The organism is Dyella sp. BiH032 (assembly GCF_031954525.1).
Classification (GTDB): Bacteria; Pseudomonadota; Gammaproteobacteria; order Xanthomonadales; family Rhodanobacteraceae; genus Dyella_D.
On the sequence record NZ_CP134867.1, the window covers coordinates 3,367,893 to 3,596,974 of the forward strand.

General features: G+C 67.2%; 200 protein-coding genes, 3 tRNA genes and 1 pseudogene (1 of these 204 only partly in view). 92 read left to right on the plus strand and 112 right to left on the minus strand.

Going from position 1 to position 229,082, the window contains the following annotated elements:
- Positions 1–181: 181 nt before the first annotated feature.
- Together RKE25_RS14780 and RKE25_RS14785 are read right to left on the minus strand one after the other, a co-directional pair.
- Complete coding sequence (locus tag RKE25_RS14780; RefSeq protein ID WP_311838859.1) at positions 182–2,956, minus strand: TIM-barrel domain-containing protein; 2,775 nt, start codon at positions 2,954–2,956, stop codon at positions 182–184.
- A gap of 445 nt (positions 2,957–3,401) precedes the next feature.
- Positions 3,402–4,067, minus strand: a complete 666-nt coding sequence (locus RKE25_RS14785; protein ID WP_311838860.1) for a hypothetical protein — start codon at positions 4,065–4,067, stop codon at positions 3,402–3,404.
- An 810-nt stretch (positions 4,068–4,877) separates the two neighbouring features.
- Here RKE25_RS14785 and RKE25_RS14790 point away from each other — a divergent pair.
- Positions 4,878–5,279, plus strand: coding sequence for a GNAT family N-acetyltransferase (locus RKE25_RS14790; protein WP_311838861.1), 402 nt, complete (start codon positions 4,878–4,880; stop codon positions 5,277–5,279).
- Between the two features lie 26 nt (positions 5,280–5,305).
- Here the strand turns inward: RKE25_RS14790 and RKE25_RS14795 are convergent, their stop codons facing one another.
- Positions 5,306–5,746, minus strand: coding sequence for an SRPBCC domain-containing protein (locus RKE25_RS14795; RefSeq protein WP_311838862.1), 441 nt, complete (start codon positions 5,744–5,746; stop codon positions 5,306–5,308).
- A 375-nt stretch (positions 5,747–6,121) separates the two neighbouring features.
- Between RKE25_RS14795 and RKE25_RS14800 the strand changes: the two genes are divergently transcribed.
- Positions 6,122–7,615 (plus strand): GGDEF domain-containing protein, encoded by a 1,494-nt coding sequence (locus RKE25_RS14800; RefSeq protein WP_311838863.1) that lies wholly within the window; start codon positions 6,122–6,124, stop codon positions 7,613–7,615.
- Between the two features lie 229 nt (positions 7,616–7,844).
- On the opposite strand, the gene RKE25_RS14805 is transcribed toward RKE25_RS14800, so the two are convergent.
- The 7 genes from RKE25_RS14805 to RKE25_RS14835 all read right to left on the minus strand — a co-directional run bounded on the left by RKE25_RS14805 (position 7,845) and on the right by RKE25_RS14835 (position 17,856).
- The gene (locus RKE25_RS14805; RefSeq protein WP_311838864.1) at positions 7,845–8,390 is read right to left on the minus strand and encodes a hypothetical protein; all 546 of its coding nucleotides are present in this window, start codon (positions 8,388–8,390) and stop codon (positions 7,845–7,847) included.
- 272 nt (positions 8,391–8,662) lie between these two features.
- Positions 8,663–9,619: a glycoside hydrolase family 43 protein gene (locus RKE25_RS14810; RefSeq protein WP_311838865.1), complete on the minus strand. Its 957-nt coding sequence runs from the start codon at positions 9,617–9,619 to the stop codon at positions 8,663–8,665.
- The gene (locus RKE25_RS14815; RefSeq protein ID WP_311838866.1) at positions 9,616–11,184 is read right to left on the minus strand and encodes an exo-alpha-sialidase; all 1,569 of its coding nucleotides are present in this window, start codon (positions 11,182–11,184) and stop codon (positions 9,616–9,618) included. The genes RKE25_RS14810 and RKE25_RS14815 overlap by 4 nt, the downstream gene beginning before the upstream one ends.
- Before the next feature lie 151 nt (positions 11,185–11,335).
- Positions 11,336–12,391, minus strand: coding sequence for a glycoside hydrolase family 43 protein (locus RKE25_RS14820; protein WP_311838867.1), 1,056 nt, complete (start codon positions 12,389–12,391; stop codon positions 11,336–11,338).
- Between the two features lie 60 nt (positions 12,392–12,451).
- Positions 12,452–15,259 (minus strand): TonB-dependent receptor, encoded by a 2,808-nt coding sequence (locus RKE25_RS14825; protein WP_311838868.1) that lies wholly within the window; start codon positions 15,257–15,259, stop codon positions 12,452–12,454.
- Positions 15,260–15,376: 117 nt separating this feature from the next.
- Positions 15,377–16,564, minus strand: a complete 1,188-nt coding sequence (locus RKE25_RS14830) for a cellulase family glycosylhydrolase (protein WP_311838869.1) — start codon at positions 16,562–16,564, stop codon at positions 15,377–15,379.
- A gap of 143 nt (positions 16,565–16,707) precedes the next feature.
- On the minus strand, positions 16,708–17,856 hold the full coding sequence (locus RKE25_RS14835; RefSeq protein WP_311838870.1) for an aldose epimerase family protein: 1,149 nt from the start codon (positions 17,854–17,856) through the stop codon (positions 16,708–16,710).
- Between the two features lie 404 nt (positions 17,857–18,260).
- On the opposite strand from RKE25_RS14835, the gene RKE25_RS14840 reads away from it, so the two are divergent.
- The 8 genes from RKE25_RS14840 to RKE25_RS14875 all read left to right on the plus strand — a co-directional run bounded on the left by RKE25_RS14840 (position 18,261) and on the right by RKE25_RS14875 (position 26,627).
- The gene (locus RKE25_RS14840) at positions 18,261–18,986 is read left to right on the plus strand and encodes a FadR/GntR family transcriptional regulator (RefSeq protein WP_311838871.1); all 726 of its coding nucleotides are present in this window, start codon (positions 18,261–18,263) and stop codon (positions 18,984–18,986) included.
- Entirely contained in the window at positions 18,983–19,906 is a 924-nt protein-coding gene (locus RKE25_RS14845) for a 2-dehydro-3-deoxygalactonokinase (RefSeq protein ID WP_311838872.1), read from the plus strand. The genes RKE25_RS14840 and RKE25_RS14845 overlap by 4 nt, the downstream gene beginning before the upstream one ends.
- On the plus strand, positions 19,903–20,544 hold the full coding sequence (locus RKE25_RS14850; protein ID WP_311838873.1) for a 2-dehydro-3-deoxy-6-phosphogalactonate aldolase: 642 nt from the start codon (positions 19,903–19,905) through the stop codon (positions 20,542–20,544). Before RKE25_RS14845 ends, RKE25_RS14850 begins: the two co-directional genes overlap by 4 nt.
- Positions 20,541–21,689: a galactonate dehydratase gene (gene dgoD, locus RKE25_RS14855; RefSeq protein ID WP_311838874.1), complete on the plus strand. Its 1,149-nt coding sequence runs from the start codon at positions 20,541–20,543 to the stop codon at positions 21,687–21,689. Before RKE25_RS14850 ends, dgoD begins: the two co-directional genes overlap by 4 nt.
- 2 nt (positions 21,690–21,691) lie before the next feature.
- Positions 21,692–22,456 carry an SDR family oxidoreductase gene (locus RKE25_RS14860; RefSeq protein ID WP_311838875.1) on the plus strand — a complete coding sequence of 255 codons (765 nt, stop codon included), beginning with the start codon at positions 21,692–21,694 and terminating at the stop codon, positions 22,454–22,456.
- A complete protein-coding gene (locus tag RKE25_RS14865) occupies positions 22,453–23,349 on the plus strand; it encodes an SMP-30/gluconolactonase/LRE family protein (protein ID WP_311838876.1) in 897 nt (298 codons plus the stop codon). The genes RKE25_RS14860 and RKE25_RS14865 overlap by 4 nt, the downstream gene beginning before the upstream one ends.
- Before the next feature lie 74 nt (positions 23,350–23,423).
- Positions 23,424–24,815 (plus strand): sugar porter family MFS transporter, encoded by a 1,392-nt coding sequence (locus RKE25_RS14870; protein WP_311838877.1) that lies wholly within the window; start codon positions 23,424–23,426, stop codon positions 24,813–24,815.
- Between the two features lie 267 nt (positions 24,816–25,082).
- Positions 25,083–26,627, plus strand: a complete 1,545-nt coding sequence (locus RKE25_RS14875; RefSeq protein ID WP_311838878.1) for an RICIN domain-containing protein — start codon at positions 25,083–25,085, stop codon at positions 26,625–26,627.
- A 610-nt stretch (positions 26,628–27,237) separates the two neighbouring features.
- Here RKE25_RS14875 and RKE25_RS14880 read toward each other — a convergent pair.
- The 4 genes from RKE25_RS14880 to fucP form a co-directional block, all read right to left on the minus strand.
- Positions 27,238–28,068, minus strand: a complete 831-nt coding sequence (locus tag RKE25_RS14880; RefSeq protein ID WP_311838879.1) for an OmpA family protein — start codon at positions 28,066–28,068, stop codon at positions 27,238–27,240.
- Between the two features lie 41 nt (positions 28,069–28,109).
- A complete protein-coding gene (locus RKE25_RS14885; protein WP_311838880.1) occupies positions 28,110–34,559 on the minus strand; it encodes a YadA-like family protein in 6,450 nt (2,149 codons plus the stop codon).
- Positions 34,560–36,077: 1,518 nt separating this feature from the next.
- Entirely contained in the window at positions 36,078–36,425 is a 348-nt protein-coding gene (locus RKE25_RS14890; protein WP_311838881.1) for an L-rhamnose mutarotase, read from the minus strand.
- Between the two features lies 1 nt (position 36,426).
- Positions 36,427–37,704: an L-fucose:H+ symporter permease gene (gene fucP, locus RKE25_RS14895; protein ID WP_311842402.1), complete on the minus strand. Its 1,278-nt coding sequence runs from the start codon at positions 37,702–37,704 to the stop codon at positions 36,427–36,429.
- A gap of 197 nt (positions 37,705–37,901) precedes the next feature.
- Between fucP and RKE25_RS14900 the strand changes: the two genes are divergently transcribed.
- Both RKE25_RS14900 and RKE25_RS14905 read left to right on the plus strand, forming a co-directional pair.
- A complete protein-coding gene (locus tag RKE25_RS14900) occupies positions 37,902–38,681 on the plus strand; it encodes an IclR family transcriptional regulator (protein WP_311838882.1) in 780 nt (259 codons plus the stop codon).
- Positions 38,682–39,428: 747 nt separating this feature from the next.
- Entirely contained in the window at positions 39,429–40,241 is an 813-nt protein-coding gene (locus RKE25_RS14905; protein ID WP_311838883.1) for a glycosyltransferase family 2 protein, read from the plus strand.
- On the opposite strand, the gene RKE25_RS14910 is transcribed toward RKE25_RS14905, so the two are convergent.
- The gene (locus tag RKE25_RS14910; RefSeq protein ID WP_311838884.1) at positions 40,210–40,788 is read right to left on the minus strand and encodes an isochorismatase family cysteine hydrolase; all 579 of its coding nucleotides are present in this window, start codon (positions 40,786–40,788) and stop codon (positions 40,210–40,212) included. The genes RKE25_RS14905 and RKE25_RS14910 overlap by 32 nt on opposite strands.
- A 160-nt stretch (positions 40,789–40,948) precedes the next feature.
- On the opposite strand from RKE25_RS14910, the gene RKE25_RS14915 reads away from it, so the two are divergent.
- Positions 40,949–41,242 carry a YHS domain-containing protein gene (locus RKE25_RS14915; protein WP_311838885.1) on the plus strand — a complete coding sequence of 98 codons (294 nt, stop codon included), beginning with the start codon at positions 40,949–40,951 and terminating at the stop codon, positions 41,240–41,242.
- Positions 41,226–41,522 carry a DUF5676 family membrane protein gene (locus RKE25_RS14920; RefSeq protein WP_311838886.1) on the plus strand — a complete coding sequence of 99 codons (297 nt, stop codon included), beginning with the start codon at positions 41,226–41,228 and terminating at the stop codon, positions 41,520–41,522. The genes RKE25_RS14915 and RKE25_RS14920 overlap by 17 nt, the downstream gene beginning before the upstream one ends.
- 4 nt (positions 41,523–41,526) lie before the next feature.
- Here the strand turns inward: RKE25_RS14920 and chrA are convergent, their stop codons facing one another.
- Complete coding sequence (gene chrA / locus RKE25_RS14925; protein ID WP_311838887.1) at positions 41,527–42,909, minus strand: chromate efflux transporter; 1,383 nt, start codon at positions 42,907–42,909, stop codon at positions 41,527–41,529.
- Positions 42,910–43,536: 627 nt separating this feature from the next.
- On the opposite strand from chrA, the gene RKE25_RS14930 reads away from it, so the two are divergent.
- Positions 43,537–43,821, plus strand: coding sequence for a hypothetical protein (locus tag RKE25_RS14930; RefSeq protein WP_311838888.1), 285 nt, complete (start codon positions 43,537–43,539; stop codon positions 43,819–43,821).
- A gap of 46 nt (positions 43,822–43,867) precedes the next feature.
- Here RKE25_RS14930 and RKE25_RS14935 read toward each other — a convergent pair whose 3' ends face one another.
- Positions 43,868–45,274 carry a PLP-dependent aminotransferase family protein gene (locus RKE25_RS14935; RefSeq protein WP_311838889.1) on the minus strand — a complete coding sequence of 469 codons (1,407 nt, stop codon included), beginning with the start codon at positions 45,272–45,274 and terminating at the stop codon, positions 43,868–43,870.
- A gap of 93 nt (positions 45,275–45,367) precedes the next feature.
- On the opposite strand from RKE25_RS14935, the gene RKE25_RS14940 reads away from it, so the two are divergent.
- The 6 genes from RKE25_RS14940 to RKE25_RS14965 all read left to right on the plus strand — a co-directional run bounded on the left by RKE25_RS14940 (position 45,368) and on the right by RKE25_RS14965 (position 53,126).
- Positions 45,368–46,276, plus strand: a complete 909-nt coding sequence (locus tag RKE25_RS14940) for a DMT family transporter (protein WP_311838890.1) — start codon at positions 45,368–45,370, stop codon at positions 46,274–46,276.
- Positions 46,277–46,962: 686 nt separating this feature from the next.
- Positions 46,963–48,699, plus strand: a complete 1,737-nt coding sequence (locus RKE25_RS14945) for a hypothetical protein (protein ID WP_311838891.1) — start codon at positions 46,963–46,965, stop codon at positions 48,697–48,699.
- Between the two features lie 80 nt (positions 48,700–48,779).
- Positions 48,780–49,868, plus strand: coding sequence for a histidine kinase (locus RKE25_RS14950; RefSeq protein WP_311838892.1), 1,089 nt, complete (start codon positions 48,780–48,782; stop codon positions 49,866–49,868).
- A complete protein-coding gene (locus RKE25_RS14955; protein WP_311838893.1) occupies positions 49,865–50,626 on the plus strand; it encodes a LytTR family transcriptional regulator DNA-binding domain-containing protein in 762 nt (253 codons plus the stop codon). Before RKE25_RS14950 ends, RKE25_RS14955 begins: the two co-directional genes overlap by 4 nt.
- A gap of 125 nt (positions 50,627–50,751) precedes the next feature.
- Positions 50,752–51,726 (plus strand): hypothetical protein, encoded by a 975-nt coding sequence (locus RKE25_RS14960; RefSeq protein ID WP_311838894.1) that lies wholly within the window; start codon positions 50,752–50,754, stop codon positions 51,724–51,726.
- 905 nt (positions 51,727–52,631) lie between these two features.
- The gene (locus tag RKE25_RS14965) at positions 52,632–53,126 is read left to right on the plus strand and encodes a DUF305 domain-containing protein (protein WP_311838895.1); all 495 of its coding nucleotides are present in this window, start codon (positions 52,632–52,634) and stop codon (positions 53,124–53,126) included.
- On the opposite strand, the gene RKE25_RS14970 is transcribed toward RKE25_RS14965, so the two are convergent.
- Entirely contained in the window at positions 53,123–53,440 is a 318-nt protein-coding gene (locus RKE25_RS14970) for a hypothetical protein (RefSeq protein WP_311838896.1), read from the minus strand. The two genes, RKE25_RS14965 and RKE25_RS14970, sit on opposite strands and share 4 nt — an antisense overlap.
- Before the next feature lie 235 nt (positions 53,441–53,675).
- Here RKE25_RS14970 and RKE25_RS14975 point away from each other — a divergent pair, with 235 nt between their 5' ends.
- Both RKE25_RS14975 and RKE25_RS14980 read left to right on the plus strand, forming a co-directional pair.
- Entirely contained in the window at positions 53,676–54,914 is a 1,239-nt protein-coding gene (locus RKE25_RS14975; protein ID WP_311838897.1) for a DUF1444 family protein, read from the plus strand.
- Between the two features lie 289 nt (positions 54,915–55,203).
- On the plus strand, positions 55,204–56,754 hold the full coding sequence (locus RKE25_RS14980; protein ID WP_311838898.1) for an MASE1 domain-containing protein: 1,551 nt from the start codon (positions 55,204–55,206) through the stop codon (positions 56,752–56,754).
- On the opposite strand, the gene RKE25_RS14985 is transcribed toward RKE25_RS14980, so the two are convergent.
- The 4 genes from RKE25_RS14985 to fusA all read right to left on the minus strand — a co-directional run bounded on the left by RKE25_RS14985 (position 56,732) and on the right by fusA (position 62,790).
- Positions 56,732–57,397, minus strand: coding sequence for a hypothetical protein (locus tag RKE25_RS14985; protein ID WP_311838899.1), 666 nt, complete (start codon positions 57,395–57,397; stop codon positions 56,732–56,734). The two genes, RKE25_RS14980 and RKE25_RS14985, sit on opposite strands and share 23 nt — an antisense overlap.
- A gap of 769 nt (positions 57,398–58,166) precedes the next feature.
- A complete protein-coding gene (locus RKE25_RS14990) occupies positions 58,167–58,709 on the minus strand; it encodes a cytochrome b/b6 domain-containing protein (RefSeq protein WP_311838900.1) in 543 nt (180 codons plus the stop codon).
- Positions 58,706–59,794, minus strand: a complete 1,089-nt coding sequence (locus RKE25_RS14995; protein ID WP_311838901.1) for a catalase family peroxidase — start codon at positions 59,792–59,794, stop codon at positions 58,706–58,708. Before RKE25_RS14995 ends, RKE25_RS14990 begins: the two co-directional genes overlap by 4 nt.
- 830 nt (positions 59,795–60,624) lie before the next feature.
- Positions 60,625–62,790, minus strand: coding sequence for an elongation factor G (gene fusA, locus RKE25_RS15000; RefSeq protein WP_311838902.1), 2,166 nt, complete (start codon positions 62,788–62,790; stop codon positions 60,625–60,627).
- A 234-nt stretch (positions 62,791–63,024) separates the two neighbouring features.
- On the opposite strand from fusA, the gene fabV reads away from it, so the two are divergent.
- The 3 genes from fabV (at position 63,025) to RKE25_RS15015 (ending at position 65,014) form a co-directional block, all read left to right on the plus strand.
- The gene (fabV, locus tag RKE25_RS15005; protein ID WP_311838903.1) at positions 63,025–64,224 is read left to right on the plus strand and encodes an enoyl-ACP reductase FabV; all 1,200 of its coding nucleotides are present in this window, start codon (positions 63,025–63,027) and stop codon (positions 64,222–64,224) included.
- A gap of 284 nt (positions 64,225–64,508) precedes the next feature.
- Entirely contained in the window at positions 64,509–64,763 is a 255-nt protein-coding gene (locus tag RKE25_RS15010) for a GlsB/YeaQ/YmgE family stress response membrane protein (RefSeq protein ID WP_311838904.1), read from the plus strand.
- Positions 64,764–64,813: 50 nt separating this feature from the next.
- Positions 64,814–65,014: a hypothetical protein gene (locus RKE25_RS15015; protein WP_311838905.1), complete on the plus strand. Its 201-nt coding sequence runs from the start codon at positions 64,814–64,816 to the stop codon at positions 65,012–65,014.
- A gap of 6 nt (positions 65,015–65,020) precedes the next feature.
- Here RKE25_RS15015 and RKE25_RS15020 read toward each other — a convergent pair whose 3' ends face one another.
- Together RKE25_RS15020 and RKE25_RS15025 are read right to left on the minus strand one after the other, a co-directional pair.
- Positions 65,021–65,374, minus strand: a complete 354-nt coding sequence (locus tag RKE25_RS15020; RefSeq protein WP_311838906.1) for a hypothetical protein — start codon at positions 65,372–65,374, stop codon at positions 65,021–65,023.
- 581 nt (positions 65,375–65,955) lie between these two features.
- Positions 65,956–66,576, minus strand: a complete 621-nt coding sequence (locus tag RKE25_RS15025; RefSeq protein ID WP_311838907.1) for a response regulator transcription factor — start codon at positions 66,574–66,576, stop codon at positions 65,956–65,958.
- A gap of 219 nt (positions 66,577–66,795) precedes the next feature.
- Here RKE25_RS15025 and RKE25_RS15030 point away from each other — a divergent pair, with 219 nt between their 5' ends.
- The 3 genes from RKE25_RS15030 to RKE25_RS15040 all read left to right on the plus strand — a co-directional run bounded on the left by RKE25_RS15030 (position 66,796) and on the right by RKE25_RS15040 (position 72,655).
- Positions 66,796–69,651, plus strand: a complete 2,856-nt coding sequence (locus RKE25_RS15030) for an ATP-binding protein (protein WP_311838908.1) — start codon at positions 66,796–66,798, stop codon at positions 69,649–69,651.
- Positions 69,652–69,784: 133 nt separating this feature from the next.
- Positions 69,785–71,461 (plus strand): FecR domain-containing protein, encoded by a 1,677-nt coding sequence (locus RKE25_RS15035; protein ID WP_311838909.1) that lies wholly within the window; start codon positions 69,785–69,787, stop codon positions 71,459–71,461.
- A 48-nt stretch (positions 71,462–71,509) separates the two neighbouring features.
- On the plus strand, positions 71,510–72,655 hold the full coding sequence (locus tag RKE25_RS15040; RefSeq protein ID WP_311838910.1) for a CHASE2 domain-containing protein: 1,146 nt from the start codon (positions 71,510–71,512) through the stop codon (positions 72,653–72,655).
- Between the two features lie 48 nt (positions 72,656–72,703).
- On the opposite strand, the gene RKE25_RS15045 is transcribed toward RKE25_RS15040, so the two are convergent.
- From RKE25_RS15045 to RKE25_RS15055, 3 genes are all read right to left on the minus strand, one after another.
- Positions 72,704–73,333: a response regulator transcription factor gene (locus tag RKE25_RS15045; RefSeq protein ID WP_311838911.1), complete on the minus strand. Its 630-nt coding sequence runs from the start codon at positions 73,331–73,333 to the stop codon at positions 72,704–72,706.
- Between the two features lie 76 nt (positions 73,334–73,409).
- A complete protein-coding gene (locus RKE25_RS15050) occupies positions 73,410–74,153 on the minus strand; it encodes a response regulator transcription factor (protein WP_311838912.1) in 744 nt (247 codons plus the stop codon).
- Between the two features lie 67 nt (positions 74,154–74,220).
- Positions 74,221–76,278: a response regulator gene (locus tag RKE25_RS15055; RefSeq protein WP_311838913.1), complete on the minus strand. Its 2,058-nt coding sequence runs from the start codon at positions 76,276–76,278 to the stop codon at positions 74,221–74,223.
- Positions 76,279–76,711: 433 nt separating this feature from the next.
- On the opposite strand from RKE25_RS15055, the gene RKE25_RS15060 reads away from it, so the two are divergent.
- Positions 76,712–76,787, plus strand: a tRNA-Thr gene (locus RKE25_RS15060).
- A 366-nt stretch (positions 76,788–77,153) separates the two neighbouring features.
- On the opposite strand, the gene ispH is transcribed toward RKE25_RS15060, so the two are convergent.
- From ispH to murJ, 5 genes are all read right to left on the minus strand, one after another.
- A complete protein-coding gene (gene ispH, locus RKE25_RS15065; protein WP_311838914.1) occupies positions 77,154–78,122 on the minus strand; it encodes a 4-hydroxy-3-methylbut-2-enyl diphosphate reductase in 969 nt (322 codons plus the stop codon).
- Positions 78,123–78,184: 62 nt separating this feature from the next.
- Positions 78,185–78,685, minus strand: a complete 501-nt coding sequence (gene lspA / locus RKE25_RS15070; protein ID WP_311838915.1) for a signal peptidase II — start codon at positions 78,683–78,685, stop codon at positions 78,185–78,187.
- A gap of 54 nt (positions 78,686–78,739) precedes the next feature.
- Positions 78,740–81,601, minus strand: a complete 2,862-nt coding sequence (ileS, locus tag RKE25_RS15075) for an isoleucine--tRNA ligase (protein ID WP_311838916.1) — start codon at positions 81,599–81,601, stop codon at positions 78,740–78,742.
- Positions 81,602–81,716: 115 nt separating this feature from the next.
- Positions 81,717–82,670: a bifunctional riboflavin kinase/FAD synthetase gene (locus RKE25_RS15080; protein ID WP_311838917.1), complete on the minus strand. Its 954-nt coding sequence runs from the start codon at positions 82,668–82,670 to the stop codon at positions 81,717–81,719.
- Positions 82,671–82,711: 41 nt separating this feature from the next.
- On the minus strand, positions 82,712–84,304 hold the full coding sequence (gene murJ / locus RKE25_RS15085) for a murein biosynthesis integral membrane protein MurJ (protein ID WP_311842403.1): 1,593 nt from the start codon (positions 84,302–84,304) through the stop codon (positions 82,712–82,714).
- Between the two features lie 289 nt (positions 84,305–84,593).
- Here murJ and rpsT point away from each other — a divergent pair, with 289 nt between their 5' ends.
- The gene (gene rpsT / locus RKE25_RS15090) at positions 84,594–84,857 is read left to right on the plus strand and encodes a 30S ribosomal protein S20 (protein ID WP_311838918.1); all 264 of its coding nucleotides are present in this window, start codon (positions 84,594–84,596) and stop codon (positions 84,855–84,857) included.
- A 264-nt stretch (positions 84,858–85,121) separates the two neighbouring features.
- On the opposite strand, the pseudogene RKE25_RS15095 reads toward rpsT, so the two are convergent.
- The 8 genes and pseudogenes from RKE25_RS15095 to RKE25_RS15130 form a co-directional block, all read right to left on the minus strand.
- Positions 85,122–88,745 (minus strand): annotated as a pseudogene (locus tag RKE25_RS15095) (SbcC/MukB-like Walker B domain-containing protein); the annotation flags it as partial.
- Positions 88,735–89,406 (minus strand): DUF4194 domain-containing protein, encoded by a 672-nt coding sequence (locus RKE25_RS15100; protein WP_311838919.1) that lies wholly within the window; start codon positions 89,404–89,406, stop codon positions 88,735–88,737. The pseudogene RKE25_RS15095 and the gene RKE25_RS15100, both read right to left, overlap by 11 nt.
- On the minus strand, positions 89,393–90,862 hold the full coding sequence (locus RKE25_RS15105) for a DUF3375 domain-containing protein (RefSeq protein ID WP_311838920.1): 1,470 nt from the start codon (positions 90,860–90,862) through the stop codon (positions 89,393–89,395). The genes RKE25_RS15100 and RKE25_RS15105 overlap by 14 nt, the downstream gene beginning before the upstream one ends.
- A 46-nt stretch (positions 90,863–90,908) precedes the next feature.
- Positions 90,909–91,988, minus strand: coding sequence for an Obg family GTPase CgtA (gene cgtA, locus RKE25_RS15110; RefSeq protein WP_311838921.1), 1,080 nt, complete (start codon positions 91,986–91,988; stop codon positions 90,909–90,911).
- A 161-nt stretch (positions 91,989–92,149) separates the two neighbouring features.
- Entirely contained in the window at positions 92,150–92,407 is a 258-nt protein-coding gene (gene rpmA, locus RKE25_RS15115) for a 50S ribosomal protein L27 (RefSeq protein WP_311838922.1), read from the minus strand.
- A gap of 25 nt (positions 92,408–92,432) precedes the next feature.
- Positions 92,433–92,747, minus strand: a complete 315-nt coding sequence (rplU, locus tag RKE25_RS15120; protein ID WP_311838923.1) for a 50S ribosomal protein L21 — start codon at positions 92,745–92,747, stop codon at positions 92,433–92,435.
- Positions 92,748–92,864: 117 nt separating this feature from the next.
- Positions 92,865–93,395: a hypothetical protein gene (locus RKE25_RS15125; protein ID WP_311838924.1), complete on the minus strand. Its 531-nt coding sequence runs from the start codon at positions 93,393–93,395 to the stop codon at positions 92,865–92,867.
- A 250-nt stretch (positions 93,396–93,645) separates the two neighbouring features.
- Positions 93,646–94,407 (minus strand): DUF2059 domain-containing protein, encoded by a 762-nt coding sequence (locus RKE25_RS15130; protein WP_311838925.1) that lies wholly within the window; start codon positions 94,405–94,407, stop codon positions 93,646–93,648.
- Positions 94,408–94,602: 195 nt separating this feature from the next.
- On the opposite strand from RKE25_RS15130, the gene uvrA reads away from it, so the two are divergent.
- The 5 genes from uvrA (at position 94,603) to RKE25_RS15155 (ending at position 101,518) form a co-directional block, all read left to right on the plus strand.
- A complete protein-coding gene (gene uvrA / locus RKE25_RS15135) occupies positions 94,603–97,491 on the plus strand; it encodes an excinuclease ABC subunit UvrA (RefSeq protein WP_311838926.1) in 2,889 nt (962 codons plus the stop codon).
- On the plus strand, positions 97,488–97,973 hold the full coding sequence (locus RKE25_RS15140) for a thioesterase family protein (protein WP_311838927.1): 486 nt from the start codon (positions 97,488–97,490) through the stop codon (positions 97,971–97,973). The genes uvrA and RKE25_RS15140 overlap by 4 nt, the downstream gene beginning before the upstream one ends.
- 113 nt (positions 97,974–98,086) lie before the next feature.
- Entirely contained in the window at positions 98,087–99,100 is a 1,014-nt protein-coding gene (locus tag RKE25_RS15145; protein ID WP_311838928.1) for an asparaginase, read from the plus strand.
- A 124-nt stretch (positions 99,101–99,224) separates the two neighbouring features.
- Positions 99,225–100,688 (plus strand): DUF4139 domain-containing protein, encoded by a 1,464-nt coding sequence (locus RKE25_RS15150; RefSeq protein WP_311838929.1) that lies wholly within the window; start codon positions 99,225–99,227, stop codon positions 100,686–100,688.
- A gap of 74 nt (positions 100,689–100,762) precedes the next feature.
- A complete protein-coding gene (locus RKE25_RS15155; RefSeq protein WP_311838930.1) occupies positions 100,763–101,518 on the plus strand; it encodes an enoyl-CoA hydratase/isomerase family protein in 756 nt (251 codons plus the stop codon).
- A 111-nt stretch (positions 101,519–101,629) separates the two neighbouring features.
- Here the strand turns inward: RKE25_RS15155 and RKE25_RS15160 are convergent, their stop codons facing one another.
- The 4 genes from RKE25_RS15160 to RKE25_RS15175 are packed head-to-tail and all read right to left on the minus strand — an operon-like array spanning position 101,630 to position 104,053.
- On the minus strand, positions 101,630–102,490 hold the full coding sequence (locus tag RKE25_RS15160) for a sulfurtransferase (RefSeq protein WP_311838931.1): 861 nt from the start codon (positions 102,488–102,490) through the stop codon (positions 101,630–101,632).
- Complete coding sequence (locus RKE25_RS15165) at positions 102,487–103,092, minus strand: CoA pyrophosphatase (protein ID WP_311838932.1); 606 nt, start codon at positions 103,090–103,092, stop codon at positions 102,487–102,489. Before RKE25_RS15165 ends, RKE25_RS15160 begins: the two co-directional genes overlap by 4 nt.
- The gene (locus RKE25_RS15170) at positions 103,089–103,283 is read right to left on the minus strand and encodes a DUF1289 domain-containing protein (RefSeq protein ID WP_311838933.1); all 195 of its coding nucleotides are present in this window, start codon (positions 103,281–103,283) and stop codon (positions 103,089–103,091) included. The genes RKE25_RS15165 and RKE25_RS15170 overlap by 4 nt, the downstream gene beginning before the upstream one ends.
- A 50-nt stretch (positions 103,284–103,333) precedes the next feature.
- On the minus strand, positions 103,334–104,053 hold the full coding sequence (locus tag RKE25_RS15175) for an FKBP-type peptidyl-prolyl cis-trans isomerase (protein WP_311838934.1): 720 nt from the start codon (positions 104,051–104,053) through the stop codon (positions 103,334–103,336).
- A gap of 158 nt (positions 104,054–104,211) precedes the next feature.
- On the opposite strand from RKE25_RS15175, the gene RKE25_RS15180 reads away from it, so the two are divergent.
- Positions 104,212–104,994, plus strand: a complete 783-nt coding sequence (locus tag RKE25_RS15180) for an enoyl-CoA hydratase-related protein (protein ID WP_311838935.1) — start codon at positions 104,212–104,214, stop codon at positions 104,992–104,994.
- A 17-nt stretch (positions 104,995–105,011) separates the two neighbouring features.
- Here the strand turns inward: RKE25_RS15180 and RKE25_RS15185 are convergent, their stop codons facing one another.
- The 6 genes from RKE25_RS15185 to RKE25_RS15210 form a co-directional block, all read right to left on the minus strand.
- Positions 105,012–105,932 carry a DUF1684 domain-containing protein gene (locus RKE25_RS15185; RefSeq protein ID WP_311838936.1) on the minus strand — a complete coding sequence of 307 codons (921 nt, stop codon included), beginning with the start codon at positions 105,930–105,932 and terminating at the stop codon, positions 105,012–105,014.
- A gap of 2 nt (positions 105,933–105,934) precedes the next feature.
- Positions 105,935–106,855 (minus strand): DUF1684 domain-containing protein, encoded by a 921-nt coding sequence (locus RKE25_RS15190; RefSeq protein ID WP_311838937.1) that lies wholly within the window; start codon positions 106,853–106,855, stop codon positions 105,935–105,937.
- A gap of 74 nt (positions 106,856–106,929) precedes the next feature.
- The gene (gene mutL / locus RKE25_RS15195) at positions 106,930–108,777 is read right to left on the minus strand and encodes a DNA mismatch repair endonuclease MutL (RefSeq protein WP_311838938.1); all 1,848 of its coding nucleotides are present in this window, start codon (positions 108,775–108,777) and stop codon (positions 106,930–106,932) included.
- Between the two features lie 86 nt (positions 108,778–108,863).
- The gene (locus tag RKE25_RS15200) at positions 108,864–110,489 is read right to left on the minus strand and encodes an N-acetylmuramoyl-L-alanine amidase (protein ID WP_311838939.1); all 1,626 of its coding nucleotides are present in this window, start codon (positions 110,487–110,489) and stop codon (positions 108,864–108,866) included.
- A 176-nt stretch (positions 110,490–110,665) separates the two neighbouring features.
- The gene (gene tsaE / locus RKE25_RS15205; RefSeq protein WP_311838940.1) at positions 110,666–111,133 is read right to left on the minus strand and encodes a tRNA (adenosine(37)-N6)-threonylcarbamoyltransferase complex ATPase subunit type 1 TsaE; all 468 of its coding nucleotides are present in this window, start codon (positions 111,131–111,133) and stop codon (positions 110,666–110,668) included.
- On the minus strand, positions 111,130–112,614 hold the full coding sequence (locus RKE25_RS15210; RefSeq protein ID WP_311838941.1) for an NAD(P)H-hydrate dehydratase: 1,485 nt from the start codon (positions 112,612–112,614) through the stop codon (positions 111,130–111,132). The genes tsaE and RKE25_RS15210 overlap by 4 nt, the downstream gene beginning before the upstream one ends.
- A 56-nt stretch (positions 112,615–112,670) precedes the next feature.
- Between RKE25_RS15210 and queG the strand changes: the two genes are divergently transcribed.
- A complete protein-coding gene (gene queG, locus RKE25_RS15215; protein WP_311838942.1) occupies positions 112,671–113,744 on the plus strand; it encodes a tRNA epoxyqueuosine(34) reductase QueG in 1,074 nt (357 codons plus the stop codon).
- An 8-nt stretch (positions 113,745–113,752) separates the two neighbouring features.
- Here queG and pgi read toward each other — a convergent pair whose 3' ends face one another.
- The 6 genes from pgi to pcnB form a co-directional block, all read right to left on the minus strand.
- Complete coding sequence (gene pgi, locus RKE25_RS15220; RefSeq protein ID WP_311838943.1) at positions 113,753–115,390, minus strand: glucose-6-phosphate isomerase; 1,638 nt, start codon at positions 115,388–115,390, stop codon at positions 113,753–113,755.
- Between the two features lie 182 nt (positions 115,391–115,572).
- Positions 115,573–115,959 (minus strand): aspartate 1-decarboxylase, encoded by a 387-nt coding sequence (gene panD / locus RKE25_RS15225; protein WP_311838944.1) that lies wholly within the window; start codon positions 115,957–115,959, stop codon positions 115,573–115,575.
- A gap of 101 nt (positions 115,960–116,060) precedes the next feature.
- Positions 116,061–116,906 carry a pantoate--beta-alanine ligase gene (panC, locus tag RKE25_RS15230; RefSeq protein WP_311838945.1) on the minus strand — a complete coding sequence of 282 codons (846 nt, stop codon included), beginning with the start codon at positions 116,904–116,906 and terminating at the stop codon, positions 116,061–116,063.
- 12 nt (positions 116,907–116,918) lie between these two features.
- Positions 116,919–117,749, minus strand: a complete 831-nt coding sequence (panB, locus tag RKE25_RS15235; protein WP_311838946.1) for a 3-methyl-2-oxobutanoate hydroxymethyltransferase — start codon at positions 117,747–117,749, stop codon at positions 116,919–116,921.
- Positions 117,750–117,805: 56 nt separating this feature from the next.
- The gene (gene folK / locus RKE25_RS15240) at positions 117,806–118,288 is read right to left on the minus strand and encodes a 2-amino-4-hydroxy-6-hydroxymethyldihydropteridine diphosphokinase (RefSeq protein ID WP_311838947.1); all 483 of its coding nucleotides are present in this window, start codon (positions 118,286–118,288) and stop codon (positions 117,806–117,808) included.
- Positions 118,285–119,643: a polynucleotide adenylyltransferase PcnB gene (pcnB, locus tag RKE25_RS15245; protein ID WP_311838948.1), complete on the minus strand. Its 1,359-nt coding sequence runs from the start codon at positions 119,641–119,643 to the stop codon at positions 118,285–118,287. Before pcnB ends, folK begins: the two co-directional genes overlap by 4 nt.
- Positions 119,644–119,803: 160 nt before the next feature.
- On the opposite strand from pcnB, the gene RKE25_RS15250 reads away from it, so the two are divergent.
- Together RKE25_RS15250 and fdxA are read left to right on the plus strand one after the other, a co-directional pair.
- A tRNA-Glu gene (locus RKE25_RS15250) sits at positions 119,804–119,879 on the plus strand.
- 52 nt (positions 119,880–119,931) lie between these two features.
- A complete protein-coding gene (gene fdxA / locus RKE25_RS15255; protein WP_311838949.1) occupies positions 119,932–120,255 on the plus strand; it encodes a ferredoxin FdxA in 324 nt (107 codons plus the stop codon).
- A 78-nt stretch (positions 120,256–120,333) separates the two neighbouring features.
- Here fdxA and RKE25_RS15260 read toward each other — a convergent pair whose 3' ends face one another.
- Both RKE25_RS15260 and dapA read right to left on the minus strand, forming a co-directional pair.
- Positions 120,334–120,924, minus strand: coding sequence for a hypothetical protein (locus RKE25_RS15260; RefSeq protein ID WP_311838950.1), 591 nt, complete (start codon positions 120,922–120,924; stop codon positions 120,334–120,336).
- Positions 120,925–120,958: 34 nt separating this feature from the next.
- Positions 120,959–121,852 carry a 4-hydroxy-tetrahydrodipicolinate synthase gene (gene dapA / locus RKE25_RS15265; RefSeq protein ID WP_311838951.1) on the minus strand — a complete coding sequence of 298 codons (894 nt, stop codon included), beginning with the start codon at positions 121,850–121,852 and terminating at the stop codon, positions 120,959–120,961.
- A gap of 159 nt (positions 121,853–122,011) precedes the next feature.
- Between dapA and RKE25_RS15270 the strand changes: the two genes are divergently transcribed.
- The 8 genes from RKE25_RS15270 to RKE25_RS15305 all read left to right on the plus strand — a co-directional run bounded on the left by RKE25_RS15270 (position 122,012) and on the right by RKE25_RS15305 (position 128,642).
- Positions 122,012–122,530 carry an ACT domain-containing protein gene (locus RKE25_RS15270; RefSeq protein ID WP_311842404.1) on the plus strand — a complete coding sequence of 173 codons (519 nt, stop codon included), beginning with the start codon at positions 122,012–122,014 and terminating at the stop codon, positions 122,528–122,530.
- Positions 122,531–122,817: 287 nt separating this feature from the next.
- Positions 122,818–123,279 (plus strand): peroxiredoxin, encoded by a 462-nt coding sequence (locus RKE25_RS15275; protein ID WP_311838952.1) that lies wholly within the window; start codon positions 122,818–122,820, stop codon positions 123,277–123,279.
- Positions 123,280–123,424: 145 nt separating this feature from the next.
- Positions 123,425–124,804, plus strand: coding sequence for a PhoH family protein (locus RKE25_RS15280; protein ID WP_311838953.1), 1,380 nt, complete (start codon positions 123,425–123,427; stop codon positions 124,802–124,804).
- 54 nt (positions 124,805–124,858) lie between these two features.
- Positions 124,859–125,653, plus strand: a complete 795-nt coding sequence (gene thiD / locus RKE25_RS15285; protein ID WP_311838954.1) for a bifunctional hydroxymethylpyrimidine kinase/phosphomethylpyrimidine kinase — start codon at positions 124,859–124,861, stop codon at positions 125,651–125,653.
- A gap of 88 nt (positions 125,654–125,741) precedes the next feature.
- A complete protein-coding gene (locus RKE25_RS15290; RefSeq protein WP_311842405.1) occupies positions 125,742–126,668 on the plus strand; it encodes an aspartyl/asparaginyl beta-hydroxylase domain-containing protein in 927 nt (308 codons plus the stop codon).
- Positions 126,669–126,741: 73 nt separating this feature from the next.
- Positions 126,742–127,641, plus strand: a complete 900-nt coding sequence (gene sigJ, locus RKE25_RS15295; RefSeq protein ID WP_311838955.1) for an RNA polymerase sigma factor SigJ — start codon at positions 126,742–126,744, stop codon at positions 127,639–127,641.
- A gap of 38 nt (positions 127,642–127,679) precedes the next feature.
- Positions 127,680–128,138 carry a carboxymuconolactone decarboxylase family protein gene (locus RKE25_RS15300; RefSeq protein WP_311838956.1) on the plus strand — a complete coding sequence of 153 codons (459 nt, stop codon included), beginning with the start codon at positions 127,680–127,682 and terminating at the stop codon, positions 128,136–128,138.
- A 54-nt stretch (positions 128,139–128,192) separates the two neighbouring features.
- A complete protein-coding gene (locus RKE25_RS15305; RefSeq protein WP_311838957.1) occupies positions 128,193–128,642 on the plus strand; it encodes a carboxymuconolactone decarboxylase family protein in 450 nt (149 codons plus the stop codon).
- Between the two features lie 74 nt (positions 128,643–128,716).
- Here RKE25_RS15305 and RKE25_RS15310 read toward each other — a convergent pair whose 3' ends face one another.
- The 3 genes from RKE25_RS15310 to grxC form a co-directional block, all read right to left on the minus strand.
- Positions 128,717–129,733: an isocitrate dehydrogenase gene (locus RKE25_RS15310; RefSeq protein ID WP_311838958.1), complete on the minus strand. Its 1,017-nt coding sequence runs from the start codon at positions 129,731–129,733 to the stop codon at positions 128,717–128,719.
- Between the two features lie 192 nt (positions 129,734–129,925).
- Positions 129,926–130,324: a carboxymuconolactone decarboxylase family protein gene (locus RKE25_RS15315; RefSeq protein WP_311838959.1), complete on the minus strand. Its 399-nt coding sequence runs from the start codon at positions 130,322–130,324 to the stop codon at positions 129,926–129,928.
- The gene (grxC, locus tag RKE25_RS15320; protein WP_311838960.1) at positions 130,321–130,584 is read right to left on the minus strand and encodes a glutaredoxin 3; all 264 of its coding nucleotides are present in this window, start codon (positions 130,582–130,584) and stop codon (positions 130,321–130,323) included. Before grxC ends, RKE25_RS15315 begins: the two co-directional genes overlap by 4 nt.
- A 137-nt stretch (positions 130,585–130,721) precedes the next feature.
- On the opposite strand from grxC, the gene RKE25_RS15325 reads away from it, so the two are divergent.
- From RKE25_RS15325 to RKE25_RS15370, 10 genes are all read left to right on the plus strand, one after another.
- Entirely contained in the window at positions 130,722–132,416 is a 1,695-nt protein-coding gene (locus RKE25_RS15325) for a M48 family metalloprotease (protein WP_311838961.1), read from the plus strand.
- A gap of 133 nt (positions 132,417–132,549) precedes the next feature.
- On the plus strand, positions 132,550–133,239 hold the full coding sequence (gene phoB, locus RKE25_RS15330; RefSeq protein ID WP_311838962.1) for a phosphate regulon transcriptional regulator PhoB: 690 nt from the start codon (positions 132,550–132,552) through the stop codon (positions 133,237–133,239).
- 120 nt (positions 133,240–133,359) lie between these two features.
- Positions 133,360–134,628, plus strand: coding sequence for a phosphate regulon sensor histidine kinase PhoR (phoR, locus tag RKE25_RS15335; RefSeq protein WP_311838963.1), 1,269 nt, complete (start codon positions 133,360–133,362; stop codon positions 134,626–134,628).
- Positions 134,629–134,715: 87 nt separating this feature from the next.
- A complete protein-coding gene (gene ppk1 / locus RKE25_RS15340; RefSeq protein WP_311838964.1) occupies positions 134,716–136,839 on the plus strand; it encodes a polyphosphate kinase 1 in 2,124 nt (707 codons plus the stop codon).
- Between the two features lie 57 nt (positions 136,840–136,896).
- On the plus strand, positions 136,897–138,414 hold the full coding sequence (locus tag RKE25_RS15345; protein WP_311838965.1) for a Ppx/GppA phosphatase family protein: 1,518 nt from the start codon (positions 136,897–136,899) through the stop codon (positions 138,412–138,414).
- 104 nt (positions 138,415–138,518) lie between these two features.
- Entirely contained in the window at positions 138,519–139,223 is a 705-nt protein-coding gene (locus RKE25_RS15350; protein ID WP_311838966.1) for a peptidylprolyl isomerase, read from the plus strand.
- Positions 139,224–139,228: 5 nt separating this feature from the next.
- Positions 139,229–139,957, plus strand: a complete 729-nt coding sequence (locus RKE25_RS15355; RefSeq protein WP_311838967.1) for a UDP-2,3-diacylglucosamine diphosphatase — start codon at positions 139,229–139,231, stop codon at positions 139,955–139,957.
- A gap of 115 nt (positions 139,958–140,072) precedes the next feature.
- Positions 140,073–140,378, plus strand: a complete 306-nt coding sequence (locus tag RKE25_RS15360; RefSeq protein ID WP_311838968.1) for an antibiotic biosynthesis monooxygenase family protein — start codon at positions 140,073–140,075, stop codon at positions 140,376–140,378.
- A gap of 132 nt (positions 140,379–140,510) precedes the next feature.
- On the plus strand, positions 140,511–141,386 hold the full coding sequence (locus RKE25_RS15365) for a sigma-70 family RNA polymerase sigma factor (protein ID WP_311838969.1): 876 nt from the start codon (positions 140,511–140,513) through the stop codon (positions 141,384–141,386).
- Positions 141,387–141,747: 361 nt separating this feature from the next.
- Positions 141,748–142,497, plus strand: coding sequence for a hypothetical protein (locus RKE25_RS15370; RefSeq protein WP_311838970.1), 750 nt, complete (start codon positions 141,748–141,750; stop codon positions 142,495–142,497).
- A gap of 523 nt (positions 142,498–143,020) precedes the next feature.
- On the opposite strand, the gene RKE25_RS15375 is transcribed toward RKE25_RS15370, so the two are convergent.
- The 10 genes from RKE25_RS15375 to RKE25_RS15420 all read right to left on the minus strand — a co-directional run bounded on the left by RKE25_RS15375 (position 143,021) and on the right by RKE25_RS15420 (position 153,868).
- Positions 143,021–143,113, minus strand: a tRNA-Ser gene (locus tag RKE25_RS15375).
- Between the two features lie 71 nt (positions 143,114–143,184).
- Positions 143,185–143,388, minus strand: coding sequence for a carbon storage regulator CsrA (gene csrA, locus RKE25_RS15380; RefSeq protein WP_311838971.1), 204 nt, complete (start codon positions 143,386–143,388; stop codon positions 143,185–143,187).
- Positions 143,389–143,648: 260 nt separating this feature from the next.
- Complete coding sequence (gene alaS / locus RKE25_RS15385; protein ID WP_311838972.1) at positions 143,649–146,285, minus strand: alanine--tRNA ligase; 2,637 nt, start codon at positions 146,283–146,285, stop codon at positions 143,649–143,651.
- Positions 146,286–146,361: 76 nt separating this feature from the next.
- On the minus strand, positions 146,362–146,856 hold the full coding sequence (locus RKE25_RS15390; protein WP_311838973.1) for a regulatory protein RecX: 495 nt from the start codon (positions 146,854–146,856) through the stop codon (positions 146,362–146,364).
- Between the two features lie 113 nt (positions 146,857–146,969).
- On the minus strand, positions 146,970–148,004 hold the full coding sequence (gene recA / locus RKE25_RS15395) for a recombinase RecA (RefSeq protein ID WP_311838974.1): 1,035 nt from the start codon (positions 148,002–148,004) through the stop codon (positions 146,970–146,972).
- Between the two features lie 135 nt (positions 148,005–148,139).
- Positions 148,140–148,649 carry a CinA family protein gene (locus tag RKE25_RS15400; RefSeq protein WP_311838975.1) on the minus strand — a complete coding sequence of 170 codons (510 nt, stop codon included), beginning with the start codon at positions 148,647–148,649 and terminating at the stop codon, positions 148,140–148,142.
- Between the two features lie 126 nt (positions 148,650–148,775).
- A complete protein-coding gene (locus tag RKE25_RS15405) occupies positions 148,776–151,169 on the minus strand; it encodes a TonB-dependent receptor (protein ID WP_311838976.1) in 2,394 nt (797 codons plus the stop codon).
- A gap of 118 nt (positions 151,170–151,287) precedes the next feature.
- Positions 151,288–152,259: a FecR domain-containing protein gene (locus tag RKE25_RS15410; protein ID WP_311838977.1), complete on the minus strand. Its 972-nt coding sequence runs from the start codon at positions 152,257–152,259 to the stop codon at positions 151,288–151,290.
- Positions 152,259–152,801: a sigma-70 family RNA polymerase sigma factor gene (locus RKE25_RS15415; RefSeq protein WP_311842406.1), complete on the minus strand. Its 543-nt coding sequence runs from the start codon at positions 152,799–152,801 to the stop codon at positions 152,259–152,261. Before RKE25_RS15415 ends, RKE25_RS15410 begins: the two co-directional genes overlap by 1 nt.
- Positions 152,798–153,868 (minus strand): DUF535 family protein, encoded by a 1,071-nt coding sequence (locus tag RKE25_RS15420; RefSeq protein ID WP_311838978.1) that lies wholly within the window; start codon positions 153,866–153,868, stop codon positions 152,798–152,800. Before RKE25_RS15420 ends, RKE25_RS15415 begins: the two co-directional genes overlap by 4 nt.
- Positions 153,869–154,133: 265 nt before the next feature.
- On the opposite strand from RKE25_RS15420, the gene mutS reads away from it, so the two are divergent.
- The gene (gene mutS, locus RKE25_RS15425) at positions 154,134–156,704 is read left to right on the plus strand and encodes a DNA mismatch repair protein MutS (protein WP_311838979.1); all 2,571 of its coding nucleotides are present in this window, start codon (positions 154,134–154,136) and stop codon (positions 156,702–156,704) included.
- Positions 156,705–156,747: 43 nt separating this feature from the next.
- Here the strand turns inward: mutS and RKE25_RS15430 are convergent, their stop codons facing one another.
- On the minus strand, positions 156,748–157,377 hold the full coding sequence (locus RKE25_RS15430; RefSeq protein WP_311838980.1) for a glutathione S-transferase family protein: 630 nt from the start codon (positions 157,375–157,377) through the stop codon (positions 156,748–156,750).
- 128 nt (positions 157,378–157,505) lie between these two features.
- Between RKE25_RS15430 and RKE25_RS15435 the strand changes: the two genes are divergently transcribed.
- Complete coding sequence (locus RKE25_RS15435; RefSeq protein ID WP_311838981.1) at positions 157,506–158,114, plus strand: TetR/AcrR family transcriptional regulator; 609 nt, start codon at positions 157,506–157,508, stop codon at positions 158,112–158,114.
- 242 nt (positions 158,115–158,356) lie between these two features.
- Here the strand turns inward: RKE25_RS15435 and RKE25_RS15440 are convergent, their stop codons facing one another.
- The 3 genes from RKE25_RS15440 to RKE25_RS15450 form a co-directional block, all read right to left on the minus strand.
- Entirely contained in the window at positions 158,357–158,902 is a 546-nt protein-coding gene (locus RKE25_RS15440) for a response regulator (RefSeq protein WP_311842407.1), read from the minus strand.
- 107 nt (positions 158,903–159,009) lie between these two features.
- Positions 159,010–159,402 (minus strand): RNA-binding S4 domain-containing protein, encoded by a 393-nt coding sequence (locus RKE25_RS15445; protein WP_311838982.1) that lies wholly within the window; start codon positions 159,400–159,402, stop codon positions 159,010–159,012.
- Between the two features lie 19 nt (positions 159,403–159,421).
- Positions 159,422–160,324 carry an AEC family transporter gene (locus tag RKE25_RS15450; RefSeq protein ID WP_311838983.1) on the minus strand — a complete coding sequence of 301 codons (903 nt, stop codon included), beginning with the start codon at positions 160,322–160,324 and terminating at the stop codon, positions 159,422–159,424.
- Between the two features lie 129 nt (positions 160,325–160,453).
- On the opposite strand from RKE25_RS15450, the gene RKE25_RS15455 reads away from it, so the two are divergent.
- Positions 160,454–161,599: an NAD(P)/FAD-dependent oxidoreductase gene (locus tag RKE25_RS15455; protein WP_311838984.1), complete on the plus strand. Its 1,146-nt coding sequence runs from the start codon at positions 160,454–160,456 to the stop codon at positions 161,597–161,599.
- A 100-nt stretch (positions 161,600–161,699) separates the two neighbouring features.
- Entirely contained in the window at positions 161,700–162,236 is a 537-nt protein-coding gene (locus RKE25_RS15460; protein ID WP_311838985.1) for a hypothetical protein, read from the plus strand.
- Positions 162,237–162,301: 65 nt separating this feature from the next.
- Here the strand turns inward: RKE25_RS15460 and htpG are convergent, their stop codons facing one another.
- A complete protein-coding gene (htpG, locus tag RKE25_RS15465) occupies positions 162,302–164,173 on the minus strand; it encodes a molecular chaperone HtpG (RefSeq protein ID WP_311838986.1) in 1,872 nt (623 codons plus the stop codon).
- Between the two features lie 93 nt (positions 164,174–164,266).
- Positions 164,267–165,154, minus strand: a complete 888-nt coding sequence (gene htpX / locus RKE25_RS15470) for a protease HtpX (RefSeq protein WP_311838987.1) — start codon at positions 165,152–165,154, stop codon at positions 164,267–164,269.
- A 138-nt stretch (positions 165,155–165,292) separates the two neighbouring features.
- Between htpX and gluQRS the strand changes: the two genes are divergently transcribed.
- Entirely contained in the window at positions 165,293–166,159 is an 867-nt protein-coding gene (gene gluQRS, locus RKE25_RS15475) for a tRNA glutamyl-Q(34) synthetase GluQRS (protein ID WP_311838988.1), read from the plus strand.
- Positions 166,160–166,334: 175 nt separating this feature from the next.
- Positions 166,335–167,075 carry an acetoacetyl-CoA reductase gene (phbB, locus tag RKE25_RS15480; protein ID WP_311838989.1) on the plus strand — a complete coding sequence of 247 codons (741 nt, stop codon included), beginning with the start codon at positions 166,335–166,337 and terminating at the stop codon, positions 167,073–167,075.
- A gap of 54 nt (positions 167,076–167,129) precedes the next feature.
- Here the strand turns inward: phbB and RKE25_RS15485 are convergent, their stop codons facing one another.
- The gene (locus RKE25_RS15485) at positions 167,130–167,939 is read right to left on the minus strand and encodes a tRNA threonylcarbamoyladenosine dehydratase (protein WP_311838990.1); all 810 of its coding nucleotides are present in this window, start codon (positions 167,937–167,939) and stop codon (positions 167,130–167,132) included.
- A gap of 161 nt (positions 167,940–168,100) precedes the next feature.
- Between RKE25_RS15485 and RKE25_RS15490 the strand changes: the two genes are divergently transcribed.
- Entirely contained in the window at positions 168,101–168,490 is a 390-nt protein-coding gene (locus tag RKE25_RS15490) for a cytochrome c (RefSeq protein ID WP_311838991.1), read from the plus strand.
- 63 nt (positions 168,491–168,553) lie between these two features.
- On the opposite strand, the gene RKE25_RS15495 is transcribed toward RKE25_RS15490, so the two are convergent.
- From RKE25_RS15495 to RKE25_RS15525, 7 genes are all read right to left on the minus strand, one after another.
- Positions 168,554–168,856, minus strand: a complete 303-nt coding sequence (locus RKE25_RS15495) for a DUF962 domain-containing protein (RefSeq protein WP_311838992.1) — start codon at positions 168,854–168,856, stop codon at positions 168,554–168,556.
- Between the two features lie 73 nt (positions 168,857–168,929).
- Complete coding sequence (locus tag RKE25_RS15500) at positions 168,930–169,805, minus strand: pirin family protein (RefSeq protein ID WP_311838993.1); 876 nt, start codon at positions 169,803–169,805, stop codon at positions 168,930–168,932.
- Between the two features lie 12 nt (positions 169,806–169,817).
- Positions 169,818–170,870 carry an NADH:flavin oxidoreductase/NADH oxidase gene (locus tag RKE25_RS15505; protein ID WP_311838994.1) on the minus strand — a complete coding sequence of 351 codons (1,053 nt, stop codon included), beginning with the start codon at positions 170,868–170,870 and terminating at the stop codon, positions 169,818–169,820.
- Between the two features lie 56 nt (positions 170,871–170,926).
- On the minus strand, positions 170,927–171,820 hold the full coding sequence (locus tag RKE25_RS15510) for an alpha/beta fold hydrolase (protein WP_311838995.1): 894 nt from the start codon (positions 171,818–171,820) through the stop codon (positions 170,927–170,929).
- Between the two features lie 113 nt (positions 171,821–171,933).
- On the minus strand, positions 171,934–172,155 hold the full coding sequence (locus RKE25_RS15515; RefSeq protein ID WP_311838996.1) for a cold-shock protein: 222 nt from the start codon (positions 172,153–172,155) through the stop codon (positions 171,934–171,936).
- Between the two features lie 261 nt (positions 172,156–172,416).
- Positions 172,417–172,632 (minus strand): cold-shock protein, encoded by a 216-nt coding sequence (locus tag RKE25_RS15520; protein WP_311838997.1) that lies wholly within the window; start codon positions 172,630–172,632, stop codon positions 172,417–172,419.
- Between the two features lie 254 nt (positions 172,633–172,886).
- Complete coding sequence (locus tag RKE25_RS15525; RefSeq protein ID WP_311838998.1) at positions 172,887–173,096, minus strand: cold-shock protein; 210 nt, start codon at positions 173,094–173,096, stop codon at positions 172,887–172,889.
- A 384-nt stretch (positions 173,097–173,480) separates the two neighbouring features.
- Between RKE25_RS15525 and RKE25_RS15530 the strand changes: the two genes are divergently transcribed.
- Positions 173,481–173,948: a hypothetical protein gene (locus tag RKE25_RS15530; RefSeq protein ID WP_311838999.1), complete on the plus strand. Its 468-nt coding sequence runs from the start codon at positions 173,481–173,483 to the stop codon at positions 173,946–173,948.
- A 20-nt stretch (positions 173,949–173,968) separates the two neighbouring features.
- Here RKE25_RS15530 and RKE25_RS15535 read toward each other — a convergent pair whose 3' ends face one another.
- Positions 173,969–175,213, minus strand: a complete 1,245-nt coding sequence (locus RKE25_RS15535) for a crosslink repair DNA glycosylase YcaQ family protein (RefSeq protein WP_311839000.1) — start codon at positions 175,211–175,213, stop codon at positions 173,969–173,971.
- Between the two features lie 190 nt (positions 175,214–175,403).
- Here RKE25_RS15535 and RKE25_RS15540 point away from each other — a divergent pair, with 190 nt between their 5' ends.
- Positions 175,404–175,853, plus strand: a complete 450-nt coding sequence (locus RKE25_RS15540; protein WP_311839001.1) for a hypothetical protein — start codon at positions 175,404–175,406, stop codon at positions 175,851–175,853.
- Positions 175,854–176,000: 147 nt separating this feature from the next.
- On the plus strand, positions 176,001–177,092 hold the full coding sequence (locus tag RKE25_RS15545; protein ID WP_311839002.1) for a phospholipase A: 1,092 nt from the start codon (positions 176,001–176,003) through the stop codon (positions 177,090–177,092).
- Positions 177,093–177,122: 30 nt separating this feature from the next.
- On the opposite strand, the gene RKE25_RS15550 is transcribed toward RKE25_RS15545, so the two are convergent.
- Both RKE25_RS15550 and RKE25_RS15555 read right to left on the minus strand, forming a co-directional pair.
- On the minus strand, positions 177,123–178,310 hold the full coding sequence (locus RKE25_RS15550; protein WP_311839003.1) for an NAD(P)/FAD-dependent oxidoreductase: 1,188 nt from the start codon (positions 178,308–178,310) through the stop codon (positions 177,123–177,125).
- 88 nt (positions 178,311–178,398) lie between these two features.
- On the minus strand, positions 178,399–178,881 hold the full coding sequence (locus RKE25_RS15555; protein WP_311839004.1) for a peptidylprolyl isomerase: 483 nt from the start codon (positions 178,879–178,881) through the stop codon (positions 178,399–178,401).
- 157 nt (positions 178,882–179,038) lie between these two features.
- Between RKE25_RS15555 and RKE25_RS15560 the strand changes: the two genes are divergently transcribed.
- Together RKE25_RS15560 and dacB are read left to right on the plus strand one after the other, a co-directional pair.
- The gene (locus RKE25_RS15560) at positions 179,039–180,376 is read left to right on the plus strand and encodes an MATE family efflux transporter (RefSeq protein WP_311839005.1); all 1,338 of its coding nucleotides are present in this window, start codon (positions 179,039–179,041) and stop codon (positions 180,374–180,376) included.
- Between the two features lie 37 nt (positions 180,377–180,413).
- Complete coding sequence (gene dacB, locus RKE25_RS15565) at positions 180,414–181,976, plus strand: D-alanyl-D-alanine carboxypeptidase/D-alanyl-D-alanine-endopeptidase (RefSeq protein WP_311839006.1); 1,563 nt, start codon at positions 180,414–180,416, stop codon at positions 181,974–181,976.
- On the opposite strand, the gene RKE25_RS15570 is transcribed toward dacB, so the two are convergent.
- Positions 181,961–182,446 (minus strand): glutathione peroxidase, encoded by a 486-nt coding sequence (locus RKE25_RS15570; protein ID WP_311839007.1) that lies wholly within the window; start codon positions 182,444–182,446, stop codon positions 181,961–181,963. The two genes, dacB and RKE25_RS15570, sit on opposite strands and share 16 nt — an antisense overlap.
- A gap of 93 nt (positions 182,447–182,539) precedes the next feature.
- On the opposite strand from RKE25_RS15570, the gene RKE25_RS15575 reads away from it, so the two are divergent.
- The 3 genes from RKE25_RS15575 to RKE25_RS15585 all read left to right on the plus strand — a co-directional run bounded on the left by RKE25_RS15575 (position 182,540) and on the right by RKE25_RS15585 (position 185,161).
- Positions 182,540–183,550, plus strand: coding sequence for a methionine ABC transporter ATP-binding protein (locus RKE25_RS15575; protein WP_311839008.1), 1,011 nt, complete (start codon positions 182,540–182,542; stop codon positions 183,548–183,550).
- Positions 183,547–184,230, plus strand: coding sequence for a methionine ABC transporter permease (locus RKE25_RS15580; protein ID WP_311839009.1), 684 nt, complete (start codon positions 183,547–183,549; stop codon positions 184,228–184,230). Before RKE25_RS15575 ends, RKE25_RS15580 begins: the two co-directional genes overlap by 4 nt.
- 130 nt (positions 184,231–184,360) lie before the next feature.
- Positions 184,361–185,161 carry a MetQ/NlpA family ABC transporter substrate-binding protein gene (locus RKE25_RS15585; RefSeq protein ID WP_311839010.1) on the plus strand — a complete coding sequence of 267 codons (801 nt, stop codon included), beginning with the start codon at positions 184,361–184,363 and terminating at the stop codon, positions 185,159–185,161.
- A gap of 59 nt (positions 185,162–185,220) precedes the next feature.
- On the opposite strand, the gene pncB is transcribed toward RKE25_RS15585, so the two are convergent.
- Complete coding sequence (gene pncB / locus RKE25_RS15590) at positions 185,221–186,417, minus strand: nicotinate phosphoribosyltransferase (RefSeq protein WP_311839011.1); 1,197 nt, start codon at positions 186,415–186,417, stop codon at positions 185,221–185,223.
- Positions 186,418–186,887: 470 nt separating this feature from the next.
- Between pncB and RKE25_RS15595 the strand changes: the two genes are divergently transcribed.
- A complete protein-coding gene (locus tag RKE25_RS15595; RefSeq protein ID WP_311839012.1) occupies positions 186,888–187,700 on the plus strand; it encodes a cytochrome c in 813 nt (270 codons plus the stop codon).
- Positions 187,701–187,710: 10 nt separating this feature from the next.
- Here RKE25_RS15595 and RKE25_RS15600 read toward each other — a convergent pair whose 3' ends face one another.
- From RKE25_RS15600 to RKE25_RS15615, 4 genes are all read right to left on the minus strand, one after another.
- Complete coding sequence (locus RKE25_RS15600) at positions 187,711–188,985, minus strand: dicarboxylate/amino acid:cation symporter (protein ID WP_311839013.1); 1,275 nt, start codon at positions 188,983–188,985, stop codon at positions 187,711–187,713.
- A gap of 96 nt (positions 188,986–189,081) precedes the next feature.
- Positions 189,082–190,119, minus strand: coding sequence for an aminopeptidase (locus RKE25_RS15605; RefSeq protein WP_311842408.1), 1,038 nt, complete (start codon positions 190,117–190,119; stop codon positions 189,082–189,084).
- 117 nt (positions 190,120–190,236) lie between these two features.
- Positions 190,237–190,602, minus strand: coding sequence for a hypothetical protein (locus RKE25_RS15610; RefSeq protein WP_311839014.1), 366 nt, complete (start codon positions 190,600–190,602; stop codon positions 190,237–190,239).
- Between the two features lie 101 nt (positions 190,603–190,703).
- On the minus strand, positions 190,704–191,309 hold the full coding sequence (locus tag RKE25_RS15615) for a rhomboid family intramembrane serine protease (protein ID WP_311839015.1): 606 nt from the start codon (positions 191,307–191,309) through the stop codon (positions 190,704–190,706).
- 135 nt (positions 191,310–191,444) lie between these two features.
- Between RKE25_RS15615 and RKE25_RS15620 the strand changes: the two genes are divergently transcribed.
- Together RKE25_RS15620 and RKE25_RS15625 are read left to right on the plus strand one after the other, a co-directional pair.
- Positions 191,445–192,329, plus strand: coding sequence for a PhzF family phenazine biosynthesis protein (locus tag RKE25_RS15620; protein ID WP_311839016.1), 885 nt, complete (start codon positions 191,445–191,447; stop codon positions 192,327–192,329).
- On the plus strand, positions 192,326–192,820 hold the full coding sequence (locus RKE25_RS15625) for a YaiI/YqxD family protein (protein ID WP_311839017.1): 495 nt from the start codon (positions 192,326–192,328) through the stop codon (positions 192,818–192,820). The genes RKE25_RS15620 and RKE25_RS15625 overlap by 4 nt, the downstream gene beginning before the upstream one ends.
- A 1-nt stretch (position 192,821) precedes the next feature.
- Here the strand turns inward: RKE25_RS15625 and RKE25_RS15630 are convergent, their stop codons facing one another.
- On the minus strand, positions 192,822–193,706 hold the full coding sequence (locus RKE25_RS15630; protein ID WP_311839018.1) for an NAD(P)-dependent oxidoreductase: 885 nt from the start codon (positions 193,704–193,706) through the stop codon (positions 192,822–192,824).
- Positions 193,707–193,831: 125 nt separating this feature from the next.
- Positions 193,832–195,010: an NAD(P)/FAD-dependent oxidoreductase gene (locus RKE25_RS15635; RefSeq protein WP_311839019.1), complete on the minus strand. Its 1,179-nt coding sequence runs from the start codon at positions 195,008–195,010 to the stop codon at positions 193,832–193,834.
- 87 nt (positions 195,011–195,097) lie between these two features.
- On the opposite strand from RKE25_RS15635, the gene RKE25_RS15640 reads away from it, so the two are divergent.
- Entirely contained in the window at positions 195,098–195,580 is a 483-nt protein-coding gene (locus RKE25_RS15640; RefSeq protein WP_311839020.1) for a YajQ family cyclic di-GMP-binding protein, read from the plus strand.
- Between the two features lie 577 nt (positions 195,581–196,157).
- Here RKE25_RS15640 and RKE25_RS15645 read toward each other — a convergent pair.
- On the minus strand, positions 196,158–196,826 hold the full coding sequence (locus RKE25_RS15645; RefSeq protein ID WP_311839021.1) for a DUF1345 domain-containing protein: 669 nt from the start codon (positions 196,824–196,826) through the stop codon (positions 196,158–196,160).
- 48 nt (positions 196,827–196,874) lie between these two features.
- A complete protein-coding gene (locus tag RKE25_RS15650) occupies positions 196,875–197,153 on the minus strand; it encodes a GNAT family N-acetyltransferase (RefSeq protein ID WP_311839022.1) in 279 nt (92 codons plus the stop codon).
- 129 nt (positions 197,154–197,282) lie between these two features.
- Between RKE25_RS15650 and RKE25_RS15655 the strand changes: the two genes are divergently transcribed.
- Complete coding sequence (locus tag RKE25_RS15655; protein WP_311842409.1) at positions 197,283–197,714, plus strand: OsmC family protein; 432 nt, start codon at positions 197,283–197,285, stop codon at positions 197,712–197,714.
- A gap of 59 nt (positions 197,715–197,773) precedes the next feature.
- Here RKE25_RS15655 and RKE25_RS15660 read toward each other — a convergent pair whose 3' ends face one another.
- The gene (locus RKE25_RS15660) at positions 197,774–198,871 is read right to left on the minus strand and encodes a 3-deoxy-7-phosphoheptulonate synthase (RefSeq protein ID WP_311839023.1); all 1,098 of its coding nucleotides are present in this window, start codon (positions 198,869–198,871) and stop codon (positions 197,774–197,776) included.
- Between the two features lie 337 nt (positions 198,872–199,208).
- Here RKE25_RS15660 and RKE25_RS15665 point away from each other — a divergent pair, with 337 nt between their 5' ends.
- Positions 199,209–200,132: an oxygenase MpaB family protein gene (locus RKE25_RS15665; protein ID WP_311839024.1), complete on the plus strand. Its 924-nt coding sequence runs from the start codon at positions 199,209–199,211 to the stop codon at positions 200,130–200,132.
- Here RKE25_RS15665 and RKE25_RS15670 read toward each other — a convergent pair whose 3' ends face one another.
- Positions 200,133–200,609 (minus strand): VOC family protein, encoded by a 477-nt coding sequence (locus RKE25_RS15670; RefSeq protein ID WP_311839025.1) that lies wholly within the window; start codon positions 200,607–200,609, stop codon positions 200,133–200,135.
- Between the two features lie 152 nt (positions 200,610–200,761).
- On the opposite strand from RKE25_RS15670, the gene RKE25_RS15675 reads away from it, so the two are divergent.
- The 6 genes from RKE25_RS15675 to RKE25_RS15700 all read left to right on the plus strand — a co-directional run bounded on the left by RKE25_RS15675 (position 200,762) and on the right by RKE25_RS15700 (position 209,623).
- Positions 200,762–202,630, plus strand: a complete 1,869-nt coding sequence (locus RKE25_RS15675; RefSeq protein ID WP_311839026.1) for a 3'-5' exonuclease — start codon at positions 200,762–200,764, stop codon at positions 202,628–202,630.
- A gap of 739 nt (positions 202,631–203,369) precedes the next feature.
- On the plus strand, positions 203,370–204,464 hold the full coding sequence (locus tag RKE25_RS15680) for an aromatic ring-hydroxylating dioxygenase subunit alpha (protein WP_311839027.1): 1,095 nt from the start codon (positions 203,370–203,372) through the stop codon (positions 204,462–204,464).
- Entirely contained in the window at positions 204,461–205,765 is a 1,305-nt protein-coding gene (locus RKE25_RS15685) for an amino acid permease (protein WP_311839028.1), read from the plus strand. The genes RKE25_RS15680 and RKE25_RS15685 overlap by 4 nt, the downstream gene beginning before the upstream one ends.
- Before the next feature lie 89 nt (positions 205,766–205,854).
- Positions 205,855–206,469: an SH3 domain-containing protein gene (locus tag RKE25_RS15690; protein ID WP_311839029.1), complete on the plus strand. Its 615-nt coding sequence runs from the start codon at positions 205,855–205,857 to the stop codon at positions 206,467–206,469.
- Positions 206,470–206,807: 338 nt separating this feature from the next.
- Positions 206,808–208,208, plus strand: a complete 1,401-nt coding sequence (locus RKE25_RS15695) for a glycosyltransferase (RefSeq protein WP_311839030.1) — start codon at positions 206,808–206,810, stop codon at positions 208,206–208,208.
- Positions 208,209–208,210: 2 nt separating this feature from the next.
- Complete coding sequence (locus tag RKE25_RS15700) at positions 208,211–209,623, plus strand: hypothetical protein (RefSeq protein WP_311839031.1); 1,413 nt, start codon at positions 208,211–208,213, stop codon at positions 209,621–209,623.
- Here RKE25_RS15700 and RKE25_RS15705 read toward each other — a convergent pair.
- A complete protein-coding gene (locus RKE25_RS15705; protein ID WP_311839032.1) occupies positions 209,595–210,092 on the minus strand; it encodes a hypothetical protein in 498 nt (165 codons plus the stop codon). The two genes, RKE25_RS15700 and RKE25_RS15705, sit on opposite strands and share 29 nt — an antisense overlap.
- A 41-nt stretch (positions 210,093–210,133) precedes the next feature.
- On the opposite strand from RKE25_RS15705, the gene trxC reads away from it, so the two are divergent.
- On the plus strand, positions 210,134–210,571 hold the full coding sequence (gene trxC / locus RKE25_RS15710) for a thioredoxin TrxC (RefSeq protein ID WP_311839033.1): 438 nt from the start codon (positions 210,134–210,136) through the stop codon (positions 210,569–210,571).
- Positions 210,572–210,601: 30 nt separating this feature from the next.
- On the opposite strand, the gene RKE25_RS15715 is transcribed toward trxC, so the two are convergent.
- From RKE25_RS15715 to RKE25_RS15725, 3 genes are all read right to left on the minus strand, one after another.
- Positions 210,602–210,973 carry an antibiotic biosynthesis monooxygenase gene (locus RKE25_RS15715; protein WP_311839034.1) on the minus strand — a complete coding sequence of 124 codons (372 nt, stop codon included), beginning with the start codon at positions 210,971–210,973 and terminating at the stop codon, positions 210,602–210,604.
- Positions 210,970–211,953 carry an alpha/beta fold hydrolase gene (locus tag RKE25_RS15720; RefSeq protein WP_311839035.1) on the minus strand — a complete coding sequence of 328 codons (984 nt, stop codon included), beginning with the start codon at positions 211,951–211,953 and terminating at the stop codon, positions 210,970–210,972. The genes RKE25_RS15715 and RKE25_RS15720 overlap by 4 nt, the downstream gene beginning before the upstream one ends.
- 112 nt (positions 211,954–212,065) lie before the next feature.
- Positions 212,066–213,622: a YdiU family protein gene (locus RKE25_RS15725; protein ID WP_311839036.1), complete on the minus strand. Its 1,557-nt coding sequence runs from the start codon at positions 213,620–213,622 to the stop codon at positions 212,066–212,068.
- 214 nt (positions 213,623–213,836) lie between these two features.
- Here RKE25_RS15725 and RKE25_RS15730 point away from each other — a divergent pair, with 214 nt between their 5' ends.
- Positions 213,837–214,049 carry a hypothetical protein gene (locus RKE25_RS15730; protein ID WP_311839037.1) on the plus strand — a complete coding sequence of 71 codons (213 nt, stop codon included), beginning with the start codon at positions 213,837–213,839 and terminating at the stop codon, positions 214,047–214,049.
- A gap of 5 nt (positions 214,050–214,054) precedes the next feature.
- Here RKE25_RS15730 and RKE25_RS15735 read toward each other — a convergent pair whose 3' ends face one another.
- Entirely contained in the window at positions 214,055–214,759 is a 705-nt protein-coding gene (locus tag RKE25_RS15735; RefSeq protein WP_311839038.1) for a 16S rRNA pseudouridine(516) synthase, read from the minus strand.
- Positions 214,756–215,790 carry a class I SAM-dependent methyltransferase gene (locus tag RKE25_RS15740; protein WP_311842410.1) on the minus strand — a complete coding sequence of 345 codons (1,035 nt, stop codon included), beginning with the start codon at positions 215,788–215,790 and terminating at the stop codon, positions 214,756–214,758. Before RKE25_RS15740 ends, RKE25_RS15735 begins: the two co-directional genes overlap by 4 nt.
- A gap of 119 nt (positions 215,791–215,909) precedes the next feature.
- Here RKE25_RS15740 and RKE25_RS15745 point away from each other — a divergent pair, with 119 nt between their 5' ends.
- On the plus strand, positions 215,910–216,347 hold the full coding sequence (locus RKE25_RS15745) for a hypothetical protein (RefSeq protein WP_311839039.1): 438 nt from the start codon (positions 215,910–215,912) through the stop codon (positions 216,345–216,347).
- A gap of 3 nt (positions 216,348–216,350) precedes the next feature.
- Here RKE25_RS15745 and RKE25_RS15750 read toward each other — a convergent pair whose 3' ends face one another.
- Positions 216,351–217,328 carry a C4-dicarboxylate ABC transporter gene (locus RKE25_RS15750; protein WP_311839040.1) on the minus strand — a complete coding sequence of 326 codons (978 nt, stop codon included), beginning with the start codon at positions 217,326–217,328 and terminating at the stop codon, positions 216,351–216,353.
- 63 nt (positions 217,329–217,391) lie between these two features.
- Positions 217,392–217,733 (minus strand): carboxymuconolactone decarboxylase family protein, encoded by a 342-nt coding sequence (locus tag RKE25_RS15755; protein ID WP_311839041.1) that lies wholly within the window; start codon positions 217,731–217,733, stop codon positions 217,392–217,394.
- 118 nt (positions 217,734–217,851) lie between these two features.
- Here RKE25_RS15755 and RKE25_RS15760 point away from each other — a divergent pair, with 118 nt between their 5' ends.
- Positions 217,852–218,781: an AraC family transcriptional regulator gene (locus tag RKE25_RS15760; protein ID WP_311839042.1), complete on the plus strand. Its 930-nt coding sequence runs from the start codon at positions 217,852–217,854 to the stop codon at positions 218,779–218,781.
- A 702-nt stretch (positions 218,782–219,483) separates the two neighbouring features.
- Here the strand turns inward: RKE25_RS15760 and nfi are convergent.
- Positions 219,484–220,161: a deoxyribonuclease V gene (nfi, locus tag RKE25_RS15765; protein ID WP_311839043.1), complete on the minus strand. Its 678-nt coding sequence runs from the start codon at positions 220,159–220,161 to the stop codon at positions 219,484–219,486.
- Positions 220,162–220,252: 91 nt separating this feature from the next.
- Here nfi and RKE25_RS15770 point away from each other — a divergent pair, with 91 nt between their 5' ends.
- Positions 220,253–222,730 carry a DUF3772 domain-containing protein gene (locus RKE25_RS15770; RefSeq protein WP_311839044.1) on the plus strand — a complete coding sequence of 826 codons (2,478 nt, stop codon included), beginning with the start codon at positions 220,253–220,255 and terminating at the stop codon, positions 222,728–222,730.
- 27 nt (positions 222,731–222,757) lie between these two features.
- The gene (locus tag RKE25_RS15775) at positions 222,758–223,573 is read left to right on the plus strand and encodes a helix-turn-helix domain-containing protein (RefSeq protein WP_311839045.1); all 816 of its coding nucleotides are present in this window, start codon (positions 222,758–222,760) and stop codon (positions 223,571–223,573) included.
- 10 nt (positions 223,574–223,583) lie between these two features.
- Here the strand turns inward: RKE25_RS15775 and RKE25_RS15780 are convergent, their stop codons facing one another.
- Positions 223,584–224,462: a GyrI-like domain-containing protein gene (locus RKE25_RS15780; RefSeq protein WP_311839046.1), complete on the minus strand. Its 879-nt coding sequence runs from the start codon at positions 224,460–224,462 to the stop codon at positions 223,584–223,586.
- A 223-nt stretch (positions 224,463–224,685) separates the two neighbouring features.
- Here RKE25_RS15780 and RKE25_RS15785 point away from each other — a divergent pair, with 223 nt between their 5' ends.
- The gene (locus RKE25_RS15785) at positions 224,686–226,623 is read left to right on the plus strand and encodes a CocE/NonD family hydrolase (protein WP_311839047.1); all 1,938 of its coding nucleotides are present in this window, start codon (positions 224,686–224,688) and stop codon (positions 226,621–226,623) included.
- Positions 226,624–226,693: 70 nt separating this feature from the next.
- On the opposite strand, the gene RKE25_RS15790 is transcribed toward RKE25_RS15785, so the two are convergent.
- The gene (locus tag RKE25_RS15790; RefSeq protein ID WP_311839048.1) at positions 226,694–228,331 is read right to left on the minus strand and encodes an alpha/beta hydrolase-fold protein; all 1,638 of its coding nucleotides are present in this window, start codon (positions 228,329–228,331) and stop codon (positions 226,694–226,696) included.
- Positions 228,332–228,410: 79 nt separating this feature from the next.
- Positions 228,411–229,082 carry the end of a serine hydrolase gene (locus RKE25_RS15795; RefSeq protein ID WP_311839049.1) on the minus strand. 975 nt of this gene lie beyond the right edge of the window, so only the last 672 of its 1,647 coding nucleotides appear in the window; its start codon lies off the right edge, out of view; its stop codon occupies positions 228,411–228,413.

The following is a 229,082-nucleotide window of genomic DNA, read 5'->3' on the forward strand; positions in this document are numbered from 1 at the left end:
GCGAACGCGTCCATGCGTTCTTCACGCCATGGCCCGGCGCCGCGCGCTTTCTCTCCGCGTGTCCATCGCCCCGCAGTGCCCGGGCGCGCCGGGAGAACGGGAAGCTGTACGGGCGAGCCGCTTGGTCGGCCCGCCCGCCATCCGCAACGCGCACGGCCGACCGTTCAAAGACGACGCTTCCTCAATGCCACGCCAGATGCACCTCATCGCGCACCGAGCGCGCCGGTATCACGGCCGTCGCCACGCCTTCCTTCCCATCCCAGCGCCAGGCCGGTCCGGGCTTGCCGTCGATGGCCAGCGCACCGGGCTTTTTCTGAGCATGGAAACGCAGCTCGTAGGCGCGACGCTGCACTTGCCCTTCGAAGTCGCCCTTGGCCGCTTCGATCACAAGCTCATGGCCGCCATCGCTGCCGGTGTGGTGGTGCATCGGCGTGAGCGCGTAACGGCCCTTGCCGTAGTCCAGCGAGAGGCCGTCGTCCTCGTAAAGCTCGAAGTTGCCGTCGCCTTCGCCGAAGACGTGAAGGATCAGCGTATCCAGCGGCTTCGCATCCGAGTACTCGCTCGGCGGCTGCATCGGCACGATCGCGCCGGCGCGCGCGAACACTGGCATGTCGTCGACCGCATAGCGCGCGTTGAAGGTGGTGCCGCCCTGGTAGCGCTTCCCATGGAAGAAGTCGACCCACTGTCCCGGCGGAAGATAGACCGTGCGCTGGCCACTGGCATCGAGCACAGGCGCGACCAGCAGGTCGTCGCCGAAGAAATATTCGTAAGGTTGCTTGTAGGCCTCATCCAATGCCGGATGCTGCAGATACAGCGGCCGCAGCAGCGGCATTGAATCGCGGTGCGCCACCCACGCGTACGTATAGATGTACGGAATGAGCTGGGTGCGCAGGGTGAAGTACTTGCGCATGAGCGCCATGCCCTTGTCGCCGTAGACCCAAGGCATGCGGGTGTTGCCCTCGCGCGGATTGGCATGCGCGCTATGCATGCGCAGGAGCGGGCTGAAAGCGCCAAACTGGATCCAGCGCGCATACAGGTCGAAGTCGATCTTCGCACCGTGGAAACCGCCGATATCGTGGCTGATGTACGGCACCAGCACGTTCCCGCCGCGCGCGGTAAAGGCTACTTCGTAGGCCAGCACTGGCCACTCCGAATACGTGTCGCCGGTAAAGAAACCCGGATAGCGCTGGCTGCCCCAATCGCCGTAACGGCCGAGAATGAAGCCGCGCTTGCCGGTGGCCTGCTCGGTGAAGTCGTAGAACACTTTATTGGTCCAGAACTGCGCGTCGAGGCCGGGCATGCGCGTGGCCCCGCCACCGCCGTCGACCCACCACGAGTCGACGCCCTGGCGCATCAGCGGCTCGTGCAGCTGGCGCATGAAAATGTCCGCCTGCTTCTGGTCGGAGAGATCGAAGGCGATCCGCTCCAGCGGGCGGACATCGCGGATCGCCACCGGGCCGCGCAGCAATCCGCCGCCGGCACGGCCGGGCTCGACGCGCAGCGCAATGTGATTGACCTCGCCGGCCTTGGCGGCCGAAGCGATGTCGGTATAGGTGAGCCGCTGCGGCCACTGGATGCTGCTGTGCTGCAGCTCCTTGCCGTTGACGAACACGCGGTAGTTCTCGTCCACCTCGCCCAGCACCAGGTAGAGGGACGCCGGCAGATTCGCCGGCAACGGCACTTCCGCGCGATACCAGGCCACGCCCCGGTAACTGGCATATCCCTGTGCCTGCCAGGAACGGTCGGCCTTGACAGTCTTCCAGCGGCGGGCATCGAAATCCGGTGCGTACCACTGGGCCTCGACGCCGCGGTCGCGCGGATCGGTAGCGAATGTCCACTGGTAGGAGAGGTCGATGTCGATCGCCGGTTTGGACTGCGGCGGCTTGCCCAGGGCATCGAGCACGGCCGGCGCATGGCTGTCGTCGAAGGAGAGGATGCTCTCCTCGGTATGGGCATAGCCGGGGTGATCGTTGAGGCTCAGCTTCACGCCGCGCGCATGCAGCCAGGTGAGGAAACGGTCGGGCTGTGGAATCAGTGGGCTCCAGTCATAACCGCCATCCCAGCCGTAGTTGTGCCAGGCGAAATCGAGCACCAGCGTGTCGAACGGAATGCGCGCGTTGCGCAGCCGCGTGACCTCGTCCTCCAGCATCTTCTGGTTGTAGCGCTGGAAGGCGGGCTGCCTGGCCTCCGCGGTGCCGGGGAAATACTCGAAGTTGAAATCGGTGATCCAGGGGCCGAACACGTAGCGGGGGACCATCGGAATCCGGCCGCTGAGCTGGGCGTAATCCCCCAATACCTTGCGGTAGTCATCGCCATAAGCGAACAGGTACCAGTCCTGCCCGCCGCGCTCCTTGCGCGGTTCGATCCAGCGCGCAGCGTTGTTCCACAACGGCGTCGTGCTGTCGTCGACGAAGGCGTAGCCGCTGCGGCTGAGCAGGCCGGGCTTGGCCTTTTCCAGCTTCACCTCGATGCCGGGGATCACATCGTTCACCGGGCTATCGAGGGGATTGCCGGTGAGATTGACCTTGCTGACGTTGTCCAGCGAGTACGTCAGACCGCCGAGGTTCTGCGCATCCTCCGCACCCGGGCGCCACTCGCCCGGCCTGCCCGCGGTCCAGGCGACCTTGAGGTTGTCCGCGTTGAAAGGACCGGAGTTCAGCCGATAACGCAGGCTCATGGCGTCCGTGCTGGCCACCAGCCAGCCGTTCTCTCGCGAGACGTGCACGGTCACCGGCGCCCAGTCGCGCTTCTGCACCACCGCGGTGGGCACGTCCACGAAGCTGCCGCCGGGCGAATACTCCATGCGAACCAGGTTCGGCGTGAGGAAGGAGAAGCGCGCGTGATCCGCCACGACCACCGCCTGGTTCGGCTTTACTGCCGGCCCCGTGCAACCAGCGAGCCAGAACACGGCCAGCACGACCGGACCGCCCAGCCACCAACGACCGCGAAGATGCATGCCCCCCCCTTTTCTCGTCAGAGCGCGGGCCGCGCCGGCGGCGTCACCCGCGTAGGCAGGGGCCGGGCGCGATCGCACGCGTGGATGCTCGCGGAAGCTAACGCAACGCCTTGCGCGTGGGGAGGTGGAAAAACGGACACACGTCTCCTTTTTGGGGGTGCGTCGTTTTTTTCCGGAACGGCTATCGCCGGCGCGTCAGGCCCCTCTCTTGCGAAAAACCACTCTTCCTCTCGTGTAAGACCGGTACGTGCAGCGGAATCGCGGTATCCAAGCCCCCTTCCGCACGGATAAAAAAAGCCCCCGAGAAAAACTCTCGGGGGCTTCGGACTACCACAGGAACATACCCAAATGCCCGGTGCCTCGATGGTGCCGCCCTGAGCACCGGACCCGCACAGGATGCTCGAAGGCCTCATGCCATGCCATGCGGCGAACTCCGATTGCGTGCTCAGAAATCGATCGTCGTCAGGCTGGAAGACGGTGGATCGGCCGGACCCACCCAATGATCGGCGGCATGGCCCGACGCGCGCGCTGAGGAAACGAGACGATCGCGCACGTCCCGCGCCGACTGCTCATCGAGCCGGACCATCGGGCTCGATGCAACGTCAAGCACCGACGTGATACGGCTGCCATCGGCGAAATGCACCAGCACCTGGATGACCGGACTCCTGGCCTGGTCGGACGACTGCAGGAATCCCAGGCTGCGCCGGGTCGAGCCGATGTCTACCGGAATGCGACGCAGCATGTCCGACTGTAGATAGGTCTCGAGGAAACGGCGCTGCTGGGGATCGTCGAGCACGTCCCGGACAGTGACGGCGGGCATCGGATAATCGAGAACCGGCAGCGCCCGGTCCAGGTAATCCGGCGCCGCCCCGGCCGGGTCGACGATGCGCAACGCATAGGCCTTCTTCCATCCCGCCGGCGCAGTGTCATGGAAACGCACCAGTTGCATGAAGGCGGACGCGATGACGGGATCCGTCCGCCGACGGCGAACATCATAGGGCTCCACCTGCCCCCAGCTGCGCGCCACACCGTACTTGCGCAGGGTACGGGTGTTCAGATCGCCCACATAGACCTCTGTCCACTCGGCCGAGTGATCGGTGCGGGCGAGCATGGCCCGTTCCTGCTCGGGGCTACATCCGTCGCACCAGTAAAGGTCCGCGGGCGCCGCCGATACGGACGCGAACAGGCACGCTCCAAGGGCCATACCCAGAAGCCGGCCGACCATGATGTCTCCTCCTAGCTGTTTGCCTACAACGCGCTTCCCGCCTGCCGACATAAACATCGGCCAGGCCTGAAGGCGAAACAATCGGCGCAATCCAAAACGCTAGGAAGCAGACATACAATCGTATGCGTTTCGGCTCTGGCGAACGCACGAAATATCGCTAAATCGACCACAGCAGGCGAAAAAAAAGGCCCCCATTGCGGGGGCCGGGTGTGCACTGGAGAGAGCGTGCGCCGGCTCGTCGTTCGGGGGAGGAGGAGGGGGATGGAACCCGACTCGCCGGCGACGCATAGATTGTTCGATGGTCACGATTCGCTCCATGGGGGAATTCCGATTCATCGAAGAAGTTTTAGCTCCGTGCTTTGCCAATATCTTCGTCTGGCTCTGATCAGCCGTTGCTTTGGTTCCTCCAGCGCGACCCCTGCGTACAAGACGCCGCCTCGTAGGTAAGAAAAAGAAAAGGCCCCCATTGCGGGGGCCGGAGTGCACAAGGAAGAGACACTGCGCCGGCTCGTCGTTCGAGGAGGGAGGGGGGAGTTCCGACTCGCCGGCGAGGCATAGATTGCTCGATCGATACGGATCACTCCATGAGTAAATTCCGATTTAATAAAACAACTTCTATCGCTCTGTGACGTCACCGTGCCCACTCTCCCGCGCCTGCGTCCTTATCTCGCATCCGATCGCGCCGCCTGCATAGGATTGTTCGAAAGCAACGTTCCCGAGTACTTCGGAGGACATGAGAAGGACGACTTCCTGCAATGCCTGGACCAGAAGATCGGCCCCTACTTCGTCATGGAGGATAGCCGCGGCCAGCTGGCGGGCTGCGGCGGCTATGCGGAGCATCCGGGAAGGCTCGCCACGGCCGGGCTCATCTGGGGCATGATCAGCCGCGATCTGCACGGCCAGGGCTTCGGCACATACTTGCTGGCCGGCCGCCTCGAACGTATCCGCGCCGAAAGCCGCTTCTCCGAAGTGCGCATCGAAACCACGCCGATGAGCCAGGGCTTCTTCGCAGGTTTCGGCTTCCTGCCGGTTCGCATCCAGCCCAACGGTTTCGGACAGGGTTACGACCTCGTGGAAATGTCGCTGGCGCTCAGATGAAAGCGCCGTCCGAAAACTACGTACGCTCAGACCAGGATGGATTCGACGTAGCGCTTAAGCACGACCAGCGTGCCTGACCAATAGAACGCCAGGTGTCTATAGATCGAATCGGTGGGAAAGTTCGTCAGCGTGAGGTCGAGGCGTGTCCCCTCGCCTTCCGGCTTCAGGACGAAATCGAAGTGCGTATAGCTTTCCGGCAGATCCTGCAGCCGTGACACCGAACTCAGATGCGTATAGCAAAGCCGCCGCTCCGGCTCGAATGCCAGGACCGTACCGCGATTCTCGAAACGCCCATGGAGGGCGCCGCGGACGCGAAACGTCCCGCCGACGCGCCAGTCGACGGAGATATCCAACTCCATCGTCGGCTCCCCCATCCAGACGCGCATATGCGTCGGTTCGGTCAGCACCCTCCACACGACCGATATCGGAGCGTCAATGACGATGCCTTCGGCGAATCGTGCGGTCATGGCCTTTCCGAGTTGAGCGCAGACATATCCTAACCTGCCTAAGGCCATGCCATAGCCCGAAGAGGTCAAGGTGGTCCCCCCATTGCGGGGGGACCCGCAGCCACCCCGCACAAGAGGGGAAGAAGCGGCATGGCCACGGCCCGGATGCATGGGAAGCTGCGGTCCGGGCAAGAGATAGATTGCTTCATCGGCCGGCCTTGATCTGTAGGCGGATGCCGCTTCATTGCGTGAGGGTTGGGCGCGTCAGGAACTGCCCTCCGGGCGGCTGGGCGATCGCCGGGGCATGTCGCACGAATGGCCCATGTTGCGGCGAGTCATGTTACCGGCCGCGGTTCCGTGCTTAAGTGTTGCGCATCGCCCCGGACCAGGCGGCCCGTGAAAATACAGGCACTCGCTCCGCGTCTGTATGCACCGCTACTCGCGGTGCACCTGACCCTGCTCGTCGCGGAACCGGCGCACGTGCTGACGTGGAGCTATGTGCTGGTGTTGGCCGTGCTGGGCTTCACGCTGGTGCTGGCTGTACGCCGCGTCCGCCTCAGTGTGGCGCACAATCGGCCCCTCTGGGCGATGCTTCTGGCCGCCCTGCTCAGCCAGGCTACCGCGTTCGCGCTGCTGTTCGCCGATTCGCTGGCGAACCCCGAAGGCACCCTGGTGGCCTTCGATCCGACGTTCTACTTCTGTGTAAGCAGCCTGCTGCTCACCCTCGCCGCCGCCTATGAGCCGGTCGCGCCGGCATACCGCTGGGCCGGCGCGGTGGACGCGGTGCTGGCGACGTTGATCGCACTGATGTTCTACGGGCTGGTGCGGACGCTGGTCGCCGGTGCTCAGGCGCATCCCGACAACGCCCGTTCGCTGATGTGGATGTTCGACGGCATGGCCTTGTTCGTGGCGATGTTCGCCACGCTACGCCTGCTCGGTACGCGCCGGCGCGACGAACGGCGTTTCTACGTCGTGCTGAGCGCTTTCGCCTGGATCGAGCTGCTTGCGCCGGCCGCGCACAATCGCTTCATCCTGTCCAGCGAATCCTACGTGCCCGAGCTTCTGCTCAGCCTGCCCTTCGCGCTCGTCGGCCTGATGATGAGCCGCCGCCGTGATGATTGGCTGCGCGGCTACCGCCCCTCGCCTCGCATGCGCCACTTCGCCGGGGCAGTCAGCCCATTCGTCCTGAGCGTAGCGTTGTGCCTGCTCGCCTTCGGCTACCTGCGGACCCAGCCCGGCATGGCGGTGGTCGCACTGATCGCCGGCACCGCTTCTTACGCGTTGCGTGCCTCCCTGCTGCTGGGCCGTCATCTCGCTTCCGAGGACGAACTCAAGCGCCTGCACCAGGACCTCCGCCGCGCCGCCCTGCGTGACGACCTCACCCAACTGCTCAACCGCCGCGGGTTCTACCGGGTGTTCGACCACGAATGGGAACGCGCGCGGCGTCAGCGCACGCCGCTGGCCGTGGCCATGGTGGACATCGACAGTTTCAAGGCCTTCAACGACACCTACGGCCATCTGGCCGGCGATCAGTGCCTGGCATCGGTGGCCCGCGCGCTGGCCGGTGAAGCCGACGCAATGCCCGGCGTCACGCTGGCTCGCGCGGGCGGCGAGGAGTTCGTGGTGCTGATGGTCGGCCATGCCCCCTCCGCCGCCGGCGCCGCGCTGGAACGACTGCGGCAGCGCGTGGAAGCTCTGCGCATCCTGCACGTCCGCGGCGTTGCCGGCTTCGTTACCGTCAGCGCAGGCATCGCATCTACCACTCTTTCCGCCTATGCCGATGCGGAAAGCATGCTGAGCGCGGCGGACGCGGCGCTCTACGAAGCCAAGCGCGCCGGAAGAAACCAGGTAGCCTGGGCCGCCGCGCCGAACACCAAGGCCATGTCCTGAGGAACGCCGCGCTGAAGCCCCAAGACGCACGAAGAAAAGCGCATTCCGGCTGCCCGGTGCGCCGACAGATTCAGACCCTGGGTTGTGGAAAACCAGCGACATCCTTCCCACCGCATCGTAGCGCTGCGGATGGCGGCGGCGCGGACCGAGATTCAGGTCGATCGATAACCAGATGAGGGCCTCTACCTAGGCACGGATAAGACCGGCGTCGCCTCGAGGAAGCCCTCGCTCACGGCGCCTCCCGATAACGTCCCACCCATGCCTCAAACAATGGCGTTCCGTGTTCGTAGGAGGCTTTGTCTTGCGCGCTTAGCGTGAAGATCAGATAGAAATCGCCTTCCTCGCCGTAGGCTACGCGCTCCCAGGAACCACTGTGAGGCGCGAAGAACGTAAGGGAACGCAACCTGTGCCCGTCCCCGGTCGTCAACTTGCCGGCCTCGGCGACGGCGCCATCCGGTTTTTCGGCGAGGAACGTCCGGCGATCCTGTTCGATAAGTGCGTCGAGCGACTTCACCTCCGGCACGCGAGGCTTATAGACCGCTCTCGCATAGATCACCGCCGGCGCATCGCTAAAGCCACGGTCATCCGGAACCAGCAGATTGACGCCCATGTCGAAATTCCGCTCCCGGTCTTGATGCCAACCGGGAATGGCGGGCACCTTGGGCCACCAATGGAAGCAGATGCGATTCCCGCAGGACGTCGCGTACTTCTCGATAGCTGCGTTGGTAGTGAGAGGCAACAGTGCAAGGCAAAACAGGGCAATCGGCTTGAGCATTTCCTTCGCTCCGGCGATGGCTGGTGAGGAGGTTCCCCGGCAGAGGATAAGGCTAGGCGGTCCATGTGCGCGACTGTGGTTGGCAAGTTGCTTCGGGACGCCATGGTGAAGGGATAGAGCCGCCTTCCGCGCCCGTTGGGGTTCGCAAGCTCACCCCAGCCTACGACTCGCGCTCCATCGGACGCACACCGAAGCGACCAAGACCGAGAGGACGAGGCCAGAAGCAAGCCCCTAATGAGCGCCCCCCATGTCGCACCATCAATACCTATCCCTCATCCACCATCAAAAACCGGCACCCCATCCTTACCCCAAGAAAACCGCTGCATATAAGGCGCCCGCCGCGGCGAACACCCCCACCCCGCCCCGCCATTCGCGTGATAAATGATCCAATTCCCGCCATCCGCAGACTTGAAGAACCCGTTGTGCCCCGTCGCATACACACCATGCGTCGGCGAGCTCTTCACCACCGGCGCGAACGACTTCGTCCACGAAGCCGGATCCAGCAGATCCGCTCCGGCGTCCGCCGCCAACATGCCGATCGCATAGCCATCCGACCAGCACGCACTGGCCGAGTAGGTCAGGAATACCTTGCCTTTCGGCCCGGCGAGGAACTCCGGCGCCTCCAGGATCTTCCGCCCTCCCTGCATCTCCCAGGCGAACGTCGGCGCAGCGATGTCGGCCTCGTTCCCTTCCAGCGTCCATGGATTGCGCATGGGCGCGATCGCCAGGTCGCTGTGGTCATCCACATACGCGGAATAGACGAAGTACAGCCTGCCGCGATGCTCGAATACCGTGCCGTCGATGCCCGTGCGCCGGGTACGCAACATGCCCTTGTCGGTCCAGGTTCCCTGCGTGGGATCGGGCGAGGCGTTCTCCAGCACGAACACATGCCGGTGCGCATCGTCGTTGTGCGCCTTGTCCGCGGCGGAGTAGTACAGGTACCACTTGCCGTCGAGGAAATGCAGCTCCGGCGCCCATATTGCGGCGGAGTTGGGGCCTGAGGAGGGTGCGCGCCACACGGTCACCGGCACGGCATCGCGCAGCTTCGCCATGTCACGGGTCTTCCACAGGGAGATGCGATCGCCCTGCGTGTGCATGTAGTAGTAGAAACCGTCCCGCTGGGTCACCCACGGGTCCGGCCCGGAGGGCAGCAAGGGGCCCACGGGAACGCCCGCCTGCGCCTGTGCCGCGCCGAGCAACAGGCCCAGCCATATCGCTCGCATCGTCATGGCTTCTTTTCTCCTGATCGCGGCGTCACATCGCCCGGTCCGCCATCCAGTTGCAGGTAATCCACGTCCAGCGCGTGGGTTCCACCTTCCACGTCGATCGTGTTGAAGCCGGGCAGCAGCGATACCTTGGCGGTCGCCGTCCGTGCACCATCTGCACTCTTTGCCATCGTCGCCGGTACACGCGCTCCGTTCACGGCGAGCGCCGGTTCCGCGGCGAAGCCGAGGTCTTCGAAGCGCAGCTGCACCATGTGCATGCCCGCGGTCGCATGGACGACGAAGCGCAACCGCGCCTCACTCCCCTGCCCCAGTCGCGCCTTGCGCAGGTTCGATGCCTTCGGGTCCGGCACGGCCACGGCACCGGCGAGCATCGCGTCCTCCGCTTCATAGCGATCGAAGCGCAAGGGCGCGACCGCAGAAAGGATTTCGTTGCGCTGCGCGCGCTCCGGCGCGTCCACGGCCGACGACGAGGTGACGTGCAGGAAGCTGCCATCCCCGCGTGCAAGCAGCGCCTGCGTCCAGCCCGCATGTATGTTTCCGCTGCGCTTCTGCACCGGTGCACGCACTTCCCACCAAGGACCTCGGCCAGAGGCATTGTTCCAGTAGAAGGCGCGCCCTCCTTCGTCACCTCCGCCGCCGGCGCGCTGCGCGGTCACTACGATCACGCCCTCCGGCCCGCCTTGCGGAAACCATTGCACGACCGGACACGCCGACGGCCAGAAGCCCGACAGAGTCATCACCGGCTCGCCATGCCGCCGCGGATCGCCCCAATCGAATCCATCCCGGCTGAACTTGATGAACACCTGGCCGTTGCGCGGACCATCGATGTTCTCGTAGGTCATCGCATAGCGTCCGTCTCCCAGGCGCGTGACGATCGCCATACCGGGGCGCTGCACGCCGCCCGGGATCGCCACGTCCCACACTTCCGCGCCCCAGCTGCGGCCGCCGTCGCTGGAGACCTTGTGCGCCAGCAGCTGGTTGTAGCCCTCGGCCTTGTGCTGCTCGCTGGAGTAGTAGGCCACCAGCCGCCCGTCATCCAGCAGGTGCACGTTGGGTTCCCACACGCCCTTGTTGTCCTTGTCTTCCGGATGTCCGCCGCCGCGCACGATGGAACTGCGGTAGCGCCACGTCCGGCCACCGTCGACCGATGCGTACATCTGCAGATCTTCGACGTGGACGCGCCCCCGCTCGTCGTTGCGTGTCGCATTCGCCGACAACAGCAGCGTGCCCGCCGGCAGGTCGGCGGAGGCGCGCGGCAGTTCCACCAGGTTCGGCTGCCAGCGCAGTTGCCAGTGCGCGTCGCCGCCATGCGACTGGTCGGTGACGTTCGTCAGGAATCGCCAGTGAACGCCCTCGTCGCGGCTTTCCCACAACGGGATACCGGCCATGCCGTCCTGTTCGAACACCATCAGCAGACGACCGCGATCGGCCGCCGGACCTTGCGTCACGCGCGCCACCGACGCGTAGCCCGTGCCGTCGGCGATACGCTCACCCACGGCGTCTTCGGCGCTCGCCGCGGAAGCCGCCGCCGCGATACCCAGCGCCACGGCCAGCATCGTTCGTTTCATAAGGTCTCCGAGAACAAAAAAAGAGCGGGACGGCACACGCCACAACCGCCGCCCGCCCAGGGAAGAAACACCCGAAGGCACGTGCCGGCTCCGTACGCACCTGCGACGGATGCCGCGGAACGCGATGACTCCGCTCACGACACCCATGGCCTTATCGAGGGACGCCGGCCTCGCCCGACGGCACATCCAGCGGTACGCCGGGGTTCACGGGCGTGCCAAGCACGGGCGCGCCATTCGCGTCGAAGCTCATCGGCTGCATGCGGACGTCGCGGCAGTCATAGGCGGGCTTGCAGTCGAGCCGTTCGATCGCGTGATACACGTTCCAGTACTGCCTGCCATCCGGCGACGGCACGAACACTACCGAGCCCGGCCCGTAGACTTTGCCGTGATGGTCGAAGATGGGGCCGGACTTCCGCCACGCCGACGGGTCCAGCGGGTCGCCGCCGGACTTAAGCGCCAGCAGGCCCACGGCATAGTCGTTGGGGATCCAGCTCGCGCTGCCCGAATAGGTGATGTAGGTGCGGCCGTTGCGCGTATAGCCGACGGGACCTTCCTGGATCGGCTTGTCCCGCGTCTCCCACGGTTCGGTGGGCGTGGACAGGAGCACGGCCGGCTTGCCGACGTGCACCGCGTCGCGCATCGGCGCCAGGCAGATGCGTTGCGGGAACGCCGAATCCGCCTGGTTGGTGCACGACCAGGTGAGGTAGCGCTTGCCGTCGGCCGCAGTGAAGACATTGGGATCGATGCCCCAGTGGTCCGGCAGCACATCGAGTTGCCCATGCGGTAGGCCGGTATCCGCCTCGCGGAAACTGCCAAGCCCGGGGCCGCCGTCGGAGCTGAGCACGAACAGCCGGTGATGATCGTTGTTGCCGTCGTCGGCCGCGTAATAGACGTACCAGCGGCCATCGATGCGATGCAGCTCGGGCGCCCAGATTTCCTTGCCGTTGGGGGCGCGCTCACCGCCATGCTTCCACACGCCGACCCATGGAGCCGTGGCCAGGCCGGTCAGCGTCTTCGACTGCTTGACACAGATGTCCGCCACGCCGCAGTTGGCGCTGCTGTAGTAGTAGGTGCCGTCGACATACGTCACCCACGGGTCCTGCCCCACGAACACGGGATTCGTGAACTGCGCCGCCATGCCGGGCGGCGCCAGGCAAAGCGCACCGGCGACGAGTACCGGACGCAAGCTCGCGTATGGCCGTTTCACGTAACGCCCTCCTTTCCCGGGCCACGCGTGCCGCCATGCCGGCGGCACGCGCGCCTTCCGTCAGAGCTTGAAGCGCACGCCCAGGCCCACCGAGCGGTCCTGGTAGCGCAGGTCCTGCGGCATGGCCTTGCCGGAACCCGCATAGGAATGGAAGTCCTTGCCCAGCAGGTTGGTGGCGTTGAGCACCACGGTCAGATACTTGTTGATGTCGTAGCCCAGCGACAGGTCCAGCATGCTGGCCGGCTCGTCGTACATCTGCGCGTTGTTGCCGATCACATTGGTCGCCGCCAGGAAGAATTCCGGATAGCGGCTGCGATAGCTGTACGCCAGACGCGCGGAGATGCCGTACTTCTCGTACATCAGCACCAGGTTGTAGTTGTTCTTCGACACGTTCTGGAACGGCGCGCTGATGAAGCCGTCGCCGGTCATCGACGGCGTCTTGAGCTTGCTGTCGATATAGGTGTAGTTGGCCTGCACGCCCAGGCCGCTCCACGCGCCGGGCAGGAAGTTGAAGAACTGGGTGTACGCCAGTTCCACGCCGTCCAGGTGACCCGAGCCCGCGCTCTGCGGACCGGAGATCAAGTACGTGGTACCGCCGATGTTCTGCTCGAACGTATAGTTTTCGATGTAGCCGGTGATGTCGTGATAGAACACGCCGCCGGTCAGCGAGCCGACCTCGTTGAAATACCACTCCAGGGTGGCGTCATAGTTGTTCGACTTGGTCGGCTTGAGGTACGCATTGCCGCCTGCGCCGGTGGCGATGGTGTTGGCGGTGGCCGGGCTCAGCGACAACGACGGATTGAGCTGGCCGAAGTCCGGATACTGCACGGTCTTGCCGGCCGACAGGCGCATCTGCAGATCGTCGCGCAGATGCAGGTTGAACGATACGTTCGGCAAGGCCTCGCGCTGACTGGTGTTCAGGCCGATGGGCGAATACAGCTGCGTCGAGTTGTCGTACGTGAAGGCGTTGAGATCGCGCTTGATGCGCTCCAGGCGCACGCCGATCACGCCTTCGAACGGCATGCCGAACATCTCGTTGCCATAATTGAGCTGGCCGTACAGCGAATACGTCTTCTCCGTGATATCGAAGTACTGACCCTGCTGCGCCGGCAGCCGGCCGGTGGGCAGGCCGTAGAACTGGCGCAGCGCGTCGGCATTGTTCAGCAGGTAGTTGTAGCAGCCGGTCAGCGCACTGCCCGGTACGGCGCCGGTCCGCGGCACGTTGCAGAAGTACTGCGGGCCGAACAGCGAGAGCACGTTGTTGGCCGGATTCGGCGAGCCGTCCGGCAGGTACGCGCCCCCCGGAGGCGATTGGCCGAACTGGGCGCCGGTGGCCTGGGCATTGGTGTCGGCATAGCGCAGGCCGAAGTTCACCGAGTTGAAGAAGGCGTTGTCCAGGCTGTAGTCGCCGTCAAAACGCCAGGCGGTCTGCGTTGCGCGGTTGTTGTTCCACTGCTGGTACAGGCCGTTGAGGTAGTAGTTCGCCGGGTTCATCTGGGGATTGCCGACCAGGCCCCAGTTGTTCGGATAGTTGTAATACGTGGTCAGCGGCGAGCTGGACGCATCCAGGTAGGTGTCCAGCACGAAGCGCTGATTCTGGTAGCTGGCCGCGTTGCGTGTCACGTCGCCGGACAGGTTGAGCTTGTCGCCATGCCACTTGATGCCCAGCGAGTTCTGGATGTTGTGGCCCCAGTCCTCGTGTGCCTGCGTGCTGGTGGCGGCATAGTAATTGCCGGTGAACTGCGCGCTGTTGAGCGGGCAGATGGTCTGCCCGTGATACGGCGAACCCGGAAGTCCCATCGGGAAGCACGAGCCGCTGGCCGTGAACTGCGATGGCGCTACCACGTTCTGCGGACCGGAGAAGTAGAACGGCTGGTTGTACTGGTCGGAAAGCCAGGTGTACAGGCCTTCCAGGTACACCTCGGTGTTGTCGTTCGGCTTCCACTGCAGGGCGTAGTTCGCCTCCGGACGCTTGCGCCAGCCGATGTTGTAGTTGGCGCCGTACTGATTGGGCGCCACCAGCAGGTTGCCGTTCTGCGCACGCACCGGATTGCCCGCGCCGTCGGTGAGCACGCGGGTCAGGTTGTCGTCCACATACGACACGTTGTAGTCGTAGTGCATGGTGTTGATGCCGGCGTTCAGCAGCGCGCCGAACTCGCCGTAGTCGGTCTTCCAGCGATTGCTGATCAGGAAGCTGGCGGTCGGATCGGTATGCGCGCCGTACTTCTGGTTGGTCTCGGTCAGCGTGCCGGCCACCTTGAAGCCGTCGAAGTCGAACGGGCGGAACGTGCGGATGTCCACCGTGCCGGCGATGCCGCCGGTCACCATGGTCGCGTCGGTCGACTTGTAGACATTCAGCGCGCTCACCGCCGTCGCCGGCAGGTCCTGGAAGGAGAACTGGCGCCCGCCCGCGCTGAAGATCTGGCGACCGTTGAGCGTGGTCACCGCATTGGGCAGGCCGCGGATCACCACGGTGGTGGTCTCGCCCTGGAAGCCCTGCGCCACTTGCACGCCGGTCACGCGCTTGAGCGCGTCGGCCACGCTGTTGTCCGGCAGCTTGCCGATGTCCTCGGCGACGATCGAGTCGACGACCAGCTGCGAATCCTGCTTGATCGATTGCGCGCTCTTGAGGCTGTCGCGCAACGGCGTAACCGTCACGCCGGTCAGGTTGATGGCGTTCTGCGTGGCGGCTTCGCCGGACGCGCCCGGTTTCTTCTTGGCCGGCGTCTGCGCCGCCGGCGCGGCGGCGGACTGGTCGGTGGTGGCCTGCTGCGGATCGGCGCCGTTGGTGTCGGCGGCGTAAGCGGGCGCCAGTGCGGCGGCGACCGCCATGGCGAGCAGGGACAGCGGGATGCGATAGCGGTTCATGCGGCAAACCTCCCCGTTGATCGGAGTCGAGCGCTACCGGCGCGTGCCGGCGGCAAGCGTTGAGAAAGACATGGCGGCCCGCGCCTCGCGGGCCGTCGGTTGCGGCGCGAGTGAGGGTCAGCGCGCCTTGAGCAGTGCTCCGGCCGGATATGCCGACGCCTCCGCCGGCACCACGCCACGCGGTGCGTGCGATAGCGCGCGCAAGATCTCCGCCTCGCGCTGGCGGTACGGCGTGCCATCGCCGTGCAGCAGGTCGTGGAACCACAGCGTCGGCGGCTGCAAGGTGTACGGCCGCTGCCAGGAATCCCACGGCATGATGGTCTGCGAGCGGCCGTCGACGAAGCCCCAGTTGACCATGCCGACGTCCAGCTTCTTGGCCAGCGGCAGTACGCCGTCGATGGTCGAACCGTTGCCGCGCGCCATGTATTCGGTGCAGATCAGCGGACGGCCGTAGCCTTCCAGCTGTTTGACGCGGCGCGCGAAATCCTCGGGCCAGCCGTAGTTGTGGAAGCTGATCACGTCGGACTGCTCGATCTGCGTGCGCTCCACCGCATCGAGCTTGGCCGGGTCGGACCAGTCCTCGTGTTCCCACAGTCCGCTGGTCAGCGGCTGGGTCGGCGATGCGCTGCGTGCCCAGGCGAATACCTGCGGCAACAGCTTGGCGACCAGGTTGAACTTGTCCTTCGGTTCCTTGGCGTCATAGTTGCCGCCGCCCGGATTGTTCGGTTCATTCCACACGTCCCACGCGAGCACGCGCGGGTCTTTGGCGAAACTGCCGACGATGTCCTTCACGTACTGCTCGAAGCGCGGATACTGGCTCGGGTCGGCCAGGGCCACGCCCGGGCTCTGCACCCAGCCGGAGTTGTGCACGCCGGGGATCGGCGGACGCTGCGGGCCCAGCTTCGGCTCCGGATCCCAGCAGGAATCGAACAACACGAAGATCGGCTTGATGTGATGCTTGTCGGCGATCGCCAGGAACTGGTCGATGCGCTGCTTGAAGCCGGCCGCATCCTGCTGCCACAGCAGGTCGTGCAGAAACACGCGCATGGTGGTCATGCCCAGCTGCTGCGCCCAGCCGAGTTCCTTGTCGATCCGCGCGGTGTCGAACGTGTCGGCCTGCCACATCTCCAGCTCGTTGATCGCGTTGGCCGGCAGGTAGTTGCTGCCCAGCGGCCAGTACTGCCTGGCGTACCAGGCCTTGGCTTCGGCAGGCGTCCAGCGCGCGGCGGTATCCCGCGCGAAGGACTGGGGCGCGGCGAGCAGAGCCGCCAGTCCCAGTGCCGTCGCCATCAATGCGTGCTTCATGTCGAACTCCCCTTCTCGCTTCTTGGTGACCGCCGGTCTTCGCCGGAGGCTCGGATGTTTTCGGCCGCATCAGGCAAAGCGGCCCCGCGGCGCCCGCGGAAGGGCACCTTCGTCTTGGCATGCGGCGGGCGTCCTGACGCCCGTCAGTGCTTGGCTTGCGCAGGCTCCGTGCCGAACTCGTACACGATCACGTGGCGATACTCCTGCCCTGGCGCCAGCCGCGCCGAGCCGAAGGCCGGCTGGTTGGGCGTGTCGGGGTGGAACTGCGGCTCCAGCGCGAACGCGTCGCCCTGGCGGTACACCTGGCCGCCGGTGCCGACGCTGGTCGCATCGAGGAAATTGCCCGAGTAGAACTGCAGGCCGGGCATGGTGGACTTGAGCGTCATGATGCGGCCGGAGGCGGGATCCTCCACCTTCGCCACCACGCGCGGCTCCTTCGCCACGTCGCGCGCGATCACGAAGTCATGGTCGTAGCCGCGGCCGTTGAGCAGCTGCGAATCGTTGGTGCGGATGTCGCGGCCGATCGGCTTGCCCTGGCGGAAATCGAATGGCGTGCCGGCCACCGGCTTGAACTCGCCCAGCGGTATGGATGTCTTGTCGATCGGCAGGAAGGTCTCGGCCGGAATGGTCAGCTTCTGCGCCATCACGCTGCCCGAGCCTTCGCCGGCGAGGTTCCAATAGGCGTGGTTGGTCAGGTTGACGACGGTGGGCTTGTCCGTGGTGGCGCGGTACTCGATGGTGAGGCGGTTGCGCGCATCGAGCGTATAGATGGCCGTGGCAGTCAGCTTGCCTGGATAGCCCATGTCGCCATCGGGGCTCACATACGTCAGCGTGACGCTTGCGCCATCCGCGCCGTTCTTCACCGCGCCGATCGTCCACAGCACCTTGTCGAAGCCCTTGGTGCCGCCGTGCAGCGAATTGGGGCCATCGTTCACGGGCACGCTGTACTCATGGCCGTCCAGGGTGAAGCGGCCCTTGGCGATGCGGTTGGCATAGCGGCCCACCGTGGCGCCGAAGTACTGCGGTTTCTTCAGATAATCGTCGAGCGTGGCATAGCCCAGCAGGATGTTGGCACCCTTGCCGCTGCGATCCGGCGCGACCACTTCCTGCAGGCTGGCGCCGTAGGCGATCACGCGGACGCGCACGCCGTGCCCGCTGTCCAGCACGACCGCGTCGACATGGCTGCCGTCCGGCAACGACCCGAACGTTTCGCACTTCGCTTCCGCCGCCTGCACCGTCGCCGCCATCGTCATCGCACCTAGCAAGGAACCCAGGATCACTGCACGTCGCATACGTCACTTCCCCTTCGCCACCCTTACGGGACGGCGCATGCAACCACATTGTATGATTATCGTGCAAGGGACCTTCGGCACCTTTTGCGCGCCTTGCGCGGTGCACCATCGAGCGATGGATGACACCGTTGTCCAGCCCCAGGGCGCCGTGCCAAGAGCGTTACGCGGTTCGTTACATGTCCGCCGATTTCACAATCGACTTGCGAAATATCGCAATGCGTCATCGCCATCGATGGATGCTCCATGCGCCGATGCCATCCGGATCGATCACAACGCTTGGCAGGACGCGAGCGAAGTGCTTATAGTCCGTTTGTATGACAAACCGATCCGGCACCGCGAAGGCCGGGCATATGCGGCGATGCCGCCTCTCCATATAGAGAGAGACATTGGGGATCGAGGAATTCATGAAGAAGCCGCCCGCTGTTCGCACCCTGTACGGACACGTGATGCACGAACTCGGCCAGCGCATCGTCAGTGGAAGAGTCAAGCCCGGCGAGGTGCTTCCCCGCGAAGAGACCCTGGCCGAGAACCTCGGCGTCAGCCGCACGGCGCTGCGCGAGGCCCTGAAGGTGCTTTCCGCGAAAGGCCTCATCGCCTCGCGCACCGGCGTCGGCGCACGCGTGCAGGAAGAGCGTCACTGGAACCAGCTTGACGCCGACGTGCTGGCCTGGCGCTGCGCTTCCATGCCCACCGACGACTTCGTCGACAAGCTGGTGGAAATGCGCGAGCTGATCGAGCCGGCCGCCGCGGCCGCCGCCGCGCGCCATCGCACTGCCGCGCAGCTGGCGGAGATCGACACCGCCTACCGCGAGATGGATGCCGCTCAGACCCTGGAGGAATGGACCACGGCCGACGTGCGCTTCCACGACGCCGTGCTGCACGCCACCGGCAACGAACTGCTGCACTCGCTGTTCTCCGTGGTGGAGACCGCGCTGAGCGCCTTCTTCAGTCTGTCCGCGCGCAGCGCGGGCGACTTCAAGTATTCGCTGCCGTACCACCAGCAGGTGCTGGAGGCGATCCGCCGCAAACAGCCCGAGGTTGCGCGCAAGGTCATGCTGTCGATGATCGCGGACTCGCGCGACAACATGCGCCGCAGCCGCCCCCGCTCCCGCCGGAAGGCCACCGCGTGAGCACGGCGCTGATCGGCCTGGACTGGGGCAGCACGCATCTGCGTGCCTATCTGTTCGACGGCGGCGGCGCGGTGCGCGAAGCTCGCGCCCTGCCCCATGGCATCCGCCAGCTGCCCGCCGGCGGTTTTCCCGAAGCGTTCGCCCTGGCCGTGCAAGGCTGGCCCGCGCTGCCGGCACTCGCCTGCGGCATGGTCGGCAGCCGCAACGGCTGGCGCGAAGTGCCTTATCTGGATACGCCCACCGGCGTCGAGCGGCTCGCCCGTCAGCTCACCCGCATGGAGACGCCGGATGGACGGCAGCTCCACCTCGTGCCCGGCCTGCGCGACCCGCAACGTCCCGACGTGATGCGCGGCGAAGAGACGCAGATCGCGGGCGTGCTGGCGCAGCAACCCTCCACCACGCGCCTTCTGCTGCCCGGCACGCACAGCAAATGGGTGCGGCTGGAGCACGGCGGCGTCGCCGGCTTCGCCACGGTGATGACCGGCGAGCTGTACGGCCTGTTGCGCCAGCATTCCATTCTTGGCGCCGCCCTGCCCGAGGCGAGTGACGACGAGGCCGCGTTCCGCCGCGGCGTCGATGCCGCACGCGACAGCGGCCCGGCCGGTGCGCTGTCGCGGCTGTTCTCGGCGCGCGCATTGATGCTCGATGGACAGCTCGACGCCGCCGCGGTACCCGACTATCTCTCCGGCCTGCTGATCGGCGAGGAACTGCGCATGGCGCTGGCCGCCGGCTGGGCCGACGCCGGCATCTCCATTCCCATGGTCGGCGAAGGCCCGCTGTGCGAACGCTACCTGCGCGCGGCCCCTGTGTTCGGGCTGCGCCTCGAACGCGCGCCGGAAGGCACCACCGCCCTTGGCCTGTGGCGCATCGCCGCCGCGGCCGGATTGGTTTCCCCGCAAGCGACGGTCCCCACGTCATGAAAGCTTGGCTGCATCCCCTGCCGCTGGTCGCGATCCTCCGCGGCCTGCAACCCGACGAAGCCGTGGACATCGGCGGCGCACTCGCCGCCGCCGGTTTCCGCATCCTGGAAGTGCCGCTCAATTCGCCCGATCCCTGCACGAGCATCCGCCGCCTGGTGGATGCGCTCGGCGACGGCTACCTGGTCGGTGCCGGCACCGTGCTCGATCCCGCGCGCGTCAAGGACGTGGCCGACGCCGGCGGCCGCCTGATCGTGATGCCGCATGCGGACACCGCGGTGATCCGCGCCGCCAAGCAGGCCGGCCTGTACTGCGTGCCCGGCGTGGCCACGCCCACCGAGGCGTTCGCCGCCCTGGCCGCCGGGGCCGATGCGCTCAAGCTCTTTCCCGCCGAGCAGTCCTCGCCCGCCGTGCTCAAGGCCTGGCGCGCGGTGTTGCCGAAAGATCTCGCCGTGCTGCCGGTCGGCGGCATCGCGCCGGACAACATGGCGCCATGGCTGGCCGCCGGCGCCGCCGGCTTCGGCATCGGCTCGTCGCTGTACGCACCCGGCCGCCCGGCCGCCGACGTCGCCGCCCGCGCGCGCGACTTCGCCGAGGCCTGGCAGCACCTACATGCTGATTCGCAAGGAACCCGTGCATGAAGATCACCCGCCTCACCACCTTCCTCGTGCCGCCGCGCTGGCTGTTCCTGCGCATCGATACCGATGCCGGCATCAGCGGCTGGGGCGAGCCGGTCGTCGAAGGCCGCGCCGAAACCGTCGCGACGGCGGTCGCCGAGCTGGCCGACTACCTGGTGGGCAAGGACCCGCGCCACATCGAAGACCTGTGGAGCGTGATGTACCGCGCGGGCTTCTACCGCGGCGGTCCGATCCTGATGAGCGCCATCGCCGGCATCGACCAGGCGCTGTGGGACATCAAGGGCAAGGACCTCAACCAGCCTGTGCACGCCCTGCTCGGCGGCCCGGTGCGCGATCGCATCCGCGTGTATTCGTGGATCGGCGGCGACCGCCCGGCCGACACCGCGCGCGCGGCGATGGAGGCGGTGGCCCGCGGCTTTACCGCGGTGAAGATGAATGCCACCGAGGAGATGCAATATGTCGACAGCTTCGACAAGGTCGAGCGCGTCATCGCCAACGTGCAGGCCGTGCGCGACGCGGTAGGCCCGCATGTAGGCCTGGGCCTGGACTTCCACGGCCGCGTGCACAAGCCGATGGCGAAGGTGCTGATGCGCGAGCTGGAACCGTACAAGCTGATGTTCATCGAGGAACCGGTGCTGTCCGAGCATCTCGAATGCATCCCGGAACTGGCCGCCGTTTCGCCTGCCCCCATCGCACTGGGCGAGCGCCTGTACTCGCGTTACGACTTCAAGCGCGTGCTGGAGATCGGCGGCGTCGACATCCTGCAGCCGGACCCCTCGCACGCCGGCGGCATCACCGAGACGCGCAAGATCTCGGCCATGGCCGAGGCCTACGACGTGGCGGTCGCCTTCCATTGCCCGCTCGGCCCCATCGCGCTGGCCGCCAACCTGCAGTTGGACGCGGTGTGCCACAACGCCTTCATCCAGGAACAGAGCCTGGGCATCCACTACAACGCCTCCAACGACCTGCTCGACTACGTGACCGACCGCGGCGTGTTCGCCTACCAGGACGGCTACGTCACCATGCCCACCGGCCCGGGCCTCGGCATCACGGTGAACGAGGAATACGTCGCCGAGCGCGCCAAGATCGGCCACCGCTGGCGCAATCCGCTGTGGCGCCACGCCGACGGCAGCGTGGCGGAGTGGTGAGCATGAGCGAGTTCGCCACCTATCCGAGCCTGCGCGACCGCAACGTGTTCGTCAGCGGCGGCGCCACCGGCATCGGCGCCGCCTTCGTGGAACACTTCGCCCGCCAGGGCAGCCGCGTGGCCTTCGTCGACATCGATCGCGAGCATGGCGCGGCGCTGGCCGAAAGCCTCGCGGGCGAACGCCACCGCCCGCTATTCCTTCCCTGCGACGTCACCGACCTCGACGCGCTGCACGCGGCGATCGCCGCCGCGCGCGAGGCGCACGGTCCGGTCGGTGTCCTGGTGAACAACGCCGCCAACGACGTGCGCCACAGCTTCGGCGACACCACCGGCGAACAGTTCGACCGCAACATCGCCATCAATCTGCGCCACCAGTACTTCGCCACCCAGGCCGTGCGCGAGGACATGCGCGCGCTCGGCGGCGGCTCGGTGATCTGCCTGGGCTCCACCGGCTGGATGAAGAAGAACGCCGGCTACCCGATGTACGCCATGGCCAAGTCCGCGGTGCACGGCCTGGTCAATGGCCTGGCGCGCGAACTGGGCCACGACCGCATCCGCATCAACGCGCTGGTGCCGGGCTGGGTGATCACCGAGAAGCAGCGCCGCCTGTGGCTGGACGAGGAAGGCGAAGCGGAGATCAAGCGCGTGCAGTGCCTGCCCGGCTATCTGATGGCCGAGGATCTCGCGCGCGCCGCACTGTTCCTGGGCGCCGACGACAGCCGCATGTGCACCGGCCAATCCTTCCTCGTGGACGGCGGCTGGGTATGAACCTGCGCGTCGTCCACCACCCTGCCAACACCCTCGGCGAAGGCGTGCTCTGGTGCGAGCGCGAGCAGGCGCTGTACTGGACGGATATCCACGCCGCCACGCTGTGGCGCCACCGCCCCGCCAACGGCGAGGTACGCCGCTGGACCATGCCCGAGCGCCTGGGCTGCCTCGCGCTGTGCGAGACGGAAGGCTGGCTGCTGCTCGGGCTCGCTTCCCGGCTGGCGTTCTTCCGCCCGGACGACGAAACCCTGCTGCCGCTGATGGAGGTCGAATCCGGCCTGCCCACGCGCCTCAACGACGGCGCCTGCGACCGCCAGGGCCGCTTCGTGTTCGGCACCTTGCACGAACCCGCGCCCGGCGAGACGCGGCAACCGATCGGCGCGTTCTACCGTCTCAACGCGGACCTCACGCTGGAACGGCTTAATCTCCCGGGAGTTGGCATCAGCAACAGCCTCGCTTTCAGCCCGGACGGCCGCACGATGTATTTCTGCGACTCGCCTTCGCGAGTCATCCAATGCTGCGACTACGGCGACCGCTGCGGCGAGCCGCGCGTCTTCGCGCGCATCGACGATCCGCGCGGCGAACCCGACGGCTCGGCGGTGGACGCGCAGGGCTTCCTCTGGAACGCGCAATGGGGCCTGGGCCAGGTCGTGCGCTATGCGCCGGACGGCCAGGTCGATCGCGTCGTGCCGGTGCCTGCCGCGCAACCGACCCGCCCCGCCTTCGGCGGCCGCGGACTGGACACGCTTTACGTCACCAGCGCGCGCGACGGCCTGAGCGCCGACGCGCTGGCATCGCAATCGCAAGCCGGCGCGCTGTTCGCCGTGGAGGCCGGCGTCGCCGGTCTGCCCGAACCGCGCTTCCGCGGCTCGCCGCCCGGCGCGGCTTCCTGATACCCGTTCCAGACCTACCCGGTCGCACCACACCACCGGCGGTACCCATTCACGCAAGCGAGGTCGTCAGTCCCATGAACTCCCAAGCCATCGCGTCACCCATCGCCCGAACCCGGGGCACCGTGATCTACACCTGTGTGCTCGCCGCGCTGGCCGGCCTGATGTTCGGGCTGGACATCGGCGTGATCTCGGGCGCCACCCAGTTCATCAAGGATGAATTCGCCGTCAGCGACCACGTCATCGAGATGATCGTCAGCTCCATGATGCTCGGCGCCGCCGCCGGCGCGCTGGGCGCCGGCTGGCTGTCCTCCCACCTGGGCCGCAAGCGCTCGCTGATCCTGGGCGCGGTGCTGTTCGTGCTCGGCTCGCTGCTGTGCGGCCTTGCCTGGTCGCCGGATACGCTGATCGCCGCGCGCGTGATCCTGGGCCTGGCCATCGGCCTGGCCACGTTCACCGCGCCGCTGTACCTGGCGGAGGTGGCGCCGGAACGCATCCGCGGCGCGATGATTTCCACCTACCAGCTGATGATCACCATCGGCATCCTGGTGGCCTTCCTCTCCGACACCGCCTTCAGCTATCACGGCGCCTGGCGCTGGATGCTGGGCATCATTGCCATCCCCGGCGCGCTGTTCCTGCTGGGCGTGCTGGGCCTGCCCGACAGCCCGCGCTGGCTGATGATGCGCGGCCGCCGCGACGAGGCCATCGAAGTGCTGCGCCGCCTGCGCGGCGACGAGGTGGTGGTGGCGCGCGAAGCGGCCGACATCGAGGAACAGCTCAAGACTCCGCAGCGCGGCTGGGACCTGTTCGCCGAGAACCGCAACTTCCGCCGCTCGGTGTACCTGGGCGCGCTGTTGCAGCTCATGCAACAGTTCACCGGCATGAACGTGGTGATGTACTACGCGCCGCGCATCTTCAAGGAGATGGGCTACGACACGGCCGCCCAGATGTGGTTCACCGCGCTGGTCGGCCTGACCAACGTGCTGGCCACCTTCATCGCCATCGCCCTGATCGACCGCTGGGGCCGCAAACCCATCCTCTACACCGGCTTCGCCGTGATGGCCGCGGGCCTGAGCGCGGTGGGCGCGATGATGAACGGCGGCATCAACGGCCAGACCGAGCAGTACATCACGGTGGCGATGCTGCTGATGTTCATCGTGGGCTTCGCGATGTCGGCCGGCCCGCTGATCTGGACGCTGTGCTCGGAAATCCAGCCGCTCAAGGGACGCGACTTCGGCATCGGCGTCTCCACCTGCACCAACTGGATCACCAACACCATCGTCGGCTACACCTTCCTCAGCCTGCTCAACAGCATCGGCAACGCCAACACGTTCTGGCTGTACGCCGCGCTCAACGCCGTGTTCATCGTGCTGACCTTCTGGCTGGTGCCGGAGACCAAGGGCGTCACGCTGGAACAGATCGAGCGCAACCTGATGTCCGGCAAGCGGCTGCGCGAGATCGGCCGCTGACCGCATTTTTTAGCTCCCTCTCCCCTCCGGGGAGAGGGTTGGGTTGAGGGGCCGGGCGAAGCGTAGAAGCAGGAAAGGCAGAGCTTGCCCCGCTCCATAGAAACGCTTTCCCGAGCACCCGCCCCTCATCTGCTGCGACCGAAGGAAGTCCCCGTGGGACCGGCATCTTCTCCCCAGGGGGAGAAGAGTTTCGACACGAGGCCGGACCACCGGCCCACACGCTCCACACTTTCAAAACACGCCACCTACTCATCCGGAGAGAACGTCATGCAACGCATCCGTTCCTGGTGGTCCTGTCTGTGTTTCCTGTGCCTGCTCATGCCCCTGGGCACCGCCCACGCCGCGACCGGCACCGTCCTGCAAGGCAGCACGCTCTATCCTCGCGTCGTACGTCTCGAACACGGCCCCGCCAACACCTACGGCCGGCTCATCGCCAGCACCAACGGCATCATCTTCCAGAGCAACGACAGCGGCGCGAGCTGGAACCTGCTCGGCCCCGTGCCCACGGCGGCGGGCAGCACCGAACGCTGCTGCGCCACGCTGTACGAACTGCCGCAGCAGGTCGGCTCGCTGGCCGCCGGCACGCTGATCTCGGCCGCGTCGTACTTCTCAGGCAACACGCCGGCCGTGGAGGTCTACGTCAGCACTAACCAGGGTGTGTCGTGGACTTACCACAGCACGCCGGTACTCGCCGGCGACGCCAGCCATGGCCTGTGGGAGCCGGAATTCAGCATCGCCAACGACGGCGCGCTGGTGATGTTCTGGTCCGACGAAACCGACCCGTGCTGCAGCCAGAAGCTGTCGCAGATCCGCACCTACAACGGCAGCAGCTGGCAGGACCGGACCGACACCGTGCGCAGCACTATTCCCGGCGATCGCCCGGGCATGATCACGGTCAGCAAGCTGCCCAACGGCCATTTCTTCATGAGCTACGAACTGTGCGGCCCCGCAGCCTGCACGGTGTTCTCGCGCACTTCCACCGACGGCTGGAACTACGGCGATCCCGCCAACATGGGCACGAAGGTTCAGACGGCCGCCGGCCAGTATCTGGAGCATGCCCCGCTCAATAAGTGGAGCCCGTCGGTACTCTCCTCCAACGGCGCCATCCTGCTGGTCGGGCAGGTGATGTACGAATCCAACGGCAGCGTGTCTCCCTCCAACGGCAAGGTGCTGTTCGTCAACACCAACGCGGACGGCGCCGGCAACTGGTACACCATCGCCGCGCCCGTGCAGGTACCCGGCGCGTACGACAACTATTGCCCGAACTACTCCTCCGCCCTGCTGCCGGCGGCGGACGGCTCGCGCATCCTGGAACTGGCCTCGGACTACCTCAACGGCGGCTGCATCGTGTATTTCGCCAGCGAGCCGTGGAACCGCCTGCCCGCCGACGGCTCGACGCACGTCTTCCAGAGCGTGCAGGCGCCGTCGCTATGCCTGGACAACACCGGCTGGTCCACCGCGAACAACACCAGCGCGGAACTGTGGGATTGCAACGGCGCACCGGTGCAGAACTGGACCGTGCACGCCAAGGGCGGCGGCTGGTTCAGCATCCAGAACCAGCAGACCGGCCTGTGCGTCGACAACACCGGCGGCAGCACCGCGCCCGGCAATCTCGTGACCCTGTGGGGCTGTGCCAACAATGCCAACCAGAACTGGCAATTCATGGACCTGGGCAACGGCAGCTACAAGCTGATGAACCAGGCCTCGGGGTCACTGATGCTGGACGATCCGGCCGGTTCCACTACGCATGGCACGCAGTTGCAGATATGGACCGACAACGGCCTGGCGCCACAGCAGTGGATTCTGCGCTGAAAGCCCAGCCCCCTCTCCCCTTCGGGGAGAGGGTTGGGGTGAGGGGCCGGGCGAAGCGTAGAAGCAGGAAAAGCAGAGCTTGCCCCGCTCCGTCGAAACGCTTTCTCGAGCACCCGCCCCTCATCTGCTTGCCGGCATCTTCTCCCCGGAGGGGAGAAGAGCTTCACGACGAAGAACTCCACGACAACCTCAGTCCTTACCCCCTCTCCCCTCCGGGGAGAGGGTTGGGGTGAGGGGCCGGGCGAAGCGTAGAAGCAGGAAAAGCAGAGCTTGCCTCGCTCCGTCGAAACGCTTTCTCGAGCACCCGCCCCTCATCTGCCTACCGGCATCTTCTCCCCGGAGGGGAGAAGAGCTTCACGACCAAGAACTCCATGACAACCTCTACCGAACCGCGTGAAACCATACCTTGACGATCCGGCCATCGCGCACTTCGTACATGGTCACCACTTCGCGTTGTCCCTGCACGCCGGGGATGCCCACCAGGCGTTCGTGACCTACCACGATGGCGCCGCCAGGACCAGCACGACGGCGACTATCGCCCTTGCTATGTCTTGTCCGAATGCAAGTGGATGCCCGGCTCCGCCGCGGTCCGACAGAGCCGGGCACGGCCTCAGTCGTCGCCGTCGATCCGCACCTCCACGCGCCGGTTCGGCGCCAGGCACGCGATCAACTGCGCGCGCGGACCGTCGGCGCACTCCTTCACCTGATCGGCCTTGCCGAACCCCTCCGCGCTGATGCGGCTGGCCGGCACGCCCTGCGCCACCAGATACGCCTTCACCGATTCCGCGCGCCGCTGCGACAACGCCTGGTTGTACGCCTCGCCGCCCAGGCGATCCGTGTACCCGGCAATGCGCACCGAGCGCAGCTTGTCGCCCTGCCCCTTCAGTTCCGCGGCCAGATCGTCCAGCGTGCGGCGGCCTGCGGGCGATAGCTCAGCTTTGTCGAACGCGAACAGCGCATCCGCCGACAGCACCCGCGGCTCATGCGATTGCGGCGCCGCCACCGGAGCCGGCGGGGCTGGCTCCTTCAGCAGGTCCGCGCAGCTTTCCGGCTTCCAGTAGAAACTGCGCGCGATCTTGTTCTCGTCGAACAGCACCTTGTACTGGCACACCGTCACTTCGTCGGTGCCGGGCTTGCGGAAGTTGAACACGTAGTTCCACTCCCGCACGCCCCACACGCCTTCGCTGAAGTGCGGATAGCCGATCAGGTCCGACACCTGCGGCTTGTTGAGGCCCGGCTTCATCTGCCGCAGGTTGGCGAGGTTCGGGAAGGTGCCGCCCTTGTGCATGGGCGTCACGCTGCCCGGATCCGGCCACACCATCTGGCTGGCGTTCCCGCCGTCCTTGGCGATGTCGTGGCTGACGTTGCCGCAGGCGGTCAGGCCGGCGGCGAGGGCGAGCGCGAGCGAGGCCGCGGCGATCTGCTGGAAGGAAGTACGCATGGATTTGGCTCCTTTGATATCGCTCATGGTCATGCCCGCCCTCACCACACCACGCCCGCACCGACGCCCGCGCCGGCATCGCCGCGCGAGTTGGTGGTGGCGTTGAGCTTGAACACGTAGCGACCGCTCTCGGTGATGGTGGACACGCCGACCGCGATACCGCTTTCGCCGTGGAAGGTACCCAGCGCCACCGCCGCCGAGCTCTGGTTCGGCTGATATGCCTGCGGCAGACTCGCCATCGCCATCGCCGAGGCGATGCCCGCGTTGGCGCGATTGCCGATGCGGTTGAGGTCGCGGTCCACCGTCTGGAAGCGCTGGTCGACGTAGTCCTTCGACCAGTTCTTGGCGCTTTCGATGGCCTCGTTGAGCTGGCCGACGTTCACCGCGTCGGTCGCCTTGGTGCCGGCCGCCACGTTGGTGACGGTGCGCTCGTTGCCCACCGAACCCACCGACACGCTATTGGCGGTATTGGCCACCGAGTTCGCGCCGATCGCCACGCTGTTGTCACCCGTGGCGGTGGAGCCCGCGCCGACCGCCGTCGAGTTGTTGCCGGTGGCCGAAGCGTGCGTACTGTTGTCCACGCTGGTCTGGTACGTGGGGTTGTTGTTGACCGTGCCGCCACCGCCGGTCGGCATGTTGTTCACCGTGTTGGTGAGGTTCTCCAGGCTGGTGTACAGCTGCTGCAGCGTCTGGTTGGTGGCATACAACTGCGAGCCGTTGATCGCATCCGTGCTGCTGCCGCTGATGCGGCCCGCCGCGACGTTGGTCAACGTCCGCTCCGCGCCAAGCGCACCCACGCTCACCGTCGAGCCCGGCGTCGTGCCGGCGAAGTTGTACGTGGTGCCTGCCAGCGTCGCACTGGCCGTGCCCACCGCCGCGTCCGTCTTCGAACCCGCGCCCAGCGCCACGCTGCCGGCATACGCCGCCTCCGTGCCCGCGCCCAGCGCCATCGCCTGGATGCCGTTGGAGGTGGCATTGGTGCCCAACGCCACACCGTCGGCCAGGTTGACGGTGGCGTTCTGCCCGATGGCCGTACCGCCCGGCGCGGTCTGCTGCACGATCGCGCCGTTGCCCATGCCAATGCCGTTGTCGCCATTTACGGTGGTCTTGGGACCGACCGCCACGGATTCCGCACCGATCGCGGCCGAATCGGACGCGGTGGAGTTGGCGTGGAAGTACTTGATGGGCGTGACCGAGAACGAGGCCATCGCCCCCTTCAACTGGCGCAGGGTCACCGCGTCCTGATCCAGCGTGCCGTCCGCCACGTTGGTGATCTGGCGGAAGTCGGTGGCGTTGCCCACCGAGACTGCGCCGAGCAGGTTGCGGTCGGTGGTGTTGTACGGCACGACATTGGTGCCGACGAGGATCGAGCCGGAGGCCGGTGCGATCGCGCGGTCGGATACCGCACCTGAGCCTAAGGCCACGCCACCGAGCACCGAGACGCCGGTGTTCTGGCCCAGCGCCGTGGCGGAGTCGGCCGTCGCGCTCGCGCCCACACCGGCAGCCAACGCATTCGCACCAGTCGCGCCGTTGTTGGCGTAATTGCCGCCCTGCGTGCCGCCATCGTTGACGCTGTAGTAGTGGATGGCGTTGGCGATCACCGTGTTGTTGAGCGTATCGATCGCCTGGTTGGTGGCGTACAGCTGGCTGCCGTTGATCGCATCCGTGCTGTTGCCGTTCACTTGGCCCGCCGCCACGTTGGTGACCGTGCGCTCGGTCCCGACCGCGCCCACGCTCACCGTGCTGGTCGGCGTCGCGCCGGCATAGGTGTAGGTATTGCCGGCGATGGTGCCGCTGCCGGTCTGCACCACCGTGCCGGTGGTGCTGCCCGCACCCAGGGCCACGTCACCCACGTTGGCACCGGCGGTCGCGCCGTTGCCGATCGAGACCGCGTTCTCGGTGTTGGCCGTCGACACCGGGCCGATCGCCACGCTGTTCAAGCCGTTCGGCAGCGAATCGGCCAGGTTTGAGTTGGCGTGGAAGTACTTGATGCCGCCGGTGTCGATCTGGTTGAACACCTGCTGCAGCGAGCTGTACGTGTTGCCGCCGTAGGTGATGCTGGTGTTCAAGGTGCCGGTGGTCGGATCGTAGGTGGTGTTGCCGCCGTAGCTGTTGGCGATGGAGTTGCCCAGGTTGGTGACCGTGTTGCCGAGGTTGGTCACGCTGGTGCCGACCGTGCCGATCGCCTGGTTGGTCTGGAACAGCTGCGATCCGTTGATGGCATCCGTACTGCTCCCGCTGATACGGCCCGCCGCCACATTGGTGATGGTGCGCTCCGCACCCACCGCGCCCACGCTGATCGTGCTGCCTGGCGTGGTGCCGGCGAAGGCATAGGTCTGGCCGTTGATCACGGTGTTGGCAGTGCCTACGGCCGCATCCGTGACCGAACCCGCACCCAGCGCGACGCTGCCGGCGAAGGCCGCCTGCGAGCCCGCGCCCAGCGCCATCGCCTGGATGCCGTTGGACACCGAGTTCGTACCCAGCGCCACGCCATCGGCCAGGTTTACCGTGGCGTTCTGGCCGATCGCCGTACCGCCCGGCGCGGTCTGCTGCACGATCGCCCCGTTGCCCATGCCGATGCCGTTGTCGCCGTTCACCGTGGTCTGCGGACCGATGGCGACCGACTCCGCGCCGATCGCCGCCGAGTCGGACGCGGCGGAGTTGGCGTGGAAGTACTTGATCGGCGTCACCGAGAACGAACTCATCGCGCCCTTCAACTGGCGCAGGCTCACCGCGTCCTGGTCCTGCGTGCCGTCGGCCAGGTTGGTGATCTGGCGGAAGTCGGTGGTGTTGCCCACCGACACCGCGCCGAGCAGATTACGGTCCGTGGTGTTGTACGGAATCACGTTGGTGCCGACGATGATCGAGCCGGAAGCCGGCGCGATCGCACGATCGGATACCGCGCCCGAACCCAGCGCTACGCCGCCCAGCACCGACACGCCCGTGCCCTGGCCCAGCGCCGTGCTGTTGTCGGCCGTCGCGGTGGAACCCACGCCCGCGGCCAGCGCATTGAGGCCGGTCGCGCCGTTGTTGGCGTAGTTGCCGCCCTGCGTGCCGCCGTCGTTGACGCTGTAGTAATGCGTGGCACCTGCCGCCACCACGTTGCTGAGGTTGTCCACCGCCTGGTTAGTGGCCCACAGCTGCGAACCATTGATCGCATCGGTGCTGCTGTTGCTGATGCGACCCGCCGCGACATTGGTGATCGTGCGCTCGGCGCCACTCGCGCCCACGCTCACCGTGCTGGCCGGCGTGGTGCCGGCGAAGTTGTAGGTGGTGCCGGCGATGGTGTAGCTCGCCGTACCCACGGCCGTGGTGGTGGTGGAGCCCGAACCCAGCGCCACGTCGTTGGCATTGGTAGCAACTGCCCCATTGCCGAACGCCACGCCACCGGCCGCCTGCGCGGCGCTGGCGTTGCCCAAGGCGATGGAGCCGGTGCCCTGCGCGTTGTTGCCGTTGCCGATCGCCACGGCGCCGTCGCCGTTGGAGGTGTTGTTTGCACCGACTGTCACGGCGCCGTTGCCGATGGCCGAGTTCGGATCGCCGATCGCCACCGCACCGTTGCCGTTGACGGTCTGGCTTTCGCCCAGCGCTACCGCGCCGGTGCCGCCGAGCACCTGCGAGTTGTGGCCGCCGGCGATGGAGCCCGTCCCGGCCGCGGCCGCCACCGTATTGGTATCACCCAGCGCTACGGTGGACGCTGCCAGCGCTTGCGATGCATTGCCGATAGCCGTCGCGCTGGCTCCATTTGCTTTGGCTGTCGTTCCGATCGCCAGCGCGTTGTCGCCTGTCGCGTTAGCCTGAGCACCCAAGACCGTCGCCGCCGTTCCGTTCGCTACCGATTGCGCGCCTACCGCTATCGCCCGCACTCCCGTGGCGCTGTTGCCCGGACCCACTGCAGCACTGAGGTCACTATTTGCCTTAGAAGAAGGCCCGACCGCGAGCGAGCTCAACCCGCTCGATTCGGCACTGAAGCCCAGAGCGGTGGCGTTCTGTGCGCTCGCCACCGCCCGAGAGCCGATGGCCACGCCGCCAAGCGTCGCCGATGATATGTAGCCAATGGCAACTCCTTCGTTGTCGGTGACCGCGGCTTGCAGGCCGACAGCTACTGACAACCTGCCCGCTGCGTTGGTACTCGCGCCGACCGCGACTGAGGATTCATTGCTCGCCACGGCCGAGCTGCCGACCGCCACCGACGACGCGCCTGAACCCACGGCATTCACACCGGCGGCGAGTGCATTGACCCCGCTGGCACCCCGGTTGAGGTAGTTACCGCCCTGCACGCCGTTGTCATTGACGCTGTAGTAATGCACCGGCGAGGCAGACGACGCGACGGCATTGATCGCCTGCGTTACCGCATAAAGCTGCGAGCCATTGATCGCATCCGTGCTGCTCCCGCTGATGCGACCGGCGGCGACATTGGTGATGGTGCGCTGGTTGGTGGTGGTACCGATGCTCAAGGTGCTGGTCGGGGTGGTGCCGGCAAAGTTGTAGGTGGTGCCGGCGATTGTGTAGTTGGCAGTACCGACCGCGGCAGCGGTGGTGGATCCATTGCCCAGCGCCACGTCGCCGACATTGTTGGCGGCTGCCGAGTTTCCGAGCGCCAGCGTGCTGTTGGCGTTCGCGCCGGCGCCGGCCCCCAGGGCCACCGCATTCGTCCCGTTCGCGGTGCTGATCCGGCCGATGGCGATGGCGCTCCCGCCGGTGGCGCTCGAACTGGTGCCGATCGCGATGCTCTGGTTGGTGTTGGCCACCGCCGTATCGCCGAATGCCACGGCGCCCGCGGCCAGCGCCTTGCTCGTGCTGCCGATGGCGACGCTGCCCTGCCCGACCACGGTGTTCTGGTAACCGATGCCGACCGCGCCCTGGGCCGCGGTACCCGGCGTGCTCACCGCCTGCCCGCCGCCGCCGACCATGTTGGTATTGCCCATCGCGACCGAGCCGTTGCCGGTGGCCGTGTTGTCCAGGCCGCTGGCGATCGCACCGTTGCCCGTCGCGGTGTTCGGATCGCCGATCGCCACCGCACCATTGCCGCTGGCGACGTTGCCGGAACCGACCGCCACCGCCTTGCCGCCCGTGGCGGACGAGCCGTTACCGATCGCCACTGCATCGGCCGAGCTGGCGACAGTGGATAAACCGATGGCGACCGCGTTGGCGGCGGAAGCGGAAGATTGCCCACCCATGGCGATGGAGTTATCGCCGCTAGCGCTCGCACCCGCCGTGGTATTTGCGCCGATCGCGGTGGAGCCTATGCCGGTGGCACTGGCTCGCACGCCCAGGCCCACGGCGAAATCCTTGTTGGCAAGGGATTGGACACCGACGGCAATCGAACCTGCACCGGTGGAGGTCACGTCGGTGCCCATCGCCACCGCACTCCCTCCGGTGGCGCCCGTACCCGTAGCCGTGCGCGCACCGATATAGATCGAATTGGTGCCGGAGGCGACTGCTCCTGCACCTTGCGCTATCGCATTCAGGGCCGATCCGTTGGCTCCCGAGCCCAAGACGACCGCCCCTTGCCCGCTCGCATTGGTCAGGTAGCCAATCGCTACGGCATTGACACCGCTCACCGCCGACTGGAGGCCCATGCCGATCGAATACTGGCCCGACACGCTCACGTCCGTACCGATGGCGATGGCCGATTCGGCCGAGGCGCCAGTGCCCACGGTGCGTGCGCCGAGATAAATCGCGTTGAGCGCGGTTGCATAAGCTTGCCAGCCAGCGGCGGTCGCATGAGTGGCGGTGCTTTGCGATGACAGCCCGACCGCCGTTGCACCGTCAGCCGAGGCTTTGCTGAATGCGCCCAGCGCAGTGGCTTGGCCCGTGCTTGCCGCGGCGCCCGAACCAAGGGCAACGGCATTGATGGCGCCGGTCGCACTAGCCGATGGACCGATCGCCACACTGTTGCCGGAATTGGCATCGACGGAACTGGACGCCCCCATCGCTATGCCGTTGCCGCCAACAGCTTTCGATGTGGTGCCAATGGCGACGGCGCTGCTTCCCGACGCGGTGACATCTTGGCCGATAGCGATGGCGCTGTTCGCAAGCGCACCGGTGCCCGCTCCCGAGCGCGCACCGAGATAGACGGAATTGACACCCGTCGAATAGGCCCCGAAGCCCATCGAGATACTGTTCTGCCCCGCCGAATGGGATGAATAGCCGACGGCCACGCCGCCGAGCACGTCGGTCGTGGCCAGCGAACCGAGCGCCGTCGCGCCCACGCCGCTGGCCTTGGCCGCGTAGCCCAGGCACGAGGCTGTGCTGTTGAAACTGGTACTGGTACTGGTGCAATCCACCGATTGCGCATGCGCCGGCAATACCCACGCCGCGCCGCCGAAGGCCGCCAGTCCCAGGAAAAGGCCCGCCCCCACGCCGCGCCGCGACCGATGGCGCACGGCACCCTGCGCGCTTCCGCCGGGCTGGCTCGTCGCCAGCTCCGACACCACCACGAGCTGCTGCAGCGCGCGGTTCCAGACCTTGCCGTAAATCTTGTTCATGACGATCTCCTCTGCGTGGGGCAGGTGCAATTCGAAAAGGCACGCGGAGCCGGCGGCGCGGGCGCGCAAAACCCCCTGGCGCGGAACCTCAAAGCGGTTCCACGCTGTCGGCGCGTGCGGCGCGCGTGCTCGGTCTTGTTTCCGCGGCCCGTGTACTCAGGCGTTCGCGCCGATCGCGAACGTCACGGCGACGACGCCCCGGGGCATGGCCCGGGTCAGGCGTTCGTCAGCACGGATGCGGCTCGGGCCGCGTCATAGTCGGTCGGGAATCCCCTGGATCGGCGGGCGCTGGGGTCGCTTAGGCTCGGCCAACGTCATTGTCGATTACTCCTGTTGCGTCCATCGGATGGATACGTGTCCCTTGCGCATGCCACTTCCCTTCCTGGGAAGTCCGCCCCTTTCCATTCGTTTCCATCGTCGCCCCGCTGCGCGCGTCGTTGCTGCGCGAGAGGCGTGATGCATGAACCAGTGCCGGCCGATCGATAGCGATGTTTGCCGCGCGCTCGCGTGCCGGTCCGCACCCGCGACGCGCGGATGTCCGGAGAGCAGTGAGGAGAGACCAAAGAAGGCGAGCCCGATTGGGCGGCAACTATCGATGAACCGCAAGATACTTCGTCGTTGCGATATTCGCTATATCGGATTGCGATTTGTCGCAATCGAGTGTGCGTGAGAGCAGCCGTGGAGCACGGCGCAGTCCCGTTCGCCCGCGTATCGACGACGCGCGCCACGCCAAGAGATGTTGTCGCGACTGATCCAAGCGAAGAAACGGACACGCGCGCGAAGAAGCACTTGCACGAGCGATCCACGCGCGCGCGCGCAACCTCGCCACCGCGTCTGCGCGAAACCCGCGGTTGCCATCGGCTCGGTTTAGGCGCGCGACACTTGCCCAAGCTCCACTCTCCCGCGTGATGCCAAAGGCCGCGGCGTACGGCGTCGCGTTTCGTCCGGCAACAAGCGACCGTGACGCCAGGACACGCCCTCGCGTCGGATACCGCTGCCCGATACGTGCTGCGAACGCTGTTACCGAATGCCCCTGTAGCACCCCGCTGTTGAGTCGCGCGATCCCGCGCACCTTCCAGGAAGGACAGGCGCGAAACGCAACGACCGGTTGGCATCGGTGAATGATTCGATGTGGGAAATCCACCGACGCGATCGTGAGGTTATGCAAGTTTTTCGAAAGCGAGAAGCTTCGTCATACAAACTTGAGATGTGGATCACTCAATTTTCGTGCATCGCATTGCAGACGATCGCTTGCGTCCTGTCCAGGATGACTTGCGCTCTGCATGCGCAACGAAAGTGTGCCGACCATTTTTCGTTTAGACGTCTAAATGTATGAGCGAAATCATTCGCATCGTCTGCATGGAAGCCACCTTTCGACCACACTTCTTCTTGCGATACCCGCAGGTATCGATGAGAAAGAATGAAATAAAGCGATATAGAAGGAGAGAAGAAGATAAAGAGAGAGAAAAGCATCCAACGTGCGCACGACCCGGCCGCCTCAGCGACCGAGCCAGCACCTCACGCACACTCTCCCAGCGCGAAGATGCGCTTCATCGGCACCCATTTTTGCCCGGGTGCCGCCCATGGAAGCCGCTGCTGGAACGTATCCATCAAGGCCTCCCAGGCCTGCACGCGCGGGTTGGCAGCATCCGCCGCCGCCTTCGCGGCGCCGTCGAAGTCGTCCGGCACGTCCATCGCCAGCACCAGGCGGTTGCCCGTGCGGAAGATCTCCAACTCGCGGATGCCTGCATTCCGGATGGAGGCCACGATCTCCGGCCAGATCTGCTCCGGCGCATGCCAGCGTTCGTATTCGGCGATCAGCGCCGGATCGTCCTTCAGATCGAGCGCGAAGTAGAGGCGCGCCATCTCAACGCTCCGTCGGCGCACGCAGGCGCGCGAAAAGGAAGATCACCACGAAGCTCGCCACCGGCACCAGCATGGCCCGCGCGATGCCCAGCGCGTCGGACACCGCGCCCATGCAGGCGGTGAGCACCGCGCCGCCGATGATGGTCATCACCAGCAGCGCGGAGCCGAGCTTGCGCTCGTCGTCGCCGCGGCCTTCCACACCCAGGGCGAAGATGGTCGGATACATCACCGACATGAAGAAGCTGCACGCCACCAGCGCACAAGCGCCCGCGGCGCCCGGCCACAGCACGGCGAACACCGTAAGGGCGATGTTCAATGCAGCGAACGCCGCCAGCAGTCGGCGCGGCGCGACGTAACGCATCAGCGCGCCGCCAGCGAAGCGGCCGGCCATGAACAGGGCGAGCGACACCAGCATGTAGTTGGCGGCCAGCTTGGCCGGCGTGCCGGGCATGGTGGCCTGCACGTAGCGGATCAGGTAACTCCACACGCCCACCTGCGCGCCTACGTAGAAGAACTGCGCGGCCATGGTGGCAAGGAAGCGGCGATCGCGCAGCAGCCGGCCGAGCACGCCGCGATCGTGCGCGCCGCCGCCCTCTTCCGTCGCATGCACGGCGGGAAAGCGCGTCAGCAGGATCAGCAGGCCCCAGCCCAGCACGATCAGGCCGATCGTGAGATAGGGCATCTGCACCGCCGCCGTCTCCTGCGAAACGAACGCGGCGCGCTCCGCCGCGCTCAGCGCGGCGAGCTGCTCGGGCGTGTGCTCCACGCCGGAGAAGATGAAGTGCTGGCCGATCAGGATGCCGGCGATCGAACCCAGCGGGTTGAAGGCTTGCGCGAGATTCAACCGCCTCGCCGCCGTTTCGCGCGGCCCCAGCAAAGTCACGAACGGGTTGGCAGAGGTTTCGAGGAAGGCCAGCCCGCTGGCGATCACGAACAGCGCGCACAGAAAGAACCCGTAGGTGCCCAGCTGCGCCGCCGGCCAGAACAGCAAGGCGCCCAGGCCGTACAGCGCCAGCCCGAACACCACCGCGCTCTTGTAGCCGAAGCGCCGCATATAGATGCCGGCCGGCATCGCCACCAGGAAGTAGCCGAGGTAGAACGCGCTCTGGACCAGGCCCGCCTGGAAGTCGTTCAGCACGAACGCCTTCTTGAACTGCGGGATCAGCACGTCGTTGAGGTTGTTCGCCACGCCCCACAGGAAGAACAGGCTGACGATCAGGATCAGCGGGAGCGGCGAATGCCGCGAGGCGCCGGCCTGCGAGGAAGAAGCCGCCGCCACCGGCGGCGTTGCCGTTGTCGTGTCCAAAACCGCCTACCCCGCAAACTGCGTCCCCGTCGGGACAGATACGACGCGATGTGCAAATATGAACTGCAAGTTCACCTGCATACAAGATGCAACGCAACAACCCCGGCTTCCGCGTGGCACCGACCCGCCCGCTGAGGCAAGCTTGCCTGCCTAGGAGGGGATCCACGCACATGCCCAAGAAGACCGCACCCAAGTATCGCGCGCCCGCGCTGGATAAAGGCCTGGACATCCTTGAACTGCTCGCCGCCTCGCCCACCCCGCTGAGCATCGCGGAGGTCTCGGAAGGCGTCGGCCGCTCCCGCGGCGAGATTTTCCGCATGCTGCAGGTACTGGAGGAACGCGACTACATCATGCGCGGCGAGGGCGACTCGGGCTACCTGATCACCCCTCGCCTGTTCCGTCTGGGCATGGAGCAGCCTCCGCTGAAGAGCGCCGTGGAAGCCGCCCTGCCGATCATGCACCGCCTCGCCCACGCGGTGGACCAGTCCTGCCACCTGGTGGTGCCCTCGCGCGAGCAGATCGTGGTGATCGCCCGCATCGACCCGCCCGGCGAGATCGGCCTGGTGGTCCGCGTCGGCCACCGCCGCCCGATGTCCCAGGCCACCTCCGGCCACGTGCTGCTGGCGTTCCAGACCGACGACGTGCGCGATCTGTGGATGGACACCATCGCCGCGCACGAACCGGAACTGGACCGCAAGAAACTCCTCAAACTCGCCACCCAGGTCCGCACCCGCGGCTACGCCACCGCCGCCAGCCATATCGTCGACGGCGTCACCGACCTCTCCGCCCCCGTCATGCAACACGGCAGCGCCGTATGTGCGTTGACCGTTCCTTTCATCGAGCGTCGCGCGTCGGCGGTGGACGAGAAGCACACGCTGGAGCATCTGCGCGAAGCGGCGAGGGATATCTCGGACACACTGCAGTATGGCGGGCCGTCGCGGGCGGATTGATACAAAGCAGTGGGCGTTTTCGCCATCTGGCCACGGTGGGTCGATGGGCTCAACTGAGGTTGCGTTGCGTCCCCGTCGGTGCGTCGAAGCGGAGAGGATGGGGGCGTGGCCGTGGGCTTGGCGTTGCCTGCGATAGCACCGCTGCTTTTCTCCCTTCCTCTCCGGGGAGAGGGTTGGGGTGAGGGGTCCTACGGAGCGAGACGTGGCGTCGTTCCTCACGCGAGCGTGAGTTCGATAGATGACATGGGGCGCTCGCAGCGCTCCGGCATCACACCTTCCTGGCCTCGCTTCGTCGATGGCTTGCGCTTCACTCCAGCCAACCCAAGCATGCGCTACCGCTCTAGCTACGTTCCCGCGAGCACCCGCCCCTCATCCCGCCTTCTCTCCCACGGGGACTACCTTCGGGTCGCCCGGAGGGAGAAGTGCGGTACCACGGCCTGCGCTTCTCCTGCATTTTCGGGGACGTGGTGACGAGCGGGGCGCGACCGCGCCCGGCGTGGTTCATGCAACCGCGATGCCATGCAGCCGCGGGCATGGCGAGTGGCGGCGTGTTCGTTCCGGCGGGCGCGAAGCTGTAAAAACTTCCCGGGCGGATAAAAAATTCAGCGCGCGGCGCGCTCCGGCGTTCGCGAAGCCGAGCCGGCCGTTAACGAACGAAAGCATGCATTCTTCACATCGGCCCACGCCGCGCCCACCGACACTGGACCGCCTGCGAGCCGTCCAGGCGCCGTCGTCCAGGAGCATGCCATGCCCGTATCCCTTCCGCGCTGGTGCATCGTGATCCCCTGCCACAACGAGGAACGCGCCATCGGCGGCGTGCTCGCGGACGCCAGTCGCCTCGGCGTGCCGGTCTATGTGGTGGACGACGGCTCGACCGATGCCACGCCCAAGATCATCGCGCGCCATCACGGCGTCACGCTGCTCCGCCACGACGAGCGCCGCGGCAAGGGCGAAGCCCTGCGCACCGGCCTGCGCGCGGCCCGCAAAGCCGGGTTCGAAGCCGTGCTGACCATGGACGGTGATGGCCAGCACCAGGTGGCCGACGTGCCGTACATGCTCGCGGCGGCGCGACGCCATCCGGGTGCCCTGGTGATTGGTGCACGCCTGCTCGATACCGAGCGCCAGCCCCGTGCGCGGCACCTCGCCAACCGCGTCGCCGACTGGGGCATTTCCTGGGCCTGCGCGCGCGGCATCGCGGACACGCAGAGCGGCCAGCGCTGGTATCCGGCGTCGGTCATGGCTTTGGCCGACACCGCGACCAATGGTTTCGCCTACGAGGCATCGCTGCTGATCCGCGCCTGCCGCGAACTCGGCACCGACGTGGTCTCGGTGCCGATTCCCGCGCGCTACGGCGCGCAATTCCGGCGCAGTTATTTCCGCCCGCTGCTGGACGTCGCCCGCATCACCTGGAGTACCTCGAGCCACCTGCTGCGCCACGGGCACCTGCGGGAAAGCTACCGCCTGGCCAAGGAGCGCCTGCCGTGCGTGGAGCACCATCGCGTCCACATGCACATGGAGGATGGCCCGCTCAGCGCCGACCTTCGCGCGGGCCACGGTTGACCAGCTCCCCGACGCTGGGCGTGGCGACACCCAGCGCTTCGCCCAGATGCTCCAGCGCGCGGCGGTTGCGCGCATCCGTCTGGCTGGCGATGGCGTCGCGGGCCACCACCACCTTGTAGCCGTGCACGTGGGCGTCCATGGCCGTGCTGAGCACGCAGGCGTCGCCCGCGATGCCGGCGAGGATCAGCTCTTCCGTCAGCAGATGCTCCAGTAGCGCCGGCAGCTGGGTGCGATAGAACGCGGAATGACGCGACTTGAGCAGGCGCACGTCCTGGTGCGAGGGCATCAACGCATCGGCGGCCTCGCGCGAAACCGGATGGCCCACTTCGCGCGTGTAGGCGATCACTCCGGTGAGGTCTTCGTGCCAGCAGTCGAAGTTGTCGTTGACGTAGATCACCGGCACGCCCCAGCCGCGGCAGTGCTCGCGCAGCAACGCGATCGAAGGGATCGCCCGCCGGAAACGCTCGGCCAGCTCGACACCGCCTTCGAAGCGAAAGTCGTTGAAGACGTCGACGATGAGCAGCGCCTGGCGGTGCGGCTGAACCATGGAGGCTCCACGGGCTGGCGGTGGCCGCACGTTGGCACCGCGGCGATCAAAGCCGCGTGGAGAGGCCAGGCGGCGGACCGCCGGCCGGCTTGATCCAGGTCAAATCGCCGGGGCGGACGGGGACTAGCATGCCCTGCATGAGCCGACGGAGGGGTGGGCCATGCAGACGGGCGAAATCGCGTACTTCCTGGTGTGGCTGGTGCTGGCCGTCTTCATGTCCGGCTACGGCGTCGGCGCGCGCACTACCCGGCGCCAGCGCGCCCTGGTGCCGCGTGGGCCGACCAAGGCGGTGGACCCGGTCTGCGGCCGCGCGGTCGGCATGCCGTCGGCGCATTTCTGCATCCATCGCGGCGAGGCTTACTACTTTTGCTCGAACGCGTGCAGGCACGCCTTCGAGACTCGGCCGGCCTCGTTCCTCGCCCGCGAGCCGCATTCCCATGCCTATCTCTCGTAAGGCGGACGAGACCCCTGCCGCGCGCACGCTGCCGGTGTTCGCGCTCGGCATGGCGCTGAGTCTGTTCCTGGAAATCGCCTACCTGCTGTGCGTCGCCGGCTGGTATGCCTTTCCCGACCTGCCGATCGAACACACCGCGCTGGGCATCTTCCTGCCCGGCTTCCGCGAGCTGAACTGGGGCAGCTTCGGGCTCGGCCTGGCGGAGAGCTTCGTGTGGGGCTGGTTCGTCGCGCTGACGTTCGGGCCGCTGTACAACTATTTCGCCAACCGCTGGCCGTAGCCGTTCAACCGGCGTGGCCGGCGATCCAGGGCAGCACGGCGCCGACCGTTCCCGCGCCCAGCAGCGTCCAGGCCATGCCGATGCGAAAGTGCAGCATCGCCACGAGCGCCGCTGCCGTCAGCAGCGCCGCACTCACCTGCAGGCTGTCCCAGCGCGGAATCTCCAGCGCCAGCGGGCCGAGGCGCCACAGCGACACCGAGCCGAACAGCGTGTGCAGCGCGAACCACACCGAGAGATTCAGGATCACGCCCACGATCGCCGCCGTGATCGCCGACAGCGCCGCGTGCAGCGCGCGGTTGCCGCGCAGCGCCTCGATGTAGGGCGCGCCGAGGAAGATGAACATGAAGGACGGCGCGAACGTCACCCAGGTGGTGAGCAGCGAGCCGAGCACGCCGGCCGCCATCGGCGACAACGCGCTTTCGTGCTGATACGCGGCGAGAAAACCGACGAACTGCAGCACCATGATCAGCGGCCCCGGCGTGGTCTCGGCCAGCGCGAGGCCGTCGAGCATCTGTCCCGGCGTGATCCAGTGGAAGCCTTCCACCGCGCGCTGCGCCACATAGGCCAGCACGGCATACGCGCCGCCGAACGTCACCACCGAGGTCTGCGCGAAGAACATGCCTTGCCGCGCCAGCAGGCTGCCGCCGCCGAACGCGAACGCCACCAGCGCGATGGGCGCGAGCCAGAGGACGATACCGACCACCGCGATACGCATCGCGCGCGTGCCCGACGGCCGCACGTGGGCCAACCGCCCCTGCGCCAGCCACCGGTCGACCAGGTACGACGAGCCGGCGTCGCCCTGCGCATCCGCGTTCGCAGGGAAGAACCGCGGCCACCACCAGCGCCCGGCGAAACCGAACAACCCCGCGGCCATGACGATCAGCGGGAACGGCACGGCGAAGAAGCGGATCGCGACGAAGGCCACCGCCGCCACCGCCACCATCAACCCGTTCTTGAGCGCCTTCCGTCCGATGCGCAGCACGGCCTCGACCACCACCGCCAGCACCGCCGCCTTCAACCCGAAGAACACCGCCGCCACCAGCGGCAGCTTGCCGAACAGCGCATACACCACGCTGAGCGCGAGCATGGTAAGCACCCCCGGCAAGACGAACAGCAACCCCGCCAACAGGCCGCCGATGGTCCGGTGCAGCAACCATCCCACATAAATCGCCAACTGCGTCGCCTCCGGCCCCGGCAGCAACATGCAGTAGTTGAGCGCATGGAGAAAACGCGCATCGCTGATCCACCGCCGTTTCTCCACCAACTCCCTATGCATCACCGCGATCTGCCCCGCGGGGCCACCGAAACTGAGCAGTCCGATCTTCGCCCAGACGCGAATGGCTTCGCGGAACGGGAGAGCGTCGGTGGGAGGCGGGGTGGGGTCCACGTGGGGGATCCTTGGAGTGTCGGTGCACGATAGCGGATGTGCGTTGCAGGGGACTTTCGCTGATGGGGCAACAAGCTGCGGCGAGGCAAGCCCCCACCCCTCATCCCGCCTTCTCCCTGGAGGGGAGAAGGAGAAGTGATGGACCGAGGCGAAAACCAAACAAGAGCGAGCGAAGCGACGCTCCGTAGCGCTCTTGATCTCCCGGGTTCCCTTCGCGGCGGTGAGGGCTGGACGATCAGGCCCGCGAAGCGGGGCGGGGACAGGGATGTCCCCGCCTTTTCGATCAGGGCAGGATGCCCTGTCGAAAAGCCCGGCCAGCCCTCAACGCACCCGGAGCAGCGAAGCTGCGGAGGGCGCCGCGCAGGGGGCCCTTCTTCTTGGTTACTTCCTCTTGGGCAAGCAAGAAGAAGTAACTCGCTCTCCGGCAGGAGAGCGAAACCCTCGCCCCGCACGGGGCGAGACCAGACTGGCGACCACCTCGCGATAACCGAGCCGTGTCGCCACTGAATTCCGGCCTGCGCTGGAATGACGAACAACAACCCACGCAGCAAACCGCGCCAGCAGCCACCCTTGCTAGCCCCCTCCCCCCCGTGCAAGCTATCCCGCTTCACCAACCCCGGAGCCCCCATGTCGAACCTCGACAACATCATCCAGATCATGCCCGCCGCCGGCTGGGTCGCCGTCTACGACGAAGGCGGCGAAGAAAGCGCCCAGGCCATCGTCTGCTTCGCGCTGGTCGAATCCGAAGCCGGTGGCACCCGCCGCCGCAGCGTGCGGCCGCTGTGCGCCGACGGCAAGGCCATCGTGCTGGCCGACGAGGCGCCGAACTTCCTGCGCGTGGAAGAGCTGGCGACCTTCGAGGAAGACGAAGAAGAGGATGAGGAAGACGAAGAGGAAGAAGACGAGGAGTAAGCCTCCCTTCCCTCGCGCGCCGGTCTCCCGGCGCGCTACGTCCCGCTCAGGCCAGCTGGCGTGCAGCCAGCTGGCCTAGTCGTTTCAGGGCCTGGTCCAGGCGCGGACTCCACGGCAGGCCGCAGCTCAATCGCAGGCAGTCGGCGTAATCGCCGCGCGAAGAAAACAACACCCCCGGCGACGTGCCGATGCCCTGCGCGAGCGCCGCCTCGAACAAGGCATAACCCTCGCCGCCCTCCGGCAACTGCAGCCACAGCGACAGGCCACCCCGCGGCTCGCTCGCGCGCGTGCCCGCGGGCCAGTGCCGGGCGATGGCTTCGTGCAGGCGCTGCGCGTTGTCGGCCAGGGTCCGGCGCAAGCGCCGCAAGTGGCGTTCCAGGTCGTGCTTCTGCAGGTACTCGGCCATCGCCAGCTGCGGCAGGCTGGCGCTGCCCACGGTCGAGAAATACTTCGCGCGCACCAGCGCGTCGGTCCATGCGCCGCCGGCGAGCCAGCCCAGGCGCAGGCCCGGCGACAGCGTCTTGGAGAACGAACCGCAACTGATCACCGCCCCCTGGGTGTCCCAGCGGCACAGCGGCGACGGGCGCTCGCCCGACCAGGCGAGGTCGCCATAGATGTCGTCCTCGATCACCACCGTGCCGTGTCGAGTGCAGCTGGCGAGCAGCGCCTGCTTCGCCGCGTCGTCGGTGAGGCTGCCCAGCGGATTGTTGAAGTTCGGCACCAGCACCGCGGCGCGCACGCGATGCTGTTGTAATAGCTGGTCCAGACGCGGAACGTCGATGCCGCGTCCCGGCAGGTTGGGCACTTCCAGCACCTTCAACCGCAGCGCCGCCACCGCCTGCAGAATGCCGTGATAACTGGGCGTCTCGACCATCACCACGTCTCCCGGCGCGGTCAGTGCGCGCAGCGCGAGCGTGATGCCTTCCATCGCGCCGGCGGTAATCACGATCTCGTCGGGCGACACCGCGGCGCCCAGTTGCGCGTAGCGTCGCGCGATCTGCCGGCGCAGCGCGGGCAGGCCCTGCGGCGGCGAGTAATCGAGGGCCGCCGCGGGCTGGTGGCGCAGGCTGCGGGCGAGTGCGGCGGTGAGCGCGGCCTGTGGCAGCAGCGCGGGCGCGGGTGTGGCGCTGTGTAGCGGCAGGACGTCGCTGCGCGAAAGCATATCCAGCACGTTCTCCAGCGCCGGATTGCTCACCGCGCCGGGAACTCGGCGCCGTGGCGGCCTGGCTACGGGCGGCGGCGGCACTGCGGCACGGACGTAATACCCGGAACGAGGTCGAGCCACCACCAGCCCTTCGCGCTCCAGCTGGAAGCAGGCCTGCACTGCAGTGGCGGCGCTGACCCCGTGGCCATGCGCGAGCTGACGGATCGACGGCAGGCGCTCGCCCGCGCGCAGCCCGCCGCGCGCGATCTGCCCGCGCAGCTCGCCGGCGAGTTGTTCGTAGAGCAGCATGGCCGTCCCATCTGTATTGGTCGATTTGCATCCTAACTGAATCTGTATTGCCCGGCCCTGCCAGCCTACGCTGGTCATCCCGAGGAGAACGCCATGACCCGCCTGCCCGGCCGCGACGATGCACGCGGCGCCCTGCTCCAGTTGCTGATCGCCGAACTGCTGATCGGCTCGGTCGGCGTTTTCGTGCACGAAAGCGGCCAGGATCCCGTCACCGCGGTGTTCTACCGCTGCCTGTTCGGCGGCCTGTTCCTGCTTGCACTGGGCCTCGCGCGCGGTTATCTGCACGGCATCTGGCAGGATCGCGCGCTGCTGCGCGGCGCAGTGCTCAGCGGCGTGCTGCTGGTGCTGAACTGGGTGGCGCTGTTCGCCGGCATGGCGCGTTCGTCGATCGGCGTGGCCACGCTGGTGTATCACTTCTTTCCCTTCGTGATGCTGATCCTTGCCGCGCTGCTGCAGGGCGAACGCACGCACCCGGCGGACCTGGGCTGGACGCTGCTCGGCTTCCTGGGCGTGGCCTGCTCCGCCAATCCCGGCAAGCTGTGGCACGACGCCGATACTTCCTACCTGATCGGCATCGGCCTGACCCTGCTGGGCGCGGTGCTGTGCGGCGCCTCGCTGCTGATGTCGCGGCGTGTCGGGCGCGAGCGGCCGTTCGCGCTGGTGATGATCCAGTGCTGGGTGGGCGTGCTGATGCTCGGCGGTTTTTCCAGCACGGACGTATTCCATGTCGGGACGCACTGGCTATGGCTGTTCGGATTGGGAGTGATCCATAGCGGTATCGTGTATGTGCTGTTCTATTCGTCGTATCCGCGCTTGCCGGTGGTGACGATCGCGGTGGTGGCGTTTGTGTATCCGCTGGTGACGTTGTCGCTGGATTACCTGGTTTATGGGCATCGGTTGATGCCCGTGCAGTTGGTGGGGTTGGGGTTGATTGTGGTGGGGACGTTGGGGGTGAATTTGAAATGGAGGTTGGGGCGGGTGGGTGTTCGCGCTGGTGCGTGAGTGGGTGCGCGTGGGATGTGGTTGGTTCGCTCCTCGACGGGTGTTGGTTTTGGGCTTCGCTCTACTGGGTTCGTTATGGGGGCGTAGCCGCGGCACGAAGCGCGAGGCACCGTAGGTTGCCTCACGGCCAGTCTGGTCTCGCCCCTCTGGGGCGAGGGTTTCGCTCTCCTGCCGGAGAGCGAGTTACTTCTTCTTTGCTTGCCCAATCCCCTCAAGGGGGACCTCGAGAAGAAGTAACCAAGAAGAAAGGGCACCCTGCGCGGCGCACTCCGGTGGCCTTCGCCACCTCCGGGTGCGTTGAGGGCTGACCGGGCTTTTCGACAGGGCATCCATGCCCTGATCGAAAAGGCGGGGGCGTCCTGCCCCCGTCCCGCTTCGCGGGCCTGATCGTCCAGCCCTCACCGCCGCGAAGGGAACCCGGCAGATCAAGAGCGCTACGGAGCGTCGCTTCGCTCGCTCCTGTTTGGTTTTCGCCTCGGTCCATCACTTCTCCTTCTCCCCTCCGGGGAGAAGGCGGGATGAGGGGCGGGGGCTTGCGAAAACGTCCCCTTCGCTCTTTCTTTAATCACCATCCCCCACCACTCCCTCCAACCGCCCACCCCTCATCCCCAACCGCTCGTCACACAACGCACGACCGCCCACCTCCCCGCTCCTAGCCTCGCATCACTCCCCGACGAGGCTTTCCCATGCGCCGCTTGTTGCCGTTCGCTCTTCTGCTCGCTTTCAGCGGCGCTGTCGTCGCCGCCAATGACCGTCCTTCGCCCACGCTGTTCGCTCCGGGGGTGATTTCGAGTGCGGGCGATGAAGGGCCCGCTGCATTCATGCCTGATGGGAAGACGGTGTACTTCTCGCGGGGCGTGGATGATCGCTACGCCATCCTGGAGTCGCGTCGCGAAGGGAATGGCTGGTCCTCGCCGAAGACGGCGCCGTTCTCGGGGCGTTGGCGCGATGCCGATGCGGCGATGGCGCCGGATGGTTCGTTTCTGGTGTTCGCGTCCAATCGCCCGGCCGACGGCAAGGGCGCGCCGCTCGATGCGGTACGCGAAGGGCAGCGTTATCCGGGCAAGGGCATGAACCTGTGGCGGGTGGCGCGGCGTGGGGATGGCTGGGGGGAGCCGGAGCGGTTGCCGGATGCGGTCAACACCTGTGCCTCGGTATTCGCGCCCAGTGTGGGAGCGGACGGCACGCTCTACTACATCGGTTGCGGCGCGGACGGGAAGCTTGCGCTGTTGCGATCGACACGGCGTGACGGCCGCTATCAAGCCGCTGAAACGGTTGCGCTGGGGACGGCGGACATGACCGTCCGCGACCCGGCGATCGCCCGCGACGGTTCGTTCATCGTGGCCAGCATCAAGCGTTCGAAGATGCAGTCGTATCGGTTGGCGATCGCCTTTGCCACGCCGGAAGGCTGGAGCATGCCGCAGGATCTCGGCGAGGTGGTCAATGCCGGCAGCCACGCGATGGGCGCGCAGCTGGGGGCGGACGGTCGCACGCTCTATTACCTCAGCGACCGCCGCGTTTCCGGCGAGACGGCGGACTGGAACAAGGAGGGGGACAACCTCTGGCAGGTCAGCCTGGAGCCGTGGCTGGACGTGCACGCGCGCGACGGCGCGCCGGTCGCCGGCCCTTGGGAACGCGCGGGCGATGCCTCTCCGGCGTTCGCTCCTGACGGACACTCCGTGGTGTTCGCGCGCGGCACCAGCCCGGCCGTGCGGCTTTACCAATCTACACGGAACGGCGACGGCTGGTCGCCCGCCCAGGCGCTGCCGTTCTCCACGCAATGGCAGGACATCGAGCCCGCCATGGCGCCGGACGGCTCGTCGCTGATCTTCATTTCCAACCGGCCCGAGCAGGAAGGCGGCGCGGCGCTGGACGGCTTCTTCAACGGCCAGCGCTTCCCTGGACGCGGCGGCAACTTGTGGCAGGTGGCGCGCACGAAGGACGGATGGAGCGCGCCGCGGCGCCTGCCCTCGTCGCTCAATACCAATTCCTCCGTGTTCGCGCCCGCGCTGGCCGCGGACGGCACGCTGTACTTCATGCGCACCGATCCGGATGCCGAGGGCAAGGGTGCGTTCCGGCTCTTCCGCAGCCGCTACGCCGGCGGGCAATACCAGGCGCCGCAACCGCTGCTCTTCAGCGATGGCGTGACCGGCGATTTCGATCCGGCGGTGGCGCCCGACCAGTCCTTCATCGTCTTCAGCTCGCAGCGCATGCCGTCCACGGCGGCCGGCAGCGAGCTGTTCATCGCCTTCGCGCGCGGCGATGGCTGGAGTGCACCGCAGCCGCTGGGCGTGGCCGGCATCGAGGCGCGGCTGTCGCCCGACCGTTCGACGCTCTACTACAACGCCCCCGACCGCCGGGTGCACGCGTTCGCCCTGGCCGCGTGGCTGGCGAAGCACGCGCCGGTGGCGGCAACGCCGTAGGCCGTGCGGCACTACCGGCCGGGCCGGCGACCGCCGCACACTGCGCGGGTGCCGGCCCCGCCCCTGCCGATGAGGTATCCGTGTCCGTCCGTGTGAGTCCGCGCCGCATGGCGATCCAGTTCGGCCTGTGGACCCTGCTGGCCGCGTCCTACACGCTGAGCGGCGGCCTGTCGCAGATAAGCGAGGGCCAGGCGCCGAACTGGTGGCGGGTCGGCGTGTGGAATGCCAGCGACTTCTACCTGTGGATGCTGCTGGTGCCGCTGGTCGCCTGGCTGGGCCGCCAGGCCGCGGACGGCGGCTGGAAGCGCTTCGCCGCGGTGCACGTGCCCGCGGGGCTGGCGGTGGCGCTGCTCCAGCTGTTGGCCCACCTGGCGATCTTCTGGAACGTGTGCGGCCCCGGCCGTGCGCCGGTGAGCAGCTTCGGCGGCTTTCTGCGTATGCAGTTCGCCTACAGCTATCACTTCGCCCTGCTGCTGTACTGGGTGATCCTGGTGGTGCTGCGCGGGATCGAATCGCAGCGCCGCCTGCGCGACGAACGCCTGCGCAGCACGCAGCTGGAGTCTCAACTGGCGCATGCGCAACTGCGCACGCTGCGCGTGCAGCTGCAGCCGCACTTCCTGTTCAACACGCTCAACGCGATCTCCGCGCTGGCGCTGGCCGATCCGCACCAGGCGCGCCTGATGATCTCCCGCCTCAGCGACCTGCTGCGCCTGACGCTCGAAGAGCGCCACGCACTGGAAGTGCCGCTCTCGCAAGAGTTGGAGTTGCTGCGCTGCTACCTGGACATCCAGCAGGTGCGCTTCCAGGACCGCCTCAGCACGCAGGTGGACGTGGACGCCGATACCGTGCGCGCGGCCGTGCCCAGCATGATCCTGCAGCCGCTGGTGGAGAACGCGCTGCGCCACGGCCTGCTCGACAAGCCCGAGCCGGGTCGGCTGCAGATCGTCAGCCGGCGCGAAGGCGCACAGCTGTACCTGCGCGTGGACGACGACGGCCTGGGCCTGCCCGAGGGCATGGCCGAGGGCCTGGGCCTGGGCAATACGCGCGCGCGGCTGAAAGTGCTGTTCGGCGACGCCGCCAGCGTGGCGCTCGCGCGCCGGGCGGAGGGCGGCACGCGCGTCGAGCTGCGTTTCCCGTTCCGTGAATACACGGCGGAGCATGCGGCATGAGCGTTCCGCCGATCCGCACCCTGCTGGTGGACGACGAAGTGCTGGCGCGGCTCGCCCTGCGCCAGGCGCTGGCCGCGCACCCGGACATCCAGATCGTGGGCGAATGCGGCAACGCGCACGAGGCGCTGCAGGCGATCGCCGCGCTGGAGCCGGCGCTGGTGTTCCTGGACATCCGCATGCCCGGCATGGACGGCTTCAAGCTGCTGCACAAACTCAAGCCGGAGACGCTGCCGATGGTGGTGTTCGCCACGGCTTACGGCCAGCATGCGCTGCGCGCCTTCGATGCCGATGCGGTCGATTACGTGCTCAAGCCGATCGATCAGGCACGCTTCGACCAGGCCGTGGCACGCGTACGCCGGCTGTGGGCAGGCCTGCACGTCGCGGTGGCGCCGGCCGGCACGGCCGCCCCGGCGCCACCGCCCGCGCATGCCCAGCGCATCAGCGTGCGCGTCGGCGAGAGCATGCGCATCGTCGCCACTGAAGACATCGACTGGATCCGTGCGGACGGCAACTACGTGCACATCCACGTCGCCGGGGCGCGCTATCTCCATCGCGAAACGCTTAGCCATCTACTTGAAACGCTCGATCCCCAGCGTTTCTTGCGCATCCATCGCGGCACGCTGGTAAACGTGGACCGTATCCGCGAGATCCATCCGCTTTTCCAGGGCAATGCCGAGGTCGTGCTGCGCGATGGCACGCGCCTGGCCCTGAGCCGGCGCTTCCGCGCGCAGGCACGACAGGCGCTGGGCATGAGCTGAGCGACGGCGGATCGGCGCCGCCTGTCCCGCCGCGGCGACCGCTCGTCACAGACCTGGCGCGCCGCCAGGCGCGTGCGCGCATCGTGGACGCAGGCCGTTCCGGCCTGTCCATCCACGGAGTCGACATGAAGTTGCAAACCCTAGCCTGGGCCACCGCATTCGCGCTGGGACTGATGGAACCGGTCAAGGCCGCCGAGCTGCTCGGTCCAGGCGTCATCTCTACCGGGCTGCAGGAAACCACCGCCGCGTTCTCGCCGGATGGCGCGACCCTGCTGTTCCTGCGCTCGGACTTCGCGGAGAAGGACGACACCATTTTGATCTCGCATCGCCGGGGCGATGGCTGGTCCGCGCCGGAAGTGGCACCGTTCTCCGGCCAGTGGCACGACTCGGAGCCGGCGTTCGCGCCGGACGGCAAGCGCGTGTTCTTCGTTTCCAACCGCCCGCAGCGCGCGGGTGACACTCCCGTGACGGCCGAGATGGGCGGCCAGCGCTTCGCCGGCACGAACCTCTGGTACGTGGAACGAAAGGCTGGCGGCGGCTGGGGCGAACCGGTGCACGTGGACGGCGCCCACAACGACGGCGCGATGATCTACAACCCCTCGGTGGCAGCGAACGGCGACGTGTACTTTTCCGCGCACCGGGCCGATAGCGGCAAGTTCTACCAGGTGTACGTGATCCATCCGGCGGGCCAGGGTTATACGGCGCCTGAGCGCGTCGACCTGGGCGACGCCGAACACAACCGGATGGACCCGTGTATCGATCCCAAGGGACGCTTCCTTCTGTATGCAGGCAACGAAGGCGATTCGCTGGGCAGCGCGGACATCTATATCGCCTTCCGCCAGGCGGATGGCCGCTGGGGCAAGCCTGAGCACCTCGGCGGCGAGGTCAATACACCGTCGCTGGAGAACGCGCCGACGCTGGGCCGCGGCTTCGGGGAGCTGTACGTGTCGAGCAACCGCCAGGAGGAGGTGCGCTTTCCCAAGCCGCACGACGACATCGGGTCGCTGCAGAAGCGGCTCAATGGGCCGCTCAATGGCTCGCGCAATATCTGGCGCGTGGATATCGCGGATGTGTTGCGTACGCATGGGGTTGGCGGGTGATGCTGTTTTTGTGTTTGTTGTGGGGGTTGTGGGGTGTCGCGTTGGGGGTGAGTGTTGGGGTGGTGTGTGCTTGCCTGCGGGGAGGTGCTTGTTTTTCGTCTCGCTCTGTCACTTGATGGTGGTTCCGGCGTAGGCCGGATGGAGCGCGTAGGTTGGGGTGAGCTTGCGAACCCCAACGGGCGCTAAGGGGTGCGTCGCGCTCACCTGCTCCGTCATTCCGGTGCAAGGCCGGACGGAGCGCGTCGTGCGGAGAACGCCCGGAGGGCGGCCCTGAAGGGGCGGGCGCAGCGAGTCATCCCAGTGGCGACGCCGCTCGGTAATCGGCGAGGTGGTCGCTAGTCTTGTCTCGCCCCTCGCGGGGCGAGGGGTTTCGCTCTCCTGCCGGAGAGCGAGTTACTTCTTCTTTGCTTGCCCAAAGAAGAAGTAACCAAGAAGAAAAGGCACCCTGCGCGGCGCCCTCCGCAGCCTAGGCTGCTCCGGGTGCGTTGAGGGCTGGCCGGGCTTTTCGATCGGGCATCCCTGCCCGAATCGAAAAGGCGGGGACGTCCTGTCCCCGCCCGCCTGCGGCGGCCTGACCGTCCAGCCCTCACCGCCGCGAAGGGAACCCGGTAGATCAAGAGCACTACGGAGCGTCGCTTTGCTCGCTCTTGCTTTTTATTTGCCGCGGTACCGCACTTCTCCTTCTCCCCTCTGGGGAGAAGGCGGGATGAGGGGCCGATGCTTGCGATAACGTATCGAACGCAAAACACGACCCGCTCTTCCGCAGAGCGCGCGTAGCTTGGGCGGCCTGCGCCTCTTGCCCTGGTCGGACTTGAGTGATTTGCGCTGCCTCCGCCGGCTCAGTCCGCTCACAGCTCTCCGACGCCGTCTTCGTATAGTCGGAGGGAACGAACGGGAAACTGGCCATGAATGCGAGTTACGGGCGCTTTGCCGTGATGGTCGCGGTGTCGACGGTGCTGATGTTCGTGCTGATGTATTTCAACACTTACGCACTGGACCATGTGTACTGGAGCCAGACGCGTGCCTGGATGGCGCTGGTGATGGGGGCGGTGATGGCGGTGGTCATGCTGCTTTTCATGTGGGACATGTATCCGGGACGCGGCGCCAAGTTCGGGATTCTTGCGGGGGCAGTGGTGGTCTTTGCGGGAGCCTTGTCGCTGGTGCGCAGTCAGGCCACGGTGGATGACGTCGATTGGATGCGCGCGATGATCCCGCACCATTCCATCGCCATCCTCACCAGCAGGCACGCGCACATCGAAGATCCGCGCGTGCGGAAGCTCGCGGACGAAATCATTTCGTCGCAGGAGCGGGAGATCGGTGAGATGAAGGCGCTCATCCGCGATCTGCGCGAGCACCCGGAGCAGGCGCAGAAGCACGCTGCCGCGGCCAGCGAGCACTAGCCTCCGCGGCCGGCCAGCTGATTGGAGACGACTTCGCCTACGTAGGCGAGCAGCGGCGCGGCTTCCGTCAGCGTCAGGCTTACCGGCTCGGCGTTCTCGTCCAGCACCCCGAGCGTGAACTCCAGGTCGTCGCACAGATCGCCTACGCCCAGTTCCGAAGGTTGTTGGTGCAGGCTGCGGGGGTTGAGTACGGTCCAGTACAGCGGTTGTTCGATGGCCACCTCGCGCACCCCGGCTTCCAGGATGTGGTCGAAGAGGCGATTGACCGCCTGCTGTAGCCTGGCGATGTCGATGACCGCACGGTCTTTATCCATGGCGTGTTCCCCCTGAGCCGGGGTCCAGCCTAGGCCTCGGCGCGTGAACCTCGTGTGCGCGTCACAGGCGGTGTCGCCGGCCGTCGACCCGTTGCCGCGGCGGCAGCCGGACGAACGCACGTGCGACGGGCCGCGGCGCGATCCTGATCCCCTAGCCTGGAACCAGGCCCGCCAACCCGCCCCGCCGCTATGCTTGGGCATCGCGACCGGCAAGGGCCGAAGGAAGGGGGAAAGGATGGGGATCCTGGATCTGTTCCGGCGCCAGCTGACGCCGGAGCGCTTCGCCGCGCAGGTAAGCAGGCAACTGGCCAGGACACGCCCCGGCTGGCGCGGCGATTACGACCAAGCGCTGTTCTGCTTGCATGTATCCGACGCTGCGGGCAGCCGGGGCATGATCCATCTGTACAACGCCCATGCTGATGCCTGCCGTCAGCCGCCATCGCGGCGCGCCCAGGTGATCGAGCGCTATCTCAGCGCGTTCCTGGATACCGCCACCGCGGATGTCGACAAGTCCCCTGCCCGGCTGTTGCCGATCGTGCGCTTCCGCGCAGTCTTCGAAAGCACGCCGCTGCTGCACCGCGTCTCCGGCCATGCTTTCGACGCCTCGCTCGCCGTTCCCTACCGGCCTTTGGCGGGCGATCTGGCGGTCGCACTGGGCCTGGACCGGGAGCATTCGATCGCCACCGTCAACCGCGGCCAGCTCGATGCCTGGGGCATGGATTTCGAGACCGCCCTGGTGCAGGCGATCGCCAACCTCCGTGAGCGCAGCACCGGCGCATTCGAGGCGGTGGGCAACGTCCTGGTTTCGCCATGGCGGGACACCTACGACGCCTCGCGTCTCCTGCTGGAGGACCTGCTCTACCGGTTGCCGCTCAAGGGCGACCCGGTGATCGCACTGCCATCGCGCGACGTCCTGCTGGTGACCGGCAGCAAGGATGAACGCGGCCTGGCCGAACTGGCGCGCATGACGATGGCGGTGCTCCACGACGAGACCCGTCCGCTTTCGGAACAGCCGCTGGTGCTGCGGGATGGGCAATGGCTGACTTTCGAGAGCGCGGAGCCTTGTCCCGACGAGCCGCTGGAAGCCAGGTATCGGCGCGTGCTGGGCTTTCACCAGGATCAGAAGGAGATGCTGGACAAGGTTCACGAGCGCGACGGCATCGATCTGTTCGTCGCCAGCTACCGCGTCTATCGCGACGAGGCGAGCGGCCGGTTCACCAGTTCGGCACAATGGACGCGTGGCGTCGCCACGCTATTGCCACGCGCGGAGCAGCTGTGGCTCCACTGCGATCGCGACGGCGAATTGCTGGTCGTTCCCTGGGCAGACGCCGAAATGGTGCTCGGTGGTTTCCAGGCGCAGCCTGAGCTCTATCCGGAGCGTTTCCTGGTCACGGATTTCCCGACCGACGAACAGCTACGCCGTTTGCGCGCGTACGCTTCCAAAGTATGGACGGTTCCGCGCGAAACGAAGTGATCGCATTCCCGCCGATGAACGTGATGGAAACGCGAAAACGAGTGCGCGCCAATCGCCAACGGCGCGAAAATGCCATGAGCGGCATCGCGTTTTGTCGCGCGCTTATGTCTCGCCGGGGTTGACGAAGCACGGCGTGAGCAACATTCCATCGCCGCAATGTTTCGCGCCTGATGTCAACCTATCCGAGCCGCCTTTCGCACCGCGTCGCCATCGGCGCAACCTTCTCGGACATTTCACGCGACTGACCCTAAGTTGCCACGGAATCGGGGAGACGGGTGTCACGGCGAACATGGAATTCAGGCTGGGATGGTTGGGGCGGCAATGGGCGGTCGCCATCATCTATGGCATCGCGTACATGCTGTTGCGCAAAGCCGGCTTTGCGCATTTTGTGCCGGCCAGTGGCCTGAAACTGGCGGTGCTCCTGTTGATGCCGCGCCGGTACTGGCCCGCGCTCCTGGTGAGCGAAACCCTGCTGCTGATGTTCGACCTGTATGACGGCATCGGTGCGTTCGGCTGGGCGTTCTATGTAGCCTCCATCCTTCCGCCCATCGCACTGCTGATGATGGTGGTCGGGCTGTGCCAGGACCGCCTGCCCGGCCTGGTGTTTCCGGACATCCATCTGGGCAGCGTGCTGGTATGCATCTTCGGCGCGAGCGTGCTGCTGGTGGCCGACGGCTTGATGGTGGCCTCGCTGATGCCTGAAGCGGCTCGGCTGGGCCGCAAGCCGCTCACGGATCTGGTCTCCGATTATTTCCTCGGCACCTACAGCGGCATGCTCGCGGTGGTGCCGCTGGCGCTCGCCGGTGCGCAGCAATGGCACCAGCACCGTTCGCTGCGCGGCGTGTGGCGCGAGAACCAGCCACTGTTGCAGGCGGCGCTGATCACGCTCGCCGCGGTGGGCATCGAGGTGCTGGTCCTGGCCGGCACGGACGACGCCATGCTGCGCTTCACCGGCCAGGCGGTGCTGTTCGTGCCCACGGCCTACTTTGCCATCACCTGGGGCTGGCGCGGCGCGGCGGTGATCGGCGCGATCGCCAGCTTCGGCATCGTGGCCCTGATGCCGGCGATGTTCGACATCGCCACGCTGATGACCCAGACCATGATGGCGCTGTTCCTGACCATCTCCACCGTGCTGGGCATGCAGACTACGCGTCTCAAGCACGCGCTGGCGGCGGTGGACGACCAGATGGACAAGGCGCGGCTGGAGCAGCATCTGGCCGAGATGAAGTTGCAGCGCAGCTCCTTCGAACTGGCTTACGTGAGCGGCGAATTGGCGCGCGCGCACCGGCACCTGCTGATCCAGCTCGACCATTCGCCCAACCGCGGCGAGGTGGACAGCTACAAACGCGCTTTGACCATGACCACCTCGCGCCTGAAGGAACTGGCCGACGCGCTGTCGCCGCCGATGGGCGCGAGCCACCCCAACGCACTGGCGGAAGGGCCGCTCGCGCAGGTGCTGGAAAGCTTCGGCATCGATTACCAGGCCGACGTGCAAGGCCATTGGAGCCGGTTGCCGCGCAACACGCTGTCCCTGCTCTATCGGCTGGCCTGCGAGGCGGCCTCGTACCTGCTCAAGGAATGCCCCAGCGATCGCATCGTGCTGTCCACCGATACGCGGACCAGCGACGATGGCACCCTCATCCACCTGAGGGTGAGCAGCGAGGGCGCACCGGTCGCGCCGCCATCGCCGGATAAAGTCACCAAGGGCTTGGGCACGCTGGGTCTGGGCCTTTCAGAGTTGCGCCTGCGCGCCCAGCTGTTCAATGGCGACGTGACCGTGGATGGGCGCGCCATCCAGGTCACGTTGCGGCAGGAACTTACTGTCCCTCGATTCGGTTGATCGGACAGCTGTTGGGGTCTTCCTTGCAATTCGACTCTTCCTGCGGCGTCAGCATGCGCGTCTGCGGCGCGATGCGATTGATCGGGCAGCTGTTGGGGTCTTCCTTGCAGTTGGATGCTTCATCGGCCGGCAGCAGGCTCGCGCCCGGCGCCGACAAGGTGTCGATCCGGTTGATCGGGCAGCTGTTGGGGTCTTCCTTGCAATTGGACGCGTCGTCTGCCGAGGCATAGCGCCCCGAGGCCGTTTCATCGGACAGGGTCCAGACCTGCTGGCCGCCATCGTCCACGCCAACGCTCAGCCTGACTTGCGCGTCCCGATAGACCACCTCGGAACCGCGGATCGCCCCCACCGCTAGCGGCGCGTCAGGCGTGGAGACACGCTCGGCGTCGCTACCCATCGGCAAGACCAGATGCACGCCCGCCGCCACGGCGACGCCGGCACGCACGCGTCCCGCGGCGTCGTTGACCTGGACGTATTCGATCCCGTCCTTGACGAAGGTATAGACGTGCCAGCGCGGACTGAGCGAGCGATCCACCGTCGACGGCGCAACACTGCCCATCCCCTGCCCCGATGCCGGAGCGGCCGCGCACACGACCGAGCCGCAACTCAAAAGGACACCCCATGCGAGATAACGCAGCTTCATCGTCGTGATTCTCCCTGTTGGCAATGCACCCCTGCGGTGTCGTCTCATCGTGACGAAGCCATCGTGACGGCCGGGTGAGAAGCAGGCATACAAAAGGGTGTGCGAAGTGCAGCGAACGTCGGCGTTTAGGAGGGGTTTTGCATGCCAACTGCCGGGTGAAACGTGGCGGGAACGTTTACGTTGGGAAGTTTTGGCGGCGTAGGGAGATGTGTTCGAGTGTGTTGAGCCGTGGGTATGGATGAGAGTGCTATGTGGGTGTGGCAGCTTTTGCCTGGAAGTGATCGCAAGCCCCGCCCCCTCATCCCGCCTTCTCCCCGGCGGGGAGAAGGAGAAGTGGCGTACCGAGGCAAGCAGCCAGCCATCAAGCAAGAGCGAGCGAAGCGATGCTCCGTGTCGCTCTTGATCTTCCGGGTTCCCTTCGCGGCGGTGAGGGCTGGACGATCAGGCCGCCGAAGGCGGGCGGGGACAGGACGTCCCCGCCTTTTCGATCAGGGCAAGGATGCCCTGTCGAAAAGCCCGGCCAGCCCTCAACGCACCCGCAGCAGCGTAGGCTGCGGAGGGCGCCGCGCAGGGGGCCTTTTCTTCTTGGTTACTTCTCGAGGTCCCCCTTGAGGGGATTGGGCAAGCAAAGAAGAAGTAACTCGCTCTCCGGCAGGAGAGCGAAAGCCTCGCCCCGCGAGGGGCGAGACACGACTGGCCGTAAGGCGACAGCCGAGCCGTGACAAAGCGAAAAGCACAGCCTCATCGAGCGAAAACGGCCACGCAGACCTCAGCGCCGACGCCACCCCCACATACTCCCAAACACCCCATCCCTCCGCACCAACCCGTGATAAAGCGCCGCCCCAAGGTGCCCCACAAACACCACCAGCAACACCCCCGCCAACCACGCATGCAGATGACGCAACACCGCAAACGCCACCGCATTCGCCGGCAGAATCGAAGGAAGGCGCAGCGAATGACTCAGCATCACCGGGTATCCGCCCGCCGACAGCATCGCCCACCCCACCAGCGGCAACGCGAACATCAGCACGTAAAGCAACCAATGCGAGGCATGCGCGGCGAGCTTCTGCACGGCGGGGAGATCCGCAGGAAGCGGCGGCGGGGGATGGCGCAGGCGCACCGCGAGGCGGACCACCGCCAGCAGCAGGATCGCGATGCCCAGCGGCTTGTGCAGCCGCACCAGCCAGTCGTGGCGTTCGGAGACGGAAGCCACCATGCCCACGCCGACGAACAGCATGGTCACGATCATCGCCGCCATCAGCCCGTGCAGGATGCGGGCCGGCAACGCGAACATTCCGGTCGGGCGGTTCATCGGCGGGTCTCCTTCTCCATGGCGGCGGTGCCGGGCAGGTGCGCCTCCTCGCTGGTGCGGCGCAGGTACGAATCGGCATAGGCGGCCGAACGCGCGGGGAGCAGCGGATCGTCCGAAGCCTGGATGCCATTGGGCAGCACCAGCGGGTCATAGTTGACGTCCCGGCAGGGCCCGCTGTCCTGCGCTTCCGTGGCAGTGAGTTCGAGCGTGCCGGCGTCGATCTCGCGGCGCCCGGCCGGCCAGGCCTTGGTGGCGTCGTCGGTCGGGTCGCCCGGATCGGCCAGGGTCATCCACAGATGCCAGCGCAACGGCCCGGTGGCCAGGCGGCGGGAAAGATCGTCGGCGAGATAATCCGCACCCTGCCCCGCCACTCCGGCATCCGTCGTCTCCGGGACCATGCGCCAGCGCACCGCGTGGTGCCTGCCCTGCGCATCGACCAGCTCGAACGCGTTCAGACCCCAATAGGTATCCACGGCATAGCTCGCGGACGGCTTGGCCTGCTTGGCCCAGGCGCGGAATGCGCCGGTTTCCGGATGCGCGGCGAAGAACGCCGCAAGCCTGGCCGGATCGGGCTTGCCCGTCTTCGGATCGGGCTGCTGCGCCTGCAGCTGTTCGTAGAACGCCCGCGGCGTGGCGACGGGAAACACCGGCATGCTGTTCATGCCGGTGCGCCATTGCTGTCCGTTGGCCTGGGTGAAACGCAGCGCCATGCTACGGATCGGCACGCTGCTGTCCGGCGCATAGGGGTTGCCGCCGGGAAGCGCGAAGCGCCCGACCACAGGCACGCTGCCGCCAGCGAACACATCCGCTACGGAATACGGCTGCAAAGCGCCATTGCCCGTGAAATGGCCGGTCACGCACACGCCCTTGGCATGGTTGCGCCGGTATCCCGGGTGCACGCCGCCATTCGCCTGGAACTGGTCGATCAGCTTCTGCGCGGTGAGCCGCCCGGGCGCCAGCCAGCCGCCGGCATAGCCGACGCCCGCCAAGACCGCCAGGGGCACGCCGGCGACGACGCCGTAGCGCCACCATCCACGCGCACGCTGCCACATACGGCCTAGGCGGCCGCTCCGGTTCGATGACATGTCGCCCGCCTCGTGTGATCAGTACGGGGGAATCTTCGTACGGATAAGTCTGCTGGTTACACGCCGGACGACAGATGGCAAAAAAGAAGACCCCCTGACGGGGGCCTTTGGGAGTGCCTCGGAAGTAACCGCGAGGTTTCACTTTCGGGCGCAAAGATCCTCGGACAGCAGGCCCCGGATGTCCATCGAGAGCTCGTGAAGGATCGTCGCGAGGGCCTAATTCGCGTTCTGCGTCACGAATTCCGGCGCCGTGACGCTGCCCGCACGAACACTGACGGCGCCTTCACATCGCGCCCGGTATCTAAGGCGCGTCGGGACGGTCTTGACCCCCCTTTCAGCCCTCCCGACAGGCTATTTCCCAACGGATGGCCTGGCCCCCGCAAGGGGGCCATTTTTATGGGCGAATGGTTTTCCGCGAACGGACGCCCAGCTAGGCTGCATCTTCTATCGTTCACCCATTGCAAGGATTTTCCGGCCACCTGCGCGCACCTACAGGTTTGCTTCGTCGCTCGTAGTCCACGCCCGGCATACATCGGTGCACATGGATGCCCCAATGCGATGAGGCGGCGACACGGCGGCCTGGGAGGGAGTCCGTCGCGATCTTCGGAACCGTTAGGGCGCGGCGCAAAAACTCAAGGAACGGCCAGGAAGGCGGCGCATGCCTATGGCAAGGAGACCTCGCGCCAGGCTTGGGCCGCCGTGTCGAACGCCACTGAAGAGAAGCACGCGATGCCGCGCGGGCCGCCGGCCTTCGGCCGGGCAAGCGAATGCTTGGCAAAAAAAAGCCGCCGGGTGTGCCCCGGCGGCTCTCTAGGCGGAGACAGGTCCGCTTACTTCGTCTTTTCCTTCTCCATCAGCTTCGCCACCATGCTGGCCGGCACTTCCTCATAGTGGTCGAACTCCATGGTGAAGGTGCCGCGGCCGCTGGTCGCGGAGCGCAGGAAGTTGATGTAGCCGAACATCTCCGCCAGCGGCACATAGCCCTGCACGAAAGCATTGGTACCGCGCTGGCCCTGGTCGCTGACCGAGCCACGGCGGCGGTTGATGTCGCCGATCACGTCGCCGAGATAGTCGGCTTCGGTAACCACTTCGAGCTTCATCACCGGCTCCAGCAGCTTCGGGCTGGACAGCTTGTGCGCTTCGCGGAAGCAGGCGCGGGTGGCGATTTCGAACGCCAGCGCGGAGGAGTCCACGTCGTGGTACTTGCCGTCCACCAGGCGCGCCTTGAAGTCGAGCACTTCATAGCCGGCCACCTGGCCTTCGCGCGACTCGACCATCACCGCGTGTTCCACCGCCGGGATGTACTCGCGCGGCACGCGGCCGCCGACGATCTCGTCGGAGAACACCACGCCGCTGCCCGGCTCGCCCGGCTCGAAGATGATCTTCACTTCGGCGAACTGGCCCGAACCGCCCGACTGCTTCTTGTGCGTGTAAGTGTGTTCCACCGTCTTGCCGAACGCTTCGCGGAAGCTCACGCGCGGCTTGCCCATGTTGGCGTCCACGCCCAGCTCGGTGCGCATGCGGTCGATGGTGATTTCCAGGTGCAGCTCGCCCATGCCCTTGAGCACGGTCTCGCCGGTTTCCTTGTCCACTTCGAGCTTCAGCGACGGGTCGGCCTTCACCATCTTGTAGAGCGCGGTGGAGAGCTTGTCGATGTCGTTGCGGCTCTTCGGTTCCACCGCCACGCTGATCACCGGGTCGGGGAAGCGCATGCGCTCCAGCAGCACCGGATGGGCCGGATCGGTGAGCGAGTCGCCGGTCTCGGTTTCCTTCAGCGAGACGAAGGCGCAGATGTCGCCGGCGCGCACTTCCTCGATGTCCTTGGTGGCGTTGGCCTGCACTTCCACGATGCGGCCGATGCGCTCCTTCTTGCCGCGGGTGACGTTCTGCAGGGTGTCGCCCTTCTTGATCACGCCCGAGTAGATGCGGCAGAAGGTCAGGCTGCCGAACTGGTCGTTGATCACCTTGAAGGCCAGCAGGCGCGCCGGAGCGTCGTCCACCACGCCCTGTTCGCCGACGACGTGGCCGTCCTCGTCGACCAGCGCGATGCCGCCGTTCTCGCCCGGGTACGGCATGTAGTCGACCACGGCGTCGAGCAGCTGCTGCACGCCCTTGTTGCGGTAGGAGGAGCCGCAGAACACCGGCACCAGCTTGCCGGTCACGCAGCCCTTGCGGATGGCCTTCTTCATCAGCTCGAGGCTGAAGTCGCTGCTCTTGACGAAGGTCTCGACATCGCCGGCGTGCAGCAGCTTGTCGAAAGCCTCGTCGTCCATTTCCAGCGCGCGCTCGATGGTTTCCTCGCGCAGCTGCAGGAGGTTGGCCACCCACTCGCGGTCGCCCGCGGCGGAGAACTGGCACTTCGGATGGCTGGCGACCTGATCCAGCGGGATGGTTTCCCAGGTGCTGTCCTTGTCGTCGCCCTGCCAGACGTAGGCCACGCCGGCCACGAGATCGGCCATGCCGATGAACTCGTCGTGGCTGCCCAGCGGCACCTGGCACAGCAGCGCGTTGGCGCCCAGGCGGTTCTTGATGCCGTCCACGGCGTGCTTAAAGTTCGCGCCGATGCGGTCCATCTTGTTGATGTAGCACATGCGCGGCACGTTGTACTGGTCGGCCAGGCGCCAGTTGGTTTCCGTCTGCGGCTCGACGCCGGCCACGCCGTCGAACACCACCACGGCGCCGTCCAGCACGCGCAGCGAACGGTTCACCTCGATGGTGAAGTCCACGTGCCCGGGGGTGTCGATCACGTTGATCTGGTGGCCCTTCCACTCGGTCGACACGGCGGCCGACTGGATGGTGATGCCGCGCTTGCGCTCCTGCTCCAGATAGTCCGTGGTGGTGGAGCCCTTGCCGTCCTTGGTGTCGTGCACGTCCACGATCTGGTGCTTCTTGCCCGTGTAGTACAGGACGCGTTCGGTCGTGGTGGTCTTGCCGGCATCGATGTGAGCGATGATGCCGATGTTGCGGTAGAGCGAGAGCGGTTTCTGGCGTGCCATGCGGCCGGTTCCGAATAGGTAGGTGGATGGGCGGGTTGAATGGTTAGCCGCCTAATGTGGGGGGAAAGGCTTACAGAATCCAGTGGGGGCACGGCGATCTTGTGAAAAAGCCGGCAAGCGCCTGCCTCCTCCCCGGCCCCTCCGGGGGCCCCGAACCTACGTCCCCGTACGGGTAAAACGGCGCCAGTTGGCTAAAATGCCCCGTTTTCACGCCCCTAGACGGACCCGAGACTCGTGATCATCAACCCCAAGATCCGCGGCTTCATCTGCGTCACCGCCCACCCCACCGGCTGCCGGCAGAACGTGCTGGAACAGATCGAGATCACCCGGAAGGCGGGTGTTTCAGCCGCCGGCCCCAAGCGGGTCCTGGTCATCGGCGCCTCCACCGGCTACGGGCTGGCCTCGCGCATCACGGCGGCCTTCGGCTACGGCGCGGCCACCCTGGGCGTGTTCTTCGAGAAACCGTCGTCCGAGTCCAAGCCGGGCACCGCCGGCTGGTACAACGCCTGGGCCTTCGACGAGACGGCCAAGCAGGCCGGCCTCTACAGCAAGTCGATCAACGGCGACGCCTTCGCCGACGAGACCCGCGAACGGGCCATCGAGATCATCAAGAACGAGATGGGCGGCCCGATCGACCTGGTGGTCTATTCGCTGGCCTCCCCCGTGCGCAAGCTGCCGGGCAGCGGCGAGGTGGTGCGCTCGGCGCTCAAGACCGTCGGGGAAACCTTTACCGCCACTTCGGTGAACACCGACAAGGACGAGGTCATACAGGCCACGGTGGAGCCGGCGACCGAGCAGGAGATCAAGGACACCGTCACCGTGATGGGCGGCGAGGACTGGGCGCTGTGGATCGACGCCCTCAGCCGGGCCGGCGTGCTCGCACGGGACGCCAAGACCATCGCCTACAGCTACGTGGGCACCGAGATCACCTGGCCGATCTATTGGCACGGCACCCTGGGCAAGGCCAAGCAGCACCTGGACAACACCGCGCGCGAGCTGCGCCAGCGCCATCCCGGCCTGGATGCCCGCGTGGGCGTGATGAAGTCGGTGGTGACCCAGGCCAGCGCGGCCATTCCGGTGATCCCGCTGTACGTGTCGCTCGCCTTCCGCATCATGAAGCAGAAGGGCATTCATGAAGGCTGCATCGAGCAGGCCAACCGCCTGTTCCACCAGTTCATGTACCGCGAGGACGGCACGCCCGCACCGCTGGACGCCGAAGGCCGCCTGCGCCTGGACGACTGGGAGCTGCGCGAGGACGTGCAGCAGGCCTGCAAGGCCCTGTGGCCGACCGTGACCACGGCGAACCTGAAAGAAATTACCGATTACGAAGGCTTCAAGGCCGAGTTCCAGAAGCTGTTCGGCTTCGGCCGCAAGGACGTGGATTACGCGGCGGAGGTCAACCCCGACGTGCACTTCGACGTCGTGCAACTCTGACCCGTACCTCGATGGCCCGATCCAAGGCGCCTCCTTCAGGGAGGCGCCTTTTCTTTGCGCCTCAGGCAGCCGCGGTCGCCGTGGCTGAGTCCGTCCAGACTGAATGGATCCCGCATGCCCGGCTCCCTGCACCGAGGGCTAGGACTTATCTGAAAGAGCGCACGCCCGCCGCTTCCTAGACTGCTGCCGCCCCGTCCGCCTGGCTGTTTTGGACGGGGGCGCGCGGCCGGTCGATGCGGAGACGCACCCGCCCTGTCGCTCCATCAACGAACGGGAGCTATCGCATGGCAACGCACGGCATCTTGGCTTGGTTGGTCATCGGCGCGGTGGCCGGCTGGCTGGCGGGTCTGCTGGTCAAGGGAGGCGGTTTCGGCCTGCTGGTCGACATCGTGGTGGGAATCGTCGGCGCCTTCGTCGGCGGCTGGTTGTCTGGCGCTCTGGGTATCAGCTTCGGCGGCGGGCTGCTCGCCTCGATCATCACCGCGACGCTGGGTGCGGTGGCGCTGCTGTTCGTGCTGCGACTATTCCGACGCGCGTGAGCGCATCCGATGCGCGCGCCGCGGGGCGCGCGCCTCCTTGGGGGCAATGCATGCAAACCGTCGTTTTCCGCATCCAGGAAGACCACAACGGGCTCTGGAGCCTATGGACGGGCGATCTGGTGGTCTCGGCCGGACTGCGCCTGGGGCCAGCCATCAAACTGGCGCGCGCGCTTGCGCGCGAACGCTGCAGTGAGGACGCGCGCATCGAGCTGGTCAGCTGCGGTCATACCATCGCGGTCGACCGCTGCTGAGCGTGTTCAATAGAGGCGCTTGAGCGCCATCACTGCCCGGCGCAGCACGTCGCACAGTTCCGGGTCGACCGCGACCAGACGATCCTCCGTCCGCAACATCGCCAGCGTCATCTCGTCCCGCAGTGCGGGAGCTCCCCACTCTGCTTCCAGGATGCGCCGCAGCAGCGGCAGGCGGATCCTTGCCAACGAGACCGGGTCGTCCGGTTTCGCGTCGGCCGCGATCGCGGCCAGCTCGCGCCAAAGGGCCATGTCCTGTGGGCTGTGATAGGGGCGCACACGCGAATCGGCCACCAGGCGGAGTACGTCGGGAAGCAGTCGGCGTCGGGTGGGCCAGGCCATGGCGGCGGGCAGCGCGCTCAACGGGGCGGCTCCGCCGCGGGGACGGCGGCCAGGCCGGTGCGGCAGCCGATCCGTCCCTGGCTACCGACCGGTCGGGACCGGTCCCATGTCGTGCTGAAGATCCTGCTCATAACTACCTCTCGAACACCCTGGAGCAGCCGTGCCAGGCACAGGCCGTCCTTCGATCCGGAAGGCGGAAGCGTGCAAAGCCACCACCGAGCCGGTCCGGCGCCCGGTTCGGGAACGCCGCCGGCCGCCACTTCGCCTTCCACAAAACAGATCCCGGCACCCAGGCGCCAGGGGGCTAGAGCCTGGGGTACCGCCGACGTAGCCTCGCCGACACATACCGTCCTTGGTATGCGGGAAATCGGGTGCGGCGGGACCGGTCGGCCCCTGGAGGAAGCGATGCGAGCCCCGCTGCACTTGGCAGGGCTCATTGTGGTGATGGGCTGCGGCCTTAGAATCAGAAAAGTCCTAGAGCAACTGAAATGTGCTTTCAGTCACATCATTTAGGACAAAAGGCGTGCTAGCGCTCTTGAGGTATCAGGAGGCAAGCCGGCGGGCACCGACAGGATCGCGGAAGGATTCCGAGTGAAGCGGAGTTACAGCAAACCGCTGGAACGGGCGTAGTCGAACAGCTGCTTGTCGCCTTCCAGGCCGAGCTTGCGCATGGCATCGCGCTTCTGCTGGCTGATGGTCTTGACGCTGCGGCCGGTGCGCCGGGCGATTTCGGAGACGGTGACGCCCTGCGCCAGGAACCGCACCACTTCGGCCTCGCGCGGCGACAGCGCGCCGGTCTCCTCGCCGCCCTCGATCTGCCGGCGGGTGCGCTCGCTGAGGTAGGTACGGCCGGCCTTGATCATGTCGATGGCGAGCATCAGTTCCCGGGTCATCGCCATCTTGTCCACCACGCCGCGCACGCCCGCGGCGAGCATGCCCTGCACGAGGCCGGGATTGCTGAGCATGGTGAGTACCAGTACCGGCAGCGCCGGCCACGCCTCGATCACGCGCGTGAGCATGGCCAGGCCGTCTTCGTCGGGCTTGTCACCCGGCATGGCGAAGTCGGTGATCAACAGATCGCAGGGCTCGCGCTCCAGCAAGGCGAAGAGCTCTTTGCCGCTGCGCGCCTCGCCCACGATGCGGAAGCGGTCCCCGTAGCTCTGCAGAGCCGCCTTCAACCCCATCAGGACGACGGGATGATCGTCGGAAATGATGACCCTCAACGTACCTGCCCTTGCCTGGGGAATCCCTTCGCCGCCACGCCTGGCCGGCTCCTGCAGCCGGCGTGTCCGGTTTGTACCGGAGCGGCGGCAACAGTAGCATGAACGCGCAGCGAGGCATGGACAGCGGCCGCCTGCGCCACGGGGAACATTGCCAGAGCAGGCTGCGGGGACATCCGCGCTTGCCGCGCACCCGATCAGCACCGCGTCGCCAGGAGCGTCATGCCCACCACGCCCCGTCTTTCTCCTCCCAGGCCGGCGGCCGCCGCGCTCTCCCTGGCCTGGATCGACAACCAGGCGATCCCGGTAAGCGGCGCCACGCTGATGCTGGCCGCGCTGCTGATCCTGGTGGCGGTGGCCGCGCTGGCCCTGGCGTGGCGTCTGCAGCGACAGGCCGAAAAGCTGCGCGTCGCCGAAGCCGAACTGGCCATACAACATGCGTTCTCGCGCGACGCGCTCGATGCGCTGCCCTATCCCGTGCTGATCCTGGGCCCGGATGGCAGCGAAGCCGGCCTCAATGACGCCGCCCGCACCCATGCGGTCGCCGCCGATGCGATGCGGGCCGCTTTGCGGGAGCGGCCGGACGGCCCGTGGCCTGCCGAAATCGCCTACGCCGAGGAAGGCGCCGAGCGTCAGGCCCTCCTGTGGAAACAGCCGGTCGGGTCCGACGATGGCGTAAGCCGGACGCTGGCACTGATGCAGGACATCACCGCGTTCCGCGCTGCCGAGCGGATGGCCCAGGTGACCGACCGCGGGCTGCGCGAGGCCGTGCAGCATGTCCCGGTCGTGGTGTTCAACCTGCTGCGCGATGCGAGCGGCGTGCGGCACGTGACGTTCTCTGCCGGCGACGTGCGGGCATTGTTCGGCCTGGATGCCGCCGACCTGCTGGGCGACGGCGGCGTGCTGCAGGAGCGGCCGCTGAAGGAGCGCATCCATCCAGACGACGTGGATGCTTTCCTCCGGCTCATCGCACCGGTCGGTTCCGACTTGGCTCCGCGCTCGCTGGATTTCCGCGCCTTCGGCGCCGAAGGCCTGCGCTGGATCCACGGCATGCTCGCGCCGCGCGCCTTGCCGGGCGGCGAGCTCCGCCTCGCCGGCTATTTCATCGATACCACCGAACTTAACGCCCGCAACGAGGCACTGCGCATCGCGCGCGACGTGGCGGAGCGGGCATCCAAGGCCAAGGCGGATTTCCTCGCCACGATGAGCCACGAGATCCGCACGCCCATGAACGGCGTCATCGGCATGCTCGAGCTGCTCGGCCGCACGCCGGTCAACGCCGAGCAGCGTGAACTGCTGCGCGCCGTGGAGGACTCGGCCGGCGTTCTTCTGCAGGTACTCAACGACATCCTCGATTTCTCCAAGCTCGAAGCAGGCGACCTGCGCCTGGACGAGACTGCATTCGATCCGCGCGTGCTGGCCGACAACGTGGCGAGTGTGATGGCCGCCCGCGCACAGTCGAAGGGATTGGCGATCCGCCTCGCGGTGGATGCGACGGTGGCCGGCACGTTGCGTGGCGACAGCGTCCGCCTTCGGCAGATCCTGCTGAACTTGCTCAGCAACGCCATCAAGTTCACCGAACGCGGCAGTGTATCGATGCGCATGGTGGTGCTGAGCGACGACGGCGCGCGCCAGCAGTTGCGCATCGCCGTGACCGACACCGGCATCGGCATCCCGAAAGAACGGCAGGCCAATCTGTTCAGTCCGTTCACCCAGGCCGAAGCCTCCACCAGCCGGCGCTACGGCGGTACCGGCCTGGGGCTGGCGATCTGCCGGCATCTGGCCCAGCTGATGGACGGAACGATAGAGCTGAGCAGTGAGCCGGGAGCCGGCACGACTGTGGTCTTCGACGTGCGCCTGCCGGTGGAACGGCGCGAGGCTTCCGCGCCGGCATCGCTGCACGGTCGGCATGCGGTGGTACGCCTGTCCGCGACAGAAGCGGCGTCGGCCGTGGGTGAACACTTGAAGTCGCTGGGACTGACCGTGGAACTGGCACCGCCGGGGCAGCCCCTGCGCGAAGGCATGGCGGCCAGCCTGCTGTTCGTGGACCCGGGCGATCGCGACAGCGAGACGCGCTTGAGCTCGCACGTGGTCGCCGTGACCGACGATGCGGTGTCCTCCGGCGTGCAGCATCGTGACGAACGAACGTATCTGAGTGCCAACCCGTTGCGCTGGCAGGCGATGGTACGCGCATGCCTCACCGCCCTGGAGCTGCGCGACGACGAGGCGTACCTGCCCACCTCCGATCTGCAAGACGACGAACCGCCGGCCGGCCTGACGACCGCTTCCCCACGCGGCTTGTCGACGCATCGCGGATGCATCCTGGTCGCCGAGGATCATCCGGTCAGTCAGCAGCTGATCCGGCGGCAGCTGGCGGTGCTGGGGCTGGATTGCGACATCGTGGACAACGGCGTGGATGCGTTCGAAGCACTGTCCGGACACGATTACGCCCTGCTGCTCACCGACTGCAACATGCCGGGTATGAGCGGCTACGAACTGGCCACCGCGTGGCGCCGGCACGAAGTGCAAGGCGGCGCGGGTTCACGGCTGCCCATCATCGCGATGACCGCCAACGCACTGGCCGGTGAAGCGCTTCGCGTGCGCGAAGCGGGGATGGACGACGTGCTGGCCAAGCCGCTGCAGTTGTTGCCGCTGAGCCAGAAGCTTGGCCAGTGGCTACCTGCGGCGAACCTTGCTGCGCCGGCCTTGGGCACGGACAGGCAGGGCTCGGAAACCCACCCGCTCCTGCCCGGCATGAGCGGACCCGAAGACAGCCCCGCCCTGTATTCGGACATGCTGCTGGCCTTCACCAGCGCCAGCCACGACGACCTGGCGGAACTGCGGCGCAGCGTGGCGCACCGGGACCCGGCCGCCGCCGCGCTCAGCCTGCACCGGCTGCTCGGCGCCCTTCAGCTGTTCAGCGATGGCCCCGTACTGAGCCAAGGCCGACAATTGCTGGAAAACCTGCACGGGACGTCGGCACTGGACACCCTGCCCCGTCTGGCGCCCTTCGCCGAAGACGTGGAACGGCTGCTCACCAAGCTGAACCGGTCGCCAGCCGACCAGCGGGCCGGTTAGCTATTTTCCCCTGGGTTCGCAACAATAGGCGCCGTCTGAATTCCGCACAGTGGGTGGGTGACCGGACGAACCCATCCGCCTGGAAGGACCGCGCGGTGAGCGTCAGGGGGCGCAACAGGAAAGAGGTTTTCCCATGACATACAGGGTTTGGGGGCGGCCCAGGCTCCACCGCTGGTTGTTCGCCGTCCCGTTCGTTCTGGCTTTCGCCGCCACCGCCTTGCAGGCGGCTCCGTCTTCCGACTGGAGCTATCGCGTGCGCCCCAGGGACACGATCTGGGATCTCGCCGCCCGTTACCTGAAGGCGGACATTCCCTGGCAGAAGCTGCAGGACTACAACCAGGTCGACGATCCGCTGCACTTGCCACCGGGCATGACCGTCCGCATTCCCGTGGCCTGGCTGCGCCTGGAGCCGGCCAGGGCGAAAGTCGTCGCGATCATCGGCGACGCCACCGCGAAGAATGCGGAAAGCGGCCAGCCGGTGCCGGTGAAAGCCGGCATGAGCTTCGGCTACGGCACCAGCCTCGTCACCGGCAACGACACTAGCCTTACCCTGGAATTCGCGGATGGATCGCGCGTCCTGATGCAGGCCAACAGCGAATTGGCGCTCGACCGCCTGAGCGCCTATGGCGACACGGGCATGGTCGATACCCGGTTGCGCCTGCAGCGTGGCCGCGTCAATAGCGACGTGCATCCGCTCACCGGCAGCGCGGCGCGCTTCAGCGTCTCCACGCCGGGGACCATTTCGAGCGTGCGCGGCACCCACTTCCGAGTCGTCGCCGACCCCGACGCCAAGTCCGCGCGTACGGAAGTGACCGGCGGCAAGGTGGATGTCGGCGGGCAGAAGCGGCACGTGCTGGTGAAATCCGGCAGCGGCGTCGCCACGGCCGACGGTGCGGCACCTGGACGGCCCCAGGCGTTGCCCCCGGCGCCGGCGCTTCAGTGCCCCGACGGAGCGGTCAAGCAGTTTCCCTACGAGCTGCACTGGCCCGCGCTGGCCGGCGCACCGCGTTATCGCCTGCAGTTGGCGTCGAACGAAAAGTTCGAAGCGCTCCTGCTCGACCGCGTCGTCACGGCGAACTCGGTCACCCTGCCCGACCTGCCCGATGGGACGTACGCGGTGCGCGTGCGTGGCATCGACGCGGAAGGCCTGGAGGGCCTGGACGGCGTATGCCCGAACATATCCATTGACGGCACACCTCAACCGCCGCTGATCGTGTCCCCGCAACCCGGCAGCAAAGTGCGCGACAAGCGCCCGGAATTCCGCTGGACGGAGAGCACGCAGGCGGCATCCTACCGATGGCAGCTCGCCGCAGATGCGGACTTCGCACAAGTCCTCGCGGAGCAGCCGCAGGCGCGCGGCGATCACGTACGGCCCCCCCAGCCGCTTCCGCTGGGCCGTTATTACTGGCGGGTGGCGAGCCGCGACGGCACCGGCAAGGCAGGCCCTTACACGCATGCACTTGCGTTCGACCTGGTGGAAGAACCTCCGGTACCGGTGCCCGGGGAGCCCAAGCGCTCCAAGGGCGACCTCGTACTCAGCTGGCCGGAAGGCACGCCGGGCCAGCGGTACCACGTGCAGCTCGCGCGCGATCCGATGTTCCAGCAACCGGAGGTGGATGCAACCGTCGACAAGCCGGAACTCGATCTGAAACGGCTGAAGTCCGGCAAGTGGTACGTGCGCGTGCAGACGATCGATACCGACGGCTACGCCGGGCCTTGGAGCCCTGCGCAGAAAACCCGTATCTCCTGCGTATCCTGTCGCTGGGCCGCGGCGGGTGGCGGTGCTGCGCTGCTGTGGCTGGTGCTGTGAGGTCATGAGCGACCGCGTTGGCACACCTTCCCGGCGGTGGGCCGGCGCATGAGCGCAGTCGGGATGCTGGGGCGGGTACTGGGGTGGATGATCGGCGTGGCCGTACTCACCCTGGTACTCGCCAGCGGCGTGGCGATGCGTCTGGACAATGCGTTCTACGACACGCACATGCGCCACTGGGACTACCGCCCGGGTGATGCCGTGGTGATCGTCGCGATCGATCCGAAAAGCCTGGCGGCGGTGGGCAATTGGCCATGGCCGCGTGCGGTGCATGCCCGACTGCTGGATCGCCTGACCGAGGCCGGAGTGCGGGCCGTAGGCATGGATATCACCATGGCCGAGCCCGACCTGCGCCACCCCGAGAACGACGAAGCGCTCGCGGACGCGATGCGCCGCAATGGTCGCGTCGTCATGCCGGTATTTCCCGAGGCCGCGGAACTGGGCGGCACGCTGGAGGAAATGTTGCCCACTCCCGAACTTGCCGGCGCGGCAGCCGCCTTCGGACATGTCGACGCGGCCAAGGACGATGACGGTGTCGTCCGAGGCGCTTATCTCAAGGCCGGCCTGGGCAGCCCGTACTGGTCCGCGCTGGCGGTCGCTGTGCGGGATCTCGGCCAGCGGAGTGCCGGCGAACACGAACCGCTGAGCCTGCGCCGCTCGGTGCAGGAAGGGGCCTCTCCCTACCAATGGTTGCGCGACGACTACGTCATGCTTCACTTCGCCGGCCCCGCCGGCAGCTTCGATCAGGTCTCGTATGTCGACGTGCTCGAAGGACGCACGCCTGCTTCGCTGCTCAAGAACCGCTGGGTGCTGATCGGCGCAACGGCCGCCGGCCTCGGTGACCTGCTCGACACCTCAGCTTCCGGCGGAAACGAACGCATGCCCGGCGTGGAATACCAAGCGAACCTGCTGGAGTCGGTACAGGACAAGAACACGCTGGTGCCGCTGAATTTCTCCGGCCAGCTCATGATCGGCGCGGCAGTACTTGCGCTGCCCTTTCTGCTCTACGGATGGCCCGGCCTTCGCTCAGCCAAAGTAGTCGCCCTGGTCACCGCGATGGCGTGCCTGCTCCTCAGCGTGACCCTCCTGCGCGAGGCCGGCTGGTGGTGGCCGCCAACCGCGTGCCTGGCGGTGATTCTGGCGGGCACCGTGCTGATGTCGCTGATCGAAGGCGTGCGGCGGCACCGAAGTTGAGTCGCGTCTTCTTTAGGTAGAGCGCGGTCGGTGATTGCCGTCTGGGCGTCATTCGATGATTCGGTACCGCCGCGCCATTTCGATGACGTCGCGGATGTTGGCCAGGCCAAGCTTGTCCATGACGTTGCGCTTGTGGGCGCTGACGGTCTTGTTGCTGATCTCCATGTGCCGCGCGATGTCGACGTTGGACATGCCTAGAGCGAGACACCGGAACACCTCGAACTCGCGTCGTCCCAGATCGTTGAGCGGCCCTTGCGATCCATTCGACACGACACCGGATGCGGCCGTCATGACGCTGCGGGCGAAGTAGATCTTGCCGCGCACGATGAGCTGAGCGGCAGCCACGACATCCTCCATCGGTGCGCTCTTGTGGATGAACCCGTCCGCGCCTGCGCGGAACGCCCTGACGCCGCTCACGATCTCCTCGCCGGCGGAGATCATCAGGATAGCCATCGGCTTCCCTCCCTCGCGCAACCGGCTGATCACTTCCGTGCCGCCCAGCTGGGGCAGGTCCAGGTCGATCACTAGCAGATCCGGATGGAGCTCGGTGGCGACGGAGAGCGCCGTCTGCCCGTTGGTGCACTCGGCCAGCACCTTGAACTCCCCGGTGCGCTCGAGCATGGTGCGGATCGCGCCGTTGACCATGGGGTGGTCATCGACGATGACAGCGGTGAACATTGAACGGATCCCTGTGATGATTTGCCACGTGCATCTGCGGTGCACGGCATGCTGGCCGGCACGACCACGCGGGCTGTCAGTAACCGACTTCGGACGCGTAGGCGTAGATTTCCATATCCGAACGGAGGCCGAGCTTCTTCATGGCATCGGTCTTCTGCTTGCTGACCGTCTTCACGCTGCGATCAAGCTTACGCGCGATCTCGGTCACGCTCATGCCGGCGACCAGCATGCGGATCACCTCACTCTCGCGATCGGTCAGGCGGCTGACCGAATGGGAACCGAAACGAGCCAGACGCCCCTCGAACGTAGCGCTGACGAATACATGCCCCATCGCAGCCAGCCTTACAGCCGTGTGGATCTCGGCCATCGCCGTACCCTTGTCCACGATCGCTTTGACACCGGCCGTCAACAGGGCCTGGAGCAAGCCGACGTTGCGCAACATGGTCAGCACGACGATAGGCATGCATGGACGTAGCGAGCGTAACTTCTCAATGAGGCGGATGCCGTCGGGCGAGGCGTCGCTGGGCATGATGTAGTCGGTCACAACCGCGTCGCATTCCACGCGGTCCAGCAAAGACAGCAATTCGACAGGACATGAAGCTTCGCCGACCACCTGGATGTCACTACTGCCGAGTACGGCCATGACACCTTTGCGGATGATGGGATGGTCATCCGCGAGAATGATGCGAATAGCCGAATCATTTTTCGTACTCACTAAATACTCTCCTTGGCGTGAACGCCATTGATAATGGGCTGGCGGCAAACCGCCACCACTGATCGATGGTGGATTGGCAGCTTCACGCATGGCTGCCGTGCGCATGCACGATCAAACTTCTAAAGCCGTGCTTGATACTTTTCTATGCGAGCCATCCGAAACCCAATTCGTATCAGTAGCAAGAGCGATGCATTCGCTGGCGTAAAGCGACGACGAACTCCTCCAGATAAGCTCCGAGTTCTTCCGCCTTACGGATCACATCCGGAGCGCTTTCGCCAAGCTCTACGGACATCGCCAATCCAGCCAGGCACTCGGCCCCGAAGAACGAGCCAATGCCGCTGAGCGAATGCGCGACCTCGCGGATGCGCGCGACGTCCGACTCGCCCATATGCTTTTTCAATCTTCTCTGCTCGTTACACAACAGGCGCAGGTAATCGTCGATTGAACTAACGTCACCTTCGAAAACAACGTGCAGGCGTTCGACTACTTGGCTCGCGTCAGACGCCGTCTGGTTCGGGATGTCGACTCGGTCGACTTTGCACCCGACCTCGGCACGAGTCGCAATCCACTTGGCGAGCACGTCCGAAAGCGACTGCAGGCTTGTCGGTTTGCAGATCGCCTCGTCGATGCCAATATCGCTGAAGGCTTCCCCTTCGTCTTCGGGAAGGTTGGCGGTGAGCAGAACGATGGGCATGCGATCCGCGCCTTCCGCAGACCGTACCCGCCGAACCAGCTCCAGGCCATCCATCTTCGGCATGTAGCGATCGGTAATGAGCAGTGCATAATCGCGCTGCGCTAGCGCCTGGAGCGCACTTTCGCCGTCACTGACCAGATCGCAGGGCCAACCCAGTGCCGCGAGCTGGCGCCCGATGACTTCGCGAACCAGCTCGTGATCCTCAGCGACAAGAATGGTGGCTAGGCCGGAGGTTAGATCGAATCCGGGGACATCTCTGTTCTTCGGCGATGGTGCGTCGGTTAGCACGTCGGCCGCACGCGCGAAGCATCCACGCACGACGAACCGAGGCGCCGTCCATCCGCAGCCCTGCTCCTGTAAAGCGAACCCCATCCATTCGCACAACTTGCAAGCCGCGATCCAGGCCAGTTCGTCCGCCCTGCACCCATCGCCGGCAAACGGAGAGACCGGTTCGGAAGGGTCTTTGTCCCGCAGCACTTCCAGGATGAACTCCACAGACTGCCATCGCGTGCCTTCTGCCAATACGCGAACCTCGAAGCGCCAAGGCTTGCCGAGCTTGCGCGAGATTGCATGAGTCACGAGCTTGGTCAGCACCTGGCGCAAGCAGGCCGCGTCCCCGAGCAGGCGTTGCGCCAGCCGGTCATCCAGCACTTTCTCGATATCTGCCCTATCGTCCAGCGCTGCCAGCGCGGTCACAATGACTTCGCGCGGATTGAAAGGCTGGTGCTCACGCGGGGTTGCGCCCGCTTCCAGCCTCGCGAGGAACAGCACGTCGTCCAGGATGCCTTGCAAGGCCCTGGATGCCCCCTCGGCATTGCGCAGCAGTTCGCGCTGCTTGGTGGTCAGTTCCGAATACTCGAGCAATTCCAGCGCGCCCAGAATGCCGGTCAGCGGAGTCCGCACGTCATGATTGATCGCCGATAACAGCGCATAATCCATCAGCCCTTCGCTATAGCGTCCCGACTGACTGGGGCCCGATGAACCGGCTTCGCCATCGTCGTCGGTCAGGATCCCCACCCAGGCGGCCCCATCCTCGCGGGGCTCCAGCGTCGCTGTTCGAAACCTGTACTCACGCCCGGGTTGCTGAGCATCCGCAACGGCGGAACGTGGGTCCCTGCTGCGAAAGCCTCCACCCTCGTTGGGCAAACTTCCTTCAGCGGCATCGGCTGCCTGCTCTCCATCGCGATCGAGCGAGGCATCCTGGACTTCGCCGAAAGCTTCTTCGTACGCCCGGTTGACGGCAACGTATTCACCTCGGGCATCCTTGCAGAACATCGGGCAAGGCATGGCCTGGAAGATGGCCTCGTAGATATCGCCGGATGCCGATGGCGCCCGCCGCATATCCTGGTAGCGCTTGTAGGCCAGCCACGTCGTGGCGATCAGTCCCAGCAAAGCGCCGCCCCAGGCGGGATGTATCGACCAGGCGGCCGACACATCGGTCAGTTCCGCCGAGAGCGGAGGACGGTTGATATCTTCGGGAAGTTTTCCGACAAAGCCGAGCACCAGAGCTCGCACGATCGGCACTTCTGACTTCACGCCTTCCAGCGGCGCAGAACCGGCTCCCCTCGCCGAGCCCAGCCAAGATGGCCTCGCTGCAGACCGTTGGCGTCGCGACCTCAAGCCATTCGCCAGCCACGCAACTACCTTAATCCCCAAACTCCTGAGGCGCATACCACACCCTCCCTCTTGTGCTCCTGGATGCTTCGCCGACGGGAGAAGCCGTTTGATGAAGCAGGCGCTTTCCGGTGCTGCCGGGTAGTTCCGGGAGGACCACCCCATGAGTGCCGCGCCTACGCTTAGCCAGATTCCGTTGCAGGCGCATTCTGAAACGGACCGCACCGCACAAGGCATTGGGATTGCTCCCAAAACGTTCGCGGGCTGCGTAACCCCATGAATTGGTCGAGAAAATGCGCTCGGGAGGATGCTGCTTGCACCCCTAACGGCCATTACGTAGAATTTGCGGCTCGCTGCCGGAATAGCTCAGTTGGTAGAGCGGCGCATTCGTAATGCGTAGGTCGCAGGTTCGACTCCTGTTTCCGGCACCAGCTTATTGAAAACAGCGCATTACACCTCGGCGGTGTGATGCGCTGTTTTGCTTTGGGGCACATGTTTCGCGGCCGGGTCAGGCGCGGCCAAACGGCAGACAAGTACGTCTAGCCATAGCTGCGTACAGGATGGCTCTGATAGCAGCAGAAGTCCGGCAGATTTTCGAAAGCCAGCTCGCCTTGCTGGGAATACGTTTTCCCTACAGGAAGCTGAAAGGCAGCTCGCATTCCCTCGCCAAATGCACCGCTGTAGCCGTGACCGCTGTAACCCCAGCTACGCGACATCCGTAGACGGCTATGCGCGACGTAGCGTTGCCGCGCGCGGGCGAAATAACCCGTATGTGATCGAGGAAATGCCCGGCCGCGTCAGAGGCTGGCCGAAGAACCGCCCGCGTCCGCCACCAAACGAAGCTCCTTCGGCAAGGCGAACGTGATGGTCTCGGCCTCACCGTCCAATTCGCGGACGTCGCCCGCCCCCCATGACTGCAGTCGCGCGATGACATCACGCACCAGTTTCTCCGGCGCGGAGGCCCCCGCCGTAAGCCCGATACGCCGCACGCCGTTCAACCATTCGCGCTGTATATGCTCGGCGCCGTCGATCAGGAACGAACGCACGCCCTGCTTTTCCGCCAGCTCACGCAAACGGTTAGAGTTCGAACTGTTCACCGAGCCGACCACCAGTACCAGATCGACCGCATCGGCCAGACGGCGAACCGCATCCTGGCGGTTCTGAGTGGCGTAGCAGATGTCGTCCTTGCGCGGACCTTCGATGTCGGGGAACTTCTCGCGCAAGGCGGCGATGATTGCCTTCGTGTCGTCCACCGACAACGTCGTCTGCGTGACGTATGACAGCGCGTGCGGAAACTTGGGCTGGAGCTTCGCCACGCACTCCACCGACTCGACCAGCAGAATCTCGCCGTCGTTGGCCGGGTTCCACTGCCCCATCGTGCCCTCGACCTCGGGATGCCCCTCGTGGCCGATCAACACCACGCTGCGCCCCGTACGCCCCAGGCGCGCGACTTCCATATGCACCTTGGTGACCAGCGGGCAGGTCGCGTCGAACACCTTCAAGCCGCGCCGGTCCGCTTCTTCGCGCACCGCCTTCGAGACACCATGGGCGCTGAAGATGACCGTGGCGCCGTCGGGCACTTCCTCGAGCTCCTCGACGAACACGGCCCCACCGGCGCGCAGCTTTTCCACCACATAGCGGTTGTGCACCACTTCATGCCGCACGTAGATGGGTGCCCCGTACGATTCGAGCGCACGCTCGACGATGGCGATGGCGCGATCCACGCCGGCGCAGAATCCGCGGGGGTTGGCGAGAAGAATGTCCAAGGAAAGCCTCGACTGTCGGCAAGATCATCGGACGCCCGGATACCTGGGCGCCGAGGGCGGGATTATCTCACGCCCCCGTCCGGCTTGCCGGTGAACAGGCCGAAGACGATCAGCATCACTGCTCCGACCGTAATGCCGCAGTCGGCTACGTTGAATACCGGGAAGTACCAATCCTTGTGGTAAACCTGGATGAAGTCGGTCACCTGGGCCGCATGCAGGCGGTCGATGAGATTGCCCAGCGCGCCGCCGACGATCAGCCCCAGGGGCAGCGCCGTGCGCCAATCGCCCCGCTCGGTGCGTCGGAGCCACACCAGCAATGCCGCGCTGATGGCAATGGCCAACCCGACGAAGAACCAACGCTGCCAGCCGGCGCTGTCCGCGAGGAAACTGAAAGCCGCGCCGGTGTTGAAGGCCAGCGTCCAGTTGAGGAAGCCCGGGATGATCGGGTGCGGGGTGCCGGCCGGCTGAAGCGCCGACAGCGCCCACCACTTGGTCGCCTGATCCAGCCCGATGACCAGGGCGGACAGCCACAGCCAGGGCAATGCGTTGGGTTTATTGCTCATGCGTATTCTGCTGACGGCGGAAGAACAGCGGCCGGCTCGCGCCGGCCGCCAAGATCAGAACCAACGGCGGTCTTCGCCCGGCCCGTCGACGTTGCTCACGCAACGTCCGCACAGTTCCGGATGCCGCAGGTGCTGGCCGACGTCGTCGCGGCGGTGCCAGCAACGTACGCATTTGGCCGCATCGCTGACGGTGGCCGACACCCATACGTCCGCCCCCTCCAGCTCCGACAACACGGCCGTGTCCGGCTGCCCGCCGGCAACGTCCAGACGCACGTCGGACGTAATGAAGAAGAACCGCAGTTCGTCCGCGGCCGGCGCGTAGCGGGCCACCAAGGCCGGATCGGCATGGATCGCCAGCTTGGCCTCCAGGGAGGCACCGATCTGCTCGGCCTTGCGCATGCCCTCGAGCACACGCGACGCGGTATCGCGGATCGCCAGCAGGTCGGACCAGTAGCGCCGCTGTTCCGGCGAGCCCTGCGTAGCCTCGAGGCCGTCGTACCAGGTCTCGAACAGCACGCTTTCGGCGCGCTCGCCCGGCAGGGCCTTCCAGATTTCCTCCGCCGTAAAGCTGAGCACCGGCGCCAGCCAGCGCACCAGAGCTTCCGCGATGCGGAACATCGCGCTCTGCGCGCTGCGCCGGCCGCGGCTGTCGGTCGGCATGGTGTAGAGGCGGTCCTTGGTGATGTCCAGGTACAGCGCACCCAGCTCATTGGTGCAGAAGTTCTGCACGCGCTGGACGATCTCCGGGAAATCGTAGCGGTCGTACGCGGCCGCTACCGCCTGCTGCACATCAAAGGCCTGCTGCACCGCCCACTGGTCCAGCAACAGGCAATCTTCCACCGGCAGCAAGTGTCTCGCCGGGTCGAAGCCGTCCAGGTTGCCCAGCAGGAAGCGCGCCGTGTTGCGGATGCGGCGATACATGTCGGAGACGCGTTTGAGGATCTCGTCCGACAGCGACATCTCGTTGCGGTAATCGGTAGAACAGATCCACAGGCGCAGGATGTCCGCGCCCAGGTTCTTCATGATGTCCTGCGGCTCGATGCCGTTGCCCAGCGACTTGGACATCTTGCGACCCTGCGCGTCTACGGTGAAGCCGTGCGTGAGCACGTCGTCGTAGGGCGCGCGGCCGTGGATGGCGGCGGAGGTGAGCAGCGAGGAATGGAACCAGCCGCGATGTTGATCCGAGCCTTCCAGATACATCACCTTGTACGAAGCGGCATCTCCCTGCTGAAGCTCGGGACGCTGGCCGACCACGGCGAAGTGCGTGACGCCCGAGTCGAACCAGACGTCCAGCACGTCGTTGACCTTCTCGTAGTCCTTGGCCTCGTCGCCCAGCAGTTCGGCTGGATCCAGCGCATACCAAGCGTCGATGCTGCCCTGCTCCACCCGCCTGGCGACCTGCTCCAACAGTTCGACCGACTTCGGATGCGGCTCCTTGGTGGCCTTGTGCACGAACAGCGCAATCGGCACACCCCAGGTGCGCTGGCGCGAGATGCACCAGTCCGGGCGATCGCCGATCATGCCGGCGATGCGCTCCTCGCCCCACGCCGGCACCCAGCGCACCTGGCGGATGGAGTCCATCGCCGCCTTGCGCAGGCCGGCCTGCTCCATGCTGATGAACCATTGCGGCGTAGCGCGGAAGATCACCGGCGTCTTGTGGCGCCAGCAATGCGGATAGCTGTGCTCGATCTTGTGGTGAGCCAGCAGCACGCCGCGGCCACGCAGCACCTCTACGATGGCGTCGTTCGCCTTCCACAGGTGCGCGCCGGCGAGTTGCAGGCCATCGGCCGGCGGCGTGTCCACGCGATAGGTGCCGCGCGGCTCGACGTAATTCAGCGTGTCGATGCCGTACTTGCGGGAAACGACGAAGTCTTCCACGCCGTGGTCCGGCGAGGTGTGCACCGCACCCGTGCCGTCTTCGGCCGACACGTGCTCGCCCAGCAGCACCGGGATGCGCCGCTCATAGAACGGATGGCGCAGCAGCACGCCTTCCAGCGCCTGCCCGGCGATGCGCCCCAGGACCACGGGGTGCTCGACGCCGTAGCGATGCAGAGCCTTCTCCACCAATGCGGAAGCCACGACCAACAGCACGCGGCGCCCGTCGCGCGACGGACCTTCGACCAGGGCGTACTCCAGCTCGGCGCCCATCGATACCGCCTGGCTTTCCGGCAGGGTCCACGGCGTGGTAGTCCAGATCGGAATGGCGACGATGGCATCGCCAGCGTCCACAGCGAACTTGGCCGCCAAGGCCTTGCCGTCGATGGCGTCATAAGCCACATCGATGGCCGGCGATACCTTGTCGGCGTATTCGATCTCGGCCTCCGCCAACGCCGAGCCACAGTCGAAGCACCAATAGACCGGCTTGAAGCCGCGCACCACGTGACCGTTGTCCACGATGCGGGCCAGGGCGCGCAGCATGTCGGCCTCGAACTTGAAATCCATGGTGCGATAGGGATGCTCCCAGTCGCCCAGTACGCCGAGACGCTTGAAGTCCGTGCGCTGCAGATCGATCTGCTGTTGCGCGTACTCGCGGCACTTCTGGCGGAAAGCCACGGCATCGAGCTTGTCGCCGGCCTTGCCGTGCTTCTTCTCCACTGCGATCTCGATCGGCAAGCCGTGGCAATCCCAGCCGGGCACGTATGGCGAGCGGTAGCCGGCCAACAGGCGCGACTTCACCACCACGTCCTTGAGCACCTTGTTCACCGCATGGCCGAGATGGATCGCACCGTTGGCGTACGGCGGGCCATCGTGCAGCACGAACACCTTGTCGCGGCCGGCCGTGCGCTCCTGGATCTGCGCATAGCGGCCGACCTTCTCCCACTCGGCAAGCCATTGCGGCTCGCGCTTGGGCAGGTCGCCGCGCATCGGGAAGTCCGTCTGCGGCAGGTTGATGGTGTTCTTGTAATCCTGGGTCATTGCTCGGATGCCATCGGGGTTGTCGGGCGCGGCCCTCGTGCCGTCGCCGTGGAATGTCTGGCCGGCGCGGATCGCGCGCCGGACGAAAGCCGGAACGTTAGCGGATTCCGGGCACTCATGCCTCGGCCAGGCGGGGGTTCATACCGAGCACTTCGCGCGCCATGCGGGCATCGCGGTGCATCTGCTCGGTGAGCGCATCCAGGCCATCGAATTTCTGCTCGTCGCGCAACTTGGCGACGAACTCCACCGCCATGCGCTGGCCGTAGAGGTCGCCCTCGAAATCGAACAGGTGCACTTCCAGCAGCGGCTGCGGCACCTGGTTCACCGTCGGGCGGATGCCCAGGCTGGCGACGCCAGGCCAGGCGCATTCGCCTTCGCCCAGCCCGACACGCACCGCGAAGATGCCGCGCACCGGCGGCACCCGATCACGGAGGTGGATGTTGGCCGTGGGAAAGCCCAGCTGCCGCCCGAGCTGGTTGCCGTATTCGACCTTGCCTTCGATGACGAAGGGGCGCCCCAGCAGAGGAGCAGCGCCGGCGAACTCGCCAGCCGCCAGCAACATGCGTACCCGGGTGGCCGACACCCGCGCGCCATCGAGCAAGACCGGCGGCATCACGCAGGCGCTGAAGCCCAGCTGTTTCCCCATCGACTCCAGCAGCGCGACATCGCCCCCCCGCTTGTGGCCGAAACGAAAATCACCGCCCACCCACACTTCGCGAGTGCGCAGGCGCTCGACCAGCACGCGGCGAACGAAATCCTCGGCGGGCATGGACGTCAATTCGCGGTTGAACCGCAGGATCAGTGCCTGCCCCATCCCGGCCGCGTCGAAGCCCAGGAGCTTTTCGCGCACGCTGGAGAGCCGTGGCACCGGCTCCGTGGAAAAGAACGCGCGGGGCAAGGGTTCGAAGCTCACCACGACCGGCCGCAGTCCAAGCGCCTGGGCACGCTCGCGCACCTGCGCGAGCAGCGCCTGGTGCCCTCGATGCAGGCCGTCGAACGCGCCGACGGCCACCACGCTACCGCCGGGTGCCAGACAGGGGCCGGCGATATCCCTGGAAAGTCTTGTCATCGCGCGAGTATAGCCTCAGCCCGGCGCCTCGCGGCGGCGCATCAAACGCCGCGCAGTTCACGCAGACGGAAGCCCGCCGCAAACAGCGCCGCGAGGTAAGCGCCGCCACCCGCGCCGACCAGGGCAGCCAGGTGCCAGACCCGGGTCCATTTCGCAGCCTCGGTCCAGTCCGGCCAGACCCACAGCCCCGCGAGCAGCACGCCGATCATCACCGCACAGGCCAGCGCCAGCCGCCCCAGATGACGCATCCAGCCTGGCTGCCGCTGGTATACCCCCGCCTTGCGCAACCAATGCCACAGCAGGCCAAGGTTGATGTAGCTCGCCGCCGCGCTGGCAATACCCAGCGCCATGTGCAGGCCGGGCACCTTGGCCAGGCCATCGAGCAAGGCCCCTTGCTTGACCTCGGCCGGCGCCCACAGGGCGAAAAGCAAGGCCAGGAACAGTACGTTCAACACCATGTTGGCGATCAGCGAAGCCACGCCGGCACGAACCGGCGTACGGGTGTCCTGGCGGGCATAGAAGGCCGGCAGCACGACCTTCACGAGCGCGAAAGCCGGGAGGCCGAAGCTCAGCGCGGAAATGGAGAGGGTCGCCATGCGCGTATCGAATGGGGTGAAGCGCCCATGCTGGAACAGCGTGGCGACCAGCGGTTCGGCCAGCAGCATCAGCGCGAACATCGCCGGCACGGCGATCAGCAGGGTCGTGCGCAGGCCCCAGTCGAGCGCTTTGGAAAAGCCATCGCTGTCGGTGGCCACGTGATGGCGCGACAGCGACGGCAGGATCACCGTGCCCAGCGCCACGCCGAACACGCCCAGCGGCAGTTCCAGGAAGCGGTCGGCCTGCGACAGCCAGCTCTGCGAGCCGATGTACAGCAGCGAGGCGATCACCGTGTCCAGCAGCAGGTTGATCTGCGCCACCGAGGAGCCGAACAGCGTCGGCACCATCAGCTTCAGGATCCGCCGCACGTCCGGATGGCTCCAGCCCCAGCGCGGCAGCGCCAGCAGGTCCAGCTGCCGCAGCGCAGGCAACTGGAACAGCAGCTGCAGGATGCCCGCGACCAGGATCGCCCAGCCCATGGCCATGATCGGCGTATGCAGTCGCGGCGCCAGCCACAGCGCACCGGTGATCATGCAGAGATTGAGGATCACCGGCGTCAGCGCCGGCAGTCCGAAGCGGTGGAAGCTGTTGAGCGCGCCGCCGGCCAGGGCGGTCAGGGAAACGAATAGCAGGAAAGGAAAGGTCAGGCGCAGCAGGTCCACGGTCAGCGCGAACTTTTCCGGGGTTTCGATCGCGCCCGGCGAGAACAGCGTGGTGACCTGGGGCGCGAACATCACTCCCAATGCGGTAACCAGCAGCAGCACCCCGCCCAGGGTGCCGGAGACCCGCGACATCAGCGCCTTGAGCTCGTCGTGGCTGCGCTTCTCCTTCACCTCGGTGAAGACCGGCACGAAAGCAGTCGAGAACGACCCCTCAGCGAATAGCCGGCGCATGAAATTGGGGATGCGGAACGCCACCCAGAACGCGTCGGTGGCCGCATTGGCGCCGAAGGCCGCATTGATCGACATGTCCCGGACCAGCCCGAGGACGCGCGAGATCATGGTCATGCCGCTGAACGACAGCAGCCCTCGGAACATGCTGGGAGACTTCATGCGCGCGCCGATACCTTCTTGTTATGGGATGCACCGGCCGGCTCCGCGCCCCGTGCGGGCGCCGGCAAAGCGCGTAGTTTGACAGCCGGCGCGGGCGGGAAGACAGCGCGAAAGTGGCAAAATAGCGCCCTCGTTCACGGGAACGGCGGGCCCTGCCGTGCCTCCCGGCCCTGTCGGAGCCGTCCCGGCGCGCCTAAGCTGTTGACGCAACGGCTCATTAGCCGCATAATCACCGCCTTTTTCCAACCAACCCAAGCGATTCCGGAGTTCTACCTTGGCCAACATCAAGTCCGCGAAGAAGCGCGCGCGCCAGTCCGAGCAGCGCCGCCTGCGCAACATCAGCGCCCGCTCCATGGTGCGCACCGCCCTCAAGAAGGTCGTCAAGGCTATTGAGGCCAAGGACAAGGCTGGCGCCGTCGAAGCGTTCGCCGCTGCCCAGCCGGTGATGGATCGCTACGCCGCCCGCGGCCTGATCCACAAGAACAAGGCCGCTCGCCACAAGAGCCGCCTCAACGCGAAGATCCGCGAGCTGGCGTAAGCCAGCTTTCACGCGATTCGGGTTGGCGAAAGGGCCGGCGCAAGCCGGCCCTTTCGTTTTGCATGTTCGCTGGCCATTGGCGCCAGCCTCCCGGCTCGTACCCACATTCCCGTCAGCACTGAACCAAGAGGCGTCGTTTCTGGATTACGGGAAAACCGAAAGACCACCCTTCGGCTCTCTGCCCGTGCGGCGTCTCGTCGTCGCCCCCTACCTGCGCCGGAATGACGGTCGCGTCATCGTCTACGTCCACTAGGCCACCGCTTCGCGCGCCCGTTCCGGCAATGCCAGCCGCCGCTCGTCCGCGTCGTATTCGATCAGCAGTACGGCCGAATCGTGGCGCCCGTTGATGTCGACGAAGCACGCGCCGCCGATGAACGGTTCCAGCGTCATCACCGATTTCAGCGGCGTCGCCACCACCATCTGGAAACCGAAGTTCTCGAAGATGTTCATGGCCAGCGCGGTGAACTCGTTATCGGCCTTGTCGAACGCCTCGTCCAGCACCACCGGCGCATAGCGCGGCAGATGGCCATCATCGCCGCCGAGCTGGTAACGCAGCGCCGCGGCCAGGCAAGTAGTAGCCAGTTTCTGTCGCTGCCCGCCCGACTTGCCGGCGCCGCTGCGGTATACCTCGACCTGCCGCCGTGTATCCGCCTCCACTTCCACGCCGATGAACTCTACGTGCAGGCGCACGTCCAGCACTTGCTCGCGCCACCGGCGGTGTTCCGGATCCTGGGCACCCAGCCGCTCCACCAGTTGCCGAAGCACGGCGAACTGGGCTTCCGCGCGCTCGCGGTCGTCCGTCTGGTGCTGCATGAGCACGTCGCGCAGCTGAGCCTGGAAGTCGCGCACTTCCTGCAGACCGCGGTCGCTGACCTCGATCTGCAGCAAGGTGCCGCGATTGAAAGGCACTCGCTCCAGACTTTCGTTCACCTCTTCCATGCGCTGGCCGATCGATCGGCGCGCCTCTGACATGTGCTTCTGCAACACCAGCAGGTCTTGCTTGCTCTGGCTCTGCAACAGCTCGAAGAAGCGGGCCTCGTGCTTGGGCAGGCCGTCCAGCTCCAGGCGTCGCAGCCGGGCCAGGAAACCCTCGGCAGAGTCCAGCTGCGGGGTGAAGTCGGCGCTGTCCTGCGGCCAACGGCGACAGAAGGCCCGGAAACATTCCTCGATCGCCTGCACCAGGCGGTAATCGCGCTCGGCCTGTTCCTCGAGTACGTCATGCAGCGAACGTTCCAGCGCGCGGAACTGATGGTCGATGTTCTCCAGCGACAGCGCCGGCTGCGCCGGCAGCCGTGCCCCCAGACCCTCGACCTGCACGGGAGTCAGCGACGCCATGCCGGCGCGGGCTGCGCAGGCGTCTCTTTGTGCGTCCACGCTGCGTCGCTCCCGCTCCACCGCAATCCGCTCCGCGGCGGTCTCCTCGCAGGCCTTGGCAGCTCGTTGCCGCAGCGAACGCTCGGCGTCCAGCCGTTCCGTCAGCGCGTCCATGCCGGCGTCGCCTTCGCGCAACTGACGCAACTGCGCTTCGATGTCGGCCAGCCGCTGCAGCCGGGGCGCGACGTCAATCTCCTCCCATTCCATGCCGGCCAGCGCCGCGGCGGCCACCCGCAGGTCGCCTTCACGCTCGCGGCGCGCCTTCAGTTGCGCAAGCGCGTCGTTGGCTTGGGCCAGCGACTGAGCGAGCTCGACACCTTCCTTTTCGAACAACGCCAATTTGTCGCGATTGTCGAAACCCAGCACCCAGTGCCGCCGGTCATCCGCCGCGCGGCGATCGTCCTTCTCGTAGCGGTCCCCCGGGTGCTTGACCTGACCTTCGCGCGTGATCGCGCGATCGGCCTGCTTCAGTGCAGCGGCATTGTCCACACAGGTGTAATCGAAACGACGCGCGAGTTCAGCCTGCAACCAAGCTCGATGGACGTGATCCCGCACCTCCAGGCGATGTACCAGCGAACGAGCATCCGGCCGGCGCTGACCGAAGGCCTCCACGTGCCCGACGCGGTAGTACACCAGCTTGCCGCCCAGGTGGATCTTGTTCACCCAGGCGGCCACCTGCGCGTACTGGTGCTCATCCACCAGCAGGGAAAGCGCAAAGCCATGCAGGACACGCTCGATCGCGCCACGCCAGGCCACGAATTCGTCCTTCACCTGCAGCAGCTCGCCCACGAACGGCACTGCGTTCTCCGACCAGCCGAGCTCCTGGCAAAGGCGGGCACGCATGGCCTGTACAGGCGCTGGAATGTTGGAAGGGTGTTTCCTGAGCGCGTCGATTTCAGCGCGAACCATCGCGAACCGTTGCGCCGCCTGGCTGCTATCGCGCCTGAGCGCATCCATCTGCTCTTCAAGCGCGCCGGCCTGGCCGCGCGCACCGGTGATCAGCTCGCGAGCCTGCCCCGCCAGTTCGGCGAAGGCTCGTGCGGTAGCTGGCAGAGTCCAACCCAGCTCGCGGCAGGCTGCTTCCAGCTTGTTGCGGCGGCGCAGGCGCTCGTCGCGTTCGCGCGCCACCTGCTCACGCTCGCGCTCCAGCTGATCGACCACGTCGCCGCCCTGCTCACGACGCTGCCGCTCCATGTCGGCCAGCTTCTGATCGTGATTCTCCAGCAACTGCTTGCGCTGGATCAGCTCGCCCTCCAGCGCCTGTGCTTGCACCTCCAGTTCGGCCTGCCGGTCGTCCAGCAGAACCAGGCGACGCTGCTCGCGGAACAGGTCGATGCCTTGCTGCTGCTCGCGCAGCGCATTGGTCTCGCGCCGCAGGACCTGCAGTTCGTCATGACCCAGGCGCGCCGGCGTGAGTGTCTGCACCTGTTCTCGCGCGATGACCACCGCCTTGTGCGCCGCGTCCAGTTCCCCGAAGTCGGCGACCAGGCGATCCGCAGCGGCAAAGGTTTCCGGCTCCTCCAGCATGAAGCCGCGCAGAAAATGGTTCAGGTCCCCAAGGTTCTTCGCCGATTGCGTCTTGTGCAGCAGCTTCAGTGCGATGTCACTCTGGATGCCCAGCAGCCGCCGGAATCGTTCCGAGTAACCAGCGAAGGCGTCGAAGTGATGCACTTCCTCGCCAAGCTTGGCCTTGAGACGGCGGAGATCGAGATCGAATCCATCCAGATCCCTGGCGAGGTCGAAAGGGCGCTCCGCAACCATGTAGTGCTTGCGCACGTCGGCGGCGGACGAGCCGTTGCCGGCGATCCAGAACAGGCGGATCAGCGAGACCGTCGCGCCCAGCGCATTGCGGTATTCCAAGGCCAGCGCGGACCAGGTAGTGCCCTTGCGCAGATACTGAGTAGCGATTTCACCGGAATCGCTGTCGTGCTGGTCCGCCCAGGCACCACGTACGTAAGAAGCGAGATTGCGATCGCGGCCGCTGCGGTCCGCCTCGCGGGCCGCTGCGTTGAAGTCCACCAGACTCGGCGGCACCAGCAACGCGGACATCGCATCGAGCAGGGTCGACTTGCCTGAACCGGAGCGGCCCACGAAGAGAAAGCCCTTTTCGGCGATCGGAATGTCCACCAGGCCGCTGAAGGTTCCCCAGTTGAAGACCTGCAAGCGGCGCATGCGGAACTGCTCGTCGCGAGGATCGGGCAGGTCGGACAGGAACAGCGAGGGTGCGACCGTATGCGCAGGCTTCGTCTTCGGCGTCTTGGCGACGGGAAGCGGTGCGGCCGCCTCGACTACCGACGATACTTCCCTGCGGTGAGCGGCCGGATCCGCCGGAAGCTTGGGAGAGGCCACTACGTCGCTCTTCTTCGACCGGCCCGGCGACTTCACCTTCGTGACGGTTTCCTTGGATTCGCCCGGTTTGGACGCAGCGGCCTTAGAAAGTCCCGCCGAGGCCGACTTTGTGTCGCCCCTGCCCTTCTTGGCACTCTTTCGCGGCGCCTTCTCCTTACTGCTCATCCGTGCCCTCCCCGATCACCAACGTAGCGCCCCGCAGCTCCCGGTAGACCTGCGTAAGCGCCTGCACGTCCTCGGCGGAGAACAACAGCTTCAGCGTGGGAGAGACCTCGTAGCGCTCTTCGCTGCCGCGCAGGCGTTCCAGCACGTGGCTTTCCCTCATCTTGCCGATCGCCGCGGCGACCCGCTTGGCAAAGCCGGCGCGGTCGGTGGAGAAGTGCTTTTCGTAAACGGACAAGGCATCCACCAGCATGCCCTCCTCCACCACCGCGCGGCGGCCCTGCGCCTCGCCCTCCAGCAACTGCTGACGCAGATGCAGCAGCAGGACGGTGTCGATGAAAGTGAGCGGCAGCGACCGGAGCAGCACCGGCGTATCGAGCTCGCCCGTGTCCGCCTGGCGCGCGAACGCGACGCCGGCTTCGCGATCGACGACCAGCTCCAGGAACAGCTCGCAAAGCTGCGAACGCAGCGTTGCCTCGTAACGAAGCAATACCGGCCACAACACGGCATGGCGCGCGGCATCCACGCAGGGCCCGGCCAGCAGCTGACACAGCAAGCGGCGCACATCGAGCGGCAGCACCCCCGTGTCGCCGGCGAACAGCGCGCCTGCCTGGGATACCGGCTCAGGCGATGTCGCGATCGCTTCTTCCTCAAGCAAATTCATGGCGCTTCTCTTTCAGAAACCATACCAGCGGCACGCGCGCATGGCGCCACCGACCGTCACCGCCCTTCCAGGCCACTTCTTCCAACTCGCCTTCCGCGACGACGCCATGACGCGTCGCCAGCGACAGGTAACCGATGATGCTGCCCAGGCCCTGTTCGGCCGGACGAGCGGCGAGCACTTGGCTGATGGACAGCTGCTCCTGCACATCCAGCAACTCATAAAGATTGCGCCGCAGGCCGCGGAAATTGATCTCCGACTGAGCCACCAGCGCGCTGACGCTATCCAGTGAAATCGCCGCGCCGCCGGATAGGTCGATGCGGCCGTCGACCCGCGCGTGCCGCGGATCGTGCAGCCGCCATTGCGACAGCGAACGCAGGCGCGCACCAGTCAGCGGCAATTCGACCGGGACGCGGCGATGCGCGCCGACGTCATCGCGCAATTGCAGCGCCTCCGACTGCGCCTGCTTGAGCAGCTGGTTCAACCGACGCTGCTCCAAATAGCCGCGGCTTTGCACGAAACCGCGCAGGCTGCGTGCGAAATGCTGCATGACGTCATGCACGTGGCTGCCGCGCTCCAGCATCACGCGGGTGAATCCGCGCAGCAGCTGCCGCTCCTCCCGCTGCAAGCGGCGCGCGAAACCGCGCGAAAGCACGGTTTCCATGGCTGCATCCAACTGCGCGCTCTGCTCTACGTTATTGAGCAAGGCCCAGAACGCACTGAAACTGCGCCCTGCCTCGCTGCCGGCGATGACGTCCACGCCTTCGAACAAGCGATCGAGCAGATCGCCGCGCTGGCCTTCATCGTCGATGATGCGCTCGCGGAACTCGCGATTGAGCTGCTCGAAGTCCTCGCGCACGCGGCGGAAATCTTCGGCCAGATCGTCGGCGAGCTGGATGACTTCACGCGTGCGCTCGAGCGCGCGCTGGCCGCCCAAGACCTCGACCTTGCCGCTCTTCACACGTTCGATTTCCGCATCCAGGCGAGCACGCTCGGCGTAGAGCGTCTCCAGGCGCGCCGCGGGATCGCTCTCGGTCTGCTCGGCGAGTTGCACGAGCTGCTGGATCACCAGCGACAGGCGGCTTTCAGTAGCGGCATGGCGCGGAGCATGCAAGCCGGCGATGAAGCGCACGGCCTGAGCGGCCTGCGCGGAGAGCTCGTATTCCTCTTCGCTCGCACCGTCCGGCAATCGCCGCTCGAGATAACCCTGCGCCAACCAATAGGCCACGTAGGCTTGCGCGGTGCGCGGCAATTCGGTGGGCAGCTCGGAGGCCTTGATGGCCTCCAGCTGCTGCTGGAGGCGCTCGTGCAGCGCCGATGCCGGCAATCGGCGCTCGCCCTCCTGCAACAACGTCTGCAGCAGGCCGATCAGTTCCGGGGCGTGGTCGGCGGCCAGCAGCCGCCATAGAGCCTGTTCGCGCAACCGGCGGTAGCCGGCGATGCGGGCATGCAGCTTCATGCGTAGATGTCGCTCCGTACGGCGCGGAAAACGTCAGGAAGCGCGGTCAATCGTGCGACGCTTCCCCGCGCAGACGGACGTCGCCGGGCAACATATCCGTGCGCCCTTCGCGCGCCTCGCGCTGCGCCTCGAAGAAGCGCTGAATCTGCTGACACACTGTCATCGTGTTGTCGCGCGCGATCGCCGACACCATGAACCACGGTTGGGTCCAGCCCAGGCGCTTGACGATGTCCTCGGCCACGGCCTGGCGCTCGTCCTCCGGCAGCACGTCCGCCTTGTTCAATACCAGCCAGCGCGGACGCTGCAGCAGCTCCGGGTCGAACTTCTCCAGCTCATGCTCGATGGCGTGAACCTGCTCGACCACGTCGGAACCGTCGATCGGCGCGACGTCCACCAGATGCAGCAGCAGGCGCGTGCGCGACACGTGGCGCAGAAACTGGACGCCCAGGCCGGCACCTTCCGCGGCGCCCTCGATCAGGCCGGGAATATCGGCGATCACGAAGCTCTGGTCCGGCCCCAGGCTGACCACGCCGAGGTTCGGATGCAGCGTGGTGAACGGGTAGTCGGCCACGCGCGGCGTGGCGGCGGAGACGGCGCGGATGAAGGTGGACTTGCCCGCGTTCGGAAAGCCCAACAGACCCACGTCGGCCAGCAGCTTCAGTTCCAGCTTCAGTTCGCGCACTTCGCCCGGGGTGCCGGGCGTGGACTTACGCGGCGCGCGGTTCACCGAACTCTTGAAATGGATGTTGCCCAGGCCGCCCTTGCCGCCCTGCGCCACCAGCAGGCGCTGGCCATGCGCGGTGAGGTCGCCGATGGCCTCGTCGGTATCGACGTTGGTCACCACCGTGCCGACGGGCACGCGGATGATCGTGTCCTCGCCGCCCTTGCCGTACATGTCGCTGCCCATGCCGTTCTGGCCGCGCTGCGCCTTGAACGCGCGCTGGTGGCGGAAGTCGACCAGCGTATTGAGGCCCTCGTCGGCCACCAGCCACACGGAACCGCCGTGACCGCCGTCGCCGCCGTCCGGACCGCCGAAGGGAATGAATTTTTCGCGACGGAAGCTGATGCATCCGTTGCCGCCGTCACCGGCCTGGACCTTGATGATGGCTTCGTCGACAAATTTCATAGGTAAAGAACCAGAAACGGGAAATGGGAACAGGGAACGGATGCCGCTCGCATCATATCGGGAACCCGGAAAGGGCTTTTGCCGCCCCGGCGCCCCTTTCCCCATCTTCAAAAAACAAAAGCCCCGCCGAAGCGGGGCCCTTGCAGCGATACGGCCCGGGCTCAGCCCTGGACGACGCTCACGTACTTGCGGTTGTTCACGCCACGGGTCTTGAACTCGACGGTGCCGTCGACCAGCGCGAACAGAGTGTGGTCACGGCCCAGGCCCACGCCGGTGCCGGCATGAAACTTGGTGCCACGCTGACGCACGATGATGTTGCCGGCCTCGATGGCCTGGCCGCCGTACACCTTCACGCCGAGGTACTTCGGGTTGGAGTCGCGACCGTTGCGGGACGAACCTACGCCTTTTTTATGTGCCATGACTGATTACTCCAGAATTGGCGGATCAGGCGTTGATGCCCGTGATCTCGACTTCGGTGAAGTGCTGACGATGTCCCTGCTGCTTCTTGTGGTGCTTGCGGCGGCGGAACTTGATGATGCGGACCTTGTCGGCGCGGCCGTGCTTGCGCACAGTGGCGGTGACGGTGGCGCCGGTCACGGTCGGCGCGCCGACGGTGATGGTCTCGCCCGAACCGACCAGCAGCACCTGGTCGAACTTCACGCTGGCGCCTTCTTCGGCGTTCAGCAGCTCCACGCGCAGGACGTCGCCCTGCTGGACGCGGTACTGCTTGCCGCCGGTCTTGATGACTGCATAACTCATGGGAATATCCCTTCTGTCGTTATTCTCTTGGGTGTTCTCGCTTGCGCGAGCCGGCGATCATAACCAAAAAAATCCCAAGGATCAATCCGATAGACAGGCCGATAAGAGGCCCGTCAATTAGTCGTCGTCCCGCCTGACCCGCTCCAGCTCAGCCTCGGCCCTCAAGCGACGAGCATGGGCGCGCTCCCAACGGGCCTCCGCATTAGCCTCCTCCGCTCTCGCAGCCGCCTCCTGAGCGGCGGCCTGCTGCTTGGCGACCTCCTGTTTAGCCACCTCGCTCGCATAGTCGAGATCCAGGGTCAGGTCAGGAGCCCCATCCGGACGATGCAAAACCCGGATGACCGTGTAGGGCAGGATCGTGCCCTGATCGTCGGGCAGACAGATGTTCTCGGACTGCTGCATCCGGGCGCCGCTAATCCAGCGGGCCGTTACGGTTTCTGTAGACACACAGCGCTGCCCGCTTCTCCAGGCCGCTTTCGAGATGGCATAACGGCGCTCTCCGAGGCCACGTCCGATATAACCGCTTTCCGACTCAATCGTGGCCCCGCCTGGTTCGGTTCTGTAGAGCACACTGACCGTTCGCTGGCACCCCGTAAGCCCCACCAACGCCACCAGCACCAGGCCAGCCCATTTCCAGCATCCGCTCATGCCCCCGTCTCCTTCGCTTCCGGCGGTTAAACCGCAAACTGTTGCGGCCTCAGCTTAGGACGCGGAAACGCGGCTTCTCCTGGGCGGAAACGGCGAAAAGACGCTCACGGTCGCCGCTCATTCAGCAAGGTCTTTCGAAAGCTGAACGAGGTTGAGAAAGCGTTCGGATGGACGGCACGCGGAGGCCTTACGATCCGGCGCTTGCCCGCCGAGGCACGTTTTTCGCTCTCGGCGGGCAGTGATGAGAGGCTTATTGGCCGGATGTCGTCTTGGCATCGCTGCCCGCAGGCTTAGCGGGCGTCTTGGCCTGGCCGTCCTGCTTGGCCGGGGTCTTCGCCGGCGCTTTCTTGGCCGGAGCCTTCGCCTTGGCCTTGGTCGCGGTCTTCTTGGGTGCGGCCTTGGTCTTGCCCGTGGTCGCCGCCTTCTTGGCCACAGGCTTTGCGGGCGCCTCGTCCTGGGCCGTGCCGTCTTCGTCGTCGGCTTCCCCTGCGGCTGCCATGCTCGCAGCGGCACCCGTGGCGACCGGTCCGGACGCCGCCGCGTGGGCCGCCGGGCACCGCCCGTTGGCGTCCAGGCTGCCCTTCTGTTTGAGGTCGGCGATCATCTGGTCGCTGCGCTCCTTGCTCCACTGCAGGCCGGCCTGGTTGGCCTCGCCCATGGTGGTCGGCATCTCCGTGATCACCTTCTGGCCGAGCGGGGAGCGATAGAACTTCAGCATCCCCTCGATCTCATCGGCGGTGAAATGGCGCTGGTAGATCGGCACCAGACGCCCGATGAACTGCTGGGTGCCGTTGGCATCCATGTAACCCTGCCAGTAGGCGGAGGGAATGCACGGCAGGGACTGCTGCATCACGGTCACTGCCTGGTTGTTCATCTGGCTGAGCATCTTGCCCACCCCCACCACCTCCATCAGCTGGCGCACCTGCTCCTCGCTGGGCTGGGTCGCGGCCGAGGCCGTGCCCATCGATGCTGCCAGCGCCAGGGAGAGCCCCCATTCTTTCCACTTGCGCATGTGTCCTGGTCTCGCTGTGTCGGCCTTGCGGCCAAAACGCTTATTAAGCCAAGCCACTTGTTAACACTTTGATGGAGCCCCATTTTCCTGGTTCTCCGCACGGCACGACCCGGATGAAACCAGGGGCAATAACTGACCTGGTTAGTTTGGTATAGTGTAGTTTTTTCCCCTTCCCATTACCTCTCTCCGGCGTTCATGGACACCATCCGCATCCGCGGCGCGCGCACGCACAACCTCAAGAACATCGACCTGGATCTGCCCCGCGACAAGCTGATCGTGATCACGGGCTTGTCGGGATCGGGCAAATCCTCGCTGGCCTTCGACACCATCTATGCGGAAGGCCAGCGCCGCTACGTGGAATCCCTCTCGGCCTACGCCCGGCAGTTCCTCTCGATGATGGAGAAGCCGGACGTCGACCATATCGAAGGCCTTTCTCCGGCCATTTCGATCGAGCAGAAGTCCACCTCGCACAACCCCCGCTCCACGGTGGGCACCATCACCGAGGTGTACGACTACCTGCGCCTGCTCTACGCGCGCGTCGGCACGCCGCGCTGCCCGGACCACGGCATCCCGCTGGAAGCCCAGACGGTGAGCCAGATGGTGGACGCCACCCTCGCGCTGGACCCCGAAAAGCGCTTCATGCTGCTGGCGCCGGTGATCCGCGAGCGCAAGGGCGAACACGTGCAGGTGTTCGAGCAGCTGCGCGCGCAGGGTTTCGTGCGCGCCCGCGTGGACGGCACCGTCTACGAACTCGACGCCGTGCCGCCGCTGACCTTGCGCCAGAAGCACACCATCGAGGTGGTGATCGACCGCTTCCGTCCGCGCGACGACATCAAGCAGCGCCTGGCCGAGTCCTTCGAAACCGCCCTGCGCCTTGGCGACGGACTCGCGATCCTGGCCGACATGGACGATGCGAAAGCGCCCGAGCAGCTGCTTTCGTCGCGCTACTCCTGCCCCGTATGCGATTACTCGCTGCCGGAACTCGAGCCGCGCCTGTTCTCCTTCAACTCGCCGGTCGGCGCCTGCCCGACCTGCGACGGCCTGGGCGTGACCCAGGTGTTCGACGCCGCGCGCGTGGTGGGCCATCCGGAACTGCCGCTGTCCGGCGGCGCGGTGCGCGGCTGGGATCGCCGCAACGCGCACTATTTCCAGCTGATCATCTCGCTGGCCAATCACTACGGTTTCGACGTCGACGCGCCTTGGCAGAAGCTGCCGGCGTCGGTGCAGAAGGCGATCCTGTACGGCAGCGGCAACGAAAAGATCCAGTTCCGCTATCTCACGGAACGCGGCGGCAAAGTCACGCGCGAACATGCCTTCGAAGGCATCCTGCCGAACCTGGAGCGCCGCTATAAGGAAACCGAGTCTCCCGCGGTGCGCGAGGAACTGGCCAAGTACATCGCCGACCAGCCCTGCCCCGAATGCCACGGCCAGCGCCTGAACCGCTCGGCGCGCAACGTGTTCGTCGCCGACCATGCGCTGCCGTCGCTCACGTCGCGCTCGATCGACGATGCGCTCGGCTTCTTCGACACGCTCACCCTTACCGGTTGGCGCGGCGAGATCGCGGTGAAGATCGTCAAGGAAATCCGCGAACGCCTGAGCTTCCTCAACGATGTAGGCCTGAATTACCTCACGCTCGATCGCCAGGCGGACTCGCTCTCCGGCGGCGAAGCGCAGCGCATCCGCCTCGCCTCGCAGATCGGCGCCGGCCTGGTGGGCGTGATGTACGTGCTGGACGAGCCGTCGATCGGCCTGCATCAGCGCGACAACGAACGCCTGCTCGGCACCCTCACCCGCCTGCGCGACCTGGGCAACACGGTCATCGTGGTGGAGCACGACGAGGACGCCATCCGCCTGGCCGATCACGTCCTGGACATCGGCCCCGGTGCCGGCGTGCACGGCGGCGAAGTGGTGGCGCAGGGTGCGCTCAAGGACATCCTCTCCTCCAAGCGCTCGCTCACCGGCCAGTACCTCTCCGGCACACGTGCCATCGAGGTGCCCAAGGAGCGTCGCGAGCAGCAGGACAAGGAATCCTGGCTGCATCTGCGCGGCGCCGGCGGCAATAACCTCAAGAACGTGGACCTGGCGATTCCCGCCGGACTGTTCACCTGCGTCACCGGCGTCTCCGGGTCGGGCAAGTCCACGCTGATCAACGACACGCTGTTCCGCATCGCCGCCGCCGAACTCAACGGCGCCAGCGAGCAGCCGGCGCCTTACAAGGCGGTCGAAGGCCTTGAGCTGTTCGACAAGGTGGTGGACATCGACCAGTCGCCGATCGGCCGCACGCCGCGTTCGAATCCGGCTACCTATACCGGGCTGTTCACGCCGTTGCGTGAGCTGTTCGCGCAGGTGCCGGAAGCGCGCTCGCGCGGCTACACCGCCGGCCGCTTCAGCTTCAACGTGCGCGGCGGCCGTTGCGAGGCCTGCGAAGGCGACGGCATGATCAAGGTGGAGATGCACTTCCTGCCTGACGTGTACGTGCCCTGCGACGTCTGCCACGGCAAGCGCTACAACCGCGAGACGCTGGAAATCACCTACAAAGGCCACACCATCGCCGACGTGCTCGACATGACGGTGGAGGATGCGCTGAAACTGTTCGAGAACGTGCCGACCATCGCACGCAAGCTCGACACACTGCGTGCGGTCGGCCTGGATTACATCAAGCTCGGCCAGAGCGCGACCACCCTGTCCGGTGGCGAGGCGCAGCGCGTGAAGCTGTCCAAGGAACTGTCCAAGCGCGACACCGGGCGCACGTTGTACATCCTCGACGAGCCGACCACCGGCCTGCACTTCCACGACATCGAGCAGCTGCTGGATGTGTTGCACCAGCTGGTCGACCAGGGCAACACGGTGGTCGTCATCGAACACAACCTCGACGTGATCAAGACGGCCGACTGGATCGTCGACCTCGGCCCCGAAGGTGGCGCCGGCGGGGGCCGCATCCTGGTGGCCGGCACGCCGGAGACCGTGGCCGAGACACCCGAATCGCACACTGGCCGTTTCCTTGCGCCGCACCTCGGCATGACGCCCGTGAAGACGCAGAAGAACAACGGCCGCGAGAAGGCCGCCCGGAAAAAGACCGCATGAGTTCCAGCACCACCGACACTCCCGCGCCGGCCCGGCGCCGCAAGACCGCCGAGCCGGCGCCCGAGGCGCCCGCACTCCCCGCAGGCCCGCTGTTCACGGCGTCGATCGGCGTGCGCTGGCGCGATCTGGATGCGTTCAACCACGTCAATAATTCCAACTACCTCACTTACCTGGAAGAGGCACGCCTGCAGTGGCTGAAGCACGTGCCCGGACCGTGGTTCGACGAGGAGTCGATGCCGGTGCTGGCGGCGAGCGAAATCAACTACCGCTTCCCCATCGAGTGGCCTGCGCAGTTGCACGTCGAGCTGTTCTGCCTGCGCCTGGGCAACAGTTCGATGACCATCGGCCATCGCATCGTGGACGCCGAGCAGCCGGAGAAGCTATACAGCGACGGCCACGTCGTGATGGTCTGGATGAATCCGCACACCGGCAAGCCGGTACCGCTGCCCCAGGCGATCCGCGACGCGGCCATGCCGGATTGACCGGCAGCATTGCCGCTGGAAACCTCATCCGGCCTGCGTCCGGATGAGGTCCTCGACCGGCCGCGCGGCCAGCTGACGTTCGACACCTTCCGATCTGCGCAGGATTCATCGGTATGTCCAAGCCCACCGCCCTTCCTCGCGTCGCCGTCATCGGCTGCGGCGGCACCATCGCCTCGCTGGGCACCTCCAGCACGGACTTGATGGACTATCCGGAACACGGCACCAAGCTCGACGCGGCGCAGATCCTCGAACGGGTCTCGGAGACCGCCGCCGTCGCAGCGCTGATACCGGTACCTTTCCGGTCGGTGGGCAGCAACAACCTCACCATGACCGACTGGTTCGAGCTGCGCGGCACGCTGCGCCGCCTGTCGCGCGAGCACCCCGATCTGGCGGGCTTCGTGATCCTGCACGGCACCGCCACCCTGGAAGAGACGGCGTTCTTTCTCCACCTCACGCTGGATATCCCGCAGACCGTCGTACTGACCGGCTCGCAGCGCCCCCTCAGCGCAGTCGGCTCGGACGCGCCGTCCAACCTGCTCGGCGCCATCCGTGTGGCGGGCGATGCCTCGTCCCGCGGTCGGGGCGTGCTGGTGGTCTTCAACGATGGCATCCATGCGGCGCGCGACGTCATCAAGGTTTCCACCGTGCGGCTGGATACGTTCCGCTCGATGGACAACGGCGTGCTCGGCACGGTCGATCCCGACCTCATCCGCTACCGCCGTCGGGCCGAAGGGCGCCATGCGCCCGATGCGGCGTTCGCCCGCCTGCCGGACGATGCGCAACCGCCGCGCGTCGACATTGCCTACTCCTATGTCGGCGCGGACGCCACCGTCATCGAGGCCGTGCTGGCGAAGGGCGCGCAGGGCATCGTATCCGCCGGCCTCGCACCCGGCCTCGTCACCGGCGCGGAGAAGAAGGCGCTGGAGGCGGCCATCGCGTGCGGCATCGCCGTCGTGCAATGCACCCGCTCGCCGCTGGGCAGGGTGGCGCAGCGACGCTATCTGCGCGAGGGAGGCTTTATCGCCGGCGAGGATTTCAGCCCGCAGAAAGCGCGCATCCTGCTCGCACTAGGGCTCACCTTGACGAGCGACGTCACGATGCTGCGCGAATACTTCGCCACGCACTGAACCCGGCGGACGCGGGCTGGAACGCACAAGACGCGACGAGGGGTTAGGCCGGCCGCGATGCCGGATGCCGCACCTTCATGCGCGGCGCGTAAGATCGGCGGCGCCCAACGAAAGGAGTTCGCCCGTGAGCAAGTTCCCCTTCACCACCCTCGCCGTCGCCTGCGCCGCGACCTTTGCCGGCGGCGCGGCCGCCGCACCGTCCGACCGTACCGAACTGACGCTCTATCGCAGCGACGATGCGTCGCTGTTCACAGGCGGCGATGGCGGCACCGTAGACAGCGGCTACGCCATGGCGCGGGAACCTCGCCGCCTGGACCTGAAACAGGGTGTGCAGGACATCAGCCTGGGCGGCCTGCCCGCCTTCCTCGACACGGAAGCGCTGTCGCTCGACGTCGAGGGAGACGCCGCGAAGGTGCTGTCGCAGCGACTGCGGCTGGCGCAGGGCCGCGATGCCGCGCTCGGCAGCCTGGTCGGCCAGCCTGTCGAAGTGCTGGGCGACAACGGGCAGCCGCTGGCCAGCGGCACCTTGCTGCGCGCCGGCAACGGCCTGCTGGTGAGCGATGCCAGCGGCCGCACTAGCCTGATCCGCGAATATGCCGCCGTGCGCGCCCAGGGCCAGTTCAATACCGGTTCCAGCCTGGAGCTGCGCATCGATGCCGCCCGCGCTGGCAACGCCAAGGCGACGCTGAGCTACCCCACCGCCGGCCTGGGCTGGCGCGCGGCATACATCGGCACGTTGTTGCCGGGTGGCGGTTGCAAGCTGCGTTTCGAATCGCGCGCGAGCATCGCCAACCGCAGCGGGCGCGACTGGAACGACATCCAGCTGACCCTGATCGCCGGCGAGCCGCAGATCACACGCACACCCGGCCCCATGCCGGCCTCGGCGCCGATGGCCATGGCCTATCGCGGCAAGGCCCAGGCCGCGGACATGCCCCAACAGGGCTCCGTAGCCGATTACCGCACCTACACCCTGCCCGGCGCGGTCAGCCTGCCCGACGGCAGCGTCAGCCAAGTGCCGCTTTACGCGACGCGCCAGCTCGACTGCGAACGCACCTTGCTGTACGAAACCGGCGGCCGCTGGACGCCGCCGCAGCCGATGACCAACCGCGACTTCAATACGGGAGGCGGCAATACCGTCACCAGCACGCTCAAGCTGCGCGCATTCGACAGCCTGCCGGCGGGCAACCTGCGCGTGATGACCGCCGACCGCAACGGCACGCCGCAATTCATCGGCGAAGGGCGGATCGAGGACACGCCCAAGGGCACCGATGCCACCATCACCCTGGGTAACGCCTTCGACCTGCGGGCCGAGCGCGAGCGCACCGAATTCAAGGTGGACACGACCGCCCGCTCGATGGACGAAGCCTTCCGCATCACGCTGACCAATGCGAGCGACACGGCACGCACGGTCACCGTCCGCGAACATCCCAGCCGCTGGCGGGAGTGGACGCTGACCTCGTCCAGCCAGAAGCCGTCGGAACAGAAGCCGGACCTGCTGGAGTTCCGCGTGGAGGTGCCGGCCGGCGGCAAGGCGACGCTCGACTACGCCGTACGCTATCGCTGGGCCGAAACCGACCAGCCGCAATAAGCGCGAACGTACGCCGGCAGTGCCCGCGAGTTTGCTACGCTCGCGGGCCTCACTTCATCGCCAGGGGCGCAGCCATGCTCACTATCGTCCAGCACGACGCGATCGCGGAGATCAATCTCGCGCGCCCGCCGGTCAATGCCCTGAATCTCGAGCTGCTGCAGGCGATCCAGGACGGCATGGCCGGCGCGATCGATGGCGGCGCGCGGGGCATCGTCCTGTCCGGCGCATCCGGCATGTTCTCCGCGGGCGTGGACGTTCCCGCCCTGCTCGGCCAGGACCGTGCCGGCGTGCGTGCCTTCTGGCGTTCGTTCTTCGCCACCTGCTCCGCCATCGCCATGTCGCCCGTGCCGGTGGTGGCGGCCATCACCGGCCATGCCCCAGCCGGCGGCGCCGTGCTCTCGCTGTTCTGCGACTACCGGGTGATGGCCGAGGGCCCGTTCCGCATCGGCCTGAACGAGGTGCAGGTCGGGTTGATCGTGCCCGATTGCATCCAGCTTGCCCTGCGCCGCGTGGTCGGCCCCTACCGGGCCGAACGGCTGCTGGTGGCCGGTGCGATGATCGAGGCGCAGCAGGCGCTGGCTTACGGCTTCGTGGACGAACTGACGGGTGTGGACCAGGTGACCACGCGCGCCCTGCACTGGCTCAACGAGCTCCTGGCTTTGCCGTCCGAGGCGATGCTGGCCACGCGCCGGCTGGCTCGTGCCGATCTCACCGAGGTCTGGAAGGATCCGGACGCGCTGCCGATCGACAGCTTCGTCGACGCCTTCTTCAGCGCCGAAACCCAGGCCGTGCTGCAGCAGTTGGTGGCGCGCTTGAAGAAGAAGCCATAACCGCGGCAAGCCACGCTGCACGGAACGAAGCGACGCTCCCGCGGTTGCTCATATCGACGCGCCGGACATAGACGCCACGCGCGTCGCTGCCGTGCATTGCGCGACCGCGCTTCAACCCGTTTCGACCGGGCGCTCCGGATCGCTCACCCAGCCGCTCCACGACGGCGCATATAGGCGCGAACCCGTCAGCCCCGCGTGTTCCATCGCGAGCAGATTGTGGCAGGCGGTAACGCCGGAGCCGCACATGTGCACGACCTGCGCCGGCGGCGTGGCGCCCAACAATGCCATGAACTCCCGACGCAACTCATCCGCGGGCTTGTAGCGACCCTGCGCATCTAGGTTGTCCGCATAGGGTCGGTTCACTGCGCCGGGCACGTGGCCGCCGACGCGATCGATAGGTTCCACATCGCCGCGGTAACGCGGTGCGGCGCGTGCATCGATGAGCAACCGTCCCGGCTGCTCCGCCATGCCGCGGTGGTCGACGGTAAAACGCGACGCGTCGTAGCGCAGGGAGACCGACGTAGGCTTCCGCGTCACTTCACCCACCTCGAGCGGCAGGCCCGCGGCCTGCCATGCCTGGAAGCCGCCATCGAGCACGGCCGCCTCGCGAATCCCGACCAGCCGCAGCAACCACCAGAGCCGCGCCGCGGCCAGTGCGCCGCCCGCCGCGTCATAGCACACGACCTGCAGGCCCGGACGCCATCCCCAGCGCGACAGCATGGCCGAAAAGGCCTGCTCCAGCGGCAACGGATGGCGGCCCAGCCCTTCGCTCTGCCGCGAAAGATCTGAGAGATCGCGATCCAGGTGGGCATACACGGCGCCGGGAATATGCGCTTCGCGATAGGCGCGCTCACCCTTGTCCGGATCGCCGCCGGCGACGGCCAGCTCGAAGCGGCAATCGACGATCAGCACGTCCTCCGGCGCCAGCGCGGCGAGGTCCTTGGCATCGATCAGCGTGGTATGCAGGGTCATAGGCGCCCCATGCGTTGCAGGAGGTTGACGAGCATGGCGGCCGTGGCACCCCAGATGCGGTGGCCGCCATGGATGAATTCCACCATCTCGCGGCGATGCCCGCGGAAATCCATGGTGTAGCGACGGAGATTGGCGGGGTCCAGGAAGAAACCCAACGGCACTTCGAAAACTTCGGCGACTTCCGCCGGCGCCGGATACAGGCGGGCCTCGGGCGCGATCCGCGCCACCACGGGCGTGATGCGATAGCCGCTGATGGTATCGAAGGCATCCAGGTAGCCCAGCGGCGTGACCAGCCGGCGATCCAGGCCGACTTCCTCCTCGCTTTCGCGCAGGGCGGTGGCGACGGCGTCGGTGTCTTCCGGATCGGTGCGCCCGCCGGGAAAGGCGACCTGTCCGGCATGTGCCTGCAGGCTGTCGTTGCGTACCGTCAGCACTAACCGGGGTTGCACGCCTTCGCGCCATCCGAGCAGCACGGCGGCGGCACGCCGCGGCGCATCGCCGATCAGTTCCGCCATCTCGCGGTAATTCCAGCCCGGCCCCTCCGGCGGCTCGGACAGCGGCCGGACGGCGGATGCCACGATGGATAGCGCGTCGTCCATCATGAGTCCTTCCGCCGCGCCGGCAACACGTCGCGCATGAAATGGCGCCGCTCGGCGTCACCCATGTCGCGCCACCGCGCGATTTCCTCGCCGGTGCGCAGGCAGCCCTCGCAGTAGCCGCGCTCGTCGAGGCGACAGACGCCGATGCAAGGAGTCAGAGGGGCGGCAGGGACGGGAGCGGGATCGTTCGGCATGGACCGGACATCCTAGCCCAAGCCCCTCCCTGCCGACAGCGAACGGCAACCTACTGCTTGATCTCCAGCAGCTCGATCTCGAACACGAGCGCCTCGTTGGGGCCGATGCGCGGCAGGTTGCCGCGTTCACCGTAGGCCAGCGCGGGTGGAATCACCACGCGCCACTTGTCGCCCACGTGCATGCGCTGGATCACGTCCTGCCAGCCGGGGATCACCTTGTTGTTGACGATGAAGCTCACCGGCGCGCCATGTGCCCACGAGCTGTCGAACTCCGTGCCGTCGATGAGGGTAGCGCGGAAGTTCACCGTCACCGTGCTGTTGACGGCCGGCTGTTCCTTGCCCGTACCTTGCTTGAGCACCTGGTACTGGATGCCCGAGGGAAGCTGCACGACGCCGGGCTTCTGCCGGTTCTTGGCCAGGTAGTCCGCGCTCTTGGCGGCGTTGGAGCTGGCCAGCTGCTGGAACTGCGCTTCCGCCTTGTCGTGCATGTGCTTGTCGAGACGGCGCAGCTGCTCGTGCATGTCCTGCATCGGCACGGCCGGACGGCGCTTGTTGTAGGCGTCCTGGATCGCGCGCTGCATCACGGCGATGTCGATGTCCGGGTCGCCGTTGGCGAACTGGCTGCCGATCTGGTAGCCGATCGCATAGGACAGCTTGTTCTTGTCCAGCCGGTTCGCCTGCGCGTCGGACGCGGGATCGCGGTTCTGCGCATGGATCGCTGCCGTAGCCAGCAGCAACATGCCCAGAGCCAACCAACGCCGTCGTGTCATGCCAATCCTCCATCGGGGTGCGCAAGCCGGCACATCCTAAGGGGTTTTGCCGGCCTCGTGCAGCGCCCGGCGGAAGCGGGCACCATCCGCTGAGAACGTGCGCGGCGCCAAAGGTTCCCGCTGTTACCATCGGCATTTTGGACTTGCTGGAACCCACCATGGCCTATCGCAACCTGGACATCGGCAACCGCGGCGCGGTGCGCACCATCATCGTCAACCGTCCGGACAAGCTCAACGCGCTGAACCGCGACACCCTCAACGAGCTGACCCTGGCCTTCGCCCAGGCGGCGCAGGACGATGCCGTACGCGCAGTGGTGCTCACCGGGGCCGGCGACAAGGCCTTCGTGGCCGGCGCCGACATCGCGGAGATGAACCGCTATACGCCGATCCAGGCCCAGGGTTTCTCCCGCGCCGGCCAGCGCCTGATGACCTCGATCGAGCGGCTGGGCAAGCCGGTGGTCGCACGCATCCAGGGCTTCGCCCTCGGCGGCGGCATGGAACTGGCGATGGCCTGCCACCTGCGCGTGGCGAGTGAAAAGGCACGCTTCGGCCAGCCGGAAATCAACCTCGGCCTGATCCCCGGCTTCGGCGGCACGCAGCGTCTGCTGCGCCTGGCCGGCCGTGGCGCGGCGCTGGAACTGTGCCTGACGGGCTCGATGGTCGGCGCGCAGCGCGCTTACGAACTGGGCATCGTCAACCGCGTGGTCGCCCCGGAGGCGCTCGACGAAACCGTCGACGCACTTGCCGATCAGCTCGCGGCGTCCGCGCCGCTCGCCGCGGCCGGCATTCTGGACGCCGTGCTGCAGGGCGGCGAGACGACCTTGGACCAGGGCCTGGAGTTCGAAACGCAGGCGTTCGCGCTGGCCTTCTCCACCGAAGACATGCGCGAAGGCACCACGGCCTTCCTGGAAAAGCGCAAGGCCCAGTTCAAGGGCCAGTAACGCGCGGGGCGCGGGTGCTAGTGGCCCGCGCCCTCGAATTTCTTTTCGCCGGCCGTAACCTCAAGTCCAAGGCGGTTCTCGGGCGGAGCGAGCGGACAGACCACATGCGGCGTGATGGCGCACGGGGGATTCTCCGCGAGATTGAAATCCAGCAGCACCTTGCCGTCCTTCGGCTTGTCCGCGTAGAGGAAACGCGCGCCACCGTAGGTCAGCTTGCCGGCGGTACGATCGCTGAAGACGAAGAACAGGCGGCCGTCCTCTTCCATGGGAGTGAGCGCGTAGCGACGACCATCGCGCTCGAACACCGCCTGTCCCGTGACCGGCTCGTCGTTTTCCGCGCCGGCGACATTGGCCATCCGGAGCGTGCGCGGTTCCGCAAAGGGCTCCCAGCGCGCCTCGATCTTCCATGACGGATCGATCGGGAAGTACGTCAACCCCGGAAAGTGCAGGCGCAAGGCCGAGGCGTTGTCCTTGGCCCGCAGGCCGCGGCGTCTGCCCGTCTCCACCACATAAAAATAGCGTTCCGGACCGAAGTAGGCGCGCGTCGGTTGACGCTCGCCGTGCGCACCTTGCGTCTGCATCGGTGCGGCACTGACTTCTTGTCCATCCACCTTGACGTGGACGCCGTCGGCCGCGCGAAAATCGATCGAGCCATCACCAGCCAGGCGCAGCACGCCCAGATGCGCGGGAGCATCCGGCACCTGGAAACGATTGTCGGCCGCGGAGCCCACAGTGTTGTCGCCCGGCTCGAGCCAGCCGGAAGCGACCAAGGCCAGATAGCCGTCCGCACGCCGCAGCGCTTCCACGCGCGAGGCGCGCGCCTGCTCCACCTGCGCCGCATATGTTCCGTTGTTCGCCGCCACTGACGGCCGGGCGAAGATCACCGACACGACCAGGGCAAGCGCGGCCATACCCGCCGTGCTCAGCGTGCCTCGCATGCTCAGTGCCCGCCGCGGTACTTCTTTTCGCCTGCGGTCACCGCAACGTCGAGCCGGTTCTCCGGCGGCGCCAGCGGACAGGTCGCAAACGGCGTGAACGCGCACGGCGGGTTATAAGCCTTGTTGAAATCCAGCACGACCTTGCCGTCCTTCGGCAAGGCAGCGTAGAGGAAGCGCGCGGCGCCGTAGGTTTCCTTGCCGGAAGTGCGGTCGGCCAGCACGAAGAACAGTTCTCCACCCGGCTCTTCCTGGTAAGGCAGCAGTTCGAAGGTATGCCCATCGCGGTGGAACACCGCCTTGCCCGGCACGTCGACTTTGTCGATGGTGCCGATCACCGAGCCGATCTCCAGTTTGTGCGGCGGATCGAACGGAACCCAGTCCGCCACTACGCGCCAGGACGGATCGAGCGCAAAGTAGTCGATCCCGAGGAAATGCTTGCGCGTTTCGGCTTCGCTGTCCTTCACGCGGAGCGCCTTGCGGCCATCGCGTTCGATCACATAGAAGTTGGCGGAGCCAAAGGCCACGGTGGTGGGCTTGCCCTCGCCGGCGTGCATGTCATCGATCAGCGCAGCTTCGCGCACGCTCTTGCCGTCGATGGTGGCGCCACTGTGCTCGTCCAGCGCGATATGCACCGCGCCGTCCTTCGCCACCCGCACTACGCCCAGATGCGCCGGCCCTGCTTTGAGCACGATGTCGTTGTCGGCGGCGCTGCCGACTCGGTTGTCGCCTTCATGCAGCCATTCCAGCCCGATCAGACTCAGCCAGCCCGTGGGTGCGGTGAGATTGGCGGTGCGCTTGGCGCGCCACTGCGCGATCTCCTGTGCGTAGTCGGCAGAGGCGGCGGCATGGGCGGTTTCGGCGTGCACGGTGACAACTCCAAGACTAAGGGCGACAACGAGGGCGAAAGCGGCGCGGCGCGGCATGGCAGGACCCATCGGTGAGCGAAGCCCGAGTATGGACGTCTATTTGCCGCAGCCGCAAGCGGCGCGTGGGCGGCTCAGCGCCCGCGCAGGAACAGCTTGTCCAGCTCGCCGAGGCTGAGCTGGGTCCAGGTGGGACGGCCATGGTTGCACTGGCCCGAGCGCTCGGTGGCTTCCATTTCGCGCAGCAGGGCGTTCATCTCGGGCTGTGAGAGACGCCGGCCCGCGCGCACCGAGCCATGGCAGGCCATCGTGGCGAGCAGCTCGTTTTCCAGTTCCTGCAGGCGGCGCGAGCTTCCGTGCAGCGCCAGTTCGGCCAGCACGTCACGGCACAGCTGCGCGACATCGGCGCCTTCCAGCAAGGCGGGAATGCGGCGCACCACTACACCCGAAGGCCCGCTGCGCGACAGTTCCAATCCCCACTCGGCCAATGCATCGGCATGTTCCTCGGCGGCGGCCGCTTCTTTCGCGCTCACGGAAACGTTCAGCGGCACCAGCAGGATCTGCGAACGCAGATTGCTGCAGGCCCGGCCTGTCTTGAGCTTTTCGTAGGTGATGCGCTCGTGCGCGGCGTGCATGTCCACCAGCACGAGGCCGTGCGCATTCTCGGCCAGGATGTAGATGCCTTTCAGTTGCGCAATGGCGAAACCGAGCGGTGGCGCTTCGTCGTCCTGTGCGGCCGGCATCGGCGCGTTCGCCGCCAACGATGGCTCCGCGGCGCGTGGCGCCTCGCCCAGCAAGGCGGCGTAATCGGCCAGGGGTTCGTCGCGGACGCCCAGGCTCAGGCGGCTCTGGCTGAACTGGCCTGACCACGCCGGCGTCGTCGTGACCGCCGGTGCGGCCACCGAGGCGGCGGCCGCGTAACTCGCGGCCACGGGCATGGCCTCGGCCGGCTCGCCAACCGCGGCGAAGCCGCTCAGGCCGGCGCGCGTCTGCGCCAGGGCCTCGTGCAGCGTGCGGAACAGAAAATCGTGCACCAGCCGCTGCTCGCGGAACCGCACTTCGTGCTTGGCCGGGTGCACGTTGACGTCCACGCCTGCGGGGTCCAGCTCCAGGTAAAGCGCGAAAGCCGGATGCCGGCCATGGAACAGCACGTCGGCATAGGCCTGCCGCACCGCGTGCGCTACCACGCGGTCGCGCACCAGACGCCCGTTGACGTAGAAGTATTGCGAGTCGGCCTGCGAACGCGAGGCCGTGGGCAAGCCCACCCAACCCGACAGGTGCAGCCCGGCGGCAGCGTAATCGATGCGCAGGCTCTGCGCGGGAAACTCCTCGCCCAGCACTTCCGCGACACGCTGGAGGGCCGCCTCCTCGTTCCTGGCGGCCTTGAGGATGCGTACCGGTTTGCCGTTGTGGCTGAGGCGGAACTCCACCGAGCCGCGCGCCAGCGCGAGCGACTTCAGCAGGTCGTCGATATGAGCGAATTCTGTGCGCTCGGCACGGAGGAACTTGCGCCGCGCCGGCACGTTGTAGAAGAGATCGCGCACCTCGACGCTGGTGCCCTGCGGATGCTGCGCGGGACGCGCCGCCTGCATCTTGCCGCCGTCGACCTCGATGCGGAACGCGGTGTCCTGCCCGCGCGCCCGCGACGTCAGCGCAAAACGCGCGACCGACGATACCGATGCCAGCGCTTCGCCGCGAAATCCCATGCTGGCGACGTGTTCGAGGTCATCGAAACTGCGAATCTTGCTCGTGGCGTGCGACGCGACCGCCAGCTGCAGATCGTCCGGCTCGATGCCGCCGCCGTCGTCGCGGATGCGGATCAGGCGCGAACCGCCCTGCTCGATGTCCACTTCGATCCGTGTGGCGCCAGCGTCGAGGCTGTTCTCGACCAGCTCCTTGACGACCGAGGAAGGACGCTCGATCACCTCACCGGCGGCGATCTGGTTGATGAGTTCGGGAGGCAACGGACGGATGACAGGCATCGGCGAAGCTTAAGACCTGTTTCCGGCCCACGAAAGTACGAACGCCACCCCGCGGGTGGCGCTCGCGCTACCGATGTCCCAGGGAATCAGCCGGACGGAATAGCCAGCACCATACCCGCGTGCACGGAATCGGTACTGATGCGGTTGGCGCTCTTCAGCGCGCTGATGGTGACGCCATATTGGCGCGCAATGCTGCGCAGGCTTTCGCCGGCCGTCACACGGTGCAGGTCGCGCACGTTGGCGTCGGCGCGTTCGACCGCCACCTTGCCGTCGCCGGACTTGGCCTGGCCGGCCATGGCCTTCGCCACCGCCTTGTTCGCCGCGCTGGAGACGGCGGCATCCGCGTCATCGTCGTCGTTCCGGGCCGACGCCACCATGGTGCCGTTGCGGCGCGCCGCCTGTGCGGCGAACCAGGTGCCCGGCGGCGGCGTGGACTCGAAATAACCGCGCACGCCCCCCATCACCGCCTCGGCCAGGCGGGACTGATGCGAGGGATCGCGCAGCTTGCGCTCCTCGTCCGGATTGCTGATGAACGCCGTCTCGACCAGGATCGAAGGCACGTCCGGCGAACGGAGCACCACGAAGTTGGCGCGTTCTACGTAGCCGCGGTGGGTCGGGCCCAGCCCGCCCAGCGCCTTGAGCACGTTGCCGGCGACCGCTTCGCTGGCCTGCATGGCATAGCCCTGCTGCAGGTCGAGCAGCACGGCGGCAAGGCTGTCGTCCTTGTCGTCCAGCGACACGCCGCCGATGAGGTCGGCGCGGTTTTCGCGGTCGGCCAGCCAGCGGGCCGCCTCGCTGGTCTTGCCGCGCGGCGAGAGCACCCACACGGAGGAGCCCTTGGCATCGCCGTTGATGAAGGCGTCGGCGTGGATCGACACGAACAGGTCCGCGTTGTTGCGCCGGGCGATCTCGTAGCGCTGTTTCAGCGGGATGAAGAAATCCGTGTCGCGCGTGAGCACGGCCTTCATGCCCGGCTGCTTGTTGATCTGCGCCGCCAGCTCGCGCGCCACGGCTAGCGTGACGTTCTTTTCCAGTGTGCCGCCGGGGCCATGCGCGCCCGGATCCTGGCCGCCATGGCCGGCGTCGACCGCCACCACGACCTTGCGCTCGCCGTTGAGCAGCGACGCGGCCTGGCGAGTGGACGCCATGCCGCTCTGGGTGGACTTGATGCTGTTCTTGCCCGACGGGGACGGCGTCTTGATAGTGACGGGCGCGGCCACGACAGCAGCTGCGTCGTCGCCGTCGTCATCGTCCTTCGCCGGAGCGTTGGCAGGCACCAAGGCCTTAGTCGGGGTGGAAGCCACGCCGGAGCCCGGGTAGACGTCCACCACCAGGCGGTAGCCGTATTCGGCGGCCGGCTTCAGCAGAAAGCTCTTGTAGTGGCTGGAAGCGTCGACCTTGGCGACCAGTTGCAGGCGGCCGCCCTGCTGGCTGCTTTCCAGGCCCTTGAACAGGCCCTGCCCCTTGGGAGCGGCGAAATCTCCGGCCAGCGCGCTGCGGTCCAGCTCGACCACGACCTGGTCGCCGTCCTGGCGCGCCTTGTACTCCAGGGGACCGGACACATCGAGCACGAGACGTGTGTACTCGGGGCCGGCCCAGACGCGTGCGGACTTCACGTCTGCGGCATGCACGGCGCACAAGGGCGCCACGGCCAGCGCCACGAGGCAAGAAAGCTGACGGATGGTGGTCGGATATCCCCTCATGGGCGGCATTGAAGCTCAGCACTTTCCTGAATGCAAGTGCTTTTCCCTTGAATATCCATGACCTGCAGCGGTTTTATCAGGCTGGATCCAGCTATCGGATGCAAACTGCACCCACCAAAGGGTCTCGCCTCCTTGGAGACCGCCGCAAAATCTCATTGACTACCGATACTTAGCGCTGCCCTGGCTCAGGCGTTGGCCGCCAGCCGTGCCAGCAGGCGGGTGCCGCGCGGGGTCAGGCCCGCCACGCGGGCGGTGCGGCCGGCTCCCGCATAGGCAAGGTCGATCTGCAGGTCCGGCGCCGGAAGCGCCCCCTTGCCGCGCTCCGGCCATTCGACCAGCACCAGGGCGGAGGGATCGGCCAACGCGTCCAGGCCCAGCCACTCCAGCTCGCCCGGATCGGCGATACGGTAAAGGTCCAGGTGCCAGGCTGTACGGTCGCCGAGGCGATACGACTCGATCAGGCTGTAGGTGGGACTCTTCACCCGCTCGCCCACGCCCAGCGCGCGCAGGAACGCCCGCGCGAAACTGGTCTTGCCCGCCCCGAGATCGCCGTGCAGATAGATCACCATGCCACCGTCGAGCGCGGCAGCCAGCCGGCCGCCGAAGGCGGTCGTGGCGGTTTCGTCGGGAAGCTCCTGCTGCAGCACGTTCATGGATCCTGTCCGTTGAGCAGCCGGCGCAGGGGAGCCAGCAAGTCGGTAGCCAGCAGGCCACGCTCGCCGCCCCGTGCGGCGGCGTCGCCGGCGCGTGCGTGCAGGCCCACGCCGAGGCAGGCCGCCGTCCAGATATCGCAGCCCTGGGCCATCAGCGCGGCGACGATACCGGTCAGCAGATCGCCCATGCCGCCGGAGGCCATGCCCGGATTGCCCCACGGGCAAACGGCGACGCGGCCATGCGAATCCGCGATAAGACTGCCCGCCCCTTTGAGGACGGCGACCGCGCCGTAGCGATGTGCCAGCGCGCGCGCGGCCGCGAAACGGTCCGCCTCCACCTCCGCGACGGAATGCCCCAGCAGGCGGGCCGCCTCGCCCGGGTGCGGCGTGATCACCGCCGGCTGCTCGAACCGGCGCGGCTCGCGTGCCAGCAGGTTGAGGCCGTCCGCATCCACCACCACGGGCTTGCCGGCGTCGAGCGCCGTCAACCACAGCGCATGTCCCCATGCACCCTGACCCAGCCCCGGCCCTAGCGCGAGCACGTCGGCGCGTTCCAGCAGCGGCTGCAGTGATTGCGGGCCGTCTACGCCGTGCGGCATCAGCTCCGGCCTGGCGGCATGGATCGCGAACAGGTTCGCGTCGCGCGTCGCCAGGCTGACCAGACCAGCGCCGGCCCGCAATGCGGCCTCGCCGCACAGGCGGATCGCGCCGGCTGTCCCGAAGTCGCCGCCGATCGCGAGCACGTGCCCGTTGTCGCCTTTGTGCGCGTGGCGCGCACGCCGCGGCAACGTCTCCGCGCGCAGCAGCGTCGCGTCGGGCTGGACGTCCTCCCACAGCGCTTCCGGCAAGCCGAGCGTGTCGAGTTCGAGCGTGCCCACGCAGTCCGGCGCGCGCCCGGTATGCAACCCGCGCTTGTGCGCAATGAAGGTGACCGTGACGTTAGCCTTGATGGCTTCCCCCGGGCACTGCCCGGTATCGGCCTGCAACCCGGACGGCAGATCCAACGCGAGGATCGGCTGACCGCAGTGGTTCAAGCGCCAGATGAGATCGGCCGCGTGGCGCTCGGGCGCGCGCGTCAGGCCGGTACCGAACAGCGCCGCCACATGCACGTCCGCCATCGGCAGATCCGCGGCCTCGTCCCACAACCGTACGCGCCCGCCGGCCTGCTCGAAGCGCGCGCGGGCGGTGGCTGCATCGCCGCGCGACTCGCCGGTAAGCGCGAACAGCGCGACCTGGAAACCCGCATCCAGCGCCAGCGCGCCCAGCAGGAAACCATCGCCACCGTTGTTGCCCGGGCCGCAATACACTGCGATGCCCCGCGCATCGGGCCAGTGGCGCCGCAGCGAGGCGAAGCCGGCGGCCGCGGCGCGCCGCATCAGCTCGATGCCGGGGATGCCCAGCTCCTGGATCGCGCGCCGGTCCAGCGCGCGTACCTGTTCGACGGTATAGAGCTCGTGGCTGTGCAGGCGGGTCGGCGTCATGCACCGGATTATAGACATCGGCCGTCCACCGCATCGGCGGACTTACAATGGCCGCCATGCGCGCCTCGTCCCCCATCGCCCACGACTACGCGGCTCTTGCCGGCGACATCAAGCGCTGGGCGTGGGAACTCGGGTTCGCCGACGCGGGCATCGCGGGCATCGAGCTGGGCGAGGACGAGCAGCACCTGCTGCGCTGGCTCGACAATGGCCATCACGGCGAGATGGACTACATGTCCCGCCACGGCACCAAACGCAGCCGTCCCGCCGAACTGGAACCGGGCACGCTGCGCGTGATCTCCGTACGCATGGATTACGTGCCGCCGGGCACGCGCAACGCCTGGAACGTACTGGAAGATCCGGAGGCCGGCTACGTGGCGCGTTATGCGCTCGGCCGCGACTATCACAAGCTGATGCGCAACCGCCTGCAGAAGCTGGCCGAGCGCATCCATGCCCAGGTGGGCGATTTCGGCTATCGCGCTTACGTCGACTCCGCACCGGTGCTGGAGAAAGCGCTCGGCCGCAATGCTGGGCTCGGCTGGATCGGCAAGCATACGGTGCTGATCAATCGCCGCGCCGGCTCGTACTTTTTCCTCGGCGAGCTGTATACCGACCTGCCGTTGCCGATGGACGAGCCGGCTACCGCGCACTGCGGCACATGCCGCCGCTGCATCGACATCTGTCCTACCCAGGCCATCGTCGCGCCCTACCGGCTGGATGCGCGGCGCTGCATTTCCTATCTGACTATCGAGCTCAAGGGGAGCATCCCCGAGGAACTGCGCGCGCCGATGGGCAACCGCATCTTCGGTTGCGACGACTGCCAACTGATCTGCCCCTGGAACAAGTTCGCGCGCGATGCTAGCGAGCCCGACTTCGCGCCCCGCCACAGCCTCGATGGCGCCCGGTTGGTGGAGCTGTTCGCGTGGAGCGAAGAAGAGTTTCTTCGCCGTACCGAAGGCATGGCGATTCGCCGCACGGGCTACGAGGGATGGCTGCGCAATGTTGCGGTAGCGCTGGGCAATGCGCCCGGCACGACAGAGGTCGTCGCTGCGCTGCGCACCCGGGCAGATCATCCCTCGCCCGTGGTGCGCGAGCACGTCGCCTGGGCGCTGGCGCGGCACCAGGCGGCGTAAGCGCGAGCTCAGCCTTCGCGGCGCTGCTGGATTTCCTCGATCAGCGCGCGCGTGCCGGAATCGAACCCAGTAAGGTCATCAACCTGCCCTTCCAACGCAGGCAGGATCTGTCGCGCGATGCCCTTGCCCAGTTCCACGCCCCACTGGTCGAAGGCATTGATGTTCCACAGGTGGCCGAGCATGAAGACCTTGTGCTCGTACAGCGCGATCAGCGCGCCGAGGCTTTCCGGCGTGAGCGAGTCGAGCAGGATTACGGTGCTGGGCCGATCGCCGGGGAAGGTGCGCTGCGCGGCGAGCACGCGGCGCGCCGCTTCGTCGCCACCCTTCGCCTCGGCAAGCGCTTCGTCGAACGTCTTGCCGAGCGCGAGCGCGGCAGCCTGGGCGAGCAGGTTGGACAGCAGCGCGTCGTGGTTGGCGCGCAGCGGATGCGCCGGGCGCACCACGCCAATGAACTCGAGCGGCACGGTATCCGTGCCCTGGTGCAACGACTGGAAGTAGGCGTGCTGCGCATTGGTGCCGACGCTGCCCCATACCACCGGCGAAGTGTCCTGCGCTACCGGCTCGCCCTGCGGGGTCACCTGCTTGCCCAGGCTCTCCATTTCCAACTGCTGCAGGTACGAAGTGAGATCGCCGAGCAGGTCCGCATACGGCACCACGGCACGGCTCGCACGACCCAGTGCGTTGCGGTTCCAATATTCGACCAGGCTGAGCAGCACCGGCAGGTTCTCGTGCCAGGGCGTGCTGCGGAAGTGGTCGTCGATGCGCGCCGCACCGGAAAGCAGCGCGCGGAAATGCTCGATGCCCACCGCCAACGCCAGCGACAGCCCCACCGCCGACCAGAGCGAGAAGCGCCCACCGACGAAATCCCACATCGGATAGATGTTGGACGTCGCCACGCCCCAGCGCTCGGCCTCGGCGGTGTTCGCACTGACCGCGAGGAAATGCCGCGAGGCAGCCCGCGCATCGCTGTCGTAGGCGCGCAGGATCCAGTCCCGCAGCACATTGGCATTGAGCAGGGTTTCCTGCGTAGTGAAGGTCTTGGAGACCACGATCACCAACGTGCGGCGCGGGTCGAGCTGCCGCATCAGTTCGTGCGCGGACTGGCCGTCGACATTGGTGAGGAAATGGCTGCGCAATTCGGGCGCATGGAACGGCGCGAGCGCACGCACCGCCAGGCGCGGGCCGAGGTCGGAACCGCCGATACCGATGTTCACCACGTCGGTGATCTTGGCCGGCAGGCCCATGCCCGCCGACTCGCCGCGCTCGACGGCGCGTACCAGCTCCTCGATGCGATGCAGGGTGTGTTCGATCTCCTTGCGCGCATCGCTCGGCGCCACCGGGGGAAGGCGCGAGCCGCTCGCGCGCAGCGCGGTGTGCAGCACGGCACGGCCTTCGGAGGTATTGATGGGCTCGCCGGCGAACATGGCGTCCCGGGCGCGCTGCCAACCGCTGGCCTCGACATGCTCGCCGAGCGCGCGCAGCGCCGCGTCATCGATCTTCTGGCGGCTCAGGTCCAGCAGCAGCGGGCCGACACGATGGCGAAGGCGCTCGCCGCGTTCACGATCCTTCAGCAGATCGCGCAGATGCGTGCGCGACAGACGTTCGACGTGTGCGGCCAGGAAGGACGGACTGCGCTGGGGCGACATAGGCTCGTGCTTGGCGGGGATGGGAACCCCGATCTTAGAGCCAGTGCGCGGCCTGCGTGTAGCCCGCGAAACGCATCGATGCGCGCCGCGTGCCCTGGAATGCGAACAGGCCGCCATGAGGCGGCCTGCTTGCGGATGAAAAAGACCGGTGGTCCGGCAGATGCCCGCCGGATCGGCGGGCTTCAGGCCGCGGCCATCTGCTTCGGAATGGAACGGTTGGTATGCGAAATGACGTTGTTCGCATCGACATAGACCAGCGTAGGCTGGAACTGAGCCAGCTCGGCTTCCGACAGCTGCGCGAAAGCGGCGATGATGACCAGGTCGCCCGGCTGGGCGCGATGGGCCGCGCTGCCGTTGACCGAAATGATGCCGGAACCCTCTTCGGCACGCAGCGCATAGGTGACGAAGCGCTTGCCGTTGTTGATGTTCCACGCGTGGATCTGCTCGTACTCGCGGATGCCGGAGGCATCGAGCAACAGGCCATCGATGGCGATCGAGCCTTCGTAGTGCAGCTCGGCGTGCGTCACCGTCGCGCGGTGGATCTTGGCCTTGAGCATGTTCAGATTCATGGCATGACTTCCAGCAGAAAAGGTCTGCGTAGCGGGCAATTATCGGACCCCGGGCCCGCCCCCCGCAATGAGGGCCGGCCCGGGCCGTACATGGGGACGGTTCAATCGAAGGGCAAGTTGTCGATCAGCCGGGTGCTGCCCAGGCGGGCGGCGATCAGCGCCACCAGGCCGTCGCGCTCGCCTTCGGCGGGCTCGGCGAGGTCCTCGGCACGACGGATGGCCGCGTAATCCGGCTCGAAGCCGGCACGGGCCAGCTTGGAGGCCGCGGCCTGCTCGACGACCTTGATCGCGTGCCCCTTGAGCACCAGCTCGCGCATCTGCAGCAAGGTGGCGTGAATCTGCGGCGCCAGCTCGCGCTCGGCCGGCGAAAGGTATTGGTTGCGGGAGCTGAGGGCCAGGCCGTCCTCGGCGCGCAGCGTGGGCGCGCCCATCACTTTCACCGGCAGGGCCAGGTCGCGCACCATGCGCTCGATGACCTTCAGCTGCTGGAAGTCCTTCTGCCCGAACACGGCCACGTCCGGCTGTACCAGGTTGAAGAGCTTGCACACCACCGTGGCCACGCCATCGAAATGGCCCGGGCGATGCGCACCCTCCAGGGTGTCCGTCACCTGCGGCACATGCACGCTGACGCTGTTGGCATGGCCGAACGGATACATGGTGGCCACCTCCGGCGCGAACAGCAGGTCGCAGCCCTGCTCGGCCAGCCCGGCCTGGTCCTGCGTCAGCGTGCGCGGATAGCGCTCGAAATCCTCGTTCGGGCCGAACTGGGTGGGATTGACGAACACGCTCGCCACCACGCGGTCCGTGCGCGCGCGGGCGAGCTTGATCAGCGAGTGGTGGCCGGCGTGGAGGTTGCCCATGGTCGGCACGAAACCCACGGTCTGGCCCTGGGAGCGCCAGCCGCGGATCACGGCGCGCAATGCCGCAGCGTCTTGCACGGTCTGCATGGAAGTCTGGTCTCAGCTGAAGCAGTGTTCGGGGGCCGGGAAAGCGCCGCTGCGCACGTCCTCGGCATAGGCGGCGATCGCGGCCGCGACAGAATCGCGCCCGGCCAGGAAATCCTTGCTGAACTTCGGCCGCTTGCCCGGCGTGATGCCGAGCATGTCCTGCAGCACCAACACCTGGCCGTCGCAATGCGGCCCGGCGCCGATGCCGATCACCGGGATGCCGACCGCCTCGGTGACGCGCTGGCCCAGCGCGGTCGGCACGCCTTCGAGCACGAGCAAGTCCGCACCGGCCTGTTCCACGGCCTCGGCTTCGGCCACGACGCGGTCGGCGGCCTCCTGCTCGCGGCCCTGAATACGGAAACCGCCGAACTTGTGCACCGATTGCGGGGTCAGGCCGAGATGTGCGCACACCGGGATCGCCCGCGTCACCAGCGCATGGATGCCGTCCAGGATATGAGGCGCGGCGCCTTCGATCTTCACAGCCGCCGCGCCGCCTTCTCCCACCAGTCGCGCGCCGGCCTCCAGCAGGTGCGGCACGTCACGGTCGGCCATGAAAGGCAGGTCGCTGATCAGCAGCGTAGCGGAGAGACCGCGGGCCACCGCGGCCGTGTGATAGACCATGTGATCCAGCGTCACAGGCAGCGTGCTCTTGTGCCCCTGCACCACCATGCCCAGGGAATCGCCAACGAGAGCGACGTCGACGCCCGCGGCTTCCAGCTGCCAGGCGAAGCTGTAGTCGTAAGCGGTAAGCATGACGATCCGCCGGCCCTCGGCCTTCATGGCGCGCAGGCCGGGAACGGTCACGGGCTTGCGGACGGGGGCGTTGGCGTTTTGAACGTACACGGAGATTCCTTAGGGAAAAGGAAGACGCCGATTATCCGCCGCATCGCACAAAAGGCTCAAGGCAAGGCCTCGCACCCACTGGGATCCAGGGCGGCAAGCATGGCGGCGACATGGCCCTGGCCGGGAATCTCCAGATCCGGCGCCAGGTCGTTCAGCGGCAGCAGCACGAAGGCGCGCTCGGCGATGCGCGGGTGCGGCAGGGTCAGGCGGAGATCGTCGCTACGCACGCCATCCATGTGCAGCAGGTCCAGGTCCAGCGTGCGCGGCCCCCAGCGCTCGCCTTCCCGCACGCGGCCGGCGGCGCGCTCGATGCCTAGCAGGGCATCCAGCAGTTCAGCCGGAGCCAGCGCGGTATCGAGCCGTACGGCCGCGTTGAGAAAAGGAGGCTGGTCTACCACGCCCCATGGCGGCGTGCGGTAGATGCGCGAGCGGCCGTCTACCCGCGTCTGCGGCAACCGCTCCATGGCGTCGATGGCTTCCGTCAGGTACCGCCGAGAATCGCCAAGATTGCTGCCAAGCGCGACGTACGCGATGGTCACGCGGCGCCCGACTTGCCGTCGGGCTTGCGTCGGCGCCGGCGCTTGCGCGGCTTGGGCGCGGGCGAACCGCCGCCCGTGGGCGGCACGTCGGCGCCCGGTGCGCCGGACAGCGCGGCGGCCAGGGTCTCCTGCGGCAACTGCTGTGCGTGCAGCCACCACTGCCCCAGCTCGCCAATGGCGGCCGATTCCGCCTTGCGCAGCAACAGGAAATCGAACGCGGCACGGAAGCGCGGATGCGCCATCAGGCGGAACACGCGCTTGCGCTGCACCTGCTCGAACCGCGGCTGCAGCGCCCAGATCTCTTCCATGGTGATGGTGAAGCGCCGCGGGATAGCTACTCGCTGGCACTGCTCGGACACCACGTGGGCGACCGCGCGACCCCAGGCCTGCGAAGGCTCGACGCCCTTGACGATCCACGCATGCGCCAAGTCGCGTACCTCGCCCCACAGCAGCACGGCGAACAGGAAGGCCGGCGTCACCGACTTGCCTTCGGCAACGCGCGCGTCGGTATTGCGCAGCCCTTCCTCGATCAAGGCCCGCAAGGCCTCGTCGCCACGCTTGAGCGAGCGCGCGGTCGCCGGAAACATGAACTTGAGCAGCCCGCTCTGTTCGAGCATGCGGAAGCTCTTCAGGCCATGCCCGCTCAGGAACAGCTTGAGCGATTCGTCGAACAGCCGCGCCGGCGACGCGTCCAGCAGCAGCGGACCGAGCTCCTCGAACGGCGCCGCGGCTGCGGCGTCGATGCGGAAGTTCAGCTTCGCTGCCAGGCGCACCGCGCGCAGCATGCGCACGGGGTCCTCGCGATAGCGGGTGACCGGATCGCCGATCAGGTGCAATACGCGGTTCTCCACGTCCTGCATGCCGCCGACATAGTCGCGCACGGAGAAATCGCTGATGTCGTAGTAGAGCGCGTTGACGCGGAAGTCGCGGCGCAGCGCGTCCTCCTCGATGCTGCCCCAGACGTTGTCGCGCACGATGCGGCCGTCGACGATGTGGCGGTCGCCGCCCTCGCCGTCGTCCTCGCCAGTACCGCGGAAAGTGGCCACCTCGATGATCTCCGGCCCATAGACCACGTGGGCCAGGCGGAAACGGCGGCCGATCAGGCGGCAATTGCGGAAAAGCTTCTTGACGTCTTCCGGCGTAGCGTTGGTGGCCACGTCGAAGTCTTTCGGGTGTCCGCCGAGCAGGAGATCGCGCACGGCGCCCCCGACCAGAAAGGCGTCGTAGCCGGCTTCATGAAGGCGGTACAGCACGCGCAGCGCGGCCTTGCTGATGTTCTTGCGCGATATCACGTGCTGCTCGCGCGGAATGATGCGCAGCGACGGCGTTGCCTCGTTCCTTGCTTTCAAGTTCAAGCGGTTTGAATCCTTGCAGCGAAAGGGTGCCCGCGCGGCTGCCCCGGTTGGACCCGGGAAAAGCCCCATGGCGGCGTCATCGCCGCGGGCATGAAACGTTGTCGCGGAGGCATTGCCGGCCGAAACAATTCCGCTATACTACCGCGCTCCGGTGCTTTTCGCTCCCTTCGTCTAGTGGCCTAGGACACCGCCCTCTCAAGGCGGGAACACGAGTTCGAACCTCGTAGGGAGCGCCACTTCCGGGTCCGCACAGACCCCTTCCCGGCATACTCCAAGGCGCGCGACAGCATGACCTTTGTCGTCACCGACAACTGCATCAAGTGCAAGTACACCGACTGCGTCGAAGTATGCCCCGTCGACGCCTTCCACGAAGGTCCCAACTTCCTCGTGATCGATCCGGACGAGTGCATCGACTGCACCCTCTGCGAGCCGGAGTGCCCGATCAATGCGATCTATCCGGAAGACGACGTGCCCGCCGGGCAGGAACAGTTCGTGGCGCTGAATGCCGAGCTGGCGAAAGACTGGCCGGTGATCACCGAGCGCAAGGATGGCCTGCCGGACGCGAAGGAATGGGAAAACCAGCCACACAAGCTGAAGTATCTGCAGCGCTGACTCCATTCCGTCTGCCATAAAAAAGCCGCCTCAAGGGCGGCTTTTTTTGTGGGCCGAGCAAGGCCAGGGAGGGCGGGATCAGCTCCCGCCCAGGCGCGCCTTGAGGGTATCGACCACCTTGGCCACGGACGCGGCGTCGCCCTGCGCGCGAACCTCGCTGGCACTCTGGCCGCTGGGGCCGATCGCCACCTGCACCTGGTGCGGCGCTGCGCCGGGCGCGGCGGCCGACTGCTTGCCGCCGCCGAACATGCGGCGGAAGAAGCCCGGCTTGTTGCCCTGGGCGGCCGAGGCCACCACGCTCAGCGTATAGGTATGGGCGGCATCGTCGTGGGCGACGACCTGGCCGATGTCCCCCTGCTCGAGGGCCTGGCCCACGCGGCGGTAGGCGTTGTCGACCGTATCGGAAAGCACGAAGCCGTCGGCGATCACGCCGCCACCCTTGCCCACCCGGGCGGTGGCGCCGTTGGCGGTCGGGTTGTTGGCACCCTGCTCGGGGATCACCAGCGCGGCGCTGGTCGAGGGGGTGTCCAGGCCCGGCGGGATCTCCAGCGGCGATTCCTGCTTGGCGGCTTCCCAGGCCTTCTCCGAGCGGAACATGCCACAGCCGGAAAGCAGCAAGGCGGACAGGGCCAGGGCCGGGAAGGCGACGACGAGCGGGGATTTCTTCATTGAATTGGAGTTCCGTTGAGAGATCGGGCGGCCGTCAGGCCGCATTTGCCAAGGATGCCAGAGCCGTGAGCGCTTCGGCGATGCGCGTCCGCTCCGCCCCTTCCTGCAGTTCAACCAGCGGCAGGCGCGGCACCGCCGAACCCAGCCCCAGGACCGGCAGGCCGGCCTTCACGGCGATGGGGTTGGGCGCGCAGTTGAGCGCCTGCACCAGCGGCCTGAGCGCCTCGTCACAGCGCGCCGTGGCCACCCTGTCGCCGGCGGTCGCCGCGTCGCAGAGCTCGCGGAATGCCTTGGGCGCCAGGTTTGCCACCACCGAGATGGTACCGGCCGCGCCGGCCAACATGGCTTTGCCGGCAGTCGGGTCGTCACCGGACAGGTAGACGAAATCCGCGCGCGCAAGTTCCGCCAGCGCGTGGATGCGCTCGTCGCTGCCGACAGCTTCTTTGATGCCGATGATGGAGGCGTGGTCACGCAGCGCCGCGGCGGTCTCGGGCAGCAGGTCGCAGCCGGTGCGCGTGGGCACGTTGTAGAGGATGACCGGCAGGCCGCCCTTGTCGGCGACCTCCGTGAAATGGCGGCGCAGGCCTTCCTGCGTCGGGCGCACGTAGAACGGCGCCACCACGAGGGCGGCATGGGCGCCCAGTTCCTTGGCGCGGCGCGTCAAGGCGACGGTCTTGGCCGTACCCGCCTCGCCCGTGCCGGCGATCACCGTGATGCGCCCGGCCACCCGCTGCACCGCGAAGGCCAGGAGTTTCTCGTATTCGTCATGCTCGAGCATGTGCGCCTCGCCGGTGGAGCCGGCGACCACCACCGCTTCGGTCCCGCCCGCGATCTGGTAGTCGAGCAGGCGCCCGAAGGCGTCCAGATCCAGCGCGCCGTCCGACGTGAACGGGGTCGCCAGGGCGCAGATGCTTCCACGAATCTTCAAGACACACTCCGGCAAAAGCCAAGCTCCGCATGTTACTTGCGACCTCGGAGGGGCGACAAGTAAGCTCCCCGGGCCTCGCGCCGCCGTCCCGTGCAGTGCGCCGCCTAGCCACAGGCCATTCTCTTGAACCGTTCCTCACGTACCGGCAACGACCATCAGCTGCTGATCCAGACGCTGACCCCGTCATCGCGGACTCCCTTGCTGGGTCTCGCCCGCCGGATCGCCGACGCTGGCTGCAACCTGGCCGACGCCCGGGTCGCGACGATCGGCATGGATACCTCGCTGACCCTGCTCGCGACCGGCTCCTGGGACGCAGTGGCCAAGCTGGAATCGGCCTTGACCAAGGTCGCCCGCGAGGAGGACCTGCACCTGGTGCACTACCGCACCGACGCCCGCGGCCAGGCTTCCCGGCTGCTGCCTTATCTGGTGGAAGTCATTTCGGCGGACCGGCCGGGCATCCTGGTGCGGATCATCGACTTCTTCGATCGCCATGGCATTGCCGTGGAACAGCTGCATTCCATGCGCTATCAGGCCATGCAGACCGGCGCGCAGATGTTCCAGGCCCAGATCACGGTGGGGATTCCCGCCGACACGCACATCGCCGCATTGCGCGATGACTTCCTGGAGTTCTGCGACGGACTGAACCTGGATGCCATCATGGATCCGGTGAAGTTCTGACCTCTCCGCCGCCGGAAAAAAAACCGTTCCGGCGCATTCTGCGCGGGAGACCCAGCATGCGCCCGCCTCGTATCGGTTGACAAGGGCTGTCATCGGCCGGCGCCGGCGCGCTAGTCTTGGTCCCGAAGAGGCAACACCGGAGGGCCGGCGCGCATGCAATACGCAGATCGAGCGATCCCACTCGCACGATGCGCCGCCTTCCACTCCGCGCCGACCGACGGTCGCCAGCCTCGCTCACCCACGACAACAAGAAGCCGGAACCGCGCCACGGTTCCGCAGGAGACGTCATGCCAGACATCGGCAAAAAGGCCCCCAAGCTCAAAGGCATCACCGGCGACGGCAGCGAACTGAAGCTCGACAGCCTGAAGGGCCAATGGGTGGTCGTCTACTTCTACCCCAAGGACAGCACTCCGGGTTGCACCAACGAGGCAAAGGACTTCCGCGACCTGTACCCGACGTTCCGCAAGCGCAACGCACAGATCGTCGGCGTATCCCGCGACTCGGCAAAATCGCACGCCAACTTCGCTGCCAAGCAGGAACTGCCCTTCCCTCTCGTTTCCGACCCCGAGGAAACCTGGTGCCAGGCCTTCGACGTGATCCACGAGAAGGTGCTGTACGGAAAACGTCACATGGGTGTCGTACGAAGTACCTTCCTCATCGACCCCGAAGGCAGGCTGGTCCAGGAATGGCGCAACGTGAAAGTTCCGGGCCACGCTCAGGCCGTACTCGACGCCATCCCCGCCAAGTGAAGCCTCACGACGCATCCGTCCCACCGCATCGGCGCCCTTCGCGCCGATGCGGAGGACTCGCGCTTTCCGGCCGGCCGGGCCGGACTCCCACGGCACCCAGCGTGCCGCGTTCCATCCACCAGCAAGCCAGCGAGGCAACTTCCGTATGACCGGAAGCAAGCGCATTTACGCTCTCGACACCAACGTTCTGCTGCACGATCCCACGTCGCTATTCCGCTTCGAAGAACACGACGTGTTCATCCCCATGACAGTGCTGGAGGAGCTGGACGAAAAGAAGAAAGGCGGGTCCGAGGTTTCGCGCAACGGACGCCAGGTGAGTCGTTTCCTCAACGAGCTGATCGAGCAAGGCAACGGCCACGGGATCAGCAACGGCCTGGAGCTGTCCAGCCCGCAGGGCATCAAGCTCAAGCGCGGCGGCACGGTGGGGCGGCTGTACTTCCAGCAGCGGGCCACCAACGGACACGGCAAGGCGGACAACCTCATCCTGGCCGCCGTGATCGAATTGCGCGACCAGAACCCGGATCGTTCGGTGATCCTGGTCAGCAAGGACATCAACCTGCGCATCAAAGCCAAGATCTATGGCATCGATGCGGAGGACTACGAGAATGATCGCGCGCTGGACGATTTCGCTCTGCTCTACACCGGCTCGGCGGAACTCACCGAAGAGTTCTGGGACCGCCACCCGGAAGTGCAATCGTGGAACGAGCGCGGCCGCACCTATTACAAGGTCCGGCGCCACGAGGACGAAGACTGGCACCCGAACCAGTGCCTGTTCCTGCCCGGCGACAACAGCGTCGAACTGCGCGTGCTGCACGTCGACGAAGAAGACGCCACGCTGGTGCTGCTCGATGACCACAGCCACGCCAACCATGCCGTGTGGGGCATCGCCGCGCGCAATCGCGAGCAGAATTTCGCGCTCAACGTGCTGATGGACCCGGATGTCGACTTCGTGACCCTGCTGGGTACCGCCGGCACCGGCAAGACCCTGCTGGCCCTGGCCGCCGGCCTGGCCCAGGTGATGGACCAGCAGCGCTACCGCGAAATCATCATGACGCGCGCCACGGTCTCCGTCGGCGAGGACATCGGCTTCCTGCCCGGCACGGAGGAGGAAAAGATGACCCCGTGGATGGGCGCGCTCACCGACAACCTGGAGGTGCTCGCCAACCCCGAGGAGGGTGGCAGCTGGGGACGCCAGGCCACCAACGACCTGCTGGCGTCGCGCATCAAGATCCGTTCGCTCAACTTCATGCGCGGCCGTACCTTCCTCTCGCGCTACCTGATCATCGACGAGGCACAGAACCTCACGCCCAAGCAGATGAAGACGCTGATCACCCGCGCCGGCCCCGGCACCAAGATCGTGTGCCTCGGCAACGTGGAACAGATCGACACGCCTTACCTGACGGAGACGACATCCGGCCTGACCTACGCGGTGGACCGCTTCAAGAACTGGGAGCATTCGGCGCACATCACCTTGCGTCGCGGCGAGCGGTCGCGATTGGCGGACTTCGCTTCCGAAGCGCTGTAGTAAGCCCCCTCATGGGACAATCGCCGTTCCGGCCTGTGCCGGACGGCGATCACCATGCAAAGAACCCACGAGACTACGCCTCCCACCGCCCTCACCATCGCCGGCTCCGATTCCGGCGGCGGCGCGGGCATCCAGGCCGACCTGAAAACCTTCCACGCCCGCGGCGTGCACGGTCTGTCGGCCATCGCGGCCATCACCTCGCAGAACACGCGTGGGGTCACCGCCGTGCATCCAGTGCCGCTGGCGCACATCCGTAGCCAGATCGCCGCCGTGTTCGATGATTTTCCGATCGGTGCGGTGAAGACCGGCATGCTCGGCAATGCCGCCATCACGCGGCTGGTCGCGCGGGAAATGCGCCAGCGCCGGCCGGCCTGGCTGGTGGTGGACCCGGTGATGATCTCGACCAGCGGCGCGCGCCTGCTCACCGAGGACGCGGTCCAGGCGATGGTCGGCGAGCTCATCCCGCTCGCCGATATCCTGACCCCCAACCTGCCGGAAGCGGAGGCCCTGCTTGGCCACCCGATCCGTACGGCACGCGACTACGACCGCGCCGGGGAAGCGCTGCTGGAACTCGGCGCCGCCGCGGTGCTACTCAAGGGCGGCCATGCCAAAGGGGGTGAAGTGATCGACCGCTTCTACGACGCCCAAGGCGTGATGGAACTTCGCCACCCTCGCCTGCGCGTGGAAGGCCACGGCACCGGCTGCACCCTCGCCTCGGCCATCGCAGCCGAACTGGCCAAGGGACGCGCACCGCGCGCGGCCGTCCGGCACGCGGTTACCTATGTCCAGCGCGCGCTGGCCCAGGGTTATCGCCCGGGTGGCGGCAAGGTTCTCGTGCTGCGGCATTGAGCGCGCGGAGCCCACGGCGGCATGGGGGTAGAATGGCCGGCGATTCCTACCGGTTCCTTCTGCCATCGACATGATCCTCGCCCCGCGCCTGATCCTGCTGCTCATCTTTGCGCTGTTCGCGCTGTGCGTACTTGCAGTGCACCTGCGCGGTCGCGCCCGGCTGCGCTTCGACCGGCAGCTGGTGGACCATTCGGCGGTGTTCGCCCCGTACAACCTGCTGATGTACACCTTCTCGGCGGTACCGGCGCGGCCGATCCTCGACCGTCGCGGATTTCCCCAGCTGGACCTGCTGCAGGCGAACTGGCAGACGATCCGCGAAGAAGCGATGCATCTGTTCGACGAGGGCTACATCCGCGCCGCCGAAAAGCACAACGACGCCAGCTTCAACAGCTTCTTCAAGCAGGGCTGGAAGCGCTTCTACCTGAAGTGGTACGGCGAGCCGCTGGCCTCGGCCGAGGCGCTGTGCCCGGAGACGGTGAAGCTGCTCAACGCCATCCCCAGCGTGAAGGCGGCGATGTTCGCCCTGCTGCCGCCGGGCAGCAAGCTCAATCCGCATCGCGATCCGTTCGCCGGCTCGTTGCGCTACCACCTGGGCCTGATCACACCGAACTCGGAAGACTGCCGCATCTTCGTCGACGGCGAGATCCACAGCTGGGGCGACGGCAAGGACGTAGTGTTCGACGAGACCTATGTGCACTGGGCCGAGAACCGCACCGACCAGACCCGCGTCATCCTGTTCGCCGACGTCGAGCGCCCGCTGCGGACGCGCTGGATGACGGCGATCAATCGCCGGGTCGGGGCCTTCATGGGCAAGATCACCGCCTCGCCGAACACCGAGTCGCCCGAGGAGAAGACCGGCTTCGTCAACCAGATGTTCGCGCTGAACCAGCGTTCGCGCGAGCGCAGCCGGGCCTTCAAAAAGCGTCATCCGAAGTTGTTCCGGGTGGTCAAGTACATCGGCATCGTGCTGATGATCTGGCTGGTGTTCCTGGCACCCTACCCATTCGTGCGCTGAGGCCGCGCCGGGACCTGTCACGTTCCGGCCGGCTGGCGCGTCCTGGCATCGCCCCCCTGACCAGGAGCCTTTCATGGACGCCCAGACCGCTCTGTTCCAGCAGCATCGCCAGCGCCTGTTCGGCCTGGCCTACCGCATGCTCGGTCGCCCAGCCGACGCCGAGGACGTGCTGCACGACGCCTGGCTGCGCTGGCACGAGCAGGACACCTCGACGCTCGACGACCCGGAGGCCTGGCTGGTCACGGTGACCACCCGCCTGGCCCTGGACCGCCTGCGCCGCGCCAAGACGGAGCGGGAGCACTACAGCGGCCCCTGGCTGCCGGAACCGCTGGAACCGTCCGAGGAGGCCCCCGCCGATGCGCTGGAACGCGCCGAGAGCCTGAGCCTGTCCTTCCTGCTGCTGTTGGAACGCCTGAGCCCGGAGGAACGCGCCGCCTTCCTGCTGAAAGAGGTGTTCGACTACAGCCACGCGGAGACCGCCGCGATCCTGGGCATCGCCGAAGACGCCTGCCGCCAGCGCGTGCACCGCGCCAAGCTGCGCCTGCGCGAAGGCCGGCCGCGCTTCCAGGTGGACCGCGCCGCGCAGCAGCGCCTGCTGCAGCGTTTCGTCGCCGCGATGGAACATCCCAACCTCGATTCCCTGCGTGCCCTGTTCGCCGAGGACGCGGTGCACATTTCCGATGGCGGCGGCGTGGTCACGGCCGTGCTTCGGCCGCTCCATGGCGCCGATCGCCTGGCCCTGCTGTACCGGCAGATCGCGCTCAACTCCAATGGGCCTGGCACGGCATACGAGCTGAGCACGCTGAACGGTGCGCCGGCGCTGCTGATCTGGTCGGAGGGCCGCCTGACGTCGGTGATGTGGGTGGAGGCCGAGGACGAGCACATCACGGCGATCCATGCCATTCGCCATCCGGATAAGCTGGCGCGCATCGAGGCAGTCACGAAATCGGCGGGTTCCGCGTCCTTGCATTGAACGGCCATTCCGGCCGCTTCTCATCCAAGGAGCCCACCATGTCCCGTTTCAATCTCCAGAAGCATTTCGCCGCCGTACAGCCGCTGCTTACGCTCACCAAGAACATCGAGTCCGGCTCCCTGGAACCGGCGTTGATCAATCTTGTGCTGATGCGCGTCTCGCAGATCAATGGCTGCGCCTATTGCCTCGACATGCACAGCAAGGATGCGCGCGCCGCCGGCGAAACCGAACAGCGGCTCTACGTACTGCCGGGCTGGCGCGAGGCACCGTTCTATAGCGAACGCGAACGCGCTGCGTTCGCCTGGGCCGAGGCGCTCACCCGGCTCGCGCCGAACGATCCGGTACCCGACGCTCTGTACGAAGCGACCAGCAAGCACTTCAACGAGAAGGAGCTGGTCGATCTCACTCTGCTAGTGACCACGATCAATACCTGGAACCGCCTGAACCTCGCGGCGCACACCGTGGCCGGCGGCTACAAGCCTGGCATGTTCGGCTGACCCTGTCCCGCGCCGCCCTCGTGGCGGCGCCACTCCCTCTTTCGAGCGACGACCATGCGACTCAATTACCGTGCCTATCCCCAGGCCATCGCGCCGCTGCGCGAACTGCAGGACTACATCCGCCAGAGCGGGCTGGAACAGCCACTCATCGAACTGATCTTCATGCGCGTCTCTCAGCTCAACGGCTGCGCCTTCTGCCTCGACATGCACAGCCAGGACGCACGCGCCGCCGGCGAGACCGAGCAGCGGCTCTACCTGTTGCATGCATGGCGCGAGACGTCCTTCTACAGCGAGCGCGAACGCGCGGCCCTGGCCTGGGCGGAGGCCGTGACGCGGCTGGGCGATCACGGCGTGCCCGATGATGTCTATGCCGCGGCGCTCGCCGCATTCGGTGAGAAAGGGCTGGTGGATCTCAACATGACCGTGGTGCTGATGAACGCCTGGAACCGCATTGCGATTCCATACCGCGTGGCGCCGGGAAGCTATAAGCCCGGGGCGCACTGAGCGCACCCGCGCGGACCTTCGGCGAAAAAAAGCCGCGGCGAACGCCGCGGCTTTTTCACGGGGCGATGGCGAACTCAGGCCGCCTTGACGCGCTTGACGATGGCATCGCCGAAGCTGTCGGTATTGCCCTTGCCGCCCAGGTCCGGCGTGACCGCATCGCGGTCGTTGGTGAGGGTGTCGCGGATCGCGGTACGGATCTTGTTGCCTTTGTCGGCCATGCCCAGGTGGTCGAGCATGTCGGCGGCGGCCAGCAGCAGCGCGCAGGGATTGGCGATGCCCTTGCCGGCAATGTCCGGCGCCGAGCCGTGCACCGCCTCGAAGATCGCCGCGCCTTCGCCGATGTTGTCGCCCGGAGCGAGGCCCAGGCCGCCCACTAGGCCGGCGCACAGATCCGACAGGATGTCGCCGAACAGGTTGGTGGTGACGATCACGTCGAACTGTTCCGGCTTCATCACCAGCTGCATGCAGGTGTTGTCGACGATCATCTCGTTGAACTCGATGTCCGGATATTCCTTGGCGATCTCGCGGGCGACATTGAGGAACAGGCCGGAGCTGGTCTTCATGATGTTCGCCTTGTGCACCGCGGTCACCTTCTTGCGGCCCTTCTTGCGGGCCATCTCGAAGGCGTACTTCACGATGCGCGTGCTGCCCTTGCGGGTGTTGCGCACCATCGAGGTGGCGACTTCGCCGTCCTCGGAAAGCGTCTGGCCTTCAGAGAGGTAGGCGCCTTCGGTGTTCTCGCGCACCGTGATGATGTCGATGTTTTCGAAGCGCGCCTTGGTGCCCGGGAAGCTGATCGCCGGACGCACGTTGGCGTACAGGTCGAAGTGGCGGCGCAGGGTGACGTTGATGGAGGTGAAGCCGCCGCCGATCGGCGTGGTCAGCGGGCCCTTCAGGGCCACCTTGTGCTGGGCGATGGCGTCGAGCGTGGCCTTGGGCAGCAGGTCGCCGTGCTTTTCGAGCGCCACCATGCCGGCGTCGACGAAGTCGTAGGACAGGCCGCAATCCAGTGCGTCGAGCACGCGCAGCGTCGCTTTCATGATTTCCGGGCCGATGCCGTCACCCGGAATAACGGCGATGGTCTTGCTCATGGGGGAACTCCTTGGAGGAAAAATGCCGTGCGGCGCGGCGTGGGAGAGCCGGCCGAAAAATCCTCCCAATTATCCCCGATGCCATCGGGAGCGGCCAGTGCGGGCACTCCGTGGCGCGTTGCAAATCCTCGCACGGAGCATTTCGGAAACTCGCACGGAAGAGCCCGGCGCATGGCCGGGCTCCGGGTCGCCTCAGGCGTGGCTCGCGCAGTTCTCGCCGGTGGCGGAAGCGCCCGATTCGAGCTGGTCCAGGAAATCGACCGCCCGCCGCAGGTGCGGGATCACGATGGAACCGCCCACGACCAGGCCCACGCTGAAGGTCTCGAAAAACTCCTCGCGGGTGACGCCCGCCTCCTTGCATTGGGCCACGTGATAGCTGATGCAGTCGTCGCAGCGCAGCACCATCGACGCGACCAGGCCCAGCAGTTCCTTGGTCTTCACGTCCAGCGCGCCCGGCTTGTAGGTCTGCGTGTCCAGGGCGAAGAAGCGGCGCACGACCTGGTTGTCTTCGGCCAGGATGCGCTCGTTCATGCGCTGGCGGAACGCGGTGAATTCCGCGACGCGGTCCTTGCCCTCGTTGCCGGCGCTCATGCGGCAGCTCCCAGCAACTGGGCCAGCTTGCCGCTGCGGTCGGCGGCCACCAGGTCGTCGAAGCCGCCCACATGCTGGTCGTTGATGAAGATCTGCGGCACCGTGCGGCGGCCGCCGCTGCGCTGGAGCATCTCGTCGCGGCGCGACGGGTCGGCGTCGACCATCACCTCTGTCCATTCCAATCCCTTGGACTTCAACAGGTTCTTGGCGGACACGCAGTAGGGGCAATAGTGGGTCGAATAGACCTCGATCTTGGGCACGACGGACTCCGGGAAGGAAACGGCGATGGCGGCCTAGTTGGGGGCCACGACCCCCGAAAACAAGCCGCCTGCGGGTGGGCGGGCAGCGGTGAACCGGGCCCATGAGACGCGGTCACAAGTGATATTGTCACCCACCTATGCGCATGGCACCACGTACCGCTCCCCGCCCCCTCGTCACCGCCCTCGCCTGTGCCCTGATGGCGTTCGGCGCGGGCGCCGGCGCCCAGGACACCAGCGTCCGCCTGCCCGACCTGGGCAGCTCCGCCAACGCCCTGGTCTCCCCCCAGGAGGCGCAGGATTACGGCGCCGCCATGCTGCGACAGATGCGCGCGCTGGACATGGTGGTGGACGACGCCATGCTGGACGACTACATCAACGACCTCGGCTACCGCCTGGTCGCCGCCAGCGACAAGCCCAAGGACCACTTCTCGTTCTTCATCGTCAAGGAAGACGTGATCAACGCGTTCGCCGCGCCGGGCGGCTATATCGCGGTCAATTCGGGCCTGATCGACATCACCAATAGCGAAAGCGAACTGGCCGGCGTGATCGCCCACGAAATCGGCCACATCACGCAGAACCATCTGCAGCGCGCCTTCGAAGCCTCGAAGAAGGACGCTCCGCTGATGGCGCTGGTGCTGCTCGGCGCGATCGCCGCCGGCGCGGGCGCTCACGCGGGCGACGCGGCGAGCGCGGTGCTGATGGGCGGCCAGGGGCTCATGCTCCAGCGCCAGATCAACTTCACCCGCAAGGACGAGGTCGAAGCCGATCGCGCCGGCATCCTGACGCTGTCCAATGCCGGCTACGACCCCAACGCGATGGCCAGCTTCTTCGAGCGCATGCAGGACACGCTGCGTGCAGGCTCGGGCGGCGATCGCGACGTACCCGAACTCCTGCAGACCCATCCGGTGACGCTTTCGCGCATCAGCGACGCGAAATCGCGCGCCGGAACGCTGGCCGCGCAACAGAAGCAGCGTCCCACCGCACCCACCCTGGTCAAGAGCCAGTGGGAAAAAAGCACGGCGCCGATTCCCTATGTGAAAGACCCGACGCAGCTTGCCCCCGCGGCGGGAAAGAAGGACGGGCTGGAAACCTATCCGCTGATGCGCGAACGCGTCCGCGTGCTGGCCGGCGATGCGCTGCAGCTCAGTACCTACTACGCGTCCAACTTCAGCTCACATCCCGAGTTCGACACGCCCGCCAACCGCTACGGCTACGCCCTCGCCCTCATCCGTAGCGGGCGCGGCGCCAAGGCGGTGGAACAGCTGCAGCCGCTCTTGAAGAACTTCCCCGCCAACCAGATCGTGCAACTGGCCATGGCCGACGCCAGGCTGCAGGCCGGCCAGCGCGGCGAGGCACTGGCGCTCTATGCCGAGCTGAATCGCCAGTCGCCGCGCAACCGCGCGATCGCCCTCGGCTACGCCAGGGCACTGACGGACAACGGCAGTAACGCCGACGCCACCCAGGCGGCGGACATGCTGCGCCCCATGCTGGATAACGCCGACGAGCCCGAGCTCTACCGCAGCTATGCGCGCGCCAGCGAGAAGGCCGGCGATACCGTGCGCGCGGGGGAAGCCTACGCCGACGCCAGCTATCTCTCTGGCCGCCCATTCGACGCCATGGAACAGCTCAAGCGCCTGCTGCAGCGCCAGGATCTGGACTACTACGCCCGCGCACGCATCCAGGCCCGCATCGCCGACCTCACCCCGCTGGTCATGGAGCTGCGCAAGCGCAAGGTACAGACCGAGGACAACCCCGAAGGCCGCGCCCAGCAATGGCAGCGCCAGGACGGCTCCTGCGGCGGCCGCCTCTGTTTCAGCGCCTCGGACCGCTGAGTTTTCCGTCCTCCTGCACGTAGCGGTCACGCCTGTCTTCGGACGATTTCGTTGCGCCTTCGTGAAATGTCATCCGGGCGTAACATTGGATCGTTGCAATATTTGCGTCACAGGCCCCCAAGCGGACCCATACGTGCACAAGCGCATTCTTATCGTCGAAGACGAAGCTTCGATCCGCGACATGGTCGCCTTTGCCCTGCGCAAGGCCGGGATGGACGCCGTCCACGCCGCCGACGCCCGGGCCGCCCAGATCGCCATCGCCGAACAGGTACCGGACCTGATCCTGCTGGACTGGATGCTCCCGGGCACCAGCGGCCTGGAACTGGCCCGCCGTCTCCGCAAGGAGGAGCTGAGCAGGGAAGTCCCGATCATCATGCTCACCGCCCGCGGCGAGGAGATGGACCGGGTCAATGGCCTCGAAGCCGGCGTGGATGACTACGTCGTCAAGCCCTTCTCCACCCGCGAGCTGATCGCCCGCATCAAGGCGGTACTGCGCCGCAGCCAGGGCGACGACGGCTCGGGCATGGTGGAGCTGGGCGGCCTGCGCATCGACGGCCCCGCGCACCGCGTGTTCGCGGGCGAGGACTCGGTGCCGATCGGCCCGACCGAATACCGCCTTCTGTATTTCTTCATGACCCACCCTGAGCGCGTCTACTCGCGCGCCCAGCTGCTCGACCATGTGTGGGGCGGCAGCGTGTACGTGGAGGAGCGCACGGTCGACGTGCACATCCGCCGCCTGCGCAAGACGCTGGAGCCATGGAAGCTCGACGACATGGTGCAGACCGTGCGCGGCGCGGGTTACCGCTTCTCGGCGAGCGTCTGAACCCCGGCCGGGAATGTCCCTGCGGGGGCGGCAGGCGCCCGCCGGTCTGGCGGCGCTTGCCGGTCCGAAGAAGTTTGCCGATATGCTTGCTCGCCTTTCGGCAACCACGGCCCGATTCCCATGCCTGAGCCTTTCGACCGCTCCTGGAAACTGCCGGCCGCCCTCGCGGCCGGACTGCTGGCGGGCGGCCTGGCCGGCTGGTTGAGCGGCGCGGGCACGACACTCGGCGTGGCTCTCGTCGCGATCGCCGAAACCGTCTTGCTGCTGACCCGAATCCGTCATGAAACACGGCACATCATGCCGCCGCACCCCACCATCAGCCCCTTGCAGCATGACCGCTTCATGACGCGTTCCCGTCGCATCGCCTCCAGTCTGCGCGACCTGCGCAGCGCCGCCGGCAGCCTGCCGGATGCCGTCGTCCTGTTGGACAACGAGCAACACGTGCGCTGGTTCAACCACGCCGCGGAAGATCTGCTCGGCCTGCGTCGTCCGCACGACCGCGGCATCCACTTGCACGAACGCCTGGGCACCACGGAACTCGCCGGCTGGCTGCAGGATGGCGCACACGAGCCGCTCAACGACGTCGTGGCGCCCGGCCATCCCAATCGCCACATCAACGTCACCCTGCTTCCCTTCGGGCGCAGGCAACGCCTGCTGCTGGCGCGCGACATCAGCCACCTGACCCGGCTGGAGCAGATCCGCCGCGACTTCGTGGCGAACGTGTCGCACGAGCTGCGCACGCCGCTCACCGTGATCCACGGCTACCTCGAGCTGATCGACCCGGAGGACGTGCCGGAACTCGCCCCCGTGCTGGGCGAGATGCGCGCGCAGTCCAAGCGGATGGGCCAGATCGTGGAGGACCTGCTCACGCTGTCGCGCCTGGAGACCCAGGAACATGTTACCGACGAGCGCGTCCCCATGACGCCGCTGCTCGCCACCCTGCGCAAGGAGGCCGAGGCGCTCAGCCAGGGACGCCATCACATCACGGTGGAAAACACGGCCGAGGCCGACCTGCTCGGTTCGGCCAAGGACCTGCACAGCGCGCTGTCCAACCTGGTGAGCAACGCGGTGCGCTATACGCCCACCGGGGGCAGCATCACGATCCGCTGGAAGCGGACGCCCGAAGGCGCCACCTATTCGGTCAGCGATACCGGCTTCGGCATCCCGGCCGCCCACCTGGCCCGCCTGACCGAGCGCTTCTACCGGGTATCCTCCAGCCGCTCGCGCGACAGCGGCGGCACCGGCCTGGGCCTGTCCATCGTCAAGCACGTGCTGAACCTGCACCAGGCGCGCCTGGACATCGCCAGCGAGCCGGGCCAGGGATCGACCTTTTCCTGCATTTTCGGCCCGGAACGCCTGCTCAAGCCCGGCAGCCCGGACGAGATCTGACCGCCCGGCCCGCCGGAGCCGAGCAGCGGATCACGCTACGCGGCACCGCCGCATGAGCTGGCGCTCCGCATCGGCCAGAATGCGACGATGCGCCGCAAACCCGCCACTCCCTCCCCCGAGATCGACCCCGCCGCTCCCGAGCTGTACCTCAGCCGCGAGCTGGCGGCGCTGGAATTCAACTTCCGCGTGCTGGCCCAGGCGCGCGATCCGGAAGTCCCCGTGCTGGAGCGGCTGCGCTTCCTGAGCATCGTGGCCAACAATCTCGACGAATTTTTCGAGGTACGCGTGGCCATGCTCAAGCATCACCACAGTTTCGGCTCCGCCGCGCCGGGCCCGGACGGCATCCCCTCGGCCGAGCTGCTGGCGCGCATCCGCAAGCGCGTGCTGGACCTGGTCACCGAGCAGTACGCCACGTGGCAGGAAGAACTGAAGCCGGCGCTGGACAAGGAAGACATCCACTTCCTCACCCGCAACCGCTGGACCGACCGGCAGCGCCGCTGGCTGCAGGGCTATTTCGAGAACGAAGTGCTTCCCGTGCTCTCGCCGCTCGGCCTGGACCCGGCGCATCCGTTCCCGCGCATTCTCAACAAGACGCTCAATCTCGCCGTGGTGTTGAAAGGACGCGACGCGTTCGGGCGCGAGGGCCACATGGCACTGGTGCGGGCGCCGCGCTCCCTGCCGCGCATCATCCGCCTGCCCAACGAAGTCTGCGGCCCGGGCGACCATTTCGTGTTCCTGGCCGAGCTGCTGCAGGGCTTCGTCGACCAGATGTTTCCCGGCTTCAAGGTGGCCGGCTCGTACCAGTTCCGCGTCACCCGCAACAGCGAGCTGATGGTGGAAGAAGCCGAGGTCGAGAACCTCGCCCGCGCGCTCAGCGAGGAACTGCTCGGCCGCGGCTACGCCAAGCCGGTGCGGCTGGAGATCGGCGCGGACTGCCCCAAGGCGATCGCCTCCATGCTGATCGCCAACTTCGGGTTGGAAGAGAGCGACGTCTACCGTTGCGACGGCCCAGTGAACATCATTCGCGCCGGCAGCGTGTACGACAGCCTGGACCGGCCGACGCTGAAGTTCCTCCGCTTCACGCCACAGCTGCCCAAGGCCTTCGATGCCAGCAAGTGCAAGTTCGAAGTGCTGCGCGACCGCGACGTGCTGCTGCACCACCCGTACGAGTCCTTCGCCACCGTGGTGGACCTGCTGCGCCAGGCGGCGCAGGACCCGGCCGTACTCGCCATCAAGCAGACCCTGTACCGCGCCGGCGCCGATACGCCGCTGGTGGATCTGCTGGTGGAGGCCGCGCGCAACGGCAAGGACGTCACCGTCGTGATCGAACTGCGCGCGCGCTTCGACGAGGAGGCGAACATCCGCCTCGCCACGCGCCTGCAGGAAGCCGGCGTGCAGGTGGTCTATGGCGTGGTGGGCTACAAGACGCACGCCAAGATGCTGCTGATCGTGCGCCGCGAAGGCGACGTGCTGCGGCGCTACGTGCACCTGTCCACCGGCAACTACCACCAGGCCAACAGCCGCGCGTACACCGACATCGGCCTGATGACCTCGCACCCGGAAATCGGCGAGGACCTGCACAAGGTCTTCCAGCAGCTTTCCGGCCTGGGCCCGATGATCCAGCTCAAGCGCCTGCTGCACTCGCCCTTCACGCTGTACAAGAGCGTGGTGGCGAAGATCGAGCGCGAAACCGCCCACGCGATGGCGGGCCGGCCCGCGCGCATCGTGGCCAAGCTCAACGCACTTAACGAGGCCCACGTGATCGAGGCGCTGTACCGTGCCTCGCAGGCGGGCGTCGAGATCGACCTGATCGTGCGCGGCGCCTGCACGCTGCGCCCCGGCTTGCCGGGCATCTCCGAGCGCATCCGGGTGCGTTCGATCGTGGGCCGCTTCCTCGAGCACAGCCGGGTGTACTGGTTCGCCAACGACGGCGCGCCGGAGATCTATTGCGCGAGCGCCGACTGGATGGAACGCAATCTCATGCGCCGCATCGAAGTGGCCTTCCCCATCCTCGATCCGACGCTGGCCCAGCGCGTCTACGACGAAACCCTCGCCAACTACCTGGCGGACAACACCCAGGCCTGGCTACTCGGCAGCGACGGGCGCTACACGCGCGCGCAACCGGGCGAAGATCCGCCCCACAGCGCCCAGCTGTTCCTGCTGGACAAGCTCAGCCCGGTCGCCCCTTTGACGGGCCGCGCGCCCGGCTGACGCAGGCGCGCGCGCGCGTGCGAGAATCCGCCTTCAATCGCACGGAACCAGCCCCGCATGATTCAAGGCGAACAGACCCCGATCAAGGATGGCGAGCTCATAGCGGCCATCGATATGGGTTCCAACAGCTTTCACATGGTGGTGGCCCGGGTCGAGCACGGGGAGCCGCGGGTGATCGACCGCCTGCGCGACACCGTGCGCATGGCCGCCGGCCTGCGCACCGACGGTACGCTCGATGCCGAGCACCGCGCCCGTGCGCTCAACTGCCTGGCCCGCTTCGGCCAGCGCATCGCCGGCCTGCCTTCGGCGCGTGTACGCGCCGTGGCGACCAATACCGTGCGCCGGCTGGCCTCGCCGCAGGCCTTCCTCACCGCCGCCGAAGCCGCGCTCGGGCACCCGGTGGAAATCGTGTCCGGCCGTGAAGAAGGACGCCTGATCTTCCTGGGCGCCTCCCACGACCTGCCCGCCTCGCGCGAGAACCGCCTGATCATCGACGTCGGCGGCGGCAGCACCGAATTCATCATCGGCCGCGGCCTCGCCCCGATGCACACCGAGAGTGTGCAGGCCGGCTGCATCGCCTCCACCATGCGTTTCTTTCCCGGCGGCAAGCTCAACCGCAAGCGCTGGCAGCGCGCCAACGGCGAGCTGGGCGTGCTGCTCCAGCAGTTCGCCGAGGATTACCGCGAAGCCGGCTGGGTGGACGCTTTCGGCTCGTCCGGCACGGCCAAGGCCATCGGTGCCGTGGTGCAGGCGATGAAGTTCTCCGACGACGGCATCACGCCCGCCTCGCTGGCGTCGCTGCGCGACGCCCTGCTCGCGCAAGGCCAGATCAGCGCGATCAAGCTGCCCGGGCTGTCCGACGACCGCGCGCCGGTGATCGCCGGCGGCGTGGTGATTTTCGAGGCAGCGTTCGAAGCCCTGGGCATCCAGCGCATGCGCGTCTGCGAGAGCTCGATGCGCGAAGGCCTGCTGTGGGACCTGCTCGGCCGCGCCGGCGGCACCGACCCGCGCACCGCCAGCATCGATGCCCTGGCGGCACGCTATGGCGTGGACCGCGCCCAGGCCCGCCGCGTGGAATCCACCGCGCTGATGCTGTTCGACCAGGTCGCCAAGTCGTGGAAACTCGACGGCGAGGCACGCGAGTGGCTCTCGTGGGTGGCACGCGTGCACGAGATCGGCCTGGCCATCGCCCACAGCCAGCATCACCACCACGGCGCGTACATCCTGCGCCACGCGGACCTGGCCGGCTTCTCGCGCCAGGAACAGCAACTGCTCGCCGTCGTCGTGGAAGCGCATCGCCGCAAGCCGGACAAGGCGCTGTTCTCCGCCCTGCCCCAGCGCTATCGCGCGCTGGCCCGGCAGATCACCGCGCTGCTGCGCCTCGCCGTGCTGTTCCGCCGCGCGCGCCGTCCCGAATCCCTGCCGCAGATGCGCCTGGCCGCCACCAGCCAGCGCCTGCGCCTGGCTTTGCCGGCCGCCTGGCTCGAGCAGCACCCGCTGACGGAAGCGGACCTCGAGCAGGAACTCTCGCCCATGGCGGAACTGGGCCTCGCGCTCGAGCTGACCACGATCTGATGGTGCCGCGCGCGCCCTTTCCCGCTGTTCCCGTGCTTGCCCTTAAGGCCAGCCTCACCCCGCCCGCGTATCATGCGCGGATGCCTGACGCCGCCCGACACGCCATGCAACGACTCCTGTGCCTCCTCGCCCTGCTGATCCTGCCGCTCGCCGCCGCCGCCCAGGCGGCCAAACCGGCCGCGACGGCCACGCCGGCCGGCCAGCCGCATCCCGACGTGGTGATGCACACCTCGATGGGTGACATCACCATCGAACTGTTTCCTGACAAGGCGCCCAAGAGCGTCGCGAACTTCCTTCAGTACGTGCGCGAAGGCTTCTACAACGGCACGGTCATGCATCGCGCGATCGCCGGTTACATGGTGCAGGGCGGCCTCTATACCCGCGACTTGCAGCCCAAGCGCACGCGTTCCGCGGTCGCCAGCGAGGCCGACAACGGTTTGTCCAATCTGCGTGGCACCATCGCGGTGGCTCGCGGTGCCGACCTCAACTCGGGCACCTCGCAGTTCTTCTTCAATCTCGTGGACAACCGCCGGCTCGACTACGTCAGCAACCAGAACGGCATGACCTGGGGCTTCACGGTGTTCGGCAAGGTGGTCAAGGGCATGGACGTGGTCGACAAGATCGCCGCCCTGCCGACGCGCGCGCTGGGGCCGTTCGCCAACGACGTTCCCAACCCGCTGGTGGTCGTCGACACCGCCTATGTGCTGGGCGAGACCCCGCCTGCCAGCGCGTCCTCCACGCCGGCACCGCAGGCCGCCGCGCCCGCCGCCCCGGCCAAGCCGGCCCCGAAGAAGAACGTCAAGGGCTGAGCTGGATGCATACCCTTTTCATCGCCGACCTGCACCTGGATGCGAGCCGGCCACAGATCACCCAGCTGTTCGAGGATTTCCTCGCCGGGGACGAAGCCCGCACCGCAGATGCCGTCTACATCCTCGGCGACCTGGTGGAAGCGTGGATCGGCGACGACGACGACGCCGAGCTGCCGAGGCGCATTGCCAAGGCCACGCACGGGCTGCGCGACGCGGGGGTGCCGGTGTACTTCATGGTGGGCAACCGCGATTTCCTGCTCGGCGAAGCCTTCGCACAGCGCGCGGGCTTTACCTTGCTGGACGACGGCACCGTCCATGACCTCTACGGCCGCCCCACCCTGCTGATGCATGGCGACCTGCTGTGCACGGACGACGTGGCCTACCAGACCGTCCGCCGGCAGGTACGTACGCCCGAATGGAAGAACCAGATCCTGGCCATGCCGCTCGACGCCCGCCGCGCCTTTGCCGCGAAGGCGCGCGAAGACAGCCGTGCACACACCGGCGCGACCATGGAAACCATCATGGACGTCAATGCGGACGCCGTGGCCACCGCCATGCGCCAGGCCGGCGTGACCCGGCTGGTCCATGGGCATACCCACCGTCCGGCCATCCATCGCTTCGATCTGGACGGCCAGCCGGCCGAGCGCATCGTGCTCGGCGACTGGTACGAACAGGGCTCGGTGCTGCGCGTGACGCCCGAACAGGTGGAACTGCGGGGCCTCGCGCCGGCCTGATGCCGCCCGCCCCTCTGCAGGCTGCTGCCACAGGGGCAAGAAATTTTTCCCAGACGCGATCCGTTTGGCCCCACTGGTTCGTCCTTGGTATGTCCACTCAGAAGGAGACATGCCGATGACCACCGACCCCCTTGTTCTCGTCAACCTGCTGAAGGTCGAGCCGGGCAAGCAGGCTGCGCTGATCGCGCTGCTGAAGCAGAACATCGATACCGTGATCCGCACGCTGCAAGGCTGGCGATCGACCCGTTTGATCGCCAGCGGCGACGGTGCCAGCGTCGTTATCTATTCGGAGTGGGATAGCCCCGGCGCCGTCGAGGCCATGCGGGCGGATCCGCGGATGAAGGCGTACTTTCCGCAGATCCTCGAACTGGCCAGCCTCGACTCCAGCTTGGGCAAGGCCGTGTTTCGTGGCGGCCGCTGAAGACAGTGCATGGCCGCACCGCGCCGCCTCATCCGGGCAAGCGGACGATGGCCGCGCTTGAAGCGCGGCCATCGCTCCGACACGAACAGACCGGCACGATGAATGCACCGAATGCAACGAAGGAGGCGCCCGATGCATGCCGATGACTTCGAGGAGCGCCTGCGCGAGCTCCGGCCATGGCTTCATCGCTACTGCGCCCGCATGACCGGTTCGACCGTGGACGGCGAAGACGTGCTGCAGGACACCCTGATCAAGGCGCTGCATGCGCGGGCCGAAGGCACGGTCGTGGACCACCTCGAAGGCTGGCTGCTGCGCATCGCCCATCATACAAGCCTGGATTTCCTGCGCCGACGCTCGCGGAGTCACGTCGTTCCGCTTACCGACGACATGGAAGACACTCCGGGCCCCGATACGGACATCGTTACGGTCGGCTTTCAGCGTTTCCTGCAGCTGCCCGAATTGCAGCGCTGCGCGGTGATCCTCAAGGACGTCCTGGAACACACGATCGAGGAAATCGCCGCCATCGCCGGCTGTACGCCCGCGGCGGCGAAGTCGGCATTGCAGCGAGGACGCGCCGCGCTGCGCCGGCTGGCGGGACAGCACGACGACATGCACATGCCGCTCATGCCGGACGCCGAGCGGCGGAAATTGGGCAACTATGTTCGGCTGTTCCAGAGCGGCGACTTCGACGCGATTCGCGCCTTGCTTGCCGAGGACGTGAAGCTCGATCTGGTGAACCGGCTCAGGCTCGAGGGCCGCGAAAGCATCGGGCGCTATTTCTCACGCTACGCCGAAGAGACGAAATGGCGCTTCGTCTTCGGCGCGATCGAAGGCCGGCCCGCCATGCTGGTGTTCGACCAGACGGGCTCGATGGAACGGCCTGCGCATTTCGTCCTGCTCGAATGGCATGAGGAACGGATCGCCGCCATCCGCGATTTCCTGTTCGTTCCCTACGTCACCGATACCGCCGATTGGACGCGGCTTCCCGACGTGGACAGGCTCGCCTGACGGCTGCCCGGGATGAACGGCAGCCGGTCTGGCCACGGGCTCGCATTCGCCCTGGCATGCCCGCGGACGGCCCGGCCCCATCCATCGCTCGCTCCCAGGCTTCTCTGGTGCGTTCTGAACGACGATGGAGAGAGCCATGCGTTCTGGCTTATGGATGCGACATGTGGTCTTGGGCTTGACGGGTTTGGCCTGGCTTGCCGCCGTCGGGATCTGGATCGCGGGCAGCTTGCTTATTCACCCGGCCAGACGCGCCGTAGGTGCGCCACCGACGGACCTTCCTGCCCGCGAGGTCACCTTCCCCAGCGATACCGGCTTGCCCCTGCACGGCTGGTTCGTACCAGGACAACCGGGAAGAAGCGCTGTGCTGCTACTCCATGGGGTGCGCGCATCGCGCCTCAGCATGGTGGCGCGCGCACGCTTTCTACATCGCGCCGGCTACACGGTTCTATTGGTCGATTTCCAGGCGTCCGGCGAAAGCCCGGGAGACGCGATCACGTTCGGCTACCGCGAGGCGCTCGACGCGACAGCCTCGGTGCGCGAGTTGCGCCATCTCGCGCCGGGCGAATCCATCGGCATCATCGGCACATCGATGGGTGGCGCGGCGACGTTGCTTGCCGGCGCGTCCATCCATGTGGACGCGATGGTGCTGGAGCAGGTCTATCCGAGCATCGATCAAGCCCTGCGCGACCGCCTGGAGTGGCATGCCGGCATAGCGGGACGCTGGCTGACCTGGCCATTGCTAGAGACCTTGCAGCCACATCTCGGCCTGTCTCCGGCGCTATTGCGGCCCATCGATCACCTGGGTGAGCTGACGACACCCAAGTTGCTGATAGCCGGCGCCTGCGACCACCACACGCGGCTGGAGGAATCGCTAGCCATGTACCGGCGGGCCGCCGCGCCCACATCGCTGTGGATCGTGCCGCGAGCCACGCACGTGGATCTGCACCGCTTCGCTGGGGCGGAGTACGAAAAGCGCGTACTGGATTTCCTCGGCCGATGGTTGCGTAGCGAAGCGACGGCGCAAGGAGCTTCGAAGGAAGCGAACGCCGTCAAGGTACTTGCCCGGGATGAGCCGGACGCCGCTGCGGAGGCGGGCTACGACTGCGAATGATATGGACGCCTCTGCTGCGCGCCGCAAGAAAACGTTTGCTCAGGAGCGTTTTGCTGGGCGCTTTGCACGGGCTTCGATGAAGGGCGCGCTTCGCCGTGCAGGGTGGGGATTGTGAGGTCCATCCATGGGCCTCACCCCTCCGCGCTACGCGCTACGGGGCCAGCCTGCGGCTGTCCAAATTTGTTCCTGACAAATTTGTCGAACCAGCTGCTCGGCGCGTTACGCCGAGTGGCTGGTTCTATTGGTCCTCTCTTCGCCAGATACGCAAAGCGCCGCTCTCGGGGCGCTTTGCATTGGGCTTCGATGAAGGTGCGCTTCGCCGTGCAGGGTGGGGATTGTGAGGCCTATCCATGGGCCACCCCTCCGCGCTACGCGCTACGGGGCCAGCCTGCGGCTGTCCAAATTTGTTCCTGACAAATTTGTCGAACCGGCCACTCGGCGCGTTGCACCGAGTGGCCGGTTCTCTTGATCCTCTCTCTCCGCCAGATACGCAAAACGCCCCTCTCGGGGCGCTTTGCGTATCTGGCGGAGAGAGAGGGATTCGAACCCTCGATAAGGCTTTTGACCCTATACTCCCTTAGCAGGGGAGCCCCTTCGGCCTCTCGGGCATCTCTCCGTTTTTGCCCGCATTTCTGCGGAGCCGGCAAGGATACCGGTCGATGAGTCTTTCGTAAAGCTTTGGGTGAATCAGTGGTCGTCCGAGCCGTTGGAGCCGCCTTCCGGCTTGTGCTCGTTCTGGATCCGCTGATAGATCTCTTCGCGATGTACGGCTACGTTCTTGGGCGCATTGATGCCGATACGCACCTGATTGCCCTTCACGCCCAGAACGGTGACGGTCACCTCGTCGCCGATCATCAGGGTTTCACCGACCCTGCGGGTCAGAATCAACATGTTTGCCACTCCATGAAAGCTATGTGGTCACAGGCCAGCAGATGATGAAACCTCACCCCTGAGCTACACCATCTGAATTTCGACGAACTGTCCATCGAAGGCCCTACCGCCTTCCCCGGCACGACAGCGGGAGGCTCAGGAGCATCCCGCCGACCGGCGACACCGCAATGAGCGTAGCCGACATTCGTCCGATACTAGCCGAGCGCGCGCGCGCTGTGCAATGCGCGCGGCCTATGGCATGTGGTCTATTCACCTGCGTTTTATCCAACGAGTCGCTCGCCAATCCAGGCCGGCAGAGCGGCAAGCAGCGAAGGTAACGTAGAGCTGTCGGAACCACCGCCCTGCGCCATGTCGGGACGGCCGCCGCCCTTGCCGTCGATCTGGCTGGCCACGTGCGCCACGACGTCGCCCGCCTTGATGCGGCCCAGCGCCTTTCCATGCACGCCGGCCACCAGCGATACGCGCCCGTCCGATGCGCCCGCGAGCAACACCACGCAGTCGGCGAGCTGCTGCTTGAGCTGGTCGATGCTGTCGCGCAGCGCCTTCGCATCCAGGCCTTCGAGCCGCGCCGCAATGACCTTCACTCCGCCGATATCGTGCGCCGAAGAGGCCAGGTCCGCCGTGGCCGAGCCAGCCGCCTTGGCGCGCAGCGACTCCAGCTCGCGCTCGAGCTTCTTCTGCTTGTCCAGCAGCTGGCGCAGCTTCTCCACCGTGTCTTCACCGCTGGTCGACAGCAGCTGGGAAAGCTCCGCGAACCGGCGCTCCTCGTCCGCCACGTAAGCGAGTGCGCCGGCCCCGGTCACCGCCTCGATGCGGCGGACGCCGGAAGCGACGCCCGCTTCGCTGACGATCTTGAACAGACCGATGTCACCGGTGCGGCCGACGTGCGTGCCGCCACAGAGTTCGGTCGAGAAGTCGCCCATCTTCAGCACGCGCACTTCGTCGCCGTACTTCTCGCCGAACAGCGCCATCGCGCCGAACTCGAGAGCCTGGTTGTAGCCCATGTGATGCACTTCGGCTGCCGCATTGCGGCGCACCTCAGCGTTCACTAAGTCTTCGATGCGCGCGAGCTCTTCGCGCGTCACCGGCTTGAAGTGGGCGAAGTCGAAACGCAGCCGTTCCGGCGCCACCAGCGAGCCCTTCTGCGTGACATGCTCGCCGAGCACCTTGCGCAGCGCGGCATGCAGCAGGTGCGTGGCCGAGTGATTGAGCACGATGGCCTGGCGACGCGCGCCATCGACCAGCGCATCGACCGCATCGCCAACGCGCAGCGGCTGCGCGCCCTGCCAGCGACCGGCATGGCCGAAGAACACGCCGCCCATCTTCAGCGTATCGGCCACCTCGAAACGTCCCCCGCCATGGACGAGCGTGCCGGTATCGCCGACCTGGCCGCCGGATTCCGCATAGAACGGCGTGCGGTCCAGGATCACCAGGCCTTCCTCGCTGTCCGCCAACTGCTCGATCTGCTTGCCGCCACGCACGATGCCCACCACCTTGCAGCCCTTGGCCGAAATGGCCTCGTAGCCAAGGAAGTCGGTGGGCTTGAGCTGGCTCGCCAGCTCGGCAGGCATCTGGCCCTTGGCCTCGAAGCGGCTCGCGGCGCGGGCACGCTCGCGCTGCTGCGCCATCGCCGTCTCGAAGCCTTCCATATCCACCGACAGGCCGCGCTCGCGCGCGATGTCGGCGGTCAGGTCGACCGGGAAACCGTAGGTGTCGTAGAGGCGGAAGGCGTCCGCACCGGGAATGATGCTGCCGGACTTGCCCGCGACCTCGTCGAATACGCGCATGCCGTGCTCGAGCGTTTCCCCGAAGCGCTGTTCTTCGGTGCGCAGCGCATCCTCGACGAAGGACTGCTTGGCCGCCAGCTCGGGATAAGCGCCGCCCATTTCTTCCACCAGCGGCTGCACCATCTTCCAGAAGAAGTCGCCGCGTACCCCCAGCATCCAGCCATGGCGCAGTGCGCGGCGGATGATGCGGCGAAGCACGTAGCCGCGACCCTCGTTCGACGGCAGCACGCCGTCCACGATCAGGAAGGAACAGGCGCGGATGTGGTCGGCGATCACGCGCAGCGACTTGTTGGCCAGGTCCGGCGTGCCGGTGAGCTGCGACGCCACCTTGATCAGGTGCTGGAACAGGTCGATCTCGTAGTTGGAGTGCACGTGCTGCAGCACGGCGGCCAGGCGTTCCAGGCCCATGCCGGTGTCGACGCACGGCGCCGGCAAGGGCGACAGCGTGCCGTCCGGCGCGCGGTCGAACTGCATGAACACCAGGTTCCAGATCTCGATGTAGCGATCGCCGTCCTCGTCCGGCGAGCCCGGCGGCCCGCCCGCCACGTCCGGACCGTGGTCATAGAAGATCTCGGTGCAGGGGCCGCACGGACCGGTGTCGGCCATCTGCCAGAAATTGTCCGACGCGAACGGCGCGCCCTTATTGTCGCCGATGCGCACGATGCGCTCCGGCGGCACGCCCACTTGCTGGTTCCAGATGCCGTAGGCCTCGTCGTCCGTGTGGTAGACCGTGACCCAGAGTTTCTCGGCAGGCAGCTTGAACACGCCGGTGAGCAATTCCCACGCGTAGCGGATGGCGTCGCGCTTGAAGTAGTCGCCGAACGACCAGTTGCCCAGCATCTCGAAGAAGGTGTGGTGGCGCGCGGTATAGCCCACCGAGTCCAGGTCGTTGTGCTTGCCGCCGGCACGCAGGCAGCGCTGCACGTCGGCCGCGCGCACGTACGGCAGCTTCTCGCTGCCCAGGAACACGTTCTTGAACTGGACCATGCCCGAGTTGGTGAACAGCAGGGTCGGGTCGCTGGCCGGCACCAGCGAGCTGGACGGCACGATGGTGTGGTTCTTGGAGCGGAAGAATTCGAGGAAGGTGGAGCGGATGTCGGCCGTCTTCATGGCGTGCGGGTCGTCGAGCAGATCGTTGGGATGGGGCGCCGATGGCTGCAGATCACGCCGCGACGGAGCCGGGCGATCAGTCGCTTTCGTCGGCCAGCTCGTCCACTTCGGCGTGGGTAAGACCTCTTACTGTGGCGGCCGGAAAGCCTCGGCGCAAGAGAAATTGCGCCCGGCGGGCCTTTTCGGCCGGATCGGCCGGGGCCTTGGCGCCATAGCGGCGCCGCAGCTGGGCGGCGGCGGATTCGGCCCAATCCACGCCAGCCTCCTCCAGCAGCTGCCGGATGCGCGCATCGGGCAAGCCGTGGCTCTTGAGCTCGGCGCGCAGGCGCACCGGTCCGTAGCCCTGGGCGGCGCGGCTGCGCACCAGTACCTCGCCGAAGCGATCGTCGTCCTGGTAGTGCTGCGCACCCAGCCGGTCGAGTGCATCCCCGGCCTCCTCGCCGCCGTAGCCACCCTGGCGCAGCTTCTGGCCCAGTTCCCGGCGGGAGTGCTCGCGGCGCGCGAGCAGGCCCAGCGCCTTGTCGTAGGCGCTGCGCCGGGGCTTGTCGCTGTTGTCGTCTTTACGGCTCATGCGGACGGGCCGTTCGGTGCCGGGCCTCGTGGAAGCTGTGAGGGAACGCTTCCGCGGCTACCTCCCGGCCGGCCGGACGGTTTTCCCGCCCGGCCCTGGCGCCCTTGCGGGCTTCAGGCTTCTTCGAGCACTTCTTCGGAGGCCGCCGCGGCTTTGCCGCCGCCCACCAGCAGGCGCGCACGCAGTTCCTGGTCGATCTCGTTGGCGATGGCCGGGTTGTCGCGCAGGAACTGGCGCACGTTCTCCTTGCCCTGGCCGATGCGGTCACCCTTGTAGCTGTACCAGGCGCCGGACTTGTCGATCAGGTTCTGCGCCACGCCCAGCTCGATGATCTCGCCTTCGCGCGAGCTGCCCTCGCCGTACAGGATCTCGAACTCGGCCTGGCGGAACGGCGGGGCGACCTTGTTCTTGACCACCTTGACGCGGGTCTCCGAGCCGATCACTTCCTCGCCCTTCTTCACCGCGCCGATGCGGCGGATGTCCAGGCGCACCGAGGCGTAGAACTTCAGCGCGTTGCCGCCGGTGGTGGTCTCGGGGTTGCCGAACATCACGCCGATCTTCATACGGATCTGGTTGATGAAGATGACCAGGCAGTTGGACTTCTTGATATTGGCGGTGAGCTTGCGCAGCGCCTGGCTCATCAGGCGGGCGTGCAGGCCGACGTGGGAGTCGCCCATCTCGCCTTCGATTTCCGCCTTCGGGGTCAGCGCGGCGACCGAGTCGACCACCACCACGTCCACCGCACCGGAGCGCACCAGCATGTCGGCGATTTCCAGCGCCTGCTCGCCGGTGTCGGGCTGGGAGACCAGCAGGTCGTCCACGTTCACGCCCAGCTTGGCGGCGTAGGTCGGGTCCAGCGCGTGCTCGGCGTCGACGAAAGCCGCGGTGCCGCCGTTCTTCTGGCAGTTGGCGATCACCTGCAGGGTCAGGGTGGTCTTGCCCGAGGATTCCGGGCCGTAGATCTCGACCACGCGGCCGCGCGGCAGGCCGCCCACGCCGAGCGCGATGTCCAGGCCCAGCGAACCGGTGGACACGGTGTCGATGGCGTCGTCCGTGCGGTCGCCCATGCGCATGACCGCGCCTTTGCCGAACTGCTTTTCGATCTGGCCGAGGGCCGAGGCGAGCGCCTTGCGCTTGTTGTCATCCATCGTCTTGTGTCCCGAATGGTGTGGGTGGCTGTCAGGTGCAGGGCATGATGCGCCGGCCTCGTCTCACGGGCTGCGATCACGCGAAGGACCAGTATCCCATACCGGTCAAGCCGGTCCGTGTAGGCGCAGGGATCGTCAATCCGTCAGCGCCTTGCGTACGCCGACGAGGGCGGCGGCCACGGTCTGGCGACGAATCGCCTCACGATCACCGTCGAAGTGGAACAACCGGCCGTGGGCATAGCCGCCTCGCCGCTTCCAGCCGATCCATACCGTGCCGACGGGCTTCTCCGGCGTGCCGCCGCTGGGCCCGGCGATGCCGGTGACCGCCACCGCGACGCCCGCTCCGAAGCGGGCCAGCGCGCCGGAGACCATTTCCAGTACGGTTTCTTCGCTGACCGCGCCGGTGCGCTCCAGCGTGCGGGGATTGACGCCCAGCAACGCCTCCTTCGCCTCGTAGCTGTAGGTGACCACGCCCGCATCGAACCAGGCCGAACTGCCGGGCAGATCGGTGAGCGTCTTGGCGATCCACCCGCCCGTACAGGATTCGGCCGTCACCAGCATGAGCTTGGCCGCCAGGGTGGCATCGGCGACTTCGCGGGCCAGCGCCGCGAGATCGGCGTCGGTGGGGATGGACGTCGGGGTCATGAACAACTCCACAGTGAAACGGCACGCTGCGCACAAGGAATGCGAAGCGGACCCTTCTACGCCTTTAAGGCCCGGGGGCCAAGACTTGACGCCCCGCCCTCCTGTCCCGTGCGGGACGCATGGACGCTAGAACGCGTAGCTGCCGCTGAGCAAGACGCTGCGTCGCTCGATCAACGGTACGAAGCTGTCGTCGAAGTCCTCGGCGCGCAGGCGCCGCCCGAGCAGATTGCGCACGCCCAGCGTCAAGCTCCAGCGAGGCGCGCGATAGAAGAGGTTCGCATCCAGGCTGTATTGCCCCGGATTGGAGAAAAGGGTCTGGCCGTCGCTTAGCAACCCGGTTGCACGGCTACGAGCCTGCAGTCCCGCACCCACGCCCCAGCCCGCCGCGGCCTTGGGATCGAAGCGGTAGGACGCCCAGGCGGCCCCACGATGCCGCGGCGCGCCGGTGATCGGCGAGCCGTCGTGCTTGTGCACCAGCGCGTACGTGTAGCTCGCGCTGACATCCAGTCCCGGCGCCAGCCGGCCGTTGAGTTCCGTCTCCACGCCCTGGTTGGTCTGGCCTGGGCCGCGATAGCCAAAGTACGGCGGCTTGGGCGAGAACAGGTCCGTGCTGCGATCGAGCGTGATCCGGTACCAGGACACGGTCAGCCGCGCGCGCTGCCTGGCCAGGTCGAACTTGGCGCCGGCTTCGAGCTGCCGCGACAGTACCGGCAGCAACGGTTTGCCATTGCGGCCGAGCACCGCATCGGGCTGGAAGCCATGGGACAGGCTCGCGTAGAGCGCCACGCCGGGCACTGGCTTGTAGACCACGCCCAGATTAGGCACCCACTGCGCCTTGCGCCGCTCCCACGGCGAGCCGTCGCGATGCTGGGTGGAGAGGACGTAGGCGGAACGGCGCAGCGCCACGAGTGCATTCCATCGTTCGCCCAGCTGCATGTGGTCCTGCAGGAACAGGCCGCTGTCGGTCACCCACGGATCGCCCGAGAACGCGCTGGAGTCGAACAGCGCCATGCCCTGGCCGAGCACCAGGGAATTGACCGGCGGCAAGCGTTCGCCGCCAAGCAAGTCGATGCTGCCATCGCCGAGGACGGCCTGCTCGTCCTCGAAACGCCCCACGCGAGCGCGCGAATAATCGAAACCGGCCATCACGTTGTGGTGCGTCGCCCCCAGCGCGAAGCTCGCCACGAGCTCGTTCTGCAGCGTGTAGAACGCATCCGTGTAGCGGTATTTGTCGGCGATGGCGGTCGCCGGGCCGTCGGAAGACGGGAAGTCGACCAGCCACGCCTGCTGCAGGTTGCTCTCATGCACGTACTGCGCGCGGCTGCGCAGCGACCAGACGTCGTCGAAGGCGTGTTCCCACAGGTAGTAGTAGCGGGTCGTGCGGAACTCCGAATGGTCCTGCGGATGGCCCAGCAACAATCCGGCCGGCGTGGCCGACGCGGGCGTGCCATCCAGCCAGGTCACGTAGTCCGGGATCGGGAAGCGGTTGACCATGCGCGACATGCCGACGATCCACTGCGTGTCCGCCCCATTCCAGCCCACTGACGGCGCGACGTAATTGGTGCGCCGTCCCACGTAGCCCTGCGGCGTACGATCGGTGCGGTCGGCTGAAAGCACCAGGCGATAGAGCCAGCGCCCACCATGATCGAGCCGGCCTGCGAAATCGCCGTCGAGCTGGGTGTCGCCATGACTTCCCAACGCCCAGGACAGCTGATGCACGGGCGTTGCCTGCGGCTTTTTCATCACCAGGCCGACCAGCCCGCCGAAATTGTTGTTGGTGGATACGTCGCCCAGGATGGACTGCGGTCCGCGCGGCACTTCGATGCGATCCACGGCGACCAGCGGCGGCAGGTCGCCCACACCGACCACAGCGTTGGGCATGCCGTCGGTCGTGCCGTTGCCGGCACGGAACCCACGGATGCGGAATTCCGGCAATCCGATTTCGGTGTCGAGATATTGCACGCCCGCAAGCGTGCGCAGCGCATCGGGCACGTTGCGGTCCTGGCGCGCATCCATCAGGTCCCGCGTTACCACGCCCACCGACTGCGGCAAATCGGCCGGGTCGGCGTCCAGGCGTGCCGAGCCGCTGGCGTATTCGGCGCGATAGCCATTGGCGAACAGGCCGAGGGCACGCACCGGCGCGAGTTCCGTGACCGGCACCGGCGGCACCTCGTGCCATCCATCGGCGGGAATGGCGCGTGGCCTGATCACCACGGTGGTGGCCCCTATGAAGCGGTAGGTCAGCGGCGTGCCGTGCAGCAGCTGGGCCAGCGCTTCCTCCGGCGCGAGCCGGCCCTGCACCGCCTCGGAACGCAGCGATGCAGCCAGGTCGCCGGATACCAGCACCTGCAGGTTCGCTTGTCCGCCGTAGGCGATCAGCGCGGAGGCGAGCGGTTGCGACGGAATGGCGAAAGAGACGGATGCCGGGGTAGCGCTCTCGCTGCTCGCCGCGGCGGCCGCGCGCGTCCATGGCGACACCGCCATGCAGCCGCAAGCGAACAGCCATCCGAACCGCCCCATGTCCCGCGCCATGCCCCAGGCGAAAACGGCGAGTGTGGCATGGCAAGGTGAGCTCTTGGAGGCCCGCCTCAAGCGAACCGTTTGAAAGGACCAGGCCGGCTTGCGCGAAGCTTGCTCCTCATTGCCACGCGCCAGCCGCAGGACGGCTCAACACCACCTCGTTCGAACGCATGTCCACGCGCAACGGCAGAACCTGGGGCAAGGCTTCCAGCCAGCGGTCGATCGCGTCTGTGCGGATCGTGCCGGTAAAGGCTAGCGAGGCCAGCCCGGCATCCGCGATGCGTACGGGGCGCGCGCTGTACCGATTGAGGCTGGCGACCACCACGGCCAGCGGCTCGTTGTCGAACTCGAGGCGATCGTGACGCCAGGCGGCGGTCCGCGCTGGATCGATCTGCGCCACGGTGAGCCCCGCGTTCGGCATGTACACGATGCGCTGCCCGGCCGTGGCTTCACGTATGCCGACCGCACCGGGAGCAGTGACCAGCACCTTGCCTTCGGCAACGTCGATGGTCACCCGGCCGCCGCCCTGCCGCACGTCGAACGCTGTGCCCACGTCACGGATGCGCACCGGGCCCGCGCTTACCTCGAAAGGCGTGTCGTCGGGCGCAACCTGGAAGAACGCCTCCCCGTCCCGCAGATCGACGCGGCGCAGTTCCCCGTCGAAGCGCGCCTCCAGCCGCGACGCGCCGCCGAGCGCCACGCGCGTGCCGTCGGGCAGGCGCAAGTCTTCCTGCCGCCCCAGTGCGCTGGCGTAGCCGCGCGACACCGTCGCGGCCACGAGCGTCCACGCCAGGTAGCCGCCCGCTACGACCGCGGCGAGTCCGGCCGCCAGCGCCAGCGGCAGCCAGGTCCGCGACGTTCGCCGGGACCGGAAGGGATGCAGGAGAAACCCTCTGGATGCCTCATCCAGGCGCTCCACCTCGTCGCCGAGCGCATTGATGCGCTCGAACGCGGCGAGGTTTTCTTCCTGCGAGGACCAGTCGATCCATTGGCGCAGCGTGGTGTCGGAGACCTCCGGGCCGCGCAAGCGCAAGCGCCATTCGGCAGCATCGCGCAGCCGTGCTTCGTCATTCGGGTGGATGCCGGGCATCACCGTTCCTCCATCTGGTCGACGCGCGCGCGGCAGTGCGCCAGCGCCCGCGTCACGTGGTAGCGCACCATGCGCTCGCTCAGCTTCATCGCGCGCGCCACCACGCTGAAATCCAGGCCTTCGACCATGTGCGCCATGAAGGCCTCGCGGGTCTTGGGCGGCAGTTCGCCCAAGGCCTGCCGCAGTCCGATCAGCCGTTCGAGCGCCATGGCCCGGCGCTCCGGCGCGGGCGCCGCCAGCGGCTCCCGGACCGCGACTTCGTCCACCGCCCTGGCATGGACACTGCGCAAGCGCAGCCGGTCCATCGCCAGGTTGGACGCGGTGCGGAAGAGATACGCGCGCAGGTCACCGACGTCATCGGGACGTTCCAGCGTCAGCATCCGCACATAGGCTTCCTGGGCGATCTCCTGCGCATCGGATGGCGATTGCAGCCGGCATTGCAGGAAGGCGACCAGCGCCCGGTGGTGCTCGCGGCACAGCGCTTCCAGGCGCGCGACGTGCGCCGCCGTGCGGGATCCGGGCTCGCCGGACTGGGGATTCACGGTATCCAAGCGTGCTCCTGCGAGGCATAGGTGGAAGCGAAGTGCGCCGCCATCTCCGTCGCGTTATCGGCACGAGGCGCGGATCGGCACAGTGCGCGGACCAGCACGGCTTCGGCGGCCGCTCGCAGGCCTTCGCGCCGCCGGAACGCGGAACGGTGATGACTCGGCACGTCCGCCTCGGCTTTGCGCGGCGGATCGGCGGGCAGCACGAACCAGCCGGTGTCAGCCTCGGCCACGCCCTGCTGCTCCAGCCAGAAAGCGTCGTAGTCCGCCTGGAAAATCCCCGCGCGGCGCCGGCTCAGCGGATGGGCCGCGTTGGCGATGCCCAGCACCTGGGCGATACCGAAATGACGCGCAAACGCGCAGGCCAGCGCCAGCATGAGCTGCTTCGGCCGCAGGCCATGCATCTGGCGCGTGAGTTCCCGCACGGCTTCGCGCGCGTCGGGTCCGCCCGGCCCCTGCAGACAGCCGATCGCCAGCGTCCGGCCATCGTCAATCACGGTGAACACGATGCGATACAACGTCCGGCCGTCCATGCCCTCGAGCTGTATGCCCAGTTCGCCCTCGCAGCCTTTGTCGAGTGGCGGTCGCAGGCTGAGGATCAGTTCGCGGCCGTCCTTCAGCACCAGCAGGCCAAGAGGCACGCCGCCTTCGACGTAGACCGCATCGAACAGCGGCGTCGGCAAGGCGGAGGTAGCGAATTGATAGTGCGCGAGCAGCGCGCGCAGCCGGTCGCGCCGCTTCCAGCGCGCGTTCACGAAGCGGTGCAGGTGACGCTCGAGCAGGCGGGGATCGCGGCGGCGAAAGGCCCGCATGGGCGCGTGGCCTTGCACGAAGCGCAGGTACCGCGCATGCCTCCTTGGCAGGCACAGGGCTCGCACGAGGTACTTCGCCGCCTCGATGAAGCGCGCCGGCTGCGATGCCGGCCAGTCCTGGCGATGCCGCAGCGAAGCGATCCAGCCGCCCGGCCGCGCGACGTTTGGCCGCGGCAGGCCGGCGTCGCGGCGTTTCAGGCCAAGGGCGACGTCCAGGGTCATGCCGGCCGGGGATGGGGAAGAGGTGTTCAAGCGGGGGACTCGAGTCAGTCAGGGCTCCCGGAGGACGAACTCGCCCACGTTTTTTGAAATGGCCCGTCGCGGGCCGATGCCCTGCCGCCAGGCCTGTCGCTTCAGCGACTTGCGCGCTTCCCCTCGTGCGCCGCTGCCCGAGGCCGTATGCTTCGACCCTTTCGCTCCCGCCGCGCGGAGCCGTCTCCGTCGCTGCCGCGCCGCGGCCGTGAGGGACGGCGCGGCATGCCCATGCCGGCGGAGCGCCCGGAACGCACGGATACCGATGGACGCCCATCTCGAACACACTCCGCTCATGCGCCAGTACCTCTCGGCCAAGGCCGAACATCCCGAGGTGCTGCTGTTCTTCCGCATGGGCGATTTCTACGAGCTGTTCTACGACGACGCGCGCAAGGCCGCGCGATTGCTGGACATCACGCTCACCCAGCGCGGCCAGTCCGCCGGCCAGCCGATTCCCATGGCGGGCGTGCCGTACCACGCCGTGGAGAACTACCTGGCCAAGCTCGTGCGGCTGGGCGAGTCGGTAGCCATCTGCGAGCAGATCGGCGACCCGGCGCTGGCCAAAGGCATCGTCGAACGCAAGGTGGTGCGCATCGTTACGCCGGGCACGGTGACCGACGCCGCGCTGCTGGAGGAACGCCGCGACAACCTGCTGCTGGCCATTGCCGCCGGCCCGCAGGCCACGTACGGCCTAGCCTGGGTAGACCTGGGCAGCGGCCGCTTCCTGCTCAGCGAAGTGCCCAGCGCCGAAGCGCTGGCCGCCGAGCTGGCGCGACTGCAGCCGGCCGAGACGCTGGTCGACGAAGCGGTGGCCTGGCCCAAGCTGGTCAGCACTCTGCCCGGCCTGCGCCGGCGTCCGCCGTGGCATTTCGACGGCGATGCGGCCAGGCGCGAGCTCAATCGCTTCTTCGGCACCCGCGACCTTGGCGGCTTCGGCGTGGACAACCTGCCGCTGGCGATCGCCGCTGCCGGCTGCCTGCTCGGCTACGTGGAAGAAACGCAGAAGAGCGCGCTGCCGCATCTCTCCGGCATGGCGGTGGAAAGCGCCAGCGAGACGATCGCGATGGACGCCGCCACGCGCCGCAACCTGGAGCTGGACACGCATCCGAGCGGCCGCACCGAACACACCCTGCTCGGCGTGCTGGACGAGAGCGTGACGCCGATGGGCGCACGCCTGCTGCGCCGCTGGCTCAATCGTCCCCTGCGCGCGCGCGAACCGCTGCGCCGGCGCCACCAGGCGATCGGCGCGCTGATCGACAACCGCCGCTACGAGAGCCTGCGCGAACGCCTGCGCGGCATCGGCGACCTGGAACGCATCCTGGCCCGCGTGGCGCTGCGCTCGGCGCGGCCGCGCGATCTGTCCACCCTGCGCGACGGCCTCGCCGCCGCGCCGGTCCTGCGCGACGAGATTGCCGCCCTGGACAGCCCGCTGCTGCACGCGCTGGTCGAACGCATCGGCGATCACCACGAGAACGCGGCGCTGCTCGCGGCCGCGATCGTGCCGCAGCCACCGGTGCTGCAACGCGACGGCGGCGTGATCGCCGACGGCTACGACGCCGAGCTGGACGAACTGCGCCGCCTGGCCACGCACGCCGACCAGTTCCTGGTCGAGCTGGAAGAACGCGAGAAAGCCGTCAGCGGCATCGCGACGCTGAAGGTCGGCTACAACCGCGTGCACGGCTACTACATCGAGATCAGCAAGGCGCAGGCCGACAAGGCGCCCACGCACTACACGCGCCGCCAGACCACCAAGAACGCCGAGCGCTATATCACCGAGGAACTGAAGACCTTCGAAGACAAGGTGCTCTCGGCCAAGGAACGCTCGCTGATGCGCGAGCGCGCCCTGTACGAAGCGCTGCTGGATACGCTCACCGAACGGCTGGAACCGCTCAAGGCCGCCGCCGCTGCGATGGCCGAACTCGATGTGCTGTCCACGCTGGCCGAACGCGCGGCCACGCTCGACTGGAGCGAGCCGACGCTCACCGACGAGCCGGGCATCCTGATCGAGCGCGGCCGTCATCCGGTGGTGGAGAAAGTCCGCGCCGAGCCGTTCGAGCCGAACGACCTGGTGCTCGGCGATGCGCGACGCATGCTGGTGATCACCGGCCCTAACATGGGCGGCAAGTCGACCTACATGCGGCAGAACGCGCTGATCGTGCTGCTCGCCCACATCGGCAGCTACGTGCCGGCCAGCCGCGCCGCGATCGGGCCGATCGACCGCATCTTCACCCGCATCGGTGCCGGTGACGACCTGTCGCGCGGCCAGTCCACCTTCATGGTGGAGATGAGCGAGACGGCCAACATCCTGCACAACGCCACCGGGTCCAGCCTCGTGCTGATGGACGAGGTGGGCCGCGGCACCAGCACTTACGACGGCCTTGCGCTGGCGCGCGCCGCCGCCGTGCATCTGGCCGCGAGCAGCCGCGCCTACACGCTGTTCGCGACGCATTACTTCGAGCTGACCGAACTGGCCGGTGAATATCCGACCATCGCCAACGTGCACCTGGACGCGGTCGAGTACGGCGACCAGCTGGTCTTCATGCATGCGGTGAAAGAAGGCCCGGCCAATCGGAGCTTCGGCCTGCAGGTGGCCGCGCTGGCCGGCCTTCCCAAGTCGGTGATCGCCGATGCGCGGCGCACGCTGGCGGAACTGGAGCGCGGCATGCACCAGCACGCCTCCGCAGCCAAGCCGCAGCCCGATGCATCGCCGCAGCTGGGCCTGTTCGCACCGCAGGAACCCTCCGCGGCCGAGCGCGCGCTGGCCGACGTCGACCCGGACGCGCTGACGCCGCGCGAGGCGCTGGACGTGCTCTACCGCCTCAAGGCACTGCTCTGACGACGGCTCCGGTCGCGCCGCGCGGCGCGACCGGATACATGACTCACGCGGCCACCGGCAGCGGTTCGGGGAACGGCTCGCGCCACGCGGGCAACGCCATCATCCGCTCGTGCCAGCGCTGGATGTTGGGGAATTCCCCGATCGGCAGGCGCGCCTCTTTCGCCCACGGCAGCAGCACGCCAGTGCCGAAGTCTGCGATGCTGAGCTTGCCGCCGACCAGGTAGTCGCGGTCTTCCAGGTGCGCATCCAGCACGGCCGCGAACCGGCGGAAGAAATTCGTCGCCTCCTCCACCGCCGCGGCATTCGGCTCGCCCAGGCCCAGGTACGGCTTGATCATGTGCTCGAAGTACAGCGAACCGCCGTGCCGTGAGAAATGCGCGATGTCCCACGACAGCCAGCGCAGCACCTCGACCTGGCTCGCGGCGTCGGCAGGCCAGAGGTCGGAGCCGGCCTTGACGGCGAGATGGGCCATGATGGCGGTGCTTTCCCACAGATGCGTATCGCCGTCGACCAGCACCGGGACCTTGCCGTTGGGGTTCTCGGCCAGGAAGGCCGGCGCGCGCTGCTCGCCACGGCTCAGATCCACCCTGACGTATTCCACCGGCGAACCGAGGTACTTCGCCACCGCGCAGACTTTGCGCGGATTCATCGTCTCTGCGTAGTACAGCTTCATGTCACTGTTTCCTTGGTGAGGGGCCATGCCCGGGAACGGGACGCAGTGTCCGCGCCGGCTACATATGTTCAAGAACATATTCAATCGCCGCAGTACGCTGGTTGCCTCGCCACTCACCACCCGCCGCCATGCCCTACACCGCCGAGCACAAGCAGAAGACCCGGCAGCGCATCGTCGAATGCGCGCGCGAACTGTTCAATCGCCGCGGCTTCGCCAATGTTTCCATCGACGAGATCATGCAGCGCGCGGGCCTGACCCGCGGCGGGTTCTACAACCACTTCAAGGCCAAGGAAGAGCTCTACGCGGAGGCGGTGTCCGTCTATCTGACCTTCGATCCGACCCAACGCTGGCAAGGCATCGAGTTCGACCCGCACGCCTGCGGTACCGCGAGTGCGCGCCAGATGGTGACCGTCTATCTGTCATCCGCGCACCTGGAAGACATCGAGGGGCATTGCCCGCTGATCGCCCTGCCGTCCGATACCGCACGTGCCGGCCCGCAGGTGCGAAAGGCCTATCACGGCCTGGTCGAGCACATGGCCGGCATGATCGCCGCCGGCGCAGGAGGCCAGGATGCCACCCAGGCGCGCGAACGCGGGCTGGCGATCACCGCCTTGTGCGTGGGTGGCATGGTATTGGCGCGCACCACCGACGATCCGGCGTTCGCCGATGAAGTCCGCAAAGCCGCATGTGCCCTGGCGTTGGAGTTGATCGGGCCCGGGTCCGAGCCAGCCTCTTGACTGCGCAATGAAGGCTGCGGATTCCAGGCCGGCGCGCATAGCGGGCGGCTATGGGGCCGATCGAGAGAATCGACTTCAGCTCACCCGGCGTGCTCGCTAGAGTTCACCGCAAGCCAGCCATCGCCAGCCAGATACTTTGCAAACGCTGCCGCGTTGCAAACAGCGCCCGGACGCATCGTCCGCGGCCACCGCAGTCGAGCAAGGCGCCGGCATTCCGTTCGCGGAACGTCGGCGCCCTGTCCTCAGGCGGCAATGCCCGCCACGGATTCGGGTACGGCGCTTTCTTCAGGCAGCGGCGGCGCGGCGATCTCGCGCACCACCTCGCGCGCCGGCAAGCGGCCGGTCAGCACCAGCTTGTGGATGCACATGGCCACTTCCGCACGGCCGAAAGGCTTGCGGATGAAGTCGTCGGCGCCGAAGCGCTGCACGTAGAACTGTTCGGTCGCCTGCTGGTTGCCGCTGATCATCACGATCGGGATGTCGCGGGTCAGCGGGTCGTGCCGCAGCGTACGCAACACGGCGAAGCCGTTGATGCCGGGCAGCACGATGTCCAGGAAGATCAGGGCCGGCTGTTCGTCGCGCGCCAGTTCCAGCGCGCTTTCGCCATCGGCGGCCTTGAGCGTGGCGTACCCTTCCTGGTCCAGATGCCGTCCGAGCACGGCCAGCATGGTCGGCGAGTCGTCGACCATCAGCACCCGGGTACCCTCCGGCGCCCGCAGCCGCTCCGGCTCCGGCGAGTCATGCGACGTGGCGCCGAGCAGGCGCTTGAAGAATCCCATTCCCGACATGACGAGCCCCCTTTCAGGCACGCGCCCGGGGCGGAACACGCCATCGCGCCGCGCCGGACTGATGCTCATGCTCGCTCAAGCGCGCCCGGCAATCTGCGAAACGCTGCTCAACCGGAATCCTTGAGGCGTCGCAATTCGCGACGTTCCTGCTTGTCCGGACGGCGCAGCGGTCCGGCCGCGCCGATCAGCCGGCGCTGTTCGCGCGCGGCGTCGCGGGCGGCCCGGCTGGCCTCGGTCTCGCGGTAGAGCAGCTGCGCCACGCTGGCAGGGCCGCGCTGTTCGGACAGCGCCAGTACCTCCACCTCCAGGCGCTCCTCGCCCCGGGTGATCCGTATCATGTCGCCGGCGTGCACCGTCTTGGCCGGTTTGCAGCCGGCATCGTTGACGGCGATCTTGCCGCCGTCGATGGCCTGCTTGGCGAGACTGCGAGTCTTGAAGAAGCGCGCGGCCCAGAGCCAGACATCCGCACGCACGGCGGTCAGGGAGGCAGTTTCAGTCATCGCGCCATTATCGCGCGGCTCAGCCGCCGAGCAGCCAATTCCCCAGTGGCACGGTCGCCAGCGAAAGCACGATGCCCGCGCCCAGCACTGTGTTGGCGAGCTGCGGCTCCAGGCCGTGCTCATCGGCGAGGATCGCCGCCGAAATCATCGGCGCCATCGCCGCCTGCAGCACGCCTACGGTGAGCACCAGCCCGCTCACGCCCGCGGCGAGGCCGAGCGCCAGGCTCGCCAGCGGCGCCAGCAGCAGTTTCCAGCACAGGCCCAGCGCCAGCGGTCCCGCCTGCCGCTCGCCGAGCTTGAAGCGGAACTGCAGTCCCACCGAAAACAGCGCCAGCGGCGTCAGGGTTGCGCCCACCTGCCCGAGCACGCCGTCGACCAGAGCCGGCCAGCCACCCAGCGCGCCGGCGATGGCGCCCGCGACCAGGGCGAGGAACGCCGGGAACGTAAGGATTCGGCGAGCGATGGCGCGCGGCTGCGGGGCCTGCCCCGCATAGAGATTGGCCACCACCACGCCGGCCGAGGCGAGCAGCGGGAAGCAGCCGAGCTGATCGGCGACCACCGCCAGCGTGAGGCCTTCGCTGCCATGCAGCGCTTGCATCATCGGATACCCCATGAACGAGGTATTGCCCAGCCCGCACACCAGGGTCAGCGCGCCGATACGACCGCGCGACCAGCCCCGCCAACGGCCCAGCGCAGCGAACAGGCCCCAGGCGCCGAAGAAGGTGATCCACATCGTGGCGACCGGAAACCACAGATGCGGGTCGAGCTTGACCTTCGGCACCAGCTGCAGCACCAGGGCCGGCAGCGCGATATTGATGACCCACCAGTTGATGCCATGCACGGTGCCCGCGGGCGGCCGCGCGTAGCGCTTGACCAGCATGCCGAGCAGGAGACAGGCGAACAGCAGCGTCAGGGCAGTCATCGGTTCCGGGCGGCGAGGCGGGCACGCCTAGTGTCGCAGCTAAGGCAGGCGGCCACGACCCGCGCCGATGCGCGAAGGCGCCGGCATCGTGCCCATAATCGGCGCACGACGACTGAAGAAGGAGGCTTCATGAGCGACGCGGACGCCCTGGTCATCGGCGCGGGCCCGGCGGGGCTGGCCTGCGCGGCCATGCTCGGCAAGCAGGGCCTGGGAACCACGATCCTGGAGAAAGCGGCCACCGTCGGTTCGGTATGGCGGCGGCATTACGACCGCTTGCACCTGCATACCGACCGCGGCCACTCGGCTCTGCCCGGCCTGCCGATGCCGCGGGACTATCCGCGCTATCCGTCCCGCGCGCAGGTGGTCGCCTATCTCGAAACCTATGCCGAACGCTTCGGCCTGCAGCCGCAGTTCGGCAGCACGGCGCGCACCATTCGGCGCGCCGATGGCGCATGGCATGTCGATACCGGCACGCGCATGTGGAGCGCGCCGGTGGTGGTGATCGCCACCGGCTGGGCGGATTTCCCGCACGTACCCTCCTGGCCCGGGCAGGCGGATTACACCGGCGAGGTGATCCACAGCTCCGCCTATCGCCACGCCGGGCCTTATGCCGGGAAACGCGTCCTGGTGGTGGGTTTCGGCAACTCCGGCGGCGAGATCGCCCTCGACCTGGCCGAGGCAGGGGTCGACGTGAGCCTGGCCGTGCGCAGCCCGGTCTGCATCCTGCCGCGCGAGCTGCTGGGCCTGCCGATCCTCACCTGGGCCGTCGCGCAGGCCCGCCTGCCGCCCGGGCTAGCCGACGCCCTCAATGCGCCGGCCATCCGGCTGGCGGTCGGCAACACCGAACGTCTGGGCCTGACGAAAGCCGCGAAGGGGCCGCGCCGGATGATCGCCGAAGACCAGAAGATCCCCCTGCTCGACGTCGGCACGCTGGCTCGCATTCGTGAAGGCAGCATCAAGGTGCGTGGCGGGATCGAACGCTTCCTGCCCCATGGCGTGATCTTCTCGCCCTCCCTCGCCACCGGGGGAAAGGCGATGACCGAGCCGTTCGAGGCCGTGATCCTCGCCACCGGCTTCCGACCGGACCTGCGCCCGTTGCTCCCCGACACGCCGGAGGTCCTCGACGAGCATGGCCGGCCGCGTGTCACCGGCCGGCCGAGCGGCGCGCCTGGGCTGTTCTTCTGCGGCCAGCATCCCTCCCCGACCGGCCAGCTGCGGGAAATAGGCATCGAAGCCGAACGCATCGCGCGGGCAGTGGGAACCCCGGCTCGTTGACAACCCCCCAGGCCAGGATCAGAGTCGCTAGCCGCGGGAGGAGAGCGTTCCGTGGCCACGCGCCATCGAAAACGCGCCACGTTGAAACAAGGAGCCAACCATGAGGCGATTTCGTTTCCTAGCGGCAGGCCTGCTCATCGCCGCGCCATTCATTGCGATGGCCAGCGGCTCGATGAATGACTTCCCCTTGAAGACCCTTCCTGTCCTGGTCAGCGTCGATGCCGACGGCAAGATCACGAGCGCTTCCCCGGCCATGCAACTGCCCCCGGCCATCCAACGGCTGCTGCTCACGAACCTCGACGAGATGGTCAGCGGTCCCGCCCACTGGAAGGGCAAGGCCATCAGCAGCCAGTGCATCATCAACGTGGCGCTGACGACCTCGCCACGCCAGGACGGCAACTTCGATGCCGGCTTCGCCTACCTGTCCAGCCAACCCGTACCCATCGGCAGATGGCACTGGGTCAACCTGGATGGCCGCCGCCTGATGCTGGCGAACGACGACTATCCGCGGCGCATGTTCCCTGGCCGGTCCGGCCTGTATGGCCGCCCACCGGAGGGCATGCGTGTCCCGCCACCGATGCCGTCGGTGGTGAATCGGCCGGCAACGCCGAGCGTGTCTCCCGCCAAAGGCCGTTGATCGACCAGGAACAAACAAAAAGCCCGCCGATATCGGCGGGCTTTTTGCGTGACGGGCCGAGCCGGTCAGCCCAGCAGCACGCGATTCATGCGCTGCACGAAGGCCGCGGGATCCGGCAGCTGCGCCCCAGCGGCGATCTCCGCCTGCTCCAGCAGCAGGTTGGCCAGGTCGCGAGCCTTCGCCTCGTCGGCTTCGGTCTCGACCCGCTGCAGCAAGGCGTGCCTGGGATTGATCTCCAGTGTCGGTTTGCTGTCCGGCAGGTCGTGCCCCGCTTCGCGCAGCAGGCGGGCCAGGTGTGGGGCCATCTCGTAGTCGGACAGCGCCAGGCAGGAAGGTGAATCGGTCAGGCGCGCCGACACGCGCACGTCCTTCACGCGGTCGCCCAGCAGGTCCTTGAGCTTCTTGAGCAGCGGTTCGGCCGCCTTGGCGGCTTCCTCCTGTTTCTGCTTGTCCGCTTCGTCGAGCGGCAGCTCGCCCTTGGCGACGTTCTGCAATTTCTTGCCGGCGTATTCGTTGAGGCTGCCCAGCATCCACTCGTCGACGCGGTCGAACATCAGCAGCACTTCGATGCCCTTGGCCTTGAACGCCTCCAGCTGCGGGCTGCCCGCCGCCGCCGCGTGGCTGTCGGCGGTGATGTACCAGACGATGTCCTGGCCGACGGCCATGCGGCCGATGTAGTCGTCCAGCGAGACGTTCTGCGTGGCGCCCTCGCCCTTGGTCGACGCGAAACGGAGCAGCTTGGCGATGCGTTCGCGGTTGGCGTGATCTTCGACGATGCCTTCCTTGAGCGTGTTGCCGAAGGCTTTATAGAACGTGGCGAACTTTTCCGGCTCGTCGCGCGCCATCTTCTCGAGCAGGTCGAGCACGCGCTTCACGCAGGCGCCCTTGATGCGCTCGAGCTGGCGATTCTGCTGCAGGATCTCGCGGCTGACGTTGAGCGGCAGGTCGTCCGCGTCCACCACGCCGCGCACGAAGCGCAGGTAGTTCGGCAGCAGCTCTTCGGCGGCGTCCATGATGAAGACGCGCTTGATGTACAGCTTCAGCCCCTTGCGCTCGTCGCGCCCGCCCATCATCAGCTCGAACGGCGGCTGCGCGGGAATGTACAGCAGCGTCGTGAAGCTCTGGCTGCCTTCGACGCGGTTGTGCGCCCAGGCCAGCGCATCGTTGAAGTCGTGGCCGAGCGATTTGTAGAAGCTCTGGTAATCCTCGTCGCTGATCTCCGACTTGGGCTTGGTCCAGAGCGCGGAAGCCGCGTTGACGGTTTCCCATACCTCGCCCGGCTTGCCGTCCTTTTCTTCCGGCATGCGGATCGGGAAGGCCACGTGGTCGGAATAGCGGGTGATCAGCGACTTGAGCGTCCAGGGACTGAGGAACTCGCTTTCGTCCGCCTTAAGATGCAGGACCACCGCGGTGCCGCGCTGGGGCAGGTCGATCTTTTCCAGCGAGTACTCGCCCTTGCCGTCGCTTTCCCACTTCACGCCTTCCCCTGCCGGCGCGCCGGCGCGGCGGGTCAGCACGGTGACGCGGTCGGCCACCACGAACGCGGAATAGAAACCCACGCCGAATTGGCCGATCAGGCGGGCATCGGTCTTCTGTTCCGCGCTCATCGCTTCCAGGAAGCGGCGCGTGCCGGAGCTGGCGATGGTGCCGATGTTGGCGACCACCTCGTCCACAGTCATGCCCACGCCGTTGTCGCGCACGGTGACGGTGCGCGCGTCCGGATCCCAGCTGACGTCGATGCGCAACTCGCCTTCGCCCGCCAGCAGTTCCGGCTGGGCGATCGACTCGAAGCGCAGCTTGTCGCAGGCGTCGGAGGCGTTGGAGATCAGCTCGCGCAGGAAGATTTCCTTGTGCGAATACAGCGAATGGGTGACCAGATGCAGGACCTGGGCGACCTCGGCTTCGAACTTGCGGGTTTCAACGTTGGCGGTAGTCATGGACGCGGTAATGGCGTGGATGGCTGGTAGTGGAGTGGGACTGCAAGGAGAGGCGGACGCCACGCGACCGTCTCCCTGGAAAACGGCCGGCGCTCAGGCCTGCTTCTGCAGGGCCGCGATGCGCTCGTCCAACGGCGGATGGCTCATGAACAGGCGCTGGAAACCGGAAGCCAGATGGCCGGAAATGCCAAAGGCGGCCATGGTCTGGGGCAAGGTGCTCTCGCCGTGATTGGCCTGCAGGCGCTGCAAGGCGGAGATCATCGAGCCGCGGCCGGCCAGCTTGGCGCCGGCGGCATCGGCGCGGAATTCGCGCCAGCGCGAGAAGGCCATCACGATCATCGAGGCGAACAGGCCGAATACCAGCTGCAGCACCATCACCGAGACGAAGTAGCCGATGCCGCCTCCTTCGCGTTCGCGGCCGCCCGACAACCAGCTGTCCACCACGCGGCCGACCAGGCGCGCCGCCACGATCACCAGCGTGTTCAGCACGCCCTGGATCAAGGTCAGGGTCACCATGTCGCCGTTCGCGACGTGGCCGATCTCGTGGCCGAGCACGGCCGATACCTGCTCGCGGTCCATCTGCTGCAACAGGCCGGTGCTTACCGCCACCAGGGAGCTGTTCTTGGTCATGCCAGTGGCGAAGGCGTTCATCTCCGGCGCGTCGTAGATCGCCACTTCAGGCATGCCGATGCCGGCGTTCTGGGCGTGCCGGCGCACGGTGTCGACCAGCCAGCGCTCGGCTTCGTTCTGGGGCTGCTCGATCACCCGGGCCCCGGTGGACATCTTGGCCATCCACTTGGACAGGGCCAGCGAAATGAAGGCGCCGCCCATACCGAACACGGCGGCGTAGGTCAGCAGCCCTCCCATGCCCCCCAGGCCGCGCGAAGCAGCCCATTGGTCGATGCCGAACAGCCGGCAGACGATGCTGAGGAGGAAAAGAACGGCGAGGTTGGTCAGGACGAACAGGACGATGCGTCGCATGGCTGTCTCTCTGGGCAGTCATGAAAAGGGAAGCGGCTCAGGCCGCCCGGGGAAAATCGTGGCGATGCGTCCGAGTTTCAAGGGCCACTGCGTCATCGACCCACCGGACCGGCGGCGAGCCGCCCGTACAATGCGCGGATGATTTACCGCGGACGCTTCGCTCCCTCTCCGACCGGCCGACTCCACTTCGGTTCCCTCGTCGCCGCCGTGGCCAGCTGGCTGTGCGCGCGCCACGCGGGTGGCCGCTGGCTGGTGCGAATGGAGGACATCGATCCGCCGCGCGAGGTGCCAGGCTCCGCCCGGGACATCCTGGCTGCGCTGCCCGCGTTCGGCCTGGTCGCCGACGAACCGCTGCTGTTCCAATCCCGGCGGGTAGACGCCTACGAGGCAGCCTTCCGCCGCCTGCGCGACGAGGGCCACGTCTTCCCCTGCTGGTGCAGCCGCGCCGACCTGGCCGCGGCCGGTGGCATGCACCGGGACGGGCATTGCGTCGCCGCGCCGGCCCCCTCGCGCCCGCCGGCGTGGCGGCTGCGGGTACCGGACAAGGACATCGTTTTCGATGATGGCCTGCAGGGGAGCCAGCGGCAGAACCTGCGCGAATCGGCGGGTGATTTCGTCGTGAAGCGCGTGGAAGGCTTTCCCGCCTACCAGCTGGCCTGCGTGGTGGACGATGCCTGGCAGGACGTGACCGACGTGGTGCGCGGCAACGACTTGCTGGATTCCACGCCGCGCCAGATCTGGCTGCAGCGGTGCCTGGACCTGCCCACGCCGCGCTATCTGCACCTGCCGCTTGCGGTCGATGCCGCGGGTCGCAAGCTGTCCAAGTCGGAGGGAGCCCATCCGGTGGACCCGCACGACCCGGTGCCGGCATTGCGCCGCGCGCTTCGTTTCCTCGATGTATCAGACGATTTCGCAGCGGATCATCCCGAAGCCCTGCTCGCCCGTGCGCTCGAACGCTTCGATCCGCACCGTTTGCCGCAGTGCAGCGTACGCAGCGCGGCTTGAATCGCTAACGTTTGGCGGCATAAACCGCTATAAAGAACACGCTGCCTCGACCCATCGCATCGCGCGGCCGGCGGCACCCCTCCCGTAGACGAATTGCCATGTTCCCCGTTCAACATGGCTCGGCCCGGCAGGATCGGGTCCTGAGGCTCTCTTCGCGGATATCTGGAGGCAACGCATGACGCAGCGCACGGCATTGGTCACGGGTGGCACGGGTGGCATCGGCACCGCCATCGTTCGGTATCTGGCCCGGCAGGGCCATCGCGTCGCCACCAACTATCGCGACCCGGCCAAGGCGGACGCTTGGCGTGCGGCAATGGCGCAAGAGGGCGTCGAAGTCTGTCTGGTACAGGGCGACGTCTCCGACCCGGCGTCCTGCGAGACCATGGCGAGGGAGATCGAGTCGCAGCTCGGTCCGATCGAGATCCTGGTCAACAACGCCGGCATCACCCGCGACACCACCTTCCACAAGATGACGTACCAGCAGTGGATGGACGTGGTGAACACCAACCTCAACGCCTGCTTCAACGTCACCCGCCCGGTGATCGACAGCATGCGTTCGCGCAAATGGGGCCGGATCGTGCAGATCAGCTCGATCAACGGCCAGAAGGGCCAGTATGGCCAGGCCAACTACGCCGCCGCCAAGGCCGGCATGCACGGATTCTCCATTTCGCTGGCCCAGGAGAACGCCAAGTTCGGCATCACGGTGAACACCGTTTCCCCGGGCTATGTGGCGACGGACATGGTGATGGCCGTACCGGAGGAAGTGCGCGAGAAGATTGTGGCGCAGATTCCGCTGGGCCGCCTCGGCAAGCCGGAGGAAATCGCCCACGCGGTGGCGTTCCTCACCGGCGAAGAGGCGGGCTGGATCACCGGGACCAACCTGGCGATCAACGGCGGGCACTACATGGGCTGGTGAGCGCCCCGCTGCGAGCCGAGGACGGGCAGGCCCAGCGGCCTGCCCGTTTCGTTTTCAGCGCTCTGCCGCTTTTTCCGGCGCCTTCTCCAGCACCTTCTCCAGCGCCTTGCCTACCGCCGCGAAGGCAAACGTGCCGGTCACATGCGTGGCCGCACCCAGGCCTCCGCCGCAGGCCAGGTTGAGCGCATCGCCCCCGGGTGGGCGCGTGCCGCAGACCGTGCCGTCCGGCTGCGGGTACTGCACGTTCTGCAGCGAGTACACCGCCGACACGCCGAAATAGCGGTCCGGGTTGCGCGGAAAACCGAAGTCCTGGCGGAGCTTCTTGCGGATGAGGCTGAACATGGCGTCATGTTCGGTACGCGACAGATCGCGCACGCGGATCATGGTGGGGTCGGTACGCCCGCCAGCCGAACCCACGGTCACCATCGGCAGCTTGCGGCGGCGGCACCAAGCGATCGCCTCCAGCTTCACGCGAAAGGCATCGCAGGCGTCGAGCACCACGTCGTAGCCGCGGTCGAGTAGTTCATCGAGTGTGGAAGGCGTGAGGAAGCGCTCGATCGCGTCGATCTGGATCGCCGGGTTGATCGCCTTCGCGCGGGCGGCGACGACCTGCACCTTGGACTTGCCGTATTCGCCATCGAGCGCATGCAACTGCCGGTTGGTGTTGGATACGCACACTTCGTCGGCATCGATCAGTGTCAGCCGCCCCACGCCGCTGCGCGCCAGCGCCTCCGCGGCCCACGAACCGACGCCGCCGATGCCGATCACGCACACGTGCGCCCGGCTCAGGCGCTCGACGCTGCCGGCGCCGTAAAGGCGTTCCACGCCCTGGAAGCGCTCTGCGGGAAAAGCCATATCGCTCATGCCTGCGCTCCGCAGGTTGCGGCCACAGCCTCGAAGGGACCGTACATCGGGAATCGACTCGAAGATTGGAAGCCCGTCATTTTAGCGGCGTGGCCGGGCGGGCGCCGAAAAGCCTTGTGCTAACCTCGCGAACTCTTTGTTTCCCGGATGGAAAACCAAGCATGCGCGCAGCACTCCTGATCGTGCTCGGGCTGGCGATCGGCATCGTCGGCACCGTCTTCGCGATGAACGCCCTCAGCCAGCGGAACCCGTTCCCGCACGCGGTAATGGCAGTCATGGCGCATCACTCGGGCGAGCTGCGCAATGCGATCAAGGCCCAGCGCTGCGAGGCGGCGTCGACCAAGGAGCACCTGGAGCGCCTGCTTTCCACCTCCGGCGACATCGTGCCGGCCTTCCCGGGTGTCGACCAGGCCTTCGCCGATGAAGCCGCGCAGCTGCGCACCGACCTGCAGGCGGCGGTCCAGACCGCACCGGCCGACTGCGCCGCACTGGCGGCGGCCCTCAAGCCGGTAAGCGACGCCTGCCAGTCCTGCCACCAGAAGTATCGCTAGCGCGAAACGGCGAACGGGAAGCAAAGGCTCGCGGAGCGCGTGGCTTGTTTTGTCCGCTCCGCCTCAGAGTTTGACCTTCCCGCGCAACACGTCCCAATACATCACCCAGTCCCCCATCAGGCTGTAGAGCGGATGGCGGAAAGTCGCGGGCCGGTTCTTCTCGAACACGAAATGCCCGACCCAGGCGAAACCGTAGCCGGCCACGGGCGCCAGCCAGAGCCACGCCCAGCGGCCGGTGAACGCGGCCAGCGCGATCACCAGCAAGACCAGCGTGCTGCCGGCAACATGCAAGCGCCGGCAGTTTCGGTCGCGGTGCTCACCCAGGTAGAACGGATAGAACTCGCGGAAGCTGGCGAAACCGGACATGGTCGTTCCCTCATGCACTGCGCCAGCCTAGCGCCGCCGCCGTGCGGGCGCATGCGCGCCCGCAGCATGGGCTTCAGCGCGTGGGGAGCGGAATGAACTCGTCCTCGTCCCCGGCGACCTTGCCGTAGCGCTGCTCCTGCCATTCGAGCTTGGCCTGCTCGATACGCTCTTTCCGGCTGGAAACGAAGTTCCACCACAAGTGGCGTTCGCCATCCAGCGGCGCGCCGCCGAACAGCATGACGCGGCTACGTACCGCGGCGGTCAGCGGAGGCGCAGTGGCGCCGGTCTGGACCGCCGCATTCGCGGCGGGCACGGTCAGGCCGCCCCACTGCACCTCGCCCTCGATCACGCAGACGCCGCGCTCGATGTGGTCTTCCGGCCACGGCAGCTCGGCTCCTTTCTCCAGCGTCGCCTCCATGAAGAACATCGGCGCGAACACCTTGACCGGCGAACGCTCGCCATAGGCCGCGCCAGCGATCAGGACCAGCTCGGCACCATCGCGCCGGATGCGCGGCAGCGCATCCGCATCGTGATGATGGAATTCGGGCGGCACTTCCTCGTCGCTCTGCGGCAAGGCTACCCACACTTGCACGCCGTGCATGCGCTGGCCGTCGCGACGCTCGTCCGGCGGCGTGCGCTCGGAGTGCGCGATGCCGCGCCCGGCGGTCATCCAGTTCACTTCCCCGGGCCGGATGTCGGCCAGGCTGCCCACGCTGTCGCGGTGCCGGATCGCGCCCTCAAACAGCCAGGTCACGGTGGCCAGGCCAATGTGCGGGTGCGGGCGGACGTCCATGCCTTTGCCGGGCGCGAAAGCCACCGGGCCGATCAGATCGAAGAAAACGAAGGGGCCTACGTGGCGGGCCAGGAGCACCGGCAGCAGCCGGCGCACCTGGAAGCCGTCGCCCAGGTCGTGCAGCCGGCCATCGATCAAAATCGGGTTCTGTTCCACGTTGTTTCCTCGTCACCAGGCCCGGCGATATTGCGCCGGGGCATCGATTTTCGCACCCAGCGCTTCCGCTGCGCGGCGCGGGAAATAAGGATCGCGCAAACTCTCACGCGCGATTAGCACCATATCGGCTTCGCCGTGAGCGACGATGTGCTCGGCCTGTTCCGGCTCAGTGATCAGGCCGACCGCGGCGGTGGCGATGCCGGCCTCGCGCCGGATGCGTGCGGCGAACGGCACCTGGTAGCCGGGGCCGAGCGGGATCTTCACGTGCGGGACCAGCCCGCCGCTCGACACATCGAGCAGATCGACATCCAGCGCCGCCAGCTCGCGCGCGAGGCGCACGCTTTGCTCGATGTCCCAGCCACCTTCGTGCCAGTCGGTGGCCGAGATACGGACCCACAACGGCAGCTCCGCGGGCCAGACCTCGCGGACGGCGGCAATCACTTCGCGCAGCAGCCGCGTGCGGTTCTCGAAGCTGCCGCCGTAGCCATCCTCGCGGCGGTTGCTCAGCGGCGAGAGGAATTGGTGCAGCAGGTAACCGTGGGCGGCATGGAGTTCGATCAGTCGGAAGCCGGCCGCTAGCGCGCGCTCCGCGGCGCGGCGGAAATCGTCAATCACCGCGCGGATGCCCTCGCCGTCCAGCGCGACAGGAGCCGGCCAGCCGGCGTCCAGGGGAATGGCGGAAGGCGCGACCGTGGTCCACGCGCCCTCCGTCAACGCGCCGCCACCTTCCCATGGGCGCTGCGCGCTCGCCTTGCGGCCGGCGTGCGCGAGCTGTACGCCGGCGACGGCTCCGTTCGCTTCGATGAAGCGCGTGATCGGCCGCCACGCGTCGCGCTGGGCGTCGTTCCAGAGACCGACGTCATGCGCGGAAATGCGCCCTTGCGCGGATACCGCCGTCGCTTCCGCGATGACCAGCGCCGCGCCGCCCACGGCCCGGCTGCCGAGATGGACCAGATGCCAGTCGTCGGGCATGCCGTCGGTGGCGGAGTACTGGCACATCGGCGAAATCGCGATGCGGTTGCGCAGCGTCAGGCTGCGCTGGACGAAGGGCGTGAACAGGGACATGGGGGAAGAAACCAGGAGAGGGCAAACCTGTCAGATGCCGCCGACCTGCGCAGGCTTCAAGAGGCGGCGCGCCGGTTCTCCTGCCGCCGGACATCGGCGAGCACGCCAGCCACTTCCGCGGCCACCGCCGCAGGAGCCTTCATCCAGGAGAAATGATCGGCCGGCGCCTGCAGTTCGTCGGGGCCGAGCGTGACGCGCGAGGTACGGATGCGCGGCATTTTCGCCAGCAGCCAGTCCTGCGACGCTTCCGGGCCCAGCCAGTCGTCGCGCAGGCGCACGGCAGCCAACGGAAGCTCGACGCGCGCCAGCGCCGCTTCGAGGTCCCGGGGCACACCGGCGGCGGCATAACGGCCGGTGCGGCCACTGCGTGCCCAATCGGCGATCACTCCCCTCGCCTCGTTCCCGCCGAAGCCCAGGCGCCGCCCGGGCAGGTAGCCCACCCACCGCGCCAGCCAAGGCGCGAGCAGGTAAAAGCCGCCGGTCAGCAGGGGATGCCGGAACTTCCTCCAGTACGGGGATCCGCTCGCGACCAGCACCATGCCGTCGAGATCTTCAGGATGCAGCCCCGCATAAAGGCATGCCATCTGCCCGCCCAGGCTGTGTCCTCCAAGGAGGCCTGGCACACCGGGACAACGCTCGCGTGCCACGGCCAGCCCGGCCGGCAGGTCGTGGCCGAGCAGTTCGCGATAGCCCCAATCCTGGCGTCGCCCGGCACGGCGGTTGCTCGATCCGATCCCACGCCACTCGTGCAAGGCCACGGCCAGGCCACGCGCGGCCAATGCCTGTGCCAGCGGCAGGTAGTGCTTGGCGGCGACACCCATGGCGGGCAGCCAGTACAGCAGCGCCGACGGCCTTTGCGCCGGCAGAACCAGCAGCAGCTCCGAAGCGCTGCCGTCGGACGCCATGACAGGAAGCACTTCGGCCGGTGCCTGGTCGGGCATGTCCTGCATGGCCATCTCCAATGCGGGAAAGGCGGCAGGCTAGCATGCGGAGAGCGAAGAACCGGCCAAGAAAAAGGCCGGCTTGCGCCGGCCTTTTCGCTACGCGTGCATGGTGTCACGCGTCACTGCGGTTGTACTTCCTCGGCTTGCAGTCCCTTCTGGCCCTTCGCGACCTTGAAGCTGACTTTCTGGCCTTCCTTCAGGCTTTTGAACCCCTGGCCCTGGATCGCGCGGAAATGCACGAAGACGTCGTCCCCGCCGTTATCCCTGTTGATGAAGCCGAAGCCCTTTGCATCGTTGAACCATTTCACCGTGCCGGTTTCACGGCCATTGACTTCCGACATGACTCACTCCAATCGAATCGATTTGAGACAAGCCAGCCTCCCCCTTACGGCCGACGACTTACTGGCTGCAGGGAACCGGTGAAGCGATGCGAGGCATAGGGACCGGGACATCGTGGCACGCGCGTGGCCTGGCAAACACAGTGCGACCGAGGATAGCTGATTTTTCCGGAGCCGGTAGATGCGCCGCCCTGCGGCACGAATGAGCAAAAAAAGCCGGGCGTCGCCGCCCGGCTTCCATTCGCAACGTGTTTCCCCAGGAACTCAGACCGGCGTGACTTCCTCGGCCTGCAGGCCTTTCTGGCCAGTGACGACTTTGAAGGTCACTTTCTGGCCTTCCTTGAGGCTCTTGAAGCCCGAACCTTGGATCGCGCGAAAATGCACGAACACGTCCGGCCCGTTTTCACGGCTGATGAAGCCGAAACCCTTGGCGTCGTTGAACCACTTCACCGTGCCGGTTTCACGATTACCATCCGACATGACTCACTCCGATCGACTCGATACTGAGACAGGTCGGCCTCCCCCTTGCGACCGACGACTTACTGGGCATGCAGGTAATCGGTGGAGCGATGCGGGATGAACCATACATCGGGGCACACGCATGGCCTGGCAGACACAGTAAGCGCGAGCATAACGGATTTTCGTGCGGGCATGCGCCGGCCCGGCCGCTCCGCAGGCATAAAAAAAGCCGGGCATCGCTGCCCGGCTTTTTTCAGGCCTTGCGGCCCCAGGAATCAGGCGACCTGAACTTCGTCGGCCTGCAGGCCCTTCTGGCCCTGCACGACCTTGAAGCTGACCTTCTGGCCTTCCTGCAGGCTCTTGAAGCCATTGCCCTGGATCGCGCGGAAATGCACGAAGACGTCCGGGCCATTGTCACGGCTGATGAAGCCGAAACCCTTGGCATCGTTGAACCATTTGACGGTACCGATCTGACGATCAGACATGTGAATCACTCCATAGGATTTAAATGAGGCTCAGCCCTTCCAACGGGAAAGGCCGACTTACTGAGCTGCAAGGAAACCCTAAGGGTGAGGCGATGAAGCGGATCGCTGATCAGCGGCATCGGGTCACAAGGAGGTGACCCCGGCAAACACAGTGCGCGCATCATAGCTGCTTTAAAGGTACGAAAGCGAACGTGGGGCTTACGCCGAACCTGAACGAAGCTAAGCGCGGCAGCTTCCATGCTGTCCTCTTTCACCCATTAGCGCGCCCGATTCAGCTTTTCTTTACAGCCTGCATTGTCTATTGCGACTGGCTACGCAACCGGGCGTGGCCGGCTTCCCCATGCGACGCCGGCCTATCCGGACCACCCGTCAAGGAGATCGCTCATGACCAGACTTCCCTCGTGTCTCGCCCTGCTCGTGCTCGCTGGCGGACTGGCCCTGGCCGGATGCAACGACTCGAATACCCGACCGACCTCCACCACCAGCGGCACGGCGTCATCCAGCTCCGGTTCGACCACTTCCCGTTCCGCTTCCGCGACCACGCGCACGGCGGCCAAGCCGAGGCCCTCGCGCACGGAGGCCCTGCCTGACCAGACCGGCATTCCTGCCTGCGACAACTACCTGGCGACCTATATCGCCTGCCACCAGGCGGCCGGCATCTATCCGCCGGACCAGATCGAAGGCCGTTACGAAGCCATGCGGGAAGGCCTGCTGAAGGACTCCCTCGACCCCGACATCCGCCCGCAGCTGGGCAACCGCTGCACGTCGCTCGCCAATCAGTTGCATCAGGCGTTGCATGGCAAGTCCTGCGCCACCCAGCCGGCCGCGCCGGCCACCAGCGGCTCGCGCTGACCGGCTCGGTTCGGATCGATTCAAATCACGCCGCGCCAATGCGCGCGAAGCGCTGCCGCCAAGCCCGCCGGGCGGCAGCGCCCCAGCCGGATCGCCGGCGTACCGTGCCAACGGGCAGTGGCTGCGATGGCTTCCGCCACGTCGGCCACCCAATCTTCCGTCGGGGTTTCCCCCTCTTCGAGATAGAGCGCCTTCACCTCAAATACACCGTCGGCACGATGCGCCTTGGCATCCAGGCGCCCTACCAGCCGGCCGCGACGCAGAATGGGCAACACGTAGTAGCCATAACGCCGCTTCGCTGCGGGCACGTAGCATTCGATGGTGTACTCGAAGCCGAACATCGCCTGCGCGCGGGCGCGGTCCCAGACCAGCGGATCGAAGGGGGAAAGCAGCGTGGTGTAGGTGGCCCGCAGGCCGCCGCGCGAAGCCTGCGCGAGCAGGTCCCCATGATCGGCATGCACGTAACCGGGCACTTTCCAATCCGCCACCGCCACCTCGACCAGCTCGCCTGACGCGACCAGCGGCGCGAGCTCGCGATCGGTCACGGCAGGCTTGAGGCGGTAGTAGTCCGCAATCCACCGAGCCTGGGTGACGCCCAGGGCACGTACGCTGTCCAGGATGAAGCGCCGGCGCAAGCTTTCGTGGTCGAGCTGTCGCGGCGCGGGATCCAGCGGCGGCTGCAGCCGTTCAATCACGCGCTCCGCGAGGTCGTAGACGCGCTGGAAACGCTCGCGTCGGCTCACCATCAGCTCGCCCAGGGCGAACCAGGCCTCCAGCCAGCGCTTCTCCGGTTTCCATGACCACCAGCCGCTCGCCGCGCCGCGCTCCTCGCGCTCGAAGTCGGCGGCACGCACGGGACCTCCCGTGCGGACGCGTTCGAGCAGTCCATCCATGCCCTCGCGCTGCTCCCGATGCATGCGTTCGGCATGCCGATGTGCCCAATGCGCGCCGCGACGCGCGCTCCATGCGCGGTGCCAGGCGTAATCGGCTGCGGGAACGAAACAGGCCTCGTGCGCCCAGCACTCGGCGATCCGGCCTTCGGCCAGTGCATCGTCCAGCCATGTCGGCTCGTAGTCGCCAAGGCGCGAATGCAAAACCAGATAAGGACTTCGCGCGACGACGTGAATGGTGTCGATCTGCAACAGGCGCATGCGCGAAATCGCATTCACCACATCGCTACGCCGCGCGCGCCGGCGCGGTGGGCGCAACAGCCCCTGCGCGGCGAGCTGCAATCGCTGCGCCTGCACAAGCGTCAGGCGCTGCATGGTTGTTTCCTGCGAGGAAAACGACGACGAACTCTTCACGTCCATGACATCAAGTGGTTGTGCAGGCATTTACCCAGCCTTTGTTAGCGTTGCCGTCAGCGCGGGAGGTGCGGAGGCCCGGCACGACGCGGTCGCTTTCGGCTCCCACGCCTTCCCGTTCTCGAGCCAGTCATTCTGGCATGGAGCATCGATGATGAACCCCCGCAAGCCTCTCCTCACGCTTCTCGCCTCTGGTTCGCTGCTGTTCGCAGGCACCCTGCTGGCACAAGATCAGCAGACGCAACCGCCCATGCCTCCGCCGCCGCCCGCGCCGCAGACCACCATGCCGACGCCGCAACCACAGCCGCAACCGCAACCGCAGGCCATGCCGCAGCCGCAGGCGGCGCCCACGCCACCGGCAGGCCCGGACAGCACGAAGTTCGACAGTGCGCAGGGCCAGGTCACCGTCAACTCCAGCATGCCGGCCGTCAAGGATGCTGGCCCGCCGCCGGATTTCGCCACGCTCGCCAATGGCAAGGCGTACATCACGGAAGACGATGCGGCCGCCTATCCGCCTCTCGCGAACGACTTCCTGCATGCGTCCGGTGGCAGCCAGCATTTGAATAAGTCCGCCTATGCGCGCTGGTTGAAGCAGCGCTGAGCTTCCGGCACCCTGACGCCGGCCGCGGCGCGCCGCGGCCGGCGTTTTTTGTGTGCGGCACTCGCTTTGTCGCGCCATCCCCACGCCCGGATGGGCCCGCCTGCCTTTCGAGGCACCTTTCATGGAACACGTTTCGTGGAGTACGCAATGACGCGACCGAACATCCCGATCGCATGGCTGCTGACCGCGGCATGCATCGCCCTGCCAGCGCATGCGCAGAACCCCGATCCGATGGACATCCGCGCCTGCACCGCCGTCGAAAGCGACGCGCAGCGCCTGGCGTGCTACGACCACGCGACCGGCCGCGTCAATCTGCCTTCCGCACAGAAGAAGGCGAACGAGGCGGCCATCGCGCCCGGCGTCTTCCCCTCCGACCGGAGCCAACGCGACGTCGCCACGCAGGGCAATCCCGAAGTGTCCCGTCCGCTCTCGCTGCTGGACTCGCGCTGGGAACTGACGCCCGAGAGCAAACTGGGCACGTTCAATCTGCGCGGCTACAAGCCGCTGTACCTGATGCCGGTATTCGCCACCAGCAACCAGAACGCGCGGCCGACCAGTCCCAACCCGGAAAACACCGTCGCTACGCCGCAGCGTGTGCAGAACGTCGAGGCGAAATTCCAGATCAGCCTCAAGACCAAAGTCTGGCAGGGCGTGTTCGGCGACGCCGGCGACCTGTGGGTGGGCTACACGCAGTCCTCCCGCTGGCAGGTCTACAACAGCCACACCTCGCGTCCTTTCCGCGAGACCAACTACGAACCCGAAGCCCTGCTGATCTTCAACACGAACTACAACCTGTGGGGCTGGGACGGGCGCCTGCTCGGCATCGGCGTCAACCATCAGTCGAACGGCCGCTCCAATCCGCTGTCGCGCAGCTGGAATCGCGTGGTCGGCAACATCGGCTTCGAGCGGGACGGCTGGACCGTCATGTTCCGCCCCTGGTGGCGCGTGCCGGAGAAGGCCAAGGACGACAACAACCCGGACATCAGCGACTACGTGGGGCGCGGCGACGTGCAGATCGTGCGCGAATGGAACGGGCAGGAATTCGGCCTGATGCTACGGCATTCGCTACGCGGCGGCAGCCGCAGCCACGGCGCCGGGCAGCTCACCTGGGCGTTCCCGATGAGCGGCAACCTGCGTGCCTACGTCGAGCTCTTCAAGGGCTACGGCGAAAGCATGATCGATTACAACCACAACGCGACGTACCTGGGCATCGGCATCTCCCTGCTCGACTGGTACTGAGCAGGATGCGGACACCCGAAGGCCTGGTGGTCAACGCCACCAGGCCTTTTTCGTGCCAGTGAGGATCTTCAGTGTCTGCCCGCGCGCCAAGGGCAACCGGCTCAGCGGATGAAACGCCAAGTCGCGCCACCACGCGATGCCGTCGTGACCGGACTGGAACAGCGGCGTCAGCCACCGGCTCACCCGCTGGTAGACGGCCAGATGATCGCGCCGGCGCCTGGCGTAGCCAGCCAGCGCCTCGCTCAGGGAAGCGTGTTCCGCGAGCGCGTCGGCCAGCGCCTCGGCGTCGAGCAGTGCCATGTTCACGCCCTGCCCCAGCTGCGGGCTCATGGCATGCGCCGCATCGCCGACGAAGACCAGCCGCCCCTGCACCGGATGGCGCAGCACCACGTCGCGGTAACGCGCGCGCTGGAGCTGTTCCGGCGCGTCGATGCCTTCGAGTAGGCTCGCCGCTTCCGGCCACAGTGTCGCCACGCGCCGATGCAGGTTCGATAGTGCGTTGGCATCGAACCTGTCCACCTGCTCGCCCGGCAGGCTGAAAAAGAACGTGAGCCACTCCCCGTCATGGTCCACGCGCTTCCCCACCGGAAGCAGGCCGATCATTTCCCGCGCGCCCGCATAGCGCTGGCGGAGTTCGCCGCCGTGCGGCCAGTCCCGCATCGGCAACAGACACCACACCGCTCCCCAGGGATACAGCGTCTCGCGGCGCCGCTGCGCGTCCGGCAACGCGCGGCGCAGGCGCGAGTGGGCGCCATCGGCGGCAATGATCAGATCGAACGGGCCGTGCGTGCGCCCCTCGCGGTCGCGCAGACATGTGCCCTCTGCGGTCACATCCTCGATAGGCACACCCGTGTGGATGCGGTGCGCATCGTCATACGCATCGCGCAGCAAGCCGAACAAGGCGCCACGTGTCAGGCCGAGCCCGAAGCTGTCCGGCGCGTGATCGGCGTAGCGCATGTCCATGACGCGACGCCCCTGGGCGTTGACGCCGAACAGCCGCTCGATGCGCCGCCCCTGGGCGAGCGCGCGCTCGTGCAGGCCCAGCCTGGCCAGCACGCCCAGGCCCGTCGGCTGCAGCAGAAAACCGGCCCCGACCGGACCGGGCGCGGGCGCCTGCTCGTAGATGCTCAGCGCGTGTCCCTGGGCCCCAAGAAAAAGCGCGGCGGCCTGGCCGGCGGCGCCGTAGCCGACGATGGCGATGTGCAGGAGCTGCCGCATGCGACTCCGTCCATGAGAGTTGCCGGGGCCAAAGTCACCCCATAAAAAAAAGCCGGCCCGGCGAAAGCCGGGCCGGCGCGAGCCTCGCTCAGTGGTGGTGGCCGCCTTCGCCGTGGACGTGGCCGTGGGCCAGCTCTTCCTCGGTCGCCTGGCGCACGTCCGTCACTTCGATGGCGAAGTGCAGGGTCTTGCCGGCCAGCGGATGGTTGCCGTCGATATGCACGACGTCGTCGTCCACCTTGGTCACGGTGACATTGATGACACCCTGGGGACCATGGCCCTGGAACTGCATGCCCGGCTGGATGTCCTCCACGCCCTGGAACGCCTCGCGCGGCACGGACTGGGTCAGCTCGGCGTGATGGACGCCGTAGCCCTCTTCCGGCGCCACGTCCACCTTGAACTGGTCGCCGGCCTGCCGACCGGTCATGGCCTTCTCCAGGCCCGGCACGATCTGGCCGACGCCGTGCAGATACGTCAGCGGCTCGCGGCCTTCGGAGCTGTCGAGGACCTGACCCTGGTCATCGGTCAGCGTGTAATGGAAAGACGCGACGGAGCGCTCGGCGATCTGCATGGTGTTCTCACAAACAGGGGAATGAAGAGAGGGACGGCCGGACGCATCCGGCGGAACGAACGGTAAGCCTAGCATCCGCCGGGTCAACCTGCCGAGAAACGGCCCTCGGCGCCATGGGCGAACGTGCCAGAATGGCGCCCCTTTGCCCACCCGCGCCATGTCCCCACTGACCGACGCCTGGCGCCATCGCCCCACTCACCGCCAGGTCTGGGCGCTGGCCGTGCCGATGATCCTGTCGAATCTCACCGTGCCGCTGGTCGCGCTGGTGGACAGCACCGTCGCGGGCCACCTGCCGCGCACGCAGGACCTCGGCGCCGTCGCCGTCGGCAGTGCGATCTACGCGCTGCCGGTATGGAGCCTCGGCTTCCTGCGCATGGGCACCACCGGCTTCGCCGCGCAGGCCGAGGGCGCCGGCGATCGTGTCGCGCTACGCACGGTGCAAGCCCAGGCCCTGCTCCTGGCCGCCGCGCTCGGCATCGCCACCGCCCTGCTCATGCTGCCGCTGCTGCCTTGGATGGTCGGCCAGATGCGCGTCACACCGGCGCTCGCGGGCACCGGCCTGGATTACCTGCACATCCGCCTGCTCGGCCTTCCCGCGGCGCTGCTCAATTACGCGCTGGCCGGCTGGTTCATCGGCGCGCAGCGGGCCGGCACGACATTGGCGCTGCTACTTGCCGCCAACCTGGTGAATATCGCGCTGAACCTCCTGTTCGTGCTCGGCTTCGGCTGGGGTGTGCCGGGCATCGCGCTCGCGTCCGCCTGCGGCGAGTGGTGCGGCGCGTTGTATGGGCTGTGGCGCGCGCGGCGCGCCATGCGCGGCTGGGACGGCGAGGTGGATTGGCGCGCCATGCGCGGCTTTGCGCACTGGCGCCCGCTGCTGACGGTGAACCGCGACATCTTCGTGCGCACGCTGGCGCTGGAAGGCGTGTTCTTCAGTCTTTCGCTGCTGGGCGCGCGCCTGGGCGATGCCACCGTGGCAGCGAATGCCTTGCTGCTCAACGGCCTGATGCTCACGGCCTTCGGCCTGGACGGCCTCGCCAATGCGGTGGAGGCCCTGTGTGGCCATGCCATCGGAGCGCGCGATCCGCTGGCGCTGCGCAGGGCACTGGTGGTGGCCGGTGGCTGGTCCGTGCTGGGCAGCCTCGGCTACGCGCTGCTGTTCGCCCTGGGTGGTCATCGTTTCGTCGACCTGCAGACCAGCCTGCCCGAGGTGCGCGACGTGGCCTACCAAGCCCTGCCTTGGCTGGCCGCGCTGCCGGTCGTCGCGGTGTGGAGCTACCTGCTCGACGGCCTGTTCATCGGCGCGACGCGAGCGCGCGAGATGCGCGACGGCATGCTGCTGGCGGTGGCGCTGTTCGCCCTGCTCGCCTGGGCCGCGCGTCGCTGGGGCAACGATGGACTGTGGCTGGCCTTCCTCGCCTTCATGGCGATCCGAGGTGCCAGCCTGGGCTGGATTGCCTGGCGCCTGCGCCGCCGGGGCGCGTGGGCTGCCTGAGCAGCACCTGGCGCGGGCCTGCGCGATACTCCGCGCCATGAACGATCGCCGACGCTTCCGCCGCTGCCTCGCCCTGCTGACGGCCCTGCTGCTGGGCGCCTTCGCGCACGCCGACGAACCAGCGCCCCTTGCCAGCCGCATCGAGGCCCACATCAGCCAGCCCCGTTTCGCCGGCGCGCGCTGGGGCATCGCCGTGGTGTCGCTGGATACCGGTCGCCTGCTCTACGCACACGACGGCGACCGGCTGTACCAGACGGCTTCCACCGCGAAGCTGTTCACCGCCGCCTTGGCGCTGAGCGAACTGGGGCCCGACTACCGTATTCCCACCCGCCTGCTGGCCAAGGACCGGCGGCATGGCACCGCGCTCGACGGCCCCCTGGTCCTCTACGGCATGGGCGACCCCACCCTGGGCTCGGACCCGGCGACCGCGGACTGGGCCGAGCGCATGGCAAGACAGGTGGCCGACCGCGGCATCCGCACGATCAAGGGCGGCATCGTCGCCGACGACACTTACTTCGCCAGCCCCGCCATGGGTTCGGGCTGGGAGGCCGCGGACCTGCAGAGCTGGTTCGCCGTTCCTTCTTCCGCGCTGAGCGTGCAAGAGAACCAAGTGGAGGTGACGGTCGCGCCCGGCGTGCGCGAAGGGCGCCCCGCCATCGTCTCGATGGAGCCGGCGAGCGCGCTGCCAGAACTCGACAACCGCATCGTGACCGGCGCGCCCGGCGTGCGCAACGACATCAATCTCTACCGCGCGCCCGGCGAGGGCACGCTGTACGCCTTCGGCAACATTGCCGCGAAGGGACCGGCGCAACGCTTCAAGCTCGCCGCGTTCGACCCGGCCTTGCTGGCCGGCAAGCAGCTGCAGTCCGCGCTGATCCGGCACGGCGTCACGGTGCAAGGCGGCGTGCGCGCGCTGCACTGGCCGCAGAACGGCGACGCCCTGCGTGAGAACGCCCAAGTCATCGCCGAGGTGGAATCGCCGGTGCTGGGCGAGATCCTGCAGCGCGGCCTCAAACGTTCGCAGAACCTCTACCTGCAGAACCTGCTGCTGATCGCCGGCGTCCGCGCCCAGGCCGACGCGGCGCAAGGCCCCTCGCCGCCGAGCGGCTTCCTGTCCACCGAGAACTGGGGCATACGCGGCCTGCGCCAGCTCCTGGAACACATGGGCTTACCCGTCGGTTCCACCGTCATCGAGGAAGGCACCGGCCTGTCGCGGCGCGACCTGAGCACGCCCAGCGCGATGGCGCGGCTCTTGTCCTTCCTCGCCTCGCAGTCCTACGCACCGGCGGTGCTGGAAGCCCTGCCGATCGCCGGCGTCGATGGCACGCTGCAATGGCGCATGCGCGACACGCCAGCTGCCAACAACCTGCGCGCGAAGACCGGCAGCATGTCCCTGGTGCATTGCCTGGCAGGCTACGTCACCACCGCCGGCGGTGAACGACTCGCCTTCGCCATCATGCTCAACAATTACGACCCGCCGGCCGGTGCGCCGAGCGCCAGCCGCGACATCGACGCCATCGCCGTGATGCTGGCCGGCTTGCGCGCGGATGCGCCGGCGCCGGAAAAGAGCGGTGCGGTGGCCGCTCAGCCGGCCAATTGAGCAGCCACGTCCTTGGCGATCTTCTCCGGCGTGTCGGTGGGCGCATAGCGCTTCACCACCTGGCCGTCGCGGCCGACCAGGAACTTGGTGAAGTTCCATTTGATCGATTCGCTGCCGAGGATGCCCTTGCCTTCGCTCTTCAGCCATTTGTAGAGCGGATGGGTGCCGTCGCCATTGACCTCGACCTTGGCGAACAGCGGGAACGTCACGTCATAGCTGGTGCTGCAGAAGTTCTTGATCTCGGCTTCGTCGCCCGGTTCCTGGTGGCCGAACTGGTCGCACGGGAAACCCAGCACGGCCAGCCCCTGGTCGCGCTGGCTCCGCCACAGCTTTTCCAGGCCCTCGTACTGGGGGGTGAAGCCGCACTTGGAAGCCACGTTGACCACCAGCAGCACTTTGCCGCGCCACTCGGCGAGGGAGCGCTCGTTGCCGTCGATGTCGCGCGCGCTGAAGTCGTAGGCCGTGGTCATGGGCGAAGCTCCGGTAAGGGTGCGCGGCAGTCTACGCCAAGGCCGGGCGTGCTGGCATAGAATGCCGCCTCCGGTCACTGTCCAAGGCCCGTTGTGATCCGCTTCGTCGATGTCCACAAGTCCTACCGCGTCGACGGCAAGGACATCCCCGCCCTGCAGCCCTTCAGCCTGGACGTCGCAGACGGCGAGGTGTTCGGCATCATCGGCCATTCGGGCGCCGGCAAATCCACGCTGATCCGGCTGATCAACCTGCTGGAGCGTCCGAGCGGCGGCGGCATCCTGATCGACGGCACCGACATGACCACGCTGGGCGACCATGAGCTGCGCATGCAGCGGCGCCGCATCGGCATGATCTTCCAGCACTTCAACCTGCTCAGCTCGCAGACCGTGGCGGACAACATCGCCTTTCCGCTGCGCCTGGCGGGCGAACGCGACGAACAGACCATCCGGGCACGCGTGGATGAGCTGCTGCGCCGGGTCGGCCTGGAAGCCCATGCGGCCAAATATCCTTCGCAGCTGTCGGGCGGCCAGAAGCAACGCGTCGGCATCGCGCGCGCGCTCGCCAATCGGCCGTCCATACTGCTGTGCGACGAAGCGACCAGCGCGCTGGATCCGCAGACCACGGCCTCCGTGCTGGACCTGCTGGCCGAGATCAACCGCGAACTGAAGCTCACCATCGTGCTGATCACCCACGAGATGGACGTGGTGCGCCGCGTGTGCGACCGCGTGGCGGTGCTCGACGCCGGGCGCATCGTGGAACAAGGCACCGTGGCCGACGTGTTCCTGCATCCGCGGCACTCCACCACCAGGCGCTTCGTCAACGAGGCGCTGCCCGAGGAAGCGGCGAGCGAACTGGCACCCTATGCCCATGTCCCCGGCCGCATCCTGCGCCTGTCCTTCCGCGGGGACACCACCTGGACGCCCGCGCTGGGCCGCGTGGCACGCGAGACGGGCGTCGACTTCAACATCCTTGCTGGCCGCATCGACCGCATCAAGGACCTGCCATACGGCCAGCTGACGCTGGCCATGCAGGGCGCCGGCGTGGACGACGCGCTCGCCGCACTGCGTGCCGCCGGCATCGAGATCGAGGAGCTGAGCCGATGAGCGCCCCCTTCCTGCAAAGCCTCTTCCCCAACATCGACGACTGGGCCGAAATCGGCGGCGCCTGCATCGACACCTTGCTGATGCTCGGGGGCTCGCTGGCGCTGACCGTGGTGATCGGCCTGCCGCTCGGCGTGCTGCTGTACCTCACCGGCAAGGGCCAGCTGCGCGAGATGCCCAAGCTCTACGCCGTACTGTCTCTGGTGGTGAACATCCTGCGCTCCATTCCCTTCATCATCCTGATGATCGTGCTGATGCCGCTGACCTATGTGCTGGTCGGCACCAAGCTGGGCATCCGCGGCGCGATCCCGCCGCTGGTGATCGGCGCGGCGCCGTTCTTTGCGCGCCTGGTCGAGACGGCGCTGCGCGAAGTGCAGCGCGGCGTCATCGAGGCCAGCCAGGCGATGGGTGCCAGCACCTGGCAGATCGTGCGCCACGTGCTGCTGCCGGAAGCCCGGGGCGGCCTGATCGCCGGCGTCACCGTCACCGCCATCGCCCTGGTCGGCTATACCGCCATGGGTGGCGCCGTCGGCGCCGGCGGACTGGGCGACCTGGCCTATCGCTACGGCTACCTCGGCTACAAGCAGGATTACACCGTCGTGACGGTAGTCCTGCTCATCGTGCTGGTGCAGCTGCTGCAGGTGATCGGCGATCGCGTGGTGGCGCACTTCACGCGGCAGTAGGCGGAAGCCGGCCGCATGGCCGGCGCCAGCCGTCCCCCGATTCCCGGCCAGGGGCTGCCTTTGCATCCAGCCGTATGGACGGCTACTCTGGTGCGCCGCATCAAGGGCGTGTCCCTGTGAGCTCGAACCCATGAAGAAGCTGCTCGTCGCCCTTTCCGCCCTGCTCGCGCTGGCCGGCTGCTCATCCTCCGGCTCCGGCGATGGCGCCGGCGGCCAGAAGCTCGTCGTAGCGGCCACCGCCGTGCCGCATGCGGAGATCCTCAAGCAGGTCAAGCCGCTGCTGGCCAAGGAAGGCGTGGACCTGGAGATCAAAGTGTTCTCCGACTACGTGCAACCGAACGTCCAGGTCATCGAGAAGGCCGTGGACCTGAACTATTTCCAGACCAAGCCCTACCTGGACGAGTTCAACAAGAAGCGCGGCAGCCAGCTGACCATCGTCACCGGCGTGCACATCGAGCCGTTCGGTGCGTACTCGCGCAAGCTCAAGAACATCGCCGAGCTGCCGGACGGCGCCACCGTGACCTTGCCGAACGACCCGAGCAACAACAGCCGCGCCCTGCTCCTGCTCGCCCGCAACGGCATCATCACGATGAAGGACCCGAACGATGAGCTGGCCACGCAGAAGGACATCACGGCCAATCCCAAGCACCTGCAGTTCCGCGAGCTGGAAGCGGCGATGCTGCCGCGTACGCTGGACGAAGTGGACCTGGCGCTGATCAACACCAACTACGCGCTCGCCGCCGGCCTGAACCCGACCAGGGACGCGCTGCTGATCGAAGGCAAGGACTCGCCGTATGTGAACTACCTGGTCGGCCGCCCTGACAACAAGGACGACCCGCGCGTGCAGAAGCTGGCCAAGGCGCTGACCAGTCCGGAGGTGAAAGCCTTCATCGAGCAGAAGTACCAGGGCGCGGTGCTGCCGGCGTTCTGAACGACCGGTTCCGCTGCCGACAAGAAAACGCCGGGCACCGCCCGGCGTTTTTCGTTCGATCAGGCCGCTACTTCGTCGACCGGCGCGGGGATCTCGAAGACCTGCCGCAGATAAGCCACGTACGCCTTGTCCTCGCACATGTTCTTGCCGGGCGAATCGCTGAGCTTGGCCACTGGCTGCCCATTGCAGCGGACCATCTTGATCACGATGTTCAGCGGCGTCGGGCCGACGTCGTTGGTGAGGTTGGTGCCCACGCCGAACGCCAGCAGGCAGCGGCCACGGAAATGCTCGTAGAGGCTCATCACCTTCGGGATATCCAGGCTGTCGCTGAACACCAGTACCTTGTTGCGCGGATCGACGCGGTTGGCGCGGTAGTGCGCGAGCACGCGTTCGCCCCAGGCGAACGGGTCGCCGGAATCGTGCCGCGTGCCATCGAACAGCTTGCAGAAGTACATGTCGAAGTCGCGCAGGAAGGCGTTCAGGCCATAGACGTCCGACAAGGCGATGCCGAGGTCCCCGCGGTATTCCTTCGCCCAGGCTTCCAGCGCCGCCACCTGCGAATCGCGCAGGCGCGGCCCCAGGGCCTGGTGAGCCTGCAGGTATTCGTGCGCCAACGTACCCAGCGGCGTGAGCCCGAGCTTCCAGGCCAGCCAGACGTTGCTCGTGCCCGCCAGTTGCGGGCCCAGGCCATCGCGCAGCGACTTCACTACTTCCGCATGCCATTCGCGCGAGAAGCGCCGGCGCGTGCCGTAGTCGGCGATCTTGCAGCCGTCGTAATGGGTCGTATCGCGCAGCAGCGCGATCTTCTCGCGCAACCGGCGGCGTCCCTCGGCCAGGTCCAGGCCGCCGTGCGTGTTGCGGAAATACACTTCATTGATGATCGCCAGCAGCGGCACTTCGAACAGGATGGTGTGCAGCCAGGGGCCGACGATGTGGATCTCGATCTCGCCGTTGCCGCTCTCGGCCGGCTCGATCCGGACGTATTTCGAGTTGAGCTGGAATAGCCCCAGGAAATCGATGAAGTCGCTCTTGATGAAACGCCAGCTGCGCAGATAAGCCAGCTCCTCCTCGGTGAAGCGCAGACTGCACAGCGCATCCAGTTCGGCGCGGATCTCGTCGATGTAGGGCACCAGGTCGATGCCCGGATTGCGGCACTTGAAGCGGTACTCCACCTGGGCCGCGGGGTATTGGTGCAGTACCACCTGCATCATCGAGAACTTGTACAGGTCGGTGTCGAGCAGCGAGCTGATGATCATCGGGCGTCCATGGGGAGGAGAAGCGGCGCGCGCGCCGGGGCCGATTATCCTCGCGCGCCACGGCCTGGCGCGAGTCCGGCGGACCTCGGTCTGTCGAAAGTCCGCGTTCGAAAAGCAGGTAGCCGAACAGCGCACCTGTCGAAAGCGCACCTGTCGATGAAAAAAATGGGGAACCCGGAAAAATGAAAACCCCGGTAGCCAGGGGAGTAGCTACCGGGGTCTTGTCAGGCCGTCCTCTACAAAGAGGGGGAGAAAAAGAGGCGGCCCCCGACGACGCGATCCACTGCACCGTCTCATGTCGCCTCACGGCGATATGGTGGCTTAGTGTGGCCGGGCCCGGCTTAGTTCAAGGGCGAATTTGGATCGGTTCAGGTTTCCGCCAGCTTCGCGAAAGGACCGTGGCAAGACGGGCGCCGCCGCCCGTCTCCCATGCCACAATCGCCCGCTTTCCACCCAAGGAAGGAGCCGCCATGCCCCTGCTTCGCCGCCTCTGCCTGCTCGCGCTGCTGGTCGCCCTTCCCGCCGGGGCCGCCGAGCTGAAGATCGACCTGGGCCATGGGGCACAGACGCTGGAAAGCGCCCGGCTGGCAGCGCGCAAGGACGCCCGGCAGATCGACATCCCCCAGGACGTGGCCTACCACCGCCCCATGCGCTACCTCGCGGTGCCGCTGAAGGCCCTGCTGGCCGGCGCGACGTCCGCCGATCACCTGCAGTTCGTCGCCAGCGACGGCTTCGCGGCCGAGATCCCAGCTTCGCTCATCCTGGACGGCCATGGCGCGGAAGCCTGGCTGGCCGTGGAGGACCCGGCCAGCCCCTGGCCGGCGCTTCCGGGCAAGAGCCAGGGCGCGGGCCCGTTCTACGTCGTGTGGACGCGCCCGGAGGCAGGTGGAGTGAATCCCGAACAGTGGCCGTACCAGCTGGCCGCGATCCGCCGGCTGGACGAGGTCGCTGCGCGCTTCCCCGCCATGGCGCCGGACGCGTCGTTGCCCGCGGGGAGTCCGGAGCGCCGCGGTTTCGAGGTATTCCAGCGCATCTGCCTGGCCTGCCATACGCTCAACGGCCAGGGCGACGCCAGGCTGGGGCCGGATCTCAATATCCCGTACAGCCCCACCGAATATCTGCGCGCCGACCTGCTGCGCGCCTACGTGCGCGATCCGCAGTCACTGCGCCGCTGGCCGCAGGCCAAGATGCCCGGCTTCGACGCCAAGGTGCTGAGCGACACGGACCTCGACGCACTGCTGGCCTACCTGCGCCACATGGCCGGCCGCAAGAGCGGCCAGTAAGGCGCGCGGCTCAGCGCGCGGGTTCCTCCGCGCGCACGCCATCGGGCGCGGTGTCCGGCTGATAGACGTCCATGTCCAGCAGGCCCTGTTCGCGCGCCACCAGCACCGGCACCAGCATCTGGCCGGTCACGTTGGTCATGGTGCGCATCATGTCGAGCACGCGGTCGATGGCGACCAGATAGCCGATGCCCTCCACCGGCAAGCCGGCGGAACTGAGCACCAGCGTGACCATCACCGTCGCCGTGCCCGGCACGCCGGCCGTGCCGAACGAGCCCAGCACGGACGCCAGCAGGATCACGAAGTACTGCGTGGGCTCCAGATGCAGACCGAAGTACTGCGCGACGAAGATCGAGCTGATCGCAGGATAGATGGCTCCGCAGCCGTCCATCTTGATACTGGCGCCCAGCGGCACCGCGAAGGACGCATAGGCCGGCGACACACCCAGGTTCTGCGTCACGCTGCGCAACGCCACCGGCATCGAGGCGAAGCTGGAAGACGAGGTGAAAGCCACCTGCATGGCGGGAAACACCCCGCGGAAGAACCGCCGCGGGCTGAGGCCATGCGCCATCAACAAACCGCCGTAGACCACCACGATCTGCACCGCGCAGGCCAGGTAGAGCGCCAGCACGAATTTGCCCAGCGGCAGCAGTTTCTCGAAACCGTAGCCGGCGACGAGGGCGGCGATCAGGCCGAAGGTGCCGATGGGCGTCATCTCCAGCACGAAGCGCGTGACCTGGATCATCGCGTCGTTGGCTTCGCCGAACAGCTCGCGCAGCCGCGCGGACTTCTCGCCGATCTTCACCAGCGCCAGCCCTAACAGTGCGGCGAAGAAGATCACCTGCAGGATCTTGCCCTCCGACAGCGCGCGGAACGGATTGGTCGGCACCACGTCGAGCAGCACCTTCACGGCCGAAGGCACCTCGCGCACCTTGTAGTCCGCCGCCTTTGCCAACTGCCCCACGCCCAGCCCCGGGTCGGTGAGCTCCCCCACCAGCAGACCCACGCCCACCGCCAGCGCCGCGGTCACCGCGAACCAGAGGAAGGTGCGTCCGCCGAGCGCGGCCATGCGCTGCACGCCATGCAGACTCGCGACGCTGTTCACCACGGCGAAGAACACCAGCGGCACGGCGATCATCTTGATCAGCGCGACGTAGACTTCCCCCATAGGCTGGAACCACGCCACGGAGGCCGGCCCGCATGCCCAGCCGGCCAGCGCGCCGAGCACGAAGCCCGCGAGCACACGCTTCCAGAAACGGATGCCGAGCCACCAGGAAACCAGCTTCAAGGGCGCACTCCTGCCGAACCAAAGGCCCGACCTTACACCCGGAACGGCCGTCTGGACGTCCAGACGGCAACACAGCGTTTCCTCACGAGAACGATCTCAGGGCGCCCCGATGCTGCCTTCCGCCGAACCGGCGACGAGACGACGCAGAGTGCGGTCGCGCTCGTCCTTGGGCTGGCGGGCGAGCCGCCGCACATCCGCATAAAACAGCTGCCACTGCCCTTCCGCCTGCCGGAAGATCGCCGCGAAGGCGGGCTTCCACTGGTCGTAGAGGCCGAAGGGCAGCAGCCGCGCGTTATTGATGGGGGCCGCCACCCAGGCGTCGTAACGGTGATCGTCCGGCCAGTTGGCGTCGCGCCACTCGCGGTAGCGCTCGCGGAAGGCGGCGATCTCCGCCTGCTTGGCCTGCTCCAGGGCGGCGGCGTCGCCACCCCTGGCGTAGGCCTCGCGCAACCGGTCGCGCAGACCCAGCACCAGGCGGGTGAATCCGTCTTCTTCGGCCTGCAACCGGCCCGATGGCGGCGGAAGGCCGCGCGACGCGCGCCAGGCGGCCAGGCCCTGCTCCTGGACGAAGCTGGCGAAGGACTCATTGAAAGCGCTGTCGTCCTGCACGTAGATCAGCTGGTGCGCCAGCTCGTGGAAGATGGTGCCGGCCAGTTCGTCGTCGTCCCAGCGCAGCATGCTGCTGAGGATCGGGTCGGCGAACCAGCCCAGTGTCGAATAGGCGGCCACGCCCCCTACGTAGACGTCGTCGCCCAGACCCTTCAGCCTTGCCGCCTCACCCTTGGCCCTGGCTTCGTCGAAATAACCGCGGTAGGCCACGCAGCCGGCGATGGGAAAGCAATGCCGCACGGCATCCACCGAATAACGCGGCGTGGCGAACACGTTCCACACCACGTAGGGGCGGCCCAGGTCGACGTAGCGGGTATAGCTGCGGTTGTCGGGCAGGCCCAGCCGCTCCGTGGCGAACCGGCGCGCCTGCTGCGCCAGCTCCAGGCGGCGCGCCAGTTTGGGGTCGGTGTCCGGATCGGCGATGACCCGCGCCACCGCGCGCTGGTTGAACAGAAGCTCGCTCTGGCCATGGGCCACGTGCGCGTAATAGCGCAGTCCGCCGCAGGCGGATAACGAAAGGCCCACCGCCACGAGGGCGATGAGCCTGTTCAGTCGTTGCGGTCGACGCGTTCCCGGCCATTCCATGGATCGATTGTGCCGGGCGCCGGTATCGGCCGTCACCCGGCAGGAACGGAGAGACGCTCAGCGCCCGTGGCCGTTCCAATGCCCCCGGCCGCCGCCCCAGCCGCCCCGGTGTCCGCCGCCCCGCCAGCCGCCACCGCGATCCCAATAGCGGCCGTGGTCGTGCCAGCGGGAGCCGCCGCCGTACCACACCCCGCCAATGCTCACGCTTACCGGCGGCGCGTAGCAGCAACCATAGCCGCCGTAGTAGGCCGGATAAGCCGGCGCGTAATACCCGTCGTCGTAGACCACCGTCGAACCGCGGCCGTAGTAGGCGTCGCCGACGTAGGTGGAGCTGCGGACGTAGCTATAACCCGGGTCGTAATAGCAACCCGACAGGGCCGCGGTCGCGGCGACGAGCGAAAGGCCGGCAAGCAGGCGTTTCATGGCGCACCTCGGAAGTCGATGGCGCCACGCTAGGCCCGCCGCGTTGAATGCGCACTGAGCGAAAACCCGCCGCATGGCGGGCGTTTAGCCGGTGGCGGGCGTCAGAATCGCGGCTGGGCGAGCTGGCTCAGGAAATGCGAGATCACTTCCGGCCGGATCAGAACGGTGAACGCGATGCCATACGCCGCGCCCCACAGATGCGCGCTGTGGTTGACGTTGTCCCGGCCGTGCCGGTCCATCCAGATCGAATACGCCACGTACAGCACGGCGTAGATGATCGCCGGCATCGGCAGCACGAACACCACGATGCGTGCCCACGGCGCCAGCAGGATGAACGCGAACAGCACCGCCGATACCGCGCCGGAGGCGCCCAGGCTGCGATAGCTGGCGTTGTGCCGGTTCTTCAGGAAGGTCGGCAGGATCGAGACCACCAGCGCGCCGATGTAGAACAGCAGGAACCCGGTCTTGCCGAGCCGGTCGGCGTAAAAGCCTTCCATCACGCGCCCGAAGAAGAACAGCGTGATCATGTTGAACAGCAGGTGCCCGAAGTCCGCGTGGATCAGCCCGTAGGTCACCAGGCGGTGGTATTCCTTCTTCTTCTCGATCGCCGGCGGCCACAGGATCAGGTCTTCCATCAGGCGCCCGTTGTTGAGCGCCATGAACGACACGATGCAGGTGACGGCGATGATGAGCAGGGTGATCAGCATGCGGAGGGTTCCGGGGCGGATACGGCAAAGCGCGCATCTTGGCGGCCCGGCGCCCGCTTGTCGACCTCGCCCGCGGTGCGGCGGCGACGTATGATGCGCGGCTTGCGCGCCTCCTCCCCCGCGATACCTCCCCTCATGTCACCCATTCGTTATCTGCATCTGGACGTCTTTGCCGCTTCTCATGGCGGCGGCAACCACCTGGGCGTGGTCACCGACGCCACCGGCTGGAGCGATGACCAGATGCAGCGTTTCGCTCGCTGGACCAACCTGGTCGAGACCACTTTCCTGCTGCCGCCCAGCGACCCGAAAGCCAGCTACCGCGTGCGGATTTTCACCCCGCACAAAGAAATCCCGTTCGCCGGCCACCCCAGCATCGGCAGCGCGCATGCCGTGCTCGAATGCGGGCTCGCCTCGCCGCATGACGGTCTGTTGTGGCAGGAATGCGGCGCCGGCGTGCTGCCGATCCGTGTCGAGGGCGAAGCTGCCGCGCGCCAGTTGCTATTGCATTCGCCCGACGCGGTGGTGGAGAAGACCGGCACCGACGCCCATCCGCTGCTCGCCGCGGCTCTGGCCGGCATCGGGCTCGGCACCTTGCCGCCTGCCTACGTCGCCGGCGGCCGCCACTGGTGGCTGGCCGAATGCGCCGACGAGGCGAGTCTGCGCGCCTGGCAGCCGGACCATGCCGCGATCGGCGCCCTGGCACGCGCCACCGACAGCCTCGGCCTGTGTGCCTTCGCGCGCAGCGCGCACCCGGACTACCAGCTGGTGGTCCGTGCCTTTCCGGCGGGTGTGGGCATCGTCGAAGACCCCGCCTCCGGCGCGGCGAACGGCCTGATCGCCGCCTATATCGCCCACGCCGAACCGCAAGGTCCGCTGGCGTCCGGCTACACCGTCAGCCAGGGCCGCGAGATCGGCCATGACGCCAGCCTGCGCGTGCGCATCATCGACGGCGCGGTGTGGATCGGCGGCCGCACCAACACTGTGGTCGACGGCACGCTGCGCTGGGACGGCACCGCTTGAAGCTCCCGCCTGCCTATGCGGATGCCAGCATCTGGGTGGACGCGGACGCCTGCCCCGTCGCCATCAAGGAAATCCTGTTCCGCGCCGCCGAACGCGAACAGGTGCCGGTCACGCTGGTCGCCAACCAGTTCCTGCGCACGCCCCCGTCGCGCTTCGTGCGCGCCATCCAGGTGGCCGGCGGCTTCGACGTCGCCGACGCGGAAATCGCCCAGCGCGTCGCGCCCGGCGACCTGGTAGTGACCCAGGACATCCCACTCGCCGCTCAGGTGATCGCCAAGGGGGCGCTGGCCGTGCATCCGCGCGGCGAACTGTTCACCACCGATACCATCGCCCAGCGCCTGGGCATGCGGAACTTCATGGAAGAACTGCGCGGCGCCGGCATCGATACCGGCGGCCCCGCCGCCTTCCACCCGCGCGACAAGCAGGCATTCGCCAACCAGCTCGACGCCTGGCTCGCCCGCCGCCGGCAGGCGCGCCAGACGCGCGGCTGATTCAGCCTGCGCGATCCAGTCCCGCGCGCCGCGCAGCGACCATCGCCAGCGCCGACCAGTCCACGTCCTCGTCGCCCAGCGCCAGCGTTTCCAGCAGGCTGTCGCGCAGCACGCTGGCGAACGGCAGCGGCACGCGTGCCGCGTCGGCGGCGGACAAGGCCAGGTTGATGTCCTTGTAGCCCAGCGGCAGCGCGAAGCCGGCCGGCTTGAAGCGCTGTTCCGCGATCAGCTTCGCGTAGCCCTGGTAGGGCGGCGAGGCGAACAGCGTGCTGGTCATCAGTTCCAGGAAATCGCCCGCGCTCACGCCATGGGCGCGCGCCAGCGCCGAAGCTTCGGCCATGCTTTCGATCGCCGCGCCCAGCATGAAGTTGCCCGCGATCTTCACCACGTTGGCGCGTTCCGCCTCCTCGCCCATCGGCCAGATCGCGCTGCCCATGGCCTCCAGCAGCGGCCGCATCCGCTCGACGACCGCCGGCTTGCCGGCGACAACGATATTGAGCCGTCCGGCCGCGGCGACGTCCGGACGTCCGAACACCGGCGCCGCCAGATAGTCCAGCCCGCGCTCCTCATGCGCTGCCGCCAGCTCGCGCGCCAGGGCCACCGACACGGTGGCGTGGTTGACGTGGGCCGTACCCTTGTCCATCTCGTCGAGCAGGCCGCTGTCCAGCACCACCTCGCGCACGGCCTTGTCGTTGGACAACATGCTGAACAGCACCTCGCCCTGCGCGGCGCGTTCCGGCGTGCTCGCCACTTTGGCGCCCAGCGATGCGAGCGGTTCGGTGGCTTCGGGCGAACGGTTCCAGACCGTTACCGCATGGCCGGCCTTGATGAGATTGCTGGCCATCGCGCTGCCCATCGCGCCCAGGCCGATGAATCCGACTTTCATGCATGCTCTCCGCGAACGAATGGGAAATGGAAAGGCATCGGGAATCTCTATCGGGGTGGCCGAAGAGATGCCTGGTTTTCGCGTGCATTCACCATGCGCCGGCGCCAGTGGACATCGCGTGCACTTCAGGCCACCAGCCCGGCGGCATGCCCAGAAGCCCAGGCCCACTGGAAGTTGTAGCCGCCCAGCCAGCCAGTGACATCCACCACCTCGCCGATGAAGTACAGGCCCGGCACATGTTTCGATTGCATCGTGGCCGACGACAGTCCGTCGGTATCGACGCCACCCAGCGTCACTTCGGCAGTCCGGTAGCCCTCGGTGCCGCTGGCGACGATGGGCCAGTCGCGCAGCTGCGCGCCGATGGCATCCAGCTCCGCCGGGCGGTACTGCTTCATCGGCCGGCTCTCGAACCAGACCTCGCACAGGCGCTGCGCCAGCCGACGCGGCAGCACGTCGGCCAGCACGTTCTTCAGCTCCATGGCCGGGCGCGCATTGCGCTGCGCCTGCAGCCAGCCGGCCACATCCTGGCCGGGCAGCAGGTCGATCCGCAGGTCGTCGCCCGGTTGCCAGTAAGAGGAAATCTGCAACACCGACGGACCGCTGATGCCGCGATGCGTGAACAGCATGCCCGCACGGAAACGGCGCTTGCCGATCCGCGTTTCCACCAGCGGCAGGGCCACGCCGGCCAGATCCTGGTAGCGCTCCTGGTGCTTGCCGCTCAACGTCAGCGGCACCAGCCCCGCCCGGGTCGGCAGCACGTCGTGGCCGAACTGCCGCGCCAGCTCATAGCCGAAGCCGGTCGCGCCCATGCTCGGGATCGACAAGCCGCCCGTGGCGACGACCAGCGCGTTGGCATGCACCTCGCCCCGCGCGGTCTGTAAGGAAAAACCCTCGTCCGTCCGGCGCACGCGCTCCACCGCGCAACTGGTTTCCACGCGCGCGCCGACGGCGGCGCACTCGTCCAGCAGCATGCGCACGATGAGCTTGGAAGACTCGTCGCAGAACAGCTGCCCCAGCTCTTTTTCGTGATAGGCGATGCGGTGCTTCTCCACCAGCGCGATAAAATCCGCCGGCGTGTAGCGCGCCAGCGCCGACTTGGCGAAGTGCGGATTGGCGGACAGGTATTGCGCCGGCGTCACGCCGAGGTTGGTGAAATTGCAGCGGCCGCCGCCGGACATCAGGATCTTCTTCCCCGGCTTGTTGGCGTGGTCGACCACCAGCACGCGGCGCCCGCGCTGTCCCGCGACGATCGCGCACATCAGTCCCGCCGCACCCGCGCCGATCACCAGCACATCCACCTTCACGCCATCACCCGCTGCCGCCTGCCCAAGGGGACGGATTATCCCCTACCCGCGTACACTTCCCCACTGGTTTTCCCAAGAGAAACGGCCATGCCCTCCTTCGACGTAGTTTCCGAAGTCGACAAGCACGAACTCACCAACGCCGTCGACCAGGCCAACCGCGAGTTGGCCAACCGGTTCGACTTCAAAGGCACCGAGGCGAAGTTCGAGCTGGACAAGTTCGTCATCACCCAGAGCGCCCCCAGCGAATTCCAGCTGCAGCAGATGCTGGACATCCTCCGCGGCCGCCTCGTCTCCCGGAAGATCGACGTCCGCGCCCTCGACGTCGCCGAGCCCGAAACCAACCTCGGCGGCTCCCGTCAGAAGATCACCGTGAAACAGGGCATCGAACAGGCCATCGCTAAGAAACTCGTCGCCACGCTGAAAGAAGCGAAGATCAAGGTCGAAGCCCAGATCAACGGCGACAAGCTGCGCGTCACCGGCAAGAAGCGCGACGATCTGCAAATGGCGATGCAGGTGTTGCGCAAAGCGGAAGTGGAATTGCCATTGCAATTCGATAATTTGAGGGATTGATGAGAGCGTCCGCCAGCCCTTTCGTTCGCGCGTGCTGGCCAGCTCAACATCAGTGGTTCTTTTGCGAAGCGTAAGGCAGGTTGTTTTGGCTCTAGCAGCGGTATCGCGAGCACCCGCCCCTCATCCCGCCTTCTCTCCCACGGGGACTACCTTCGGGTCGCCCGGAGGGGAGAAGGAGAAGTGCGTACCGAGGCAAGCAAGAACAAAAACAAGAGCGAGCGAAGCGACGCTCCGTGATGCTCTTGATCTCCCGGGTTCCCTTCGCGGCGGTGAGGGCTGGACGATCAGGCCGCCGCAGGCGGGCGGGGACATGAATGTCCCCGCCTTTTCGATCAGGGCATGGATGCCCTGTCGAAAAGCCCGGCCAGCCCTCAACGCACCCGGAGCAGCGAAGGCTGCGGAGGGCGCCGCGCAGGGGGCCCTTCTTCTTGGTTACTTCTTCTTGGGCAAGCAAGAAGAAGTAACTCGCTCTCCGGCAGGAGAGCGAAACCCTCGCCCTCCGGGCGAGACAAGGCCAGCGACCACGCCGCGACAACCGAGCCGTGCCGCCGCGGGACGACTCGCTACGCCCGCCCGTTCAAGCCTTCCCCGCCACCACATTCACACTCAACGCAATAATGAAAACATTGAAAAAAAACGCAATCACACTGTGCAACAACGCCACCCGCCGCAAATAGCGACTCGTAATCTGCACATCCGACACCTGAAACGTCATCCCGATCACGATCGAGAAATACGCGAAATCCCAGTAATCCGGCTCCGGCGTCTCCGGAAACTGCAAACCCTCGTGCTTCTTGCCGAAATCCCCGTAATAACCGTGCGCGTAATGCATCGCGAACATCGTGTTCATGAACAGCCACGACAACACGATGCTGCCCGCCGCCAGCACGATGGCGCCGGTGCCGCCCTTGCCGTGCAGCTCCGCACCCAGCGCCACCATCACCACGCCCGTCAGCACGATCGCGCTCCACAGGAACCCCCAGCGGCCCGTGTCCTGCGCGCGCGCCTGGCATCGCATTAGTTCCGGGGTCGCTCGGCTGAACAGCACGGCCAGCAGGCTCAGGTAGACCAGGGCGGCGAAGTCGAACGCCAGCAGCAAGCCCATCGAGGTGCCCACGCCGGAGCCATACAACGCGATGAGCGTCACCAGAAAGATGGCCATCGATCCCATCAGGCGCGGCCGCGCGCGCAGGTAATGGAAGCGACGGTGCGTCTTCGGCCGTCGCGTTCCGGCAGTGCTGTTCATCGCGATCCTCCTGGGTCGATGGCGACCACAGGCATCATAGCGATGCGCTCAGCTCGCGCGCAGATTCTCGTAATCGTGATGGCGGCGCATCCAGGCGTCGGCGTAAGAACACGCGGGCCGCACCTTCCAGCCCTGTTCGCGGGCGTAGTCCAGCGCGGCCTTGACCAGGGCGGAGGCGATGCCCCGCCCTTCCACCGGCGGCGGCACCTCGGTGTGCGTGATGGTCATGACGTTGCCCGACAGGGTGTAGTCGAGCAGGCACAGTTCCAGCTCCACCGCGGTGGAGAAACGCTGTTCGTTCGGCTGGTGCTTGATGTCGTAGCTCATCGGCGGTTACCGGCGGGTGGCGAAGAGACGCCAGCATAGGGCAGCGCGCGTGCCCCGCGCCGTGAACGGCACGTTCGCGTTCCCTGCATGCCGGGAGGCGCACGCTGTGCGTTCCACCACCACGGGAGCATCGCCATGAAACGCCGCGCATCCGCCCACTGGAGTGGCAACCTCAAGGACGGCAAGGGCCAGATTTCCACCGAAACCGGCGTGCTGCGCGATGCGCCCTATGGATTCCGCTCGCGCTTCGAGGACGGCCCGGGCACCAACCCGGAGGAGCTGATCGCCGCCGCGCATGCGGGCTGCTACACAATGGCCCTGGCGGCAGCGCTGGGCCAGGCCGGGTTTACCGCCGAACGGATCGAGACGAACGCCGTCGTCACCCTCGACAAGGACGGCGAAGGCTTTGCGATTACCGCAGTCACCCTCACCTGCCGGGCCAAGGTGCCGGTCATCGATACCGCCGCCTTCGACGGCATCGCGCAGGACACCAAGCGCAACTGTCCCGTGTCGAAGGTGCTCCGGGCGGACATCAGCCTGGACGCCGCGCTGGAAGGCTGACGCCGGCAAGTTGTCCTTCGATGGAAGGAACGAAGCGTTCCCGCTCCAGAGCGCATCGCTCAGCAACCCACCGCCTGGCGCCGCCGCGCCGCCGCGCCGGAGCCCGCGCGGCGCCGGCGTACGGCTTCGTCCAGCCGCTCCAGGACACTCACCGAGGCGTCCCAGTCGATGCAGCCGTCGGTGATGCTCTGGCCGTAGCGCAAGGGCTGGCCGGGGACCAGATCCTGGCGCCCACCCACCAGGTGGCTTTCCACCATGACGCCGATGATGCGGCGTTCGCCGTCCTCGATCTGGCCCGCGATATCGTCGATCACGCGCGGCTGGTTCTCCGGCTGCTTGGCGCTGTTGGCGTGACTGGCGTCCACCATCAGCCGCGGCGCGACGCCGGGCTTCGCGATCGCCTCGCAGGCCGCGTCGACGCTGCGCGCGTCGTAGTTCGGCTGGCGGCCGCCGCGCAGGATCACGTGGCAGTCTTCGTTGCCCAGGGTGCTGGCGATCGCCGTGCGGCCGTCCTTGGTCACGGCCATGAAATGATGCGGCTGCGATGCCGCCTGCACCGCGTCCACGGCGATCTTCACATTGCCGTCCGTGCCGTTCTTGAACCCCACCGGGCAGGACAGCCCCGAGGCGAGCTCGCGATGCACCTGGCTCTCCGTGGTGCGCGCGCCGATCGCGCCCCACGCCACTAGGTCGGCGATGTATTGCGGCGTGATCATGTCCAGGAATTCGCAACCGGCCGGCACGCCCAGCTCGTTGATGTCGCGCAGCAGGGTGCGCGCAAGGCGCAGGCCCTTGTCGATCCGGAAGCTGCCGTCCAGGTCGGGATCATTGATCAGCCCCTTCCAGCCCACCGTGGTGCGCGGCTTCTCGAAATATACCCGCATGACGATCTCCAGCGTGTCCGCGAAACGGCGCCGCTGTGCCACCAGCCGGCGCGCGTATTCCAACGCCGCGGTGGTGTCATGGATCGAACAAGGTCCGATCACCACCACCAGGCGGTCGTCCTGTCCGGCGAGGATGTCGTGCACGGCCGTGCGGGCATGCGCCACGGTGTCGAGAGCACGCTCGCCCGCGGCGCAGTCGTGCATGACCTCCGCGGGCGTGCTCAGCGGTGTGATGGCGCGGATGCGCAGGTCGTCGGTGTGGGGCACTGTCATGGCTCGGGGTTCCTGGTGGGGATCCAGCGGCGGCCATGAAAAAAGCCGCCAGTGGAAGGCTGGCGGCTTTTCGGGATGGTGATCGATGTTGCTGCTTACGATCGCGCCCCTTCCTCCGCCTGCGGCATCGGATAGCCGTAAAACCAAAAGTAATAGCGGGCGGAGGAAAGGTTCATGGGGCGTATGGATAACACAGCGGCCGGCGGATGCAAACCCCCGGGTGGCAAAAAAGTATCGGGAACACCTTCGGCGGAATTTGGACGTCCATACGCCTCGCGCCCCGGACATGGGATTAGCGCGGGCATGCCACTAGGCCGGCCGGCCTACAATGGCGCGCATGACCTCCCCCATGGAGCTGCTGACCCTGCCCGCCCGCGCCTCGATCCGGCGCTGGGTGCTCGGCGCCTTTCCCCGCCACGGCAGTGGCGGGCTCGACTACGACCAGCCCGTGGGCGATCCCGGCCTGTTCGGGCCGGACAGCGCCACCTGGCGCGTGCATTCGGACTTCCCCGGCATGCTCGCCGGCGGCCTCGCCGCCCTGATGCTGCAGACCCTGCATCCGCTGGCCCTGGCCGGCGTGTGGGACCACTCCAATTTCCGCGAGGATCTGGTCGGACGCCTGCGCCGCACCACCGCCTTCGTCGGCGGTACCACTTACGCACCCCGCGAAGCCGCGGAACGGCTCATCAGCCATGTCAGGCACATCCACGCCCAGGTGGTCGGCACGGCGGAAGACGGACGCCCCTACGCCGCGGACGATCCGGACCTGCTGACCTGGGTCCATGTCACCGAGGCGCACAGTTTCCTGCAGGGCTATCGCCGTTTCAGCGGCATCTCCATGCCGGCCGGCGCGGCGGACCGCTACTACGACGAGGTCCGCCGCGTGGCGGAAGCGCTGGGCGCCCGCGACGTGCCTGCGTCGGAGGCGCAAGTCGCCGCCTACTTCGAGCACGTGCGTCCCCAGTTGGAATATGGCGAACGCTCGCGCACGGTGCTGGCGATCCTTTCGCGCGTACGCCTGCCCGTGCCCGCCGCCGGCCTGTCGCGCGATCTGTTCCTGCAGGCCGGCGCTTCGCTGCTGCCGCCCTGGGCGGGGGTGCTGCTGGAACGCACGGCCTTGCAGAACGCCCAGGCCAGGCTCACGGCACGCACGCTGCGGACCTTGTCGCCGCTGTTCCGCGCCGCGCTGCGGGACGGCATCGCCAGCCGCGCCTGCCGCCGGGTCGGCATGCCGCCCGAGGCGCTGCACCGCTGGCTCTGATCAGGCGCCGGCCATCAACTCGTCGTAGCGCCGCTGCATTTCCTCGGCACTGACCTCCTCGATGGTGTGGCCGATCAGCCATTCATGGCCGAAGGGGTCTCGCACCATGCCGCCCCGCTCGCCGTAGAAGGCATCCGCTGGCGGGCGCACCAGCGTGCCTCCGGCCGCCACCGCGCGCGCGAGCAGCCGGTCGGCATTGTCCACGTGCAGATGCAGGGTGACGCTGGCGCCGCCCACGCTGCGCGGCCCGAGGATGCCGCACTCAGGGTATTCGTCGGACACCATGATCACGGCGGTGCCGAGCACCAGCTCGGCATGGCCGATCCGGCCCGTGCCCTTCTCGTCGAGCCGCAGCCGCACGTTCGCCCCGAAGACTTGCCGGTAATAGGCCAGCGCGGCTTCCGCGTCGTGCACGCGCAGATAGGGGAAAACTTCGTGGATGACGGGCAGTGCCTGGGTATCGTCGGCGGCGTGCATGGCGGGGCTCCGTGGTGGTCACGGCCGCCATGGTGCGCCGCCCCGCGCCGGCCGTCTTGAAGAAAATCCGCGGCCGCCCGCGCCAGGCCGCGAATTGACACGGCACCACGATCCGTTAACGTCGCCGCCACCACGTTCGTAGGGAAGCCCCGGTGGCGACGCTCATTCCGACCCGATCCAGCTGCCTGCCGCGGATGACCAGCGGCGAAAAGCGCTTCTCCGAGCGGCTGGAGCAGAAACTCGAAGACGACTACCTGCTGTGGTACGACGTGCCGATCGGCCCGCGCCAGCGCCACCCCGACTTCATCGTGTTCCATCCGCGCCGCGGCCTGCTGACGCTGGAAGTGAAGGACTGGAAGCCGGACACCATCCAGCAGGCCGACCCCACCCTGTTCACCCTGCTCACCGGCCGCGCCAGCGTGAAGGAGCACAACCCGCTGATGCAGGCACGCGACTGCGCCACCGAGGTGTACAAGGTGCTGCAGCACGACCCCGCGCTGCGCCATCCACCCGGGCATCCCTATGCGGGCAAACTGATCATGCCGTGGGGCTACGGCGTGGTGCTGTCCAACATCAGCCGCAAACAGTTCATCGCCGGCGGCCTGGATGCCGTGATCCCCTCGCACCTGGTGATCTGCCAGGACGAGATGTACGAATCGGTCGATTCGGAGACGTTCCAGGAACGGCTGTGGGCCATGTACCCGCAGATCTTCCCCACCGCGCTCACGCTGCCGCAGATCGATCGCGTGCGCTGGCACCTGTTCCCGGAAATCCGCGTGGAGCCGGGCTCCGGCCAGTTCGGCCTGTTCGACCAGGCGACCGGCGGCGCAGTCGCCAAGGTCGAGATTCCCGATCTGATCAAGGTGATGGATGCGCAGCAGGAACAGCTCGCGCGCTCGCTGGGCGACGAGCACCGCATCATTCATGGCGTGGCCGGTTCCGGCAAGACCATGATCCTCGGCTTCCGCGCGATGCATCTGGCGCGCGCGCTGAACAAGCCCATCCTGGTGCTCTGCTACAACAAGACGCTCGCCGCGCGCCTCGACCAGCTCATGGGCGAGCGCGGCCTGAGCGACAAGGTGCAGGTATACAACTTCCACAAGTGGTGCCGTGCGATGCTCACCGCGTACCACGTGCCGCTGCCGCCGGAGGGGCGCGGCTTCTTCGACGCGCTGCCGCCAGCGGTGATCGAAGGCGTGGACAAGGGACAGATCCCGCGCTTCCAGTACGGCGCCGTGCTGATCGACGAAGGCCACGACTTCGAGCCGGAGTGGTACAAGCTGATCGTGCAGATGATCGATCCGAGCACCAACTCGCTGCTGGTGCTGTACGACGACGCGCAGAACATCTACGGCAAGCCCGACCGCAAGCGCCTGAGCTGGAAGAGCCTGGGCGTGCAGGCGCAGGGCCGCACCACCATCCTCAAGCTCAACTACCGCAACACGCTGGAGATCCTCTCGGTGGCGCGCGGCTTCGCCAACGAATTGCTGCTGGGTCGCGACGAAGACGGCGACGACGGCGTGCCGCTGGTCGCGCCCGAAAGCGCCGGCCGCCGCGGCGCCTTGCCCGAGCTGATCCGCGTGGAGCGCACGGAGGACCAGCTGCCGGCGATCATCGATCGCCTGCGCGAGGAGCGCACGCTGGGCCGCCCGCTCGCGAACATGGCGGTGATTTTCCGCAACAAGTGGGAAGGCGAACGCTTGCACGAGGCGCTGCAGCGCGCGGAAATTCCCAGCACGCTCGCCGACGGCGACGGCAAGCGCACGCTGTTCGCGCCTGGCGAGGACACGGTCAAGCTGGTCACCATGCACTCGAGCAAGGGGCTGGAGTTTCCGCTGGTGATCATCCCGGGGCTGGGGTCGTTGCCGATGCCGGGCAAGGACGAGGCGGAGGAGGCGCGGCTGTTGTACGTGGCGATGACGCGCGCGACGGAGCGGCTGGTGATGATTCACCATGCGGATTCGACGTTCAGTGCGCGGATTCGTCATTCGATTAATGAGGTGCAGGCGCAGTTGGAGTGAAGGGCTTCGCGGTTGGCGTTGGGGTGTTGCTCGTTGTGACGTGACGTCATGGGGCGAGCCCGCGGACTCCAACGGACGCTGAGGGCCGCCTCGCACTCACCTACTCGTCATGCCGGCGCAGGCCGGACGGAGCGCGTAGTGCGGAGAACGCTTGGAGGGCGGCCCCGAAGGGGCGAGCGCAGCGAGTCACCCGGGGGCGACACGGCTCGGTTGTCGCGAGGTGGTCGCCAGCCGTGTCTCGCCCTCTCGGGCGAGGGTTTCGCTCTCCTGCCGGAGAGCGAGTTACTTCTTCTTGCTTGCCCATCCCCTCAAGGGGGACCACGAGAAGAAGTAACCAAGAAGAAGGGCCCCCTGCGCGGCGCCCTCCGCAGCCTACGCTGCTGCGGGTGCGTTGAGGGCTGGCCGGGCTTTTCGACAGGGCATCCTGCCCTGATCGAAAAGGCGGGGACATCCATGTCCCCGCCCGCCTTTGGCGGCCTGATCGTCCAGCCCTCACCGCCGCGAAGGGAACCCGGGAGATCAAGAGCGGCACGGAGCGTCGCTTCGCTCGCTCTTGTTTTTGTTTTTGCTTGCCTCGGTATTCACTTCTCCTTCTCCCCTTCGGGCGATCCGAAGGTAGTCCCCGTGGGAGAGAAGGTGGGATGAGGGGCGGGGCTCGCCGGAACCTGACCTACACGGCCCCTTCCCCCCACCGCCCCCCACGCCGATACTCACCCTTCACACCCGGCGGACCCGGATCATGACCGACCTCCTTTCGCCCGACGTCCTCGCTCCGCAGGCGCTCGATCACGCGCTCGCGCTTTCCTCCCGCTTCTATGTCCATCCGTCCGCACCGGCGCTCGATGCGCGCGCGGTCTTCGCGCGTAGCTGGCAGTTGGTTTGTCACCAATCGCAGCTGGCGGGTGTGGGGGATCATGTGGTCGCGGAGGTCGCGGGGCTGCCGTTGCTGGTCGTGCGTAGTGACGAGCGCAGCATCCGTGCCTTCCACAATGTCTGCCGCCATCGCGCCGGGCCGATCGCCAGTTGCGACGGCAAGGGGGCGAAAGCGTTGCGCTGCCGCTACCACGGTTGGACTTATGGCTTGGACGGCGTGCTGCGCGGGGCGCCGGAGATGGGGCGGACGCCGGATTTCGATCCGGCGGCGATCCGCCTGCCGGAAGTGCGCCTGCGCGTATGGCAGGGCCTCGTCTTCGTGGCCATCGGCGAGGCGCCGCCGTTCGAGCGCTTCGTCGATGGCATCGATCAGCGGCTTGGGGCTGGCCGCACACTGGGCGATTTCGAGTTTCACCACCATGTCGGCTACGACGTGGCCTGCAACTGGAAGGTGTACGTGGACAATTACCTGGAGGGTTACCACGTACCGCACATCCACCCGGGATTGAACAGCCTGCTCGACTATCGCAGCTACGTCACCGAAACCGCTGAGTGGTACTCCTACCAGTTCAGCCCGCTGGAAAGCGCCGGCGATCTCTACGGCAGCGGCGAGGCGCTGTACTACTTCCTCTATCCCAACACCATGCTCAACATCCTGCCCGGCCGCCTGCAGACCAATCGCGTGCTGCCGCTGAGCGTGGATCGTTGCCGCGTGGAGTTCGACTTCTACTACGCGCCGGATGCGAGCGAAGCCGCGCAGGCGCGGCGTGCCGCCGATATCGCTTTCAGCGACGAAGTGCAGGTCGAGGATGTGACCATCTGCGAGGACGTGCAGCGCGGGCTGGCCTCCGGCTCTTACGAAGCCGGACGGCTCAATCCCTTGCGTGAGAACGCGGTGCATCACTTCCACGAACTGCTGCGCCGCGCCTATCGCGACGCCTCGGCCGACGCCGGCGCATGACCCGGCCGGCCCGCATGCTGGGCCCATGGATGCTCACCGCACTGGTGGTGGGCAACATGATCGGCTCGGGCGTGTTCGTGTTGCCGGCATCGCTCGCGCCCTATGGAGCGGCGAGCCTGCTGGGCTGGGGATTCACGCTGGCCGGCGCGCTGCTGCTGGCGTTGGTGCACGCCTGGCTGGCGCAGATCGTGGCCAACCACGGCGGCGCATATGCCTATGCGCGGCTCGCCTTCGGCGACGCCGCGGGCTTCGTCGCCGCATGGAGTTACTGGACCTGCGTGTGGACCGCCAATGCGGCGATCGCCGTGGCGTTCGCCGGCAGCCTGGGCGCGATCTGGCCGGCCGCCGGCGCCGCACCCTGGCGCGGCACCGCGGCGGCGCTGGCCGCGCTGTGGCTCTGCACGGCGGTCAACGCGGCCGGCGTGCGCGAAGCCGGGCGCATGCAGCTGGCCACCACCGCCTTGAAGATCGTGCCCCTGATCGTCTTCGGCATAGCCGGACTCGCGCTGGTACACGGGAATGCGTACCGCCCCTTCAATCCCAGCGGCCAGTCCCTGGCCGCGGTGACCACCGCCACGGCCTCGCTCACCCTGTGGGCGTTTCTCGGCCTGGAGGCGGCGACGGTGCCCACCGGCGTGGTGCGCGATCCACTGCGCACGGTGCCGCGCGCCACCGTGGCGGGCATGTTGATCGCGGGCCTCGCTACCATGCTTGCCTGCACCGCTGTGATCGGCCTGTTGCCGCGCAGCGCCGCGCAGGCCTCCGCCGCACCGATGGCCGCCGCGGCCGCGCAGGCCTGGGGTCCGGCTGCCGGATGGGCGATGGGGCTGGTCGCGGCGGTGTCCTGCCTCGGCGCGCTCAACGGGTGGGTGCTGCTGCAGGGACAGACACCCTATGCCGCCGCGCAGGACGGCCTGTTTCCCGCGCCGTTCGCGCGCACCGACGCACGCGGCACACCCTGGTTCGGACTCCTGCTCAGCAGCGTGCTCGCCAGCGTCCTGATCGCCGCCAACGGCAGCAAGACGCTGGTGGCGCTGTTCACCCTGTCGATCTTGCTTTCGACGGCCGCGACCCTGCTCCCCTACGTGCTCACCGTGCTGGCGTGGTGGCGCATCGAACGGACGGCCGGCATCGCGCGGCGCGCGGTGGCGGCGCTGGCGCTGGCATACAGCCTGTGGGCGCTGGTCGGCACCGGGGCCGAGGCGCTGCTGTGGGGCGGCGTGCTGTTGCTGCTCGGGCTGCCCGTGTTCCTGTGGCAGCGCCGGCGCGCCATGGCCAAAGGCATCTCGCCGGAAACCTGACGGCGGTCGCTTGCGTCGAGCCGGCTTCGGGCGTCACAGTGCGCCGGCTGGTTCGCCGGCCCGTCGATTCACGGCCTGGGAGTAACGCGATGAAACGCCTCCTGCAGTACGTGCTCGCCTTTTTCGCCGCCCTTGCCCTGCCCGCCTTTGCGGCCGATGGCTACGTGACCGGCAACGTGAACCTGCGCGCCGGACCGGACATCCAGTATCCGGTGGTCACCGTCGTGCCGATCGGCAGTCCCGTGTCGATTCAAGGCTGCACCGAAGGCTGGGAATGGTGCGACGTCGTCGCCCTGGGCGCGCGCGGCTGGGTTTCCGGTACCTACGTCCAGTACACCTACCAGGACCGGCCCGTGATCGTGCGCGACTACGGCGCGCGCATCGGCATTCCGGTCATCACCTTCGTGATCGGCAGCTACTGGGGCAGCTATTACAGCGACCGCCCGTTCTACCGCCATCGCGATTACTGGTATCACCGCCCCATCCACCGGCCTCCGCCGCGCCCGATCGTCCGCCCGCCGCCGCCCCGCCCCATCGTCCGTCCCCCGCCGCGCCCCCACCCCGGCTGGAACGGAGGACACCGTCCGGGACCCGGCCCGGGTACGCGGCCGCCTGGCCCCGGTAACGGCCCGGGTCCGGGCAACGGCCCACGCCCGAAGCCCCAGCCACGTCCCGCACCCACTACGCAGGGAAGCGGCAACTGAGCGCCCCCCGTCGCGGCTCGGCCCGCGCCCGTTCCGACCGGGGACCTGCCGGCCCAGGTGCCGGTCGCGCCTCGTCATTTTGTGACCAAGCGCAAACACCTGATCTCGCGCATTCAGGTAAGCGCGCACAAAGGGGCGCGTATGTCACTGTTTTTATAGCCAATTCAGCGGCGCCCGCCATGGCATAGCTTTTGCCACTCCATGCAGCGAAAGACCGGGCCGGAAGCAGGCACAGGCCCGGAACCGATTCCATCGCAAGCGAACCACGTTCCACTCCGGCGCCACGCTGGCAGGGGCAGGTAGTCCTCGTGCCGTCGCCGCCCATCACGGAAGCCGCCATGAGCACGCATGCCCAAGACTGGTCCAAGTATCCGGCACCGCTGCCGCCGATCGCGCCATCGCCCAGCGTGGCGGCCGACGCCGAGCGTCATCGCCGCTACTACCTCTCGGTACGCATGAAGTTCGCCTTCACCGTGGCGACGGCGCTCGCCTGGTCGATCGTGTCGTACCTTTTGGCGCGCCGCTGGGTGCATGACCTGGCCGCGGTGGAAGGCAACTTCCTGGCGATGCTGATGATCTTCGGCATCGCGATCCTGCCGGGCTTCATGAACGCCTTCCTGGTCGCTGGCCTGCTGTTCGACCGCCGGCCGAAGCGGCGCCCGATTCCGGACGCCGAACTGCCCGGCATCACCGTGCTCGTGGCCGCCTACAACGAGGAAGAGTCGATCCTCTCCACGCTGTCGAGCATCGATAAGCAGCACTACGGCGGCACGCTGGAAGTCATCGTCATCAACGACGGTTCCACCGACGGCACCATGGACAAGCTCCGTACCGTGCGCTACCCGTGGCTGCACGTGATCGACCTGAAGTGCAACGGCGGCAAGGCCAACGCGCTCAATGTCGGGCTGCGCCACGCCACGCAGCCGCTGACCATCACGCTGGACGCGGATTCGTATCTCTATCGCCACGCGCTGCGCCGCCTGGTCGAGCGCTATCTGAGCGATCCGCCGAACACCGCCGCGGTGGCGGGTGCCGTGCTGGTGCGCAACTCGCGCCTGAATCTGATCACGCGCATGCAGGAGTGGGATTACTTCCACGGCATCGCCGCGGTGAAGCGCCTGCAGAGCCTGTTCCAGGGCACGCTGGTGGCGCAGGGCGCGTTCTCGCTCTATCGCACCGACATCCTCCGCCAGGTCGGCGGCTGGCCGGAATGCGTGGGCGAAGACATCGTGCTGACCTGGGCGATCCTGCGCCTGGGCCATCGCGTGGGCTACTGCGAGGACGCGGTGACCTTCACCAACGCGCCCACCACCTTCCACCAGTTCATCCGCCAGCGCCAGCGCTGGTCGCGCGGCCTGATCGAAGCGTTCAAGACGCATTGGGAACTGCTGTTCCAGCGCCGCATGAGCACGCTCTTCATCTGGTGGAACCTGCTGTTCCCGTACATGGACCTGGTCTACACGCTGGTCTTCATCCCGGGCCTGATCCTGGCCTGCTTCGGCATCTACTGGCTGGCCGGGCCGATGACCTTGCTGGTGCTGCCGATGGCCGGCCTGGTCAATTACCTGATGTTCTTCATCCAGTCGCGCATGTTCCGCGCGCAAGGACTGAAGGTGCGTCACAACCCGCTGGGGCTGCTGGTCTATACGCTCTTCTACGGCATCGTGCTGCAGCCCGGCTGCGTGCTGGGCTACGCCGCCGAGCTGCTGAGGATGCGCAAGCGCTGGGGAACGAAATGAACATGCGTTGGCCATTGATGGCATTGCTGCTCGCGCCGGCCGCGGCGCTGCATGCCCAGGCGGTCTCCGTGGCGGAGGACATCCGCGCCGGCCGCGAGGCGCTCGCCGCGAACCAGCCGGCGCAGGCGCGCGACCATTTCGCCGCGGCGCTGGCGGGCGACGGCGCGTCGAACGACGAACGCTACGCCGCGGCGATGGGCCTGGGCCAGGCGACGCTGTGGCTGGGCGACTATGCCGCGGCCGATCGCGCCTTCCGCATCGCCCGCGATGCCGCCGCCGACGACGCCGCGAAGCAGGCCGCGTCCACCGGCCTGGCCCAGGCGCTCAACGCGCGCGATTTCCCGCGTGAAGCGCATGCGCTGGTCGCGCCTTACGCCATGAGCCAGACGCGGCCCACGGTGGAGCTGCTGCGCGCCGAGCAGGCCTTGGGCTGGCTCGATCGCGGCGAGCCTTATCTCGACGCCGCACCCGCACCTTCCACCGAGGGTTACCTCGGCACGCAGTACCGGCTGCTGAAGGACGACGTGGCCTTCAACCACGCCGCCCAGGTGGAAGGCGGCTTCGGCTACAGCCACGACAGCGATGGCCTGGACACCTGGCGCGTCGCCGCCGCCTATCGGTTCGCGCCCTCCTCCAGCGAGAACGTCTCGCAGCGCTGGGGCGTCGCCGCAGGCACCACGCACGTCGACCACGCCGGCCGTTCGCGTCATCTGGACGACCTGTCGCTGACCGGGCAGATCCGCCTGGGCGAGGACCATGCGATCAACCTGCGCGTCGGCCCCGGCCGCAGTGGCGGCAGGAGCTATGCGCAGGGCAATGCCGACTGGACGATCCAGCCGAACGACCGCTTCAGTTTCACCGCCGGCGCCGAGCGCGCGCCGGTGCCGACCGATACGGCGATCGACCATCACCTGCTCTACAACCTGTTCAGCGCCGGCGTGAGCGTGCGTCCCGCCGCGCGCCTGTACATCCTGCCGACCTATTACCGGCAGAACTTCAACGACGGCAACCACCGCGACGGCGGCGCGCTGCGCGTGCTGCTGAGCCCGTACGACATTCCCGGAACCAGCGCGGCGATCGGCGGCGAGTTCTCCGGCCGCATCTTCCACAGCGACCAGCCCAGCCGCGGCGTCTACTTCAACCCGCGCAATTACCGTTCCGGGCAGTTCGGCCTGATCGGGGTGTACAGCCTCAACCAGGATTGGAAGGTCCGCGCGCTGGCTTCCGGCGGACGGCAGGTGATCGACGGCGCGGGCGCCGGCGTCTACACCGTGGGCATTTCGCTGCAGGGGCGCCTGCCCGGCAACGGACGCCTGGATCTGCAGCTGGCGCGCAGCTCGGCCGCGTCGGCCAGCAATGGCGGTTCTGGCTACTGGAACAACAGCATCAACCTGGTGGTGCGTTACCCGCTCTGAACCGCCAGGGCCACCATGCGGCGCCGCCGTGCCGCGCGTAGCGGTCGGCGGCACGCTCGAACGGATTGCGCGCGCTCACGCCGCCGCACAGCAGATACAGCGGCAGGAATAGCGGACCCAGCAGCATGTATTGGTACACATGCGCGCGCTCGTGCGCGGCCAGCGACACCGGCGGCTCCGCACCGAAGCCCGCGCGATGCGCATAGGTGAGGCAAAGCCGGTCCAGTTCGCGACCGGTGGACAGGATCACGTTGCCGAACGTGATCGCGCCGCCGGCACCGCGCCACGGCACACCGAGGAACACCAGCGCCAGGCCGTCGCGCCGCCAGCGCATGCGTGCGCCGAATGGCAGGCAGCACAGGCCGGCCATGATGCCCAGCGCGGTATTCGGGACGGTCCACAGCGCACCGGCGCACAGCAGCGCCCGCCTCGCCGCGCCCGGTCCGCGTCTTGTTTCCTGCTCCGCCATCACCATCTTTGCGCTCGAAGTCCAGGCCGCCGGAGTCTGCCATGTCCGCCACCGCGAATGTCCCCTGCCCTCACTGCGGCGCGCTGAACCGCGTGCCCGCGGAACGCCTTGGCGAGCGCCCTTCGTGCGGCCGCTGCAAGCAATCCCTGTTCGACGGCAGGCCGGTGGAGCTGGATACCGCGCATTTCGATGCTGTTGCCTTGCGCGGCGATCTGCCGGTGCTGGTGGACTTCTGGGCCACCTGGTGCGGCCCCTGCCGTTCGTTCGCACCGGTATTCGCCGACGCGGCGCGGCAATGGGAACCGCGCGTGCGCTTCGCCAAGGTCGACACCGACGCGCAACCGGCGCTGGCGCAACGCTACGGTATCCGCAGCATTCCCACGCTGATGCTGTTCCGCGGCGGACGCGAGATCGCGCGGCAGGCCGGTGCGCTGCCGCCGGCGCAGCTGCGGCAGTTCATCGAGAGTGCGTTGCGCTGATCCCGGACAGCTCTTGGTGTGCCGCCAGCTTCAACGGCGCGCTCCGCCCGGCGCCTCATCCTGGCGGGGGAAGAGCGTAGCGCGGGGAACCTGGGTACGGTCGTTCATTCCGTAGTCGCGCACCATCTCGGCGACGCGCAACCGGTAATCGCGGAACAGCCCCTGGCGTCCGCGCACTTGCGCGGCGCGATGGGCCTCGAACTCGCGCCATGCCGCCACGGCGGCCTCGTCGCGCCAGAACGATAGCGACAACAGCCGGCCCGGATCGGACAGGCTCTCATAGCGCTCGATCGAGACGAAGCCGTCGATGCCTTCCAGCTGCGGACGCAAGCTGGCGGCGATCTCCAGATAGGCGGCACGGCATCCCTCGGCCGGCGCGACCTCGAAGATCACGGCGATCACGGCCGCTGCGCCTCCGCCGCCTCGATGAAGGCCTCGACGCTTCGATACAGCGAATCGCGATACCGTTCCAGGTGCATCACGTGCGAACCATGGTCGATGCGCAGGCGCCACACGAGCGGGCTGTGGCTGAAGCGCGTGAGGAAGGCCGCCGCGTGCGTATCGTCGACGATGTTGTCGTGGTCGCCGTACACCGCGAACACCGGCACGGTGACCTGCCCGGCATCGTACGGATAGTCGCCGCGCTGTACTTCGGCGATGTCCGCCAGCGGCCCGGCGGGAATGCGCAGTTGCCCTGGCGCGTCGCCCGGCACGTGCGGCGCCGAGGCCTCGAAGGCGGCGGCCCAGCGCGACGTCACCGCCGGCTCCAGCAGGCGCATGTCCTTGGGCAGGACATCCGCGAACAGCAGTTGCCGATAACGCTCTTCTGCGGTGATCGACCACCACGCCTGCTGCGTCGGTGCCTCCTGCGCGCCATCGGGCACCACCGGGCCGAACAGCGTGAGCGAGGCCAGCGTCGCGGGATGGCCGGCCGCATACGCGGCGGCGGGAATCGTGCCCCAGGAATGCGCGACCAGATGGACCGTCATGCCGCGCGTGGCGTGCAGCGCGTCGACCGCCAGGCCGATCTCCCGCGCGGCTTCCGGCGCGCGCGTCACCGGTGCGTCCGCAGCGGCGCGGCCGGCCATCGCGGGCGGCCGGCTGGAAGCGCCGAAACCGAGGAAATCCAATCCGCAGGCGAGGTAGCCGCGGCGCGCCATGAACGCCATCCACGAATCGCCCGGCGCGAACTCGAAGCCCGCGGCCAGCAGGGTCGGAAAGCTGGCGCCGTGCACGAACAGCACGGCATGGCGCGCAGGCGCGGCCGGCTCGATGCAATGCAAGGCCACCCGTTGGCCGGGCTCGCCCGCCGGCAGATATTCGGTGCGTACCTGGGTTGCGCCGAGCGCGGCCGCCAGGCCGATGGAAAGCAGGAGAGACATGCGAAGGACCTCGTGAGAACAAGCACGCATCCTCGCGTGCCTCTCCCCGCGATCGTTTCGCCACCTGTCGAAACGATCGGCGCCGCGCCTCGCTAGGCTTCGTCCGGCGCTGTCAGGAACTGCACGACAACATGGAGCAGCCGGCCTTCGTCCGCGCCCAGTCCGGCCGCTTCTGCGCGAAACGCTCGCGCCCCGGCTGGTCGTCGTACGGATGGCGCAGCACGTCCAGCAGCTCGCCGATGCCGGCATAGTCGCCCTGCTCCGCGCGATCGATCGCCTCCTGCGCCAAGTAGTTGCGCAGCACATAGCGCGGATTGACGCCATGCATCAGCGCGCGGCGCGCCTCCCGCGTCTGCGGGTCTTCCACGAGGCGCGCGGTGTACCGGGCCAGCCAGGCCTGGAAGCCCGCCTCGGTGCGCCACTGTTTCTCCGGGTCGTAGAAGGCGTGGCGCAGCGGCTCCAGCGTCGGCGCGTAAGGGTCCACATCAGCCAGCGCGCGGAAGAACAGCGTCATGTCCACCTCGCCTTCCTTGAGCAGCGACTGCAACGACTGCATCAGCGCCACGTCCTCGTCGCGGCATTCGGTCAGGCCGAGCTTGGCGGCGACGAAACGGCGGTCGGCATCGGCGAAGGCCTGGGCGTAACGATCCAGCCCCGCCTGCAACGGCTCCACGCCGCCGAACAGAGGCGCGAGCGCGCCGGCCAGGCGGCTCAGGTTCCACCATGCGATGTCCGGCTGCTGCCCGAAGCGATAGCGGCGGCGGCCCGCGTCCGTGGTATTGGGCGTCCAGTCCGGATCGAAATCGTCGATCCATCCGTACGGACCGTAGTCGATGGTCAGGCCGAGGATGGACATGTTGTCGGTATTCATCACGCCGTGCACGAAGCCGACGCGCATCCAGTGCGCCACCATCAGCGCGGTGCGCTCGCATACCTGGCCGAACCATTCGGCGTAAAGCGCTTCGCCTTCGCCGCGCAGCTCCGGGAAATCGCGCCGGATGGTGAAGTCCACCAGCTGCCGCAGCAGCGCGGTATCGCCGCGCGAGGCGGGCAACTCGAAGTTGCCGAAGCGGATGAACGATGGCGCCACGCGGCACACGACCGCGCCCAGTTCTTCGCGCGGATGGCCGTCGTAGAACATGTCGCGCACCACCTTCTCGCCGGTGAGCACCAGGCTCAGCGCACGCGTGGTGGGCACGCCCAGGTGCTGCATGGCCTCGCTGCACAGGAATTCGCGGATGGAGGAACGCAGCACCGCGCGGCCATCGGCGCCGCGCGAATACGGCGTGGGCCCCGCACCTTTCAGTTGCAGTTCCTGGCGCCGCCCCTGCTCGTCGACCAGCTCGCCCAGCGAGATCGCGCGGCCATCGCCGAGCTGTCCCGCCCACACACCGAACTGGTGTCCGCCGTAGTTGGCCGCCCATGGCTCCATCCCCGGCAGCAGCGCATTGCCGCCGACGACCCGGACGAATTCCGGCCTGGACAGGTCTCTCTCGTCCAGACCGAGCCCGGCGGCCACTTCCGGGGACCAAGTGACCAATTTGGGCGCTGCCACCGGCGTCGGTTCCACGCGGGAAAACGCCGCCGCCACTTGCCGCACCGCAACAACCTGCTCGGGATCGGCAGGAAGTTCGCGCACGAAGGCATTGTCGAAACGGAGTTTTTGCATGAGGGGAAACGGGCGATGGGAGCGGCGTTTCCGATATCGCGGCGGCGCGGCGCGAACGCAAGGCTCGCCGATGCTCCCGGTACGAACATTGCTAGCCGGATTCAGGCGAAGACGGAGCGGTCCAGGACCGTCTTCACATTTCACACACATTCCCTTAGTTTGCGTTTACGATGCGTTCACGGCTGCACAGGGGCAGCCCAGGGGGTCCCAGACTATGCAGATGATCCATGGCCAATCCGCTTTAGGACGCGGCATCCAGCGAATCGCAGAAATGCTCGCGATGAAGGCGGGGCAGGACGCCAAGAGCAAGCGCAAGTCGGCATCGGAATTCCATCTGGTGTCCTGGCAGCCAGGCGCACGCTCGCGCCGCGAGGACGAGCTCGCCCGCGCGCGCCAGCAGATGCTTTCCGTTCCGGCCGAGTCGTAAGCGCGTCAGCTGCGGAAGATCGCGGCGACCTCGTCAGCCGCGAGCATCCGCCACGCGCCCGCGGCCAACTGCCCGTCCAGCACCAGCCCGCCGATCGAGGCGCGATGCAGCGCCTCCACGTGATTGCCCACGGCGGCGAACATGCGCCGCACCTGGTGATAGCGCCCTTCCGTAATGGCCAGCCGCGCGCGCCGCGGACCGAGCACTTCCAATCGCGCCGGTTCCAGCGGCTCCGTTTCCGCTTCGAGCATCATCTGCCCGCTGGCGAACAGTTCGCCCTCGTCGCCACGCAGACCGTGCGCGAGTTCCGCTTCGTACACCTTGGTGACGTGAGCGCGCGGAGAAATGATCCGGTGCAATAGCGCGCCATCGTCGGTGAACAGCAACAGCCCCGACGTGTCGCGATCGAGCCGCCCCACCGTCGACAGCGCGGGGTCGCGCATGCGGTAGCGCGGCGGCAGCAGATCGAAAACCACCCGGCCCGGGTCCTTGCGTGAACAGGTGTAGCCAACCGGCTTGTGCATCATCAGCACCATGCCCGGCGGCGGATCGAGCGGCTCACCATCGAGGCGGACCTCGCCGTGCGGCACCTTGTCGTCCGCGTACAGCACCTCGCCCTGCGCGTCGGTGACGCGCCCCTCGCGGAACATCCAGGCCACGTCCTTGCGGCTGCCGTAGCCGAGGTTGGCGATCAGCTTGACCAGCTTCATGCGCGCACACCCCGCGCTTCGATCACCTTGAAGCCCTCCTGCGTCACCACCGTGCGCACCTCGGCGAAACGCGCGGCGAGCGTCGCCTCATAAGGCAGGTGCCGGTTGGCGACCATCCAGAAGCGTCCTCCCGGTTGCAGCGCCGATGCCGCCGCATCGATGAAGGCGCGGCCGAGCGCCGGCAGGTCCTCGCGCCCTTGGTGGAACGGCGGGTTGCTGACGATGGCGTCGTAGCGCGACGGCAGGCCGGTGGTGACGTCATGCCAATGCACGCCCACCGACACGTCGCGGCCCACTTCGCGGCATGCCGCGTCCATGTTGCGCCGCGCCGGTTCCAGCGCGCGTGCTTCGGCTTCGTAGAGATCGATACCCGCCACCTGCGGGCAGCGCGCCAGCACTTGGGCGGAGAGATAGCCATAGCCGGCACCGAGATCGGCGACGCGGCCGTGCAAGTCTTCCGGGAGATGCGCCGCGAGCAAGGCCGACGCCACGTCGACGCGATCCCACGCGAACAGGCCGGGCCGGCTCAAGTAACCGGCCGCGTTGAGGCGCGGTTCGTCGAATGCGCTCCAGGTGTCGCGCAGCGCGAGGTCAACGCGTTCGCCCAGCGGAGCGGTCCAGAACACGCGGCACTTATGCTTGGACAGATGCGCCACCGGGCCGGCCAGTTGCGCGAGATCCGCTTCGCCGGAGCGCGCACCGCCGGCATTGGGCATGCAGGCGAGCACGACGCCGCCGCCGCGCGCATGCCGCACAGCGCGCGCGAACAACGCCCGCGCTTCGTCGCGCTGGCGCGGCGGCAGTACCAGCACCAGCGCGAAGGGTTGGTCCGCGGCAGGATCGGCTACCCGCAGGCCGCTACGCTCCAGCTCGGTGGCGAATGGCTTGAAACTCTGCTCGCACAGCCAGCCCGGCTGCACCATCTCGCGCAGGCGGAAGCCGTCGCGCGCATGCAGGAACAGCACGCGCCCGTCGGGCGGCAGGCGCAGCTCGCCGGAAGCGAGCGGAACGAACAGGGCCTCCAGCGCCATCTGCGCGGAAGACAGTGCGGCAGCATTCACTGGCCGGCCTTTCTCGAAAGGGAAACGCCGGCATTTTACGCGCCGGCGCCGCGGTTTCGCGCAGCAACGCGCTGCGCTACCGTGTCGCCATGCGGCGCGCACCGACCCTGTTTGACGCTCTGCTGGCCGGCCTGGCCTGCCTCGTCGCCGGCTGCGGCCCTTCGCCGCCCTCCAGTTCCTCCCTGCCGCCGCACGTTGCCGCCGCCCCCGCCTTCGAGGGCCGCTATGCACACGGGAGCCTGCGCCTGGACATTGCTCGTCGTGGCGATGGCTACTGGCTGGACATCCGCGACGACGGCCCGACGGCCTGCGCCTTCAGCGCACCGGCCATCCGCCTGGACAATCGCCTGCTGGCCTCGCTACAGGACTGGAAGAGCGGCGCCGTACTCACCGTGCGGCCTGCCGATGACGGCGTCGATGTGCTGAGCGAACAGGAAGACGACCACTTTTCCCTCGCCTATTTCTGCCGCGGCGGCGCCAGCCTCTCCGGCACTTATCGGCCGGCCGGCGATACGGCCACGCTGTGACGCTCAAGGTGGCGCGGGAACCGCCCGCAACGCTCGGCTCCGCACGATAGTCCGCAGGCTGAGCCCGAGCAGCGCCCCGATCGCCAGCGTGCTCAGCGCCAGCAGCGAGAAAGCCGCGATCCTGCCCGGCGTCGACGGCCATGCCGCGGCGTAACGTTGCGCGGCCACCGCGGTAGCCGCCAGGGGAAAACTCAGCGCCCACCAGGAGAACTCGAATGGCCGCTCGCGCACCATGGCGTAGACGCGCGGCAGCAGCACAGCGAGCAGGAACACGGCGAGATAGAACAGCGAGCGCGCGAACGTATCCACGGTCCCTGTTACCGCCACCCAGGCGGAGAAACCGACCGAGAACGGCGCCAGCAGGATCAGCAGCGCGGGCTGCGGCGACGACGGACGCAACATCAGACGCGCGAACACCAAGGCCAGCAACGGCAGACCGAGCACCAGGCCAGCCGCGGTCGCGAACACCATCGCCTCGCGCAGGCTGCTGCCGCCCAGGGCGGGATAGGCGAGCGGAATGTCCAGCAGGCCCACCACGGGAATCAGCCACGCCGGGCCCACATGCGCTTCCTCCTGCCCGCCGGACAGCCAGCGCGAGAGGCTCCACCACGCGAACACCGTCATGCCCGCGACGCCTGCCAGCCACATGCCGCGCGCCAGAGATGCCACCGCCTCGGGCAGCAGCATTGGCAACAACAGCACGCTGATCCAGAACGTGCCGGCGAAAGGCTGTGTCGCCGGATGGCGCAGCTCGGCCAGCCAGGCCTCGCGCGCATATCGCGCGCGTCGAAGCTGCACCGCGGATTGCAGAAAGAAAACGGCCCATGCCACTACGGCCAGCGCGTCGCCCATCCATCGCGGCGCCAGCGCAGCCTGCGCTGCCAACCGCCACGCGAGCGACAAGCCCGCCAATCCCATCGCCGAGCCAAACAGACCCACCGGCCACGGCGTGATCGCGCTGGCCGTTTCCTGCGTGCGCATGGTGCTTTTCTCCGGAAAGTCCCCGTGCGTCCGGCCGCGGCTGCGCGCGGCCGGACATCTCGATCACGCCGCCTCGTGCGCGGCGACGGCATCTAGCGTGCGCGCGGAGTACACCAGCGCCGCGCCCGCATTGATCGCCACGGCCACGCCGAGCGCCTCGGCGATTTCCTCGTGCGAAGCGCCCAGCTTCAGCGCCTTGGCGACGTGGATGGTGATACAGCCGTCGCAGCGCGCGGTCACCGCCACGGCCAGGGCGATCAGCTCGCGCGTCCTGGCATCGAGATGGCCGGTCTTGTCGCCCGCGGCGGACAGCGCCTGATAGCCGGCGAGCGTGCCGGGACTCAGCTTGCCGAACTCGCCGACACGGCCGAGCAGTTCATCGCGGTATTGGGTCCAGTCGAGCATGGCGGTTCTCCTCATCTTGGTTGGCAAGCGGGCCGGTGGCCCGTCATGCCGCGCAGTGTTGCGCCGCCCGCCGCTGCGCTGAATACTCCGGCGACTCCATTGTTGGCGCGAACGTCTCATGGACGCCCTCAGCCGTCTGATCCAGCTCGCGCAACTGCAAGGCAGCCTCGATGTGCGCTGCCAGTTCGCCGGCGGTTTCGCCGTCGACCACGACCCGGCCGCTCCTGGCGAAGCCTTGTTCCACCTGGTGCTGGATGGCGATTGCGCGATCGAACCGGCCGGCGAGGCGACCGTCCCGCTGGAAACCGGCGACCTGGTGATCTTCCCGCGCGGTGCCGCGCACCGTATCCGCGATCGCACGGGCCGCGTTCCCGCCGCGCCGATCCGGCTCGAACACGACGGCCTGCTGCCGCTGCGCCGCAATGCCGACGGCCCGGCGGATCTCGATCTGCTGTGCGGCCGCTTCCGCTACGCGCCAGCCTCCGCCAGTCTGCTGCTCTCCACCTTGCCCGCCACCCTGAAGGTGTCGTTGCGGGACAGCGCGGGCATGGATGCACTGCAGGCCCTGGTCGCGCTGATGCGCCTGGAAGCCGACCAGCGCCAACCTGGCGCACTCGCCGTCGTCACCGCCCTCACCCACGCCCTGTTCGCACTCGCTCTGCGCGCCCATGCCGCCAGCGACTCGCCACAAGCCGGTCTCCTCCCCCTGCTCGCCGACCCCCGCCTCGGCGCCGCCGTGCAAGCCATGCTGGCCGATCCGGCGCGCGCCTGGACACTGGAGGAACTCGGCCGCCTCGCCGCCATGTCCCGCGCCAGCTTCGCCCGCCACTTCGGCGAACGCGCCGGCATGACCCCCGCCGACTGCCTCACCCGCCTCCGCATGCAAATCGCCGCCGACCTCCTCCTACGCACCCGCCGCCGCACCGGCGACATCGGCCAGGACGTCGGCTACCAGTCGGAAGCCGCATTCGGCAAAGCGTTCCGGCATTACATGGGAAATACGCCGGCGAGGTTTCGGAGGGAACATGGAGGCTTTGAGGCGCCGTAGGGTGGCATCGGTCTTGCGCGTCTTGCGCGTGAATGCTTTCGAGCGATTCGATGGTCAAGGTTCCCGCAAGCACCCACCCCTCATCCCGCCTTCTCCCCGGAGGGGAGAAGGAGAAGTGAATACCGAGGCAAGCAGCCAACGACCAAGCAAGAGCGAGCGAAGCGAAGCTCCGAGTGGCTCTTGATCTGCCGGGTTCCCTTCGCGGCGGTGAGGGCTGGACGATCAGGCCGCCGCAGGCGGGCGGGGACAGGACGTCCCCGCCTTTTCGATCAGGGCATGGATGCCCTGTCGAAAAGCCCGGCCAGCCCTCAACGCACCCGGAGGTGGCGAAGGCCACCGGAGGGCGCCGCGCAGGGTGCCCTTCTTCTTGGTTACTTCTTCTTGGGCAAGCAAGAAGAAGTAACTCGCTCTCCGGCAGGAGAGCGAAACCCTCGCCCCGCGAGGGGCGAGACACGACTGGCCGTGAGGCGACAACCGAGTCGTGTCGCTACTGGGTGACTCGCTGCGCTCGCCCCTTCGGGGCCGCCCTGCGGGCGTTCTCCGCGCTTCGCGCTCCGTCAGGCCTACACCGGAATGACGAGGATGGAAGTGCGAGGCGCCCCTGAGCGCCCGTTGGGGTTCGCGGGCTCACCCCAACCTACGCCATATCGCGACAGCGACGACGCAACACACACCCCACGTCGCCCCAGCGCATCAACAACTTCATTTGCGCCGCGACGCCAGGCGATCCGCCAACCGCGTCGCCTCCGGCAACCGATACCGCGTACACCCCCGCAACACACGCTCCACCGCCCCCTCCACACTCATCCGATGCCCCGGCGACACCACCAGCGGCCGCACCCGCTCCTTGCTGCGCAACACCATGCCCACCACGTTCCCGCGAAACACCAGCGGCACCCGGTCGCCGCGCTGATCGCCCAGCGGCCCGTGCTTGCCCACCAGGATCGTCTTGGCCACGCCGATCGTCGGCAGACCCGTGATCACCCCCAGATGCGAAGCGATGCCGAGCCCACGCGGGTGCGCGATGCCCTGCCCGTCCACGAACACCAGCCCCGGGCGCTCCGGCAGCGACGCCAGCGCCTCCAGCACGGCGGGCAGCTCGCGGAACGACAGCAGGCCGGGGATGTACGGCATGCGCGTGGGCAGGCGCGCGACCGCTTCCGCCAGCGGCAGCAGCGTGCGTGCGTCGAGCAGCACCGCTGCCGCGCGCGTGATCGCGCCCTGCTCCTCAAAACCCACGTCGACGCCCGCGATGCGCTCGGGTTCGGGGAAGTCTTCCACCAGGCTTACGCGCTTGGCCCACGCGGTCTGCAACGCGCGGGCCTTGGCCACGTCGCCGTCCCACGCCGGCACCGCGCCGATGATCGTCGTCCAGTCCATGGGCGCAGCGTGGCGGCAAAGGACTGAACGGGTCGTCAAGAAAGCGCCTTCTTTGATTGACCATGCACGGACGCGCCCGGATCATGCCGCCATGCGCAACCTGCTCCGTACCGTGCTGATCCTGCTGCTGGCCATCGGCGGCGACTCCCTGGCCATGGCCCAGGACACCCCGCCCGCGGCGCCTGCCCAGGCCACGCCGGTCAACGTAGACCAGCTCAATGGCCAGCTCGAGCAGATCCGCCAGACCATCGCCGATTCCGACAAGCTCGGCGATGCCGCACTGCAGGATCTGCGCATCCGCGCGCAGACGTTGCAGCAACAGGCCGACCAGCTGGTGAACGGCCTGGCGCCGCAGTCGGACGCGCTCAAGGCCAAGCTCGACGTGCTCGGGCCCGCTCCGGAGAAGGGCCAGCCGGCGGAACCGCCCGAGGTCGCCAACCAGCGCAAGGAGCTGAGCAAGGACAAGGCCGACGTCGACGCGCAGATCAAGCAGGCGAAGACGGTGAGCCTGGAAAGCCAGCAGCTTTCCAACCAGGTCGCGACGCTGCGCCGGCAACTGTTCGAAGCGCAGATCAGCCAGCGCACCTCTTCGCCGCTGAGCCGCGCGTTCTGGGCCTCGCTCTCGCGCAACGGACCGGATGACCGCGCCGGGCTGGCCGCGCTCGGCAGGGACGCCTGGAACGGTATCGCGCAAGCCTGGCAGCCGGGCAACCGCACGCCGCTGATCGCGTGCCTGCTGGCCGCGGTGGCACTGTTCGCGGTGGGCCGTCGCCTGCTCGAGCACGCGCTAGTCCGGCTCACCAGCAACCGCATGCCGGCCGGCCACCTGCGGCGCAGCGCGCTGGCGATGCTGATTACGCTCGGCACCACGCTCACCTACGGCTTCGCGGCCTATCTGCTGTATCTGGCGATCGACTGGAACGGCACGCTGGGCGAGGACGTCGGCGGCATCGCCGCCGCGCTGGTGTCGTACGCGTGGCTGAGCTCGTACACCGCCGGCCTGGGCCGCGCCCTGCTCAGCGCGGGCCGCCCCTCGTGGCGCGTGCCTGCGCTCAGCGACGGGCTGGCGCGCAGCCTGCGGCCGTTTCCGCCCTTGCTGGCGTGGTGTTCGCTGTTGCTAGGGCTGACCGAGCACATCACGGCGCAGATCGCCGCCTCGCTGTCGGCGACGGTCGCGGTCAACGGCCTGATGGCCCTGCTGGTCGGCGGCCTGATTGCCGCCGCGCTCGTACGCATGGGCCGCGCGCGGCGCGCGCTGCTCGCCGCCGGCGGAACGCCCGGCAAGCGCCCGCTATGGGTGGGCTTGCTGGTGGCCGCGGCGTTCGTCGGCGTCGCCATGGTGTTCCTGGGGCTGCTCACCGGCTACATCGCGTTCGCGTTCTTCGTCGCGCGGCAGATGCTGAGCGGCGGCGTGATCGTGGGCTCGGTGTACCTGCTGATGCATCTGATCAACGACGTGTTCGAGACGTTGTTCTGCCCGGATTCGCGGACCGGCTCGCGCCTGCAGGAATCCTTCGGCATCGCGCCTGCGCGGCTGGAACAGACCGCGGTGGTGCTGTCCGGCGCCGCCCGCGCCTTCCTCCTGCTGCTGGCGATCCCGCTGCTGCTCGCGCCCTACGGCGCCGGTCCCGACGAGCTGCTCAGCCGCGGCGGGCAGCTGTTCGCCGTACGCACGATCGGCACGCTGCCGATCGTGCCGGGCAACATCTTCAAGGCGCTGGTGGTGCTGGTTGCGGGCGTGGCCGCGACACGCCTGATCAAGCGTTGGCTGTCGCAGCAGTTCCTGCCCAAGACCGTGCTCGAACCGGGCATGCAGATGTCCATCGTCACGCTGCTCGGTTATGTGTGCGGCGTGCTGGTGTTCGTGCTGGTGCTCGCCGCGCTGAAGGTGGACCTGCAGAGCATCACCTGGGTCGCCTCGGCCTTGTCCGTGGGCATCGGCTTCGGCCTGCAGGCGATCGTGCAGAACTTCATCTCCGGCCTGATCCTGCTGGCCGAGCGCCCGGTGAAGGTGGGCGACTGGGTGAGCCTGCCCGGCGCGGGCGTGGAAGGCGACATCAAGCGCATCAACGTGCGCGCCACGGAAATCCAGCAGGGCGACCGCTCCACCGTGATCGTGCCCAACTCGCAGCTGATCACGCAGAACGTGCGCAACGTGACGCAGGCCGGTGCGCTGGGCCGCGTGCAGATCCGGCTGCCCCTGCCGCTGGGCATCGACGCGGGCAAGGCGCGCAAGGTGCTGATCGGCTCGATGAACGACCATCCCTCCACGCTGGAAACGCCCAAGCCGAACGTGCAGCTGGACACCATCGAGGGACAGGCGCTGATCTTCGTGTGCACGTCCTACGTGAACAGCCCGCGCGACGTCGGCGCGGTGAAAAGCGACCTGCTGTTCGACATGCTCGACCGGCTCGCCACCGCGCAGGTGCCGATGGCGCTGCCGCAGAACATGGTCCTGCACCGGCCGCCCGCCGAACCCAGGCCCGCCGAATCGAAACCTGCCGAACCGAAGCCGGCGAACGACGCCGGGCTGGTGCAACCGCCGAAGCCGGAGCCGCCCGCCGCCTGACCATGGCGGCGCGCCGGGAGAGCGATCATGGGACACCACGCCATCACGCCCGCGCCGCCGCTGGACCTGTGGGTCGACCGGCTATGGGACTGGGACATGCCGCCAGCCGCGCACCGTTTCGAGCGCATCCTGCCGGCACCCGGCACGTCGCTCATCGTCAATCTTCATGAAGACGAAACCCGCGTCTACAGCGACGACGACGCGCGCCTCTGCGTGCGCTCCGCCGCCGCGGTGCTCGGCGGCCCCAGCCTGCGCAGCCAGGTCATCGACACGGCCGAACAGGTGCGGGTGATGGGCGTGGTGTTTCGGCCGGGCGGCGCCTATGCGCTGACCGGCGAAGACCAGTCCGCGCTGGCCGGCCGCGACATCGCACTGGAAGACCTGTTCGGCACCGCCGCGCGTCGGCTGCGCGAACGCCTGCTGCATACCGCCGCGCCGCGGGAGCGCCTGGCCGTGCTCGAGCAGTGGCTTCGCGCGCGCCTGCGCATCGCCGCGCCCGACGCCACGCTCGCCTACGTCGCCGAGGCGCTGGAGCGCCGGTCGCAGGTTGCGCGCATCGCGCCGCTGGTGCGCGAAACCGGGTGGTCGGAGGATCGCTTCCAGCGGCATTTCCGGCGCCAGTTCGGCATGGGGCCGAAGCGCTATGCGCGCCTGCTGCGTTTCCGCGCGGTCGTCGAGGAAGCGCACGCGTCGCCCGCGATCGAGTGGAGCCGCGTGGCCGCCGACAACGGCTACGCGGACCAGGCGCATCTCACGCGCGAATTCCGCGAGTTCGCGGGCATGACCCCGGCCGCCTTCCTGGCGGCGCGGGGGCCGTACGCCAATCACGTACCGCTCGATTGATGCCTCCGCGCTACGCCAGCGGCAGATAGATGTCCGTGCGCAGCAGCACTTCCGGCGTCTGCTCGGGATCGTCCAGGTAGTGATGGAACAGGGGCTCGTCGCGAAGCTCGCGGCCGCTGTCGGCGAGCCAGCCGGCAAGCATCGCGTCGGTGACTTCGTCCAGGAGATCGAAGCTGCCCACGTGACGGAACCGCGCCCATTCCCCGCCGCCCAGGTCTTCGGCGATCAGGCCGTCGCCCGGCTCGGCCGGCCGGCCGAAGGCCACGGCGCAGTCGAAATCGAGACCCGCCGCCGGCGCGTCGCGCGGGTCGCCGTACGGCACGCCGTAGATGCCGGTCACGTGCTCCACCAGCCCCTGCGTGGCGGCCCACTCGAACACGCGCCCGTACACGAGGTTCAAGCCATCGAAATCGCCGCGATGGCGCACGGCGATCACCCGGAACGGCTCCACCGACACCACCTCCACGCGCAGTTCCGCGGCAGGCTCGCGTTCAAGGGCTGGCGCCTGGCTGCACCGCGCGATGGCCCGCGCCAGGCGTTCGGCTTGTCCGCGCAGTTCGCTCGGCGAGGCATCGAAAGCCTGGCGGAAAGCCCGCGCGAAGGCCTGCGGCGTTTCGTAGCCCACCGCGAGCGCCGCCTCGGTGACCGGCTGCGCCGGATCGGCCAGCAGGCGCAACGCGCGCAACAGACGCAGGCGCAATACCGTGCCGCCGGGGGTCTCGCCCGTCAGGGCGCGATACACGCGGTGGAAATGGAACGGCGACAGGTGCGCCGCTTCGGCCAGCTGCCCCGGGTCGGGCAGTTCGGCGCCGGTGTCGACGGCGTGCTGCAACAAGGCCACCGCGCGATCGATGCCCTGCAGATAACGGTGGCGCGTCTGATCTCTCATGCTCGGCTCTCCAGGGGAAAGGAAGCGCAGGGTCGATGATGCCCCCGCCAAGGCGCGGTTCCGATCTTGCGCATCGGCGCCGCGCCCCAGCCGGATGCCACCCGAGAGTAGGCAAGAAGTCATGGTGGGCACCGCCGGGGCTTGCCCGTAAAGTCGATGTTCATCATCCCTGCCCCCTACGCCGCCCGCGACGGACCGCCCCGCGGCTCTGCCTGGAGGTTTCATGTCCATTCGTCGTCCCTCGTTCGGCCCGTCGTTCCTTGCCGCTACGCTCGCCGCGGTGCTCGGCGCCGGACTCGCCCATGCGCAGACCGCTCCGCTCACTCCGGACATCCCTGCCAAGTTCGACTCGCCCACCGCCGGCTACGACTATGTCAAGCGCGAGGTGATGATCCCGATGCGCGACGGCGTGAAGCTGCACACCGTGATCGTGATCCCCAGGGGCGCCAAGCACGCGCCGATCCTGCTGACGCGCACGCCATACAACGCCAGCGGCCGCGCTGCGCGGCTGGAGTCGCCGAGCATGCTGGCCGAGCTGCCCCAGGGCGACGAGGTGTTCGTGCGCGGCGGCTATATCCGCGTGTTCCAGGATGTGCGCGGCAAGTACGGCTCCGAAGGCGAATACGTCATGACGCGCCCGCTGCGCGGGCCGCTCAACTCCAGCGAAGTCGACCACTCCACCGACGCCTACGACACCATCGACTGGCTGGTGAAGAACTTGCCCGAATCCAACGGCAAGGTCGGCATGCTCGGCTCCTCGTACGAGGGCTTCACCGTGGTGATGGCACTGATCCATCCGCACCCCGCGCTGAAGGTGGCCGCGCCGGAAAGCCCGATGGTGGACGGCTGGATGGGCGACGACTGGTTCCATTACGGTGCGTATCGCCAGACCAACTTCGACTACATCCGCGGCCAGACCGCGCAGAAGGGCAAGGGCTCCGGTGCGCCGCGCACAGGCTTCGACGACTACAGCAACTTCCTGGAGGCGGGCTCGGCCGGCGATTACGCACGCGCCAACGGCTTCGATCAGCTGCCGTTCTGGCGCAAGCTCGACGAGCACCCCGCCTACGATCAGTTCTGGCAGGAGCAGGCGCTGGACAAGATCATGGCCAAGCAGCCGTTGAAGGTACCCACCATGTGGCTGCAGGGCCTGTGGGACCAGGAAGACATGTGGGGCGCGATCCACAGCTACGAGGCCACCGAGCCCAAGGACAAGGGCAACGACAAGAACTTCCTGGTGATGGGCCCCTGGCGCCACAGCCAGGTGAACTACGACGGCACCTCGCTCGGGCCGTTGCAATGGGATGGCGACACTGCGCTGCAGTTCCGCCGCGACGTGCTCAAGCCGTTCTTCGACCAGTACCTGGTGGATGGTGCGCCGAAAGCGAACACGCCGCCGGTGCTGATCTACAACACGGGCGAGAATCACTGGGACCGTTACAAATCCTGGCCACTGAGCTGCGACCAGGGCTGCGCGGGCAAGCCGAAATCGCTGTACCTGGCAGCGGACAGCAAGCTGTCGTTCGACGCGCCGGCCGCAGGCGCGGCCAAGTATGACGAGTACGTCTCCGACCCGGCCAAGCCGGTGCCGTACCAGCCGCGCCCGGTCCATTTCGCCGATCACGACGCATGGACGCGCTGGCTGGTGGTCGACCAGCGTTTCGCGGATGGCCGTCCGGACGTCCTTACCTACGTCACCGAACCGCTCAAGGCGCCGTTGCACGTCGGCGGTGCGCCGCAGGTCAACCTGTACGCTTCCACCAGCGGCACCGACAGCGACTGGGTGGTGAAGCTGATCGACGTGTATCCGGATACCAACGCATCGGCGCCTGACATGGGCGGCTACGAACTGGCCGTATCGCTGGACATCTTCCGCGGCCGCTACCGCACCAGCTTCGAGCATCCGCAGGCGATCGCGTCCGACCAGCCGCTGCTGTACAGCTTCGGCCTGCCCACGGTTAACCACGTGTTCCAGCCGGGACACCGCATCATGGTGCAGGTGCAGTCCTCGCTGTTCCCGCTGTACGACCGCAATCCGCAGACCTTCGTACCGAACATCTTCGATGCCAAGCCGGCGGATTACCGCAAGGCGACGCAGCGCGTGTGGCACACGCCGGGCACGGCGAGTGCGATCAGCTTGCCGGTGGTGTCGGGCAAGTAAGCCGCAAACGCTGCGTAAAAGAAGGGGCTGGCGCAACACGCCAGCCCCTTCTTCGTGCCAAGAAGCAGACTTACTTTGCCGGCGCGGCGTTGGCCGGCGGCTTCAGCGTCGAGCCCGGACGCGCGATCGCGTACATCTCCCAGGTGATCTGCTTGAGCAGTGCGATGCGATCGCCGCCTTCGACGTACAGGTCGAAGTGCGTGCGGTCAGGCACGAAGCGCACTTCGGCCTTCGCATGCAGTCCATCCAGCACGGCTTTCAACCGGTGCGCCGCGCCGTCGAGATAGAACGTATCCGCCGTGCCGATGATGAGGTGGATCTTGCCGTCCAGGTCGGGCTTCAGCGTGGGCCATTCCCTCTGCAGGCGGCGCGCGATGTCGAAATGCTCGCTCCAATACGACGCCACCGCCGGATCCACCGCGCCCGTGTCGCGATCGAACATCGGCAGCGGGCGCCCATCCGCGCCGCGCGGCGAGAACACCCATTCGAACGAGGCGATCTGCCCGCCATACTCGCCCAGCACGCGCTCCAGCTTCGAGAACTGCTCGAATGTGGCCAGCACCTTGCCCTTGTCGCGGATCAGCGGATTGGGCGAGCCGTCCGGCTTGCGATAGGCGTTGGCATTCGGCGCATAGAGATCGACGCCGGTAAAGTCATGGAAGTCGCTCGGATCGGGCGAAGTCGACCAGGTGCCGCCGAAGACCTTCGGGTAGCGCGTCTGCAACCACAACGTGGCCCAGCCGCCGGACGAATGGCCATTGAGGAAGCGCCCCTGCGGCTTGCCGTCCATGCGGTACTGCTTTTCCAGCTGCGGGATGAGTTCTTCGGTGAGCGCCTTGCCCCAGGGTCCGTTGTTCACCGAGTCGGCGAACTCGTGCGTGCCGGTCGGACTGGACTCGTCGAGGAACACCCAGATCATCGGCGGCATCTCACCCTTGCTCATCGCCGCATAGCTGTTGACGACCGGGCCGTATAGCCGCTCCAGGCTGCCGCCGAAACCGTGCGTGTAGTAGACGACCGGATAGCGCTCGGCCTTCTTCGCGTCGTAGTCCGGCGGCAACAGCACCCAGCCGCGCATGTGGATGGGACGTCCCCAGAAGGCCGACAACGCGGGGCTGACGAAATCGATGGAACGCGTGTGCTCGCGCGCGGCCGGAATCGCATCGCGCACGGCCTGCGGCACGGAGGGCGGCAGTGTCCATGCCTCGTGCGCCGGCAGCGTCCGGGCCAGTTGCAACGCGGGCAGTTCGGTAGACGGCAGATGCAGCGATACGACGTCGCTGACCACATCGCCCACGCCGCGGCCACCGTAGTTGTAGTTGTGGTTGACGTCGAGCACCGCCTGCATCACGTAGTCGCCGGGGGGCAGCTGCGCGAGCGGCCCCGGAAAGGCCAGGTCGTCGGCGTCCAGGCTCACCGTCGCGCCAGGCGCCAGGTAAGTCACTTCCCGTGCGGCGACCAGCGTCTGGTTCGGCTGCAACGGATTGATGTCGACTTCCTCCACCTTGCCGTCCTTCGCCTGCGCCTTGGCGGCGCCGGCTTCGGTGACGAACAGCAGCAGGCGGCCGGATACCGGCTTGTCCTGCGCGCCGCCCAGCCCGACGCGGACCAGGTGGTGAGCGCTCGGCGCATCGGTGCGGGCCAGTGCAGTGCCGCCGAGCAGGGCAAAGCCCAGCAGCGCGGCGGCGACGGGACGGCGTAGAAGCATGATGGGTCTCCCCTGCGAAGAAGCCGATGGCGACGGCTGGCGGCGCGGGCTTCCCATCGCGCCGCCGCCGTGGATGGGATCAGCCTTCCTTGGCGTTCTTCACCGGCGCAAGGCGCAGGTCCTGGAAGTCGAAGCTGAAATCGGTGAGCGGCGAGATCGGCTGCATGCGCACCTCGCGGATCGCGCCGTCGGCGTCGAGCGAGAAAGTGACGAACGCATCGGCGTTGAGCGAGCGGTCGTCCCAGCGCACCACGAAGGTGTCGTGCTGCCACGGCGTCATGGTGCCGACCAGCTGCGGCGTCTTGCTGAAGCGCAGGCGCAGCTTGCCGCCTTCCTGCACGACCGCGACATCGCCGTACCACGGATCGCGGTAAGTACCGGCGTACTTCGTCATCGGCAGCGAAGGCTTGCTGTTCTTGTCGCGCGCGGCCTCATGCTTCTTCCAGCTGTCGTCGGCCTTGGCTTCCGACTTCTTCACCGCGGCCGCATACGCGGCGGCCCAGTCGGTCTTGTCGCGGCCGAGGTAGGCATCGAGCACGCGATACGTGACGGCGTTGAACGCCGCGCCGGATTCCTGGTTGGTCAACACCACCACGCCCAGCTTCAGTTCCGGCACCAGGGTCAGGCGCGACACCATGCCTGGCCAGCCGCCGGTGTGCCACACCAGACGCTGCCCGCGATAGTCGGAAAGGAACCAGCCTTCGCCGTAGCCGGCGAAGTTCGGCTTGGTCGCGGCCAGTTCCGGCACGGA

What these genes read in the sequence shown, in the direction of transcription:
- RKE25_RS14780 (WP_311838859.1), bottom strand. Translation starts at nt 2,956, where the DNA reads ATGCATCTTCGCGGTCGTTGGTGGCTGGGCGGTCCGGTCGTGCTGGCC.
- RKE25_RS14785 (WP_311838860.1), bottom strand. Translation starts at nt 4,067, where the DNA reads ATGCTCGCCCGCACCGATCACTCGGCCGAGTGGACAGAGGTCTATGTG.
- RKE25_RS14795 (WP_311838862.1), bottom strand. Translation starts at nt 5,746, where the DNA reads ATGACCGCACGATTCGCCGAAGGCATCGTCATTGACGCTCCGATATCG.
- RKE25_RS14805 (WP_311838864.1), bottom strand. Translation starts at nt 8,390, where the DNA reads ATGCTCAAGCCGATTGCCCTGTTTTGCCTTGCACTGTTGCCTCTCACT.
- RKE25_RS14810 (WP_311838865.1), bottom strand. Translation starts at nt 9,619, where the DNA reads ATGACGATGCGAGCGATATGGCTGGGCCTGTTGCTCGGCGCGGCACAG.
- RKE25_RS14815 (WP_311838866.1), bottom strand. Translation starts at nt 11,184, where the DNA reads ATGAAACGAACGATGCTGGCCGTGGCGCTGGGTATCGCGGCGGCGGCT.
- RKE25_RS14825 (WP_311838868.1), bottom strand. Translation starts at nt 15,259, where the DNA reads ATGAACCGCTATCGCATCCCGCTGTCCCTGCTCGCCATGGCGGTCGCC.
- RKE25_RS14830 (WP_311838869.1), bottom strand. Translation starts at nt 16,564, where the DNA reads ATGAAGCACGCATTGATGGCGACGGCACTGGGACTGGCGGCTCTGCTC.
- RKE25_RS14835 (WP_311838870.1), bottom strand. Translation starts at nt 17,856, where the DNA reads ATGCGACGTGCAGTGATCCTGGGTTCCTTGCTAGGTGCGATGACGATG.
- RKE25_RS14840 (WP_311838871.1), top strand. Translation starts at nt 18,261, where the DNA reads ATGAAGAAGCCGCCCGCTGTTCGCACCCTGTACGGACACGTGATGCAC.
- RKE25_RS14850 (WP_311838873.1), top strand. Translation starts at nt 19,903, where the DNA reads ATGAAAGCTTGGCTGCATCCCCTGCCGCTGGTCGCGATCCTCCGCGGC.
- dgoD (WP_311838874.1), top strand. Translation starts at nt 20,541, where the DNA reads ATGAAGATCACCCGCCTCACCACCTTCCTCGTGCCGCCGCGCTGGCTG.
- RKE25_RS14860 (WP_311838875.1), top strand. Translation starts at nt 21,692, where the DNA reads ATGAGCGAGTTCGCCACCTATCCGAGCCTGCGCGACCGCAACGTGTTC.
- RKE25_RS14865 (WP_311838876.1), top strand. Translation starts at nt 22,453, where the DNA reads ATGAACCTGCGCGTCGTCCACCACCCTGCCAACACCCTCGGCGAAGGC.
- RKE25_RS14870 (WP_311838877.1), top strand. Translation starts at nt 23,424, where the DNA reads ATGAACTCCCAAGCCATCGCGTCACCCATCGCCCGAACCCGGGGCACC.
- RKE25_RS14875 (WP_311838878.1), top strand. Translation starts at nt 25,083, where the DNA reads ATGCAACGCATCCGTTCCTGGTGGTCCTGTCTGTGTTTCCTGTGCCTG.
- RKE25_RS14880 (WP_311838879.1), bottom strand. Translation starts at nt 28,068, where the DNA reads ATGCGTACTTCCTTCCAGCAGATCGCCGCGGCCTCGCTCGCGCTCGCC.
- RKE25_RS14885 (WP_311838880.1), bottom strand. Translation starts at nt 34,559, where the DNA reads ATGAACAAGATTTACGGCAAGGTCTGGAACCGCGCGCTGCAGCAGCTC.
- RKE25_RS14890 (WP_311838881.1), bottom strand. Translation starts at nt 36,425, where the DNA reads ATGGCGCGCCTCTACTTCGCGCTCGATCTGAAGGACGATCCGGCGCTG.
- RKE25_RS14900 (WP_311838882.1), top strand. Translation starts at nt 37,902, where the DNA reads ATGCCCAAGAAGACCGCACCCAAGTATCGCGCGCCCGCGCTGGATAAA.
- RKE25_RS14905 (WP_311838883.1), top strand. Translation starts at nt 39,429, where the DNA reads ATGCCCGTATCCCTTCCGCGCTGGTGCATCGTGATCCCCTGCCACAAC.
- RKE25_RS14910 (WP_311838884.1), bottom strand. Translation starts at nt 40,788, where the DNA reads ATGGTTCAGCCGCACCGCCAGGCGCTGCTCATCGTCGACGTCTTCAAC.
- RKE25_RS14915 (WP_311838885.1), top strand. Translation starts at nt 40,949, where the DNA reads ATGCAGACGGGCGAAATCGCGTACTTCCTGGTGTGGCTGGTGCTGGCC.
- RKE25_RS14920 (WP_311838886.1), top strand. Translation starts at nt 41,226, where the DNA reads ATGCCTATCTCTCGTAAGGCGGACGAGACCCCTGCCGCGCGCACGCTG.
- RKE25_RS14930 (WP_311838888.1), top strand. Translation starts at nt 43,537, where the DNA reads ATGTCGAACCTCGACAACATCATCCAGATCATGCCCGCCGCCGGCTGG.
- RKE25_RS14935 (WP_311838889.1), bottom strand. Translation starts at nt 45,274, where the DNA reads ATGCTGCTCTACGAACAACTCGCCGGCGAGCTGCGCGGGCAGATCGCG.
- RKE25_RS14940 (WP_311838890.1), top strand. Translation starts at nt 45,368, where the DNA reads ATGACCCGCCTGCCCGGCCGCGACGATGCACGCGGCGCCCTGCTCCAG.
- RKE25_RS14945 (WP_311838891.1), top strand. Translation starts at nt 46,963, where the DNA reads ATGCGCCGCTTGTTGCCGTTCGCTCTTCTGCTCGCTTTCAGCGGCGCT.
- RKE25_RS14955 (WP_311838893.1), top strand. Translation starts at nt 49,865, where the DNA reads ATGAGCGTTCCGCCGATCCGCACCCTGCTGGTGGACGACGAAGTGCTG.
- RKE25_RS14960 (WP_311838894.1), top strand. Translation starts at nt 50,752, where the DNA reads ATGAAGTTGCAAACCCTAGCCTGGGCCACCGCATTCGCGCTGGGACTG.
- RKE25_RS14965 (WP_311838895.1), top strand. Translation starts at nt 52,632, where the DNA reads ATGAATGCGAGTTACGGGCGCTTTGCCGTGATGGTCGCGGTGTCGACG.
- RKE25_RS14970 (WP_311838896.1), bottom strand. Translation starts at nt 53,440, where the DNA reads ATGGATAAAGACCGTGCGGTCATCGACATCGCCAGGCTACAGCAGGCG.
- RKE25_RS14975 (WP_311838897.1), top strand. Translation starts at nt 53,676, where the DNA reads ATGGGGATCCTGGATCTGTTCCGGCGCCAGCTGACGCCGGAGCGCTTC.
- RKE25_RS14980 (WP_311838898.1), top strand. Translation starts at nt 55,204, where the DNA reads ATGGAATTCAGGCTGGGATGGTTGGGGCGGCAATGGGCGGTCGCCATC.
- RKE25_RS14985 (WP_311838899.1), bottom strand. Translation starts at nt 57,397, where the DNA reads ATGAAGCTGCGTTATCTCGCATGGGGTGTCCTTTTGAGTTGCGGCTCG.
- RKE25_RS14990 (WP_311838900.1), bottom strand. Translation starts at nt 58,709, where the DNA reads ATGAACCGCCCGACCGGAATGTTCGCGTTGCCGGCCCGCATCCTGCAC.
- RKE25_RS14995 (WP_311838901.1), bottom strand. Translation starts at nt 59,794, where the DNA reads ATGTCATCGAACCGGAGCGGCCGCCTAGGCCGTATGTGGCAGCGTGCG.
- fusA (WP_311838902.1), bottom strand. Translation starts at nt 62,790, where the DNA reads ATGGCACGCCAGAAACCGCTCTCGCTCTACCGCAACATCGGCATCATC.
- RKE25_RS15010 (WP_311838904.1), top strand. Translation starts at nt 64,509, where the DNA reads ATGGCAACGCACGGCATCTTGGCTTGGTTGGTCATCGGCGCGGTGGCC.
- RKE25_RS15015 (WP_311838905.1), top strand. Translation starts at nt 64,814, where the DNA reads ATGCAAACCGTCGTTTTCCGCATCCAGGAAGACCACAACGGGCTCTGG.
- RKE25_RS15030 (WP_311838908.1), top strand. Translation starts at nt 66,796, where the DNA reads ATGCCCACCACGCCCCGTCTTTCTCCTCCCAGGCCGGCGGCCGCCGCG.
- RKE25_RS15035 (WP_311838909.1), top strand. Translation starts at nt 69,785, where the DNA reads ATGACATACAGGGTTTGGGGGCGGCCCAGGCTCCACCGCTGGTTGTTC.
- RKE25_RS15040 (WP_311838910.1), top strand. Translation starts at nt 71,510, where the DNA reads ATGAGCGCAGTCGGGATGCTGGGGCGGGTACTGGGGTGGATGATCGGC.
- RKE25_RS15045 (WP_311838911.1), bottom strand. Translation starts at nt 73,333, where the DNA reads ATGTTCACCGCTGTCATCGTCGATGACCACCCCATGGTCAACGGCGCG.
- RKE25_RS15050 (WP_311838912.1), bottom strand. Translation starts at nt 74,153, where the DNA reads ATGCGCACGGCAGCCATGCGTGAAGCTGCCAATCCACCATCGATCAGT.
- lspA (WP_311838915.1), bottom strand. Translation starts at nt 78,685, where the DNA reads ATGAGCAATAAACCCAACGCATTGCCCTGGCTGTGGCTGTCCGCCCTG.
- ileS (WP_311838916.1), bottom strand. Translation starts at nt 81,601, where the DNA reads ATGACCCAGGATTACAAGAACACCATCAACCTGCCGCAGACGGACTTC.
- RKE25_RS15080 (WP_311838917.1), bottom strand. Translation starts at nt 82,670, where the DNA reads ATGACAAGACTTTCCAGGGATATCGCCGGCCCCTGTCTGGCACCCGGC.
- murJ (WP_311842403.1), bottom strand. Translation starts at nt 84,304, where the DNA reads ATGTTCCGAGGGCTGCTGTCGTTCAGCGGCATGACCATGATCTCGCGC.
- RKE25_RS15100 (WP_311838919.1), bottom strand. Translation starts at nt 89,406, where the DNA reads ATGAATTTGCTTGAGGAAGAAGCGATCGCGACATCGCCTGAGCCGGTA.
- RKE25_RS15105 (WP_311838920.1), bottom strand. Translation starts at nt 90,862, where the DNA reads ATGAAGCTGCATGCCCGCATCGCCGGCTACCGCCGGTTGCGCGAACAG.
- cgtA (WP_311838921.1), bottom strand. Translation starts at nt 91,988, where the DNA reads ATGAAATTTGTCGACGAAGCCATCATCAAGGTCCAGGCCGGTGACGGC.
- rpmA (WP_311838922.1), bottom strand. Translation starts at nt 92,407, where the DNA reads ATGGCACATAAAAAAGGCGTAGGTTCGTCCCGCAACGGTCGCGACTCC.
- rplU (WP_311838923.1), bottom strand. Translation starts at nt 92,747, where the DNA reads ATGAGTTATGCAGTCATCAAGACCGGCGGCAAGCAGTACCGCGTCCAG.
- RKE25_RS15125 (WP_311838924.1), bottom strand. Translation starts at nt 93,395, where the DNA reads ATGAGCGGATGCTGGAAATGGGCTGGCCTGGTGCTGGTGGCGTTGGTG.
- RKE25_RS15130 (WP_311838925.1), bottom strand. Translation starts at nt 94,407, where the DNA reads ATGCGCAAGTGGAAAGAATGGGGGCTCTCCCTGGCGCTGGCAGCATCG.
- uvrA (WP_311838926.1), top strand. Translation starts at nt 94,603, where the DNA reads ATGGACACCATCCGCATCCGCGGCGCGCGCACGCACAACCTCAAGAAC.
- RKE25_RS15140 (WP_311838927.1), top strand. Translation starts at nt 97,488, where the DNA reads ATGAGTTCCAGCACCACCGACACTCCCGCGCCGGCCCGGCGCCGCAAG.
- RKE25_RS15145 (WP_311838928.1), top strand. Translation starts at nt 98,087, where the DNA reads ATGTCCAAGCCCACCGCCCTTCCTCGCGTCGCCGTCATCGGCTGCGGC.
- RKE25_RS15155 (WP_311838930.1), top strand. Translation starts at nt 100,763, where the DNA reads ATGCTCACTATCGTCCAGCACGACGCGATCGCGGAGATCAATCTCGCG.
- RKE25_RS15160 (WP_311838931.1), bottom strand. Translation starts at nt 102,490, where the DNA reads ATGACCCTGCATACCACGCTGATCGATGCCAAGGACCTCGCCGCGCTG.
- RKE25_RS15165 (WP_311838932.1), bottom strand. Translation starts at nt 103,092, where the DNA reads ATGATGGACGACGCGCTATCCATCGTGGCATCCGCCGTCCGGCCGCTG.
- RKE25_RS15170 (WP_311838933.1), bottom strand. Translation starts at nt 103,283, where the DNA reads ATGCCGAACGATCCCGCTCCCGTCCCTGCCGCCCCTCTGACTCCTTGC.
- RKE25_RS15175 (WP_311838934.1), bottom strand. Translation starts at nt 104,053, where the DNA reads ATGACACGACGGCGTTGGTTGGCTCTGGGCATGTTGCTGCTGGCTACG.
- RKE25_RS15180 (WP_311838935.1), top strand. Translation starts at nt 104,212, where the DNA reads ATGGCCTATCGCAACCTGGACATCGGCAACCGCGGCGCGGTGCGCACC.
- RKE25_RS15185 (WP_311838936.1), bottom strand. Translation starts at nt 105,932, where the DNA reads ATGCGAGGCACGCTGAGCACGGCGGGTATGGCCGCGCTTGCCCTGGTC.
- RKE25_RS15190 (WP_311838937.1), bottom strand. Translation starts at nt 106,855, where the DNA reads ATGCCGCGCCGCGCCGCTTTCGCCCTCGTTGTCGCCCTTAGTCTTGGA.
- mutL (WP_311838938.1), bottom strand. Translation starts at nt 108,777, where the DNA reads ATGCCTGTCATCCGTCCGTTGCCTCCCGAACTCATCAACCAGATCGCC.
- RKE25_RS15200 (WP_311838939.1), bottom strand. Translation starts at nt 110,489, where the DNA reads ATGCCGCCCATGAGGGGATATCCGACCACCATCCGTCAGCTTTCTTGC.
- tsaE (WP_311838940.1), bottom strand. Translation starts at nt 111,133, where the DNA reads ATGAACGTGCTGCAGCAGGAGCTTCCCGACGAAACCGCCACGACCGCC.
- RKE25_RS15210 (WP_311838941.1), bottom strand. Translation starts at nt 112,614, where the DNA reads ATGACGCCGACCCGCCTGCACAGCCACGAGCTCTATACCGTCGAACAG.
- queG (WP_311838942.1), top strand. Translation starts at nt 112,671, where the DNA reads ATGCGCGCCTCGTCCCCCATCGCCCACGACTACGCGGCTCTTGCCGGC.
- pgi (WP_311838943.1), bottom strand. Translation starts at nt 115,390, where the DNA reads ATGTCGCCCCAGCGCAGTCCGTCCTTCCTGGCCGCACACGTCGAACGT.
- panD (WP_311838944.1), bottom strand. Translation starts at nt 115,959, where the DNA reads ATGAATCTGAACATGCTCAAGGCCAAGATCCACCGCGCGACGGTGACG.
- panC (WP_311838945.1), bottom strand. Translation starts at nt 116,906, where the DNA reads ATGCAGACCGTGCAAGACGCTGCGGCATTGCGCGCCGTGATCCGCGGC.
- fdxA (WP_311838949.1), top strand. Translation starts at nt 119,932, where the DNA reads ATGACCTTTGTCGTCACCGACAACTGCATCAAGTGCAAGTACACCGAC.
- RKE25_RS15260 (WP_311838950.1), bottom strand. Translation starts at nt 120,924, where the DNA reads ATGAAGAAATCCCCGCTCGTCGTCGCCTTCCCGGCCCTGGCCCTGTCC.
- RKE25_RS15275 (WP_311838952.1), top strand. Translation starts at nt 122,818, where the DNA reads ATGCCAGACATCGGCAAAAAGGCCCCCAAGCTCAAAGGCATCACCGGC.
- RKE25_RS15280 (WP_311838953.1), top strand. Translation starts at nt 123,425, where the DNA reads ATGACCGGAAGCAAGCGCATTTACGCTCTCGACACCAACGTTCTGCTG.
- thiD (WP_311838954.1), top strand. Translation starts at nt 124,859, where the DNA reads ATGCAAAGAACCCACGAGACTACGCCTCCCACCGCCCTCACCATCGCC.
- sigJ (WP_311838955.1), top strand. Translation starts at nt 126,742, where the DNA reads ATGGACGCCCAGACCGCTCTGTTCCAGCAGCATCGCCAGCGCCTGTTC.
- RKE25_RS15300 (WP_311838956.1), top strand. Translation starts at nt 127,680, where the DNA reads ATGTCCCGTTTCAATCTCCAGAAGCATTTCGCCGCCGTACAGCCGCTG.
- RKE25_RS15305 (WP_311838957.1), top strand. Translation starts at nt 128,193, where the DNA reads ATGCGACTCAATTACCGTGCCTATCCCCAGGCCATCGCGCCGCTGCGC.
- RKE25_RS15310 (WP_311838958.1), bottom strand. Translation starts at nt 129,733, where the DNA reads ATGAGCAAGACCATCGCCGTTATTCCGGGTGACGGCATCGGCCCGGAA.
- RKE25_RS15315 (WP_311838959.1), bottom strand. Translation starts at nt 130,324, where the DNA reads ATGAGCGCCGGCAACGAGGGCAAGGACCGCGTCGCGGAATTCACCGCG.
- RKE25_RS15325 (WP_311838961.1), top strand. Translation starts at nt 130,722, where the DNA reads ATGCGCATGGCACCACGTACCGCTCCCCGCCCCCTCGTCACCGCCCTC.
- phoR (WP_311838963.1), top strand. Translation starts at nt 133,360, where the DNA reads ATGCCTGAGCCTTTCGACCGCTCCTGGAAACTGCCGGCCGCCCTCGCG.
- ppk1 (WP_311838964.1), top strand. Translation starts at nt 134,716, where the DNA reads ATGCGCCGCAAACCCGCCACTCCCTCCCCCGAGATCGACCCCGCCGCT.
- RKE25_RS15345 (WP_311838965.1), top strand. Translation starts at nt 136,897, where the DNA reads ATGATTCAAGGCGAACAGACCCCGATCAAGGATGGCGAGCTCATAGCG.
- RKE25_RS15350 (WP_311838966.1), top strand. Translation starts at nt 138,519, where the DNA reads ATGCAACGACTCCTGTGCCTCCTCGCCCTGCTGATCCTGCCGCTCGCC.
- RKE25_RS15355 (WP_311838967.1), top strand. Translation starts at nt 139,229, where the DNA reads ATGCATACCCTTTTCATCGCCGACCTGCACCTGGATGCGAGCCGGCCA.
- RKE25_RS15360 (WP_311838968.1), top strand. Translation starts at nt 140,073, where the DNA reads ATGACCACCGACCCCCTTGTTCTCGTCAACCTGCTGAAGGTCGAGCCG.
- RKE25_RS15365 (WP_311838969.1), top strand. Translation starts at nt 140,511, where the DNA reads ATGCATGCCGATGACTTCGAGGAGCGCCTGCGCGAGCTCCGGCCATGG.
- csrA (WP_311838971.1), bottom strand. Translation starts at nt 143,388, where the DNA reads ATGTTGATTCTGACCCGCAGGGTCGGTGAAACCCTGATGATCGGCGAC.
- alaS (WP_311838972.1), bottom strand. Translation starts at nt 146,285, where the DNA reads ATGAAGACGGCCGACATCCGCTCCACCTTCCTCGAATTCTTCCGCTCC.
- RKE25_RS15390 (WP_311838973.1), bottom strand. Translation starts at nt 146,856, where the DNA reads ATGAGCCGTAAAGACGACAACAGCGACAAGCCCCGGCGCAGCGCCTAC.
- recA (WP_311838974.1), bottom strand. Translation starts at nt 148,004, where the DNA reads ATGGATGACAACAAGCGCAAGGCGCTCGCCTCGGCCCTCGGCCAGATC.
- RKE25_RS15400 (WP_311838975.1), bottom strand. Translation starts at nt 148,649, where the DNA reads ATGACCCCGACGTCCATCCCCACCGACGCCGATCTCGCGGCGCTGGCC.
- RKE25_RS15405 (WP_311838976.1), bottom strand. Translation starts at nt 151,169, where the DNA reads ATGGGGCGGTTCGGATGGCTGTTCGCTTGCGGCTGCATGGCGGTGTCG.
- RKE25_RS15410 (WP_311838977.1), bottom strand. Translation starts at nt 152,259, where the DNA reads ATGCCCGGCATCCACCCGAATGACGAAGCACGGCTGCGCGATGCTGCC.
- mutS (WP_311838979.1), top strand. Translation starts at nt 154,134, where the DNA reads ATGGACGCCCATCTCGAACACACTCCGCTCATGCGCCAGTACCTCTCG.
- RKE25_RS15430 (WP_311838980.1), bottom strand. Translation starts at nt 157,377, where the DNA reads ATGAAGCTGTACTACGCAGAGACGATGAATCCGCGCAAAGTCTGCGCG.
- RKE25_RS15435 (WP_311838981.1), top strand. Translation starts at nt 157,506, where the DNA reads ATGCCCTACACCGCCGAGCACAAGCAGAAGACCCGGCAGCGCATCGTC.
- RKE25_RS15440 (WP_311842407.1), bottom strand. Translation starts at nt 158,902, where the DNA reads ATGTCGGGAATGGGATTCTTCAAGCGCCTGCTCGGCGCCACGTCGCAT.
- RKE25_RS15445 (WP_311838982.1), bottom strand. Translation starts at nt 159,402, where the DNA reads ATGACTGAAACTGCCTCCCTGACCGCCGTGCGTGCGGATGTCTGGCTC.
- RKE25_RS15450 (WP_311838983.1), bottom strand. Translation starts at nt 160,324, where the DNA reads ATGACTGCCCTGACGCTGCTGTTCGCCTGTCTCCTGCTCGGCATGCTG.
- RKE25_RS15455 (WP_311838984.1), top strand. Translation starts at nt 160,454, where the DNA reads ATGAGCGACGCGGACGCCCTGGTCATCGGCGCGGGCCCGGCGGGGCTG.
- RKE25_RS15460 (WP_311838985.1), top strand. Translation starts at nt 161,700, where the DNA reads ATGAGGCGATTTCGTTTCCTAGCGGCAGGCCTGCTCATCGCCGCGCCA.
- htpG (WP_311838986.1), bottom strand. Translation starts at nt 164,173, where the DNA reads ATGACTACCGCCAACGTTGAAACCCGCAAGTTCGAAGCCGAGGTCGCC.
- htpX (WP_311838987.1), bottom strand. Translation starts at nt 165,154, where the DNA reads ATGCGACGCATCGTCCTGTTCGTCCTGACCAACCTCGCCGTTCTTTTC.
- gluQRS (WP_311838988.1), top strand. Translation starts at nt 165,293, where the DNA reads ATGATTTACCGCGGACGCTTCGCTCCCTCTCCGACCGGCCGACTCCAC.
- phbB (WP_311838989.1), top strand. Translation starts at nt 166,335, where the DNA reads ATGACGCAGCGCACGGCATTGGTCACGGGTGGCACGGGTGGCATCGGC.
- RKE25_RS15485 (WP_311838990.1), bottom strand. Translation starts at nt 167,939, where the DNA reads ATGAGCGATATGGCTTTTCCCGCAGAGCGCTTCCAGGGCGTGGAACGC.
- RKE25_RS15490 (WP_311838991.1), top strand. Translation starts at nt 168,101, where the DNA reads ATGCGCGCAGCACTCCTGATCGTGCTCGGGCTGGCGATCGGCATCGTC.
- RKE25_RS15495 (WP_311838992.1), bottom strand. Translation starts at nt 168,856, where the DNA reads ATGTCCGGTTTCGCCAGCTTCCGCGAGTTCTATCCGTTCTACCTGGGT.
- RKE25_RS15505 (WP_311838994.1), bottom strand. Translation starts at nt 170,870, where the DNA reads ATGTCCCTGTTCACGCCCTTCGTCCAGCGCAGCCTGACGCTGCGCAAC.
- RKE25_RS15510 (WP_311838995.1), bottom strand. Translation starts at nt 171,820, where the DNA reads ATGCAGGACATGCCCGACCAGGCACCGGCCGAAGTGCTTCCTGTCATG.
- RKE25_RS15515 (WP_311838996.1), bottom strand. Translation starts at nt 172,155, where the DNA reads ATGTCGGAAGTCAATGGCCGTGAAACCGGCACGGTGAAATGGTTCAAC.
- RKE25_RS15520 (WP_311838997.1), bottom strand. Translation starts at nt 172,632, where the DNA reads ATGTCGGATGGTAATCGTGAAACCGGCACGGTGAAGTGGTTCAACGAC.
- RKE25_RS15525 (WP_311838998.1), bottom strand. Translation starts at nt 173,096, where the DNA reads ATGTCTGATCGTCAGATCGGTACCGTCAAATGGTTCAACGATGCCAAG.
- RKE25_RS15530 (WP_311838999.1), top strand. Translation starts at nt 173,481, where the DNA reads ATGACCAGACTTCCCTCGTGTCTCGCCCTGCTCGTGCTCGCTGGCGGA.
- RKE25_RS15535 (WP_311839000.1), bottom strand. Translation starts at nt 175,213, where the DNA reads ATGCAGCGCCTGACGCTTGTGCAGGCGCAGCGATTGCAGCTCGCCGCG.
- RKE25_RS15540 (WP_311839001.1), top strand. Translation starts at nt 175,404, where the DNA reads ATGATGAACCCCCGCAAGCCTCTCCTCACGCTTCTCGCCTCTGGTTCG.
- RKE25_RS15545 (WP_311839002.1), top strand. Translation starts at nt 176,001, where the DNA reads ATGACGCGACCGAACATCCCGATCGCATGGCTGCTGACCGCGGCATGC.
- RKE25_RS15550 (WP_311839003.1), bottom strand. Translation starts at nt 178,310, where the DNA reads ATGCGGCAGCTCCTGCACATCGCCATCGTCGGCTACGGCGCCGCCGGC.
- RKE25_RS15555 (WP_311839004.1), bottom strand. Translation starts at nt 178,881, where the DNA reads ATGCAGATCGCCGAGCGCTCCGTCGCGTCTTTCCATTACACGCTGACC.
- RKE25_RS15560 (WP_311839005.1), top strand. Translation starts at nt 179,039, where the DNA reads ATGTCCCCACTGACCGACGCCTGGCGCCATCGCCCCACTCACCGCCAG.
- dacB (WP_311839006.1), top strand. Translation starts at nt 180,414, where the DNA reads ATGAACGATCGCCGACGCTTCCGCCGCTGCCTCGCCCTGCTGACGGCC.
- RKE25_RS15570 (WP_311839007.1), bottom strand. Translation starts at nt 182,446, where the DNA reads ATGACCACGGCCTACGACTTCAGCGCGCGCGACATCGACGGCAACGAG.
- RKE25_RS15580 (WP_311839009.1), top strand. Translation starts at nt 183,547, where the DNA reads ATGAGCGCCCCCTTCCTGCAAAGCCTCTTCCCCAACATCGACGACTGG.
- RKE25_RS15585 (WP_311839010.1), top strand. Translation starts at nt 184,361, where the DNA reads ATGAAGAAGCTGCTCGTCGCCCTTTCCGCCCTGCTCGCGCTGGCCGGC.
- pncB (WP_311839011.1), bottom strand. Translation starts at nt 186,417, where the DNA reads ATGATCATCAGCTCGCTGCTCGACACCGACCTGTACAAGTTCTCGATG.
- RKE25_RS15595 (WP_311839012.1), top strand. Translation starts at nt 186,888, where the DNA reads ATGCCCCTGCTTCGCCGCCTCTGCCTGCTCGCGCTGCTGGTCGCCCTT.
- RKE25_RS15610 (WP_311839014.1), bottom strand. Translation starts at nt 190,602, where the DNA reads ATGAAACGCCTGCTTGCCGGCCTTTCGCTCGTCGCCGCGACCGCGGCC.
- RKE25_RS15615 (WP_311839015.1), bottom strand. Translation starts at nt 191,309, where the DNA reads ATGCTGATCACCCTGCTCATCATCGCCGTCACCTGCATCGTGTCGTTC.
- RKE25_RS15620 (WP_311839016.1), top strand. Translation starts at nt 191,445, where the DNA reads ATGTCACCCATTCGTTATCTGCATCTGGACGTCTTTGCCGCTTCTCAT.
- RKE25_RS15630 (WP_311839018.1), bottom strand. Translation starts at nt 193,706, where the DNA reads ATGAAAGTCGGATTCATCGGCCTGGGCGCGATGGGCAGCGCGATGGCC.
- RKE25_RS15640 (WP_311839020.1), top strand. Translation starts at nt 195,098, where the DNA reads ATGCCCTCCTTCGACGTAGTTTCCGAAGTCGACAAGCACGAACTCACC.
- RKE25_RS15645 (WP_311839021.1), bottom strand. Translation starts at nt 196,826, where the DNA reads ATGAACAGCACTGCCGGAACGCGACGGCCGAAGACGCACCGTCGCTTC.
- RKE25_RS15650 (WP_311839022.1), bottom strand. Translation starts at nt 197,153, where the DNA reads ATGAGCTACGACATCAAGCACCAGCCGAACGAACAGCGTTTCTCCACC.
- RKE25_RS15660 (WP_311839023.1), bottom strand. Translation starts at nt 198,871, where the DNA reads ATGACAGTGCCCCACACCGACGACCTGCGCATCCGCGCCATCACACCG.
- RKE25_RS15665 (WP_311839024.1), top strand. Translation starts at nt 199,209, where the DNA reads ATGACCTCCCCCATGGAGCTGCTGACCCTGCCCGCCCGCGCCTCGATC.
- RKE25_RS15670 (WP_311839025.1), bottom strand. Translation starts at nt 200,609, where the DNA reads ATGCACGCCGCCGACGATACCCAGGCACTGCCCGTCATCCACGAAGTT.
- RKE25_RS15680 (WP_311839027.1), top strand. Translation starts at nt 203,370, where the DNA reads ATGACCGACCTCCTTTCGCCCGACGTCCTCGCTCCGCAGGCGCTCGAT.
- RKE25_RS15685 (WP_311839028.1), top strand. Translation starts at nt 204,461, where the DNA reads ATGACCCGGCCGGCCCGCATGCTGGGCCCATGGATGCTCACCGCACTG.
- RKE25_RS15690 (WP_311839029.1), top strand. Translation starts at nt 205,855, where the DNA reads ATGAAACGCCTCCTGCAGTACGTGCTCGCCTTTTTCGCCGCCCTTGCC.
- RKE25_RS15695 (WP_311839030.1), top strand. Translation starts at nt 206,808, where the DNA reads ATGAGCACGCATGCCCAAGACTGGTCCAAGTATCCGGCACCGCTGCCG.
- RKE25_RS15700 (WP_311839031.1), top strand. Translation starts at nt 208,211, where the DNA reads ATGCGTTGGCCATTGATGGCATTGCTGCTCGCGCCGGCCGCGGCGCTG.
- RKE25_RS15705 (WP_311839032.1), bottom strand. Translation starts at nt 210,092, where the DNA reads ATGGCGGAGCAGGAAACAAGACGCGGACCGGGCGCGGCGAGGCGGGCG.
- trxC (WP_311839033.1), top strand. Translation starts at nt 210,134, where the DNA reads ATGTCCGCCACCGCGAATGTCCCCTGCCCTCACTGCGGCGCGCTGAAC.
- RKE25_RS15720 (WP_311839035.1), bottom strand. Translation starts at nt 211,953, where the DNA reads ATGTCTCTCCTGCTTTCCATCGGCCTGGCGGCCGCGCTCGGCGCAACC.
- RKE25_RS15725 (WP_311839036.1), bottom strand. Translation starts at nt 213,622, where the DNA reads ATGCAAAAACTCCGTTTCGACAATGCCTTCGTGCGCGAACTTCCTGCC.
- RKE25_RS15730 (WP_311839037.1), top strand. Translation starts at nt 213,837, where the DNA reads ATGCAGATGATCCATGGCCAATCCGCTTTAGGACGCGGCATCCAGCGA.
- RKE25_RS15735 (WP_311839038.1), bottom strand. Translation starts at nt 214,759, where the DNA reads ATGAAGCTGGTCAAGCTGATCGCCAACCTCGGCTACGGCAGCCGCAAG.
- RKE25_RS15740 (WP_311842410.1), bottom strand. Translation starts at nt 215,790, where the DNA reads ATGGCGCTGGAGGCCCTGTTCGTTCCGCTCGCTTCCGGCGAGCTGCGC.
- RKE25_RS15745 (WP_311839039.1), top strand. Translation starts at nt 215,910, where the DNA reads ATGCGGCGCGCACCGACCCTGTTTGACGCTCTGCTGGCCGGCCTGGCC.
- RKE25_RS15750 (WP_311839040.1), bottom strand. Translation starts at nt 217,328, where the DNA reads ATGCGCACGCAGGAAACGGCCAGCGCGATCACGCCGTGGCCGGTGGGT.
- RKE25_RS15755 (WP_311839041.1), bottom strand. Translation starts at nt 217,733, where the DNA reads ATGCTCGACTGGACCCAATACCGCGATGAACTGCTCGGCCGTGTCGGC.
- RKE25_RS15760 (WP_311839042.1), top strand. Translation starts at nt 217,852, where the DNA reads ATGGACGCCCTCAGCCGTCTGATCCAGCTCGCGCAACTGCAAGGCAGC.
- nfi (WP_311839043.1), bottom strand. Translation starts at nt 220,161, where the DNA reads ATGGACTGGACGACGATCATCGGCGCGGTGCCGGCGTGGGACGGCGAC.
- RKE25_RS15770 (WP_311839044.1), top strand. Translation starts at nt 220,253, where the DNA reads ATGCGCAACCTGCTCCGTACCGTGCTGATCCTGCTGCTGGCCATCGGC.
- RKE25_RS15775 (WP_311839045.1), top strand. Translation starts at nt 222,758, where the DNA reads ATGGGACACCACGCCATCACGCCCGCGCCGCCGCTGGACCTGTGGGTC.
- RKE25_RS15780 (WP_311839046.1), bottom strand. Translation starts at nt 224,462, where the DNA reads ATGAGAGATCAGACGCGCCACCGTTATCTGCAGGGCATCGATCGCGCG.
- RKE25_RS15785 (WP_311839047.1), top strand. Translation starts at nt 224,686, where the DNA reads ATGTCCATTCGTCGTCCCTCGTTCGGCCCGTCGTTCCTTGCCGCTACG.
- RKE25_RS15790 (WP_311839048.1), bottom strand. Translation starts at nt 228,331, where the DNA reads ATGCTTCTACGCCGTCCCGTCGCCGCCGCGCTGCTGGGCTTTGCCCTG.